Raw genomic sequence first — 162,320 nt, forward strand, 5'->3', positions numbered from 1 at the left:
GACCCCGATGTACAGCGTGTACCAGGCGCCCTTCGCCCAGGCGTCATCGACGAACTGGGCGCCGTTGGCGAGCTGGTGGGAAAACGCCAGGAAGATCGCGAGGTAGGTCGCGAAGTGCAGGTAGTGCCAGGTCTCGTACCGCAGCCTGCGCCGCGCCGCCCGCGCCGAGGTGACGCCGACGCTGAGGAGCAGGAGGAACCCGGCCGTCCCCTTGAGCATCTCGGGATAGTCGAGGACGACGGTCGCCGTCTGGTGGACGACGTCCGTCCGGGACGTCACCGCGTACCCCCAGATGATCAGCAGGGCGTGCGCCAGGGCGAGCCAGACGGTGTACCGGCCGCCCATCGCGTGCCAGCGGGCCAGCCGGTCGGTGCCGACGCCCCGTTCCAGCGCCGGCACACGCGCCATCAGGGCCAGCAGGACGGCGCATCCGTAGCCCGCGAGCAGGCCGGTGACGCGGCCCGCCTCGGTCAGCCAGCCGTCCAGCCCGGTGACCGAGCCGGTGCTCCGCCACCACAGCGCGAGCACCAGGACGGCCCCGGCATAGATCAGGACCTGGGGCCAGGAGGACGGGACGCGCCATACCGGCCGCGAAGGCCGGGCGACGGGCCGCTGGACGTCGGGTCTGGTCGTGGTCATGCCGGCCACCCTGCCTACGCAATTTCTGAGTTCCCTATGACAGCGTGGGGAAGACCCCCTTTCAGCGTCTTTTCAGAGGAAACTCAGAGGTTGGAGAGGGATCCTGGCGGCACCATGACACAGGACGAATCCGGGGCCGCGAGCCTGCGCCGGGCGGACGGCACGCCCGTCCGGGTCCTGGTCGTCGACGACGAACCGGACCTGGCCGAGGTGCTGTCGCGCGTGCTGGCGTCCGAGGGCTGGGCCGTCCGCACCGCCGGCGACGGCGCCGGGGCGGTCGCCGCCGCCCGCGACTTCCGGCCCGACGCGGTCGTGCTCGACGTGATGCTCCCCGACATCGGCGGCCTCGAGGTGCTGCACCGCCTCCGCGCCGAGGCGCCGGAGGTGTGCGTGCTGTTCCTGACCGCGCGCGACGCCGTCGAGGACCGCATCGCCGGGATCACCGCGGGCGGCGACGACTACGTGACCAAGCCGTTCAGCCTGGAGGAGGTCCTGGCACGGCTGCGCGGGCTGCTGCGCCGCGCCGGCATGGCCCGGCGGACGGAGGCCGAGCGGCTGCTCACCGTCGGCGGGCTCACCCTGGACGAGGACGCCCGCGAGGTGACCCGCGACGGGCGGCTCGTCGAGCTGACCCCCACCGAGTTCGAGCTGCTGCGGTTCCTGATGCGCAACCCGCGCCGGGTGCTGTCCAAGGCGCAGATCCTCGACCGCGTCTGGGACTACGACTTCGGCGGCCAGGCCCACGTCGTCGAGCTGTACATCAGCTACCTGCGCAAGAAGATCGACGCGGGCCGGGAACCGATGATCCACACCGTCCGCGGCGTCGGGTACGTCCTGCGGCCGGCGGCCCCGTGAGGGGCCCGCGCACGCTGCGGGCCCGGCTCACCGCCGGGCTGGTCGTCCTGCTCGCGCTGAGCTGCCTCGCCGTCGGGATCGCCACCGCGGTGGCGCTCGACCGGTTCCTCGTCGGCCGGCTGGACGAGCAGCTGGCCGCGTCCGGCGGCAGGTTCCCGGCGAGCCTGGAGCACGAGCGGCGCCCGGACGACGACAACGGCCCGGACACCCGCGGGCAGGCGCCGGGGACCTTCGGCGCCCGGCTGTTCGGCGGCTCGGTGACGCAGGCCGTGGTCGTCCGCGGCGACGCCGTCGAGCCGGTTCCGCTCACCGCCGCCGACCGGCGCGCGCTGGCCGCCCTCCCGCCCGGCGGCCGCGGCCGCTCGCTGTCCCTGTCGGCGCTGGAGGAGTACCGGGTGGCGGCGGTGCGCGGCGACGACGGCGACGTGCTCGTCACCGGGCTGCCGCTGCATCCCGCCGAGGAGACCCTGCACCGGCTGGTCCTGGTGGAGGCCGCCGTCTTCGCGGCCGTGCTCGCCGCCGCCGGGATCGCGGCGGCGGCCTGGGTGCGGCTGGCGCTGCGCCCGCTGCGCCGGGTCGCCGCCACCGCGTCCCGGGTGACCGAGCTGCCGCTGGCCAGCGGCGAGGTGGCGGTGCCGGAGCGGGTCCCCGACACCGACCCCCGCACCGAGGTCGGGCAGGTCGGTGCGGCGCTGAACCGGATGCTCGGCCACGTCGAGACCGCGCTGGCGCGCAGGCACGCGAGCGAGGAGCGGCTGCGCCGGTTCGCCGCCGACGCCAGCCACGAGCTGCGCACGCCCGTCGCCGCCATCCGCGGGCACGCCGAACTGGCGCTGCGCACGCCCGAGCCCGTCCCGGCGGACGTGCGGCACGCGCTCGGACGCATCGAGGCCGAGTCGCTGCGCATGTCCGAGCTGGTCGACGACCTGCTCCTGCTCGCGCGCCTGGACGCCGGCCGCCCGCTGGAAGCCCGTCCGGCCGACCTCACCCGCCTCGTCCTGGACGCCACCGCCGACGCCCGCGCCGCCGGCCCGGACCACCGCTGGGAGCTGGTGCTCCCCGAGGAACCGGTGACCGTCACCGGCGACGACCGGCGCCTCCACCAGCTGATCGCGAACCTGCTCGCCAACGCCCGCACCCACACGCCGCCCGGCACCCACGTCACCGTCCGGCTCGCGGTGCGCGGCGAGAGCGTCGTCCTCGACGTGGAGGACGACGGCCCCGGCATCCCGCCCGACCTGCGGGACGAGATCTTCGACCGGTTCGTCCGCGCCGACCCCGGCCGCGCCCGCACCGCGGGCGGCACGGGCCTGGGGCTGGCGATCGTCCAGGCGGTGGCCGCCGCGCACGGCGGACGCGCCGAACTCGCCGACACCGGCCACACGGACTTCCGCGTCACACTCCCGGCCGCGGGCCGGTGAGCGGAGCCGGCCGAAGGACCATCGTCCCGGCCGCCGGTGACCTTGGAGCACTGATCCGCGACCCGCCCCGCCGGACGCTGGAGACATGAACAAGGTCGCCGAGCGCCGGCAGCGCGTGGACGTGGCGAGCCTGGAACCGCCGCTGCGGCCCCGGGCCGAGCGATTCGACGGGGATCTGGAGGGCATGTTCGTCCAGGCCATGGCGGATCAGGGCGTCGAAGTGCCGCGCGGCGCCGTCCAGGACGAGGTGTGCGGAACAGTGGTGGTCTTCGCTTCCGACCCGCGACGTCACCGCTGAGCCATGCCCGCCAGACGACACCACGCGGGCACCGCGACCGGCCAGGCCGAGCCGAGCGCCGATCCGCGGGAACCCCTGCCGCTGCTGCGCAGGGAACTGGGCACCGGAGACCGGGGCCTGTCCGCGCGCGAGGCGGCCAGGCGGCTGGCGGTCTACGGGCCCAACCAGGTGCGGCGCCGGGAGAAGCGGTCCCTGGTGCGGCTGCTGACGGGCCAGCTGGCCCATCCGCTGGCGCTGCTGCTGTGGGGCGCCGGCGCGCTGGCGTTCATCGCCGGGATGGCGGTGCTGGGCTGGGCGATCCTCGCGGTCATCCTGATCAACGCCGTCTTCGCGCTGCTGCAGGAGCACCAGGCCGAACGCGCCGTGGAGGCGCTGGCGGCCTACCTGCCCGAGCAGGCCCACGTCGTCCGGGACGGACGCAGGCAGGCCGTCGAGGCCGCCGCGCTGGTGCCGGGCGACCTGATCGTGCTGGCGGAGGGCGACAAGATCCCCGCCGACGCGCGGCTGACCGACGGGGCGGTGGAGGTCGACCTGTCGATGCTGACCGGCGAGTCGGCGCCGGTGGAGCGGGTCGCCGCCCCCGCGCGGGAGGGCGCCCCGCTGCTGCGCGAACCGAACCTGGTGTTCTCCGGGACGACCTGCACCGGCGGCGAGGCGCGGGCGATCGTCTTCGCGACCGGCGGGCACACCGAACTCGGCCGCATCGCCGCCCTCAGCCAGCGCGCGCCCCGCCGCGACAGCCCGCTGGAGGTGCAGGTCAAGAAGGTCGCCTGGCTGATCGCGGCGGTCGCGGTCGGCATGGGCGCGGTGTTCCTGCTGATCGGCGCGCTGGTCGGGCTGCCGCTCAGGGACGCGCTGATGTTCGCCATCGGCCTGCTGGTCGCCAACGTCCCCGAAGGGCTCCTGCCGACCATCACGCTCGCGCTGGCGGTCGGCGTCCGCGTCCTGGCGAAGCAGGGCGCGGTAGTCAAGCGGCTCAGCGCGGTGGAGACGCTCGGCTCCACCAACGTCATCTGCACCGACAAGACCGGCACCCTCACCCAGAACCGGATGCGCCTCCAGGCCCACTGGACCCCGGAGACCGGGATCGTCACCACCGCGGCTCCGCCCCGGGCACTCGCGGAGGCGATGACCGAATGCACCACGGTCTCCGTCGCCGAGAGCGGCGGCCTGCAGGGCGACCCGACCGAGATCGCCCTGGTCGAGGGGGCTGGGACCGACGCCGCCGCGCTGCCGGCCGCCCGCGACGACCGGCGCCGCGCGATCTTCCGGTTCGACGCGCGGCTGCGGCTGATGTCCACGGTCGGGCAGCACGGCGACCACCTCACCGTCTACGTCAAGGGCGCGCCCGAAGCCGTCCTGGCCCGCACCACCGGTGCCGACCGCGCCGCGGTCATGGCCATCGTGGACGACCTCGCGCGGCGCGGGCTGCGGGTGCTGGCGGTGGCCGTCCGGGAGCTGCCGGCCGGCGGCGAGGCGCCCGAGCGCCGGGAGGAGGCCGAGACCGGGCTGCGCCTCCTCGGCCTGGTCGGGCTGTACGATCCGCCGCGCCCGCAGGTCGCCGGCGCCGTCCGCCGCTGCCACGACGCCGGGCTGCGCGTCCACATCGTGACCGGCGACAACGGCGCCACGGCCGCCGCCGTCGCCGCCGAGGTCGGCATCGGCGTCCCGCGCCTGCGGGTCGTCGCCGAATCCGAGGAGGTCCACGACGACGCGCTGGACGAGCTGCTGACCGGCGACGCCGAGATCGTCTTCGCCCGCTCGTCCCCGGAGACCAAGCTGAAGGTCGCCGACGCGCTGCGCGCCCACGGCCGGGTGGTGGCGATGACCGGGGACGGCGCCAACGACGCGCCGGCCCTGCACCAGGCCCACATCGGCGTGGCGATGGGGCGTTCGGGCACCGACGTGGCCCGCGAGGCGTCCACCATGGTGCTGACCGACGACAACTTCGCGACCATCGTCACCGCGATCGAATCCGGGCGCCGCGTCTACGACAACGTCCGCAAGTTCATCCTGTACATCTTCGCGCACGCCGTCCCGGAGATCGTGCCGTTCCTGGTGTTCGCGCTGAGCGGCGGCCTGGTGCCCCTCCCGCTCACCGTCCTGCAGATCCTCGCGATCGACCTCGGCACCGAGACGCTGCCCGCGCTCGCGCTCGGCCGCGAACCCGCCGAGCCCGGCATCATGAACCGCCCGCCGCGCCCGTCGTCCCAGGGCGTCATCTCCCGCGACATGCTGATCCGCGCCTGGGGCTACCTGGGCCTGGTCTCCGCCGCCCTGGTCATGCTCGTGTTCTTCTACGTCCTGTGGCGCGCCGGCTGGCACCCCGGCGATCCCACCGGCAAGGGCGCCGCCCTGCACCACGCCTACCTGACCGCCACGACGGCGACGTTCGCGGGCCTGGTCACGTGCCAGATCGGCACCGCCATGGCCGCCCGCACCGATCACGCGTCCCTCCGCGAGGTCGGCCTCGCCACCAACCCGCTCCTGCTCGCCGGCATCGCCTTCGAGCTGCTGTTCGCCGCCGCTCTGATCTACCTGCCGCCGCTGCAGGACCTGTTCGGCACCGCCGCCCTGCCCTGGGACGTCCTGGCGATCATCGCCGTGTTCCCGCTCATCGTCTGGGGCACCGACGAGCTCCGCCGCTGGAACCGCCGCCGGACCGGCCCTGGGGAAGCGTGACGGTTCGGTGCGTCAGGGCCTGGAGGCGTCGTGGACGTCGGCGAGGACGAAGTAGTTCTCCTCCTCCTGCGCGAAATGCAGCCGCAGGACCGCGTACAGCTCCTGGACGGTCCGGCGCAGATCCGCCACCGGCTCGCCCGCGGCGGGCGCGGCGCGCAGCTCCGTGATGAGGGCGCCGATGCGGCGCGTCAGCTCGGCGATCTCGGTATGGCCGCGGCTCATAGCGCCGGTGGGGTCGGCGCCGCCGAGAGCCTTCGCGACCGCCGGGTAGAGCAGCCGCTCGTCCTTGCGCTCATGTTCGGCGAGGTCGGTCAGGAAGCCGGTCAGCGTTTCGAACGCGTCGTCCCGCTCCCGCCCTTCGGAGGAAGCGATCGTGTCCGCCAGGACGGGCAGCCGGTCGATGCGCGGCCACAGGGCCCGGTGCTCCTCGTCCAGCCGCCGGACGAGCTCGGCGGCGTCGCCGCGCAGCCGCGGCTCCCGGTCGCGCCCCGGGCCGAGAGCGCGCAGCGCGGCGAGGATAGCGGCGACGTCGATGCCCTCCTGGAGCAGCGCGCCCGCCGCCGGAGCCAGCAGACCGAACGCCGCGGCGACCATCGCGGCCAGCGACAGCCCCATGCCGACCACCACGCTCTGCCGCGCGACCGACCGGGTGCGCCGCGCGATCGCGAGCGTCTCGGCCAGCCGCTCCAGCCGGTCCACCGTGATCACCACGTCCGCCGCCTCCGACGACGCCGTGGCGCCCCGGGCGCCGAGCGCGACGCCGACCCCGGCCGCGGCCAGCGCGGGCGCGTCGTTGACCCCGTCCCCGACCATCACGGTCGCCGCCCGCTCGCTCTCCGCGCGGGCGACGCCCACCTTCTCCGCGGGGGTGAGGCCGGAGTGCACGGTGTCCGCGCCGATCAGCCGGCCGATCGAGTCCGCGACGTCCGCGCGGTCGCCGGTCACCATCACGGTGCGCTCGATGCCGGCCCGGCGCAGCAGGCGGAAGGTGCGCGGCGCGTCCGGGCGGATCCGGTCGCGCAGCAGCAGGACGGCCGCGACCCGCCCGTCCACCCCGACGAACACGGTGATCGCGCCGTGCGCGGCGGCCCGGCGGCGTACCCGCTCCAACCAGGCCGGGTCGGCTTCACCGGCCCAGCTCGCCTTCCCGACGCTCACCCGATGGCCGCCCACGACGCCGCGCACGCCCTGCCCGGCGGTCTCGGCGACGTCCGACGGCGCGTCGAGCGGCAGCCCGCGTTCACGAGCGCCCCGCACGATCGCCGAGGCCAGCACGTGCGGCGACACCTGGTCGAGCGAGGCCGCCAGGGCCAGCGGATCACCGGCGGGCGCCGGACGGGCGGGGACGACCTCGGCGAGCGCGGGATGCCCGGTGGTGACGGTGCCGGTCTTGTCGAACAGCAGCACCCGCGCCCCGGCGAGCCGCTCCAGCGCGCTCCCGCCCTTCACCACCACACCCCGCCGCGCGCAGCGCGACAGGCCGGACACGAACGCGATCGGCGCGGCCAGGATCAGCGGGCAGGGCGTCGCCACGACCAGCACCGCCACGGCCCGCACCGGATCCCCGGCGGCCAGCCACGCCGCCCCGGCCACTGCCAGCGTCACCGGGATGAACAGGGCCGAGTACCGGTCGGCGAGCCGCACGAACGGCGCGCTCTCCGCCGCGGCCTCCTCGGTCAGCCGGACGATCCCCGCGTAGGTGCTGGAGGCCGCGTCGTTCGTCGCGCGGAGTTCGAAGGGCCGCCCCGAATTGACGGCGCCGCTGCGCACCTCGCCGCCCGCCGGATGCTCCACCGGCAGCGCCTCGCCGGTGAGCGTGGACTCGTCCAGGACGGCCGTCCCGCCCTCCACCAGCCCGTCGACCGGCACCACCTCGCCCGCGCGGACCAGCAGCCGGTCGCCGGGACGCACCTCGGCGACGTCGATCGTGTCCAGGCCGCCGCCGTCCGTCCGGCGGTGCGCGACGCGGGGCGCGAGCGACAGCAGCGCACCCAGGTCGCGACGGGCCCGCCGCCCCGCGCGGTCCTCCAGCAGCCGCCCGCCGGTCAGCATCACCGCGATCACCGCGCCGGCGAGGGCCTCGCCGACCGCGATCGTCCCCGCCAGCGCGAGGACCGCGATCACATCGCTGCCGAACCTGCGGTGCAGCAGCCCGGCCACCACCCACCAGACCGCCGGGACGAGTGCCAGCACCGTCACCAGCAGCCAGATCAGATCGCCGGCGGGCGCCCCGGCCGTCCAGCGGACGGCGGCGCCCGCCACCAGCCCGCCACCGGCCAGCGCGAAAAGCACCTCGGGGCCGTGCCGCGCGAGCCCAGTCCGCATGTCCACCTCGATGTCCACCTCGCCGTTCCGTCGAAGCCCGGAACCTTCATGCTTCCCACCCAGAGCCGCGGCTCCCAGGGACGGGCGACTCTTCGGGACGGGGACCTTCGCCCCTGGGGCGGCGCGCGACGGGAGAAGAGCCTGGAAACAGGGAAGGACAACCGAAGGAGAACACGATGTCCGAGCCGATCGTCGTCGGCATCGACGGCTCCGAGGAGTCGGACCGCGCCGTGCGGTGGGCCGCGGCCGAAGCCGTCCTGCGCGAACGCCCCCTGCACATCGTCCACGCCCTGGAGAGCTGGCCCTACAAGGCGCCGCTGTTCAAGCCGGCCCAGAGCACCGAACGGATGACCCGCGCCGGGCACCGGCTGCTGACCGCGACCCGCGAACGCGTCAAGGAGCAGTGGCCCGCCCTGGAGGTCACGACCGCCCTGGTCGCCGAGGAGATCCGGCAGGCCCTGCACGCCCAGTCGGACAAGGCGTTCGAGCTGGTGCTCGGCAGCCGGGGCCGCGGCGGGTTCGCCGGCATGCTCCTCGGCTCCACGAGCCTGCGCATGGCCGCGCGCCCCACCGTCCCGGTCGTGATCGTGCACGGGGACGCCGCCGACCGCGGCGAGGTCGTCGTCGGCATCGACCTCCTGCGGGACGTCGGCGCCGTCCTCGACTACGCCTTCGAGACCGCCGCGCTGCGGGACGCCCGGCTGCGCGTCGTGCACGCCTGGCAGACGTTCGGCACCCTCATCGAGGCCGGCTATGCCGTCGACGGCGAGCAGATCGAACGGGACCTGCGCGCCGAGGTCGTCCAGACCTGCGGGCCGCTGCGCGCCAAGTATCCGCGCGTGGACGTCGTGGACGAGATCATCCTGGAGCACCCGGTGACCGCGCTGTCCAACGCGTCCCGCAACGCGCGCCTTCTCGTCGTCGGCGCCCACCAGCGCCGCTGGACCGCGCCCCGGCTCGGCTCGATCGCCCACGGCGTCATCCACCACGCCCGCTGCCCGGTCGCCGTCATCCCCTCGGCCTGACCCGGCGACAGGGGGTCCGCGCAAATGCCATTACCGAAACAAATGGAGACCGTGACCTTCTCAATCGCATGGTCGCGCACCCGTGCGGGAGTACTGGCTCAACGGGTGCAGTGCCCATGCTGGCGGGTATAGGGCGTCGATATGAACGCAGGTGCGGGTTCTGAACGAGAGCGGATCATTCAGGTCGCGACCCGGCTGTTCGCCGACCTCGGATTCGACGGCACGACCGGCGGCATGATCGCCGAGGCCGCCGGCGTGGACACCGCCGCACTGCTGCATCAAACCGGTGGCACGCTGGAGCTCTATCACGAGGTGATGCGGCGTGCGCACCTCATCGAGCGGGAGATGCTGGAGGACGCGGTCGAGTCCATGCGCCTGACCGTGGAGGGACTCCGTGATTTCGCCGACACCTACCTGGACTTTCATCTTGCCCATCCCCACGTGGCCCGGCTGTGGCTGCACCGGTGGGTGGGGGACGCGGCCGGTAGCGCGGACTTGGAGTCCGAATACGAGCGGCCGCTGACCGACCTGGTCGGCAACGCCCTGCGGCCACTGGCGTCCCGGGGCGTCGACGTCGATTACATGCTGTGGACCTTGGTGTGGGCGATGACCGGGTTCGTCACCTACGGCGTGCCCAACCACGGCGATAAGCCCACGCCGTGGCGCGGCACCACCTCGCTGCCGCACGGCCACCGCGACACCCTTGACTCGAAGGAGATCACGCGGTTCCGCTCACACCTGCACTTGTTGATCGACCGTGTCCTGCAGGCACCGGCCACGGACCGTCTGCCCTCCTTGTAGCCGTCATGCCTGCGGCTTTCCGGGGCAGGACGAGCAATGAAAAGGCGCACCCGCACGAGCGGGGCCCAGGCCGTCCAAATCGGCCGAAGCTCGAACGGGCTGAATTCGATCAATGCAATGGGGGGACAATGCAGATCAGTAATGTTTACCGTCCGATGGTCTTCGGCTGCCCGGCGGATGAGCGACTGGTCGACGTGGCGCGATGGATGAGGGACAACGAGATCGGGGCCCTGGCGGTGCTCGACGGCGAGCAGGTGCTCGGGATCATCACCGAGCGCGACCTCGTCGAGGCGCTGGCGACCTCGCCCGAACCGGCCTCGCAGTTGGCCGCGGCGTACGCGTCGAAGCAGATCCAGACCGCCGGGCTGGAGGAGGACGCGCGCGAGGTCGCCCGCCGGATGCTGGACGCGGGGGTCCGCCACCTGCCGGTCCAGGACCAGGGCCGCGTGGTCGGCATGGTGTCGATGCGCGATCTGCTCGCCCTGGAGACCTGGACGACCTGACAACCCGTCGCCGCACGTGCCGCAGGCTGCCGTCCTCAGCGGCTCAGGGACTCCAACGCCGCGGTGAGCCTCCCGGCGGCGTCCTCGGCGACCGGTTCGAGGCCGGGCTCTTCGCTCACCGTGACCATGACCTGGGGGTCCAGCGCTTCGACGAGGGTGTCGCCGTCTTCGGACCGGACGACGACATTGCAGGGCAGCAGCAGGCCGATCCGCCGGTCGGCCTCCAGTGCCCGGTGGGCGAGCGGCGGGTTGCAGGCGCCGAGGATCAGGTAGTCCTCCATCGTCTCGCCGAGCTTGTCCTGCAGCGTGGCGCGCACGTCGATCTCGGTGAGCACGCCGAAGCCCTGTTCGCTCAGCGCCGCCCTGACCCGTTCGACGGCCTCGGCGAACGGCTGGTGCAGTCTGATGCTCATGCCGTAATCCATAAGTTCGTCCTTTCGTCATCGACGGCCTGCACGTGGTACCCCTACCCGTATGTAGTCGCCTGGAATCGACCACGGCCAGTGGTTGTTCTCATACCCGTAGGGGTATTTCGAACCGTAAGAGGGGGCTGCGATGGCCACGATCGAACTGACGCGCGAGAACTTCGAGGACGTGCTCGCCGGCGACGACATGGTCCTCATCGACTTCTGGGCCGGCTGGTGCGGGCCCTGCCGCTTCTTCGCACCCGTCTACGAGCGGGTCTCCGACGAGCACGCCGACATCGTGTTCGGCAAGGTCGACACCGAAGCCCAGCAGGAGCTGGCCGCCGCCTTCCAGATCTCCTCGATCCCGACCCTGATGATCATCCGCGACAGGGTCGTGCTGTACGCCCAGCCCGGCGCGCTTCGCGAGCCGGACCTGGAGAAGCTGATCGAGGAGGCCCGGGCCGTGGACATGGACGAGGTGCGCCGCCACGCCGCCGAGCACCAGCACAAGCACAGCGCCTGAGAAGGGAGGCGGCGACGATGGAACTGGACAAGGAGTCCTTGGCCGGGGTCGCCGTGCGGCTCCGGCGCGCGCAGGGGCAGATCGGCGGCGTCATCAAGATGATCGAGGAAGGCCGCGACTGCGCCGACCTGATCAACCAGCTCGCCGCCGCCTCACGGGCGCTCGACCGCGCGGGCTTCAAGATCATCGCAACCGGCCTCGAACAGTGCGCGGCACGCGAGGAGGACGCGGGATCGCAGCAGGCCGAGCTCGACCGGGCCCAGTTGGAGAGACTGTTCCTGACGCTCGCCTGACGCGGCTGAGCCCTCGGTCCGCGTCCAAGGCCGGTCGAGGAGGAAGCCATGGACAGCGCCGAGTGGGATCGCCGGTACGCCGGCAGTGAACTGGTCTGGTCGGCCGGGCCGAACCGGTGGGTGGAGGAGGTCGCGGCGGATCTGCCGCCGGGCCGTGCCCTCGACCTGGCCGCGGGCGAGGGACGCAACGCGCTCTGGCTCGCCGAGCGCGGCTGGACGGTCACCGCGGTCGACTTCTCCGCCGCCGGGCTCGCCCGTGCCCGCTCGCTCGCCGAGCGGCGGCTCGGCGAGCGAGCGGACCGGGTCCAGTTGGTCGAAGCCGACCTGCGGGAGTACACCCCGGCCCGCCACGGCGCCGACCTTGTGATCGTCGCATACCTCCAGGTGGACGAGCGGCTGCGCCGCGATGCCCTCCGCGCGGCGGCCGACGCGGTCGCGCCCGGCGGGCTGCTGCTCGTCGTGGCCCACGACAGCGACAACCTCGCGCACGGTTTCGGCGGACCCCCGAACCCCGCCGTCCTGTACACCGCACAGGACGCGGCATCGGACATCGAAGGACGTGGTCTCCAGGTCCTGCGGGCGGAGCCGAGAACGCGGGAAGTCTCCACTGATGCCGGCCCGCGCACGGCCATCGATGCGTTCTTGCTCGCCCGTCGCTGACCTGCCCGGCTCGTCCCGCTGGGCCGGCTGTACCAACTGGCCGCGCTGACGTCCCGGTCGGAATCCATGGGCGATCTGTCGCTGTGTGGGCTTCCCGGACGCAAGGGTTGGCTCCCACGTGGCTGTGCACGTGGGAGCCGTAGTGGGCGTCCTGCCGGGGTGGACCCGGCAGGACGCGCGGGTATCGGTCAGGCCGGGGCGTGGGCGGCGGCCCAGGCGCCGTAGCCGCCGAGCAGGTCGGCGACCCGGGTGCGGCCGGACCGGCGCAGCAGGCTCGCGGCGGCCGAGGAGCGGGCGCCGCCCGCGCAGTGGACGACGATCCGCCGGTCGGCGGGAATCGCGTCCAAGCGGCTGGGCAGCTCTGCCAGCGGGATGTTGACCGCCCCCTCGATCCTGCCGTCCGCGAGTTCGCCGGCGTTGCGGACGTCGATGAGCAGCGGCGGCTCGGCGCCCCCGAGCTCGTCGCGCAGCTGGGCGAAGGTGACACGCTCGGCTTGGGCGATGCTCCCCTCGGGCGCCCGTGTGAAGGCGTCCTCGGGGTCTGCCAGGTAACCCGCCGCCGTGTCCAGGCCGATCCGGGCGAGGCGGGTGATGATCTCCTCCGCCCGGTCTTCGGGGGCGATCACGACGATCTCCCGCCCGGGTTCGATGAGCATGCCGGCCTGCTCGGCGAACCGGCCGTCGGCGGGGACGTTGATCGAGCCGACGAGGTGGCCGGCGGCGAACTCCTGCGGGTCGCGGGCGTCGACGACGGCCGCGCCGGCGTCGCGGCGCGCCAGGACGTCGCCGAGCGGCAGTTCCCGCAGGTGCTCCTCGACCTTCAGCAGCTCCCGCTCCTTGCGGTTGAGGATCGCGTCGTAGCCGAAGTAGTTCGGGGCGGGGGGCTGGCCCTCGGTGACGATGTCGACGAACTCCCGCTCGCCCATGGGCACGCAGGCGTAGTTGCTGAGCCGCTGCGCGCCGATGGTGGACTGGAGTTCGCTCGACAGGTTCTTGCCGCAGGCCGAACCGGCACCGTGCGCGGGGAAGAGCCTGGTCTGGTCGGGCAGCGCCATCAGCTTGTGCTGGACGGTGTCGTAGAGCATCCGGCCGAGCTCGTCGGCGGAGACGCCGATGGACGCCAGCAGGTCGGGGCGGCCGACGTCGCCGATGAACAGGGCGTCGCCGGTCAGGACGCCGTAGGGTGTGGCGTCGCCGGAGTGCTCGAAGACCAGGACGCTGATCGACTCGGGGGTGTGCCCCGGGGTCTCCAGGATCTCCAGGGTCACCTCGCCGAGGCTGATGCGCTCGCGGTCGTGCAGCTTGCGGATCGGGAACTCCGCCTCGGCGCGCGCGCCGTAGCCGATCCACGCCCCGGTGCGGGCCGCCAGTTCGAGGTGGCCGGAGATGAAGTCAGCGTGGAAGTGGGTGTTGATCACGCCCTCGATGTGAAGGCCGTTCGCCTCGGCGTCGTCGAGGTACTCGGACACGTCCCGGCGCGGGTCGACGACGACGGCGCGTCCGGTCCGCTTGTCGCCGATCAGGTAGGACGCCTGGGACAGGCACTCCAGGTAGTGCTGGGCGAAGTACATCGGCGTCTGCATCGCTTCGGTTTCCTTCCGCGGGTCGGGGGTCGGGAGGGCGGCGGTCCCGCGCCGGGACCGCCGGACGGTCAAGGTGATCGCCCCGGCGAGGGCGACGAGGGCGACGGCCGCCAGGAAGATCGGCCGGGCCTGGGCGGGGAGCTCCTGCGCGACGACGAACACGGACATCACCAGGACGAACCAGCCGAAGGCCTTGCGCAGCCGCTCGGGATCGACCTTTCCGGCGAGCCGGGAGCCGAGCAGTCCTCCGACGGCCGCGAGCGCGGTGACCGAGAGGGCGAGCGTCCAGTCGATGTGCACGCTCTGCAGGTAGCCCGCGAGTCCCGCGAAGGACTTCATCGCGATGACCAGCAGGGAGGTGCCGACGGCGATCGGCATCGGCAGCCCGCCGAGCAGGGCGAGGGCGGGCACCACCAGGAAGCCGCCGCCCGCGCCGACCAGCCCGGTGACCAGGCCGACGGCCGCGCCCTCCACGAGGATCTTGGCGAGCGGCATGTTCCCGGCGCGGTGGCCGGGTTCGGGCTCCTTCCGGCCGCGGAGCATCGCGCCGGCCGTGACGGTCATCATGATCCCGAAGGCGATCAGCAGCACGTTCGCGGGGATGAACGCGGCGAGCCTGCCTCCCGCGTAGGCGCCGGCCATGCCCGCGGAGCCGAACAGCAGGCCGGTGCGCCACCGGATCCGCCCGGCCCGCGCGTGCGGGACGGCTCCCACCACGCTCGTCACGCCCACGACGAACAGCGACATGGCGATCGCCTGCTTGGCGTCGACCCCGGCCAGGTAGATCAGCACCGGGGTGGTGAGGATCGAACCGCCCCCGCCGAACACCCCCAGCGTGACCCCGATCAGCACTGCCGCGGCGAGTGTGAGCGCGAGGGTCATGCCGGTCGCCCCTCCTTCGCCAATTGGGCGCTGATCGTGCCGACGTCGCAGCTCGCGCCGCGGTTGAAGGGGAGCTTCGCCAGCAGCATCCCCATGGCGCAGGTGTTGGTGAGCGCCGCGAACGTCAGGCCGCCGCCGATGAAGGCCGCCACCCACTTCAGGCCGGGCACGGCCACGCTGCCCACCACGGCCGCCAGCACGATCGTCCCGGCGACGAACCGGACCTGGCGCTCCAGGTCCCAGCGGTTGCGCCCGTCCCTGTTGAGGGGTGCCCCGGCCGCCTCCCAAGCCGTGATCCCGCCTTCCAGCACGCGGGTGTTGCGCAGGCCCGCCTCGGCCAGCGCCTGCTCGCCCTGCCCGGCGCGGACGCCGGAGCGGCAGATCAGCACGACGTCCTCGTCCAGGTGGCGACACAGTTCGTCGCGGTGCTCCCGGAGCATGTCGAGCGGCACGTTGTAGGAGCCGGGGATGTGCGCCGTGGCGAATTCGCCCGGCGTGCGCACGTCGAGCAGGCGGGGCGGCGTGGGGCCGTCCAGCCGGGCGCGCAGGCTCGCGGCGTCCAGTCGCGTGGGCATGTCGTTCATCGGGCCTCTTTCAACTCGAACCAGGACGCGGCCAACAGGCCACGTCAGATACCCCCTGGGGTATCCACGGGCCCAAGGTAACCGACGGACGGACGATTCGCCAAATACCCCCGGGGGTGTCTATTGGTGCGCCTAGACCACGACAAAGACGGCGACCTGCATGGCAGGCCGCCTTCGCCTCCGCACGGCAGCACTTAGCTCCACGCAGATCGGTGCCCGTAGCGGCGGGTGGTGGATATAGGACGTGGCTGGTCAGGCTGAAGGAAGCCCAACACTCGCTGGGATCGCCTGCCCGGCGTGGGAAAACGCGTGCACCGAGCAGCGTGGACGGCGGGGGCCGCCCACGCACGGGCACGGGAATCTCAACGGCAACGACGCCGCCGACCGGACGTTAGGCCGGGGGCGGGTTTTCGGAGGTTCGGCGGTCTCGTGGTGGGGCGCAGGAGCCGCGTTGGATGAGTTGGGCGCCGACGCGGTAGGTGCGGCCGTTCCTGGTGGAGGGGAGCTTGTCGCGGTGGCGCTCCAGTTGCTGGAGGAGCAGGTCCATGGCGAGTTCGCCCAGCTCCCGGGCCCCGTTGTCGACGACGGTGACGGGAGGGTGCCACCAGCGCAGCCAGCTGATGTCCTCGTAGCAGATGAGGGACAGGTCGTCGGGGACGCCGACGCCGGCGGCGACGAGGGCCGGCAGGACCCCGAAGACGGCTTCGTGGTTGGCCGCGAGCAGCGCGGTCATCTCCGGGACGCGGCGCAGCAGCCGGCCGGTCGCGTCGGAGCCGAAGGCCGGCTCGAACGGGCCGCGCTCGATCAGCCGCTCGTCCACGGGCAGCCCGCGCTCGCGCAGGGCCTGCTCGTAGCCCGCGAACCGTTCCTGGCCGGAGTTCGTGTCCGAGGGGCCGCCGATGTAGCCGATGTGGCGGTGGCCCAGGTCGAGCAGGTGCCGGGTGGCTTCGTGCGCTCCGTCGCGGTCGGCGGCCAGCACGGTCGGGGCGGCGCTCTCGGCCGCGCCGCGGATGAGGTTGACGACGGCGGTGCCGCTCGCCAGTAAGGCGTTGGAGGCTGCGGCGTTCGACCCCGTGCCGATCAGGATGAGGCCGTCCACGCCGTGCTCGCCGAGCGTCTTGAGGATGGTCTCCTCGCGGCGCGGGTCCGCGTCGGTGATGTAGAGCATCATCTGGTAGTCCTCGGCGGCGGCGCGGCGCTGGACGACCTCGGCGATGGTGTGGAACGAGGCGTTCACCAGGTTGCCGACGACGAGCCCGATCAGGCGCGACTGCCGGGACCGCAGCGAACTGGCGGCACGGTTCGGCCGGTAGCCCAGCCGCCGGGCGGCGTCCTCGACCAGGGCCCGGGTCTCGGCGGCGATCAAGGACGAGCCGCTCAGCGCCCGGGAGGCGGTGCTGCGGGACACGCCGGCGGCGGCGGCCACGTCCTTCAGGGTGACGCTCATCGTGCTCCGGTTCTGCAATCGATCCCACTGGCGGAGTCATCATGCCACAGGACGATGTCCCGGGGCACCGGGCCGAAAAGGTTCAGACGCACTCTTGACATCCGTGATCTGGCTCCCGCAACCTTGTGCAACCGATCCCAGCGGGATGAGCTCTACAGACTCGGGGAAAGATCTTGGATCGCGACGACGTCTCATGGCACGGCTACTGGCCCGCGGCGCCCACGCCCTTCACCGCGGAAGGCGCCCTGGACGAGGACGCCTGGCGTGCGCTGCTGCGGCTGTACGTGCGGCAGGGCGTCCACGGCGTGCTGGTCAACGGCAGCACCGGCGAGTGGTTCAGCCAGAGCCCGGCCGAGCGCCGGCGGGTGGCCGAGATCGCCGTCGCCGAGGTGGCCGGCCGGGTTCCGGTGGTCGTCGGCGTCACCGCGTACACCCCGGCCGAGGCGATCGGGCTGGCCCGGCACGCCGCCGACACGGGGGCCGACGGCGTGCTCGCGACTCCGCCGCCGTACGTCCACCCCGGGGCCGAGGAGATCCTCGGATTCTTCGCCGAGGTCAGCGCCGCCACCGACCTGCCGTTCATGGTCTACAACTGGCCGCGCGGCGTCACCGTCGACATCGGCGACCACCCGGACCTCGTCCGGCGGCTGGCGGACCTTCCCCAGGTCGCCGCGATCAAGGACAGCACCGGCGACTGGCTGCGGATGCTCGCGACGGTCGAGGCGGTCGCCGACCAGGTCCGCGTCTTCGGCAGCTTCCTGCACCGGCGCGGCCTGGCCGTCCTGCTGGAGCTCGGCGGAGACGGCAACATCGACGGCGGAGGGCTCGGTGCGCCGTTCGCCGTCCCGTACTACGAGGCGGTCGCGCGACGTGACGGCGCCGCGGCGCGCACTTGGGTGGACCGGTACGCCGGGTTGTCAGGACGGCTCATCCGCCCCGACTACAGCGGCGTGTACGGCTCGCCCATCTCGCAGCTCAAGGGCGCCATGTCGCTGCTCGGGCAGCCGGGCGGGCACGTCCGTCCTCCGCTGCGGCCGGTGACGGGCGACGCGCTCGACGCGATCGGTGCGGTCCTGGAGGAGTCCGGGCTGGTCAAGGCCCTCGCCGAGGAGCCGGACGAGGCCGGAGTGCGGCCGTGAGCACCGGAACCAGGATCACGATCGACGGCGAACCCGTGGACGCCGCCGCGGGAACGTCGCTGACGGCGGTGTTCGTCGCCGCCCGCCGCTGGCGGCTGCGGGACAACCCGGTCAGCGGTGAGCCGCGCGGACCGTTCTGCGGCATGGGCGTCTGCTTCGAGTGCGAGGTCACCGTCGACGGGCGGCCCGGCGTGCGGGCGTGCCTGACCCGGGTGCAGCCCGGCATGGCGGTCGAGACGGGACCGCGCCGATGACCTTGTCATGTGACGTGCTGATCGTGGGCGGCGGCCCGGCCGGGCTGTCCGCGGCGGCCCGGCTGGCCGCCGCCGGGCTCACCGTGACGCTGGTCGACGAGCAGCCCGAACTCGGTGGGCAGTACTACCGCCGCCCGTCGCCCGCCGTACTGCGCGACCACGGTGACCACCGTCCGGAGGGCGGCCGGCTGATCGCACGCGTGCGGGACCTCGGCGTCGACTGCCTGACGGGCCACCTGGTCTGGGGAATGGACGACGACGGCAGCACGCTCCTCGCCACCGGTGCGGACGGGACCCCGGTGCGGCTCCGCGGGCGCTACGTGATCGCGGCCACCGGCGCCTACGAGCGGACCCATCCGTTCCCGGGCTGGCAGCTCCCGGGCGTCACCACGCCCGGCTTCGCCCAGCATCTGGCCGCGGCCGACGGCACCCCGGTCGGTGACCGGGTGCTGGTGGCCGGGTCGGGCCCGTTCCTGCTGCCCGTCGCCTGCTCGTTGCTGGACGCAGGCGCCCACGTGGTCGGCATCGCCGAGGCAGGGCATCCCTACAGGCCCGATGTGCGCGCGGTCTCGACGCTGCGGCACCCCGCCCGCCTCCGTGAGCTCGCGGGCTACGCGGCCCGCCTGGCCCGTGCGCGGGTTCCGCTCTGGCAAGGGCGCGTGGTGACCAAGGCTGTCGGCCGGGACCGCGTCACGTCGGTCGCGCTCGCCGCCACCAGTGACCCGGCGCGCCCGCTGCGGACGCTGGACGTCGACGCCCTCTGCGTCGGCTATGGCTTCCGGCCGCAGACGGATCTGGCCCGCCTGCTCGGTTGCGAGATCAGCTCCGACCCTGTGACCGGCGACGCCGAACCCGTCACCGACGTCTTCGGACGGACGAGCCGCCGAGACGTGTACGTGGTCGGTGAGGCCGCCGGTATCGGCGGCGTCCATCAGGCGCGCACGCGCGGGGCGATGGCCGCCGCGCACATCCTCATCCGGGAGAAGAACCCGGCCGCGCCGGGCCCCCGGGAGCTCGCCCGGCTCGCCGCCAGAGGGCGCGCGCTCACCCGGTTCACCGAGCTCAGCGACGCCCTGTACCCGAGTCCGGCCCGGCTGCAGGAAGCGCTGGCCGCCACCGTCGAAGACGACACCATCGTGTGCCGCTGCGAAGCGGTCACCGCCGGTGCCGTGCGCTCCGCCGCCGTGGAGAGAGCCGGCGGGGATCTCAACGCCACCAAGTCCTGGTCGCGCGCCGGGATGGGACCGTGCCAGGGCCGCTTCTGCGGATTCGCCGTCGCCGGGCTCGTCCGCGACGCCTCGTCCGCCGGCGGGGCACCGTGCGGCGTCCCGGTCTTCCCGGCGCGCCAACCCGTCCGGCCCGTGCCCGTCGAGACGCTGCTCGCGCTCGGCGACCAAGCCGACCGGGCCGACCGGGCCGACCGAGCCGACCGAGCCGAGCGGGCGGACCGGGCGGGGGAGGGCGCAGGATGAGCGCGCTGACCGCCGACGTGGTCGTGATCGGCGCCGGGGTGCTCGGCGGCGCGGCCGCCTTCCACCTCGCCCGGGGCGGGCACCGGGTGATCGTCCTCGAGCGGGGCGCTCCGGGCCGGGAGGGATCGGGCACAACAGCGGGTAACCTGCACGTTCAGGCCGTCCACACCCGGCGGCCAGGGCAGGAGGTCCCGCTCGACAGCGCCCGGTTCCTGCCTCTGCAGCGCGCCGCGAGCGACCGGTGGAACTCGGTCGAGGCGGAGCTGGAGACCTCGGTGGAACTGCGCCGCAGCGGCGGGTTCACCATCGCCGAGACGCCCGAGCAGCGTGCCGAGCTGATCGCCAAGCGCGCCTGGGAGGAGCGGGCCGGAATCGAGACCGAGGTCCTGGACGGCGACGGCGCCCGTGCCGCGCTGCCGCATCTCGGGCCCACCGTCACCGCCGCCACGTGGTGCCCGCTGGACGGATACGCCAACCCGCTGCTGACCACCCCCGCCTACCTGGCGGCGGCGGTGCGGCACGGGGCCCGGCTGCATCCGTTCTGCCCGGTCCGGGCCGTGGAACGTTCCGGATCGGGCTGGCGGGTCACCGCCGGAGACCTCACCGTCGAGGCCCCGCACGTGGTGGACGTCGCCGGGCCCTGGCTCGGGGAGATCGCCGCGCTGGCCGGGATCGGGCTCCGGATGACGCCGGTCGCCATCCAGATGCACGTGACCGTGCGGCTGCCGGAGACGCTGCGGCACCTCGTCCAGCACATCGGCGAGGGCCTGTCGGTCAAGCAGGTCACGGCGGGGAACCTGCTGATCGGCGGCGGCTGGCCCGCGCTGCGGCTGGACCCGGACGGCCGCAGCCCGGTCAGCCTGTCCAGTGTCCTGGGCAATGTCGCCCAGGCCGCCCGCGTCCTGCCGTTCGTGCGGGACCTCCGGCTGCTGCGGGCCTGGGCGGGCCCGCTGGCCGCCACACCCGACGAGATGCCGGTGATCGGGGAGGTGCCGGGCGCCCCCGGCTTCCTGGTCGCCGGAGGCACCTACGCCTTCACATTCGCCCCGCTGTGGGGCGAGACCCTGCGCTGCCTGGTCGAGGGGAAGCCGGCTCCGGTCGACGTCCACGACCTCGGGCCGGACCGGCTCCTGGAGCCCGCCGCGCCCGCCGCACCGATCGAGCAGGCCCGATGAGAGAGGAGACAGCGGTGCCGACAACGACCACCGCACGGCGGCCGATTCCGCGGGAGGGGACCCTCTGGCTGACCGGCGGGCATGTCGTCGACGTGCTCGGCGGGACGATCCGCCGCGACGCCAACGTCGCGGTCGCGGCGGGCCGGATCCAGAAGATCACCACCGCGGCGCCGGAGCCGGGCGCCGAGCGCATCGACCTCGGCGGCCGCTACCTGCTGCCCGGCCTGATCTCGGTGCACACGCACCTGTCGGTCGTGTACCCGTTCTCCGCCACCGACGAGGCCGAGAACCCGGGCCTGACCGCGCTACGGGCGCTGTCGCGGGCCCAGGACGCGCTGCACGCCGGCGTCACGACGATCCGCTGCGTCCACGAGCAGAACCGCGCCGACCTGCTCATCCGCACCAGCGTCGAGCAGGGGTGGGTGGACGCGCCCCGCATCATCGGCGCCGGCCGCGCCGTCTCGACCACGGGCGGCCACGGCCACGGCTCGGCCTGCTCGTACGCCGACGGCCACGACGGCTTCCTGGCGGCCGCGCGCACCGAGCTGGCCGCCGGCGCGGACCTGATCAAGGTGTTCATCACCGGCGGCATCGCGCACGAGGGCGAGTCGTTCACCGGCGCGCAGATGACGCTCGACGAGATGCGCGCGGTGGTGCGGGCGGCGGAGGAGCACGGCACCTACGTCACCGCGCACGCCGGATCCGGGTCGGCGATCCGCGAGGCGCTCGCGGCCGGTGTCCGCGGCTACGAGCACGCCTACGAGCTGGACGACGCCACCGCGAAGGAGATGGCCGAGCGGCGCGTCTTCCTCACCCCCACCCTGTGCGTCACCCGCTGCCCCGACTGGATGGCCGAGCACTCGTTCAGCGAGTGGCAGATCCAGCGGGCCCTGGAGGTCGGACCGGGCCACCTCGCCAGCATCCGCCGGGCGGTCGCGGCGGGCATCGCCGACCCGCGGGACCCGGACGCACCCGGGATCACCATGCTCGCCGGCACGGACTACCCGCCGGGCGAGCCCATCGAGGACACCGTCGTCGCCGTCCGCGAGATGGAGTTCCTCACCGAGGCGGGGCTGAGCCCCGCGCAGGCGCTGCGCGGCGGCACCAGCGACGCCGCCCGGCTCGTCGGCCTCCAGGGGAAGGCCGGGGCGGTCGAGGAGGGGCTGCTCGCCGACCTGATCGTCACCGACCGCGATCCGCTGTCGGACCTGTCCGCGCTGCGCCGCATCCCCTTCGTCATGCAGGGCGGACGCGTCGTCCGCGACGACCTTCCCACCGCGCCGGCCGACGGGGCCGCCGCCGACACCCCCGGAGGCACCCTGTGACGTCCTCGCACCGCACCCGCCTCGCGGTCGACATCGGCGGCACGTTCGTCGACGCCATCGCCTACGACGAGGTGACCGGCGAGCTGCGGCTGCACAAGGCCCCGACCACCCCGGACGCGCCGGCGCAGGGCGTCATCGACGCCGTCGGCGGGCTCGCCGGCCGGCTGGACGACGTCGAGGCGTTCGTGCACGGCACGACCCTCGGGCTCAACGCGATCCTGCAGCGCCGCGGCGCCGACGTCGGGATCATCACCAACGCCGGGTTCCGCGACCTGCTGGAGATCGCGCGGGCCAACGTGCCGGGCCAGTACATGTACGACTTCGCCTACGCCCCGCCGCCGCCGCTCGTGCCGCGCCGGCACCGGACGGGCGTGCCCGGCCGGATCGACGCGCAGGGCGCCGAGGTGGAGCCGCTCGACGAGGACGCCGTCCGCGAGGCGGGCCGCGTCCTGGTCGAGGAGCACGGGCTGCGCTCCATCGCGATCTGCTTCCTGCACTCCTACGCCGAGCCGGCGCACGAGCGGCGCGCGGCGCAGATCCTGCGCGAGAGCTACCCGGACGTGTCGATCTCGGTGTCCACCGACATCAGCCGCGAGTACCGGGAGTACGAGCGGACCAGCACCGCGACCCTGGACGCCTACATCCGGCCCGTCCTCAGCGACTACATCGGCGCGCTGGAGGAGCGCCTCGGCGACGCCGGGCTGACGCGCCCGCTGCACATCATGCGCTCGGGCGGCGGCGCGATGACCGCCGAGCTGGCCCGCAGCGCCCCGCTGATGACGGTGCTGTCGGGGCCGGCCGGCGGCGTGGTCGGCGCCTCGTTCCTGGCCCGCGAGCTGGGCCGGGACAAGCTGATCTCGTTCGACGTCGGCGGCACCAGCGTGGACTGCTGCGTCATCGAGGACGGCTCTCCCGGCGAGGTGCACGAGGCCGGGATCGACGGCTTCCCGCTGCTCATCCCGATCTTCGACATCCGGACGGTCGGGGCGGGCGGCGGGTCCATCGCCTGGATGGACCACGGCCTGCTCAAGGTCGGCCCGCAGAGCGCCGGCGCCGTCCCCGGCCCGGTCGCCTACGGCGCGGGCGGCACCGAGCCGACCGTGACCGACGTCGCGCTGGTGCTCGGCTACCTCGACCCGGCGGCGTTCCTCGGCGGCGACATGAGCATCGACGCGGACGCGGCGCGCGCCGCCGTGGCCGGCAAGCTCGCCGGCCCGCTCGGCGTGGACGTGACCCAGGCCGCCGCGAGCGTCCTGCGGGTGCTGCTCGCCCGGACGGTCGGCGCGCTCCGCGAGATCACGGTCGAGCGGGCGCTCGACCCGCGCGAGTTCGCACTGCTGGCGTTCGGCGGCGCGGGGCCCCTGCTCGGCCCGATGCTGGCCCGCGAGATGGGCATCACCGAGACCATCGTCCCGCAGGTCCCGGCGGCCTTCTCGGCGTTCGGGATGCTGATGTCCGACCTGGAGTACGAGTTCGCCACCACCGTGCTCAAGCCGCTCAGCGACGACACCCTCGCCGAACTGGAACCGGCCTTCACCGATCTGGAGAACCAGGGCGAGGAGGTGCTGTCGCTCCAGGGCGTCAAGCCGGAGGACCGCACCCTGGTCCGCCGCCTGGACGTCCGCTACCACGGCCAGGAGCACACGCTCGGCATAGACCTGCGGCCCGGTGACGACGCCGCCGCGATCCTCGAGCGGTTCCACGAGCTGCACCGCGCCCGGTACGGGCACGCGATGCCCGACGGCGGCCAGATCCTCACGCTGCGGGTGCGGGCCGTCGGCGTCCTGCCGAAGCCCGGGCTCCGCACGCTGCCCGGCGGCGGCACCGGCGACCCCGAGCCGGTCGACGGCCGCCCCGCCTTCGACGTCGCCACCGGCGAGACCGTGCCGTTCCCGGTGTACGAGCGGACGTCCCTCGCACCCGGGCACGCCGTGCCCGGCCCCGCGATCGTCGAGGAGGGCACCTCCACCACGGTGATCTTCAGTGACCAGCGGCTCACCGTGGACGTCCACGGCCACCTGCTGGTGAGCAGCCCGGAGACGGCCCAGTGAGCCAGACAGGAGATGGTCCGATGAGCACGACGACGCCCGGCGGCCCCGAGGGCGCGCGCGGAGCGGCCCCGCTCGACGGGGCGACCGTCGAGGTGATCCGCAACTACCTGGTCTCCGTCGGGGAGCAGATGCGCCGCACGCTGGTGCGGGCCGCGTTCAACCCGGTGATCTACGAGGTCCTCGACTTCGGCATCTCGATCTACGACGGCGACCTGGAGCTGATGGCCGAGGCCGCCGGGATCACCTCGTTCCTCGGCGCGAACGACCACGCGATCGTCAAGGGCGTCGAGTACGTGGGCCGGGAGAACCTCGCGCCCGGCGACGTCTACCTGCTCAACTACCCGTACTGGAGCGGCGCGCACTCCTACGACGCGATGCTGTTCTCCCCGGTGTTCCGGGACGGACGCGCCGAGCCGTCCGCCTACCTGGCCGTCCGCGCCCACTGGATGGACCTCGGCGCGAAGGCCCCCGGCTACGTCCTCGACTCCACCGACATGCACCAGGAAGGGCTGATCTTCCCGGGCACGCGGATCGTGCACCAGGGCGAGGTCGTCCGCGACATCGTCGAGCTGATCCGCTTCAACTCGCGGCTTCCGGACCTGACCATCGGCGACTTCCACGCCCAGCTCGCGGCGCTGCGCACCGGGGAGAACCGGCTCGCGCAGGTGTGGGACAAGTTCGGCGGCGACGTCGTGGACCAGGCCGTCAAGCAGATCATCGAGCACGGCGAGCGGGTCGCCCGCAAGGCCGTCGCGGCACTGCCGGACGGCACCTGGACCGCGTCCGACTACTGCGACGACGACGGCATCACCGACGACCTGATCCGCATGGAGGTCAAGGTCACCGTCGACGGCGACCGGATGGAGGTCGACTTCAACGGCTCCGACGGCGCCGTCCTCGGCCCGGTGAACCTCCCGATCGGCGCCACCGAGAGCCTGGCCAAGTCCACCTTCAAGGAGCTGACCACGCCGGACGAGCCGTCCAACGCCGGCCACTACCGGGCCCTGACGATCAAGGCGGACCCGGGCAACTTCTTCCACGCCGTCTACCCGTCCGCGACGTTCACCCAGTGGAGCGGCATCGTCGCCTTCGAGCTGATCCACAAGGCGCTCGCGGACGTCCTCGACTCCATCCCGGCCTCGTCGGGCGGCGACGAGCCGGGCTTCATGGCCCTCGGGCACGACCCGCGGACCGGCGAGGACTTCGTCATCAGCAACAACGAGGGCATCGGGTGGGGCGCGCGCCGCGACCGCGACGGCGCGAACGCGCAGCAGCACCCGTCGCAGAGCGTCGTCCGCAACACCCCCATCGAGGTGCTGGAGCACAAGTCGACGATCTTCCATGAGCGGCTGGAGCTGATCCCCGACTCCGGGGGCGCCGGCCGGTACCGGGGCGGCGTCGGCGTCCTGCGCGAGGTCCGCTACCTCGCCGAGGGCGAGGTGCTGTCGATGAAGAAGAAGAGCAAGACGCGGCCGTGGGCGCTGAACGGCGGCCTCGAACCCGAGCCCAGCGGCATGACGCTGTGGCCCGGAACCGACCGCGAGAAGCGCGTCGGGATGTACCGCGCCACGATGCGGGCCGACGACCGCTTCGTCAACCGCACGGCCGGCGGAGGCGGCTACGGCGACCCGCTCGACCGCGACGCCGCGGCCGTCGTCGCCGACGTCCTGGACGGCTACGTCACCGCCGAGGCCGCCGAGCGCGAGTACGGCCTGATCGTCGCCCCCGACGGCTCCCACCACGAGACCCCGGCCCGCGCCGAACGGCGCCGGACGCAGCCCCCCGCCGATCGGCACGACACCTGAACCCGTCCGACCGGACACGTCCACGAAGGGGAGACGACCCGTGCTCCACACATCTCTTGCGGCCGGCGAGCCGGCACCGAGGACCAGGTGGTTCCCCGGCGGGCTCCGCGCCCGGGGGCGCGCCGCCGGGCTGCGGCTGACGGCCGTGCTCGCGGCCGGGGCCCTCGCCGCGGCCGCGTGCGGCGGTGCCGGCGGCGGCTCCACCGCCCGCACCCAGACCCTGATCATCGCCGAGAACGAGCCGCCCGCGACGTTCGACCCGGCCCAGGCCGACAACTCCACGGTCGACGAGGTGGCCCGGCCCGCCTACGACACCCTCGTCAAGTACGACGCGAACAACAAGATCGTCCCGAGCGTCGCCACCGAGTGGAAGGTCTCCGAGGACGGCCGCTCCATCGACATGACCCTGCGCGGCGACGTCACCTTCCACGACGGCGCCAAGCTCACCGCCACCGACGTCCAGTACAGCCTCGACCGGATCAAGAAGCTGAAGGTCGGGGTGGCGTCGCTGCTGACCCCGTACGACTCCACCGAGGTCGTCGACGACACCCATCTGACGATCAAGCTGACCCGCGCGTACGCGCCGATGATCCCGGCGCTGACCCGCGTCTACCTGCTCAACTCCAAGCTGGTCGAGTCGCACAAGGGCGACGACGAGGGCCAGAAGTGGCTCGCCACCGCCGACGCCGGCTCCGGCCCCTACAGGCTGACCGGCTACACCGCCAACCAGGAGGCGAAGTTCACCCAGTACGACAAGTACTGGGGCGGCTTCTCCGGCCAGGCCAAGGACGTGGTCTTCCGGTACCTGCCACAGGCCGCGACGCAGAAGAGTTCGCTGCTGGCCGGTGACATCGACATCGCCATGGACATCGACCCCAACGACTGGAAGTCGTTCGAGGGCAACGGCGGCTACAAGGTCGACAAGGCCGACACCAACGTCCAGCTCTACGTGTTCTTCAAGATGAAGGACTCGCCGCTGTCGAACAAGGCGCTTCGCGAGGCGATCGCCTCCTCCTACCAGTACGACCAGCACCTCACCTCGATCCTCAAGGGCGCGGGCAAGAAGGCGACGGGCGTGCTGCCGTCCACCATGGCCTGCTTCGACTCCGCCGTCCCGCAGCCGGCCCACGACGTCGCCAAGGCCCAGGAGTCGCTGAAGTCCGCGGGGCTCTCCAACGTCACCCTCACGATGACCTACCTGAAGGCGACGGCCGAGATGGAGCAGGCCGCGACGCTGCTCCAGTCCGACCTGGCCAAGATCGGGGTCAAGCTGAAGCTCGAAGCGATCACCTACCCCGAGCACGTGCAGCGGCTGAAGAGCAACAAGACCACGCCCGACCTGGCCATGATCTACGCCTTCCCGCCCAACCCCGACCCCGACTCGATCCTGTACCAGCTCTTCGACTCCAAGTTCATCAACAACGGCCAGAACACCGGCGGCTACGACAACCCCAAGGTCGACTCGCTGGTCGAGAAGGCCCAGGCCCTCACCGACGAGACCGAGCGCTGCGGCCTCTACAAGGAGGCGCAGCGGCTCATCGCGGCCGACGTCCCGTCGGTCAACATGTCCAACCCGCAGACCGTGACCGTCATGCGCGAGGGCATCAGCGGCTACGCCTACCAGGCGTCGCACCACCAGACCGTCGACGTCTACGGCATCAAGGTCGGCTGACCCGCCCACCTGAACAGCGCCGGGCCCCCGGTTCCCACCGGTGAGGCTCACGGGGGCCCGGCGCCCACCATCCATGAGATCTCCAGCGAGGGGAGGCACGGCATGACGCGATTCCTGCTGAGACGGCTCATCACCAGCGTCGTCGTGCTGTTCGGCCTGGGCGTCGTCACGTTCCTGATGTCCCAGGTGCTGCCCGGCGACCCCGCGCGGGCCGCGGCCGGCCGCAACGCCACCGCCGAGCAGGTCGCCGCGGTGTCCGCGCGGCTCGGGCTCGATCGGCCGATCTGGGAGCAGTTCCCCCGATATCTCGGGAACCTCCTGCAGGGCGACCTCGGCACATCGGTCTTCACCCAGCGCCCGGTCCTGGACGACATCGCCCAGGCTCTGCCGTCGTCGATCGAGCTCGTCCTCGCCGCGATGCTCGTCAACGTGGTGATCGCGGTGCCGCTCGGCGTGTACGCCGCCTACCGCCGGGGCCGCGCCGCCGACGTCGCGGCCCGGCTCATCGTGCTGTTCGGCGCCGGGGTGCCGGTCTTCTGGCTGGGGCTGATGCTCCAGCTGGTGTTCGCGGACCGGCTCGGCGTGCTGCCCCTGACCGGGCAGCTCGGCTTCGGCCGCGAGGTGCCCGAACTCACCGGCATGACCTCGCTGGACGCGCTGCTGAGCGGGGACATGGCCGCGTTCGGCGACGCGGTGGCGCACCTCCTGCTGCCCGCCGTCACGCTGGCCGCCGCGTTCATCGCGGTGGTCGCCCGCACGGTCCGCTCCTCCATGATCAGCGTGCTGGACTCGGACTACATCACGCTCGCCCGCGCGACCGGGGCGTCCGAGCGCCGGGTGGTGATCCGGCACGGGCTGCGCAACGCGCTCGTCCCTGTCAGCACCATCCTCGGCATGCAGCTCGGCTGGATGCTCGGCTCCACCGTGCTGGTCGAGTCGGTGTTCGGACGCAGAGGCATCGGCGCCTACGCGGTCAACGCCGTCCTGCAGAACGACCTGTACGCGGTGATCGGCAGCGTGCTCGTGATCGGAGTGGTCTTCGTGCTGGCCAACATCGTCGTCGACCTCGTCCAACTCTGGCTCAATCCGCGCCTGCGCCAACCGGCGCGCGCACGTCCGGCGGGCGCCGCCGCGGGAGAGCCGCTGGAGAAGGGCGCCATGGAAGGGGCGGCCCTGTGAAGACGGCCGTTGTCCCCATGACGAAGCAAGGGCCGGACGCCCCCGGCGGTGGGCGCGGCGGATCCATCCTGCGCCGCATGCGGCCGGCACGGACGGGATGCATGGCCATCGTGGACCGGGTCGCGCTGACGATCGCGGCGGTGATGGTCCTCATCGCGTTCATCGGCCCGCTGCTCGCGCCGCACGACCCCTACGCCGTGGACCTCGGGCAGGCCCTCCGCGGCCCTTCTGGCGCGCACTGGTTCGGCACCGACGCCAACGGACGCGACGTCTTCAGCCGCGTCCTGTACGGCGCGCGGGTGTCGCTGCTGGCGACCGTGGTCGTGATCGCCGTCGCCACCCTGATCGGCACCCTGATCGGCACGCTGGCCGCGCTCGGCGGGCGGATCGTCGACGAGGTCCTCATGCGGATCTGCGACATCGGCCTGTCACTGCCGGCGATCATCCTGGCGCTCGGGCTGGCCGCCGCGCTCGGCCCCGGCCTGAAGTCCGCGGTGATCGCGCTCTGCCTCACCTGGTGGCCCGGCTACGCCCGCCTCGTCCGCACCCTCGTGCGCGACGTCCGGGACGCCGAATACGTCGAGGCCGCCCGCACGCTCGGCGTCTCCACACCGCGGCTCGTGTTCCGGCACGTCCTGCCGAACTCCCTCGACACCCTCTACGTGCAGACGACGCTGGACGTCTCGGCGGTCATGCTCGTCATCTCCGGCCTGTCGTTCGTCGGCGTCGGCGCCCAGGTCCCGTCCGCCGAATGGGGCGCGATGATCGCCGGGGCTGCCGGGAACCTCACCAACGGCTGGTGGGCCGTCGTCTTCCCCGGCCTCGCGATCATGCTGACCGCGGTCTCCTTCAACCTCGTGGGCGACTGGCTCCGCGTCCGCAACGACCCGACGCTGCGCGGGAGGCACTCATGAATCCGCTGCTGAAGCTGCGGGACCTGCGCGCCGGCTTCCCCGGACCGGACGGGCCCGTGGAGATCCTGCGCGGGGTGGACCTGGACATCGCGGCCGGGGAGAAGGTCGCGCTGGTCGGCGAGTCCGGCTCCGGGAAGTCGGTGACGGCGCGGGCCGTCCTGCGCCTGGACCGCGACGCCGACCTCGGCGGCCGCGTCCTGCTGGACGGCACCGACCTGCTCACCCTGCCCGAACGCGCGATGCGCGACATCCGGGGCGCCCGGATCGGGCTGGTCTTCCAGGACCCGCTCGCCTCCCTCAACCCGGTGATGACGATCGGCTGGCAGATCATGCAGCCGCTCGTGATCCGGGGCGTCCGCAAGAACGAGGCCCGGCGGCGCGGCATCGACCTGCTCGGGCGGCTCGGCGTCCGCGACGCCGCCCGCCGCTTCGACGACTACCCGCACCAGTTCTCCGGCGGCATGCGCCAGCGCGTCGTCATCGCCATCGCGGTGATCGCCGAGCCGGCGCTGCTCATCGCCGACGAACCGACGACCGCGCTCGACGTGCGGGTGCAGGCGCAGGTCCTCACCCTGCTGCGGGAACTGGCCGACGAACGCTCCATGTCCGTGCTGCTCATCACCCACGACCTCGGGATCGTGGCGGGCTTCGCCGACCGCGTCGTGGTGATGCGGCACGGCGCACCCGTCGAGGAGGGCCCGGTCGACGACGTCTACGCCGCGCCGAAGCACCCCTACACCCGCGGGCTGCTCGCGGCGGTGCCGCGCATCGACGACGACCCGTCCCGCCGGCTGACGACCGTCGACGACGCCCTCGACACGGACGTCCGGGTGGCCGGCGCCCTGGAAGGAGGCGGCCGATGACCGCCCTGAGCGTGCGGAACCTGGTGAAGAGCTTCGGCGGCCGCCCGGTGGTGAAGGACGTGTCGTTCGACCTCGCGCCCGGCGAGGTGCTCGGACTCGTCGGCGAGTCGGGCTCCGGCAAGTCGACGGTGGCCCGCTGCGTCGCCCGGCTGACCCGGCCCGACTCCGGCCGGGTCCTGCTCGGAGAACACGACCTGCTCAGCGCGTCCCGGCGGGACCTGCGGACGCTCCGCCGGAACATCCAGATGGTCTTCCAGGACCCGTACTCCTCGCTCAACCCGCGGATGACCGCCGGGGAACTGGTCGAGGAGGGGCTGCTCGTCCACGGGCTGGAACCGGACCGCCGGGCCCGCGCCGCGCGGGCGGCCGCGCTGCTGGAGACCGTCGGGCTGTCCGCCGCCGACGCCGCCCGGCATCCGCGCTCCTTCTCCGGCGGCCAGCGCCAGCGCATCGCGATCGCCCGCGCCCTCGCGGTCGAGCCCAAGGTGCTGATCTGCGACGAGGTCGTCTCCTCGCTCGACGTCTCCGTCCAGGCGCAGGTGCTCAACCTCTTCCGGGACCTCAGGGAGCGGCTCGACCTGTCCATCCTCTTCATCGCCCACGATCTCGCCGTCGTGCACTACCTGTGCGACCGCATCGCGGTGCTCGACCAGGGCGTGCTCGTGGAGATCGGCACCCGCGAGGAGATCTACCGCCGCCCCCGGCACCCCTACACCCGTTCGCTGCTGGACGCCGTGCCCGTCCCGGACCCGGCCGCCGAACGGGCCCGCCAGACCACCCCGTGACCCACGACCAGGAAGGCCCCATGGAAACCCTGCGGATGTTCGTCAACGGACAGGCCATGTCCGGCGGCTCGCTGAACGAGGCGCTGGAGGGCGCCGAGTTCCTCGGACCCGCCGAGACCGCGCCCCGCTACCGCTTCTACTCGGTGCGCGACGAGTTCCCCGGACTCCACCCGGTGCCGTCCGGCGGCCGCTCGGTCCCCGGAGAGCTGTACGCCGTCACCTACGAGATCCTGCGCGAGCACCTGCTGCCCGGCGAGCCGCCCGAACTCGAACTCGGCGTGGTCGAGCTCGCCGACGGCTCCGGGACGCTGTGCATGCGGATGCGCGCCGAGTCCCTGGACCTGCCCGGAGTCGTCGACATCAGCGACGCCGGCGGCTGGCGCGCCCACCTGGCCGCGGTGTCCCGGTGACCGCCGACGTGGTCGTCCGGGGCGGCACCGTGGTCGAGGCGGGCTGGTCGGGCCCCGCCGACGTCGTCATCACCGGCGGCCGCGTCACCGCGCTCGCCGCCCCGGGGACGGCGCCCGCCGCCGCGTCCGTCATCGACGCGGCCGGGCACCTCGTCCTGCCCGGCGGCGTCGACCCGCACTGCCACGTCGGCTTCACCTCCGGCGACTTCACCTCGCTGGACGACTACCGCCAGTGCACCACCGCCGCCGTCCACGGCGGCACCACGACGATCGTGGACTTCGCGATCCCGCGCCCCGGCGAGAACCCGGCCGACGCCGCCCACGCCCAGCGCGCCAAGGCCGGTGAGGGGCTGTGCGACAGCGCCCTGCACGCCTGCGTCGTCGAGTGGGACGACACGGTCCCCGACCAGCTCGCCTCGCTCGTCGCGGACGGGATCGCCACGGTCAAGATGTTCACCACCTACCGCGGCGAGACCATGGCCGACGAGGACACCGTCCTGCGGACCATGAAGACCCTCGCCGCGCTCGGCGGCATGGTCGTCATCCACTGCGAGGCCGACCACATCATCGGCGACGCCCAGCGGCGCTGCGCCGACGCGGGCCGGATCGGCGCGTCCCACATGGCCGGCACCCGCCCCGGCCTCGCCGAGACCGCCTCCGTCGCTGAGATCCTCGCGATCGCCGAGTCGGTGGACGCGCCCGTCTACTTCGTGCACCAGTCGACCGCCGAGGCCGTCGAACTCGTCGCCGCCGCCCGCCGCCGCGGCGTCCGCGCCTACAGCGAGGCGGTCGCGCACCACCTCGTCCTGGACGACTCCGCCTACGCGGGCGACCGTCCCGAACGCTTCGTGTGCTGCCCGCCGCTGCGCCCCGCCGACCAGGTACGGGCGCTCGGGCGCCACCTGTTCACCGGCGAGGTCACCACGATCGGCAGCGACCACTGCTGCTACGACACGGCCCAGAAGGAGTCGCGCAGCGCGGACGTCCGCGCCATGCCCAACGGCCTCCCCGGCGTCGAGACCCGGCTACCGGTGATCTTCTCGGAGTACGTCGTCCGGCGCGGCCTGCCGGTGACGCGCTTCGTCGAACTCACCGCCGCGAACCCCGCACGCACGAACGGCCTCTACCCCCGCAAGGGAACGCTGCTGCCGGGCGCGGACGCGGACCTCGCCATCTGGGACCCGACCGCCGAATGGCAGATCACCGCAGGCGACCTGCACATGGCAACCGACTACACACCGTACGAGGGCATGACCATCACAGGCCGCCCGAAAACGGTACTGGTAGGCGGCCGCGTAGTCGTCGACAACGGCGTCCTAACAGACCCCACCCCCCGCGGCCGCCACATCAAGGCCACCCCGATCCCCACCCACCCCAGCAACTGACCAACAGCGGCCGGGCGTACTTCGCCTCCAATGGTCGTCGCGCGCCTCCAAGCGCACATAGGCCATGAACTAGGGTCAGGGCGACGCTTCAACAATTCCGGTGACGGATTCCATAGGGGAGCCCTATGGAGAGACGATCACTCTCCGAGGGGTACCGCGCCGGTCGGGGGCGACGTTGCGGGGGAGTGAAATGAGGACGCGGTTGCCGAGTGGAGCGTCCAAACGCACAACGACCTCGCGCTCCTCCGCGTAGGCGAACCGCGCTCCGTAGGGAGAGTCGAGGGCGACCTCGACCGGGTCGACCAACACCGCGGTGTCGGTCTCGAACACTTCGGCGTGTGGGTAGGCCGCATATACCGCTGGAGTTCCCATGAACCGGTAGGTCAGCGTTCGGCCGTCGCCGGACAGGACGGACTCCTCGGTGGCCGCGTCGTCTCCGATGCTTTCCGGCCGCCACGTCATCCTGCGCCTGAACTCCGGATCCAGCGCGATGAACGGCCACCTCCTGGCATCGGGGTACATCATCCATGCGGGCAGCTGCTGAAAACCTCGATCTGTGGCGAACGGCCCGAGAGCTCGGACGATCCGTGGCAACGGCTCGGGGACTTCACCTAGGTCGCGGTAGTAGTGGCTCAGCTCGGGCCGCAGTTCGCTCGGCAGCTCCGAAACGCCCGGTCCGCTGAACACCGTCCGCCACGCGGCATCGTTCTTCAGCCGATCGAGCTCCAGCGCGCTCATGCTGGTCAGAACGACCGGTCTGGGTTCACGAGCAACAGGAAAGTCGGCCCATTTCGCCAGCGCTTCGCGCACATCTTCCATCTCCAGGCCCACAACGATCAGCCTACTGCGAGCGCCGTAGGCGATCACTTCAATTACGCAGGAGCCGTCACGAACTGCGCCTAACGTTCACATTGAGCACCCTCGGACCACCCCTCGCGCGGAAGAACAACGAGCGGATGAAGCCGGTCCAGGCTCCGCCACCGACCCCGCTCGCCTAGGGAGAGGAGCCTTTGCCCCTTGTGGCCAATCGACGCCGACCGGTTCCCGAGTGTCAGCTGATCGTTTGTGATTGGACACGTGGCGCGTGGACTGGAACGCGGCGCTGAACTCTGGCGCGGGAGCGCCGCGAGGCCCGGCCGCTGCGGGTGCGGCCTTCGGCGGCCGGGTTCTGGATGCTGACGGCCGCGGGCACTGCCGCATTCGCGAGGCGAGGTTCGAGGCCGGTGTTGGGCCGGAGGCGGCCACTGTGACGGATCCTGCTGCAGGGCATGAGCCATCGCCGGATTGGCAGATCGAGCCCGTTGAAAGGGGCGCAGGCCGCTTCGTCCGAGCACCTGCTCCGGCGAGCGGATCCTGAGGACTGCTGCAGCGCCTTTGGCAGCGAGCGTTCGGCGCTGGATAAGGCGCCGATGAACCTGTCGAGCGCGAACATCTCGCATGTGCAAGACCTTGACCTTGAGGTGTCGGCCGGTGCGGTGTGGACCCGGATCACCAAGTGGCCGGAGTGCATCCGCGAGTTGGTCGATCGGCACTCCGAGGAGATCGGTGGCCGGCATGGCCCGGCTCGGCGATCCCGGGCACCGGGTCTCGCCGATGACGTCACTGGTGGCCGTCAGCCCACGTCGAAACTGAGTCTGATCTCGTGCTCGTAAACATGGTCGTAGATGACGACCCCGGTGATGCTCGGTGAATTCCGCGTGAGAACCGAGAGGTCGCGAGAAGGGAAAGTGTTGGGCTCTTCCACGGGAGGTTCGAGGGTCACGGACCCTACGCCGGGCCGCGACCGGAACCAGTTGGTGACGGCGGTGACCTGGCTCTCCAGGTTGCACTTGTCGTCAGCGGATGTGTACTTGCACAGGGTCGACGCAACCTCCACTGTTGTGTCCCTGTAAGCCCTTGTGAGCTTGGTTGAATAACCCGGGATTGTCCCCATCTTCGCGATGGCGCCCATGTTCGCCTCGTAGCGTTGGTTCGCCTGCCTCTCCTGGAGAGCCTTCACCGACCACACGGTCGTGCCGGTGAGCGCCAGGGCGGTGGCGACCGCCACGAGAGCGATGACGACCTTCTTGCGCGTGCGGGTGGGACGTTGGGGTGGCTGCGGAACGGGCGGTTGCGTCGGCGGCTGGATGAGGGTCGGTTGTGCGGGCGGCTGGCCTTGGGTGAGCCAGGTGAGCTGGGTGTGAAGGTGATCGAGGGTCGGGCGGTGGGAGGGATCCCGGTGCAGCAGCGTCCTGAGGATGGGTTCGAGGGAGTCGGCGTGTGCGGATGGGATGGGGTCCTGGGTGGCGATGGCGATGAAGATGGCCCCGGTGCTGGCGCCCTCGAACGGGGGATGTCCCTCCACGGCGGTGTAGAGCGTGGCGCCGAGTGACCACAGGTCGGCGGCGGCCGTGACCTCCTGGCCGCGGACCTGCTCGGGTGACATGTACGCGGGAGTACCCAGAACGGCGCCCGTTCCGGTCAGGGTCGCATCGCCTTCGACGGCTGCGATACCGAAGTCGGTCAGGACGACACGGTCGTCCTCCAGCAGAACGTTGGCGGGCTTGATGTCGCGATGAGTGATGCCCGCCCGGTGAGCCGCGCGCAGAGCGTCCAGCAGGTGCAACCCGATCTGCGCGACCCGGACGGGCGGCAGCCGTCCCTCGGCCTTCAGCAGGTCGTCCAAGGAACGGCCCCTGACGAGTTCCATGACGATCCAGGGGCGGCCGTCGTCACCGGTCACGCGGTCGTGCACAGTGACGATCCCGGTATGCCTGAGCCTGGCCGCGGCGCGCGCCTCCCGGTCCAGCCGGGCGATCAAGGTCTGCCGTGCGGCATCGTCCAAATGCTCGGGCAGGCGCAGTTCCTTGACCGCCACTTCACGGTCCAGTTGCTCGTCGCGGGCTCGCCAGACCGCTCCCATGCCGCCCCGGCCGAGCAGCGAGACCAGCCGGTATCGTCCCGCCAGCACCTGCCCGTCCGCGTCCGCCGACTGTCGCGAGCCATCCTGCCTCAGCGGTTCCAACGGCCATACCTCTCACAGGAACACACGTGTCTGAACGGACAGTTCGAGATCATCTCAAACGCCGCTCGCCTGTGGCGAGGGAACGGAGGATGCCCATGCCCGTGGTGACGTAGCACCACCACGCCTGCGCGTCCAGGTGCCGGAACGCGGTCAGGACGGGTAGGGGCCCCACGCAGGACGGCCCGAGGTGGACGGCTTGCGGCCCAGCTTGCCGGCCCGCACCTGTACGGCGAGGCTGTCGAGGATGACGCGGCTGCTCATCAGGCATGTCGTCTCCGCCCAGTCGTAGGGCGGCGAACACTCGACGATCTCGATGCCCGCCAGGCCGGGTTCGGAGACCAGCCGGACCAGGTTGAGCGCCTCGCGGGGCAGCAGGCCGCCGGGCTCCGGCCAGCCGGTGCCGGGCACGAACCCGGCATCGATCACGTCGATGTCGAAGGAGAGGTAGACGGCCTCGGCGTCCTTCCAGGCGATCTCCAGGGCCGTCTCGGCGACCTTCTCCACGCCGACGCGCTCGACGTCGCCCACCGTGATGATCGTGGTGCCCCGCTCCCGGCCCACCTTGACGCCGGCGCGCGGTGACTGCCAGCCGCCGATCCCGATCTGGACGAGGTTGGTGGCCGGGGCGTTCTTGATGTTGGTGGCGTGGAACCAGGGGGTGGTGTGCATGCGTTCGTCGAGGTCGGTCTCCTGGGTGTCCACGTGCCGGTCGAAGTGGATGATGCCGACGTTGCCGTCCATGTGCGGCGTCAGACCGCGGATGGTGGGGAAGCCGATCGAGTGATCTCCTCCCAGGACGACCGGGAAGGCGCCCTGCGACACCACGTGCGACATCGCCTGGCTGATCTGGTCGAAGGACTTCTCCAGATTGCCCGGGATGGTGAACACGTCACCGATGTCGACCATGTTGAGCTGCTCGCGCAGGTCCACGCCCAGTTCGTAGCTGTAGGTGCCGAACAGGCCGGTGCAGCGGCGGATGCCCTGCGGACCGAACCGGGTGCCCGGCCGGTAGGTCGCGCCGGCGTCCAGCGGCACGCCGAACACGGCCACCTCGGCATCGCCCACGGCGTGGACATCGTCGACGTAGGGGCATTTCAGGAAGGTTCCGGTCTCGCCGGCGAAATGCGGGAGCTCGCCCCTCGCGAAGGTCGAGATGGTCCGGTCCTTGATCGTGGGGGCGCCCTCCAACCCGTGGGCCAGGCGCCGTTCGATCTCCTCCTGGCTCCTGCGCGTGGGCAACTCGCCCTCGACCCTCTGAGCCCACGCGCCTTCCCGGTCGGTCTGCTCCGCCACGAGATCTCCTCTGCGAGTCAAGGGGGAGAAGAGGGCTGTACCCCGACGGCAGCAGGTCACACGGGGGCGATGCGGGTGGCTCCTTGTCCCGTGGGTGCGCGGTGTGATGGTCAGGGCTTCCAGGTGCCGATGCGGTCGGTGCGCCGGCGTTGCTGGGCCGCGGTGGGGATGTCGAGTCCCTGGCCGCGTGCGGTGAGGCGGTCGGCGACCGTGGCGCGGTGCTCGACGCTCTTGTGGTCGTCGTACTTGAACTTGGCCTGGACGTGGCCGATCCGCAGCCGCAGGCCGCGGATACCGGACAGCAACCGTCCGTACGGGGGTTGTCCCGGGGCAACGTCGGCGTGGTCGCCGTCGGGCTGGAAGTGGGCGAGCTGCCGGGTCAGCAGGTCGGCCTTGGCGCGCGGGTCGTCGATGATGTGGGCGCGGCAGGTGAACTGGACGGCGGCGTAGTAACTGGTCGGGACGCCGTCCTCGGGCGGCACGCCGGGGGCGGCGCGCCAGGTGCCGGGCACGAAGGCGTAGTCCCCGATGACCGTGAACGCGACGGTGGGGTCGTGCTCGATCGCCTTCCAGACCGGGTTCGGGCGCGCGAGATGGATCAGCAGGTCACTTCCGTCCGCGATGAAGTGGGTGGGGACGACGACGGGCGGCTGTCCCGGCAGGCCGTTGACGGCGAGCTGGCCGAAGTCGTGGCCGTCGGCGATCCAAGCCTGCCACTCGGCGTCGTCCAGGCTCGCGTCCCAGGGCTGGATGAACACGTGAGTTCCCCTTTGCTGGCGATCGGGCTCCACAAGACCGTACTGGTCGACCCCCGTCGTCCCGTCCGTGGTGTGGCGGTTGTGGTGACGTCAGAGGCAGATCTCCTCGTCGCGTTCGGCGACCGCGTTGACCGCCAGGTGCAGCAGGGCCGTCAGGTGCGGTTCGAGTTCGTCGGCGGGGACGGCGCCGACGAGTACGGAGAGCCTGCGCCGGTCGCGGGCGGCCACGGCGGCGAGCACCCGCGCGGCCCAGCGCGCCGGAGTCGGCACCTGCTCGATGTCGGGGCGTGCGCCGATGTCCGGTGGGTGCTCGTCCAGAATCGTCCTGCACCAGACGATGACGAGTCGTTCCACCGCGGAGGGACCGCGGTGGACGGCGCGGGCGGTCAGCGCGCGGCTCCGGTGGTGCTCGCCGTAGACGGCGGCCGTCAGCGCCTGCCCGGCCCACAGCCCGGCGTGCCAGTGGAGGGCGAGTTCGGCCGCCCTGTGCCGGATCGGCATTGCCACCTCCCAGGGTCAGTCGCAGAGCGTGGGGCGGGGACGGGTCAAGCCGTCGGTGCAGTCCTCGGGGACGAAGCCGGCCTCCTCCGTCCGAACCTGCGGCCGCCAGGTGTGGACGGCCTTGCCCGCGCCGTCGTAACCGGTCACGGTCTTGACGCGGATCGTGGGCGAGGACATCGCGCCCGCCGACATCGGGCCGGTCGCCCCGTGGTCCGGCATCATCCGGGTCGGGGTCTGGGCGATGAAGAAGCCGTCGTGGACGGCGACCCGCGCGGTGCGGCCGCCGTCCCAGGCCACCGCGACGCGGGTCACGCCGGGCTTGGCGCGGCCGACGACCACGGCGTGCAGTTCGTCCCACTTCAGGGCCTGCACCTGCCGGATGCCGTCCACGCGGAGCGGCGCGTCGAAACCGAAGAGGCGGCCGTCCGTCCTGCCGGGCCAGGCGTGCACCTGCGGCGGTTCGGTGTTGTCGCCTCCGCCGGTCACGCAGAGGACGTAGCCGCGGGTGCCGCCGATCTCCACGAGCTGCCCGCCCGGCACCCGCTGCCGCGTCAGCACCCGGAAGTCCGACACGCGCCCGTTGCGCAGGCAGGCGTGGGTGATCGCCCGCTCCTCGGGGGTGTCGTCCGGTAGCGCGTCCGCGATCCGGGACGGCTCGGCCGTGGGGCCGAGAACGCCGGTCTCAGGGCGGTCGCCACCCGCGACGACCACGACGGGGACGACGGCCGCCAGGGCGAGCGCCGCCGCACCGGCGGCCTTCCTGGTCCGGCGACGGGCGACGGTGCGCAGAGCGCGGTCGGTGAGGTCGTCGGCGGGCTCGGCACGGTCGGCGAGCGCGGTGAGGGCGTCCCTGAGCATCTGGTCGGTCATGGTCGGCTCCCGGTCGGGGTGAGGTGGACGGCCAGGTCGGGAGCGAGTTCCCGGAGCCGGGCGATCGCGCGGTGCGTCTGGCTGCGGACGGTGCCGACCGAGCAGCCCATGATCGCGGCGACCTCGCGTTCGGGCAGGTCCTCGTAGTAGCGCAGGACGAGCACGGCCCGCTTGCGCGGCGGCAGGGCCAGCAGCGCGCGTTCCAGCGCCAGCCGCAGGTCGACGTCCGGGCCAGCGGATGGCAAGTCCGGAGGCTCCGCGACGACCGACTCGCGTCGCCGCCGGCGCCACCGGTTGACCTGCTCGTTGTACATGGCGCGGCGGACGTAGCCCTCCGGGTTGTCGCGCACGCGGCCCCACCGCGCGGCCGTCTTCGCCAGGGCGTTCTGCAATAGGTCCTCGGCGGCGTGCTGATCCCCGGCGAGCACGTACGCCGTCCGGATGAGGCTGCCGGACCGTGCCGCGACGAATGCGGCGAAGCTCTCGCGGGCCTCTCGGTTCAACGGGCCTCCTCTGTGGTGTCACCCACTCAGACCCACGAAGGCCCCGCGGCTATGCCTCCAACACAGATCTTTTCTAGCGCGGGCCCGACCGTCCGTACCAACTGTCGCCGGCCATCAACCACAAGTGCCCGGGGGAGACGACCTGATTCTGCGAGAGCGCGACGGTCACTGCGATGGCAGCGCCACAGGTCCGGCCTGCACCCGAACCGGTCGGGTCCAGGGACTGCCTGGCCCGGTTCGGGCGACGCCGATGCGAGCCATCACCGCTTCGAACTGCGGGGGTCACCGCGCTGCCGGCCGTTACCGTCAGTGACAACGGCATCTGCCGAGTGGGCCGTCGGAAAGGAGGCTGCGTGGGTGGAAGGTCATGAAGCTGATCAGCGAAAGCCCAGGACAGCTCCGCCCAAGCTGTGCAGGAGCATCAGACAGGCTCACACCGTTCCCGCCGCCCCGTGCGCGACGGCTGGGGGTCAAGTCGGCTGTTCGACGTAGAGGTCGGCGGCGCACCATTCCAGGGCCGCGCGGAATCGGGTGCCGTCATGTTCGCGGGTCACGTCTTCGATGTTGCACAGTACGTAGCCGCCATGAACGCCGCGGCCGTTCCGAGGGCGGTGCTTGTCGCGGTACCAGAGGACGATCACTTCATCGATCACGCTGACCTGTTCGAGTTTGCTCCAGGCGATGATCTTCCTTATTCCCTTGTTGCGGCCGGGCTCGAATCGGAGTTCGCGCTGGTTCAGCGTGATGCTACTTGAGGGATATCTCCATCTTCCCCACTCCGCGGAGAGAAATCCGACGACCCCGCCCACCGGCGGGCATAGGACGGGCAAGACCTCCGAGTCCAGCTTGAGAGCCATGACCCCGAACAGGACCGCGGCCACCAGTCCCGCAATGACCCCGATCCAGGTCGCGCGCTTGGCCGCCTTGCCCGAAAAGTTCCCGCGCTCCCACGGGACGGGGAGGGCGACGGCGCCGGGTGGGACCTCGAAGGCGAGTCTCGTCGCGGCGTCGGGCTTGATCACGACCCGGCGGACCGCGCTGCTCCCCGATTCGGCTTTCACCTGCATGGTGTGCGAGCCCGAGGCGAGGTCGAACGTGCCGTTCTCGTCGGCGCGGACGGTGCCCACGAGGCCGCCGTCGACGATGACGTCCATGTCTCCGCCGCTGAAGTTGCCGACGGTGAGCCGTCCGAGTCCCGGCTCCTTTCGGGCCTCCGGCCTGGGGCCGGGGGACTCGGCGGGCCCGCGCTCCGTGATCCGCTCCCGCTCGTCCACCAGCGTGATGACGTCGGGCGGGAGCCAGCGGTCGGCGACGGCGCCGGTCAGGTGGCCGAGGATGGCGGCGGCGGAGGGACGGGCCGCTGGATCCTTCGCAAGGCAGGCGGCGACCAGTCCCCGCAGAGATGCAGGTAAGCCGGTCAAGTCGGGTTCGTCGTGGACGATGCGGTGCGAGAGGACATGGGCCGCCGGGCCGGTCCCGAACGGAGCACGCCCCGTGGCCGCGTAGACCAGGACGGATGCGAAGGAGAATACGTCGCTGGGCGGGCCGACGGCGTCTCCTCGCGCCTGCTCGGGGGACATGTACGGCGGCGTCCCCAACGCGGCCTGCGGGGTGGTGTGGGAGGTGGTGTCGAGCGCACGGGCAATGCCGAAGTCGATGATGCGCGGGCCGTCCCTGCCGAGGATCACGTTGGACGGTTTGAGGTCCCGGTGTACGAGACCGCACTGGTGGATGACCTTGAGCCCCTCGGCCAGGCCTGCTCCCAGCGCGTTGAGCGTGAGAATCGGGAGCGGACCGTGTTGCTTGACGGCCTCTTGCAGCGACGGGCCGGGAATGTAGGCGGTGACGAGCCAGGGCGGGTCCGCATCGAGGTTCGAGTCCACCACCTGCGCGGTGTAGAAGCCGCCGACCTGGCGAGCCGCCTTCGCCTCCTGTGCGAAACGGCGCCGGAACCGCTGGTCTCCGGCCAGGGCCGAACGGACGAGCTTGACCGCGACCGGCCGCCCGCCCGGGGACCAGCCGAAGAACACCTCCCCCATCCCGCCGCGGCCGAGCCTCTCCTGCAATTGATAGGGGCCGACCCGTGACGGATCGTCCTGCCGCAACGGTTCCATGCGGAAACCCCTCCAGCGACGCAGCCGCGTTTCGTTGAACGCCGAAATCATCTCAGGGCGCGGACTCGGGTGGAGCTGCTTCCGTCATGAGCGACGAACGCGACCACACACGGCCAAACCAAACCGAGAGGGCAGTTCGGGGGACAGTGGAGAGGAAGGAGGATGCCGCGCTGACCGTCATCGGCAAGGCGGAGCGGACCGGGAGCTGCGGATTTCAGGGCAGGTTTCGGGGCGCTTCCCGTTCGTTGCGGTCGTGCTGGAGTTCAGCGTTGATGCGCTGGGCTTCGGCGAGTTGGTCTTCGAGGATGATGATGCGGCAGGCGGCGTCCAGCGGGGTGCCCTGGTCGATCAGGTCGCGGGCGCGTTGCGCCAGCCGCAACTGGTAGCGGGAGTAGCGGCGGTGTCCGCCGGCTGAGCGCTGCGGGACGATGAGGCGGGCGTTGTCCAGGCTGCGCAGGAACGCCGGGGTGACGTCCAGCATCTCGGCGGCGCGGCCCATGCTGTAAGCCGGGTAGTCCTCGTCGTCGAGCTTGCCTTCGAGCCCGCCGGAATCCTCGGCGGCGTGCACGTGATGCCGATCCTGCTGGTCGCCGGCCCGGGCCGGCTGGGATGCCTTCACTAAACCTTCCGTACTGCCTTGGGCCGGCAGTGACGACAGGGGCCCCGGCGCCAGAGTGCGCGCCGGGGCCCAGAGGTACAACACCATCTACCGGCTTTGACGAGCCGGTCTTCCGCGTCAGCCGCCCAAACGGGGGCGGGGACGCGGGGATCGCGTATGCGTGACCGTAGACCACCGTCCAATCTGTGGGGCTGCGGTACCCGCGCGGCGTGACTGGAGCCTGCGTCGGGCGATCCCGATGGCGTCGAACCCTCCTTTCTTTGACATCACTACCGGTACTGCGTGGTTGTTCGCGTACCGCGTCGTACGGCACGCCGTTCCCGGTGACCTGTCGGCCGCCGGGGCGGCCGGCTGCCGGAGCCCCTTCCACTGCGTTGGCCCCGGCACGCCCGGCCGGTGTCTTCCGTACCTTCCGGCAGTTCGTCATCTGCCGGTCCTCTTGGACTCGTCTCTCTTCGATGACAGGAACACTACCCGCCGTCCGGTCGAAAATCTACCTTGGCCGCTACAGAGTTTCGTAGATCACACTGCCGGGTTCTCTGCTCCGGTCGCGAGCGCTACGGCCGCGCGGGGGAGCGGGCCGGCAAGGTGTCAGTGAGGCGGAGATGGTGCGGAGGGCCGCGTCCCGGCGGCGATGACGCTAAGGCAGTCGCGGGCCGTCTCGGACCTGGACCGGGTGACCACTGGCCTGGACGAGCGCATCGGCGTCAGCCCGGCTGCGCGGCATGGCCTCGGGCTCCTCGCCCACTGGACGTGGGAAGGGCGCCGTGGCGTTGACCGTGGGAAGTGCCCAACTTCCGCAGCCAAGACTGGCACACAGTGCATAGCGGCGGCGGTCCCGCTCGCGGCAGAATTACCTTGATGCCGAGATACTTGGCGCCGTCAGCTCGTCCATGTCCGGACTGGCGGGCAGGCACCCCGGCAACCGGCGCGATGCCCCGTACTGCGCGTTCACGGCGCTGATGCGGGAGAGATACGAGGTGGTTGTCATGATCGTTGGAATTCTCAAGGAGGATTCGCCCGGGGAGCGGCGGGTGGCGGTGACGCCGGACACCGTCACCCGGCTGCAGAAGCTCGGGTACGAGGTGATCGTCGAGTCCGGCGCCGGAGCCGGCGCGGGCTTTCCCGATGACCGGTATGAGGCCGCGGGCGCCGCCATCGGCGACGCGCAGACCGCGGACGTGGTGCTGGGCATCGCCCCGCCCTCACCCGAGCGCTTGGACGCCCTGCGACCGGGTGCCACGCTGATCGGCATGCTGAGCCCCCGGTTCAGGCCGGACCTGGTGGAGGACCTCGCCGCGCGCCCCATCACGGCACTGTCGCTGGACGCGGTGCCGCGGATCTCCCGGGCGCAGTCGTTCGACGTGCTCTCCTCGATGGCCAATATCGCCGGGTACCGGGCGGTGATCGAGGCCGCGCACGAGTTCGGGCGGTTCTTCACGGGGCAGGTGACCGCGGCGGGCAAGGTGCCGCCGGCGAAAGTGCTGGTCGCGGGGGCCGGCGTCGCCGGGCTCGCGGCGATCGGCGCGGCCGGCAGTCTGGGCGCGATCGTCCGGGCCACCGATCCGCGGCCGGAGGTCGCCGACCAGGTGCGCTCGCTCGGCGGCGACTACCTCGCCGTCGCCGAGGCCGAGCCGGACGACGCTCCGGGCACCGGCTACGCCAAGGAGATGTCGGACGACTACAACGTCCGCGCCGCCGCGCTGTACGCCGAGCAGTGCCGTGACGTCGACATCGTCGTCACCACCGCGCTCATCCCCGGCAAACCCGCGCCGAAGCTGATCACCGCGGAGATGGTGGCGACGATGCGGCCGGGGTCGGTGATCGTCGACATGGCGGCGGCCAACGGCGGCAACGTCGAGGGGACGGTTCCCGGCGAGCGGGTGGTCACCGCGAACGGCGTGATCATCCTCGGCTACACCGACCTGGCCGGACGGCTGCCCGCGCAGGCGTCCCAGATGTACGGCACCAACCTGGTCAACCTGATACAGCTGATGACCCCGCAGCGGGACGGCCAACTCGTCCTGGACTTCGACGACGTCGTGCAACGGTCGATGACCGTCGTCCGCGAGGGGGAGCTCACCTGGCCGCCGCCGCCGGTGGCGGTGTCGGCGGCACCGGCGGCCGTCCGTCCGGCGCGGCAGGAGGCCGAGGCGGACGGCCCGGCCCACCCGGCCGGCAAGGCGAACCCGGTGCTGCGCCGGCTCGGCACCGCGATCGCGGCCGCCGGGGTGTTCGGCCTGATCGCGTTCTCACCGGCGGCGCTGCAGGTGCACCTGACCGTGTTCGCGCTGGCCATCGTGATCGGCTACTACGTGATCGGGAACGTGCACCACGCACTGCACACCCCGCTGATGTCGGTGACCAACGCGATTTCCGGGATCATCGTGGTCGGTGCGCTGGTGCAGATCGGCACGGGAAGCGCGGCGATCACCGTCCTCTCACTCGCGGCGATCCTGCTCGCGAGCATCAACGTCTTCGGCGGATTCGCGGTCACCCGCCGCATGCTCGCCATGTTCATCAGGAGCTAGGCAATGACGGTCGCAACGGCGGCGACCGCGGCGTACATCGTCGCGGCGCTGTTCTTCATCCGCGCGCTGGCAGGGCTCTCACGGCACGAATCCGCGCGCCTGGGCAACACCTACGGGATGCTCGGCATGGCCGTGGCGCTCGTCGCCACCGTCGCCCTCACCGCCGACGACGGCATCGACCTCCCCGCGTTCGGGCTGCTCGTGGCCGCGGTCGCGGTCGGCGCGCTGATCGGCCTGCAGCGGGCCAGGTCGGTGGAGATGACCGCGATGCCCGAGCTCATCGCGCTGCTGCACAGTTTCGTCGGGCTGGCCGCGGTCCTGGTCGGCTGGAGCGGATACCTGCACGTCGAGCACCACCCCGGGGGGACGGAGGCGGCGGCGCTCGCCCGCGAGGGCATGCTCGGCATCCACAGCGCCGAGGTCTTCATCGGCGTCCTCATCGGCGGCGTCACCTTCACCGGCTCGGTCGTGGCCTACGGCAAGCTGTCGGGCAAGTTGAAGTCCGCGCCGCTGATGCTGCCGGGCAAGAACCTGCTCAACGTCGCGGCGCTCGTCGCGTTCTCCGCGCTCACGGTCGCCTTCGTCGTCGAGCCCCGGATGTGGCAGCTCATCGCGGTCACCGCGGTGGCGCTGCTGCTCGGCTGGCATCTGGTCGCCTCCATCGGCGGCGGCGACATGCCGGTGGTGGTCTCCATGCTGAACAGCTACTCCGGCTGGGCGGCCGCCGCGTCCGGGTTCCTGCTCGGCAACGACCTCCTGATCATCGTGGGCGCGCTGGTGGGCTCCTCGGGCGCCTACCTGTCGGCGATCATGTGCAAGGCGATGAACCGCTCGTTCCTCTCGGTCATCGCCGGCGGGTTCGGCCTCGAGGCGCCCGCCGCGTCCGGTGCCGACCAGGGCCGGCATCGGGAGATCACCGCCGCGGAGACCGCCGAAGTGCTCACCGCGGCCTCCTCGGTGATCATCATTCCCGGCTATGGCATGGCCGTCGCCCAGGCACAGGCCCCCGTCGCCGCGCTGACCGCGCGGCTGCGCGACCTCGGCGCCCAGGTCAGGTTCGGCATCCACCCGGTCGCCGGCCGCCTCCCCGGCCACATGAACGTGCTGCTCGCCGAGGCCAAGGTGCCCTACGACCTGGTGCTGGAGATGGACGAGATCAACGACGACTTCGGTGCCACCGACGTGGTCCTGGTGATCGGCGCCAACGACATCGTCAACCCGGCCGCCGAGGAGGACCCCGCGAGCCCCATCGCAGGAATGCCCGTCCTGGAGGTCTGGAACGCCCGGCAGGTCATCGTGTTCAAACGCTCCATGGCCACCGGATACGCCGGCGTCCAGAACCCGCTCTTCTTCCGCGACAACACCCAGATGCTCTTCGGTGACGCCAAGGAACAAGTCGACGGCATCCTCCGTGCCCTCGGACACCTCACACCGGTGGCCGGCTGACCCGAGACCGCCGCACGATCCTGATCCCCACAGGACCTCGTGAGCTTGCTGAGAGCGCGTCGAGGTCGTTCGCAGTGTGTCCGATACCCGCTGATGAACGGGAGGTCTGAGGTGGCGTGGTCAGAACGACTCGTCATGCGGGATGGCGTTCGCCTCGCCTGCCGCGACTGGGGTGGCTCAGGGCCGCCCCTCCTGCTGTTGCACGGGTTGGCCGGTCATGCGGGTGAATGGGACCTTCTCGCGCAGCGATTGACTCCGCGATATCGGGTCATCGCGGTCGATCAGCGCGGGCATGGTGCCAGCGAGCGACGCCCCGGGGATACCCGCCGCGCGGCCTACGTCGCCGATGCCGTCGCCGTTGTCGAGCAGTTGGCGTTGCACAAACCGGTGCTGGTCGGGCAGTCGTTGGGCGGGCACACGGCCATGCTGGTCGCTGCCGCCCGTCCTGATATCGCCCGGGCGCTCGTCCTGATCGAGGCCGGTCCGGGCGGTCCAACGCCGGCCAGGCCGGCAGAGGTCGGTGCCTGGCTGCGCTCGTGGCCGATCCCGTTCAGCTCCCGAGCGGCCGCCGCCGAATTCTTCGGTGGCGGCCCGGTCGGTGAAGCATGGGCGGCCGGGCTGGAGAAACGCGACACCGGTTGGTGGCCCCGCTTCGACCAGGACGTCATGGTCGACTCACTCGCCGAGATCGCCCAGCATTCCTTCTGGGAGGAGTGGAGCCATAGCACCTGCCCCACTCTGCTCATCCTGGCGGAAACGAGCCTTCTGCCAGATCAAGAAGCCGAACAGATGCTCCGCATTCGATGCGACACCGTGGCCATGAGCATTCCGCGCACGGAACACGACCTGCACTTGCAACGCCCCGACGCCCTTCACGCCGGGCTCTTGGACTTCCTCGACAATCTCCCGTCTCATCGCGCTGCCGACGGCACTACAGCCGCAGCCACGCACCGTTACTGAATCCCGGCGACATCACCAGTGGTTGAGAGAGGGCACAGGCTGCGCCGCCGGGCGCCTGGCGCGACGGAAGGTGGCCGTGCGTCACGGCACCTTGGAAGCCACCGACACGGCCAGTCGCGCTGCCATATGGCACATGTCCGCCGTGCTGCTCATCGAGCCGGTGGCGACCGTGCTTACGTGGGTGGACGACCCCTCGTTCTCCCACGTGACCTGGCAGGCGCGCTCGTCGTCGCTGCCGTACGCCCGCATCCCGGGGAGCTCGGTCAGCTTGTCGTGCTCGGCGTCGGTCAGCTCGGTGCGGAAGAGGCGCACGGGTTCCGGGGCGTACATGAGGGTCAGCCGGAAATCGGTGTCGGCCCCGTACTGGGCGGTCCGCCATTCGCAGGTGCGGACGTTCTCCGCCGCGTTCTGGTAGCCGCCCTGCACGCCGGTGGAGATGAGCTGGTTCTCCCGGATGATGCTCTGGTCGATCACATCGCAGGGGTCCTGCGACGCGGTCCCCGGTTTCGGCGTTCCACCGGTGGCCCGGGCGCCCGGCTCGCCGCCGCCGGTCAGGGCGATCACTCCCCAAGTGAGGGCGGCGGTGAGGACGACGGTGCCCGCGGCGGCCGGGAGGAGCACCCGAGGGCGCGTCCACACGGGAGTCCGGGGCATTGCGGGCCGGGTCTCCACTCGCGTGTGCGCGGTGACCGGGGGCGGTGGAGCCGGTGTCCACGGTGCGGGCGGCCGGTCGCCGGACGGCGGCACGGCGGCCTTGCGTTCGGTGATCATCGCGCTGACGCGCTCCGGCAGCCAGTGCCCCTCGTCGGCGGCCGGCGCGAAACGCGCCAGGACGTCGCCGACCGAGGGCCGTGCGGCGGGGTCCTTGGCCAGGCACGCGGCGACGAACGGCCGGAGCCGCTCGGGCAGCCGGGACAGGTCCGGCTCCTCGTGGATGATCCGGTAGACGACGACCGCGGGCCGCCCCTTGCCGTAGGGGCCCTCCCCGGTGGCGGCGTACGCCAGGACGCAGCCGAGCGAGAACACGTCCGACTCCGGCCCCGCCGCGTGGCCCCGCGCCTGCTCGGGGGACATGAACCCCGGGGTGCCGATGACCGCGGTGGACTTCTGCGCGGCGTCCAGCGCGCGGGCGATGCCGAAGTCGATGACGCGCGGGCCGTCGTCGGCGAGCAGGACGTTGCCCGGTTTGAGGTCGCGGTGCACCAGGCCGGCGCGGTGCACCGCAAGCAGCCCCTCGGCGAGCCCCGAACCGAGGACCTGGACCGCCTGGTCCGGCAGCGGCCCGCTCTCGGCGACCGCCTGCTGCAGCGACGGGCCGGGGATGTAGGCGGTGACCAGCCAGGGGCGCCCGGCGTCCGGGTCGGCGTCGACGACCTCCGCGGTGTAGAAGCCGCCGACCTTGCGCGCGGCCTCGACCTCCTCGACGAACCGGCGCCGGAAGTCGGCGTCGGACGCCAGGTCGGCGGCCACGACCTTGACCGCGACGAGCCGGCCGCCGGGGGAGCGGCCGAGGAAGACCTCGCCCATGCCGCCGCGGCCGAGCCGGCCGAACAGCCGGTACGGGCCCACCTGTGCCGGGTCCCCGGGTTCCAGGGGCTTCACCGGGCGAGCTTCCAGATCTTGATGACGTCCTTCAACTGCGCGTCGTCGGTGGCCGCGGCGACCGTGCGCCCGTCTTGGGCGAAGGCCACGCCGCCCACGCCGGAGCGGCCCATGGACGCCGACACGAGGCGCTGCCCGGAGGCCACGTCCCACAGGGTCACCCCGCCGCCGCCCTCACGCGCGCCCCGGCCGGCGGCCAGCGTCTTCCCGTCGGGGCTGAGGGACATCGACTGGTAGCCGGAGCCCGCATCGGCTAGGGGCGTGGCCGCCTTCTTGGCGGCGACATTCCAGACGCCGACGCCGCCGAAGGACCCGGTGAGGGTTCCGCCGTCCGGGGTGAAGCCGAGCCCGGAGACGCCGAAGGCGTCGGCCTTGCCGATCGGCAGGGTGCCGGCCGGGGACCGGGACGCGACGTCGAACAGGGCCACGCCGCCCGCGAGTTCGCCGTCCCCGTAGCCGGCGGCGAGGGTCTTCCCGTCCGGGCTGAAGACGACGCTGTGCACCGCGGCGGTACTGCCCGCCCGACCGTCGACGACGAAGGTGTGCAGCAGTTTCCCCGCCTTGACGTCCCACAGGGGCACCTTGCCGATGCCTTCGCCCTTGCCGGACCCGGAGCCCGCCAGGTAGCGGCCGTCGGGGCTGAACGCCAGTCCGTCCATGATGAAAAGGTCGGTGCGGTCGGAGGACTTGAACGTGAGGTCGGCGACCGTGCGACCCGTCCGCAGATCCCACACCTTGGCTCCGCCGAGACCGGTCTGGAGACCTTCCGATGTCATCCGCATCGGCAGCATGTAGCCCATGGCGACCAAGCCGTCCCGGCTGACGGCGACGCTCTTCGGGCGCACGCCCTCGCCCGCGGCCAGGGTCGTCACCTGCTCGCGCGTGTTCGCGTCCCACACCTTGAGGTCGTCCTCGAACACGCCGACGAGGCGGGCGCCGTCCGGCGTGTAGACGATGTCCCGCAGGCTCTCGACGGTGCCCGGCTCGATGCTCGCCACCGGGTCGAGCCGGGCGGTGTCCTTCGTGCCGCCACCGGTGGCTGCGGCCGAGTCGTCGGACGAGCCGGACGAGAGCACCACCGCCACGGTCACCGCCGCGACCGCCACCACGGTCGCCGCGCCGACGGCGGCCAGCAGGCCCCGGCGCCGCCACAGGCGCGGCCCGCCGGAGGCAGCCGGGCGCTCGCGCTGCTCGGCCATCGCGGCGACGGCCGGCGGGAGCCACGGGATCGGTCCGCCGGATGCGGGCGCCGACTGGAGGAGGGCGGCCGGCGCCGGCCGGTCGGCGGGCTCCTTGGCCAGGCACGCCCGGATCATGCCGGCGAGCGGCTCGGGCACGCCCGCCAGGTCAGGATCTGCGTGCGCCATGCGGTGGACGAGCTCGTCCGGCGTCCCCGTGCCGAAGGGGTGGCGCCCGGTGGCCGCGTAGGCGAGGACACAACCGAGCGAGAACACGTCGGAGGCCGGGCCGGGCTCCTCGCCGCGGATCTGCTCCGGCGCGGTGAAGCCGGGATCGCCGATCCGCACGGACGCGAGCGTGCCGGCGTCCTCGATCGCCCGGGCGATGCCGAAGTCGACGAGGTGCGGCCCGCCGGACGCCAGCAGGACGTTCCCCGGTTTGACGTCGCCGTGCACCAGGCCCGCGCGGTGCACGGCCGCCAGCCCCTCGGCGAGCCCGGCGCAGAGCGTCCCGACGGTTTCGGCGGGCAGCGGGCCGTGGGCGGAGACCGCCTCCTGCAGCGACGGACCCGGAATGTAGGCGGTGGCCAGCCAGGGCCGGGCGGCGCCGGGGTCGGCGTCCACCACCGGTGCCGTATGGACGCCCTGCACGCGGCGGGCCGCGTCCACCTCCGCGCGGAAGCGCCGGCGGAACGTCTCGTCCTCGGCCGGGCCGGGGAGCACGACCTTCACCGCGACCGGCCGCCCGCCGGGGGAGCGGCCGAGGAACACCTCCCCGACGGTTCCGCGCCCCAGCCGTCCCATGATCTGAAAGGGCCCGACCTGCCGGGGGTCATCCGCGCCCAAGGGCTCCACGCCGTTCCTCGCCTTCTCCACTGACCGTGACGGAGCGTCCGCCTCCGTGCACAGCATTACATGAACATGATCGTTCCGTGGAGAGTTCGGCCCGGACCCGTCAGGTTCCGGTCAGGCGGAGCGCGAAGATGCCGTGTGTCGGGCGTGGTCGGGCGGCAGGGTCACCGAGGCAGGTCGATGCCGAGTACTTCGCGGGCCAGTTCCTTGAGGGCCGCGCGTTCTTCTTCCAGCACCTGATTCCCGGCTTCGGTGGCCCAATAGACGCGCCGGGTGCGGCCTTCCACCACCCGCTGCTCCGAGACCAGCAGCCCGTCGGCCTCCATCCGGTGCAGGGTGGGGTACAGGGTGCCGGGGCTGATGTCGTAGCCGTGTTCGGCCAGTTCGCGCGTCATCCAGGCTCCGTGGATCTCCTCCTTGGCCGCGTGGTGCAGGATGTGCAGCCGCACCGCCCCCCGGATGAAGTCCCGCATGCCTTCGCCCTCCTAGCCAGTCCTGGGCGAAGAGTATGTCACCAGACCGATATCGGATGTCGATATCGGTCCTGGTTCGGCACCGAAGAGCGGCTGCCCACGTCCTGGGGAGCGCGGCGGGCGGTGTGTACCGCGCCTTCATGCGTCGGGAGTGACCAGGCCCGTCTGGTAGGCGATGACGACCAGTTGGGCTCGGTCGCGTGCGCCCAGCTTCGCCATTGTGCGGCTGACGTGGGTGCGTGCGGTGGCCGGACTGATGACCAGTTCGGCGCCGATCTCCTGGTTGCTCAGTCCCCGTCCGATCAGTTCGAGCACCTGCCGTTCGCGGTCGGTGAGGACCGCGAGGCGGTCCTCCGCGGCCTCGACGGCGGTGCGCCGGGCGGTGAACTGGCCGATGAGGCGCCTGGTGATCCGCGGCGCGAGCAGCGCCTCCCCCGCCGCGATCACTCGGATGGCGTGCAGGAGTTCGGCCGGCCCGGCGTCCTTGAGTAGGAAGCCGCTCGCCCCGGCCTGCAGTGCCTCGAAGACGTTGGCGTCGGTGTCGTAGGTGGTGAGGATGAGGACCCGGACGTCCTCCAGCCCGCGTGTCCGGGTGATCTCCGCCGTGGCCTGGATCCCGTCCAGCCTCGGCATGCGGATGTCCATGAGGACGACGTGGGGGCGGGTGGCACGGGCCAGTTCGACGGCTCGGGCGCCGTCGGTGGCCTCCGCGACCACGGTGATGTCGTCCTCGACGTCGATGAGCAGCCTGAACCCGGACCGGACGAGACCTTCGTCGTCGGCGAGCAGCACCTTGATCGAATCGAAGGGCGGCGCCGCGGAGGGCGCGTTCACAACCGCGGGCCCGTCGGCGCGAGGGGCAGCCGGGCCGTCACCTGGAACCCGCCGCCCGGGGTGGGCTCGGCGTCCAGGTCGCCGCCGAGCAGCCGGCACCGCTCGCGCATGCCGAGGATTCCGCGGCCCGGCGCGGCCGGCGCCTTCGCGCCGTTGCCGGACGGGCGCTCCGCGGACTCGTCATCGGGTCCAGTCCTGCGGCCCTCGTCGGTCACGCGGATCTCCAAAAGGTCGGCTCCCGGATTCAGTTCGACCGTCACCCGGGTGGGCCCGACGTGCCGGATCACATTGGTGATCGACTCTTGCAGGATCCGGTAGGCGGCGCTGCCCACGGTACCGGGCAATGGCGTCATGGGCGGGGCCGCTTCGAGCGTCAGGTCCAAGCCGGCCTCGCGCGCCTTGGCGGTGAGTTCGTCGATCTGTTCCAGACCGGGGTTCGGTGCGCGGCCGTCGGCCTCATCACGGGCATCGCCTTCGTCGCGGAGGACGCCGAGGATGGCTCGCATCTCCTGCAGCGCCCGGGAGCTGGTCTGCTCGATGGCCTGCAGTGCCTCGCGCGCCCGTTCCGGACGTTTGTCGAGCACGTGGGCGGTGACCCCGGACTGCACGTTGATGATCGCGATCGCGTGCGCGACGGTGTCGTGGACCTCGCGGGCGATCCGGAGGCGTTCGGCGTCGACCCGCGCGCGTGCCTCCTCCTCGCGGGTCCGTTCGGCCAGTTCGGCGCGCGCCTGGGCCTCCGCCGCGATCACCCGGCGGGACCGGACGGACTCGCCGAGGGCCGCGCTCATCACCGACGCGCCGATGCGGAAGAACACCCAGCCGATGGCGGCGCGCGGCTCGATGTCGGCGGCCGTGTACAGCCACACGGCGGTCAGCGCGGCGATGCCCGAACCGGCGATCACCAGGGATCGGCGGCCGTCGCCGTAGGCCGCGAGGGTGTACAGCGCGACGAAGAGCCCGAGCCAGCCGGGCCCGTCCGGGAAGTCGAGGGCGTAGTAGGCCACGCTGGTGAGAGCGGCGACGGCGAACACCGGCGTCGGCCACAGGCGGCGGACGGCGACGACCAGTCCGCTCACCACCAGCAGGACGTATCCGAGGTTTCCCAGATCGGTCAGCGGGCGTGTGGCTCCCTCAGGGACGCGGGTGATCGTTCCCTGGACCTGCATCACGGTCACGAAGAGGGCGAGGAGCGTGTTCTGCGCGACCGCACGCGGGGAGAACGACCCGGTTCGGCGTTCCATGTCGCGATCTTACTGTTCAGCCACGTGAACGCCGCTGCGCTCAGATGCGCGACTCGCTACTCCAGAGGGAGTAGGGAGAACCGGGCGTCGTACGTCCGGACGCGCACCCGCCGCCGTCCGCTGACAGACGCGGCGGCCGCCCCGGCGGCGCGACGATCGCCGCCATGAGAGATCACCCGTCCCCGAACCGCAACCGGTCCTCGGATTCAAAGGAGCCGCGAAAGAGGAAAGGGCTGGAGAACACAGCTGAATCCCCCCGAACGGACGGCGGTCTCGCGACGCTGGCCCGGTTCTGCCACCGGCGCCGCCGCCTGGTGCTTCTCGCCTGGCTGGCCAGCGTCATCGCCGTGGCGTTCGTCGGCTTCGGCTACGGCGCCGCCCCCGACAACGACTTCTCCGGAGGAGATTCGCCGTCGGCCAAGGCGCAGCAGCTGATCGAGGAGCACTTCCCCGAGCAGCAAGGGGACACGCTGACCCTCGCGATCAAGGCGGACAAGGGCATCGACGACCCCGCCGCCCGGCGGCAGATCGAGGGGGTTATCGCGGATCTCGCCGGCTCGCCCGTCACCGGGCCCGTGGTCTCCCCGTATCAGGACGAGAACCTGGTCACCGATGACCGCCGCATCGCCCGCACGACCATCCCCCTGAGCGACCAGGAGGCGGACAAGGCCGAGGTCAAGCCCTTGGTCGACCTCGTCAAGGACGCCTCCGGCGACGGCGTCACGATGGGGCTGGGCGGTTACATGGCCGAGAAGGCCGAGACGCCGCCGCAAGGTCCGACCGAGAGCGTCGGCATCGCGGCCGCGGCGGTGATCTTGTTCATCGCCTTCGGTTCCCTGGTGGCGATGGGCCTGCCGATCGTGACCGCGCTCATGGCGATCGCGGCCGGTCTCGCGCTGACGAAACTGGTGGGCCATCTGGTCCCCGCGCCGGACTTCACCGTGATCTTCGGTGCGATGATCGGCCTCGGCGTCGGCATCGACTACGCGCTGTTCATCGTGACCCGCTACAAGGACGCTCTCCGGGACGGCGACGCTCCCGAGGGCGCCACGGTCATCGCCATCACCACCGCCGGCCGCGCGGTGCTGTTCGCCGGCACGACCGTCGTGATCGCGTTGCTGGGCCTGGTCGTCATGGGACAGCGCCTGATGACCGGCGTGGCCATCGCGACGTCGATCACCGTGCTGATCACGATGATCGCCGCGGTGACGCTGCTCCCCGCGTTCCTCGGCTTCACCGGACACAAGATCAACTCGCTTCGGCTGCCGCGCCGCGCGTCCCGCCGCGCCAAGGACGCCGGCGCACCGCTCCAGGAGCGCCGCACGCTCGCCGAGCGCTGGGCCGGCGTCGTGCAGCGCAGGCCGTTGGTCGCCGCCCTCCTCGCCGGTGCGATCCTGCTGGTGCTGGCCGCCCCCACGCTGTCGATGCGGCTGGGGCAGCCCGACGCCAGCGTCCAGCCTCGCGACCGGAGCAGCTACATCTCGCACGAGATCCTCTCCGAAGGCTTCGGCCCCGGCTACGGAGCGCCCCTGATCTTCGCCACCGAGATCGACTCCCCGGACGCCGATCTCCGCCACGTCGTCGCGGCGGTCGGCGGGACCGAGGGCATCGCGTACGCCACGCCGCCCCGCGTCAGCCAGGACGGGCGTGCCGCCACCTTCATGGCCTTCCCCACGACCGGATACCAGGACGAGGCCACCGCCGACCTGGTGCACGAGCTCCGCGACGACGTCCTGCCGCGGACGCCCGGCGGCGAACAGGTCCTCGTCGGCGGACCGAACGCCGGCACCATCGACGCCGCCGAAGAGTCCGGATCGCGTCTGCCCCTGATGATCGCGGTCGTCATCGCGATGTCCATGGTGCTGCTGATCGCGCTGGTCCGTTCGGTGACGATCGCGCTGCAGGCCGCGGTGATGAACCTGCTGTCGATCGGCGCCGCCTACGGTGTGGTGGTCGCGGTCGTGCAGTGGGGATGGCTCGGCCCGGCCTTCGGCTTCCCCGCCGCCATGCCGGTCACGACCTGGGTGCCGATGATGATGTTCCCGGTCCTGTTCGGCTTGTCGATGGACTACCAGGTCTTCTTGATCTCACGGGTCCGCGAGGAGTACGAGCGGACCGGTGACACCCGTGCGGCCGTCGCCCGAGGACTGGCGCGGACGGCGAAGGTCATCACGGCCGCCGCCGCCATCATGATCGCGGTCTTCACCACCTCCCTGCTCGGCCCCGACCTCGCGGTCAAGCAGGGCGGCCTCGGCATGGCCGTCGCCGTGCTCATCGACGCCACCATCGTCCGGCTGGTCCTGGTCCCCGCCGTGATGGAGCTCTTCGGCAAGAGCAACTGGTGGATGCCCGGGCGCAGAGCCCCGCGAAAGAGCCCTGCTCCCTCGACCGCGATCGGAGAAGAGATCCGAGTCTGAGCCCGTCCACCCGCAGTCGCCATCAGCGGGGGAGGGACGGGACGGGTGTGAGGACGGTCAGTCGCGCGCCGTCGCCAGGCGGCGGATCCCGTACCAGGCGGCTCCCGCGGCCAGGACGGCGGCGCCCGCGACGACCGAGGACGGCGGCAGGGCGAACGCGAGCGCCAGGCAGCCGACGAGGCCGACGGCCGGGACGATCCGCGCCGGGCGGCCCTCGCCGGGACCGAGCGTCCACGCCGAGGCGTTCGCGATCGCGTAGTAGGCCAGTACGCCGAAGGACGAGAAGCCGATGGCGCCGCGCAGGTCCGCGGTCGCGGCGAGGATCGTGACGACGGCGCCGACCGCGAGTTCGGCGCGGTGCGGCACCGTGTACCGGGGGTGCACGGCGGCCAGGGCGTGCGGCAGGTGCCGGTCGCGGGCCATCGCCAGCGTGGTGCGGGACACGCCGAGGATCAGCGCCAGGAGAGAGCCGAGCGCGGCGACGGCCGCGCCCGCCCGCACGACCGGGGCGAGTTCGGGAAGTCCGGCGGCGCGGACGGCGTCGGCCAGCGGCGCGGTCGCGGCGGCGAGGCCGGAGCCGCCCAGGACGGCGAGGGCCGCGACGGCGACGAGCGCGTACACCGCCAGGGCGATGCCCAGTGCCAGGGGGATGGCGCGGGGGATGGTGCGGGCCGGGTCCCGGACCTCTTCGCCGAGGGTGGCGATGCGGGCGTACCCGGCGAAGGCGAAGAACAGCAGTCCCGCCGCGCGCAGGACGCCGTCGAAGGAGGCGTCCGCCCCGATGCTCAGGCGGGAGACGTCCGCCTGCCCGGACGTCAGGGTCGTGACCACGAAGGCCGCGAGGACGGCCAGGACGACCGCGACGATCACCCGGGTGAGCCGCGCGGACTTGTGCACGCCCGCGTAGTTCACCGCCGTCAGCGCGACGACGGCGGCGGCCGCGACGGCGTTCGCGTGGCCGGGCCAGATGTACAGGCCGGCGGTGAGGGCCATCGCCGCGCACGAGGCCGTCTTGCCGACGACGAACCCCCAGCCGGCGAGGTAGCCCCAGAACTCGCTGAGCCGCTCCCGGCCATAGACATAGGTGCCGCCGGACGCCGGGTACAGCGCGGCGAGCCGAGCCGACGAGGTGGCGTTGCAGTACGCGACGACCCCCGCGACCCCCAGTCCGAGCAGCAGCCCGGTTCCCGCGGCTCGGGCCGCCGGGCCCAATGCCGCGAAGATCCCCGCACCGATCATCGACCCCAGGCCGATCACCACGGCGTCGGACGTCCCCAGCCGCCGGCGCAGTTCAGGCGCGCCTCCGCCGGCCGGCGGGATGCTCGACGGCTCGCTCATGGTGTGCTCCCGGGCGGTACGGCCTGATGGCTGCGAAGTCGATATCGGGTAACGATATCTGATTTCGACCCGAGTTCACGGCACCGTGCCCGCCGCTGAACTGCCCTGGCCGCGGCCGCGCGAACTCCTCGTCCACACTGTCGACCTCGACCACGGGGCCGACCTGCTGGACGACTTCCACCGCAACCATCGCCCCGTTGACCGGGCAGCCAGCAGTGCACGAGTCACTTTCGGGGCCGGGATGCGGTCGCCGGGGCTGTCGGTCGGCGCTGTCGGCGCCGCCATTTCACCGGGAGTCTGGCGTGTGGCTGTTGTGCCTGGCCGCTGGGCGGTGCAGCCGGCTGGACGGCTCCGCGGCCGGGCGCTGCTTGCAGTGCCCGGCCGCAGGCCGGTTCAGCGGGAGGCTGAGAACCAGCGGTGCGGGTGGCGGGTCAAGCTGTAACCCGCCACGGCCGCGGCGGCGGCGAGGACACCGCCGCCGATCGTCCACCACCACCGGCCGGACGGCCAGGAGAACCAGCCCTTGACGCGCTCGGTCGGTTTCGGTGCCGAACCGGCCGCGGACGGCGACTCGGACGGCGATGCGGGCGCCGCCGCGTCCGGAGCCAGCGTCGCCCCCGCGTTGACGGGCGGGGACAGCGGCGCCTTCAGATTCGCGCCCGCCGGTTGCGCGTCGCCGTCCTTCGCGGTGATCCGGACGTCCGCCCGGATCGGCAGGCCGAGGTCCTGCTCGGGCAGGGTGCTCGCCGACAGCCGCAGGTAATAGGTGCCCGGCAGCGGGTCGTCGGACCACGGCTCGGCCCACGCGCGGACCCGCCGCAGCGTGCAGCGGAGGTCGACCCGCGCGGCGTTGGCGCCGGCCGTCGCGTTCTGCGGGCCGGCCGTGCACGCCTGGCGGCGGCGCAGCCCGTCGAAGACGTCGGCCGTGTACGTCGCGGCGCCGTGGCGGTTCCCCGCCGGCGGCAGCGTGACGGTCACCGTGACCCGGCCGGTCTGCCCGGCGGCGAGCGCGAACGACCAGTACAGATGGTCACCGGTCGAGGCGGACACCCGGACCGGCTGCCCCGGTTCCACAGTGGTCGCCGTGAGGAAGGACGTTCCGGCGGTGCCGACCGTCGGGGGCGGGGACGGCTCGTCCGCGGCGGCCGGTCCGGCGGACAGCGGCAGGACGGTGGCCGCCAGCATGGCGGCCGGGAGGACGAGCCGGGGGGCGGCGCGCACGGTCAGTTCTCCTTCCAGATGGCGACCCGCCAGCGGGCGAGCCATCCCATGACGAGACCGGCGACCAGGCCGGTCCCGGTGAGCACGACCAGCAGCAGCCAGCCGCGGCCCAGGTCGGGCCCGCCCGGCGCGTCCGAGGACGGCACCAGGTCGACGGTCAGCTCCAGCGGCATGCCGGGCGCCGTCCTCACGTAGGCGGGGGAGGAGAAGGAGTTGCTGACGACCAGGCAGACCGGCCGCAGCTCGGACCCGCCGTCGGACGTGGGCGACGCGTCCGCCTTCACCTGCCGTTCCGCCCAGCGCAGGCCGGTGGACCTCACGTCGGTGCGTCCACTGCCCGCGTCGGTGCCGCGGACGAGTTCCTGGCCGTCCGTCGACACCGCGCGCAGCAGCACGCCGTGGTCGGGGTTCAGCCGCCGGTCGAGCGAGAGGCTGATGGAGGCGCGCAGTTCCTGCCCGGGAGCCACCTGCACCCGGTACCAGCGGTGCTCGCTGAACCGCTCCCTGTCGGTGTACACGCCGCGCGTCAGCAGCGGCGCGTTGGCGCACTGCGCGCCCCCGGCCACCTGCTGCGGGGTCTGCCGGTAGGTCGCGCCGGCCCGCTGGACGAGCTGGTTGAGCCGCCCGGTCAGCTCCTCCTGGTGCTGGACGGCCGTGTAGGTGCCGCCGGTCGCGTCCGCGATGCAGGTGAGCTGCCGGCGGACCTTCTCGTCCAGGGTGAGCCCGAGGGTGTCCACGACCAGGTGCGTCCCCTGGGCGGCCAGCTTGCGGGCCACCTCGCAGGGGTCGGGCGGCGAGCACGTGTCCTCGCCGTCGGTGATGAGGACGATCCGCCGTGTCGTCTCCCCGGTGCCGAGGTCGCGGGCCGCCGCGCGGAGCGCCAGCCCGATCGGCGTCCAGCCGGTGGGGCGCAGCGTCGCGATCGCCGTCTTCGCCTCCACCTTGTTCATCGGCCCGACCGGGAAGAGCTGCCGGGTGTCCCGGCAGCCGACGGACTTGGGACTGCCGGGGAACCGGTACTGCGACCCGAGCACCCGGATGCCCAGTTGCGTCTCGCCGGGCAGGGCGTCCACCACTTCGTTCAGCGCCTGCTGAGCGGCCGCCATCCGGCTGCGGCCGTCGATGTCGCGGGCGCGCATCGAACCGCTGACGTCGAGCACCAGTTCGACCTTGGGAGGCTCCGCACGACCCCCGGCAGCGCCGTCATCGGCGGTGCCGGGAGGCGCGCCGAAGACCGTGAGGGCGGCCAGCAATCCGAGCACGCCGCCGCCCGCGAACCATCGTCTGGTGATCATCGGAGAATCCTATTGACGCCCCGCGGCCCCGATGGCCAAGATCGCCAGACTCCGGACGGAGTGCATCGATCCGGTGCGGGCCCGGCGGACCGTGCAGCTCCGGAACAAGCGACTGAAGCGGACGCACGCCGTTCGACCGCTGGCTCCTGCTCCCGGATGCTCGCCGCACCGTACAAGGACCACGGCCGGGACAGCCTGCGCGGTCGGGTCGCTCGGCGACCCGACGTCAGTCGACTGGGTTATCCAGCCATCGGCCATTCCGCATGACCGTGCGTCCAACGAATTCGTGAAAGCCGTTCCAGACCTGGATGCGCCTGGGGCGCAGCCGTAGGTAGACGAACGTGCCCTCCGGGGAGGTGCGGGGGTCTGTGGAAACCTCGGCGTAGCGCTCGGCGATGTCAGCGTCGATGTCGGGGACGTCCATGAGCGACGCGCTGGTGTCGATCACGACGGTGTCAGCGGTATCGCCGACGGCGACCCGCGCGTGCGGGTGGGCTCTGATGTTGGCGACAGTGCGGCTCTTGGCGAAGGTCGCGGTATAGAGAGCCGAGCCGGCCCACACATAGGCCACGGGGATCAGATGCGCACCATGACCGTCGCTGCCGGTGGCCAGCCACATCTGGAAGCCGGTCTCGAGCCGGTTTCGAGCATGGGCCTGCCGCTCGGCCAGGCTGCGTGGGGCCGGGACCGAGGCGAGTTCTTCGTCAACCTGCACGACGATTCCCTTTCACATGGGTGCATGTTCTCCTCCCTGCCGGGAGGCTGTACCTCCTAGACGAACGGCACCGCGCGCACTCCGACACATCGCCGGACCATTCGTCAGCGGGGATCGTTCTGCTCGACGTCAGAACCTTGTACGTCCGGCCCTGACCGACGGAGAGGCGCTCGCAGCCCAACTCCTGGCAGAACAGCCGCCGAACCTCCAGCACGATCACCGTGCGCCGCCCGCCGTGCCAGCCGGCCGCCGCCGATACAGGCTGTGGACCCTTGACGAAGCAAGCTGATCGCCGAGAGGCGGCGGATCCGGCAGGCGCGGTCAACATCGTGCCGGGGTGGACCCGCACCGGATTGGCGACGAGCCCTGGGAGCGCCGGAATTCGGAGCATCGGTGATGTCCCATGCGCGGCTGCTCGCTCGTCTTAGGAATGAGAGTCCAATGCCCTGGAGGTTGCGATGCAGTACGCCCTGTTGATCTACGTCGTGCCCGGCTCCCACGAGGGGTTGTCGGACGCGGACCGCGACGTGGTCAACGCCGACTATCGCGCATTGGCCGATGACGGCCGCTGCGTCGTCCACGCGCAACTGCAGTCGGTCGAGACGGCGACCAGCGTGCGCGTGGTCGGGGGCCGGACGCTGATGACCGACGGTCCGTTCGCGGACACCAAGGAGGTGCTCGGCGGAATCGGCCTCATCGAGGCGGCCGACCTGGACGAGGCGCTCGAGATGGCCGCGAGCATCCCGGCCGCCCGGCTCGGCGGCACTGTTGAGGTACGGCCGCTGGTCCGGCCATGAGCGTGCTTGAGAAGACCTTCAGGGAGGAATGGGGCCGGGTCCTGGCCTCGCTGGTCGGTTTTCTGGGTGATTTCGACAAGGCGGAGGACGCCGCGCAGGAGGCGTTCGCGATCGCGGCGGAGCGCTGGCCCGTGTCGGGCGTGCCGGACACCCCTGGTGCGTGGCTGGTGACGACGGCCCGCAACCGGGCGATCGACCGGATCCGCCGGGAACGCACCCTCGCCGAGAAGATCCCGCTGCTGACGGTGCCGGAGGCCGCTGCGATGGACGAGTTCGACGAGAGCGGGATCAAGGACGAACGACTTGAGCTGATCTTCACCTGCTGCCATCCGGCGCTGCCGCTGGAGGGGCAGGTCGCGCTTACGCTGCGGGCCCTGGGCGGCTTGGACACCGCCGAGATCGCACGGGCGTTCCTCGTCTCCGAAGAGACCATGAAGCGCCGCCTGTCCCGAGCCAAGGCCAAGATCAAGGCGACCGGGATCCCGTTCGCGGTGCCCAGGGCGCAGCTGCTGGCGGACCGCCTCGACGCCGTACTGGCCGTCATCTACCTGATCTACAACGAGGGCTACAGCGGCCGGATCGACCTCGGCGACGAGGCCATCCACCTCGCAGGAGTGCTCGCCGCGCTCCTGCCGGACGAGCCGGAGGCGCACGGGCTGCTCGCCCTGATGACGATCCACCAGGCCAGGCGGCGGGCCCGCTTCTCCGGCGACGATCTCGTACTGCTCGAAGACCAGGACCGTTCGCTCTGGGACGAGCGCCAGATCGCGACGGGGCGGGCCGCGCTCGATCGGGCGATCGCCCTGGGCGGGCGCGGCCCCTATGTCGTCCAGGCCGCGATCGCCTCGTTGCAGACCCGAGCTCAGATCGATTGGACGCAGGTCGCCGCGATGTACCAGAGGCTGGTCGAACTCACCGGCTCGCCGGTGGTCGAGCTCAACCGCGCCGCGGCGCTCGCCCAGGCCGGCGACCCCGCCACGGCACTGCGCGCGGTCGACGACCTCGACCTGGACGGCTACCTCTACTTCCATTCGACCCGGGGCGAGCTGCTGCGGCGTCTCGGCCGCGACGGAGAAGCCAGATCCGCGTATCGCCGCGCGCTCGACCTGGCCACCTCGCCTCCCGAGCGGAGATTCCTGACCCGTCGCCTCGAACTTTTCTGACCCGGGCCGTCCCCTGGGCACGTGTTCGTTCGTCGCCTGGATATGAGCGACCACTTCTCCCGCCTTCCGCATCGTGTGGTCGCGTCGGCACATGTTCCGAGACCGCCGCGCACATACGGCCAGATCTCACCGTAAGCCGTGGCGGCCACTGAAAGCGCATGGAAATCCGAGGAGAAACACATGTCGGCAAGCCAGACCGCAATCAACAAGGCGACGTGCAGCCGCGGGGTCCAGGTCGTCAACAGCGGTGATGCGGACCTCATCTCCACGACCTTCGACGAGGTCTTCCACCCTGACGTGCTGATCCGCACTCCCTTGCCGATCGGAAAGACGGGAGTCGAGGCGATCAAAGAGGTGTTCGCCAAGCTCCTCGGCGCCTTTCCGGACCTGCACGTCACGATCGAGGACGTGATCGCCGAGGGGGACAAAGTCGTCTCCAGTAACACCGTGAGCGGAACCCATCAAGGCGAGTACATGGGCATCCCGCCCACCGGAAAGGTCGTCACCTGGAAGGAAATCATGATCGTTCGATTCGAGGACGGGCGGATCGCCGAGAGCTGGGGGGTCGTCGACGTCCTCTCGCAGATGCGACAGCTCGGAGTGATCCCCGCAGGCCCCTCATGACCTGGCGGCCGAGGTCCTGAGGGGCAGCCCCCGGCTTCGACGAGGCTCGTGAAAAGCTTCTCACGCCAACAGAAAAGACCTTTTGGTGAACGTGTTCTTGTGGATCGTCCAGGCGCTCCTAGCGGCCATCTATGTCATGTCCGGCCTGGAGAAACTCACCCAGCCGAAGGACAAGCTGGCCGGCAAGTACGCCTGGGCGAAGGACGTATCTCTGGCAACGCTGCGATTCATCGGTGTCATGGAACTGCTCGGCGCGATCGGACTGATCGTGCCGGCCGCGATCGGAATCGCCCCCGTCCTGACCCCGATCGCCGCGACCGGGCTGGTGATCTTGATGCTCCTGGCGGTGGCCATGCACGTCCGTCGTAAGGAGCCATCAGGAGTGCCGGTCACCGCCATCTTGCTGGTGCTCGCCGCGTTCGTCAGCTGGGGACGATTCGGCCCGTACAGCTGGTGACCAGCCTGACCACCACCGTGTTCACGATCACCAGCCTGAACGCCCAGCACGCCGACCCCGCCGAACCGGCCCGGCACACCCGTCAAAAAGTCGCAGGCCATGTGGCGGGGTGGCATGCCAACTCACATTCCGAGGGGCTGTGTGGTCGTACCAATGAGAAGAGCACTCAGCGACATCAAGGAGGACATAGATGAGTGACTTTGCGGTCATCGCTGACCGCGTCCAGATCGAGGCGCTGCGCGCCGAGCACGTCGACGCGCCCATGCTCGGCGACTACGACCGTTTCGCGTCGTTGTTCACCGAGGACGCTGTGTGGCAGCTGCCCTTCGCCCACGTCGAACTCGTCGGGCGGGAGAATATCCGCGCCGGGATCGAACGGCTGCAGCATGCGTGGGAGTTCTGGGTGCAGAACTCGCACTCGGGAACGATTCACGTCGATGGCGACACGGCGACCGGCCGGGATTACGTCTTTGAGATCGGTCGCCAGCGCGACGGCAGGTCGGTCGTCATGTACGGCCTGTTCCACGACCACTACAAGCGCACCTCGGACGGCTGGAAGTTCGCCGAGCGCGTTCTCGAGCCCAGATACCTCGACACCACTCCGCTGACGGGCGGACCGCCCCAGGGATCCTGGGACGACCACTGATACTCCAGCCAGGCTGGGTGATGACATGGCTATTTGGCGGCTCGCCAGTGGCGGTGAACGTCGCCATCGGTACCAGGAACACCGCCAGTAATCCAGCAGCCAGGTCATGATTGCAGCACCGGCTCCCGCCGGGCCCCGCGTACCGTGGGGCCCGGCGTTTCCGTGCAGAATTTCGAGTTACCGTTCCGCTTCGCCGAGGCGCCACCCCTCCGGGGGTTATTCGGTCCGGAGTGCGAGTGGCTGGCGGCATTTCGTCGCGCACACGATGAACCCATGCGAAGAGCGAGAGGTGCCGGTGGGCTGTAATCGGCGGTGCGGTGGGTTAGGAGGTCACGACCAGGGTCGCCACGACCGGGGCCAGATAGAGCACCGGGAAGGGCAGGGTCTTGTACGAGCGTGCGCGCAGCACGGTGGCGATGGCGCCGAGGAAGTAGGCCGTCAGGCCGATCGCCGCGGCGATCCCGACCGCCGGGACCGCAAGGCCGACCAGCAGGCCGATCGCGCCGGCGAGCTTGGCGGCGCCCAGCCAGGTCCACCAGGTGCGGGGGACTCCGTAGGCGATGAGGGGCTGGACGACGAAGTCGGCGCGGCGCAGCAGGGAGATGCCGGAGAAGCCGACCCAGGCGGCGGTGGCGGCGGTGACGGCGATCAGGGTGGTGGACAACGGGGTCTCCTTAAGGTCAGCTATAAGGACGTTCACTTCTCCAGCCCCCAGACCGGCGGACGTGACAGCCACATCGGAAAAGTTCGAGTTAGTCAATGGTTCGCGTGAGGCGCGGCGGCTCGTCCGACCCGGTCGTGACCGCATACGGGCCGCCATGATGGTGCGGGCGTGCTCGGTGACCGGGTCGGCGGGCCAGGCCCATCAGGCGGCACGGCGCAGCCGGTCCACGTCGGCGTCATCGAAGCGCCGCCGGATCTCGCGCGCCGGGGCATGACGACGGACTGGTGGCCGAACCACACGTCATTGCCGACGACGCGCAGTACTTGCCGACGATCAGCCGCTCGGGACCGTAGGCGTAGAGCAGGTTGTGGTGCTCGAAGTCGGTCGCATGGTCTGGAGACAAGGGAAGTCCTTCGCAGATCGGTCGGCGTCGCAACGGGTCGGGGCGGCAGGGCGCAAGCGGCGGCCCGGGGCACCTTGTACGGGTCCCACCCTCCGTCAGCACGCCGTTCTTGATCAATGTGAACTTCGTAAACTGATCGATAACCCGGCTGTTATGGATCGGAACGAGGTGCGAGTGGAGCTGCGGGACATCGAGATCTTCCTGGCCCTGGCCGAGGAACTGCACTTCGGCCGTACCGCCGAGCGGCTGCACGTCTCCCAGGCCCGCGTCAGCCAGGCGATCAAGAAGCAGGAGCGCCGCATCGGCGCCCCGCTGTTCGACCGCACCAGCCGCAGGGTGCGCATCACCCCGGCCGGAGAACACCTGTACCGGGAGCTCAGCGCCGGCTACCGCCAGATCATGGACGGGATCGAGGCGGTGTCCGCCGCCGCCCGCGGCACCTCGGGGACGCTGACCCTGGGCGCCATGGGCCCGCAGGCCTGGATGATCCAGAAGGTCGTGGATCTGTTCCAGACCCGTTACCCGGCCGCGCGGATCCGCCACCGCGACATCAACCCGATCGACCCACTCTCCCTGCTCCGCTCAGGCGAGATCGACCTCGGACTGCTGTGGCTGCCGATCCGCGAACCGGGTCTCACCGTCGGCCCGGTCACGCACACCTCCGCGCTCATGCTCATGGTCGCCGACACCCACCCCTTCGCCGGGCGCGAATCGGTATGCCTGGAGGACTTCGGCGACTGCACCTTCATCTCGCCCAAGTCCGCGGTCCCGGCATACGTCGAGGAGGTCTTCCAGCCCTCCCACACCCCCGCCGGACGTCCCATCCGACGCGGGCCGCATGTCGCGAGCTGGCACGACCAGCTGACGGCGGTGAGTTCGGGACAGGCCGTCGCCGCGACCGTGGCCGAGGCCGCCCGCTTCTACCCCTGGCCCAACCTGGTCTACGTCCCGGTCCGCGACGCCCCGCCCTGCCGATGGGCTCTCGTCTGGCGCACCGCCAACGCAGGTCCGCTCCTTCTAGCCTTCGCCCAAACCGTCCGCGACCTCGACACAACCGACGCGCAAGAGTGACCCGGCCATCAACTCCTGCCCCGCCCTCGACCACCGGCACCGGTCGGCCGGTTCGCGTGCACTCTTCTCGGCCGTGAGTACGCGACCCGCGGCATGAGCGGGTATCCGGATGCGTGGCGGGGCGGCCGGTCAGGGAAGCGAGGCGGGCAGGTCGAAGGGGGCGAAGTGGTCGGGGCCGATGAACGAGGTGATGTCGGCGATCTGGTGGCCGCGCAGGGTGAGGACGGTGATCGACCAGCCGTGGTGCGGGCCGGCGTCGTCCCGGCCGAGGTAGAACGCCACGGCGGGCTGCCCGTTCGCGCTGGTCACGAGGTGCCGCCAACTCGGGCATCTGGTCATAGGGACCTGGACGGCGAAGTCGACGACCGCCTCGATTCCGCGGTACCAGTGCGGCATGGGCGGCATCGACCAGGTGACGTCCTCGGTGACGAGCGCGACCAGAGCATCGGCGTCGCCGCGTTCCAGCGCCGTGGCGAATCCGCTGACGGCCTCGCGTACTCGTGCGTCGTCGACCGTCCGCAGCGTGTGCTGCTGGGTCGGAGTGGGCACCTTGGCGGCGATCATCCGGCGGGCCCGTGCCAGAGCGGAGTTCACCGATGTGGCCGAGGTGTCCATCATGGTGGCGATCTCTGCCACGGAGAAGCCGAGGACCTCGAACAGCAGCAGCGCAGCCCGCTGGTTTCCGGACAGGTGCTGCAGCGCGGCCACGAAGGCCAGCTCGACGGCTTCGCGCTGCTCGTAGCGCGCGTCCGGGCCGCTCGCGCCTGGTGCGAGGCCCGCATCAGGATAGGGGCCCAGCCAGGCGACCTCGGTCTGCGGGGCGGCGTCGATCACGGCGAGGTCGCTGGAGGGCCCGAGATCGACCGGCATCGCGCGCCTGCTGCGGGACTTCACGGTATCCAGGCAGGTGCGGGTGGCCACGGTGTACAACCAGGTACGCAGCGAGCTGCGGCCCTCGAAGCGTGCCAGCCCGCGCCAGGCCCGCAGCAGAGCATCCTGCAGAGCGTCGTCGGCGTCGTGAACCGAGCCGAGCATGCGGTAGCAGTGGGCGTGCAGCTCCCGGCGGAGCGGGGCCACCAGGCGGGTGAACGCAGCGTCGTCCCCGTCGCACGCCAATGCCAGGTCGCCGCTCTCTGATACGGAGTCCGCAGCCGGCCCGGAAACGAATTGGCTCACAAGAGACGATTCTGCCGCACGGGGAAAGTCTCCTCTGCCGACCGGACTCACCCGTCCGCCCTACGACGTGGACTTACGACAGGAGAACATCTGACATGGCCGAGTCGGCACCGAAGACACACCCCCGCCGCGGGACGGGCATCTGGCCGTTGATCCACAGCGAGCGGGCGGCCCTGGCGGCCGACCTGGCGGAACTGACCGACGAGCAGTGGGAGACGCCGTCGCTGTGCGCCGGGCTGACGGTGCGGGAGGTGCTGGCGCACCTCACCGCGGGGGCGAGCCTGACCCCCGTGCGCTGGCTGGCGGGCGTGATCCGCTGCCGGTTCGACTTCGACAGGCAGGTGGCCATGCGGCTGACCGAGCAGATGGGCGCGACTCCGGCCGAGACGCTCGACCGGTTCCGCCGCGTCGTCACCAGCACCACCAAACCACCCCTCCCGGCCACGGCGATGCTCGGTGAGACGATCGTGCACGGCGAGGACATCCGGCGGCCGCTGGGCATTCGCCGCGCGTACCCGATCGAGACGCTCACCCGGGTGGCCGAGAACTACCAGGGCTCCGACCTCGTCGTCCTCGCCAAAGGGCGCATCCGCGGCCTGCGACTCGTCGCCGTGGACGGACCTTTCAGCACGGGCTCCGGGCCGCTGGTGTCCGGTACCGCCCTGGCCCTGACCATGGCGATGACCGGCCGCGCGACCTACTGCGACGAACTCGAAGGCGACGGCGTGGCGATCCTGCGCGACCGCTGCTGACCAGCGTGACCGTGCCGGAGGGCATGTAGGCGGATTCGCTACCTGACCCCCTCAGGTTGTCGCCGACAGTCCGATGGCCCGGTTCGACGGCCGTGGTGTCGAACCGGCCCCTGCGGCACCTGACGGGACGCCCGCGCCGCCGCCGACCCGATTGATCGGCGTCCTTGATCAATCGGGCGCGCATGCGGATCGCCGAACACTGCCCGACCGACCTGGCCTGGTGCAAGATCTCAAAACGGAAGCGGCGCGTCCTGCCCGCCGCTCATCCGGTTCTGCTCCCAGAGGAGATGAGAAGTGCTCACCACACGCGATGGACAAGGCAACCGCCCGCGCCGGCGCCTCGGCCGCGCCGCCGCCGGGGCGGCCGCGGTCGCGGCCTCCACGGGCGCGCTGACCTTCGTCGCGCCCGCGACCGCTCACGCCGATTCGATCCACTGGTTCAACAACCAGGCGACCGGCCGCTGCTTCAACTGGCCCAACTCCAACTGCGCCTACCCGGAGAACAACAAGATCAACGTCCATCCGTGGCGGGACGGCACCTACGAGCTGAAGTGGGTGCGCGGCGGCAACTGCTTCGACGACAGCGACGCCTACGGCTTCCGCCTGTTCCAGTGCAACTCGAGCAAGTTCCAGAGCTGGTACCTCCACCGCTGGAACGACGGCACCACGCAGATCAAGAACCAGGCCACGGGCCGGTGCGTGGACGACAGCTTCGCGTACGGCCTGCGCACGTACGCCTGCAACTCGACGGAGTTCCAGAGCTGGTTCGGCTGGTGATCGCGGCGGCGTGACGGGCGTCCCGGCCAGGGCCGCCGGGGCGCCGCCGCCGAACAGCCGTCTACGGGGGCGGCTCCCGGGCCTCACCGCGGCTCGGGAGCCGGCCGGCACGCACAGGGCAGGGCCGAAGGGGCACATCCACTACTTTTGGACATCTCTGACTGTTGGAGATGTCTCGATGCCCCCCACGCCGTCCGGTGAAGCCGGGATGAACGAGCGGTGGAACACCCCCGAAGCTGTGCGCCAGAACGCCCCCAGCGCGTACCAGCTCCACCTATTCCTGACGCTGGCCGACGAGCTTCACTTCCGGCGGTCGGCGCAGCGCCTCTTCATGTCCCAGGGGGCGTTCTCCCAGCAGATCAGCGCGCTCGAACGCCGCCTCGGCCTGCGCCTGGTCGACCGCACCACCCGGCGCGTGACGCTCACCCCCGCCGGGGCGGCGCTGATCCCTTACGCGCGCGCGGTCGTCGCCTCGACCGACCGCTTCCTCCAGGCCGCCCGGCAGCATCTCAACGTCGCCTCCAAGAGGATGGTGATCGGCGCGTTCGAGTCCATCACCGCGATCCCGCCCGTAGCATCCATGATCAAGGAGCTCGGCGACCGGATCGACGGCCTGGACATCCAGATCGTCCGCTCCGGGTTCGCCGGGGGCGTGCACGCGCTGTTCAACGAGGAGGTCGACGCGGCGTTCGTCGCCCTGCCCGTCCCCGAGGGGATCCAGACGCTGCCGCTCGCGACCGGCGAGCGCTGTGCGGTCATGGCCAGCACGGACCCGCTCGCGGACAGGGACGTCCTCTCGCTGTCCGACCTCTCCGACCGGCCCGTCATCGGGTTCTCGCCGGACGTCCCCAAGGTGTTCCAGGACTACTGGTCGGTCGACCCGCGCCCGGACGGCGCCTCCGTCCGCTACACGTCCCACCGCGTCACGGACTACGAGTCGGCGCTGGCCGCCATCGCGCTGGGCGCCGGCATCCAGCTCGTCCCGACCGTCGCCCGCGAGCTGTACCCGCGCCCGCACGTCTCCTACGTGCCGGTGGACGGCCTCCCACCGTGGACGATCGCGCTCGCGTGGCTCCCCAAGAACCGCGACAGCGAGCCCATCGCGACCCTCCGCGCCATCGCCCACGCCGCGATCCAGCTCACCCCGTCGGCCCCCTGACGGCGCGGGGCCTCAGGGGCGGGTGCAACGGCTCGGCTCACGCGTCCCGCGTGCGCTGCCCGCTGCCGGCAGTGCCAGAGCGATCGGGGAGGGGTTGCCGCTGCGGCGCGGCAGGGCGTGCTCAGCCACTACGACGCCGACCACGCTGCCGCGCCCGACCCGGAGCTTCACGGGGCGAGGGCCAGGTGCGCTTCCTTCAGGACCGCTTCGTCCTCTGGCAGGGCCCACTGCTCCAGGACGGAGCGGCGGGCGGCGTTGCGCGCCTCTACCGGCAGCCGCGCCACCGTCTCGGCCAGCTCCAGCGCCTCGTCCAGGGCCCGGCCGGGTTCGACCAGCCGGGTGATGAGGCCGTAGGAGAGGGCCTGGTCCGCAGGGACGCGGCGGGCGGTCAGCAAGATGTCGAGCGCTCGCCCCTGGCCGACGAGCCGGGGGAGCCGCACGGTGGCCGCGTCCAGGCAGGGCAGGCCCTGGGCCAGGTTCAGGGTGCCGAACTCGGCGGTCGTGGAAGCGACGCGCAGGTCGGCCCAGAGCGCGAGCTCGAACCCGCCGCCGAAGCAGTAGCCCTCGACGGCGGCGATCACGGGCTTGGCCGGAGGCGTGCGGGTGACCTGCATGGGCGGCGGGCCGTCCGCGGTCGGGACGGGGAACTCGCCCGCGGCCATGGCCTTGAGGTCGTTGCCGGCGCAGAACGTCCCGCCTGCGCCGGTGAGGACGATGGCGCGGACCTCGTCATCGCGTTCGGCGGCTGCGACGGCCTCGGCGAGGGCCTCGGCCATGGGGCCGTCGACGGCGTTGCGGCGGCCGGGACGGTCGAGGGTGATCAGGTGGATGTCGCCGTGGCGTCCGGTGCGGATCATGCCGCGGATACTAGATAGATCGATCTAGCGAGTGCAAGGGCTAGGCTGTCCGCCATGGGTTCCGACACGCGGGCGCGCCTGCTGGAGGCCGCGGCGCAGCTCTTCCGGGAGCAGGGGTACGCGGCGACCGGGCTGAAGCAGATCACGGCGGAGGCGGGAGCGCCGTGGGGGTCGCTCTACCACTTCTTCCCCCGCGGGAAGGAACAGCTGGGCGTCGAGACGGTCGAGCATTCAGGCACCCGCTACCTGCGCCTTTTCGACGTCGTGTACGAGCGGTCCGGCGCCGCGGACGAGGCCGTCCACGACATGTTCAGGCTGAGCGCCGAAGCCCTGGAGAAGTCGGGGTGGGCCGACGGCTGCCCGATCGCCACGGTCGCGCTGGAGGCGGCCACCACCAGCGAACCGCTGCGCCACGCATGCGCGGACGTGTTCGCCGGCTGGCGCGCCGCGACCGCGCGGCGGTTCGCGGCCGAAGGACTCGAATCGCCGGACGACCTGGCGACCTTCGTGTTCGCCGCGTTCGAGGGGGCCCTCATCCTGAGCCGCACCGGCCACGACACCGGCCCGTTGCACGTGACCGCCGGCATCGTCGCCGAGACGATCCGCCAACGCAACCGGAAAGCCCGGTGATCATCGCCGGGTTCGGCGACCAGTAAAAGTCCGGTCGAACACCGCCTTCACCGACGACGCCATGCTCGGCATGGTGCTGCGCCTGCGTGCCCAGGCGTGGCGAGATACGCCCGCCAGGTCACGACCGGCCGTTCTGCTGCTCCTCGCGGGTCTGCACGGCGAAGCGGGCGCGGCGGTGGGCCGCGACACGTTCGCGGGTTGCGCATTGGCGCGAGCAGTAGCGGCGTTCAGGTCCGCTGCCCTGGTTGATGAAGACGTTCTGGCAGCTGGGAGATGAGCAGATCCGGCCGGGCGTCCGCTGCCGGTCCCAGACCAGGACGGTCAGGGCCATGCAGGAGGAGGCGAGGAGCCACTGGCCCCAGGGAGCGTTGTCGTTGTGATCGAGGTGCGGATGCCAGGGCGTGCTGCCGTCGTGCGAGGTCAGGCGGAGCGGCCCGGTGTGCTCCCGCAGGAGGCGGTTGAGGACGCCGGCGGCGGCGTCGACGTGCTCGGCGGCGAAGACGTCGCGGAGCAAGGCGGCGGCCGCACGCATCTCGGTGATATCGGCGGCGGTGAGTTCCGCAGGCTCGGACTCGCCGTAGGTCTCGAGTACGTCGGCGACGGCCGCCGGGTCGGGGCGGTCACCGGCGAGGGCGTTGATGAGCGCGGCGGCCCGCCGGGCCATGGTCAGCACGGAATGGCGGGTGGACCAGTCGCCGGTATCGGGTCGCATGGACCGAATGTAACGCATATTGCTGTTTTTTGAGTTACCTCCGTATCGTTGCGCCGGTGAAGCGGCGCTACTCGTTGTACTCGTACCTCGCCGGGGCAGTGGCGGCCCGTCTCGGAGACGACATGTCCGGGCCGGCGCTGATGCTGGCGGGATTCGCCTTGACCGGGTCGAGCACGGATGCGTCCTCGCTCCTCGCGGGCATCACGGTTTCCGCCGCGGTCGGGGGGCCGGTCCTCGGAGCACTTCTGGACCGAGCGGGACGACCCGGCCGCATGCTGGGCGGAGCGATCGCGCTGTACGCGGCGGGCCTGGCCCTGATCCTGCTTGGGCTCGGCCACGTCCCGTTCACCGTCACCATCGTGATCGCCGTGGTGACCGGGCTGCTGGGACCGGCCCTGTCGGGTGGGTGGACCGCCCAGCTTCCCCGAGTGGTGACCGGCGACCGCCTGCCTCGGGCGAACGCGCTCGATGCCATGACCTTCAGCGCGGCAAGCCTGGTCGGCCCGGCTCTCACCGGCGTCGCCGCGGAGGCGCTGGGAGCGTCGACGGCCGTGGTGGTCTCCGCCGTGCTCATCGCCTTGGCGCTGCCGGCCGCGTGGAGGCTCCCCGCCCGTCCCGCCCGAGCCCCGCACGCCCAACCGGCCTCACTGATCAGCGACCTCGCCGCGGGCATGCGAGTCATCGCCGGGAAGCGCCTTCTGGCGCGAGCGACCCTCGCCTCGGTGATGTGCTGCACCACGCAGGGCATGCTGACCGCCTGCCTCCCCCTACTCGGTGAGCGCGTCCTGGGCGGCCCCAACCAGGGAGTGATGCTCCTGTCCTGCTCGGCGATCTCCGCCTTGGCGGCCAACGCCCTGCTGGCGCGGTTTCCGCGCGCCATCGCCCCCGACACGATCATCCGGGTCAGCGCGCTGGTCCAGGCCGCCGCGCTGGCCCTGGCCGCTGCGGGACGGCCGGCCCTGCTGATCGTGGCCGTCATCATCACCGGGATCGGCGAGGGACCCCAATTGGTCGCCTTGTTCGCGATCCGCCACCGGGAGGCCCCGGAGAACCTGCGCGGCCAGATCTTCACCACCGGCGCCAGCCTCAAGATCACCGGATTCGCGGTGGGAGCGGCGATCACCGGGCCGGCCGCGGCCTGGTCCCTCCCCGGCGCCCTGATACTCGCATCAGCCCTCGCGGTCGCGGCAGTCCCGGCAGCCCTCGCCATCCCCCTCGGCAACGTCGATGCCTGGAGGGAGGAACCGGCGGATTCCGGTCGGATGTCCTAGGGAATGGCGTTCGCGGCCGTGTGGGACGACCCGGTGTGGTGCGAGACGCTCGCCGGCCTGTTCATCGCCCCGATCGCCGACCGCCCAGTTTGTGGCATCGAGGGGAAATCGACCGCCTTGTTTGATCTTGTGACACGATCGCAGGATGCTGCGACTCACCGATTTCATCATCGACTGCCCGGACACGATGAAGCTGGCGGCCTTCTACTCCGAGGTGACGGGTCGCCCGGTCAAGGAGGGCAGCAACGGGGACTGGGCCGGTATCCAGTACGGCGAGATCGAGCTGGCCTTCATCCGTGTGGAGGACTATCGCGCCCCGCAGTGGCCCGACAGCGAGCACCCCAAGCAGTTCCACCTCGACTTTGAAGTCGACGACATTGAAGCCGAACAGGGCCGGGTCCTGGCTCTCGGCGCGACCCTGCAGCAGGACTTCATCCGCCCGGACGGCTACGGCTGGCGCGTCTACACCGATCCCATCGGCCACCCCTTCTGCCTCTGCCGCAACAAGGGCGTCATCTGGACCGACCAGGGTCTCGTCTGGCCCGAGCGCGACTAGATCTACAACTGACGATCACCGTTGACGCCTGGGTGTCTCCGGCCACTTTTGTTCACATCGCCGCGAGGTGGTGCGTGGGTCGAGTACGGCCGGTTCAGTGGTCTCGAAGGGTGGCCAGCGTGCGGGCCGCAGGCGTGAGCGCGGCGGCCAGGCGTTGGTGATCGGGTCCGGGTAGGCCGCCCAGGTCGTCATCAAGGTCGGCCAGTAGGTCGGCCACCACCTCGGCGGTGTCGGCGGCCGGGCCGAGTTTGCTGCGGGCCGCGTCCGCTCGCGGTGGGGTGAGCCGCTCGACCGCAGCGGCCAGCAGCCAGGGCGGTACCCCCGTCACCCCGCCGGGCGGCGGCACGAACGGCCGCGCGCCGGTGTAGCGGGCATCCTCGGCGAAGTCGGGATGCTTGACCTTCAGGACCGGCCGCGGTCCGCGTTCGCTCGTATCCCAGGATCCGGCGGGCTTGAGGACGTAGCCTTCGGCGCGGTTGCCGGGCAGTTCGGGGAGACCCAGCGCGCCGGGCACCAGCGTCGGGAAGTCGACCGTCAGCTCTCTGAGCTTCTGTCGGTGGCCTTGACTCAACAGCGGCACGCACTCCAAGCCGACACCGGCCATCAGTTCCGCCAGTTCTGCGCGGCTCATCCAGCGCGGTCCCGAGGAGGTGGCGACGGCGCCGTCGAACGCCATCCACACCAGGTCAGGGCTGTACCACACGCCGGTCTGCACGGGGCCGATGCCCTCGACCGGCGGAACCTGCGGGTGCGGATAGCCTCCGCCGGCCAGTTCCCCATACAAGATCACGTCGTGTCCCCGCCCGGGCGGCTGCGGCTGCTGCTGTCGCCAGTACCGGCCACAGGCGCGTCGCCCCGAAGAACGCCTCAAGGCGGTCCTCGTCCAACAGCCCGCGCCGCCCGACGGCTCGCGCCGTCCGACCATCGCTGACCAACGCGAGATGGGCGCCGTGCACCTTCTCCTCGGCCACCCAGCTCCCGCCGGGCAACGGCCCGCCGCCGAACCGCCGAGGGATCTTCGGATACCACACGGCCTGACCTCCGTTCCGCGCCCGGACGCCCTGCGATCCGGCCGGGACACTCTGGCGGGCAGCTTCTCCGACGCCCATCTGAAGATCAACTTGTTTTCAAACGTCCAGTTCAGAGGCTCCTCCTCCCGGGGAGCTCACCTTGGGGAGGACGTGCTGGTGTGGCTGGTGGCCGATGGGAGCGATCAGCTGGCGGCGCAGAGGCGCGAGCGATGTCGTAGGTCTCGGATGAGCGTGTGCGCGGACGCCGTCGCCGTGCACGCAACCGGTACTTCTGCTGGTGGAGTGGGGTAGGGCTCTTGTCGGGGACGAGGGCGGGGTGGGCAGATGGCTGACTCTTCGCAGCCGGAGGAGCAAGATGAGGCACCCGTGGCGGGGCCGCGTGGTGGTGCCAGGTTCGTCCGCACTGACACCGGCAGGGTGGAGGCCTTCAGCGACGCCGTCATCGCCATCGCGATAACGATCCTCGCCTTGGACATGCGCACGCCTGAACATGCGCCCGGCCATCTGCGGCAAGCGCTGCTGCATCAGTGGCCCGTCTATCTGGGGTATGTGATCTCGTTCGGTTACATCGGGGTGATCTGGCTCAATCACCACCAGGCGTTCACCCGCATCCGGACGGTCGACCGCGGCCTGCACTCGGCGAACCTGTTCTTGCTGCTGACCACAGCGGCACTGGCCTTCCCCACCGCTGTGCTGTCCGAAGCCATGCAGGAGGATGTCGACGGCACCGATGCCCGCACGGCCGTGGCCTTGTACGCCGTGATCGCCGCCGCCATGTGCGGCAGCTGGGTGTGGATCTATGCCCACCTCGGCCGCCACCCGGATCTGCTCAATGCCCGAGCCGAGCCGCACTACCTCCGGCACGGCCAGTTCCGCTCCTTGGCGGGGATTGTCGGCTATCTCCTCGGTGGCGCCCTGGGGTGGTTGGTCGTCCCCACGATCGCTCTTGGAGTGTTCCTGCTGCTGCCGGTCTTCTATTTCGTCACCAGTGAAGGGCTGCGCACTCCCAGCGGCATGCCCTTCCGAACGAAGCACTGACGGGCAGCCCAGCCGACGCGCGCCTGCGGGCAGCGGATCACGTAACCGTGACCGACAGGCCACCTCAGGGGCAGGATGCGGCGGGCCGTCTCACCGCCTCAAAGGGGGGTAGATCAGTTAGATCCGGGCATTTGCCGAGCTCGTGCGGGGGTAGGGCAGCCGTTGGCGAACGACACGAGGAGGAGGCGAGCGAGGAGGGCGGCATGTCGGGGATGCAGTTCGGGATCTTCACGGTCGGGGACGTCACGCCGGACCCGACCACGGGGAGGGTGCCGTCGGAGGCGGAGCGGATCAAGGCGACCGTGGCGATCGCGAAGAAGGCCGAGGAGGTCGGGTTGGACGTCTTCGCGACCGGTGAGCACCACAACCCGCCGTTCACGCCGTCGTCGCCGACCACACTGCTGGGATTCATCGCCGCGCGGACCGAGCGGCTGATCCTCTCGACGTCCACCACCTTGATCACCACCAACGACCCGGTCAAGATCGCTGAGGACTTCAGCGTCCTGCAGCACCTGGCGGACGGACGGGTGGACGTGATGCTCGGGCGGGGCAACACCGGCCCGGTGTATCCGTGGTTCGGGCAGGACATCCGCATGGCCGTGCCCCTCACGGTGGAGCATTACGGGTTGCTGCGCCAGTTGTGGCGAGAGCCGGTAGTCGACTGGTCAGGAGAGTTCCGGTCGCCATTGCAAGGCTTCACGCTGGCGCCGCAGCCGTTGGACGGGGTGCCTCCGTTCGTCTGGCACGGTTCCATCCGCACCCCCGAGGTCGCCGAACTCGCGGCCTTCTATGGAGACGGGTTCTTCGCCAACCACATCTTCTGGCCGGCCACGCACACCGAGCGGATGGTGCGGCTGTACCGGGAGCGCTACGAGCACCACGGCCACGGCGCCCCCGACCAGGCGATCGTGGGTCTGGGCGGGCAGGTGTTCATGCGCCCCAAGAGCCAGGATGCCGTCGCCGAGTTCCGGCCCTACTTCGATAACGCCCCGGTGTACGGCCACGGGCCCTCGCTGGAGGAGTTCACCGCGCAGACCCCGTTGACGGTCGGCTCACCGCACCAGGTGATCGAGCGGACGCTGGGGTTCCGGGACTACGTGGGGGACTACCAGCGGCAGCTGTTCCTGATCGACCACGCGGGCCTGCCACTGAAGACGGTCCTGGAGCAGTTGGACCTGCTCGGGGAGGAGGTCGTGCCGGTGCTGCGCAAGGAGTTCGCGATCGGCCGTCCGGAGCGCGTCCCGGACGCCCCGACGCACGAGTCGCTCGTCGCCGCGGCCCGCGGTGAGTCCCCGGCCACCGGCGAGGCCAGTGGCCCGGCCGGCGACGCCGCGCGCGCCCGGCGATCGGGCTCCGATCGGCAGGGGGAGCGGACATGACCACGCTGGTGGTGGTGAGCGGCGGGCTTCGGGAGCCGTCCTCGACCCGGTTGCTGGCCGACAGGATCACCGGGGCGGTCACCGACCGGCTCTCCCGCGAGGGGACGGAGGCGACCACGTCGGTGGTGGACCTGCGTCGATTCGGACGGTCGATCATGGATGCGATGCTCACCGGATTCGCCGGGGCCGAGCTGGAGGAGATCTTCGAAGCCCTGGCCCGGGCGGACGGGCTCATCGCGGTGACCCCGGCGTTCAACGCCTCGTTCAGCGGGCTCTTCAAGTCCTTCTTCGACGTGCTGCCCGAGGAGACGCTGTCGGACATGCCGGTGCTGATCGCGGCCACCGGCGGCACCGAGCGGCACTCGCTCGTCCTCGAGCACGCGCTGCGACCGATGTTCTCCTACCTGCACGCCGTGGTGTCCCCGACCGGGGTCTACGCGGCGACCGCCGACTTCGGCACCGGGGACGGCGGCGGGGAAGCGGCGGCGGGACTGAGCGAGCGGATCGGGAAGGCGGCCGCCGACTACACGCGGCTGCTGCTGTCGTGCGGTCCGCGCACCCGCCGCGACGCCTTCGCCGAGGAGCTGTCTCAGATGCAACGGCTGCTCGGCAACGTCGGCGAGTGACCCCGTCGCCGACCAGTCTGCCTACCCCGGGTCCTCGGAGATGCCTGAGCGAGCGGTCCGGTCGTCCGCGGGCGGTGAAGGCTTGCGTGTGCAGGGGTGCTGGCAGGCCTGGTTGACACCCGGCAGCGGATGCGGATCCACGGTGGCGGCGGTGCGCACGGTGGCCAGCGCGATGAGCCCGCCCGCGCCGCACACTGCGGCGGCGATGAGCATGGCGCGGGAGAAACCCGGGCCGAGGGCCTCTCCGGGGCCGGCGCTGATCCCGGCCGCGGCCGGCAGCACCGCGACGGCGAGCAGCCCGGCCATCCGGGAGATCGCGTTGTTGGCGCCGGAGGCGACTCCGACGTGCCGTTCGGCCACCGAGGCCAGCACCGTCGTCGTCAGCGGCGCGACCGTGAGCGACAGCCCGATCCCGAAGACCACCACCGCTGGGAGCACCGTTCCGGCATAGCCCGCGCCCGGCACGATGCGGGCCATCAACGCCAGCCCGGCAGCGGCCACCAGCGGGCCGGCGGTCATCGGCAGCCGGGGCCCGGTACGCTGCGCCACCGCGCCCATCCGCGGGGAGGCGAGCAGCATGATGACGGTGGTGGGCAGCGTGGCCAGCCCGGCCTCCAGAGCCGAATACCCCAGGCTCTGCTGCAGTTGCAGCGTGAGCAGGAACAGCGCTCCGCCGAGCGCGGCGTACACCGCCAGGGTGGTGAGGTTGGCGCCGGTGAACTGCCGGGAGCGGAACAGGACGGGTGGCAGCAGCGGCGCCGCCACCCGCGCCTCGACCAGCGGGAACACGACGATCGCGGCGGCACCCGCGGCGGCGGCGACGATGGTCGCCGGCCGCCAGTCGCGGCTCGGCCCCTCGATGAGCGCGTAGATCACTCCGGCCAGACCGAGCGTCACCAGGGCCGCGCCGGCGACGTCGAACCGGCCGCGGCTCCGGCTGGTGGGGTCGCGGCTCTCGGGCAGGTGCCGCAGTGCCATGACCAGTGCCGCTCCCGCCAGCGGCACGTTGATCCAGAACACCCACCGCCAGGAGACCGCGTCGACGAGCCAGCCCCCCACGAATGGGCCCAGCGCCGAGGTGACCCCCGACATCCCCGCCCACAGCCCCACGGCGCGGCCCCGGTCCTGCTCACGGATGCCCGCATCGATCAACGCCAGACTGCCGGGCACCAGTGCCGCCGCCCCCACGCCCTGAACCAGCCGGGCGATGATCAACGTGCCGCCGGTGGGCGCCAGCCCGCAGGCGAGCGAGGCCAGGGTGAAGAGCACCAGACCGCCGATGAACACCCGCCGGCGGCCGTAGCGGTCTCCGGCCGCGCCGCCGGCCAAGAGCAACGCGCTCAACGTCAGCAGGTAGCCGTCCAGTACCCACTGCTGCTCGGCGAGACCGCCGCCCAGGTCCCGGCCGATCGCGGGCAACGCCACGTTGACCACCGTGCCGTCCAGGAACGCGATGCCCGACCCCAGCACCGTCACCGCCAGCAGCCACCGCGCTTGCGGCGAGCCCAAGGGGACCGGGTCGGCCAGGCGACCGGACGCCGCGCCAGGGCGTTTCCTGTCGTGCAGCGCGCGACGAGCCCTGCCCATCAAGGCTCCAGCAGCCGAAACGCAAGGTGAGTGGTGCCGACGAGGACCCCCTTGTGCAGCAATTCAAAGATCAGTTCCTGACGCGTCCAGCGCCACGGCGGCGGCGCCAAGCCCCTGGACGCCAGCAGCCAGCAGTCGGTGCCCACCACCATCGTGAAGTGCGCGACGACGACGGGAACTCCGCGCAGACCGAACGAACGCAGCAGCCCGCGCGGTACACCCCATCCCGTGCCCCATGTCCAGTGGACCAGGTCAGAGAACCGCCGTCTCTGTGCCTCGTCGATCGCCTCGACACCCAGCAGACCCGCGACGAGATCGCCGGGGCTTGTGCTGCCCTGACGACCGCGCAACCGCATCTCCACACGCTGCCCTGCGGTCATCACCGCCGTTCCGGCCAGCCCCGCGAAGATCCCCCGTCCGATGGCCGCGAAGACGTCATTCGGGCCGGGGAAGAGTGGAACAGGCTTGGACTCGACCCGCCGCATTTTTGTGCTCCCAGAGCCTGAATACTAAGCGAATGTAAGATCAAGCATTCGTTTGACCTGCCCGCGCTCGCAAGTCGTAAACGGGGAGTGAGTGACTTTGCTCTCAAAGGGCGTGTCCATCTGATTCCACTGGCGGAAAGACTGTCTCCAATGGCCGCCAAGACCGCGTCAAAGGCGGGGATGCAGCCTGCGGAGGCGACCGCGCGGGCCCAGTTCCTGCGGGGAACTCGCAGGTGGCGGCAGGCCCGGCCAGACGACCCCGATATGTATGGGGCACCTGGTCAGGGGCGCGGAGCACACCGTGGAGCCTGCTCGTGTTGTGGGAGCTGGCGGGTCGATGCGCCCCTGCTCGGCGAGCGCGTCCGCGCTCAGCGTCGCGTTTCAGAGCGCAGAGCAGGTCGGTGCCGATGTCGAGGAATTCACCGTCCGGGACCCGGCCCTGCCTCTGTAGCAGCCCGCCGCCTTGCCGCCACGTGCCGCTGAACATTTTTCCGGCACCGTCGCCGACGTGGACGGAATGGTTTGGAGCAGCCCTTTAAATCGCGGATCGGTTCAGGCGGTCAAAACAATGGAGTTCAACGTGCGTGCGTCGCCCACCCATCACGTTGTTCACCGACAAGACACGATCCAACTTCCGCCGGCTTGCGCGGGCGCGGGCGCGGGCGCGGCCCGGCGGCTGGGCGCCGCCGGGCCGGGCGTTCGGGAGTCAGAGGCCGAGGGTGACGGGGATGGAGAGCGGGCCGATGGTGAAGAAGGACGGGGAGTAGGGAACGTCGTTCGGGTCGATGGCGAGGGCGAGGTCGGGCAGCCGCCGGTACAGCGTGGCGAGCGCCAGCCGTCCCTCCAGGCGGGCCAGTGACGCGCCGATGCAGTAGCGGGGTCCGTGCCCGAAGCTGAGGCGCGTGTTCTGCTCACGGGTGATGTCGAACTGGTCCGCGGTCTCGCCGTGCTCGGCCGGGTCGATGCCGGTCACCTGGTAGACGACGCCGACCGCCTGGCCCTTGGGGATGTCCACGCCGGCGATGGTCACGTCCCGCGCGGTGAAGCGCCAGCTGGTCATCATCACCGAGTGGCGGTACCGCAGGGTCTCCTCGACGACGTCGTCCCACCGGTCCTCGGCCTTGGCCAGCGCCAGCTGGTCGGGGTGCTGGGCCAGCGCCAGGATGGCGTGGCCGAGCATGTGGACGGTCGTCTCGTGGCCGGCGACGAGCATCAGCCACAGCACGCCGACCAGTTCTTCGGTGGTGAGCCTGTCCCCTTCGTCCTGCGCCTGCACCAGGCCGGACGTGAGGTCGTCGCCGGGGTTCTCCCGCTTGCGGTCCACCAAGTCGTGCAGGTACGCCTGAAGGGCCTTCTGCGTCGCGAAAGCCTCCTCCGGCGGTGTCGTGTGCGCCAGCAGCGCGGCGGTCCAGTTGCGCATCTGGGTCCGGTCCGCGGCGGGGACGCCGAACAGTTCGCAGATCACCCACATCGGCAGCGCCTCGGTGAAGGCGGGGACCAGGTCCACGCCGTCGCCGGCGGCGATCACGTTGTCGAGCAGTTCGTCCACGATCTGCTGGACGCGCGGCTCCATCGCCTTGATCCGCGCGGGGGTGAAGGCCTTCCCGACCAGGCCGCGCAGCCGCCGGTGGTCGTCGCCGTCCTTGGTGGACAGGTGGCCTCCCTGGACGACGGCGCGCAGCGGCCAGTCCTCGGGGATCGTCCCGTCGTACAGGGCGGGCCAGTTCTCGGGCTCCCGCAGGAAGGTCCTGTTGTCTCCGGCGAGGATCTCCTTCACGGCGTCGTGGGTCAGCGCCAGGTAGGCGGCGACGCCTCCCGGGAACTCCACTTCGACCACGGGGGCGATCTCGCGCAGCCGGACGCAGGTGTCGAGCGGCTTCTCGTCCGCGGCGGGGAAGGAGGGCAGGGGCATTGGCATGTGATCCCTAGGTTGGGTGCGGGGGGTTGGGGGCGGCGTCGGCGGCGCGGGAGCGGATGCGTTCAGCGCCTGGACGCGGTCTTGGTGAGGACGTGCTCGACCATGGTGATCAGCACCTGCTTGGCCGAGGCCCTGCTGCGCACGTCGCACAGCATCAGCGGGACGTCGTCGTCCAGGTCCAGGGCGATCCGCACGTCCTCGGGGTCCTTGCGCTCGGCGCCGTCGAAGCAGTTCACGGCGACCATGAACGGGGTGCGGCGGTCCTCGAAGTAGTCGACGGTGCCGAAGCAGTCGGCGAGGCGGCGCACGTCGGCGAGCACCACCGCGCCGACGGCGCCGAGGGCCAGCTCGTCCCACATGAACCAGAACCGCTGCTGGCCCGGCGTCCCGAACAGGTACAGCACCAGGTCGTCCGGGAGCGTGATCCGGCCGAAGTCCATGGCCACGGTGGTGCTGGTCTTGCCGTCCACGCCGGTGGTGTCGTCCACGCCGACGCTCTGGTCGGTGAGGATCTCCTCGGTGCGCAGCGGGCGGATCTCGCTGATCGAGCCCACCATGGTCGTCTTGCCGACCCCGAACCCGCCCGCGATGAGGATCTTCGCGGCGGTCAGCTGGCCGCCCCCGGCGGCGCCCGGATGCCGGACGGCGGTGTCAGAGTGCGCGTAGTCCATTCAGCAGCTTCCTTAGTACGAGCTCGTCCGGGACGTCGCCGGTGGGAGTCGGTTTCAGCACCCTGAGCGCGTTCTCGTCGCGCAGGTCGTCGACCAGGACCCGGACGACGCCGACGGGCAGGTCGATCTCGGACGCCAGGTCGGCGAAGGTGATCGGCCGCCGGCAGATCGCCAGCAGCCTGCGGTGCTCGGGGTCGAGCCGCACCCGCCGGGGGACCGGCACACCGGTCGCCTCCAGCACGGAGATCAGGTTCAGGTCGAGGCCGTCGTCGCGGAGCCGGGTCCGGCCCCGCGTGACCGTGTAGGGGCGAACGACGGGGCCGGCGTCCCCGTCGAGCCATCGGTCATCGCTCATCGGTCACCCCGGCCTCACCTGGCGCCCGTTCCCGACAGCCGGGGGATGAACGGCGGCCGCTCGGCCAGCTCCTCGGCGAGCTGGACCATCCGCAGCACGACCGCGCCCGCGTCCGCGTCGGCGTGCGCCAGCACGGCGAGGCACGCGTCCTCGCCCGCCGGGACCATGAACACCAGCATCGTGTCCATCTCGATGACGCTCTGCAGCAGCTCACCGCCGTCGAACCGGCGGCACGCGCCGCGGGCGAGCCCCTGCATGCCCGCGACCAGCGCGGCGAGATGCTCGGAGTTCTCCCGGCCGACGCCGGAGGAGCAGGCCACGACCAGCCCGTCCCTGGACAGCAGGACCGCGCCGCTCACCAGCTCCGCCCGGCCGCCGATGCCGTCCAGCAGCCGGCGCACCTCGTCGGCCGTGATCGATGGTTCCGTCAACGTTCGTCCTCCTCGTCACGTCCGGTGGGCGGGACCGACGGCGGTTCGCCGCGCCCGCGCCGCCACCCGCTCTGCATCGAGGCCATGACCGAGCTGGCGCGCTCCGGCGAGCGCGCGCCGCGTCCCGGCGGCCGCTTCTCGTCCCGGGCGGGCGGGGCGGTGTCGCGCAGCTGCGGCGCCAGGTTCTGGCGGCGCACGCGGCGCGGCATCCCCGCGTGGGTGCCCTCGGCCGTGGACGACGCCGCCCGCGCCGGCTGCGGCTCGGACGGAGCGCTCGGCGTGCTCTGCTCGGTCGCCGGGCCGGGCGGCGGCATGCCGAGGGGGTCGCCGTGGTCGCCGTCCGGCGGCTCGGTGCCGCCGGCGCGGTGCCGTCCGACGGGGTCCATCGCGTTCTCCTGCGTGTCGTGGCCGATGATGTCCAGCGGCCCGGAGCCCGCCGGGGGGACCGTCCCGTCCGCGGCGGACAGGTCCGGGACGTTCGCGGGGGCGTCCGCCTGCTCGGTGCCGGCGCGGCCGACCTGGTCCGCCGAGACGACGAGCGAGTGCGGCAGCAGCACGACGGTCTTGATGCCGCCGTAGGCGTTCGGCTCCAGCGCCACCTTGATCCCGCGCCGGTGCGCGAGCGTCCCGACGACGAACAGCCCGAGCTGGTCGCCGTGGGTCAGGTCGAACTCCGGCTCGCGGCGGAGCTGCTCGTTGACGGCCGCCAGCTTGTCCGGCTTCATGCCGAGGCCGCGGTCCTGGATCTCGACCACGAAGCCCTGGCCCACCAGCCCGGCGTCGACCTCCACCGGCGTGTTCGGCGGCGACAGGACGGTCGCGTTCTCGATCAGCTCCGCCAGCAGGTGGATCACGTCGGCGACGGCTCCGCCGACGATGCCCTCCTCCGCCGTGCTGACCACCTCGACGCGGGCGTAGTCCTCGATCTCGCCGATGGCGCCGCGCAGCACGTCCAGAATGCTCACCGGGTGCCGCCAGCCGCGGCCGGGCGCGGCGCCGGACAGGATGATCAGACCCTCCGCGTGCCGCCGCATGCGGGTCGTGAGGTGGTCGATGGCGAACAGGTCGGCGAGGGCGTCGGGGTCGGACGCCTTGCGCTCCAGCGTGTCCAGCATCGCCAGCTGCCGGTGCAGCAGCGACTGGTTGCGCCGGGCGAGGTTCTGGAACACCTGGTTGACCGCGGCGCGCAGCTCGGCCTGGCGGACGGCGGCCTCGACGGCGGTGCGCTGCACCGACGAGAACGCGGCCGACACGTTGAAGACCTCCGCCGTCCGGCCGACCTCCAGCGGCGGGGCCTCCGCCGCCACGTCGACCTCGTGCCCGCGGCTCAGCCGGCGCACGACGTCCGGCAGCCGCTCCTCGGCCATGGTGCGCGCGGCGCCCTGGAGGCCGAGCAGGTCGCGGCTGATGCGGCGGCTGAAGCGGAACATCAGGAGCGCGGTCAGGGTGATCGCGACCAGGCCGATGACGCCGATGAGGACGAGGCGCAGCAGCGTCTCGTCCGAGGCCGCCTTGGCCTCGGCGGCGTTCTGCGCCCGGGACTTGCCGAGCGCGCCGTCGATCTGCCCGATGGAGGCGCCCGCGACGGCCTTCCAGTCGGCCGCGGAGATCCGCAGTTTCGCGCCGGGACGGGTCGCCAGGATGCCGTCCTCCACCGCGGTGAAGGACCTCTCGGCGGGGGACGCCAGCGCCTGCTTGAACGGAGCGGCGATGGCCGGGTGGAGCTCGGCGAGGTTCGAGCTCTCCAGGAACCGCCGTTCGTACACCAGCCTGCTGACCGCCGCGTACTCGCCGGCGGTCATCCGGCGGCCGTCCGCGAGCACGCCGCCCACCAGCGCGATCTCCCGCCCGCGTAGCTCGATGCCGCGCGACATGGCGGCGGTGTGGGCGGACTGCTGGAGGCCGTCGCCGGCCACCAGCACGTTGACGTACTGGAAGTGGGCTTCGAGGACGTCGTTGTAGGCGTTGAACGCCTCCAGCCTCGTCAGGGCGCGGGAGTCGACCTGGCTCCGCAGCCCGCCGATCCCGTTGAGCCTGTCCATCAGCACCGACAGCCGCTGCTTCATCGCGTCCGTCAGCGTGGCCTGGAACTTCTCAGAGTCCACAGCCTTGTTCATCTGGACGATCGTGCCGTCCATCTTCGCGCGGACGGCGTCCAACGGCGTGCGCGGCAGCCGGTGGTTGCGGCTCAGCCAGGTCACCGACTCCTGCCGCTCCTGGGCCAGGGTGACGAGCATCGGCTGCGCGGCGCCGCCGTAGATCTCGTTGGTGGTGTCGAGGTCGCGCTGGTTGACGGCCTTGGACGCGGTGCTCTGCGCCGCGAAGACCCACAGCGTGACCAGGGAGACCATCGGAACGATGATCAGACCGAAAAGGGAGAACCGGATCGAACGCCGGCGGCGTGGGCTCCTCACCGGGCGAAACGGCCGAGGTCAACGCGGATATGACTGACGTGGACGTTCATGGTGTCTCTTTCAGGCTTGGCGGGGCACCGGACGACCGAACTCGGGCTACACCGTGCCACAAGTTTGATCATGTGTCTGGAATTCCATGTATCTTGGCGGGCCGACGATGAAAACATGTTCCGGCGTTCGGCGGTCCCTGAACCCCGCCGATGTCTCGGAAGAGGAGAAGCCACGTGACGCCGCTGCGAGGCGATTCGACCAACCGGCTGGATTGGCTGATCGACGGGCTCGTCGAACGGGTGCCCCAGGTGACCAAGGCGGTGGTGCAGTCGGCCGACGGGCTCCTCATGGGGGCGTCCGCCGGCCTGAGCCGGGAGGACGCGGAGTACCTGTCCGCCCTCGCCGCCGGCGTGCAGAGCCTCGCCCAGGGCGCGCGGACCCAGTTCGGCGCGGGCCAGGTGCACCAGACGATCATCGAGATGCAGAACGCCTTCCTGTTCGTCACCGCGGCGGGCGAGGGCGCCTCGCTGACCGTGCTCTCCGACACCAGCGCCGACCCGGCGCAGATCAGCTACGAGATGACACTCCTGGTCGGACGGGTCGGGGAGCACCTCGCGTCCCGCCCGCGGAACCACGCCGCCCCCTGAACCCGGTCGCGCGGGAGGGGCGGTCGCCGCCCCCTCCCGGGCCGTCCGCGAACGCATCTCGGACGCGCTCCCGAGCCGCGACCGTGCCGCCAGCGACGGCCGACCAGGAGCGGGCGCTTAGCCCATGAGGAGGCAGCGAGAGAGTTGTGAAAGGGCCATCCGGGCTCGCTGAAGGCCGGCTCCTTACACCGGTGTGTTGGGAGAGACGGCAGTAGCCCCTCCCGCATCCGCCGGGCGGGACAATGCCGATGAGGGGTGTAGACCAGCGGCCATCGTAAAGCCGACTTATTTGGCGACGCTGTATTCGACCTGATCATCGTTACACCAAGTGGGGCGGCGATTCAATCCTGCCCTGGGCCTTGTATTCGGCGATTCCGTGATCGTGTTTCCGTACCGATCGGTGCCGCATCCGACCGGGGCGGTAACGCCTGTCGTCCGGCTGGGATCGTGTACTGGAAAACCCGTGCATTGACGGCTTCGCAACCTTCACACTCACGGCCGCGCGGCCCTTTCAGCCGGCGCTGCCGAGGCCTCCCCAACGGTGTTCTCCTGGTCGCGGCGCAGTGCTCTGACCTCCGCGCGGAGCGCGGTGATCTCCTCGAGCAGGACCGTGTCGGACTCTCGCCGAGCACGGTGGACGATGGCGGCGATCGCCTCGGACTGCTCCAGGTCGTCGTCCTCCATGGCGCGCACCACCACGGCGATGAACAGGTTCAGCACCACGAACGTGCAGATCAGGATGAACACCACGAAGAAGATCCACGCCGAAGGATGGTGCCGCATCACCGCGCGGGCCACCTCCGACCATGCCTCCCCGGTCATCACCTGGAAGAGGGTGAACAGGGAGACGCCCAGATCGCCGAAGTACTCGGGGTTGGTCGCGCCGAACAGCTTGGTGGCCATCACCGCCGCGACGTAGAGCACCAGGCCGAGCAGCACGGCGATCGAGGCCATTCCGGGCATCGCCCCGAGCAGGGCCGACACCACCCGGCGCAGGCTGGGGACCACCGAGACCAGGCGCAGCGCCCGCAGGACGCGCAGCGCGCGCAGCACCGACAGGCCACCCGAGTGCGGCACCAGGGAGATGGCGATGACCGTGAAGTCGAACAGATTCCACGGCTCCCGGACGAACCGAACACGCTGGACGTAGATCTTGGCCGCCAACTCGGCGACGAACACGCCGAGCGCCAGACGGTCCACCGTGTGCAGAACGGCACCGTGCCGGTCCAGCACCGACGGCACCGTCTCCAGCCCGAGCGTGACGGCGTTGACCAGGATCACCGCGACGATCACACGCTGGAAGTGCCGCGACTCCACCAGGGAGGCGACACGTTCGCGAAACGGCGTTCGGTGGCCTCGCCGATCCTCCGGCCCCGACCCCGCAGCGGCGTCCTCCGTCCGCGATCGCGGGCTCAATCCGTTCGGTTGTCTCCTGTACCGCGGCGGCACGTGGACCCCGGCCTCCTCATGCCGCTCGATGGGGCGTCCCGGCGATTGCTACTACACTTGTAGCACGTCCGTCAGGGGCCCTTCAGCAGTTCGCCGGATGGAGTCGTGATCATCACGTTCGGGACGGACGCGACGGCGAACGGCGGGTGTCCGGCGACCACGACGTACCTTGGATAGCTCGACGGATGGGGGGTCCGGACATCGAGGCCAGAGGCGGACTCGTGAGCGCCAGGAGGCGGCCACAAGGGCTGGTGGTCGCCTCCGCGGTGGTCACGGTGGTGGTGATCGCGGACGTGCTGGTCGGCGGCCCGCTGAGGCATCTCGACGATCAGGTGTTCGCCGATGGCCTGCCGCCCCGGAGCGGTTACCGGCACTTCTTCTGGCGGACGGTCGTGAACGCCGGCCAGTACTGGCTTGTCGGTTCCCTCGCCGCGCTGACCTCGCTCGCGGTCGCCTGGCGGCGGCGCAGCGCCGCACTGGCGATCCGTGCCGGGGTCTGGCTGGTCACCGCCGAACTCCTCGTACGGGGAGCCCAGATCGGATTCGCCAGGACGCCGCCCCGCACCGGCCGAGACGCGCTGCTCGCCGATGGGTTCCTGTCCTTTCCCTTCGGCCATGCCGCCAACGCCGCCGCCTGCCTGCTGTTCGTGGCGGCCCTGGTCGGCGCGTCCCGCGCATGGACGATCGCCGCGCACGCCCTGGCCGCCGGGGTCGCCGTCGCCGTGGTCACGCTGGGCTACCACTGGCCGACCGACGCGATCGCCGGCTGGGGACTCGGCATGCTCCTTGCCTGTGCGGGGCGGGCCTTCGTCGTACCGCAAGGCGGATACAGTCCAGCCGGTCGATCCGGCCGCCTGTGACGACGGCGGCGGCAGGTACTTCACCTACGAACACGGGACGGCGCCGCCCGTGTGATCTCACCTGTGGTCGGCGACGCCCGGGCCCATCTGGTGCCGGCTCTGCTCCTCGTCCACGGCCTGGTAGATCTTGGACTTGAGGCCCTCGGGGTCGGGGACGCGCTTGAGCCGCAGCATCCCGTGCTCGGAGGCGGACTGGACGTCGAGCGTCCCGTATCGCCAGATCCGCTCCCACAGCGTCACCCGGAACGACACGTCGTTGACGCGGACCAGCGGGATGCTGTGACCGGTCTTGGTCAGGAACCCGCTGCGCTTGTAGATCCGCTTGGTGGTGACGATGTACATGGTGCCGCGCCAGCGCAGAAGCGGGATCAGCCAGAACCACAGCGAGAGGATCGCGGCCACCCCGAGGACGACGTAGTCGGCGATCCGACCCCAGTACTCGCCGGACGGGATGACCCACAGCAGCGCGCCCGCGACGATCCAGATGAGGCAGAGGATCACGAACTCGCCGACCATCTCGGTCCAGTGCTGGCGCGTGGCGTGCACCAGGGATTCGTCCTCAGCGAGATACCGGTCAGCAAAACCCATGCCGCGCATCCTGGCACACCACTCCGGCGACGTATACGGCCAGGCGGCCAACCTTCCCTTCGTGGCAAGGACCGGTGGTTCCGGTCCGCCGAACAGACGGAGCGGTACGGCCTCACCGCGTGACCTCCTTCGTCTCTCAGCAGGAACCGCTCCCTTCTCCTTCGTCCAAAGGGGCCGGTTCGGTCGTCTTTGCCTGGGTTGTGCCCGAGTTGCCCAGCAGGGCCGTGTGAGCGCCAAGAGGCTCACACGGCCCTGCATCTGTTCGGTCGGTCAGCCGCCGGTTGTGTCTGGGCAGGTGTGTCCGGAGGTGGAGACCCCCGCAGGGAGGCCGTCGGTGATTGCGGTTTTGGTCACGGCGACGTCTGCGGTGGTGGTCGCGGCGGGCAGGGTGTCGCCCGTCGCCGTGCCGCGCCAGCCGAGGAAGCGGTAGGTCTTGGCGTCGAAGATCAGCTCCTCGTGCTCGCCGGGCCGGGTGTCGAGGGTCACCGCGAGGCCCGGGCGCCCGGCGGCGTCGGTCGTGCGGCCGGACAGGCGCGTGCCCTGGATCTGGCGGGCGACGGTGAACAGTGCCGCCTGGACCCTGGGCGGCGGCTGCGCGGAGGCCAGTGCCGTGAGGTTGATCCACACGGCCTGGTCCTCCGACAGTTCCGCTCGCTGCCCGGCGTCCACCCCGGCGGCCAGGGCGCCGCGCAGCCGCGCCGGGTCGGTGGGCAGTGCCCTGTGCACGGCGTACGGCGCGTTCGGCTCGGTCGGCTCAAAGGCGCACGGCAGGAACCTTGCGCCCGTGCCGGCACGCGCGAGCTCCCAGGCCTGGGCGGGCACCTTCCCACCCGGCAGCGGCACGAGCCCCAGCAGCGTGGTCCGGCGATAGACCGGGACTCCGCCGTCCGCCCGCCGCCACTCCTGGTAGCGCACCTTCCGGAACCAGGAGCCCCCGCTGCCGGTCGAGAGCTCCAGCGCGACCGACTCCCGGTAGGCGAACTGGCCCGGACGCGGATCCGCGACCTGCCCGTCCCCGGCCGCCTGCGCGGCCAGGGTGAGCAGCTCGGCGGCGCTGGCCGGTGCCGAACCGGGACCGCTCCCGCCCGCCACCACGAAGGTGCCCGCGGTCACCGCCGCGACCAGTCCGCCCGCCGCCGCCGTCCGGACCCCCCACGCCCGCCACCGTCTGCGCGCACCAAGACCCCCCGGCCGCGTGTCCCGCAGAAACCGCTGCCGGACGGCGGCCAGCCTGGCGGGTTCGGGCTCGGCGGCCTCGCTCCACAACTCCCGTACCTCACGCAGGTCAGTCATCACCGATGTCCTCATTCCGATCATGGGCGGAGGTCGGATTCACTCCGCCGAACTCCTGCCTCACCTTTTTCCGGGCCCGGTTCAGCCGGGACCGCACCGTCCCCACCGGAAGCCCCAGCGCGTCGGCGACCTGCTCATACGACAGATCAGCCCACGCCACCAGCAGCAGCACGTCCCGGTCGCGGGCCGCCAACCCCGCGATCGCCCGGGCGAGCCGACGCCCGCTCATCTGGGCGCTCGCCCGTTCGACCGCCCGCTCGGCGACACCCTCGGCCGCGTCCAGCAGCACCCCGGTACGCACGAACGTCCGATACCGGCTCACCTCGGCGCGCCGATGCCTGCGGATGAGATTGGAGGCGATCCCGTACAGCCATGGCAGCGCCTCGGAACGGCCGAGGTCGTATCCATCCCGCTGCCGGAACGCCACCAGGAACGTCTCGGCGACGATGTCGTCGGCCTCGCCGTCCCCGAGCCTGCGCGCCGCATACCGATGCAAACGCGCGCCGTACCGGTCGAACAGCACAGCGAACCGCTCAGGCTCCTGCCGAGAACGCTCGATCTCCTCGGCGTCACTGGTGGACGCGACCGCCCCGACAGCGGTCATGGCGTCACCCTTCACATACCGGCCCTCCTGGATCGCTGGCAACAACACCCCTCTTTGCCAGCCGACCCCGAGAAGGTTCACGCGCGAGCGGCGGCGGGCATGGCAGGCCGACACCACCGTCGGCAGGAAGCCTGCCAACCGCCAAATCGAAGACCACTGATCACCGGCTCCGAATGACCGACGGCAGGTGTCGGGGACGCGCAGGGTGATTCTGGGGGGGGCGGTGCCGTGGTGGGTGTGGCGATCTGGCGGCGGAGTCGAAGCTTCGCCCGGTAGATCTGCGGCCCGCGATCCTTGGCAGAACCGTCCGTTCCAAGCTTCGCGTCCGCAACGCCGGCACAAGGAAGGGCCGGTGGGATGTAACACGACGAGGCGCTCTCGCCAAGAAGAGCAAACAGTGCAGAGCGGGAGGCCCTTGGATGGGAGATGTGAAGCCGGCCGTGAGGACAGATCCGGCGGATGTCAGCGCGATCGGTCGTGATCGGGCGGCGCTGGAGGTGTTCTATCGGCGGCATGTCGCGGATGTGACCCGCTTCGTGGCTCGCCGGATCTCCGATCCTCACACGGTCGACGATCTGACCACCGAGGTGTTCCTGGCCGCGATCGATACGGCCGAGCGGTATCAGGTCGGCCGGGGAAGCCCCCGAGCGTGGTTGCTGGGCATCGCCCGGAACGTGGTGGCCGCTGAATGGCGGCGCCATGCTGGTGAACGCGACAAGGCTCAGCGGGCGGGAGGCCATCGCCACCTGGACGGCGACGACATCGTCCGGCTGGAAGAGCAGATCGACGCCGAGCGGGTGGCGCGCGCCTTGCATGCGACGCTCTCCGCGCTGCCCGAGCGGTTGCGCAGCGTCATCGAGCTGGTCGATCTCGACGGCCTGACCCTGGGTGAGGCGGCCGCGGCGCTGGGCATCCGCAACGGTACCGCTCGGGTTCGGCTGCACCGGGCCCGTAACCGGCTGAAAGCCGCCTTTCCACCGGACAATGCGGTGCTCGTCCAGTCAATCGCTAATCCACAGTCCTCCTTGGCGAAAGGAGCCTCCTCATGAGCAACATCCCCACCGATGACACTCCGCTCGCGGGCTATCAGGAACGGAGGCTGATCGAGCTGACCGCGGCGGTTGCCGCCAAGAACGAGCAGGGCGCTCGCGTATCGGCGGTTCGGCCGCCGCGCCGCCCGGGGGTGATGCGCCGGCGATCGGCGTGGGGCCTCGCGGGGGCGGCGTGCACGGCGTGCGCGGTTGCCGGTGTGCTGCTGACCTGGACGGGGAGCGCTCAGCCCGCCTACGCGGTGACCCGAGGTCCGTCCGGCCTGGTAACGGTCAAGGTCACCGAGAAGACCCTGGACTCGCGCGATGCCGACGCGCTCTCGCGCGAATTGCGGTCGCTGGGCGTGCCGGCGGTCGTGTACTCCATCCCGGAGGGCACGGTGTGCCCGCAGCCCCATGCCAGGCAGGTCGACCTCCCGTCGAACGTGTACGACATGCCGGACGGCCTGTACACCCTGCCCAGTGATCTCCCGAAGCCGGGCGGCGGCTGGAAGATGACGATCAATCCGGGCAACTTCAAGCCCGGCCAGTTCATGGTCTGGACGTTGACCACCTCTGGTGTCTACGAGCAGAACGGTCGGCGCACCGGATCCGCCTCCTCGGTCGGCACCTACCTGGTCAGCGGACGCACCATTCCGTGCCATAACCGGCCGGCCCCCCGAGTGCGAACACCGCGGCCATCATCCGGAACGAAGGATGGCACGCCGGTCTTTATCACCGACACCGGCGGCTATGTCTCGTTCGCGGACTCGCGCTGACGAATATTCCCGGCGCGGGCGCAGGCTGTACGACGACGGTGTCCGCCGGATCCGAGCGGACACCGTCGTCCAGCAAGGGCGCCGTCCCCGACGCCAGGGTCAGGTGGCCGCCCAGGACCACACCACCCGGTTCCTCCTGGTGCCCGTCCTGCCCGGGCGCCGCCCCGGCGCGGCGTTGCGCGCCGCCGACGCACCCGGATCCTCCGCGAAGATCTCTACTTGCGTCAAGGTGCGTCCCGCTTGAGGCCGCGCTCGCACTGTGCCGCGACATCAAGACGGCCGACGGTGCCGATGGCTTCCCCGTGCCCGCGGCGATCGAGGTCCGCAGGGTGCGAATCGCCCCCGCCGAAAAGCACCTGTAACCGGAGCTCGGCGTCGGGCTACCGCCAGATCATGGACGGGATCGAGGCGGTGGCCACGAGATCTCCGGTGTTGTTTCTTCTTGGTCGATGAAGTCTCTACCGGAGAACTCGTCGCTCAGCGATCATCACACCGTCACACGCCCGACTTCGAGCAGGCCCTAGCCGCGCCGGCTCTGGACGAGGTCCAGTGCCATCTCGGCCATCAGGTCGGCCAGTTCGTCCAGCGACAACCGGCCGGCGGGCTGGTACCAGTCGCTGATGCCGTTGCACATCGCGAGGAGCGAGAGGCGGGTGACCGAGAGGTCGCGCAGCTCGAACTGGCCTGCCTCCACGCCGGCCTGCAGCACCTCGTTCCAGATGCGCTCGAACGCGGCGCGCAACTCGCGGACGGGCGTCCAGTTTCCGTTGGCGTCCGTTCTCGGCATCTCGCGGGCGCTGGTGTTCCACAGTTCGGCGTCCGCCCCCTGCTCGCGGACGTGCGCCCGGACGAGGTTGGCCAGCCTCGCGGCCGGGTCGGCGTCGAGGTCCGCGGCCTCCTTGGCGACCGTCACCGCCCGCTGGAGCGCGTCCTCGGTGACCGCGATGAGCAGCGCCTCCTTGTTGGAGTAGTAGTGGTACAGCGCGCCGATCGTCATGTCGGCCCCGGTCGCGATCTCGCGGATGCCGACCGCGGCGTAGCCCTTCTCGGTGAACAGCGCGCCCGCCGACCGCAGGATGCGTTCTCGGGTGCCGGGCTCAGAGTCCCTGCGCTGGTTTCGGGGCACTAGGGGGTGTCCTTCCTGATGCGTGCGTCGCCGGGGCGGAGATCGGTGGTCTCCAGGTCGTCGCGGTCGCGGAGGAGGCGCTTGGCGACGCGCTCCGACGGGGTGCGGGGGAGTGCGTCGATGAGGCTGACGAAACGCGGCACCTTGTGCCGGGCGAGATGGCGGCCCGCGTGTTCGGCGAGCGCGCCCGCCTCCGGGCGCGCGCCGGGGACGGGCTCGACCACGGCCCAGACCTCTTCGCCCCGGACCGGATCGGGGTGCGGCAGGACCGCCGCGTCCTGGACGAGCGGATGCGTGCGCAGCGCCCGCTCCACCTCCTCGGTCGAGATGTTCTCGCCCGCCCTCCGGACGATCTCCTTCTCGCGGCGGACGAAGCGGAGCCGTCCGCCGCGCCGTTCCATGATGTCGCCGGACCGGTACCATCCGTCGCCGGTGAAGGCGGCGGCGGTGGCCTCGGGGTTGCGCAGGTATCCGTCGACGACCAGGCGACCGCGGACGAGGAGCTGGCCGGTGCCGTCGCCGTGAAGTTCCGCGCCGTGCTCGTCCACCATCCGGATCTCCTGGCCGGGAACGATACCGCCGAGCCACCCCTCGCCCGGGGTGGACGGGGAATCCAGTGTCTGCGCGAGGACGGCGTTCGCCTCCGCCGACCCGTACACCTCCAGCCAGCGCAGCCCGAACCGCTCCTCCAGCGGGCCGTGCAGGGCGCGCGGTATCCCGATGCTCCACGCGGCGACCGCGCGGTGCTCACGGTCGGACGGCCCGGGCGGGGCGTTGAGGAGCATCGCCGGCATCGAGCCGATCGTCCAGAACTTGGTGACCGCGCGGTCGGCGACATTGCGCATGAACGTCTGTGACCGGAACCTGGACAGCAGGACGAAGCAGGCACCGCTCTGCAGGCAGGCCAAGAACAGCATCAGCGGGTCGCCGTAGTAGCAGGGCTGCGCGCTGAGCAGCCGGTCGTGGGGGTCGAGCGCCAGGACCGAGCGCAGTACCGACGCGGCGTCCAGCCACTTGCCCTGCGTCTTGCTGATGATCTTCGGTAGGCCCGTCGATCCCGACGTCAGCCCGTACCAGACGGGGTGCTCGCGCATCGGTGCGCTCTCGGCCGCAGACAGCGTGCCGGCCGGGGCCGCCGCGGTGCCCTCGATGTCGACGACCCGGACGCCGCGTTCGGCCAGCAGCGCCGCGTGGGCGTCGGCGAACCGGGGGAGCGCGACGAGGTGGGTCGGGCGGGCGAGCTCGGCGAGCGCCTCGAACTCGGCGGGCTGGAATCCGGGGTTCAGGGGGAGGATGGTCGCTCCCAGTGCCGCCGCCGCGAGGATGAGGACGTAGGACCGGGCGCGGTTGTCCAGCGCCATGCCGACGACCGCGCCCTCCGTGACGCCGGCGTCCGCGAGCGCGCCCGCCAGGGCGCCGACCCGGGCCGCGAGCTCGGCACGGGTCAGCGTCTCGTCGCCTTCGACCTCCAGGGCGGGGGCGTCGGGACGGGTCCGCGCGGCCCAGGCGAGCAGGGCCGCGAACCCGGACTCCGCGGCCGGTGGCAGCTCCGGCGCGGCCGGGACGCGCCCGGGGAGGGTTTCCTCTGCGGTCATCGGGACAGCACCACCCAATCGATCTCGGTGAGGGCCCGGCCGTCGTCGGCCGAGCGGGTGTCCAGGACGATGCGGGAGACCAGGTCGCCCGGTCTCGTCCGGCTCCTGCGGGACGTGTGCGAGCGCAGCACGCAGTGGACGGTCTCGCCGGTCACCGGCATGCTCGCGAACCGCCAGCGCATCCAGCGGTTGAGCACCTGGCCGGAGGGGGCGTTACCGAACAGCCGGTCGCGCCCCATCAGTCCGGATGTCACGAGGATCAGCAGCGGCCACGGCACCGGACCGCTCCCGGCGTCCCTCCCGTCCTCTCCTCCGGCGCCGATCCAGTCGGCGAAGAGTTCGAGGTCGGCCGCCGTGATCGTCCAGCCGCGGCTCCGGGCGCCGTCCGGCCCGCCGGCGGGCGCCGGAGGCTCCGCGGGCGCGGCGCGCAGGACGCCGGTGCCGGTGGTCGCACCGTCGACGGACGTCGCGACGGTCAGGTCGCCGCCCGCCCGGGAGGCGACCACCCGGACCTTCTCGCCCTCCCTGACCGGTCCCGCGAAGTCCCACTCGAGGCAGGCCGGCGGCGCGCCGAGGCGGGCTCCGTCGAGCCGGGCGACGGCGAGGGTCATCGTCGCGATCCCGGACATGATGCGCCCGCCGAAGTCGGAGGCCGCCGCGACGAGGCGGTTCGTGTGCAGCTCGTCGCCGGTGCCCTCCCAGACCGCGGGGATCAGGAAGTCCCGTTCACCGGTGGTGAAGTACACGGGATCCAGCTCCTCGGTCAACGCGTCACCGCCGAGCACGCGCCGAGCGCGATGCGCACGGTGACCCGCTCGCCCGTCGGCGACCCTGATCCGGCCGCCTCCGGCAGGTGCGCGGTGATCGTCGTCGTGTCGTCCAGGCGCAGGAGGAGCCGGACGGTGTCGCCGAGGTACACCCTGTCCTCGATGCGCGCGGGCAGTTCGACCGCGTCGCCTCCGCCCGGACCACCGCCGGACGGCGTCAGACTGATCGCCGTGCGGGGCACGGCCACGGCGAGATCCGCGTCCGCGGGCGGCTCGCCCTCGGTGGAGACCTCGGCGACCCGGTCCCACAGCCGAACCCGGATCCGCCTGCTCGAGGACGCCGCGCCAGGTTCCCGCTCGCACGGCAGGATGTTGGCGTCGGAGATCAGCCTGGCGACGTATGCGGTACGGGGCCGCTGGAAGAGCGAGGCCGGAGTGCCCATCGCGTCGATGCGGCCGTGCCGCAGCACCACGATGCGGTCGGACAGCGACAGCGCCTCGTCCCGGTCGTGGGTCACGTACACCATGCCGGCGCCCGTTGAGCGGTGCACGGCCCGGATCTCGTCCTGCAGGTCGAGGCGCAGCGCCCGGTCGAGCGCGGACAGCGGCTCGTCCATCAGCAGCAGCCCCGGTTCGGCGGCGAGAGCGCGGGCGAGTGCGACGCGTTGCTGCTGCCCGCCGGACAACTGGGCCGGGTAGCGCCGCGCGTAAGGGCTCATCCGGACCAGGTCGAGCAGCTCGGCGACCCGCCGCCGCCGGTCGTCGCGGCCCCACTTGCGGCGCCGCAGGCCGTACTCGACGTTGCGGGCGACGGTCTGGTACGGGAACAGCGCGTACTGCTGGAACACCATGCCGAGGTCGCGGCGCGCGGGCGGCAGCCCGGTGACGTCGCGGTCCCCGATGTGGACGGTGCCCTCGTCCGGCGTCTCGAACCCGGCGACCAGCCTGAGCACGGTGCTCTTACCCGAGCCGCTCTCCCCGAGCAGGGAGAGGAACTCGCCGGGCGCGAGCTCCAGCGTCAGGCCGTCGGCGGCGACGACGGCCCCGTACCGCTTGGTGACGCCGGCGAGCCGCAGCCGCGGCGGCTCGTCCGCCGCCGTCCCGGCCCGCCTGCCGGTGATCACGTCAGGACTGGTCATCGGTCTTCGCCCTTCTCTCATTCCGGTTCCGGAGCGCCTGCCGGAGCCGGCCGACCGTCCCCGCGAACGACATCAGCAGCCCGGTCGCGGCGATGAGCAGCGCCGACACCGCGGTGATCGCGGGATCGACACCGGTGCTGACCGAGTCGAGGATGACCTTGGGCAGCGTCGCGGTCCGAGGTCCGGTCAGGAAGCTCGCCAAGGTCGCCTCGTCGAAGCTGGTGACGAAGGCCAGCACCCCGGCGGCCACCAGCCCCGGCGCGATCAGCCGCAGCGTCACCCCGGCCCAGGCTCGGGCCCGGGACGCACCCAGCGACATCGCGGCCAGCTCGTACTCGCGCGGCACCGCGTCCATCGCGGGTTCGAGCGCGAGCAGCACCACCGGCAGGCTGACCGCGACATGGGCCAGCAGCACCGCCGGGACGGTGTCGACGAGCGCGAAGCCTGCGAACATCCCGTACAGCGCCACGGCGTAGGCGACGCCGGGCGTCACCATCGGCAGGACGACGGCGACGCGCAGCCCCTTCCCGCCCGGCACCCGCGCCCGGCTCAGGCCGAGGACCAGCGGGGCCGCCACGAGCAGCGTGACGACCGCCGTCCCCGCGGCGACGAGCAGCGAGCGCCAGGTCGCGGCGGCCAGATCGGCCGAGTGCAGCAGCGTGTCGTACTGCCGCAGCCCGAAGGACGACGGCGGCCATTCGATGTACGAGGACGCGGAGAACGAGGTGCCGACCACGACCAGCGTGGGCAGCAGCATGAACGCCACGATGCCGAGGACCACCGCCCCGTACAGGGCGCGGCCCGTCCAGGAAGCGGCCCGGCGGCCGACTGCGGCGCTCATCGGCGGGCCTCCCCGCGCACCCGGCTCTGCGGCAGGAACCGGGCCGCGAACCTGCTGAGCCCGAAAACCGCCAGGGCCGTCAGCATCAGCAGCAGCGCGTACGACTTGGCGCCGACGAGGTCGAAGTATTCGAAGATCTGCTCGTGGACCCGCGCCGCGACGAACGGCGACCCCACCCCGCCGAGCACGATGGGCGTCACGTAGAACCCGATCGAGATGACGAACACCAGCGTCCCCGCCGACAGGAGCGATGGCGCCGTCGCGGGCAGCATGACGTCGCGCAGGGCGCGCAACCGCCCCGCCCCCAGCGTCTCCGCCGCCTGCAGTTGCTCGGCCCGCACGTTGCGGACGCTCGGGTAGAGCACGAGCACGGCGTACGGAAGCATCGCGTACAGCATCCCGACCAGGACGGCGCCCTCGGTGTAGAGGAGGTCGCCGTGAGCGCTCAGCAGTCCCGCCGACCGCAGCGCCTTGGTGACCGGTCCCTGCTGTTGCAGCAACAGGACGAACGCATAGTTCTTGACCACGACGCTCATCCAGAACGGCGCGAGCACCGAAGCCCACAGCGAGACCCGCACCACACGGCTGCGGGACCAGGCGAGCGCGTAGGCGACGAACAACCCGAGCGCGACGCTCGCCACCGCGACCAGGCCGCTGACGCGCAGCGTCCGCAGCAGCGCCGCGCGCTCAGCCGCGCTGCGCAGCGGATCGAGTATCCCGCCCGGTCCGGCGGTGCTCACGACATCCCAGGCCAGCCGGCCCATCGGGTAGGCGACGACCGCCAGCACGGTCAGGTAGGCCGGCAGCCCGAGGAGTAGCCCGGCGTTCCAATCGGAGGACCGGGCCTGCCGGAACGGGCGCGGCAGCGAGATCGAGGCCGTCATGTCACCTCCTTGTCAGCCTGCGATGAAGTCGCGCCAGCGAGGCGCGACCGTGCGCTGGTTGTCCGCCCACCAGGCGGAATCGATGCGCACCTGGTTCTTGGCATTGGCGGGGTCGGACGGCATCCACGCGCGCACCCCCGGCTTCACCAGGGTGCCCACGGCGCGACTGGAGGTGCCGTAGCCGAGCGCGTTGACGAGGTTCGCCTGCGCGTCCGGGTGAGTCGCGTACCACTTCAGGTACTTCATCCCGCCGTCGGTGTTGGGCCCGTTCTTGACCACGACCGTGTAGGACGGATTCACCAGTGAGCCGTCCCAGCTCGTCTTCAACTTGACGCCCTCGTCGGCCAGCGACTTGACCCGCCCGCTCCACATGAACGCGATGCCGACCTCGCCGCTGCGCATCAGCTGCATCTGCTGGTCGCCGCTCGTGGTCCAGACGTTGACCGCGGACTTGATCTGACCGAGCTTGCGGAGCGCCCGATCGACGTCGATGGGGAACACCTCGCCGGCCGGAACGCCGTCGGCGATGAGGGCGGACGCCATGGACTCGTGCGGGTTGTCGATCATCGCCCGGCGGCCCGGGAAATTCTTGACGTCCCAGAATTCAGCCGGATTGGCAGGGCATTTATTGACGACTTTCATATTGCAGGTGATGACGACGCCGGTGTCGCCCATCGATACCCCGTAGGGCTGCACCGAGTCCGGCACGGAGACCTTCGTCAGCTGCGCGGTGAGGTCTGCGGGCAGCTTCTCCAGCAGCCCCTTCCGGTACAGCAGCACCGCACTGGAACCTTCGAGCGCCTCGATGACGTCCCAGCTCATCCGGCCGCTCTGCGCCTGGGCCTGCAGCTTGGCGGCGAACCCGCCGCCCGCCGGATCGGATCGCACGGCGAGTCCGCCGTCGGCCGTGAAGGGCTTCCAGAATGACGTATCGGTAACTTTCTCGACCGACCCGCCGAAGTTCGCGATCACGACCCGCTTCGAGTCGCCCGCCCCCGATGACGCCCCGCCGGCGCAGGCCGAAGCGGCCAGGACGACAGTGGCGGCACAGAACACACGTACCATGTGACCCATGTCATCACCTCCAATGAGAGGTGAACATATCGATCGTTCGATTTCATGTCTAGAGCCCCTCCGGAATCAACTTCGCGAGCACCCCGCAGTCAGCCGCCCGTCAGGCCGCGCAGCCCCGAGGAGCACGGAGGACCCGCCGCACCGGCCCGCCCGGGAACGCTCACGCGGTCAGGACGACACCCGCGGCCGAGATGAGCGATCGTCACGACGGAGCGTTGGGCGCCGCGCGGCTACCCGAGCGTCGCGCGGCCCGGGTGACGCTGCACTCGCCGTGACCGTGGACGCCTCCGGGGGCCCCTGGGTCGCGCAGGCACCGTCCGCGCCGCTGGGGGAGTCCCCGTACCGCTACAGCGGCGGAAAGTGGAACAGGGCGGCGGTGCCCGCCGGGGCCGTGGTGCGCGACCCCGGCGTGGTGACCTGCACCGCTTCCGCTCCCCCCGATCGCGGGGGCGGTGTCCGGCTCCGGCTGCGACCGCGGTGCGGCGACTGAGTAGTGGCCGCGGCCCTGCGGCTCTACCGGCGCCGGACAGGGCCCCGGGTCAGGAGGGTGCGAGGAACTCTCCGAGGGCGTCGTCGGCGGTCGCCGGGGCCGGGGCGGCGGGGGAGACCGTGTCGTGGACGAACCGGACTGCGGCGTCCGTGATGCCGCAGTAGTTCGAGATGCCGACCGTCAGCTGGTGGGCGAGGGCGTCGCCGAGGCCGTGGCCGGCGTACTCCTCGCGGGACTGCCCGGCCAGTGCCAGCCACAGCATCCGCTTCCCGCCGAAGCGCGCGGTGGGCCGGCCGTAGGCGAAGCCGTAGTTCCACACCCGGTCGATCCAGCCCTTGAGGACGGCCGGGAGCCCGTACCACCAGACGGGGAAGACCACGATGATGAGGTCCGCCGCGTCGATCCGCCGCATGTGGGCGCGGACCTCCGCGGAGTAGGTCTTGTCGCGGTCGCCCCAGTCCGGTTCGTCCGCGACGGTCATGCGTGGGTCGAAGCCCTCGGCGTGCAGGTCGAGGACGTCGACGGTGCGCCCGTCCTTCTCCAGCCGGACGCGCGCCCGGTCGGCGATGTGGGCGGTGAGGGAGTCGGCGCGGTGGTGGGCGACGACGAGCAGTGCGGTGGCCATGGGACCGTCCTTCCAGAGGATCAGAGGCGGACGAGCGTCTTGCCGGTGTTGGCGCCGCGCAGGTTGCCGAGGAGCGCGGCCGGGGCCCGGTCGAGGCCGTCGAAGACGGTCTCCTCGGTGCGCAGGGTGCCGTCGGCGAGCCAGCCCGCGGCCTTGGCGATGTACTCGGGGAACAGGTGCAGGTACGCGCCGACCTGCATGCCGCGCAGGGTGAGCTGCTTGTAGACGATCTGCGCGAGGTTGGCCGGGCCGGGGACGGGCGCGGTGGCGTTGTAGCCGCTGATGGCGCCCACCAGCGCGGCGCGGCCGCCGACGTTCAGGGCGCCGATCGCGGCTTCGAGGTGGTCGCCGCCGACGGCGTCGAGGTAGACGTCGATGCCGCCGGGGGCGGCGTCCGCGAGCTGGGCGGCGATGGGGCCGGCGCGGTGGTCGAGGGCGGCGTCGAACCCGAAGTCGGCGAGCAGCCTCTTCATCTTGTCCGGCCCGCCCGCCGAGCCGATCACCTTCGCGGCGCCCAGTGTGCGGGCGAGCTGCCCGGCGACGCTGCCGACCGCGCCCGCCGCGGCCGAGACGAAGACGACGTCGCCCTCGCGGACGGGCGCCACGTCGGTGAGCGCGGCGTACGCGGTCAGGCCGGTCGTGCCGAGCGGGCCCAGGTACGCCTGGACGGGGGCGAGCCCGGTGTCGACGACGGTCGCGGCGGCCGCGTCCAGCACCGCGTACTCCCGCCATCCGAGGAAGTGCGAGACGGTCGCGCCGACCGGGACGTCCGCCGACCGGGAGGCGATCACCTCGCCGACCGCCGCGCCCTCCAGCGGGGCGCCGAGCTCGAACGGCGGGAGGACGGGGGAGGGCACGTCGTCCATCCGCCCCCGCATGTACGGGTCCACCGACATCCATGTGTTGCGGACGAGGATCTGCCCGTCGCCCGGCTCCGGCACGGCGGCCTCGGCGAGCGCGAAGTCGGTCGGGGCCGGCTCGCCGACCGGGCGGGCGGCGAGGCGGATCTCACGGCCGGTGAGGGTGCTGTGCGAAGTCATCGGAACTCCCATCGGGGGTGTGTCGGTCGATGGCCCCACTCTCCTGAACGGCGCTTTGGATCTTCTGCGGGTCGGCTGTCGGTAGCCTTCGGGGCATGCGTTTCGGGGTGCTCGGTCCGCTCGCCGTGTGGACGGACGAGGGGGCGGCGGTGCGCGTCCCGGAGCTGAAGACCCGGGCGCTGCTGGCGGATCTGCTGGTCCATCGGGGCCGCCCCGTCTCCGTCGATCAGCTGGTCGACGACCTGTGGGGCGGCGGGACGGCGCGGCTGCCGCGCAACCCCGTCGGCACCCTCCAGACGCGCGTGTCGCAGCTGCGCCGCGCGCTGGACGCCGCGGAGCCGGGCGGGCGCGGGCTGCTGGTGTCGCAGGCGCCCGGCTACCTGCTGCGCGCCGCGCCGGAGGCGGTGGACGGCGACCGGTTCCGCGCACTCGCCGGACGGGCCCGCGCCACCGAAGACCCGCGCGCCCGCGCCGCCTCGCTGGCCGGCGCGCTGGCGCTGTGGAGGGGACCGGCGTACGCCGACTTCGCCGACGAGGAGTTCGCCCGTCCGGACGCCGCGCGCCTGGAGGACGAACGGCTCGCCGTCCAGGAGGAGTACGCGGAGGTGCGGCTGGAGCTGGGCGAGCACGCCGCGCTGGCGGGCGAGCTGAGCGAGGCGGTGGAGCGGCATCCGCTGCGCGAGCGGCTGCGGGCCGCGCACCTGCGCGCCCTCTACCGGGCGGGGCGGCAGAGCGAGGCGCTGGCCGGGTTCGAGGATCTGCGGCACCGGCTGGCGGAGGAGCTCGGCGTCGACCCGAGCCCCGAACTGGCCGCGCTGCACCAGGCGATCCTCACGCAGGACCCGCTGCTGGACGCGCCGCGAACGGCCGTGCGCGCCGCCGCGGCGCCCCCGCGGGAGATCCCCACCAACCTCCCCGCGCCGCTGAGCGACCTCGTCGGACGCGACGCCGCGGTGTCGGAGGTCCGCGCGCTCCTGGACGGATCGCGCCTCGTCACCCTGACCGGCCCGGGCGGCGTCGGCAAGACGCGCCTCGCCCTGGCGACCGCGCGGGCCCTGACCGGCGCGGACGCGGACGGGCGGTTCCCGGACGGCGTGTGGCTGGTGGAGCTGTCCGGGCTCGACCGGGCCTCCGGCGCGACCCCGGCCGACGCGATCGCGATGGTGCTCGGCGTCCGGGACGACGACGCCCCCGCCGCCGCGACCGCCCGCCGGACGCCCGTGGAGCTGCTCGCGGGCGCGCTCGCCGCGCGGCGGCTCCTGCTCGTCCTCGACAACTGCGAGCACGTGGTCGACCAGGTGGCCGTGCAGGTCGCGGCCCTGCTGCGGGCCGCGCCCGGGGTGTGCGTGCTCGCCACGAGCCGGGAGTCGCTGGCGCTGTCGGGCGAGCGGCTGTGGCCGGTGCCGCCGCTCGGCGAGGCCGACGCCGTCCGGCTGTTCACCGCGCGGGCGGCCGCCGCCGCGCCCGGGTTCGCGCCGGGGCCGGACGACACGGCGACGATCGCCGCCGTCTGCCGCCGGCTCGACGGGATCCCGCTCGCCGTGGAGCTGGCCGCCACCCGCGTCCGGGCGCTCGGCGTGGCCGGGCTCGCGGACCGGCTCGACGACCGGTTCCGCCTGCTGACCTCGGGGAACCGGGACGCCCCCGCCCGCCAGCGGACGCTCCGCGCGATGATCGACTGGTCGTGGGAGCCGCTGGCCGGGGACGAGCGCGCCGTCCTGCGGCGGCTCGCGGTGCACGCGGACGGCTGCACGCTGCGGGCCGCCGAGGAGGTGTGCGCCGAGGACGGGCTCGACGTCCTCGACGTCCTGGCGCGGCTCGTCGACCGGTCGCTCGTCGTGCGGGCGGACGGGAGCGGCGGCGGCCCCCGCTACCGGCTGCTGGAGTCGGTCAAGGCGTACTGCGCGGAGCGGCTGGACGAGGCGGGCGAGTCCGCGGAGATCCGTGCCCGGTTCGTCCGGCACCACGTCGCGCTCGCCGCGTGCGCCGAGCCGCACCTCTACGGGCACGACCAGCGGAGGTGGCTGGAGCTCCTGGACGCCGAGGCGGCCAACCAGCGCGCCGCCCTGGAGGACGCCGCCCGCCTCGGTCTCGCGGCGGACGCGCTGCGCCTGGTCGACGCGCTGGCCTGGCACTGGTACCTGCGCGGACGGCTGACCGAGGCACTGCGGTCGCTCGATCTGGCGCTGGGCGCCGAGGGCGGGCCGCCGGAGGCGCGCGCGAAGGCGGCGGTCTGGCGGGCCGGTTTCGTGCTGCTCACCGACACCGGGGCGGCCGCGGAGGCGCCGGCGTCGCACGAGGGCATCGCCGATCCGGGCGCGCGGGCCTGGGCGCGCTGGTTCCTCGCCTTCGCCCACCGCGGCTTCGGCGACCTCGAAGTGACCGGTGACCTGGTCCACCGGGCGCTGGCGGAGTTCCGCGAGCTCGGCGAGCCCTGGGGGACGGCCGCGGCGCTGAGCGTCCGGGCGACCGTGCACCGTGCGCGCGCCCGGCTCGACGCGGCGAGGCGCGACGCCGAGGAGAGCGAGGCGCTCTTCCGCGGCCTCGGGGACCGCTGGGGGCGGCTGAAGGCGACCAACACGCTCGCGGAGCTGGCCGAGATCGCCGGAGACTACGACCGGGCCGCCGGGCTGCACGAGGAGGGCCTGCGGATGGCCGAGGAGCTCGGGCTCTGGGCGGAGGCGTCGTTCCGGCTGTCCGGCCTCGGCCGGATCTCCCTCCTCACCGGCGACCACGCCGCGGCCGACGACCGGCACCACCGCGCGCTGAAGCTGGCCGCCGACCAGTCGAACAAGGTCGCCGAGCACTTCGCGGCGGTGGGCCTCGCCCTGTCCGCCCGGCGGCGCGGCGACCTCGACGCGGCCGAGGCGCGGCTGCTGCCGTGGCTCGACTGGATCCGGACGGTCGACGGGGAGCCGGGGCTCGCGCTCGTCCTCGCCGAACTCGGCTTCGCCGCCGAGCAGCGCGGGGACGCGGACGAGGCGCTCGCCCGGCACCGCGACGGGCTCGCCGCCGCCCGCCGGATCGCCGACCCGCGCGCCGTCGCGCTCGCCCTCGAAGGACTCGCCGGGGCACGGTCGCTCGCGGGCGACGCGCGTCCGGCGGCCCGGCTGCTGGGCGCGGCCGCCGCCCTGCGCGCTTCGGCCGGCGCGCCGCTGCCGACCGCCGAACGCGGCGATGTCGACCGCGTCGCCGCCCGCGTCCGGACGCTCCTCGGCCGCGACGCCTTCGCCGCCGAGTACGCCCGCGGCGAAGCCGACCCCGGCGCCGCGTCCCCGGCCGGCCAGGACGCCGTGTCCGCCTGATCAGGTCCGCTGCGACGCGAGGCCGGGGGCGGCCGGCGCCTCGGTGATCTCCACGCGGCGGTGCAGCCGGCGCAGCGGGCCCGGAGCCCACCAGGCCGCCCTGCCCAGCAGGGTCATCGCCGCCGGGACCAGCAGCATCCGCATGGCGAGGGCGTCCAGCGCGATGGCCAGCAGCAGGCCGAGCCCGATCTCCTTCACCGGGGCGAACCCGGCGGGCAGGAACCCGGCGAAGGCCACCCCGATCAGCAGGGCGGCGGCCAGGATGACCCGGCCGCTGCGCCGCAGGCCGGCGGCCACCGCCCGGCGGGGGTCGCCGCCGTCGAGCCATGCCTCCCGCGCCCGCGACAGCAGGAACACCTCGTAGTCGGTGGAGAGGCCGAACGCGATCGCCGCCGTGATCACCGGGACGGTGAGGTCGATGCCGGCGAGTTGCGGCAGGCCGAAGGCCGAGACGAAATGGCCGTCCTGGAAGACCCAGACGACGATGCCGAGCGCGGCGCCGACGCTGAGCACGTTCGTCAGGACGGCCTTGAACGGCAGCAGCACCGAACCGGTGAAGGCGAACAGCAGCAGGAACGTCACCAGCATCACCGCGCCCGCGGCGATCGGCGCGCGCTCCGCCAGCGCGTCCCGGTAGTCGGCGAGGCGGGCCGCGTCCCCGGTGACGCCCTGGATCCGCGGGTCGTCCATGGCCCGGATCGCCTCCACGGCATGGCGGGTCCGGGCGCTGTTGGTCGCCTGCTCCGGTATCGCGTTCACCACGGTGAGGCCGCCGCGCGACGGCCCTGGACGCACCGCCGCGACGCCGGGCACTTCGGCGATCCGCCCGCCGAGCGCGGCCAGTGCCGGGTCGTCCGGCGGCAGGGACGTGACGACCGCGATGGCGGCGGGCTTGGCGGCGGCGGGGAAGTCGGCGGCGATCGCGTCCTGCAGCTGCCGCGTCTGGGTGGACGCCGGCAGCGAATGCGGGTCCGCGGTGACCAGCCGCATCCCGAACACGGGAGCCGCCATGACCGCGAACGCCGCTCCCACCGCCAGCAGGGTCGGCAGGGGGGCGCGCTGGACGGTCCGGGCGACCGCGGCCAGCACGCGGCCGTGGCGCGGCTTGGCCTTCGCCGGCTTGATGCGGTGCCCGACCAGCGCGAGCAGCGCCGGAAGCAGCGTCACCGCGGCGAGCATGTCGATGAGGACGACGCTCGCCCCCGCCACGCCCAGCGACCGCAGGAACGGGTCCTTGAACAGGAGCATGCCGAGCAGCGAGACCGAGACGGTCAGGCCGGAGAACACGATCGTGCGGCCGGCGCTGAGGCAGCTGCCTTCGAGCGCGGCGCCGGCGTCCCCGCCGCCCGCCCGTTCCTCGCGGTAGCGCTGGACGAACAGCAGCGAGTAGTCCGCGGCCAGGCCGATGCTGAGCATCGTGGTCACCTGGATCGCGGACACCGACACGTCCGTCACCAGGCTCATCACCAGCAGGACTCCGAACGTGCAGGACACCCCGATCACCGCGATGACCAGCGGCAGCGCGGCGGCGAGCAGCGCGCCGAACACCAGGAGCAGCAGGACCAGCAGCAGCGGCGCGGCGATGATCTCCGCCTTGCGCGTGTCGGCCTGCGCCTGCTCGGTGAACTCGGCGTCGGTCAGCGCGTCGCCCGCCACGACGACGCGGGGCGCGTCGATCCGCTTGAGCCGGGCGCTGATCCGGTGCTCCACCCGTTTCGGGGTGCCGGGCGCGAGGCCGACGCCGATCAGCACGGACTCGCCGCTCCGGGCCTTCGGCGCCCGCTCGCCGAACGGGTCCTCGACACCGGTCACCTCCGGGTGACCTCGGATCTCGGCGAGCGCCCGCTGGACGGAGCGGCGGAATCCGGGGTCGCCGGCGGGCCGGCCGGACACGACGGCGGTGAGGGACGGGGGGTTCAGCCCGGCCCGGTCGAGCCGGGCGGCCGTCCGGTCGGACTGGCTGCCAGGGGTCGTGCCCACCGTCGTGGTGAGGCGGGTGAACACGCCGTTGCCGGCGGTGAAGGCGACCGCGGTGACGGCCAGCCACAGGACGATGACGCTCACCGGGTGCCGGCGGGCGGCTCCGGAGACGTGACGGATCACGAGAACGCTCCTCGGTCGGCGGGACGCTCCCGATGCTCGCCGCCGGACCGGCGTCCGCGGATCACCGGCCGGGGTGAATCCGTTCTCGCCGCGCAGGGTGACCCGGCCGCGCGCCGGCCGCGCCGCGGGTCAGCCGCCGCCCGCGACGACCAGGCCGGATTCGTAGGCGAACACGACGGCCTGGGCGCGGTCGCGGAGCCCGAGTTTGGACAGCAGGTTCCCGACGTGCGTCTTGACGGTGTTCGCGCTGAGGTACAGCTCCGCGCCGATCTCGGAGTTGGACAGCCCCCGCGCGATCATGGCGAGTATCTCGGTCTCCCGCCCGGTGAGGTCGCCGAGCCGGGCGGCGAGCCGCGGGACGGCGTGCCCATTGCCCACCAGGGTGCCGATCAGCCGCCGGGTCACGGTGGGCGCGAGCAGCGCCTCCCCGGCGGCGACGATCCGCACGCTCTCCACCAGCTGGTCGCGCCTGATGTCCTTCAGCAGGAAGCCGCTCGCGCCCGCGCGCAGCGCGTCGTAGACGTACTCGTCGAGGTCGAACATCGTCAGCACGAGCACCTTCGCCCGCGTCTGCGCGCAGATCCGGGCGGTCGCCTCGACGCCGTCCAGCTCCGGCATGCGGATGTCCATCAGCACGACGCAGGGCCGCAGCTCGCGCGCCGCCCGCACGGCCGCCGCCCCGTCCCCGACCTCGCCGACGACCTCGATGTCGTCCTGGGCGTCCAGGATCATCCCGAACCCGGCGCGGAAGAGGTCCTGGTCGTCGGCGATCAGCACGCGCAGGGGCGGACCGGCCGGCGCTCCGCCGGGACCGGCGCCCGCGTCCTCAGATCGGGAACGTGGCATGGACGACGAATCCCCTCCGGCCGCTCTCGGGTCCGATCCGGAGCGTACCTCCGCACGCCGCGACGCGCTCGCGCATCCCGACGAGCCCGTGCCCGCTCCCGCCGCCGGCCGGCGCGGGCCCCCGGCCGTCGTCGCGGACCTCCACCGACAGCCGGTCCTCCTCCCACCGGACGGTCACCGCGGCGTGCTCCGCCCGGGCGTGCCGCAGCACGTTCGTCAGCGCCTCCTGGACGATGCGGTACGCGGCGACGCCCACCTCCGACCGGGGCTCCCGCGCCTCGCCCTCGGTGACGAGGGCCACCTCGACGCCCGCGTGCCGGGCGGCCGCGACCAGGTCCGGGACGGCGGGCAGGCCGGGCTGGGCCCGGCGGGCGGGCGGCGGGTCGTCGGAGCGGAGCGCGTCCAGGACGAAGCGCAGCTGCGCGATGGCGTCGCGGCCCCGGTCGGCGATGGCGTCGAACGCCTCCACGGCCTTCTCCGGCGACCGGTCCACCAGCAGCGCGCCGGACTCGGCCTGGACGACCATCAGCCCCACCGAGTGCGTGACGACGTCGTGCATGTCGCGGGCGATCCTGGTGCGCTCCCTGGCGGCGGCCGCGGCCCGCTCCTCCTCCAGCCTGCGGGCGCGCTCCTCCAGCACGCCGATCCGGGCCCGGCGCGCCCTGCCGCCGGTGCCGAGGGCGTACGCGGTCGCGAAGAACATCCCGATGTACCCGGAGTCGATCAGCTCCTCGCCCGGCAAGATCAGCGAGACCAGCAGCAGGACCCCGCCGACCGCCACTCCGGCCAGGCGCCTGGCGGGGGACGGCTGGGCCGCGAGCGTGTAGGTGAGCACCAGGGCCCCGAGCGGGAGCGGGGGCAGGTCGTTCTCCGCGCTCAGCCAGGTCGTGGCGGCCGCGACGACGAAGCCGGCCGGGATGGTGGACCGGCGGCGCCAGAACACCGGCACCGAGGCCAGCAGCGCCGCGGCGACGGCGGCCCCGTGCGGCCTCGGGAGCAGCACGGGGACCAGCGTCCCGGTCGTGACGACCGCCGTGATCACCAGGTCGAGGGTCGTGTCCGACCAGTGCCGCCAGGGGAGCACCGCGTCCGGCGGCCGGCGGGCCATCTCAGTGCTCCTTGCGCCGCTCCAGCGTGGCGGCGAATTGCGCGCCGTCGTTGTGGTGCGGGAAGTCTCCGCCCGGGACGGGGACCCCGAGGAAGCCGCAGAGGGGCTCCCAGCCCTGGCCGACGTGGAACTCCAGCAGCCGGCCGGCCGGCACCTCGCGGCGGACCTCATCGATGTGCCGCTCGAACACCGCGACCGCGTGGTCCCGGTCGGCGAACCCGCCGCCGAAGACGCCGTCCCAGACGATGTCGAGGGACAGGGCGCGCAGCCGGGTGAACACCGGATCGCGGCCGTCGTCGGGGGCGGTGACCGACCGGTAGATGCTGCCGTGGGCGCTCCGGTACCACGAGGCCGGATCGCGGACGGTCAGGATGACCTTGGACTCCGGGTTCCGGGCGACGAGTTCGCGCCAGAACGCCGCGCCCGGCCAGTCGACGGACGAGCGGTACCCGTCGTAGACCTTCTCCCAGTCCGCCCGGCCCGCGGCCGCCTTCTCCCAGAGCGGGATCTCGCCGGGGCGGTCCAGCAGGCCCAGCATGTGGTGGCAGGGGCCGAAACCGAGCTGCTCCAGGGCCGCCTTGAGGGAGAGCGTGCCGGTGCGTCCGAAACCGACTCCGATGACGTCGAGCATGAGGGCCTCCACTGGGGAACGGGACGGGCTGCTAGCGGGCGCCGCGCAGGAGCATCGCCCAGAGGGTGGCGCCCGGGCCGAAGGCCAGCGCCATGGCATGGTGTCCGGGTTCGAGCGGTGCGGCCTGCTGGAGCCGTTCGAGGACGGCGAGGACCGCGGGTCCGGCGGTGTTCCCATGCTCGCGCATCACCGCGCGCGACACGCCGACCGAATCGGCGGGCAGCCGCAGCTCCTCCTCGACGCGGTCGATGATGCGGCGGCCGCCGGGGTGGAGCGCCCACCACGCCAGGTCGCCGCGGCCGAGCCCGTTGCGCGCGAGGAGCGCGTCGACGGGGGCGGGCACCGACGACGCCACGACGTCCGGCATGGTCGGCGCGAGCCGGATGTGCAGGCCGCGGTCGCCGACGTGGACCTGCAGGTCCTGGGCGAACCGGGGCGCGGTGAGCACCTCGGTGTCGATGATGTCCAGCCCGGGCAGGCCCGGCCGGCCCGGCCGCAGGACGACCGCCGCCGCGCCGTCGCCGAAGAGCGTCAGGACGACGGCGCCCTCCTTGTCGTACGGCGGCGGCTGGAGGTGGGGCGAGAAGAGGTCCACGCACACCAGGACGGCCGGCCTGCGGTGCACCTCCACCCAGTTCCGGCAGGCGGACAGCGCGGGGAGCGCGGCGTAGCAGCCCATGGGGCCGAGCGACAGCGCCTCGGTGCCGGGCGGCATCCCGAGGTCGTCCAGCAGCCCGTCCAGCCCGGGCGCGGAGTGCGTCGTGGTGGTCGAGGTCGCGAGCAGCCCGACCTCGCCGGGACGCAGCCCGGCGCGGTCGAGCGCGCGGCGGACCGCCTCGGCGGCCAGGGCGCGGGCGTCGGCGAGGCCGCGGTCCATCCGCCGGCCGGTGCCCCACTCGCGCGGATCCTCCACGAAGGGGTTCACGGCCATGCCCTTGGCGCCGATCTCGGAGTTGCCGATGACCCGCGCGACGATGTCGCCGCCCGGGTCGCCGGCGAACAGGGCGGCGAACTCGTCCATCTTGACCGGGGGCGGTGCCGTGAACGCCAGGTCGGTGATGCGTGCCGTCGGCATGGTGCGCCTTTCTCCTGCGAGGCCGTCGTTCACGAGGCCGGGACGGGACGGGGCGCCGGCCGCACCGGCGCGATCTCGCTCAGCGGCAGATCCCGGTCCGCCAGCTCGGCGAGGAGGTTCTCGATGCCGGACAGGAAGGCCGGGATGACCGGTGGCGGGAAGTGGGCGGTGTCGGCCAGGAGGCTGAGCCGGACGGCGTGCGGATCCTCCACGACCCTGAACACCTCCAGGAAGAAGGTGACGCTCGCCCGCTCGACGCGCCGCTCCCAGGCGAACGACGACTCCCCGGGGGGCGCGGGCGGGCCGGGAAGGCGGGTGCGGGTCGGCGTCCACAGATCGTTGAAGGCGACGCTCAGGTCGACACCCGATCCGGCGACCAGCCGGGCCGCCAGGTCGGCGTCGAACTGGCCGTGCCGCTGCGCGCGGAAGGAGGCCTTCCACGCCTCGCGCACCACGTCCCCGAACGTCTCCCCGCCGAGCCCGATGACGGAGATCGTCTCCTGGGCGAGGTTGCCCACGGCGTTGTGGAGGTCCTTGCCCGCGCGGTTGCCGGCCATGAGCCGGACGGCGCACCGGTCGCGGCCGGTGTGCAGGCCGAGGAGCACCGTCGCCGCGGCCAGCAGGACGTGCGTCGTCCCCACGCGGTGCCGGGCGGCGACGGCGTCCAGCGCGAGCGGCACCGCCCGCGACCGGAGCCCGCCGCGCCAGAAGCGCGGGGTCGCGGGCGGGCCGGGCGGCGCGGGGAACATCGTGGGCGGCGCGGCGGCCAGCTCCCGGCGCCAGTGGTCGAGCGCCTGCTCCAGCGCGCGCCGCCCCCGCGGCGAGCGCTCGCGGACGGCCTTCTCCGCCGGCTGGACGGCGCGCGGGACGCCGGTGAGCCCGCCTTGCAGGAGCCGCACGAACTCGGCCGCCGCCACCTGCCCGCTGAGGAAGTCGGCGGCGAGGTGCGACATCCACAGCTGGAAGACCACCGGCCGGTTGTGGAGGAGGACGATCCGGGCGGCGAACGGCAGTTCTGCCGCCGGGTCGTGCTGCGCCCCCGGCGGCTGGGGCCGCCAGTCGCCGGCGAAGGCGTGCAGGTCGTCGACCGCGTCGACGCGGACGAGCCAGACCGTCAGTTCGCCCTCCGCCAGGACCTCCTGGTTCAGGACGTGGTCGTCGCCGTGGAAGAGGGTGCGGAGCGACTGGTGGCGTTCGATCAGCAGGCGGAGCCCGTCCAGGACCTCGTCCAGGGCGAGTCCCTCGGGCAGCAGCCCGCCCGAGGTCGTGTCGGCGAAGGACGGCTCGCCCGGCCGGCGCATCTTGCGCCAGAAGTCCCACTGCCCGACGGTGCAGGGCGCCGTGCCGCCTCCGTCTCCGTGGAACGCGATCCGCCGTGTGGTGGTCGTGGTCATGTCGTTCCCCTGTACCGGCGGAGCAGCGCGGATCGGCGCTCCGCCTCGTAGCGCTCTTCGAGCGCGGACGGCAGCGTTGGATGCGGGGTCAGGAACCGCGGCCGGAGGGAGGCGCGGTGCCGCTCCCAGCCGGCCTCCGGCCGGTGGGGGCGGGTGGAGGCGGGCAGGGTCCGCGGCACGGGCGGGCCCGGCGGGGCTGCCGGGTCCTCGCCGAGCGCCCACCGCTCCGCCGCGTCCACCCGGGCCAGCGCGTCGGCCGGAGGCAGCCCGGTGAGGCCCAGCCAGGTGACCGCGCGGGTCGCGAAGGACGCGGCGCGCAGCTCCGGGAGGCGCTGGACGGCCGCCGCGATCGGCAGGACCGCCCGCGCCGTGAGCGACTCGCAGGCGAGCATGGAGAGGGAGGGCAGGGCGAGGGAGGGCAGGTCCGCGCCGGTCTCGCGGAACGGGTGCGGCCACGGGCGGGACGCGCCGGCGGCGCCGCACACGGGGCAGCCGACCAGGTCGACCCGTACCGCCGGAGCGTCCGCGTCCGTGGGCGCGAACGGCGGGGGCAGCAGCGCGCACTCCGCCTCCCGGACGGCCATCGCCCGGACGTGGCGGTCGAGGTCAGCCCGCATGGCGGCCTCCGATCGCCGCGAGGCCGCCGCGCGCCGCGACCAGCCCCGCGCGCACCGCCGCGACTCCGAGGTCGGCGAGCGCCGTCCGGCCCGCCCGCCCGGCCATGGCGTGGTCGTCCTCGGACAGCCCCGAGTCGACCCAGGTCTCGACCGCCGTCCGGGTCAGGGGGCCGCCGCCCGGTGGCGGCGCGCCGGCGGACGCCACGTCAGCGCCGAGCAGGAACCCGGCCGCCCACACCTCGGTCGCCGGGCGGACGAGCCGGCCGGGCAGCCGGCCCATGCGCGGCGCCGCCTCGGCGAGCACCGCCTCCGGGTCCCGGCCGGTGAGCGCGCAGGCGTCGTACCAGTACCAGCCGAACTTGTGCTCGACGGGCTCGCGGTCCATGAGCCGGACGCCGCAGCGGGAGTCCAGCAGCTCGACGGCGTACGGGCCGGGTTCGAGGCGTCCGGCGGTGGACCAGTGCCCGTCGGGGACGGCCGCGCGGGGGGCGAAGACCGTCGAGTGCAGGCGGCCGTGGTGGCCGACGATCGTCGGATCGTGGCCGTGGTCGAGCAGGTGCGGCACGGTGGCCACGACGGGGACGCCCTCCCGGCGGCAGAAGACCACCACCTGCTCGTCGTCGTCCTGCGCCTCGTCGGGGACGCCGGCCAGGTGGGCGGCGAGCCGCCGCGCCGCGGCCACGGGCAGGACGAGCCCCTGGGTGGGCGTCCACTCCGTCGCGGAGAGCGGGACGCACGCCGTGCCCGCCACGGCCCCCCGGCGCGAGAGGTAGGAGTTGTGCGGGCTGTTCCAGTGGGAGTACATGGCGATGCCGTGGTCCGGATGCGCGGCGACGACCTCGTGCAGGTGCCGGGCGAATCCCGGGGCGGGCACGACGTCGTCCTGCAGCACCAGGTGGTGCGTGGAGTCGTCGTCGATCGCCGCCCATGCCCGTTTGGCGGTGCGGAGCGGGCTCGGCGCGGCGTCCGGGTCGGGATCGCGCACGATCCGCGGCCGGAGCGCGCCGAACGACGCGGTGAGCGCGCGCAGCCGCTCCGCGCGCCGGGGATGATGCATGATCACGGTGCCGATGCGGATCGGTCCGGCATGGGAGCCGCGGGAATCGTGTGCCATTCGCCCTGTCTCCGCCCGAGGGGCGTGAAGTCGCCGTGTCCGGTGGGGTGTTCATCTTCGGCGGGACGAGGGCGCCTCCGTAACGCCGGAACGGGCACGCCTACGGGCGGACGGATGGGCCGCCCGTCCGGGCCCGCACGATCGCCCTGCCCGATGGGCCTGCCCGTTCGTCCAGGGTGCGCCCGGCGGTGGGGCGGCCGTGCACGGTCCAGCCGGCGGCGGACCGCTCGGGCGCCGTCCGGCCGGACATCGTGCGCCAGACGAAGCCCAGCTCGAGCCGGCTCCGGACGCGGAGCACGTTCATGATCGTCGTCACGTGGCGCTGCACGGTCCGGGTGGAGCTGCCGAGGCTCGCGGCGATCTCCTTGTCGGCCATCCCGGTCGCGAGGAGCCGCAGCACGTGCAGGTGGACGGGGGCGAGGACCGCGTCCTCCCCGGTGTCCTCGGCGGCGTCGCGCCAGTACCGCTCGAAGATGGCGAGCAGCGAGGCGACCGCGCCGGCGGGCGCGTCGACGCGGGTCCAGTCCGTCAGGCGCGGTTCCCAGGCCAGGGCCGCGACCTCCCGGTCCACGATGGCGAGGTACAGGGGGAGGCCGTACGCCAGCACGACGCGCGTGCTGACGCCGCGGCGATCCGGCGGCGGGGGAGCCTCGAACCCCTGGGGTTGCAGGACGAGGACCTCGTGCCGCGCCGAGTCCAGGAGTTCGCCGGCCCGCCGGCGGCCCGCCGCCGCGGCGGACGGTAACGGTCGAGCGGCTGCGGATGGGGGAGTCGGCGCAAGGGTGAGCCCCCGACGGCCCGTGGCCATGGATTCCTCCAGTGGTCTGCGACGCCGACGAGAGTACGGACCGCGGGCCCGCCCCGTAACCGGGGCAGCCTGGGGAACCCGAGAGGGGATTCCCCGGTGTCCCCGGGCCGGGTCACCGCGCTGTAGTCACCGTGCTGGAGTCACCGTGCTGGAGTCACCGCGCTGGAGTCATTGCGCCTGGAGGAAGAGCAGGACCGCCCGCACCCGCCGGTGAAGGCCCGCGTCGTGCGGGATGTCGAGCCGCTCCAGGATGGCGGTCACGTAGCTCTCGACCGTCTTGGGCCGCAGGTTCAGGCGCTCGGCGATGGCCTGGTTGGTGAGCCCCTCCGCCATCAGCGCGAGCACCTCCCGCTCCCGCGGCGCCAGCCGGCCCACCGGCCCCGCGGCCTGCTGCCTGGCCATGAGCTCCTCGACGATGACCGGGTCGATGACGGCGCCGCCCTCGACGACCCGGTGCAGCGCGTCGACGAGCTGGGAGACGTCGACGACGCGCTCCTTCAGCAGGTAGCCGACATGGCCCTCGCCGCCGTTGACCAGGTTGAGCGCGTACTCGATGTCGATGTGCAGGGAGAAGAGCAGCACGGCGACGTCCGGATGCCGCGCCCTGATCTCCCGCGCCGCCATCAGCCCCTCGCCGGTGAACGTGGGGGGCATCCGGATGTCGAGGATCACCACGTCCGGGGGGAGCCGCCGCACCTCGTCGAGCAGCTCCTCGGCGTCGCCGACCGTCGCGACGACCTCGATGCCGCGCTGGGAGAGCAGTGCCGCGATGCCGTCGCGGATCAGGACCGCGTCGTCGGCGATGATGACGCGCAAGAGAATTCCCCGATGATCGACGTGCCCTGCCCCGCGGTGCTGACGACATCGAAGGTACCCCCGATCGCCGACACCCGTTCGGCGAGACCGGACAGCCCCCTGCCGTCCGGGGCCGCCTGGCCGATGCCGTCGTCCTCGACGGACACCCGCAGCGTGCCGCCGCGCTGCCGCAGGCTCACGGTGACGGCGCGGGCCCGGGCGTGCCGGACGGCGTTGGTCAGTCCCTCGGCGACCAGGAAGTAGGCGGTCGCGGACAGCTCCACGTCGAGTTCGGCGGGCGCCTGCCCGGTCAGGGTGACCGGCAGCGGTGCCGCCTCGGCGAGTTCGCGCAGGGCGCCGTCGAGGCCCCGCTGGAGCAGTGCGGGGCGGCGTCCGCGGGAGAGCCTGCGCAGCTCCTCCAGCGCCCGCTGCAGTTCGGCCGCGGCGCTGTCGAGCTGCGCGCGGGCCTCCCCGGCGCCGCCCGCCGGCAGGTGGTCGCGGGCGATCTGGACGGCGAGCATCGCGTTGAGCATCCGGAACTGCGCGCCGTCGTGCAGGTCGCGCTGCAGCCGCCGGCGCACCTGGTCGACCTGCGCCTCGGCCGCGCGGCGGAGGGTGTCCAGCTTGGTGGCGTTGCGCGCCAGCCACATGCGCAGCAGGCCGCCGGCGACCGTGATCGCCAGCAGGACCTGGAGGGCGACCGCGGCGGCGTTCAGCGGGAGCCGCAGCCGCCCGGTGACGGAGAACGGGAGGAGGTAGGGCAGCAGCGGCTCGATGGCCAGGTGCAGTCCGATCAGGATCCCGAGGGTCCACGCGGGGTAGAGCTCGCGCCGCCAGCACGAGCGCGACCAACGGCGCACCAGGACCAGGACGACGAGCACGGCGACCGCGACGACGTGCGCGTGCGCGAGCACCGCGACGGGGCCCTCGGCCCTCCACCCCATGGAGACGCAGGACAGGCAGGGCTCGAAGCGGCTGCGGTCCATGGCGTGGTAGTCGGCGTAGAGCGTCAGGGGCAGGAGCAGGGTCAGCGCGACGGTGGCGCGCTCCAGCCGGTCGGCGAGCCGGAACTCGGGGAAGGCGAGCAGGACGCCGACCGCGAGCGGGGCGGGGAGCGCGCGGCCGAGCAGCGTGAGCTCGTGGGCGGCGCCCTGCCCGGCGGGGTCCAGCAGGCGCAGCGGCCAGGTCAGGCCGGCGACGATGAGCAGGAGTCCGAGTCCGCGCGAGGGCCGCTGGTGGGCCAGCAGCATCCCGCTGGTGAAGAAGGCGGAGGTCAGCATGATGACGGCGGCGGGGAAGACGACCCCGCCCTCACCGGACCGGGTGACCGCGAGCACGGTGGCGCCGGTGCTGGCGGCGACCGTGGTCGTGATGAGGGCAAGGGGCCAGTGCCGTACGGCCGATGGAAACGTGGAACGCATGAAGGAGGGTTGCCTCGCATCCCGGTGAACCGCGTTGATCGAGTTCCGTACTTCTCCTCTTGATCATAAGTTGCGCCCGGAGTGGCTTGCCAGAATTGGCTGGGTCTGGCCAGTTTGAGCCTTTTTCGGCTTTTGGGAACTGCGGCGCCGGCGTGTAGTAAACCAAACAGGTCGGAATTGGTGACTTCATGTCTGAAAAGTGACACCGAGCTTGCTGTGGGGCGTCGTGTGCGTTGTCATGACAAGGCCCGGTACGGGCCACAGGGGGACAGAGGAGTGGTGACGATGAGGCACAGCATCGGGGGCGCCCGGCGGCAGGAGGCGGCGGGCCTCAGAGTGGCGATCGACATCGGCAACGAGGTCCTGGCCCGCGGGCTGGAGGACGTGCTCCGCGGCGTCGCGGGCGTCGGGGCCGTGCGGCGGTGCAGGAGCAGGGCGGAGGCGGGCATGCTCGCCGGCTCGGGGGAGACCGACGTGATCATCCTGACCGGTGCCGAGACGGGATGGCTCGGCGAGGTGCCGCCCGGCGCCGCGGGCCGGTCCGCGAAGGTGCTCGTCCTGCTCGACCAGACGGAGGCGCGCGAGGCCTCGCTCCTGGCCTCGATGGGTGCCGACGGCTTCCTCGTCCAGCAGGAGATCACCGCCGAGTCGCTGGGCGAATCGATCGAGCGCATGGTGCGCGGAGAGGTGCCGATGCCGGCCCGACTGGCCCGCGAGCTGCTCTCCCGCGCCGGATCGCCGCCGCCGGAGCGGGCTCCGCGCCCGGTCCGGCTCACCGCGCGCGAGCAGGAGACCCTGAACCTGCTGGCCGAGGGGCTGAGCAACAAGCAGATCGCGCGCCGGCTCGGCATCTCCGACCACGGGGCCAAGCGGCTCGTGACCAGCGTCCTGCTCAAGCTCGGCGCGCCCAACAGGACCGCCGCGGTCGTCACCGCGATCAGGGCGGGCATGGTCGGCGAGCCGTCGGCGCGGAACCGGTAAGCGTTTTGTATGCGCCATTTGCCAGTATGGCCGGGTGGCTCCCGCCAAGCGCATGACGACCGCACGGAAAACCGTCGCCCAATGCCCGATGGACGGCCCGCGTCCGTCCATTGACCGCGCCATTGCCCGGGCGTGCCTCGCCACGGCGCGCGAGGAACTCCTCGTGATGTTCCCGGGCACCGGCGAGGAATGGGAGCGCTTCGGCCGGCCCGTGCGGCCGGCGGCCCGCCGGGGGATGCGGGTCGTCGTCCGCGAGGCCGGCCGCCGCCGCGCCCGCGGCGTCCGTGTCCGCGCCGACCTGTCGGCGTTCCTCGTGGTGGCGGACCGCGTCGTCGGCGTCCACGCCGACGAGCGCGGCCGGGCGGGCGTCGTGCGGGGCGCCGACCGGATCGCGGAACTCGTCGAGGCATTCGAATGTCACTGGGGGCACGCTCGACTGCCCGACGAGGAGGCCGACCCGGCGGTCCACCTGCAGGAGGAGATACTCGGCCGGCTGGCCGCGGGCGCCACGGACGCCGTGGTCGCCAAGGAGCTCGGCATCTCCCGGCGTACCGTCCAGCGCCACGTCAACAGGACGATGGACGCCCTCGGCGTGCGCAGCCGGTTCGAGCTGGGCATGCGCCTGGCCGCGGGGGACTGGGCGGGCGCGTGTGGGTGCTGACCGCGGGCCGGCGGCTGGCGGGCGACGGGGTCAGCGCTCGTCGAGGAGCGCGCTCGTCTCGGCCGCCGCCGCGGCGTCCCCCAGGCGCTCGTAGACGCTGACCGCCTCGCCCCAGACCTTCTTGGCGGCGGCTTCGTCGCCCTGCTCCGAGTGGACCGAGCCGAGCACGCGGAGCGTGTCGGCGAGGAAGGCGTCCCAGCCGCGCGTCCGCCACAGGCGCGCCGACTCCTCCAGGTGCAGCCGGGCCGACGCGAGCCGGCCCGCCGCCAGGTCGAGCTCGCCGAGGACCTTCAGGGCGTCGGCGAGATGGTGCCCGAACCCGTGGCGGCGGCTGAGGAACAGCACCGAGTTCACCGTCGGGAGCGCCCGCTCGTCGCCGAGGGCCGCGTAGAGCTTGGAGAGGTAGAGCAGGGAGAACGCCTCCGCGTAGTGGTCCCCGAGCTCGTGGCAGACGCGCAGCGAGTCCACGAGCAGCTCGTGGCCGCTCTCGATGCGTCCGGTCAGGCAGTGCGCGGCGCCGAGGAACTGCATCGCGGTGGCCTCGAACCGGGGGTTGCCGAGCAGCCGGGCGAGCGCCAGGCACCGCGTCAGGTGCCGGGCGGCCGGCTGCGGGCGCCCCTCCCCGCAGGCGATGCCCATCATCAGGTGCGCCCGCGCCTCGCCGCCCAGGTGGTCGGTCTCCTGGGCCAGCCGCAGCGCCTCCCGCGCGCTCTCCAGCGCCTGCTCGGAGTCGCCGCGGGCGATCAGCCCCCAGCACTGCGCCACCAGGGCGTCCGCCATCCCCCGCCGCTCGCCGGCCTCCTCGAACAGGCGCAGCAGCCGGCTGGCCTCGGCATAGGAGGTGGCCATCGCGTTGCCGGTCTCCTCGGTGGAGATCCAGGTCGTCATGTCGATCAGGCCCCGCAGGAGGACGGCCTCGCCGAGCCGGTCGCCGGCCGCGGCGCACAGCGCCATCGCCCTGCGGTGCAGCGGCACCCAGTCCTGCGTCAGGCTCCTCATGTCGAGGTACTTCTCCATCGACGCCGCCAGGTCCCAGGCGAACCCGGCCAGCTCCAGCTCGCAGGCCTGCTCCACCGCGGCCGCCATCGCGGCCCGTTCCGTGTCGAACCAGGCCATGGAATCGGCCAGCAGGCGCTCCGTCACCTCGGCGGGCAGCTCGTACCGGGGTGCCGGTCCGTGGAGGGCCGCGTAGCAGGGGCCCGGTATCCGCTCCGCGGCGCGCTCGGCCAGCCGCAGCCAGGCGCCGAGGGCGCGCCGCACGGCCGCGAGCCGCTCCGCCGCGGACTCCTCCCGGGCCGCGAGCTCGCGGGCGTAGATCCGGACGAGGTCGTGGTAGCGGTAGCGCGGCTCCCCGCCGGCGCCGGTGCCGGTGGCCACGAGGAGCTGGGCGTCGATCAGGGTCTCCAGGTGGGCCCGGGCCGCCCGGTGGGAGCCGCCGAGCAGCGCGGCCGCGACCCAGCCGGCGAAGTCGGGGGCCTCCAGCAGGCCGAGCAGCCGGAACAGCCGCTTGGCCGGGCCGGGGAGCCGCTGGTAGCTGAGCCGGAACGAGGTGCGCACGGCGAGGTCGCCCGCGGTCAGCTCGTCCAGCCGGTGCCGCTCGTCGCGCAGCGAGTCGGCCAGCCACGCGAGCGTCCGGTGCGGCCTGCCCGCCACCCGGGACCCGGCGATGCGGACGGCCAGCGGTATGCCCCCGCACAGCCGGGCGACCTCGGCGGCGGTCGCGGGATCGGCGCCGATCCGCTCCGCGCCGATGATGCGGCCGAGCAGCGCGACGGCCTGCCCGGCGTCGAAGACGTCGAGGGCGAGGTGGCCGGCCCCCTCCAGGCCGGTGAGCGGGAACCGGCCGGTGACCAGGACCGCGCTGCCCGGCGCACCGGGCAGCAGCGGGCGGACCTGGCTCTCGGCGGACGCGTCGTCGAGCAGGACCAGGACCCGGTGGCCGGCGAGAACCGTCCGGTAGAGCGCGGCCCGGTCCTCCAGGGACCGCGGCACGTCCTGCCCGCGGACGCCGAAGGCCCGCAGGAAGCCGCCGAGCACCTGCGCCACGTCCACCGGTTCCCCGTCGGCGGTGCGCAGCCGCGCGTAGAGCTGCCCGCCGGGGAAGCGCGAGACCAGCCGGTGCGCCACGTGCAGGGCCAGCGTGGTCTTCCCCACCCCGCCCATGCCCGTGATCACCGCGACCGGCGCGGACTCCCGGGCCGACAGCAGCCCGGTCAGCGCCGTGACCTGGTCCTCCCGGCCGGTGAAGTCCGGGATGAGGGGAGGCAGCTGCGCCGGGACGGGCAGCCGGGCCGCCCGGACGGCCTCCCGCGGCCGGTCGTCCTTGGACAGCGCGGCGAGGTACGCCGCCTGGACGCGCGCCCCCGGATCCACGCCCAGCTCCGCCGTGACGCTCTCCCGGTACGCCTGGTACCGGCGCAGCGCCTCGGCGGTGCGCCCGTCGGCCGCGAGCAGCTCGATCACGCCCGACTCCAGCCGCTCGTCCAGCGGGGACGCCTCCGCCAGCGCGGCGACGCGGTCGAGGACCGTGCCCGCGCGTCCCGCCGCCACCGCCGCCGCGGTCAGCTCCGCGGCGGCGGAGTGGACCTCCTCGGTGACCGCGCGCAGCAGGGGGTCGGAGGAGCCGGTGCGGGGCAGGTCCGCCAGCAGGGGCCCGCGCCAGAGCGCGAGGGCCGACTCGAGCAGTTCCGCCTTGTCCGCGGCGCCCTCGGCGGCGCCGGCCCGGTCCACGAGCGAGCGGAAGCGGCCGAGGTCGACGGCGGCGGCCGGGAGGGTGAGGCGGTATCCCGAGCCGTCGTGGTCGAGGGTCCAGCCGGGCTCCGGCGCCGGGTCGATCCGCCTGAGCCACTGCCGCAGCCGGGAGACGCCCACCTGCACCGACCCCGGCCTGACCTCCTCGGGACCTCCGGCCCAGGCGAGTTCGACGAGGCGGTCCGCGGGCAGGGCGTCCGGCGCGGCGACGAGCAGGGTCCCGAGCAGGCCGCGCAGGATCGGCGAGCGGGGAGGCGGCACGGGCGCGCCGTCCACCTCGACGGACAGCGGTCCCAGCACGGCGAAGCGCAAGCCCACGGAACCCACCGTCTCCAGCCTCCGTCGCGACTCGGCCTGGTGCCCGACGAATTAGTGTAAAAGGGGGAAGTGATGCGCGCAGCGATCATCCCCTCTCCCGTGCCGGCGGCGGTGGTCCGGCGGGCGCGGTACGCGATCTCGACCGTCTACGCCGCCGAGGCCCTCGCCTTCTCCACCGTCATGGCCCGCGTCCCGCAGGTCCAGCACGAGAACGGGCTGAGCGACCAGGGCATCGGCGTACTGGTGGCGCTGGTCCCGGTGCTGGCGGTCGCCGGCGGCCTCGGGGCGGCGAGGCTGTGCGGCCGCACGGGGTCCGGGCTCGTCCTGCGCTGCGCCCAGCCGCTGTTCTTCGCCGCGGTCGTCCTGCTCGGCGCGGTCCGGGGAGCCGCGCCGCTCACCGCCGCGGTCGCGCTGTTCGGGACCTCGCTCGGCATGATCGAAGCGGCGCTGAACGCGCAGGCCGTGGCGATCGAGAGGCACGAGGGCCGGTCCCTGGTCAACGGCTTCTTCGCGGTGTTCAGCGGGATGAGCATCGCCGGTTCGCTCTGGGGCGCGCTGGCCAACCGCCTCGGCCTCTCCCTGGCCGCGGGATTCCTCGTCCCGGCGCTGGTGGGACTGGCGGTCGCGGCGGCGACGGCCGGGGCGATCCTGTCCAGGGCCCGGGAGAACCCGCTCGGACCCGCGGCGGAGCGGGCCCGCGCCCGCGCGGCGGCGCTCGGGGTGCCGTGGCGCCCGCTGCTGGTCCTCGGCGCCCTGCTCGCCGCCGCGTACGTGGCCGAGGGAGGGATCGCGGGGTTCGCCGTCAAGTACGTCCGGGACGAGCTGGGCGGCGCGGACGCGGTCGCGCCGCTGGCCCTGACCGCGTTCGCCGCCGCGACCGTCACCGGGCGGGCGCTGGCCGACCGCGTGGTGCGCCGCCGGGGCGCGGCGTGGCTCGTCCGGCGCGGCGCCCTCGTGGCCGCGCTGGGCCTGGCGGCCGCGGCCGCGGCGCCGGGCCCGTGGCCGGCCATCGCCGGTTTCGCGGCCGCGGGGTTCGGCCTGTGCGCGGTCGCCCCGTGCGCGTACGCGGCGGCGGCCCGCCACGACCCGGTCGGGCAGGGCGTCGCCGTCGCGCGGGTCGGGGTCTTCAACTACGCCGGAGCCGTGGCCGGGACCGGGCTGGCCGCCGCCGTGGCGCCGGTGAGCGGCTACTGGGTGTGCTACCTGGCCTCGGCCGCGTTCGTCCTGGTGCTCGTCCCGCTCGCCGGGCGGTTCGAGCCCGCCGCCGCGGTCCCCGCCGCGGCGAGGCCCGCGGCCTCGGAGAGCGCCTGACCGAACTCGGCGGTGGCCGCGTAGGGCCGCGGTGCGCGCAGGCGGGGGTCGCAGTCGAGGAAGACGTCCCGCACGGCCTCGCCGTAGCGGCCCGCGAGCCCGTCGCCGCCCGCGAGCGCGTCCGCCGCGTCCACCAGGTTGAGCCAGGGCGCGGCGATGGGACGGCCCCGCCGCCGCGGCCCGCCGGGGAGGTCCGGCCGGTCGCGCAGGGCGAGCGGTGAGCCGACCGTGACGAGCGCGCGGCCGGGCTCACCGGCCACGGCGTCGAACGCCGGGACGGAGCCGAGCGAGAACCCGACGACCACCCGGACGTCCGGCGTGAGCGCCGCGCGGACCAGGCGCACCGCCCGTTCGCCGCCCTCGTCCGCGAGCAGGTACCCGGTCATCGTCCGCACCGTGTCCAGGAGTTCCTCCGGCGGCAGGCCGGCGAAGTAGCGGGACCGGCCGAGGGCGGTCAGCGGCGGCCCCTCGGCCGCGTCGTCGAACACCGCCGACCGCAGCCAGCTCCGCAGGACCGCCTCCTCCCAGGGCGTCGGGGACGGCGGGCCCGCCGGCGCGCCGAGCCCGTCGAGGCCGACGACGCCGACGGCGCCGGGGTCGTCGAGGAGGCCGGCCGGCGCTCCGGCGAGGACGAGGGCGTCCTGCATCGAGGTGCGCCACTCCAGCCGGAGGGACTCCGCGGACCGGCGGGGGCCGCCGGTCCCATGGATCACCAGGACGGACGGCATCGCGGCTCCCCGGAGTCGGCGGCGGACAGGCTGTATCCGTAGGCGTTGAACCCCTCCTCCAGCCCCGCGATCTCGCCTTCGAGACCGCCGGCCGATAGGAGGCCCCGCCACTGGTCGAAGTAGCGCCGGTTCCCCTCCGGGTCGACGCGCCCGGTGTCGAAGCCCGGGCCGACGCCCGTGAACGCCGCGACCTCCGCCATGGTCTCCTCCGGGCGGGAGGTGAGGTCCTCGTAGCGGACCGTCATGACCTCCCGCAGGAACGTCGCGTCCTTGGACGCGATGTCGTAGGCGTGCAGCCAGTGCTCCAGGACGTCCCGGACCGTGAGCGCCGGAGCCCACTTGCGGGTGCTCAGGCCGACCGGCACGGGGTGCCGCATCACCAGGATGAACTTCGCGCCCGGGAAGACCTCCTGCAGGAAGCGGAAGCGCAGGAGGTTGGGCGGCGACTTCTCCAGCAGGACGGGGCGCGTCAGGTCCCAGTAGCGCTCCCACTGCCGGCGCAGGCGGCGGGCCGGGCCCGGCAGCGCCAGCGGCGAGCTCTCGGTCATGTGCGCCTCCGCCGCGCGGGCGAAGCGCCCGGGCCCTCCGTGGTGCTCGTCGATGGGGCAGACGGTCTGCAGGTGCTGGCCCTCGTCCTCCGGGGCCCCGGTGCGGTGGAACCCGCTGATCTCGGGGTGGCCGGTCATGATGGACGCCAGCAGCGTGGTCCCGCTGCGGTGCAGCCCTCCGATGAACACCATCGTGTGGTCGCGCATCAGCCGTCCGTCCCTTCTCCCGCGCCGAGGGCCGCCGCCACCCTGCGTCCGAGGGCGGCGGAGCCGGGCGCCCACGCCGTGATGCCGCCGGGCCGGTCGGCGCGCGGCTCCGGCGCGGCGGCGAACCCGCCTCCGGCGGCGGCGACCAGGGCGGTGCCGGCGGCGGTGTCCCAGACGAACGCGTCGGCGACCGCCGCCACGTCCGCGCGGCCGCAGGCGACGTACGCCAGGGCCAGCGCGCAGGAGCCGATGCGCCGCACGTCGGCGGCCTCCACCAGCGACGCGAACAGCTCCAGCTCCCCGGGATCGGGCGGGACGCCCGGCCGGGGGACGTCGGTGAGCACCAGCGGCACGTCTGCCGGCCCGCGCACCGGGGGCGGCGGGCCGCCGTTCAACCGCAGGCCGCCGGGAACCGCGGTGAACAACTCCCCGTGGACGGGGTCGTAGACGCATCCGCCCGCCGTGCCGTCGGCCAGCCGGACCCCGATGGACACGCAGAACAGCGGGACGCCCCGGACGAAGTTGTTCGTGCCGTCGATCGGATCCACGATCCAGCGGACCTCCGGCGCCCCGGGAGCGCGGGAGCCGCCGTCCCCGCCGCCGTCTCTGCCGCCGTCGCCGCCGCCTCGTCCGGTCTCCTCGCCGACGACGACGGAGCCCGGGCACGCGGCGGTCAGCATGGACCGGACGGCGGACTCGGTCTCGGCGTCGGCGCGCGTCACCAGGTCATGGGCATGGACGCCCGGCTTGCGGTCCGCGTCGGCGCCCGCCCGGAACCGGCCGGCGAGCGGTTCCCCCGCCGCGACCGCGGCCCGCGCCGCGACGTCCACCAGCTCGGCGATGCCGGGCCTCATGCTCCGCCCTCATGACTCGCAGCCCTCATGGCTCCGCACGCTAGACCGCGCACCGCCCGCCGCGGGACTGCCCGTTCGGGCAGGACATCGGCCCATGCCCCTTCGTGCGAGCACCGTCGGGGCAGCTCAGCGCCGGGCCGCCGCCGTCCGCGTGCCTGTTCGGGCATGCCGATCGTGCAGATCCATGGCGCGCTCGTTTGTGGCTTCCTCGGCGCGCCGCCGCCGGGCCACGCTCGTCACTCGAACGTTTCGCCCGATGGAGGCTGGCAGCGGATGCACGAGCACACGAGCTTCGTCGACCTCATGAGCGCGAGAGTGCACGAGCACGGGGACCGGGTCGCGCTGGTCCACAGCGCGGACCCGCTCCGCTCCGGGTCCGAGGAGACCCTCACCTACGCGGAACTGGACACCGGCGCCCGGCGCGCGGCGGCGCTGCTGCAGGACCGGTTCGCCGCCGGCGAGCGGGTGCTGGTGCTGCAACCGACCGGGCCGGGGTTCGCGCGCGCCTTCCTGGCCTGCATGTACGCGGGCATGATCCCGGTGTCGGCGCCGCCGCCCGACGGGTACCGCCGGCAGGCGCGGCGGCTGGCCGCCATCGCGCGGGACGCGCGGGTCGCCGCGGTCCTGGCCGACGGCACCGACCGCGACCTGGTCTCCTCATGGGCCAAGGAGCAGGACCTGGAGGGGCTCGACCTGCTCAGCCCCGACTCCGAGGAACTGCCCGGGGCGGACGCGTGGCGCAGGCCGCCCGCCGACCCCCGGGCGCCTGCCCTGCTGCAGTACACCTCGGGCTCGACCGACGCCCCGAAGGGCGTCGTGGTCGACCACGCCAACCTGCTCGTCAACGCCCGGAACTTCGCGCGGCTCACCGGCGTCGACCCCGACCGGCCCGTCGGCGGCTGGCTGCCCATGTACCACGACTTCGGGCTGATCGGGACGCTGCTCACCCCCCTCGTGATCGGCACCCGGAGCGTGCTCATGCCGCCGCTGGCCTTCCTCAAGCGCCCCGCGTCCTGGCTGGCGCTGATCGACCGGCACGGCGTCGACACCTCGCCCGCCCCGAACTTCGCCTACGACATGTGCGTCGACCGGGTCACCGACGAGGAGCTCGCCGGGCTCGACCTCTCGCGGTGGCGGCTGGCGGTGAACGGCGCCGAGCCGATCCGGGCCGCGACCGTCCGCCGGTTCACCGAGCGGTTCGCGGCGGCCGGGCTGCGCCCCTCGGCCATGCTGCCCGGGTACGGGATGGCGGAGGCCACGCTCGTCGTCTCGGGCAACGCCTACCGGTCGCCCGTGGTCAGCCCGGTGGACCCCGCCGCGCTCGAGCGCGGCGAGTTCGTCCCGGCCGCCGGCGACCCCGCCGCGCAGCCGCTGGTCGGCTGCGGCAGGCCGGGACCGGTGGAGGCGCGGATCTGCGACCCGGAGTCCGGCGAGGTCCTCCCGGACGGGCGGGTGGGCGAGATCTGGGTCCGCGGCCGCAACGTCGCCCGCGGCTACTGGGAGCGGCCCGCGGAGACGGCGGAGGTGTTCGGCGCCGTCGCCGCGGACGGCGAGGGCGGCTTCCTGCGCACCGGCGACCTCGGCGTCCTGTACGAGGGCGAGCTCTACGTCACCGGCCGATGCAAGGAGCTGATCATCGTCCGCGGCCGCAACCTGTACCCGCAGGACCTGGAGGCCGCCACCCGCGACGCGCATCCGGCGCTGACGCGCGGCGTGGCCGCGGCCTTCTCGGTGCCGGCGCCGGACGAGCAGGTCGTGATCGTCCGGGAGTGCCGGGCCCGCGGCGTCGACCCCGCCGGCCTCGCGGAGATCGTCGCCGCGATCCGGGACCGCGTCGCGGCGGACTTCGGCGTGCCCGCGCGGGGCGTCGTGCTCGTCCGGCCGGGCGGGATCGCGCGGACCACGAGCGGCAAGATCCAGCGCCGGCTGATGCGCGAGGACTTCCTGAAGGGGCGGCTCGACGCCGTCCACGCGGACCTGTCCCCGGCGGTGCGCGCGGTCGTCGAGGGGGCCCGGTGACGGCGCCCGGCCTCCTCATCGACGCCGGCGAGGTGGACCTGGACGGGTTCGAACGCGCGCTGGGCGACCCCGCCGACCCCGGCGCGCTGATCTCCTACGCCGGGTCCGCGGAGCTGGACCGGCGCGAGGAGTTCCCCGCGCGGATCTGCGGCGACCTCGACCGGCTCGGCCTGCCGCGGCTGTACGTCCCGGCGGAGCACGGCGGTGCGCTGACCCGCTACGACGACCTGCTCGCGGCGGTGCGGTCGGTGGCGCGGCGCGACCTGTCCGTGGCGATCGGCCACGCCAAGTCGTTCCTCGGCGGCGCGTCCGTGTGGGTCGCCGGCACCCCGGAGCAGGCGCGGGCGCTCGGCGCGGACATCATGGCCGGCGTCCCGGTGTCCTGGGGGCTGACCGAGCGCGGCCACGGCAGCGACCTGCTCGCGGGCGAGATGACCGCGGCGCGGGAGGGCGCCGGCTACCGCGTCCGCGGCGAGAAATGGCTGATCAACAACGCCACCCGCGGCTCGGTGCTCTGCCTGCTCGTCCGCACGTCCGCCGCGGGCGGGGAGCGCGGGTTCAGCCTGCTGCTCGCGGACAAGCGGCGGCTGCCCGCCGACCGCTACCGGCACCTGCCCAAGGTGCGCACGCTCGGCATCCGCGGCGCCGACATCAGCGGGTTCGCCCTCGACGACTGCCCGGTCCCCGCGGACGCCCTGGTCGGTGCGGAGGGCGGCGGGCTGGAGACGGTCCTCAAGGCGCTGCAGCTGACCCGGACGGTCTGCGCCGCCCTGTCGCTCGGCGCGGCGGACCAGGCGCTGCGGCTGGCGACCGGCTTCGCCGCCCGGCGCGACCTGTACGGGCACCGGCTCATCGAGCTGCCGCACGTGCGGCGCACGCTCGGCGAGTGCTACGCGGCCCTGTTCACCGCCGAGGCCGTCAGCGTCCTCGGGACCCGGCTCGTGCACACGCTGCCCGAGGAGATGGCCGTGGTCTCCGCCGCGGTGAAGTCGTTCGTCCCGGCCCGCGTCGACGCGCTGCTCGCGGCCTGCGGCGAGATCCTGGGCGCCCGCGCCTTCCTGACCGGGGTCCACGAGCACGGCGCGTTCCAGAAGCTCGAACGCGACCACCGGGTGGTCGGCATCTTCGACGGCAGCACCCTGGTCAACCAGCACGCCCTGATCAACCACTTCCCGCTGCTGGCCGCCGGCCACCGCCGGGGCGGGGCCCACGAGGACGAGCTGCGCCGGGCCGCCGACCTGTCGTCGGCGCCGCCCGCCGCCGCGCTCGACCGGCTCACGCTGCTCTCCCGCGGCGGGTGCAGCCTCACCCGCGGCCTGCGCGCCACGACCGTCGAGCTGCACGCCATGGCGGCACGGGGCGAGGCCCCGGTACGGCTGGCCGAACTCGCCGACGAGCTCACCAACCGCTGCGACCGCCTGCACGGCGCGCTGGCGCTCGTGCGGCCCGCCGCGCGCGACGTCCCGCCCGAGCACTTCGCCCTGGCCCGGCGGTACGAGCTGTGCCTGGCCGGCGCGGCCGTCCTGCGCCTGTGGACGCACAACCGGGCGCGCGGCGACGATCCGCTGTGGCCGGAGGCGTGCCTGGCGCTCGTGCTGCGGTCGCTGCGCCCCCTCGGCCGGCCGGCCGAGGAAGAGGTGTTCGACCGGCTTCTCGACGCCGTCGCGGCCGGCCGCCCGGTCGGCCCGCGGCTGGGGGGAGCCCGATGACCGGAACCGCCGCGCACCCCGGCCCGGCCGACCTGGACCGGCGCCTCGGCGACCCGTGGGACCCGGCCAACCCCCTCGGCCACGCCGCCGTCCTCGCCGCGGACGAGGCGGGGGAGATGTTCGCCGACGGGGAGCGGGCCCTGGACGAGTACGGACTGAACGCCGAGTTCGTGCCCGCGGAGCTCGGCGGGCGGCTGACCCGCCTGGACCGCCTGATCGAGGTGATGCGGGCGGTCTTCCGCCGCGACCCGTGCCTCGGCCTCGGGTACGGCGCGAGCAGCTTCATCGCCGGAGTGAACGTCTGGACGGCCGGGGACCCCGCCCAGCGTCGCCGCGCGGCCGACCTGCTGCTGTCCGGCCGCCGGGTCGCGTCGGTGTACCACGAGCTCGCCCACGGCAACGACTTCGCCCGCGCCGAGTTCTCCGCGCTGCCCGGACCGGACGGGCGGCTGCGGCTCAACGGGCGCAAGGAGGTCGTCACCAACGCGCGGCGCGCGGCGGCCATGGTGCTGTTCGCCCGCACGTCCGCCGACCCCGGCAGCCGCAGCCACTCCCAGCTGCTGGTCGAGAAGGCGGACCTGCCGCCGGGGGCCCTGACCGATCTGCCGCGCTTCCACAGCGCGGGGATGCGGGGCGTGCAGCTCGGCGGCCTGGAGTTCCACGACTGCCCGGTCCCCGCCGACGCCGTGCTGGGCCGGCCCGGCCTCGGCATGGAGACGGCGCTGCGGTCCTTCCAGCTCACCCGCACCGCGCTGCCCGCGATGGCGGCGGGCGTCCTGGAGGGCGGTCTCGACGCCGCCGCGCGGTTCGCGGCCGAACGCGTCCTGTACGGCCGCCCCGCCGCCGCGATGCCGCACATCAGCGGGATCATCGGCGACGCGTTCACCGACCTGCTCGTCTGCGACTGCATGGCGACGGCGGTGGCGCGCTCGGTGCACCTGCTGCCCGGGGAGGCCAGCCTGTACGCCTCCTCGGCCAAGTACTTCGTGGCCACGCTCCTGATGGACGCGATGAACCGGCTCGGGCAGGTCCTGGGGGCGCAGTCCTATCTCCGGGACGGCGCGTACGGCATCTTCCAGAAGCTGCTGCGCGACCTCGCGCCCGCCGGGTTCGGGCACGCCGCCCGCGTCGCCTGCCTGGGCACGGTCCTGCCGCAGCTCCCCCGGCTGGCGCGCAGGGCCTGGCCCGGCGAGGCCGAGGCGCCCGCGGAGCTGTTCCGCCTGGACGGGCCGCTGCCGCCGCTCCCGTTCGACCGGTTGTCGATCGGCTCGGGCGGGCGCGACACGTTCAGCACCTCGCTGGCGACCGCCCTCGACGACCCCGGCCTGGACCCCGCGCTGCGCTGCCTCGCGCTGGTCTTCGCCGCGGAGTTCGACGACCTGCGCAACGACTGCGCGGCGCTCGCGCCCCGCGACCTCACCGTGGCGGCCCGCCCCGAGGCCCTGCAGCTCGCGGCGCGGTACGCCGCCGTCCTCGCGGCCATCGCCTGCCTGAACGTCTGGATCCACAACCGGGACGGCGACGACCCGTTCCTCCGCGACCCCGCGTGGGCCGTGGCCGCGCTGCGGCGCATCGCCGAGCGGATCGGCCGCGACCCCGGCCCGGCGCCCGAGCACCAGGCGGGCCGGCTGTCGGCGGAGGTCTTCGCCCGGCAGCGCGACCGGCGCACGTTCGGCCTGGCGAACCGGCCGCTGCCCGGGCACGGGCCGCCGTGACGGCGCCGCCCGCGCGGCGCCCCCCATCCACCGACGCCAAGGAGAGAGTGATGAACAGTCCCGGCCCGACGTCACCGGTCACCGGCCTGCGCGACTGGCTGCGGGAACGGGTGGCCCACTACGCCGAGCGCGACCCCGGCTCCATCGACCCGGCGGCCCGGCTGACCGCCTACGGCCTCGACTCGGTCTACGCGCTGATCCTCTGCGGCGACCTCGAGGACCACACCGGCATCGTCCTGGAGCCGACGGTCGTGTGGGACCACCCGACGATCGACGGGCTCGCCGCGCACATCGAGGGGCTGGCGGCGCGGATCGGCTCGCCCGGAGACGCCCGATGACCTCGCTGGAGGCGGTGGCCGCCTACCTGCCGGCGCACCGGGTGCCCATCGAGCGGGTCGGCGAGGAGCTCGGCCTGGCCCCCGCGGAGATCAAGGTCTTCCGGCGGTTCTTCGGCCTCGCCGAGATCTGCCGCGAGCCGGACGGCACGGTGACCGACCTGCTGATGGCCACGGTCGACAAGCTCGACGCGCTGCGCGGCAGGGAGCAGCACGTCCGCTACGTCGTCCAGGCGCGGACCATGCCGGTCGTCGCCCCCTATCCGGTGAACCCGGTGCACGACGTGCGGGACGCGCTCGGGCTGGAGCACGCGACGGCGTTCGCGCTGACCCACCACGCCTGCGCGTCCGGGCTGCTCGCCGTCGACCTGTGCGGCAAGCTGCTGGCCGCCGACGGCGACCCCGACGCGCTGGCCCTGGTCCTCACCGGCGAGAAGACCTACACCGAGGCGGCCAGGACGGTGCCGGGGACCGCGATCAACGGCGAGGGCGGCGCCGCCGTGCTCGTCGGGACCCGCGACGAGCGGGACGTGGTGCTCGGGTACGCGGCGCGGACGCACGGCCGCTTCAACGCGGTGGCCGACGAGCTGACCGCCGAGTTCCAGCAGGTCTACACCGAGGCCCTCGCCGAGGTGATGCTGGCCGCGCTGGACACCGCCGGGCTCGGCCTGGACGACGTCGCGTGGGTGTTCCCGCACAACGTGAACCGGATCTCCTGGGAGCGCGTGGCCAGGCGGCTCGGGTTTCCCCTCGACCGGATCTTCCTCGACAACGTCCCCGTCACCGGCCACTGCTTCTGCGCCGACCCCTTCATCAACTACCGGACGGCGCGCGACCTCGGCCGGCTGGCCCCGGGGGACCGGTACCTGCTCGCCACGGTCGGGCTCGGCGCGACGTTCTCGGCGATGGTCCTGGAGCACTGAGGGGTGAACATGCGCAAGGTTTCGCGGAGCTTCGGCGACCGGCTGAAGGCGGCCGTCGCCGGCGACGCCCGCACCGGGCTGGTGTTCCTCGGCAACTTCGAGGTCGAGGACCAGTGGGCCCGCGGCGAGGCGGGGCTGCCGAGGCTCCCGTTCGGGAGCGGCGGCGCCGTCGTCAACCGCATGGACGAGTTCGCCGTGCTGCTCGCGGGCAAGGGCGACCACGTCGTGCTGAAGGCCGCGCCCGACCCCGACCACCTGGCCTACCTGGAGGAACTCGGGTTCGGTCTGCCGGACCTGCTCGTGGCCGCCGAACAGGACCCGCGGCGCGTCGTCACCGAGGACGCCCTGGCGGACCCGCGGCTGCTCGGCGAACTCGGCCGCCTCGCCGAGCGGGGCGCGGTCCTGTTCCCGCACGGCGTGTCCGAGCTGGAGGAGCGGCTGTCCGCACGGGCCGGCGTCCCGCTGGCCGCGCCGTCCGCGGCGGTCTGCAAAGCGGTCAACAGCAAGATCTACAGCCGCCGGCTCGCGGATCAGCTCGGGCTGCGCCAGGCGCGCGGCTGGACCTGCGAGACCCTGGCCGAGCTGGCGGCGGCGCTCACCGCCGCCCGCGCCGTGCTGCGGTCCGGCCGCGCCGTCGTCGTCAAGGACGCCTTCGGCGTCTCCGGCAAGGGCATCGAGGTGGTCGGCGACGAGCGCCGCCTCGACCGGCTCCACCGCATGATGGCGCGCCGCGGCGAGCGGTCCGGCGACGACCGGGTCGCGGTCGTCGTCGAGGAGTGGGTCGCCAAGGCCGCCGACCTCAACTACCAGTTCACCGTGGCGAGGAGCGGCGGCGTCCACTTCGACTTCGTCAAGGAGGCCCTCACGGAGAACGGGGTGCACAAGGGCCACCGGATCCCGGCGGGGCTCGCGCCGCCCCAGGCCGCCGAACTGGAGGACGTCTCCCGGCGGCTGGGCGAGTGCCTCGCGGGCGACGGCTACCACGGGGTCGTGGGGGTGGACGCGATGGTCGATCCCGACGGCGGCCTGTATCCCGTCGTGGAGATCAACGCGCGCAACAACATGTCGACCTACCTGGCGTCGGTCCAGGAGGCGTTCATCGGCGCGGGGAGGACGGCGCTGGTCCGCCACTACCCGGTCCGCCTCGGCCGCCGGCTCCCGTTCGGCGAGGTGCGGGCCGCGCTGGCGGACACGCTGTTCGACCCGTCCGCCGGGACCGGGCTGCTCGTCAACAACTACGCGACGGTCAACGCTGCCGCCCCCGCCGAGGCGGCCCCCGGCTCGACGTTCGAGGGACGGCTGTACGGGGTGGTGGTCGCGGACTCGGCCGCCCGCACGGCCGTGCTGGACACCGAGATCGGTCACCGGCTCGCCGCGCTCTCGGAGAGGACTCAAGATGGCAACCGAATCCAGTGAATTCCAGGTCCACGGCATCCCGGTCTCGGAGCTGGCGGAACGGTACGGCACCCCGTTCTTCGTCTACGACGGCGACGTGCTGCGGGACCGCTACCGCGGGCTGCGGGACCGGCTGTCCCCGGCCATGGAGATCTTCTACTCGCTCAAGGCCAACCCGAACGTCTCGATCTGCGCGCTGCTCCGCTCGCTCGGCGCGCGGGCGGAGGTGTCCTCGCTGACCGAGCTGAGGACGGCGCTGCGGGCGGGCGTGGACCCGGCGGACATCATCTTCCTCGGGCCCGGCAAGAGCCGCGCCGAGCTGGAGGCGTGCCTCGACGAGGGCGTCCACGCCATCGTGTGCGAGTCCCTCCCGGAGCTGGCGCTGGTGGACGGGCTGGCCCGCGCCCGCGGCGCGGTCGCGCCGGTCGCGCTGCGCGTCAACCCGAGCTTCGCGGTCAAGCGGTCCGGGCTCGCCATGGGGGGCAAGCCCCGCCAGTTCGGCATCGACGAGGAGCAGGTCTTCGCCGAGGAGGGGCTGGCGGCGCGCCATCCCTCGGTCCGCCTGATGGGCGTGCACGTCTACATGGGCACGCGCATCCTCAGCGAGGACGTGGTGGTGGAGAACACCGCGCGGATCCTCGACCTGGCGGAGCGCCTGTCCCGGCGGCACGGGTTCCCGCTGCGCATGGTCGACGTCGGCGGCGGCCTCGGCGTCGGCTACTTCGACGGGGAGCCGGACCTGGACGCGGCGGCGCTGACCGCCCGGCTCAACCCGGTGATCGACGCGTTCGCCGCCCGGCATCCGGAGACCAGGCTGGTCATGGAGCTGGGGCGGTACCTGACCGCCGAGGCCGGCACCTACGTGGCGGGGGTCCGCTACGTCAAGGAGTCGATGGGGGAGCGCTTCGCGGTGGCGGACGGCGGCACCCACCACCACATGGCGGCGGTGGGGATCGGGTCGTTCGTCAAGCGCAACTTCCCGATGGCCCTGCTCAACCGGCTCGACGAGCCCGCGACGGAGGAGTGGACCGTCACCGGCCCGCTCTGCACGCCGAACGACACGCTGGGCCGGAAGGTGCCGCTGCCGTCCGTCCGCCCGGGGGACCTGATCGGCGTCCACCGGTCCGGGGCGTACGGCCCGACGGCGTCGCCGGTGCACTTCCTCAGCCACGGCTACCCCGCGGAGGTGCTCGTCCACGAGGGCCGGGACCTCCTCATCCGAGAACGCGACCTGCCGGAGGACCTCCTGGCGCGGCAGCGGCTGCACGAGCCGTCGGCGCTGCCCGAGGCGTCCCGGTGAGCGTCGCCCGCCGAACGCGCACGACAAGAGAGGTGGAAGCACCGTGACCGAGAACACGACCCTGGACACCGGCGTGACGGAGCCGGGCGGCGGGGACGCGCCCCGCGGCCGGGTGGTCGCCACGATCGTCGACTCGCTCGCCGAGGCGATGGAGATCGACGCCGCCGTCATCGGCGAGGACAGCAGGCTCTTCGACGAGCTCGGGCTCGACTCCACGACCGTGCTGGGGCTGCTCATGACGATCGAGGAGGAGATCGGCATCGAGTTCGACACCGGCACCCTGGAGCAGCACCACTTCGAGACGGTCGGCACGCTCGCCGCCTATGTCGAGGAGCAGGCCGCGGAACAGGCCGGGGAGTAGGCGCGATGTACCTCGCCACGTCCGCGCGCCCGGCCGGTGCCGGGGACGCGCCGGCCGGGCGCCGGCCGCTGCGGCTCTCGGGCCTGGTGAACCGGACGTTCGGGCCGGGCGGTCCGCTCCGGCCCGACGTCGTCGAGTCGCGGCTGGACCAGTTCCAGGCCGACCTCGCCCTGCCCTACGGCGTGCCCTTCGACCCCGGCGTCCTCGTCGGCGCGACGCGCAACACCTTCACCGGGATGGTGCAGGACGTCCTGCCGTCGCTGCCGCCGTTCGCCGGGGCGATGGACATGGTCCTGGTCGTCAACGTCGGGCCGGACTCGGTGCCGCGCCGCTCGCCGTCGTGCTTCCTGGCCGACGCCCTGCCGGGCGACCCGCTGGCGTTCACCATCTCCGACCAGGGCGTCGCCGCGGCGTTCACCGGCCTCCAGGCGGCCGCCGAGTACACCCGGGCGGCGGCGTTCCAGAACGTCCTGGTCGTCATGCTCGACCAGCGGCTCCTCCTGCACACGGCCGCCGGGCTCGACGACGCGCCCGCCGCGGACGCCGTCGTGGCGCTGCTCCTCGGCCCCGACGGGCCCGCGAGCGCGCCGTCGGCCGCACGCCTCAACGGCGTGCCGCCGGAGCGGGTCCGCGCGGAGATCGAGGCGCTGCTGGAGCGCGAACCGCCCGGTGCGGCACGGACCACGCTGATCACCGGCCACGGGATCCACCCGGTGCGGGACGTCCCGCCCGGCGCCGACGTCCTCCGCGCGCCTCCGGGACGCCCGTGCACCGGACCCTGGGCCCTGCTGGCCGAGGTGCTCCCCGGCCTCGCGGCGGACGGGGACCCGCACCGCCTGATCATCGCCGACTACGACCGCGCGCTCGGGTACCTGTGCGCCGCCACGATCGACGTGGAGGGAGAGTCATGAAGGCCACGACGACCGTCCCCGCGGGGGAGCCCGCGGCCCGCGACGGCGGCGGCCGGCCGCGCGACGGTGCGGAGATCCGGCGGCTCGCGCGCGCCGAGGGCCTCATGCCCGCGATGTCGCGGCTGCACGGCGCGGTCCTCGGGGACGCGCTGCCCTGCGGCCCCGGCGGGCACGCCGTGGTCCCCGCCGAGCTGGCGGACGGATGCCCGTCGCTGTGGGCGGGAGGCGCCGTCGTTCCCCGCGACCGCGAGAAGGAGACCGTTCTGCACACCCTGGAGGTTCCGGAAGGCGGCACCGTCGTCGCCCTGCGATGCGAGGGGAGTGCGCGCGGGGAGACGCACCCGCGATGGGTGCTCGGGCTGGCCTGGCTGCGGTGGGGGCTCTCCGAACGGCTCCTCGACGCCTGCCTGGAGTACCTGGGGAGCCGCAGCGCCGGCGACGCCAAACTGCTCCACCAGCAGATGGTCAAGGGGCGGGTCGCCGACGCGCTGATCGAGCACCTGGAGATCGGCGCGATGCTGGACGGCCCGCAGCCCCCCGGCCCGGAGCCGCTCGGCGCGAGCGCCCTCGCCCACCTGCACGAGCAGATCACCGCCACCGACCGGATGCTGCTGCGCCTGCTGGGGGCGTCGAGCTTCCTGGCGGCCGGCCCGGGCCAGGCCGCCCGGATCTCCGAACTGATCGCCGACGTCTACGCCGGCCCTGCGCGGGACGGCGGGGAGGACGCATGATCGAGCTGGACGAGCGGACGAGCGCCATCCGGCGCCGGGCGCGCGAGTGGGCGCGGGACCTGCGACCGCTGGCCCTGGAACTCGACCGCGACCCGGAGGCCATCCGCCGCCACCTGGACGTTCCCATCGTCTCCTACCTGTCGCGGATGCCGGTTCCCGCCGAGTACAACCCCGATCCCATCGTCGTGGACGGGTACCGCTTCTACGGCACCGGCACCCTGGAGCGGGTGGTGTTCGCCGAGGAGATCGCCGTCGGCGACGCGGGCGTGCTGCTCGCCGCGCCGGGCCCGGTGATCTCGGGCGTGCTGATGGAGTCGCTCGGCGACGACGAGCAGAAGGAATGGTTCTACTCCCGGATCCTGGAGCGCCCCACCTGGACGTTCTCCGCGCTGACCGAGCCCGACCGCGGATCCGACGCGGGCGCCATGCGGACCGCGCTCGCGCCCGACGGTGCGGGCGGGTACCTGCTCACCGGCGCCAAGCGCTACATCGGCGGCGCGGCGCGCGCCGACCTCGGCATCGTCTTCGCCCGCACGCGCCCGGGGCCGCTCGGCGTGACCGCGGTCCTCGTGGAGACGTCCGCGAAGGGCTTCCGGGCCGAGCCGCTGGACACCGTCGGGCTGCGCGGACTCCAGATCGCCGCCGTCGACCTCGACGAGGTCCCCGTGCCGCCCGGCAGGGTGCTCGGCCGGCACCTCAAGCCCACCCAGCGCGGCATGTGGAGCGCCGTCCAGGGACTCAACCGGCTGCGGCCGGGCGTGGCCGCGTTCGCGCTCGGCATCGCCCGCGCCGCGCACGAGTACGTCCGGGACGGCCGGCGCGCGCTCACCGCCGGCGAGCGCGACCGGCAGGACCGGATCGGGCGCCGCATCACCGCGGTCCGGCAGCTCGTCTGGCGTTCCGCCGTCGCGGTGGACGCCGGCGACCGCGCCGCGGGGTACCTCGCGTCGGCCGCGAAGGCGCGCGCGTCGCGGCTCGCCGAGGACGCCGCGCTGGAGGCGCTCGCCTGCTTCGGGCCGGGCGCGCGCCTGGAGCACCCCCTCCTGGACAAGCTGGCGCGGGACGCCCGGGGCGTGGAGTTCATGGAGGGCACGGCCGACATCCAGAAGCTCAACCTCTTCACCGGGCTCGTCCAGGGCCGGCTGCGCCGTGCTTGAGGCGCCGCACGCCCCGGCGGCGCCCGGTCCGCGCGAACTGCGGCGGGCGGTGCTGCGGCTGGCGCTGCCGATGACCCTCGCCGGGACGGCGGGGGTCATCGTGCCGTTCGTCGTGCTGGCCATGTCCGCGCGGATGGAGGCCGCCGACCTGACCGTCCGGTCGCTCTACCTGCCGCTGGCGTTCCTCTTCCTCGCGCTCCAGATGAGCTTCGACGTGAGCAACCAGGCGGCGACGGCGTTCCGGCACGGCGCGGGGAGGACGGCGGACGTGCCGGCCGCGGCGTTCAGCGCGGGACTGGTGTGGGCGGGCGCTGGGGCGGGGCTCGGCGCGGTCATCGCCGTCGCGGCGCCCGCGCTGGCCCGGTTCCTCCAGGTGGGCGCGGGAGCCGACGCGGAGTTCGTGTCGTTCCTGCGCTGGATGGCGGCGGCCAACCTGACGCTGATCGTCCCGGTGCTCGCGGCCTCCTGCCTGCGCGGCGCCGGCCGGGCCCGCGCCGCGGCGCTGATCACGCTGTCGAACGGGGCCGTGGAGATCACGCTGGTGGCCGTGCTCGGCTTCGATCCGGTGGCGCTCGGCGTGATGGCGGTGCCGGTGGCCACGGCCGCGGCCGGGCTGTCCGGCGGCGTGCTGGGCCTCGTGCTGCTGCGGCGCGCCGGGCTGCGGGGGCCGGTCGGCTGGCGCCCGGAGGTGCTGCGCGGGCTGCGGTCGGTGGGCCTGCCGGTGGGGATCTCGTACGTGGCGGTTTTCGCGACCAACCTGGCGATGATGTGGGTGCTGGGCCCGTTCGATCCCCGGATCCGCAACGGGTTCGCCGCCGCCGCGACCGTGCAGAGCCTGGTCGTCATCCCGGCCATCGCGCTCGGCTCCGCGACGGCCATCGTGATGAACCAGCAGCGCGGCGCGGGACGGCGCGGGCTGAACCCGGCCACGATGGGCGCGGGCCTGCGGATCGCGGCGGCCGTCTACGGCGCCGTGGCGCTGGTGGTCTGGACGGCCCGCGACGTGATCGGGCTGGTGATGGCGGGCGACTCGCGGATGGCCGCCGAATGCGCCCGCTACCTCAACGAGGTGGGCCCCACCTACCTGTGCTTCGGCATGGTGCTCATGGCGATCACGGTGATGGAGCAGATCGGCCGGGGCCGCGCGGCGCTCCTGCTGAACGCGGTGTACGCGGCGCAGATCATCGGCGTCGGCGGCCTGCTGGCCCGGAGTTTCCACAGCCAGGACCTGCTCTACGGGACCATCGCCGTGACCAACCTCGCCGGGCTCGCGGTGGTGCTCGTCGCGGTCCGCGCCGTCCGGCGCGACAGCGGCGACCGCGGTCAGGCATGCCCATCCGGGTAGCGCGTAAGCGCGACCACAAAGGGATTATCAATCGCTGCACGGCACCGCAGACTCAGGGTGGTGCGGGGAAATTGAGATCTCCGCGAGAACGCGGTCTTCCCCGGTGCGAAATGCGGCCATCACCCGTTCATCCGGAATTCGCACCGTGCCGACGATGGAAAGTAGGTGAAATGGCCTCGATGGATTTGCACGGCCGCCGCTGGCCGACCGTGCCGACCGAGCGCGAGACGGAGCTCCTCGGCGAGGTCGCCCGCTCCCGCGTCTGGACCGACGGTCCCTGGACGGCCGAGGTGGAACGGCGCATGGCCGGCCTCACCGGCGCCCCGCACGCGGTGGCGTTCAACAGCTGCACCTCCGCGCTGCACGCCGCGCTGCACGCCCTGGGCGCCGGGCGCGGCACCCGGGTGGCGCTGCCGTCGCTGACCTTCGCGGGGACGGCCACCGGCGCCCGGCACATCGGGGCGACGCTCCTGTTCCAGGAGGTCCGGCCGGACACCCTCACGCTCGGCCCGGACCTGCCGGCGGACGCCGACCTGGTCATCGCGGTGGACCTGCACGGCGTCCCGCACGGCCTGGACCGGGGGCCGGTGCTCACCGACGCCTGCCAGGCGCTCGGCACCCGGACCGGCGGCCGGCACGTCGGCGCGTCCGGCACCCACGCCTGGTCGTTCTCCGCGGCCAAGATGGTGACCGCTCCGGACGGCGGCGCGGTCACCACCTCCGACCCCGCGCTGGCGGACCGCCTCCGCGAGCTGCGCGACTACGGCGTGCCGGCCGGGGAGCACCGCTCGAACGCGGGCGTGCGGTGGCCCGGCGGGCACAACTGGCGGCCGTCGGAGCTGTCGATGGCGATGGTCGCGCACCGCCTGGACGACCTCGACGCCCGCGTCGCGCGGGCGCGGGACGTCACCGACCGGCTGCACAAGACGATGGACGGGCTCGGCCTGTGGCGCCAGCACGCCCCGGACGGCGCCGAACCCGGCTGGCACAAGGTGCGCTTCGGCGCCCCCGGCCTGGACCCCGCGGAGGCGCGCCGCATGGCGGACGCGCTCGCCGCGGCCGGCGTGCCCACGCACCGCTGGGGCGCGCTCCCGCTGCACCGGCACCCCGCGTTCGGCGGCCCCGGCGGACCGGACCTTCCGGGCACCGACCGCGCGGCCGCCGAGACCCTCTGCCTCGGTACCGAAGCCTGCCCTCCCATGACCTGGAACGACGACGAGGTCGAGCAGGTCTGCACCCTCATCGAAACGATCGCGGAAGGCTGAACATGGACACTCCTCGGACTCGTATCGGCATCATCGGCGTCGGCAACTGCGCGCGTGCGCTGATCGAGGGCACCGCCTTCTACCGGGCCAACCCCGAAGTGACCTCCGGGCTGATGTTCCCGTACGTGGGCCCCTACGGCGCGGGGTCCGTGGAGCCCGTCGCCGCCTGGGACGTCGACACCGAGAAGGTGGGGAAGGACCTGTGGTCGGCCAGGGCCGCGGGCCAGAACCTCGACATCGGCATCCCGCAGGGCGACCTCCTCCCGATCGGCGACGACGTGGAGGTGCTGCGCGCCCCGACCCTGGACGGCGCCGGGACGCGCTACCAGGAGCGGATGAGCCTCGCCCCCGAGACCGCCGGGGACCGCACCGCCGAGATCGTCGAGCAGATCCGGGCGGCCCGGGTCGACGTGCTGCTCAACTACCTGCCGGTCGGCTCCCAGCGCGCCACCGAGTGGTGGGCCGCGGCCGCGCTGGAGGCTGGGACGGCGTTCGTCAACAACGTGCCTGCCTTCATCGCCTCCACCGGCGAGTGGCGCCGGCGTTTCCGCGACGCGGGCCTCCCGCTCATCGGCGACGACATCAAGTCGCAGCTCGGCGCCACCTACCTGCACCGCGCGCTGGTGCGGGCGTTCTCCGACCGGGGCATCGCGCTGGAGCGCACCTACCAGCTCAACGTCGGCGGCAACATGGACTTCTACAACATGCTGGAGCGGGAGCGGCTCGCGTCCAAGAAGCAGTCCAAGACCGGGGCCGTGACCGACGCCTACGACGGCGATCTCCCCGCAGACCGGGTGCACATCGGCCCGTCCGACTTCGTCCCCTTCCTCGGCGACACCAAGAAGGCGTTCATCCGCTGCGAGGGCAGCGGGTTCGGCGGCGCGCGGATCGACCTGGAGATGCAGCTGACCGTCCCGGACTCGCCCAACTCGGCCGGCGTGGTGATCGACGCCGCGCGGATCGCCAAGCTCGCGATGGACCGCGGCGACGTCGCCGTGGACGAGTGGGTGTCGGCATGGCTGTTCAAGGCGCCGCCGCGAAGCGTCGCGCAGGAGTCCGACCAGGTGGCCAGGGAGCGCCTCACCCAGTGGATCGGCGCTCCCGGCGAGGGAGCGAAGCGCTGAGCGGCCGCGGACCACGGCCCGCCGTCCACTCCGGAAGGAAGCACGCGTGTTCTCTTTGAGCCTGCGCCGATCCACCGCCCTGGGCGGTGTCGGCATGGCGGCCGTCCTCTGCGCCGCCTCCGCCTCCGCCCTCCCGCCGCACGCCTCGCGGGCGGCGTCCGCGGCGGCCCTCGCGCCCGCCGCCCCCGCCGCGCAGACCGGCGAGGTGCCCAGGTTCACCGTGGTGACCCACCGGCCGGGAACCTCCCCGGGGCTGCTCTTCGCCACGCCGCAGTCCGCCAGGGACTCCGGCGCCGTGCACGGCCCCCAGATCCTCGACGACCGCGGGCGGGTGGTGTGGTTCCGCCCCCTCCCCGCCGGTCAGTTCGCCACGGACCTGCGCGTCCAGCGGTACCGGGGCAAGCCCGTGCTGACCTGGTGGCAGGGCACGAGCAGCAACACCGGCATCGGGAAGGGCGTCGGCTACATCGCCGACTCCTCCTACCGCGTCATCGCCACCGTCCGGCCCGACGGCGACTACGCGCCCGACCTGCACGAGTTCGCGCTCACCGAGAAGGGCACGGCCCTCGTCACCAGCTACCGGACGGTGCCGTACGACCTGACGCCGGTGGGCGGCCCCAAGGACGGCCAGGCGGTGGACAGCGTCGTCGAGGAGATCGACGTCGCCACCGGCCGCCGCATCATGCGGTGGAGCAGCCTCCAGCACGTCCCGATCACCGAGAGCGACATGCCCGTGGAACTGACGCACGGCGCTCCCTACGACTACTTCCACGTCAACTCCGTGGCCGTCGACGATGACGGAGACCTGCTGGTCTCCGGCCGCACCACCTCCACCGTCTACAAGGTGGACCGGGAGACCGGAGCGGTGCTCTGGAGGCTCGGCGGACGCCACAGCTCGTTCCGCCTCGGCGCCGGGGTGCGGTTCAACTGGCAGCACGACGCCATGCCGGAGGGGCGCGGCACCTACCGGATCTTCGACAACGGGAGCGTCGCGGGGTCCCCGGGCTGGGAGTCGCGGGTCGTGCGCGTCCGGGTGGACGCCCGGCGGCGGACCGCCACGTACCTCGGGCAGGTCACCCACCCCGTCCTCCAGTCGGTGGAGAACGAGGGCGGAAGCCAGCGGACGCCCGGCGGCGGCACGCTCGTGAGCTGGGGGTCCAGCAGCCGGATCTCGGAGTTCGCCAAGAGCGGGCGCCTGCTGTTCGACGCCACCCTCCCGGCCGGCTGGAGCAGCTACCGCGTCTACCGGTCGCGCTGGTCGGCCGAACCGGCGGCGCCCCCCGCCGTCTCCGTCGGACCGGACGGGGCGCTGCACGCGAGCTGGAACGGGGCGACGGGCGTCGCCCGCTGGCGGGTGCTCGGCGGAGACGCGCCGACCGCCCTCAAGCCGGTGGCCGAGGCCGCGTGGCAGGGGCTTGACACCGCCGTCCGCCTCGACCCGCTGCCCCGCTTCGTCAAGGTGGAGGCGCTGGACGCGCACGGCACGAGCATGGGGTCCTCCACGGCGGTCCCCACGGACAGCTGACCGCGGTGCCCAGGAAGGAGGCCGACGATGTACGTACTGGGGCTCAACTGCTTCTTCTCCCGGCCCGACGAGGACTTCATCCCCCGCCTGCCGGAGTACTTCTTCCATGACGCGTCCGCCGTCCTGCTGCGCGACGGCCGGGTGGTCGCCGCCGTGGAGCAGGAAAGGCTCAGCCGCATCAAGCACACCAACCGGTTCCCCGGCGACGCCGTCCGCGCGGTGCTGGCCAGGGCCGGCATCACGATCGCGGACGTCGACAAGGTCGCGTTCTTCTTCACCGAGGAATGGGTCGACAAGGTGCTTTTCCAGCTCTACTCCCAGCATCCCGGAGTGGAGGTGAAATGGAGCCGAGAACTGATCAAGGAGCGGATCCGCGAACTCTTCGGCCACGACCTGCCGGACGAGAAACTCGCGTTCGTCCCGCACCACGAGTCGCACGCCTACTCCGCCTATCCGCAGTCGGGGTACGACGACGCGCTGGTGATGGTCATGGACGGCCAGGGAGAAGGCGTGTCCACGTCCTTCTACAGCGCCGACGGGGAACGGGTCGAACTCCTCGGCTCCAAGGACATCGACCGGTCGATCGGGCACCTCTACACGGCCGGCACGGAGATCCTCGGCTACCGGCTGTTCGACGAGTACAAGGTCATGGGGCTCGCCCCGTACGGCGACCCCGCGACCTACCGGAAGCTCTTCGAGGAGCTCTACGACCTCCGCTCCGACGGCCATTTCGACATGGACCACAACCGGCTCAAGCTGCTCGCGCTCAGGGCGGGCATCGTCCCCCGGCGCAAGGGCGAGAAGATGACCCGGCGGCACATGGACTTCGCCGCCGCGCTCCAGCAGGCGACCGAGGACCTCGCGCTGCACATGATCGAGCACTGGCGGTGGGTCACCGGGCACCGGCGGCTCGCCATCGCCGGCGGAGTCGGGCAGAACTGCACGCTCAACGGGAAACTGCTGACGGGCGGGCGATTCCAGGAGGTCTTCGTCCACCCGGCCGCGCACGACGCCGGGGCGGCGCTCGGAGCCGCCCTCAAGGTCCACCGGGAATCGGCCGGCCGGCTCCCGCGCGCGAGGGTGCGGGACGTGTTCTGGGGCCCGGGGATCCCCGGCGACTCCGAGGTCGAGGAGCGACTGGCCGAATGGCGGGGTCTGCTCGACTTCCGGCGCTCCGCCGACGTGGCGGAGGAGACGGCCGGACTGCTGGCCGCCGGAAAGGTCGTCGGCTGGGTCCAGGGCCGTTCGGAGTTCGGCCCGCGCGCCCTCGGCAACCGCAGCATCCTGGCGGACCCGCGCCCCGCGGAGAACCACCGCCGGATCAACCTGATGGTCAAGAACCGGGAGTCCTACCGGCCGTTCGCACCGTCGGTGAAGGCCGAGCGCCTGCGGGACTACTTCGAGTACCCGTCCGACGTCCCGGCGCCGGACTTCATGGTGTTCACCGTCCCGGTCCGCGCGGAGAGCGCGTCGGAACTGGCCGCGATCACCCATGTGGACGGCACGGCCCGGGTCCACGCGGTGGACCGGGAGGTCAACGAGCGCTACTGGCGGCTGCTGGACGCGTTCGAGCGGCGGACCGGCGTGCCCGTGCTGCTCAACACGTCCTTCAACAACCACGCCGAGCCGATCGTGGACTCGGTGGAGGATGCGATCCGCTGCTTCCTGACCACCCGCCTGGACCACCTGGTGGTCGGGGATGTCATCGCCACCAAGACCGGCGGCGAGCTCCGCGACCTGACGGGACTGGTACCGAGCCTGCCGCGCTCCGCCCGGCTGGAGAGGACGATCACCCCGGGAGGTGCCGAGAGGGCCCGGCTGACCGCGAACCACGCCACCGCCGGCTCGGCGGAGATCGGCGACCACACCTTCGAGACGCTGCGGAAGGCGGACGGCCGGTCGTCGCTGGGCGACCTCGGCCTGAACGTGGACACCCCCGGCGGTATCGAAAGCCTCCGCGAGATCGAGAACCTCTGGAAGGACCGGCTGGTGGAGCTCCGCCCGCCCTCGCCCTCGAGGTAGGCGAAGAGGCCCGCGCCCGCTCCGTCACGTCCCGCGAGCCGCCTGGTCAGACCGGACCAGGCGGCTCCGGCGGCCGACCTGCCGTCCCTTCGGCCTGCCCCCTGTCGCCCGCCGAGCACCGTGGCGAAGTGTTAGCGATAACATTCGCGTCGATGCCGGGAGCGGCCGGAGCAACCGCGTCCCGAGTGGCAGACCGCTGGAGCAGAGGGGACACCTGTGGAAGAGCGAATGCTGCAGCGCGCCGGTCGGAAGGTCGGCGTCGTGGGCCTGGGCGCATGGCAACTGGGCGCGGACTGGGGGACGGTCGACGACCGCCAGGCGCTGTCGGTCCTGTCCGCCGCGGTGGAGGCCGGGGTGTCGTTCATCGACACCGCCGACGCGTACGGCGACGGACGCAGCGAGCGGCTGATCGGCCGGTTCCTGCGCGGCAGCGGCGTCCAGGGCGTCATGGTGGCGACCAAGATGGGGCGGCGCGTCATGCCGCAGCACCCGTCGATCTACACCCTGGACAATTTCCGTGCCTGGACCGACCGGTCGCGCGCCAATCTCCAGGTCGAACGGCTCGACCTGGTGCAACTGCACTGCCCGCCGCCGGCCGTCTACCAGGACGACGCGGTGTTCGACGCCCTGGACACGCTCGTGGAGGAGGGCCGGATCGCCGCGTACGGAGTGAGCGTGGAGACCCGGGCCGAGGCGCTGGCCGCCATCGCCCGCCCCGGCGTGGCCACCGTCCAGTTGATTCTCAACATGCTGCGGCTCGGCCCGCTGGAGGAGGTCCTGCCGGCGGCGCGCGCGGCCGGCGTCGGCGTCATCGCGCGAGTGCCGCTGGCGAGCGGCCTGCTGTCGGGCCGCTATGACGAGCACACGACGTTCGCCGCCGATGACCACCGCACCTACAACCGGCATGGCGAGGCGTTCGACGTCGGCGAGACCTTCTCCGGTGTGGATTTCAGCACGGGCTTGGAGGCGGTGCGCCGCCTGCGGCCGCTGGTTCCGGACGGGGTGACGATGGCGCAGTTCGCGATGCGCTGGATCGTCGACCAGCCCGGGGTGTCCGTGGTGATCCCCGGTGCCCGCACACCCGACCAGGCCCGCGACAACGCCGCCGCGGCCGACGCCGCTCCGCTGTCGCAGGAGGCATCGGCGGGCGTGCGCGAGATCTACGACGAACTGATCGCGCAGCACGTGGCGAACCGCTGGTGAAGCGAAAACCTGGGATGCCACGCGCTACAGGATCCTGGACGCGGTCGAGCGCTTCGAGGCCGAGCTGCCGCCACCGGGCTCACCATCCGGGTCGTTCACCCGCGCCCGGCTCGCCGCGACCATTCCAGAGAAGGACGGACCACCGGACGATCCGTTCGTCTACGATGCCGACGGCAACCTGCTCATCCGCCGCGACAAGACCGGCACCGTCCTGTATCTGCGGGAAATGGAGCTCCGCCTCAGCGGCGGCACTGTCACCACCACCCGCTACTTCACCCACGGCGGACAAACCATCGTGTCCGGCCATGCGACTGGCATATGCCCACACCAGCGGGCCCGTCCACGCACCTGACCGCCATGACTAATTAACCCTGGTTAGCGGTCGGGTGTTTTCCCAGGTCAGCGAGTAGCGGCGGAGTACGTGTCGGCGATAGCGCACGCCGGGCAGCAGTCGCCGCGCTGCGGCTCGCACCTGCCCGTAGCTCATCTGTGGGTCGGCGACCGGCATCCCTTCCGGGCCGTGCGCACGGCGCAGCACCTTGATGGTCCGTACGACCGGGGCGGCCGCGATCATCGCTGCCCACTCCGCCGGAGTCCTCTCACAGGCCAGGTCGACCACCACCAGCGTGCCACCGGGACGCAGTAGATCGCGCATGAGGGTCAGGGCCGCCTCAAAGTCCATGTGATGGATCGTGGATACCGAGCAGATGAAGTCGTAGCCCTGGACCGGGAGATCGACGGTGAGGAAGTCGCCCTCGATGAACGTGAGATCCGGGTCACCGGCGGCGAGTTCGTGAGCGCGGGCGATCATCCTTGGCGAGCTGTCGATGCCAGTGACGCGTTTTGCCCGCCCGGTCAGCTTGCGCGCGAGCAGACCGTCCCCACAGCCAACGTCCAGCGCATCGCTGCACCCCTCCGGGACGGCACGCAGGATGCCAGGGTGACGCGCGACGTTGGTATTCCAGTACGGCTTAAGGGCGGCCTGGCTCATCGGATCATCGTAGGGGCATGGCATCTGCAGCCATGTCCTGGCTTTCGCGAACGCATACACAGCTACTGCCCAGGGACATCACAGGGGACGTGCGAGTAGCGGGCCAGGAACGTAGAAGCGGCGCGCGAGGTCCTAATGCAGAACCATGCCGAGTGAACCTGCAGAGCAGGTCAGCGTGTCAGCGTCGTAGAGTTCTCTTGCAGGACCGTTCGAAATGTCACGGACACACGTCGGCTGCGGGGCACCCGCCGGTTGGGGCCAGGGTCGGTCTTCCGCGCCGGGATGGCGTGCCGCCAGGTGAATCGTGCGGGGCCTGTCATCACGCACAAACTGCCGGATTCGAGGCGTACTGGCACGCGCGTCTTGTCCTGAGGGTGAGTGAACTCCATAACGCATGCCGACAGCAGACTGACCGAGGCGACGACAGGGCCGAAGGAAGGAATGCGGTCGATGTGAGCGCTGATGCCCTGACCAGGCAGGTATTCGTTCACGATCACCTGGTCGGGCTGTTGGTCGAAGTGGCCGTCCTCATGTAGCCGCCGGGCCAGCGCCACCGCCCAGCCGGGGAGTGGCGGGGCCGGAGCGCCGCCCACGCCACGACTGCCATAGTCGTAACGATGCCCGTAGTGCTGGACACGCCTCCGCAGTTGCGACGACCAGGGCGCGGCGTCGATATCCGCTGCTAGGCGCTGCTGAGCGTTCTTGTCCAGCCAGTGCTGTACGCACAGTAGCCCCGGAACCATGGTCGAAAACCTATTCGATCGCGGCTCATCCGGTCCAGGGTTCCTCGAGCGCTGCCGATGCTGGCGGCGACGGAGCGAGACGGCCGCCAAGGCGACCCGTCCCGGGTGCGGCAAACAGCGGATCCTGCAGGCCGACACCGGCAGATGATCGGACGGTCCGGCTCGGGCGTCGGCCCCACCCGGTGCCACTGACCCGGCAAGCTGGACGATCCTGCAGCGCTGCCTGACCCACCGCCAAGCCCAGCGCACGGACGACCCGCACGTGATGGTCACCAAGGGCGCCAAAGCCGGCCGGTCTCCGGATATGGACCGAGACGATGAGGTGCGGCACCTGACGTCATTCTTCGCCGTCAGCCCTGGCGAAGGGAAAGGTTGAGAGTGGTCGTTTCCCAGCCGGTCGCCGACCGGCGGGTGCGGTCAACGGGCGGCTGTGCAGGTGAGGAGTTCGCGGTGTTCGAGGGTCCATAGTGCGGCCCGGGACTGCCATGCGAGGGTCCACAGCCCCTCGGTGTGAGTGTTGTGCTGGGTGAAGCCCTGAACTCGTGAGTACCAGCCGTTGTCTTTGATCAGGAAGTGCAGGATCCGGTCGATCAGATCGGTGCGTTGACGGCGGGGAAGCCCGTAACCGTCAAGGAAAGCCTTGAACCATTCCGCGCGGGTGGCGGCGGGTGGCAGCCCGATCTCTTCGGCGACGTCATCATCGAAGAGTTGCACGCAGTAGAAGGCGGTGACGGCGACCTCATCGAGGGGGTCGACTGGCCCGGAGTACTCCCAGCCGATCAGCCCGGTCGGGCGGTTCTGGTCAAAGACCACATGCCAGGGTGCGATGTTGCCGTGGCTGATCAGTGCTCCAGGTGTGTCGGTGTGCAAGGTCCAGGGCATCCACTGCGCATCAGGTGGCGGGGTGAAAGGTACGACTCACCTGGTGGAGCTGGTGCAGCAGCGAGCCGACGTAGGAGCCGACGCTTCCGGCACCTCGATGGCAGCATCAGCACTGTGAAGCGGGGCGGTCTGGGCATCTACCGTGCGAGTGCCGGAAAAGTCCGCCCGGCGGCGGGGGAGACGGTTACGATCGCCGCGTTCATGTCTGATCATGTTCGGGAGCGGCACATGGTGGGGATCCGACCCTTAACTCTTGGTCTGCTGATGGTGCCCGTGCTCGGCCTGGCGGCCTGCTCGGGCGGCGACAGCACTTCCGCCGCAGGGAGCGCGGGGAGCGGCGCAAAATCGCCTCGTCCCTCACCTGTCCTGCCCTCCTTCAAAGGAAAGAAGCTCGACGCCGTCAGCGGCGAGTTGCAGCGTTCCTGGCCCGCCTACACCACGGCGTTCAGGGCCCTGCCCGACGGTCACCTGTTCGACGGCGAGTCCTACTCCGGTACCTGGGTCGTCTGCACGCAGGTCGAGGACCCTCAGGGGAAGAAGGTGGAGTTGGGATTCCTGCCCCCGCAGGTGTCCTGCCCGCCCGACGGCCGCGTGACCACCTGGCCCGTCGTGCCCAACTTCGTCGGCAAGACCGGCACCGACGCAAAGCAAGCCGCCCTGCGGCTCGGCTTCCCGCTCGTCAGCAGCGAGCCCATCGTGACCGAGGGATACGACGACAGCTCGCACCTGGAACGTACCGTCTGCACCCAGGACCCGCCCGTCGGCCAGAGCATGCGCCAGCACTACGGCACGACACTGAGCCTGCGGGTCGCCGACAGCAAGGGGTCGTGCACCCCGTAGGTGCCCCGCCTGGTGCTGGACGGCACCTTGATCTCGATCGACCGGGTCGCCGCCGACCGGCCCCACTACTCGGGAAAGCATCGCCGCCACGGCATGAACCTCCAGGTCATCGCCGCACCGGACGGGACCCTGCTGTGGGTGTCGGGACCGCTGCGCGGCTCGGTCCACGACCTGACCGCGGCCAGGATCTGGGGCGTCATCCGGGCCCTGGCGGCCACCGGGCTGCTCGTGCCGGCCGACAAGGCCTACCAGGGCACCGGCGCGCACATCCCCAAGCCCTACAAGGGACGCGACAAGCCCGAACCGCAAAAGGACGCCAACCGCGCACACGCCAAGCTCCGCGGACCCGGCGAACACGCGAACGCCCAGCTCAAATCATGGCGCATCCTGCGCAAGCTACGCTGCTGCCCCCACCGCGCCGGCCGCCTCGCCAAAGCCGTCCACACCCTTCAACTCCGCGAGACCGCAGCACGCTGAAAAAGGCTCAGTGGGCGCCGCCGGACAAGGGCGAGGATCTGGGCGCGTACGTGGCGGGTGATCTGCTGCGCAAGGGCGCCCGCGACCTGAGCGGCGGTATCCCGCACTGAAGGCCTGAACGAAGCAGGACCGCAAGGGTGAAGGGCCAGGGCCCGCTTGGCGTAGGTGGGCCGGTCGAATGGCGTAGTTGCAGAACCGGCACCTCGATGTGGAAGAGACTCCCTTGCCGGGCAACCGTTTCGGGGGTCCAGCCGGTAGATGTCGGAGAGAGATCTACTGGGAGGTCGGATGCGGGAGCGCCCGGACTACGCGGCGTATGTGACGGAGCGGTCGCCGCGGCTGCTCAGAACGGCCTATCTGTTGTGTCGCGACTGGGCGCAGGCGGAGGACCTGCTGCAGACGGCGCTGGTGAAGGCGTGGCGCTCGTGGCGGCGGATCGAGGACAACCCCGATCCGTACGTCTACCGGATCTTGGTCAACACGCACGCGTCGTGGGCGAAGCGGCACTGGCGCGGCGAGCGGCCCACGGAACGGCCCCCGGACGGCCCCGATCCGGCGGACGGCATCGGCGCCGCCGAGGACAAGGCGGTCCTGTGGGCGGCGCTCGGCCGGCTCCCGCACCGGCAGCGCGCCACGCTGGTGCTGCGCTTCTTCGAGGACCTGTCGGAGCCGCAGGTCGCCGAGGTACTCGGCTGCTCGGTCGGGACGGTGAAGAGCCAGACCAGCAAGGCCCTCACCAAGCTCCGGATCGATCCGGGCGTCCTGGCCGCCGTACCGCAGGGAGGGGAGTGAGCGATGGCACGCGAACTGAAGGACCTGACCGAGGTCATGGAGGCTGAGAGCGCTCGCGGCGTTCCGTCCCCGGATCTGCTGGACGGCGTCCGCCGCCGGGTCCGGCGCGGCAACCGGCTGCGCGCAGCCGCCGCGGCCTTCGGCGTGGTGCTGATGGCGGGGGCGGCCTTCGGGGTCGTCCAGCAGCAGGACGGCAACGCCCGCGACCGGCACGCGCTCGCACCGACGATGACGGGCGTCGTCAACCAGGACTTCCAGAGGTCTGCGGGGCGGGACGGCATGCAGCCGCTGCAGGAGGTCGGCTTCTCAAAAATTCGGGCCAAGGGACGGTTCACCATCACGCCGACCGGGCCGTTCATCGGCGTCACCCTCCGGTGCTCCGGCGATTTCATGGTCTACCAGCAGCGGGAGAACGGTGCCTTCAGCAGCGGCGGCTGCAGCCAGGGCTCACCCGACGACAACTCCACCTCGGTCTCCAAGGTCGTGCCGGGCGTGCCGATCACCATCGAGGTCGTGGCTCTCCCGTTGAAGGACAGCAGCGAACAGAACCCGAACACGTTGAGTTCAATGATCGGCATTGACCGGTACCTGGGCAGCCACGAGCCGACGTCAGGGAACTGGAGCGTCCGCGTCTACAGCGGCCAGTGCAACACCGACGCCTGCAACATGGGAACCCGTCCGCCCACACAGCCGAAACAGCTTGCGGTGACCGGGCTGAAGCGGTTGGCGCGAGTCACCGGGAGCGCCGACGGCAGGTCCCGGACGGTCCCGCTCAAAGAGCCGGGCAAGTTGATGCGAATACGGGTGACATGCGTGGACGGCGCGGCGGTGGCGGTCGTCCGAACCGGCGGGCAGACCAAGGTCGTGCACTGTGAGATCGCCGAATCCACGGGCATCACCTGGGATCAGGACGTCGAAGGCGGGACGAACGCAATCAAAATCGCCGTGCTGCCCGCCGAGGCGGGCAAGGTGCACGCCACCAGCGACGCCGCGCTGGCAAAACTGATGAAGAGCGTGAAACCGGCGGGGAAGTGGACACTGGAGGTCTACGCCCGCTGAGCCCCGCAGCGCCGCCGGGCCCGGTCGGTCACCGCCGGGCCCGGCGGCCGACCGCCACCGGGTCGTGAAGCGGCACAGACCAATGCCTCCAGCAAGATCAGAAGTCTCCACCATTGTCACCTAAATTATGCTGGTACGTAAACCGTGGGACGGTTCGTTATTTTGGCCCCGTCCGTTTCGCTCAGCCCCGTCAGGATGTCGAATGGCGGTGGATGATCTGGGGAAGAGTTGGGCTGATATGAGTTGCGTGGAACCGAGCCCAGACCCGGGTGTCGACCGGCCGGTGCGGAACCGAGTACCGCACTCCCTCGACCGAGATGGTGCAGTCCCAGTTCACCCGGCGGGTGGTGCCGAATGCCGCAGTGGGCGGCGCCTTGGGCAACGGGTGCAGCCGCTGGCGCTCCTCGGCCAGCAACTCGACCGGCTTGCGCTTGGTCTCGCGGTGGACACGGCCGTTCACCTCCTGGCAGAAATCTCGGCAGGCCGCCTCCAACTGAGAGGACGGGCCGAGGGGCCATATCGGCGGCGGTCGGCACCTTGCCGGACTCTCGCAGAAGATCGAGGAGGGCCTCGGTGATCGCCCTCCGGGTCTGCCCCGGGCCACGCGAACGCTGATTCGAGCCGACCGTCCCCATGAGACCGCCAGTGGAGCAGGCCTCGTCCCCCAGTGCAAGTGAGCGCCCGCGCCGGCCGCCCGGATCGGTCGGGCGCCGCCGTGGCGGCGACTTCGCTGAGCACCTCGTCCTCTTCTGTCAGAATCGTGGCGGTCTCGCTGGCGGACGCAGGCGAATGGGGCGGTACGCACCGGCATCTCACTGCGCGGACGGGAGCGTGGTCCACGGAGGTCAGGAGCAGGAGAGAGGGCGGGGGCGGGCATGGAGCCTCTCCGGTCCGGTGATCCCCGGCGGGTCGGCGGCCACCGGCTGCTGGGCAGGCTCGGCACCGGCGGCATGGGCCAGGTGTTCCTGGGACGTTCCCCTGGCGGGACGCTCGTGGCGGTCAAGGTCGTCCACCCCCAGCTGGTCCAGGATCCGGGCTTCCGGGCGCGGTTCCGCCGCGAGGTCGATGCGGCCCGGGCCGTGGGCGGCGCCTTCACCGCGCCCGTCATGGACGCCGATCCCGACGCCGCCCTGCCGTGGCTGGCGACCGCATACCTGCCGGGCGTGCCGCTGGACCTGGCGGCGCCGCTGCCGGCTCCCGCCGTCGCGGCGCTGGGCGCCGGGCTTGCCGAGGCGCTGGTGTCGATCCACCGCGCCGGGATCGTGCATCGCGACCTCAAACCGTCCAACGTCATCCTGGGGCTCGACGGGCCGAAGGTGATCGACTTCGGCATCGCCCACGCCGCGGGCGGCGCCGTCGTCACCCAGGCGGGTTTCGCCGTCGGGTCCCCGGGCTTCATGGCGCCGGAGCAGGCCCGCGGGGCACCGACGGGGCCCGCCGCCGACGTCTTCTCCCTCGGCGCGGTCCTGGTCTTCGCCGCGACGGGCGCCGGCCCCTACGGGCAGGGGCCGCCCCACGTGTTGATCTACCGCGCCGTGCACGAGCGGCCGCGGCTCGACGCCGTCACCGATCCGGGCCTGCGCGCGGTCGTCGAGGCATGCCTGGACCCAGACCCGAACAGGAGGCCGCCCCCGGACCGGCTGCTTCACCGGCTCGCCCCCCTCGTGCCGCAGAGCACCGACCTGCACGGCGTCGGCTGGCTGCCGGACGCCATCGCCGCTCGAATCCTCCAGGCGGGCACGGACATGCCCGACGTCCCGCTGACCGAGCCCCGGCAGGCCGGGGCTCCGGAACGGCGGCGGCTCCTGCTCCTCGGCGGAGCGGCCGCGGGCGTCGTGCTGGGCACCGGGGGAGTCGTGGCGCTGGTCCGCGCACTGCGGGCCTCTTCTTCGGACGGGCCCGGTGGGCGGACGCCGGCCGTGCCGCCCACCACGTCCTCCGCACCGGCGCCCCCGCCCATGCGAGGCGGCAAGGTGCTGTGGAAACGCTTCTCCGGCGACGAATACCTCATCTCCACCCCGGTGGTGGCCGGCGGACAGGTCTTCGTGGGCAGTGAGAAGCGGGGCCTGCTGGCATTCGACGCGAAGACCGGCGCACCGCGGTGGCGATACCGGACCGCGCAGCGGATCGTCACCGGTCCCGCCGTCGCGTCGGGCCTCGTCTACGCCCTTTCCCAGGACGGAGTCCTGCACGCGGTCAACGCCCGTACGGGCAAGCTGAAATGGCGGCGGACGGTCGGGAACACCCAGGCGGACCCCATGGTCGACCGGGGGCTCGTCTTCTGCGGCGGCGACGCCCTCCAGGCGCTCGACGCGTCCGGGGGCGCGGTCCGATGGCAGCGCGGCGGCGCCGCCCATACCCCCGCCGTCGCCGACGGCATGGTCTACGTTCCCAGCGGTAAGAGACTCGCTGCCTACGACGCTTCCACTGGACGGACCCGGTGGACGTACCAGTCCCTCAACGGCGTCCAGGACGCCACGGCAGCGAACGGCATGGTCTGCTTCGCCGACTTCCAGGGGGAGAAGGTCCACGCGGTCGACGCCCGTACCGGCAAGCCGCGCTGGACGTTCGACATGGGGGAGACCGCCACGTCCCGGCCGGTGGTGACGGACCGCCTGGTGTACGTGTGCGACTACGGCGGGAAGGTCTCCGCTCTGGATCCCGCCACGGGGACGATGCGCTGGCAGGTCCAGGTGGAGGGGGAGATCCACGCGAACCCCGTCCTGACCGGCGGCACCCTGTACGTCCCCAGCGGGATCTATTCCAACGGTGGCGTGTACGCGATCGAGGCCGGCACCGGCCGCAAGGTGTGGCGCTTCCGGACCGCCGGGGGCATCGAGTCCGGCCTGGCCGTTGCGGACGGTGTCGTCTACACCGGCTGCAAAGACGGCTACCTGTACGCTCTCGACGCGCGCGGTGGCTCGGGCACCGCGACCGGGTGAAAGACGGGGAGCCGATGTCCGCGACACGTTCGGGAATCCCGCGGCAGGTGGGGCCCTACCGCGTTGTGTCCAGGCTGGGCGAGGGCGGCATGGGGCAGGTCTTCGCCGGCCGCTCACCCGGCGGCCGGACGGTCGCCATCAAGATCATTCACCCGGCCCTGGCGGAGGACGCCGACTTCCGGGCGCGGTTCCGGCGCGAGATCACGGCGGCCCGCGCCGTCGGCGGCGTCTACACCGCCCCGGTGGTGGACGCCGACCCCGACGCCTCGCCGCCGTGGCTGGCCACGGCGTTCCTGCACGGCATGTCCCTGGAGGACGCCGTCGCCGCGCACGGGCCGCTGCCTCCCCCCGCGGTCCGCGCGCTCGGCGCCGGGCTCGCCGAGGCGCTGGTGTCGATCCACCGCGCCGGAGTCGTGCACCGCGACCTGAAACCGTCCAACGTGATGCTCACGCCCGAAGGACCGCGCGTCATCGACTTCGGCATCGCCCGCCCGAGCGAGGCCACCGCGCTCACCCGGACCGGCGCCGCCCTCGGCACCCCCGCCTACATGTCCCCCGAGCAGGCGTCCGGCGGTGCGGCCGGGCCGCCGTCGGACGTGTTCTCGTTCGGCGCCGTCCTGACCTACGCCGCCACCGGAGCCGGCCCGTTCGGGCGGGGCGCCGTCCACGAGATGGTGTACCGCGTCATGCACCTGCCGCCCCATCTGGAGGGCGTCCCCGATCCCGGCCTGCGCGCGCTGATCGCGGCCTGCATGGACAAGGATCCCGCCCGCAGGCCCGGCGCCGACTGGCTGCTGGCGCAGCTGTCCGCCGACCCAGCCGCCGCCGCGCGAGGCACACATTGGCTTCCGCCGCCCATCGCGCACGACGTCGCCCGGCGAGGCGAGACCGCCGTCCCCCGCGGCTCGGGCCGCCGCGCCTTCCTGGCCCTCGGCGCGGGCGGCGTCCTGGCGGCCCTGGCCGCGGGCTCGGCCGGCGCCTTCCTCCTGCGGCGGGGCGACTCCCCGGTCCGCTGGACGTTCGAACTGCCCGACGACATGTACGTCAGGACGCGGCTCGTGGCGTCGCACGGGACCGTGTACGTGTTCGGCTCCACGAGGCTGGACGGCCGCACGTTCGCGCTCGACGCCCGGACCGGGCGGCAGAGGTGGCAGGCGGACTTCACGGCGGCCCGCGACTCATCGCCGGCCCTGCTCGGCGGCAGGGCCTTCCTCTACGACTCCGCGGGCCGCGAGGTCGTGGTCGGGTTCGAGGAGGCGACCGGCAAGGTCCTCTGGACCCAGTCGCTGAAGAGCTTCGGTCTTGCGCCCGTCCTGGTCGCCGGGTCCGGAGTCGTCTGCCTCACCGGAAGCAGCGGCACCGGGGAGTACGGGCTGTACGGGTACGACGCCGCGAGCGGCCGGCCGCGCTGGCAGTACCGCGTGGACGGCCTGCTCCAGACACAGGCGGCGCTCGCGGGCGGCCTGTGCTGCTTCAGCTCGGAGAAGGGCTTCGTCTACGGGATCGACATCGCCACCGGCAACGCGCGCTGGCAGGTGCGGACGGGTGCCGGCGCCGCCACGACGCCGCGGGTGGCGGGCGACGTGGTGGTGGTCGTCGCCGAGGACGGCTCCGTCCTCGGCCTGGAGGCGGCCACCGGCCGGAAGCGGTGGAGCGTCCCCCTTGGCGGCGCCGCGGCGTCCCAGCATGGGAGGGAAGCCCCGGTGGGGGCCGCCGGCGGCACCGTGTTCGTCGGCGGCCAGGACGGCACCCTCTACGCCCTCGACGCGGCGTCCGGACGCCGGCGGTGGCAGCGCCCCGTCGCGGGCACCGCGGGAAGCGGCGGGTCGCGTGGCTTCCTGGTCCCCGAGGTGGGCGGAGGGTTCGCGGTGGCCACCGACAACGAGGGCCGGATCGTCGCCCTCGACGCCGCCACCGGCGCGCCCCGCTGGGAGCGCGGAGTGGGCCGGGGACTGGGTGAACGGCCCCTGATCTCGGGATCGCTGGTGTACTACGGCGCCGTCGACGGCCTGTCGGTCTTTGATCTGCCGACAGGCCGCCTACGCCACCGCTTCGAGTTCGAGGACGTCCTCCGCACGGTGGGCAGCGTGCAGTACTACACCGCGATGGACGGCACGGTGTACTGCGTCGTGGACGACGCCGTCGTCCAGGCGATCCGCTACGAGCCGTGACACGGCCGGAGGGAATCGACCATCTGACCGTGCCAGTCGCGCGTCCCGGGTTCGGAGGGACGAGACCGCACGAGGCAGTGGCCGAGGAGTCCTCGATGGAACAGGGGGTTTGCGGAGGCGTGTACACGCAGGTCGCCGAGATTCTGCAGGTCGGCCGCGACAAGGTCTACATGCTGCTGCGGACGGGGCGTCTGCGCAGTATCAAGATCGGCCAGCGGCGAACTGCGGCGGGCGTTCCGGCTCGTCACCCGGAAGGCGGGGATCGGGGAGTTCTGGTCTCCGCGCGAGTTGCGTCACTCGTTCGTCTCGATCATGAGTGACGGCGAGGTGCCCATCGAGGCGATCGCCGTTTTCGGTGACCGCGGCCGAGCGGGCGGAGTTGGAGCGTGGGGCGCGGGCGGCGACCTCGACGCAGGCGTATGCGTTGCGGTGCCGGATCGTGCTGGCATGCGCCCGGCCGGGGGCATTTCACACGCATGTGGCTGCCGAGCTGGGCGTCTCGCCGCCGACGGTGGCCAAGTGGCGCCGCCGGTTCATCGAGCACGGGCCGGCCGGGCTGGCCGATGAGCCCCGGCCCGGTCGTCCGCCCTCGATCCTGCTGGACAAGGTCCAGGAAGTGGTCACGCTGACTTTGGAGCAGACACCACCAGACGCCACGCACTGGTCGAGGGCGTCGATGGCCGAGCGCACCGGCCTGAGCAAATCCACGATCGGGCGGATCTGGCGCCGGTTCGACCTCAAGCCGCACCGGACCGACACCTTCAAGATCTCCACCGACCCGCTGTTCGTGGAAAAGGTCGTGGACGTGGTCGGGCTCTACCACCACCCGCCCGAACGGGCCGTGGTGCTGTGCGTGGACGAGAAGTCGCAGATGCAGGCCCTCGACAGGTCACAGCCGGTGCTGCCGATGATGCCGGGCATGCCCGAGCGGCGCACCCACGACTACGCCCGGCACGGCACCACCAGCCTGTTCGCCGCCTTCAACATCGCCGACGGCACCGTCATCACCGAACTGCACCGCCGGCACCGCGCAACCGAGTTCAAAAAGTTCCTGGTCGCGATCGACAAGGCCGTCCCGGCCCAACTGCAGGTGCACCTGGTCTGCGACAACCTGGCCACCCACAAGACACCCCTCATCCACGACTGGCCGGCCCGCCACCCCCGCTTCCACATTCACTTCACCCCGACCGGGTCGTCCTGGCTCAACCAGGTCGAACGCTGGTTCGCCTACCTCACCACCCAGCTCACCCAACGCGGCGTCCACAAAAGCGTGCAAGCCCTCGAAGCCGACGTCCGCGCCTGGGTCCGGCAATGGAACACCAACCCCAAACCATTCGTCTGGACGAAGACCAGCGAAGAGATCCTCGACTCCCTCGCCCGATATCTACAACGGATCTCAGGCGCAGAACACTAGGGCGTGTTTCGAAGTAGTTGGAGCCATTCGTTGATGGCGGTGATCTCGAGGGTTGCCTGGTAGCGGACGGAGAGCTTGATGCCCCTATGGATGTCAACAGACGATCGCGGCTGAGGCGGGCAGGTCATTTGACCTGAGGACGAATCGGTAGATCTCTCTGGCCACATATCGTTTCAGGCAGCGGATGATCTCTCGCCGTGTCTTGCCCTGGGTGAGGCGTCGTCGCAGGTAGTCCTGGGTTTGGTGGTCCCAGCGCAGGCGGCTGAGGACGATCCGGTAGAGGGCGGAGTTGGCCTGGCGGTCGCCGCCTCGGTTGAGCCGGAGTCGTTGTGTCTTGCCGGATGACGCTTCGACCGGGCTGGTGCCGCACAAGGCGGCGAAGGAGGCTTCGCTGGAGAGGCGTTCGGGGTTGTCGCCGGCTGCGATCAGCAGGGCGGCGGCGCTGTCCGGGCCGAAACCGTGAACGTCCAGCAGGCCGGGGGCGCCTTCCTCGACGGCGGAGGTCAGGTGCTTGTTCAGGTCGTCGATCTCTTCGGTCAGGTGCTGGATTCGGCGGGCCAGGAGCTTCAAGGTGTGGCGGGCGGCTCGGTCCGGGCCCTGGCCGTCAAGGTCGTCTAGTTGCGCACATCGCTTGATCAGGAGTGGGTTGCTGAGCCCGGCCATAGATTCGCGTAGTGCCGAGTCGGCCGAGACCAGGACGCTCTTGAGTTGGTTGATGGCCTGGGTCCGTGACTTGACCGCTGATCCCTTCGCCAGCTTGAACAGCCGGAGCATCTCCACCGGCCCGTCGCTGGTCTTGGCGACGGAGGTGGCGCGGCCGGACAGGACCGCGCGGGCCGCGGCTTCGGCGTCGGTGGCATCTGTCTTGCCATGCCGCCGTCGGGCTGCCTTGTCCGGCTGGTTGACCTCGATCACCTCAAGGCCGTCGGTGCGCAGATAGCGGGCCAGTGCGGCCCCGTAGGAGCCGGTGCATTCCACGCCTGCTCGACGAAGGACACCGAACGACCGTGCCCAAGCCACGAGCTGTCGGTAGCCGTCGGTCGTCGTCGGGAAGTGGTGGCTGCCCAGCACGGCACCCAGAACCGTGATCACGGCGGCGACGTGGAGGTCTTTGTGGGTGTCCACGCCGAGGAGGACGTCTTCCTCGAGCTCGGCCGGGTCGTGACATGAGGACGGGGGCTGGGTGGTGCTGGGCACGGCCGCTTGTCTCCTGATCGCCTCGGGAACCGGTGGCCGTCGCCGGGCCGGGGAGCGGTCAAGACTGTGATGGTGCCTGTCGCGAAGGCCCCTATCGGGACACGTTCTACTGCCCGGCGGCAGCAAGAGCCGCTCCAAGCGATGGCCGACAGATCAAGCTCAAGGCACCAGGCCAGTCGTATCTCGGGTCAGACCACCGCCCGGAGCGGCACCCGATCATCCTCACAGTCGTATCTGGTGGCCACGGCCCGGTGGCGTTTGAGGCGGTTGATGCCGCACTCGACGGCGTGGCGGCCGCGGTAGTCGACCGGGTCGAAGGCGGGCGGACGGCCGCCGCGGCGGCCCCGCCGCCGCCGGTGTCCGGCCTGGTCGGCCGGCACCGGGATCGTGGCTGCGATACCGCGGCGGCGCAGGTGAGCACGGATTGCGCGGGACGAGTAGGCCTTATCGGCCCGGACCCGATCCGGCCGGGTCCGGGGACGACCCCGACCAGGCCGGGCGACCCTGATCCCGGCCATCACCGCCTCGAACTGCGGGGCGTCGCCGCGCTGCCCGGCGGTCACCACCAGCGACAACGGCATCTGCCCCTGCTCACAGGCCA

At 72.4% G+C, this 162,320-nt stretch carries 145 protein-coding genes and 2 pseudogenes (1 of these 147 running past the window's edge); 76 read left to right on the forward strand and 71 right to left on the reverse strand.

Annotated features, from left to right (window positions below):
• A protein-coding gene (locus ACGFI1_RS36675) for a ferredoxin reductase family protein (protein WP_392792058.1) crosses the window boundary here: on the reverse strand, positions 1-639 show its 5' end (the start). It extends 720 nt beyond the left edge of the window; the window shows 639 of its 1,359 coding nt (coding positions 1-639); it begins with the start codon at positions 637-639; its stop codon lies beyond the left edge, outside the window.
• Positions 640-753: 114 nt separating this feature from the next.
• Between ACGFI1_RS36675 and ACGFI1_RS36680 the strand changes: the two genes are divergently transcribed.
• The 4 genes from ACGFI1_RS36680 to ACGFI1_RS36695 all read left to right on the forward strand — a co-directional run bounded on the left by ACGFI1_RS36680 (position 754) and on the right by ACGFI1_RS36695 (position 5,895).
• Complete coding sequence (locus ACGFI1_RS36680) at positions 754-1,494, forward strand: response regulator transcription factor (RefSeq protein ID WP_392792060.1); 741 nt, start codon at positions 754-756, stop codon at positions 1,492-1,494.
• Positions 1,491-2,915 carry a sensor histidine kinase gene (locus ACGFI1_RS36685; protein WP_392792062.1) on the forward strand — a complete coding sequence of 475 codons (1,425 nt, stop codon included), beginning with the start codon at positions 1,491-1,493 and terminating at the stop codon, positions 2,913-2,915. The genes ACGFI1_RS36680 and ACGFI1_RS36685 overlap by 4 nt, the downstream gene beginning before the upstream one ends.
• Before the next feature lie 85 nt (positions 2,916-3,000).
• The gene (locus ACGFI1_RS36690; RefSeq protein ID WP_392792064.1) at positions 3,001-3,213 is read left to right on the forward strand and encodes a hypothetical protein; all 213 of its coding nucleotides are present in this window, start codon (positions 3,001-3,003) and stop codon (positions 3,211-3,213) included.
• Between the two features lie 3 nt (positions 3,214-3,216).
• Positions 3,217-5,895 carry a cation-translocating P-type ATPase gene (locus tag ACGFI1_RS36695; protein WP_392792067.1) on the forward strand — a complete coding sequence of 893 codons (2,679 nt, stop codon included), beginning with the start codon at positions 3,217-3,219 and terminating at the stop codon, positions 5,893-5,895.
• A gap of 12 nt (positions 5,896-5,907) precedes the next feature.
• Here ACGFI1_RS36695 and ACGFI1_RS36700 read toward each other — a convergent pair whose 3' ends face one another.
• Positions 5,908-8,220 carry a heavy metal translocating P-type ATPase gene (locus ACGFI1_RS36700; RefSeq protein WP_392792069.1) on the reverse strand — a complete coding sequence of 771 codons (2,313 nt, stop codon included), beginning with the start codon at positions 8,218-8,220 and terminating at the stop codon, positions 5,908-5,910.
• Between the two features lie 176 nt (positions 8,221-8,396).
• On the opposite strand from ACGFI1_RS36700, the gene ACGFI1_RS36705 reads away from it, so the two are divergent.
• The 3 genes from ACGFI1_RS36705 to ACGFI1_RS36715 all read left to right on the forward strand — a co-directional run bounded on the left by ACGFI1_RS36705 (position 8,397) and on the right by ACGFI1_RS36715 (position 10,549).
• Positions 8,397-9,245: a universal stress protein gene (locus tag ACGFI1_RS36705; RefSeq protein ID WP_392792071.1), complete on the forward strand. Its 849-nt coding sequence runs from the start codon at positions 8,397-8,399 to the stop codon at positions 9,243-9,245.
• 141 nt (positions 9,246-9,386) lie between these two features.
• A complete protein-coding gene (locus tag ACGFI1_RS36710; RefSeq protein WP_392792072.1) occupies positions 9,387-10,046 on the forward strand; it encodes a TetR/AcrR family transcriptional regulator in 660 nt (219 codons plus the stop codon).
• Between the two features lie 155 nt (positions 10,047-10,201).
• Positions 10,202-10,549, forward strand: coding sequence for a CBS domain-containing protein (locus ACGFI1_RS36715; protein ID WP_392741667.1), 348 nt, complete (start codon positions 10,202-10,204; stop codon positions 10,547-10,549).
• A gap of 35 nt (positions 10,550-10,584) precedes the next feature.
• Here ACGFI1_RS36715 and ACGFI1_RS36720 read toward each other — a convergent pair whose 3' ends face one another.
• On the reverse strand, positions 10,585-10,962 hold the full coding sequence (locus tag ACGFI1_RS36720) for a DUF302 domain-containing protein (protein WP_364549889.1): 378 nt from the start codon (positions 10,960-10,962) through the stop codon (positions 10,585-10,587).
• A 142-nt stretch (positions 10,963-11,104) separates the two neighbouring features.
• Between ACGFI1_RS36720 and trxA the strand changes: the two genes are divergently transcribed.
• Genes trxA through ACGFI1_RS36735 form a run of 3 tightly spaced genes read left to right on the forward strand, consistent with a single transcriptional unit; the run spans position 11,105 to position 12,432 of the window.
• On the forward strand, positions 11,105-11,479 hold the full coding sequence (trxA, locus tag ACGFI1_RS36725; RefSeq protein ID WP_138635600.1) for a thioredoxin: 375 nt from the start codon (positions 11,105-11,107) through the stop codon (positions 11,477-11,479).
• Positions 11,480-11,496: 17 nt separating this feature from the next.
• Positions 11,497-11,772 carry a metal-sensitive transcriptional regulator gene (locus ACGFI1_RS36730; protein ID WP_138635601.1) on the forward strand — a complete coding sequence of 92 codons (276 nt, stop codon included), beginning with the start codon at positions 11,497-11,499 and terminating at the stop codon, positions 11,770-11,772.
• Between the two features lie 48 nt (positions 11,773-11,820).
• Positions 11,821-12,432 (forward strand): class I SAM-dependent methyltransferase, encoded by a 612-nt coding sequence (locus tag ACGFI1_RS36735; RefSeq protein WP_392792077.1) that lies wholly within the window; start codon positions 11,821-11,823, stop codon positions 12,430-12,432.
• Positions 12,433-12,620: 188 nt separating this feature from the next.
• On the opposite strand, the gene ACGFI1_RS36740 is transcribed toward ACGFI1_RS36735, so the two are convergent.
• The 3 genes from ACGFI1_RS36740 to ACGFI1_RS36750 all read right to left on the reverse strand — a co-directional run bounded on the left by ACGFI1_RS36740 (position 12,621) and on the right by ACGFI1_RS36750 (position 16,928).
• Positions 12,621-14,897 carry a TSUP family transporter gene (locus tag ACGFI1_RS36740; protein WP_392792080.1) on the reverse strand — a complete coding sequence of 759 codons (2,277 nt, stop codon included), beginning with the start codon at positions 14,895-14,897 and terminating at the stop codon, positions 12,621-12,623.
• Positions 14,894-15,481, reverse strand: a complete 588-nt coding sequence (locus ACGFI1_RS36745; RefSeq protein ID WP_138635604.1) for a rhodanese-like domain-containing protein — start codon at positions 15,479-15,481, stop codon at positions 14,894-14,896. Before ACGFI1_RS36745 ends, ACGFI1_RS36740 begins: the two co-directional genes overlap by 4 nt.
• A gap of 391 nt (positions 15,482-15,872) precedes the next feature.
• Positions 15,873-16,928 carry a LacI family DNA-binding transcriptional regulator gene (locus ACGFI1_RS36750; RefSeq protein ID WP_364549881.1) on the reverse strand — a complete coding sequence of 352 codons (1,056 nt, stop codon included), beginning with the start codon at positions 16,926-16,928 and terminating at the stop codon, positions 15,873-15,875.
• 173 nt (positions 16,929-17,101) lie between these two features.
• Between ACGFI1_RS36750 and ACGFI1_RS36755 the strand changes: the two genes are divergently transcribed.
• The 14 genes from ACGFI1_RS36755 (at position 17,102) to hydA (ending at position 33,357) form a co-directional block, all read left to right on the forward strand.
• Positions 17,102-18,067: a dihydrodipicolinate synthase family protein gene (locus ACGFI1_RS36755; RefSeq protein WP_392792084.1), complete on the forward strand. Its 966-nt coding sequence runs from the start codon at positions 17,102-17,104 to the stop codon at positions 18,065-18,067.
• Positions 18,064-18,321, forward strand: coding sequence for a (2Fe-2S)-binding protein (locus ACGFI1_RS36760; RefSeq protein ID WP_392792086.1), 258 nt, complete (start codon positions 18,064-18,066; stop codon positions 18,319-18,321). The genes ACGFI1_RS36755 and ACGFI1_RS36760 overlap by 4 nt, the downstream gene beginning before the upstream one ends.
• Positions 18,318-19,793 carry an FAD-dependent oxidoreductase gene (locus ACGFI1_RS36765; RefSeq protein ID WP_392792089.1) on the forward strand — a complete coding sequence of 492 codons (1,476 nt, stop codon included), beginning with the start codon at positions 18,318-18,320 and terminating at the stop codon, positions 19,791-19,793. Before ACGFI1_RS36760 ends, ACGFI1_RS36765 begins: the two co-directional genes overlap by 4 nt.
• Positions 19,790-20,968, forward strand: coding sequence for an NAD(P)/FAD-dependent oxidoreductase (locus ACGFI1_RS36770; protein WP_392792092.1), 1,179 nt, complete (start codon positions 19,790-19,792; stop codon positions 20,966-20,968). The genes ACGFI1_RS36765 and ACGFI1_RS36770 overlap by 4 nt, the downstream gene beginning before the upstream one ends.
• A gap of 14 nt (positions 20,969-20,982) precedes the next feature.
• Positions 20,983-22,293 (forward strand): metal-dependent hydrolase family protein, encoded by a 1,311-nt coding sequence (locus ACGFI1_RS36775; protein WP_392792095.1) that lies wholly within the window; start codon positions 20,983-20,985, stop codon positions 22,291-22,293.
• Positions 22,290-24,344, forward strand: coding sequence for a hydantoinase/oxoprolinase family protein (locus ACGFI1_RS36780; protein ID WP_392792099.1), 2,055 nt, complete (start codon positions 22,290-22,292; stop codon positions 24,342-24,344). The genes ACGFI1_RS36775 and ACGFI1_RS36780 overlap by 4 nt, the downstream gene beginning before the upstream one ends.
• Before the next feature lie 20 nt (positions 24,345-24,364).
• On the forward strand, positions 24,365-26,149 hold the full coding sequence (locus ACGFI1_RS36785) for a hydantoinase B/oxoprolinase family protein (protein ID WP_392792101.1): 1,785 nt from the start codon (positions 24,365-24,367) through the stop codon (positions 26,147-26,149).
• 40 nt (positions 26,150-26,189) lie between these two features.
• Complete coding sequence (locus tag ACGFI1_RS36790; RefSeq protein ID WP_392792104.1) at positions 26,190-27,821, forward strand: ABC transporter substrate-binding protein; 1,632 nt, start codon at positions 26,190-26,192, stop codon at positions 27,819-27,821.
• Positions 27,822-27,923: 102 nt separating this feature from the next.
• Entirely contained in the window at positions 27,924-29,000 is a 1,077-nt protein-coding gene (locus ACGFI1_RS36795; RefSeq protein ID WP_392792107.1) for an ABC transporter permease, read from the forward strand.
• Positions 29,001-29,101: 101 nt separating this feature from the next.
• Positions 29,102-29,914 (forward strand): ABC transporter permease, encoded by an 813-nt coding sequence (locus tag ACGFI1_RS36800; protein ID WP_392792110.1) that lies wholly within the window; start codon positions 29,102-29,104, stop codon positions 29,912-29,914.
• Positions 29,911-30,777 carry an ABC transporter ATP-binding protein gene (locus ACGFI1_RS36805; RefSeq protein WP_392792113.1) on the forward strand — a complete coding sequence of 289 codons (867 nt, stop codon included), beginning with the start codon at positions 29,911-29,913 and terminating at the stop codon, positions 30,775-30,777. The genes ACGFI1_RS36800 and ACGFI1_RS36805 overlap by 4 nt, the downstream gene beginning before the upstream one ends.
• Positions 30,774-31,562: an ATP-binding cassette domain-containing protein gene (locus ACGFI1_RS36810; protein WP_138641658.1), complete on the forward strand. Its 789-nt coding sequence runs from the start codon at positions 30,774-30,776 to the stop codon at positions 31,560-31,562. Before ACGFI1_RS36805 ends, ACGFI1_RS36810 begins: the two co-directional genes overlap by 4 nt.
• A 20-nt stretch (positions 31,563-31,582) precedes the next feature.
• Complete coding sequence (locus tag ACGFI1_RS36815) at positions 31,583-31,972, forward strand: allophanate hydrolase-related protein (RefSeq protein ID WP_392792116.1); 390 nt, start codon at positions 31,583-31,585, stop codon at positions 31,970-31,972.
• A complete protein-coding gene (hydA, locus tag ACGFI1_RS36820) occupies positions 31,969-33,357 on the forward strand; it encodes a dihydropyrimidinase (protein WP_392792118.1) in 1,389 nt (462 codons plus the stop codon). Before ACGFI1_RS36815 ends, hydA begins: the two co-directional genes overlap by 4 nt.
• A gap of 123 nt (positions 33,358-33,480) precedes the next feature.
• Here the strand turns inward: hydA and ACGFI1_RS36825 are convergent, their stop codons facing one another.
• The 9 genes from ACGFI1_RS36825 to ACGFI1_RS36865 all read right to left on the reverse strand — a co-directional run bounded on the left by ACGFI1_RS36825 (position 33,481) and on the right by ACGFI1_RS36865 (position 42,899).
• Positions 33,481-34,188, reverse strand: a complete 708-nt coding sequence (locus ACGFI1_RS36825; RefSeq protein WP_392792120.1) for a hypothetical protein — start codon at positions 34,186-34,188, stop codon at positions 33,481-33,483.
• A 781-nt stretch (positions 34,189-34,969) separates the two neighbouring features.
• Positions 34,970-36,361 (reverse strand): serine/threonine-protein kinase, encoded by a 1,392-nt coding sequence (locus ACGFI1_RS36830; protein WP_392792122.1) that lies wholly within the window; start codon positions 36,359-36,361, stop codon positions 34,970-34,972.
• 150 nt (positions 36,362-36,511) lie between these two features.
• Positions 36,512-37,654: an agmatinase family protein gene (locus ACGFI1_RS36835; RefSeq protein ID WP_138635480.1), complete on the reverse strand. Its 1,143-nt coding sequence runs from the start codon at positions 37,652-37,654 to the stop codon at positions 36,512-36,514.
• Between the two features lie 110 nt (positions 37,655-37,764).
• Positions 37,765-38,412: an FMN-binding negative transcriptional regulator gene (locus ACGFI1_RS36840; RefSeq protein ID WP_387068195.1), complete on the reverse strand. Its 648-nt coding sequence runs from the start codon at positions 38,410-38,412 to the stop codon at positions 37,765-37,767.
• Positions 38,413-38,502: 90 nt separating this feature from the next.
• The gene (locus tag ACGFI1_RS36845) at positions 38,503-38,913 is read right to left on the reverse strand and encodes a hypothetical protein (RefSeq protein WP_392792124.1); all 411 of its coding nucleotides are present in this window, start codon (positions 38,911-38,913) and stop codon (positions 38,503-38,505) included.
• A 15-nt stretch (positions 38,914-38,928) separates the two neighbouring features.
• A complete protein-coding gene (locus tag ACGFI1_RS36850; RefSeq protein ID WP_392792125.1) occupies positions 38,929-39,783 on the reverse strand; it encodes a hypothetical protein in 855 nt (284 codons plus the stop codon).
• Positions 39,780-40,286 (reverse strand): SigE family RNA polymerase sigma factor, encoded by a 507-nt coding sequence (locus tag ACGFI1_RS36855; protein ID WP_138635471.1) that lies wholly within the window; start codon positions 40,284-40,286, stop codon positions 39,780-39,782. Before ACGFI1_RS36855 ends, ACGFI1_RS36850 begins: the two co-directional genes overlap by 4 nt.
• Positions 40,287-40,756: 470 nt before the next feature.
• Complete coding sequence (locus ACGFI1_RS36860) at positions 40,757-42,400, reverse strand: serine/threonine-protein kinase (RefSeq protein ID WP_392792128.1); 1,644 nt, start codon at positions 42,398-42,400, stop codon at positions 40,757-40,759.
• A 214-nt stretch (positions 42,401-42,614) separates the two neighbouring features.
• Entirely contained in the window at positions 42,615-42,899 is a 285-nt protein-coding gene (locus tag ACGFI1_RS36865; RefSeq protein WP_386869048.1) for a MerR family transcriptional regulator, read from the reverse strand.
• A gap of 1,109 nt (positions 42,900-44,008) precedes the next feature.
• Between ACGFI1_RS36865 and ACGFI1_RS36870 the strand changes: the two genes are divergently transcribed.
• From ACGFI1_RS36870 to ACGFI1_RS36880, 3 genes are all read left to right on the forward strand, one after another.
• Positions 44,009-45,550: a Re/Si-specific NAD(P)(+) transhydrogenase subunit alpha gene (locus ACGFI1_RS36870; protein ID WP_392792131.1), complete on the forward strand. Its 1,542-nt coding sequence runs from the start codon at positions 44,009-44,011 to the stop codon at positions 45,548-45,550.
• A 3-nt stretch (positions 45,551-45,553) separates the two neighbouring features.
• The gene (pntB, locus tag ACGFI1_RS36875; protein ID WP_392792132.1) at positions 45,554-46,996 is read left to right on the forward strand and encodes a Re/Si-specific NAD(P)(+) transhydrogenase subunit beta; all 1,443 of its coding nucleotides are present in this window, start codon (positions 45,554-45,556) and stop codon (positions 46,994-46,996) included.
• Between the two features lie 135 nt (positions 46,997-47,131).
• Positions 47,132-47,956, forward strand: coding sequence for an alpha/beta fold hydrolase (locus tag ACGFI1_RS36880; RefSeq protein WP_392792134.1), 825 nt, complete (start codon positions 47,132-47,134; stop codon positions 47,954-47,956).
• Positions 47,957-48,037: 81 nt separating this feature from the next.
• Here ACGFI1_RS36880 and ACGFI1_RS36885 read toward each other — a convergent pair whose 3' ends face one another.
• The 5 genes from ACGFI1_RS36885 to ACGFI1_RS36905 all read right to left on the reverse strand — a co-directional run bounded on the left by ACGFI1_RS36885 (position 48,038) and on the right by ACGFI1_RS36905 (position 54,139).
• Positions 48,038-49,558, reverse strand: a complete 1,521-nt coding sequence (locus ACGFI1_RS36885) for a serine/threonine-protein kinase (RefSeq protein WP_392792137.1) — start codon at positions 49,556-49,558, stop codon at positions 48,038-48,040.
• Positions 49,555-51,540, reverse strand: coding sequence for a WD40 repeat domain-containing serine/threonine protein kinase (locus tag ACGFI1_RS36890; protein WP_392792140.1), 1,986 nt, complete (start codon positions 51,538-51,540; stop codon positions 49,555-49,557). The genes ACGFI1_RS36885 and ACGFI1_RS36890 overlap by 4 nt, the downstream gene beginning before the upstream one ends.
• Before the next feature lie 212 nt (positions 51,541-51,752).
• Positions 51,753-52,061, reverse strand: a complete 309-nt coding sequence (locus ACGFI1_RS36895) for a PadR family transcriptional regulator (RefSeq protein WP_392792143.1) — start codon at positions 52,059-52,061, stop codon at positions 51,753-51,755.
• Positions 52,062-52,199: 138 nt separating this feature from the next.
• Positions 52,200-52,895: a response regulator gene (locus ACGFI1_RS36900; RefSeq protein WP_138635464.1), complete on the reverse strand. Its 696-nt coding sequence runs from the start codon at positions 52,893-52,895 to the stop codon at positions 52,200-52,202.
• Complete coding sequence (locus ACGFI1_RS36905) at positions 52,892-54,139, reverse strand: sensor histidine kinase (protein ID WP_392792144.1); 1,248 nt, start codon at positions 54,137-54,139, stop codon at positions 52,892-52,894. The genes ACGFI1_RS36900 and ACGFI1_RS36905 overlap by 4 nt, the downstream gene beginning before the upstream one ends.
• Before the next feature lie 314 nt (positions 54,140-54,453).
• Here ACGFI1_RS36905 and ACGFI1_RS36910 point away from each other — a divergent pair, with 314 nt between their 5' ends.
• A complete protein-coding gene (locus ACGFI1_RS36910; RefSeq protein WP_392792148.1) occupies positions 54,454-56,556 on the forward strand; it encodes an MMPL family transporter in 2,103 nt (700 codons plus the stop codon).
• A gap of 57 nt (positions 56,557-56,613) precedes the next feature.
• Here ACGFI1_RS36910 and ACGFI1_RS36915 read toward each other — a convergent pair whose 3' ends face one another.
• From ACGFI1_RS36915 to ACGFI1_RS36930, 4 genes are all read right to left on the reverse strand, one after another.
• Positions 56,614-57,894, reverse strand: coding sequence for an APC family permease (locus tag ACGFI1_RS36915; RefSeq protein WP_392792150.1), 1,281 nt, complete (start codon positions 57,892-57,894; stop codon positions 56,614-56,616).
• A gap of 393 nt (positions 57,895-58,287) precedes the next feature.
• The gene (locus ACGFI1_RS36920; RefSeq protein ID WP_392792153.1) at positions 58,288-59,115 is read right to left on the reverse strand and encodes a hypothetical protein; all 828 of its coding nucleotides are present in this window, start codon (positions 59,113-59,115) and stop codon (positions 58,288-58,290) included.
• Between the two features lie 2 nt (positions 59,116-59,117).
• Positions 59,118-60,410, reverse strand: a complete 1,293-nt coding sequence (locus tag ACGFI1_RS36925; RefSeq protein WP_392792155.1) for a VWA domain-containing protein — start codon at positions 60,408-60,410, stop codon at positions 59,118-59,120.
• Positions 60,411-60,636: 226 nt separating this feature from the next.
• The gene (locus tag ACGFI1_RS36930; RefSeq protein WP_392792157.1) at positions 60,637-61,125 is read right to left on the reverse strand and encodes a pyridoxamine 5'-phosphate oxidase family protein; all 489 of its coding nucleotides are present in this window, start codon (positions 61,123-61,125) and stop codon (positions 60,637-60,639) included.
• 458 nt (positions 61,126-61,583) lie between these two features.
• Here ACGFI1_RS36930 and ACGFI1_RS36935 point away from each other — a divergent pair, with 458 nt between their 5' ends.
• From ACGFI1_RS36935 to ACGFI1_RS36955, 5 genes are all read left to right on the forward strand, one after another.
• Positions 61,584-61,922, forward strand: a complete 339-nt coding sequence (locus ACGFI1_RS36935) for a YciI family protein (RefSeq protein ID WP_386868096.1) — start codon at positions 61,584-61,586, stop codon at positions 61,920-61,922.
• Positions 61,919-63,085, forward strand: a complete 1,167-nt coding sequence (locus ACGFI1_RS36940) for an RNA polymerase sigma factor (RefSeq protein ID WP_392792160.1) — start codon at positions 61,919-61,921, stop codon at positions 63,083-63,085. The genes ACGFI1_RS36935 and ACGFI1_RS36940 overlap by 4 nt, the downstream gene beginning before the upstream one ends.
• A 180-nt stretch (positions 63,086-63,265) precedes the next feature.
• Entirely contained in the window at positions 63,266-63,709 is a 444-nt protein-coding gene (locus ACGFI1_RS36945; protein WP_386868092.1) for an ester cyclase, read from the forward strand.
• A gap of 85 nt (positions 63,710-63,794) precedes the next feature.
• Positions 63,795-64,166: a DoxX family protein gene (locus ACGFI1_RS36950; protein ID WP_392792163.1), complete on the forward strand. Its 372-nt coding sequence runs from the start codon at positions 63,795-63,797 to the stop codon at positions 64,164-64,166.
• A 190-nt stretch (positions 64,167-64,356) separates the two neighbouring features.
• A complete protein-coding gene (locus ACGFI1_RS36955) occupies positions 64,357-64,812 on the forward strand; it encodes a nuclear transport factor 2 family protein (protein WP_392792166.1) in 456 nt (151 codons plus the stop codon).
• A gap of 322 nt (positions 64,813-65,134) precedes the next feature.
• Here the strand turns inward: ACGFI1_RS36955 and ACGFI1_RS36960 are convergent, their stop codons facing one another.
• A complete protein-coding gene (locus ACGFI1_RS36960; protein ID WP_138638289.1) occupies positions 65,135-65,476 on the reverse strand; it encodes a DoxX family protein in 342 nt (113 codons plus the stop codon).
• A gap of 556 nt (positions 65,477-66,032) precedes the next feature.
• Here ACGFI1_RS36960 and ACGFI1_RS36965 point away from each other — a divergent pair.
• Complete coding sequence (locus ACGFI1_RS36965; RefSeq protein WP_386868084.1) at positions 66,033-66,950, forward strand: LysR family transcriptional regulator; 918 nt, start codon at positions 66,033-66,035, stop codon at positions 66,948-66,950.
• Positions 66,951-67,079: 129 nt separating this feature from the next.
• Here ACGFI1_RS36965 and ACGFI1_RS36970 read toward each other — a convergent pair whose 3' ends face one another.
• On the reverse strand, positions 67,080-68,126 hold the full coding sequence (locus tag ACGFI1_RS36970; protein WP_392792168.1) for a sigma-70 family RNA polymerase sigma factor: 1,047 nt from the start codon (positions 68,124-68,126) through the stop codon (positions 67,080-67,082).
• Positions 68,127-68,221: 95 nt separating this feature from the next.
• Between ACGFI1_RS36970 and ACGFI1_RS36975 the strand changes: the two genes are divergently transcribed.
• From ACGFI1_RS36975 to ACGFI1_RS36985, 3 genes are all read left to right on the forward strand, one after another.
• The gene (locus ACGFI1_RS36975) at positions 68,222-68,878 is read left to right on the forward strand and encodes a maleylpyruvate isomerase family mycothiol-dependent enzyme (protein WP_392792171.1); all 657 of its coding nucleotides are present in this window, start codon (positions 68,222-68,224) and stop codon (positions 68,876-68,878) included.
• A gap of 294 nt (positions 68,879-69,172) precedes the next feature.
• The gene (locus ACGFI1_RS36980) at positions 69,173-69,655 is read left to right on the forward strand and encodes an RICIN domain-containing protein (RefSeq protein WP_386868078.1); all 483 of its coding nucleotides are present in this window, start codon (positions 69,173-69,175) and stop codon (positions 69,653-69,655) included.
• 208 nt (positions 69,656-69,863) lie between these two features.
• Positions 69,864-70,814 carry a LysR family transcriptional regulator gene (locus tag ACGFI1_RS36985; RefSeq protein WP_392792173.1) on the forward strand — a complete coding sequence of 317 codons (951 nt, stop codon included), beginning with the start codon at positions 69,864-69,866 and terminating at the stop codon, positions 70,812-70,814.
• Between the two features lie 167 nt (positions 70,815-70,981).
• Here the strand turns inward: ACGFI1_RS36985 and ACGFI1_RS36990 are convergent, their stop codons facing one another.
• Positions 70,982-71,671: an enoyl-CoA hydratase-related protein gene (locus ACGFI1_RS36990; RefSeq protein WP_392792175.1), complete on the reverse strand. Its 690-nt coding sequence runs from the start codon at positions 71,669-71,671 to the stop codon at positions 70,982-70,984.
• A 54-nt stretch (positions 71,672-71,725) separates the two neighbouring features.
• Here ACGFI1_RS36990 and ACGFI1_RS36995 point away from each other — a divergent pair, with 54 nt between their 5' ends.
• Positions 71,726-72,301, forward strand: a complete 576-nt coding sequence (locus ACGFI1_RS36995; protein WP_386868072.1) for a TetR/AcrR family transcriptional regulator — start codon at positions 71,726-71,728, stop codon at positions 72,299-72,301.
• A 118-nt stretch (positions 72,302-72,419) separates the two neighbouring features.
• Here the strand turns inward: ACGFI1_RS36995 and ACGFI1_RS37000 are convergent, their stop codons facing one another.
• On the reverse strand, positions 72,420-73,013 hold the full coding sequence (locus ACGFI1_RS37000; RefSeq protein ID WP_392792177.1) for a CGNR zinc finger domain-containing protein: 594 nt from the start codon (positions 73,011-73,013) through the stop codon (positions 72,420-72,422).
• A 98-nt stretch (positions 73,014-73,111) separates the two neighbouring features.
• On the opposite strand from ACGFI1_RS37000, the gene ACGFI1_RS37005 reads away from it, so the two are divergent.
• Positions 73,112-74,284 (forward strand): MFS transporter, encoded by a 1,173-nt coding sequence (locus ACGFI1_RS37005; RefSeq protein WP_392792340.1) that lies wholly within the window; start codon positions 73,112-73,114, stop codon positions 74,282-74,284.
• Positions 74,285-74,429: 145 nt separating this feature from the next.
• Positions 74,430-74,840, forward strand: coding sequence for a VOC family protein (locus ACGFI1_RS37010; RefSeq protein ID WP_392792180.1), 411 nt, complete (start codon positions 74,430-74,432; stop codon positions 74,838-74,840).
• Positions 74,841-74,934: 94 nt separating this feature from the next.
• On the opposite strand, the gene ACGFI1_RS37015 is transcribed toward ACGFI1_RS37010, so the two are convergent.
• A complete protein-coding gene (locus ACGFI1_RS37015) occupies positions 74,935-75,630 on the reverse strand; it encodes an RNA ligase family protein (protein ID WP_392792183.1) in 696 nt (231 codons plus the stop codon).
• Positions 75,631-76,195: 565 nt separating this feature from the next.
• Between ACGFI1_RS37015 and ACGFI1_RS37020 the strand changes: the two genes are divergently transcribed.
• From ACGFI1_RS37020 to ACGFI1_RS37030, 3 genes are all read left to right on the forward strand, one after another.
• Positions 76,196-76,909 carry a TMEM175 family protein gene (locus tag ACGFI1_RS37020; RefSeq protein WP_392792185.1) on the forward strand — a complete coding sequence of 238 codons (714 nt, stop codon included), beginning with the start codon at positions 76,196-76,198 and terminating at the stop codon, positions 76,907-76,909.
• 212 nt (positions 76,910-77,121) lie between these two features.
• Positions 77,122-78,288, forward strand: coding sequence for an LLM class flavin-dependent oxidoreductase (locus ACGFI1_RS37025; protein WP_392792343.1), 1,167 nt, complete (start codon positions 77,122-77,124; stop codon positions 78,286-78,288).
• The gene (locus ACGFI1_RS37030) at positions 78,285-78,914 is read left to right on the forward strand and encodes a CE1759 family FMN reductase (protein ID WP_392792187.1); all 630 of its coding nucleotides are present in this window, start codon (positions 78,285-78,287) and stop codon (positions 78,912-78,914) included. Before ACGFI1_RS37025 ends, ACGFI1_RS37030 begins: the two co-directional genes overlap by 4 nt.
• A gap of 21 nt (positions 78,915-78,935) precedes the next feature.
• Here the strand turns inward: ACGFI1_RS37030 and ACGFI1_RS37035 are convergent, their stop codons facing one another.
• The 7 genes from ACGFI1_RS37035 to ACGFI1_RS37065 form a co-directional block, all read right to left on the reverse strand.
• A complete protein-coding gene (locus ACGFI1_RS37035) occupies positions 78,936-80,501 on the reverse strand; it encodes an MFS transporter (RefSeq protein ID WP_392792189.1) in 1,566 nt (521 codons plus the stop codon).
• Positions 80,501-80,986 (reverse strand): hypothetical protein, encoded by a 486-nt coding sequence (locus ACGFI1_RS37040; protein WP_138642052.1) that lies wholly within the window; start codon positions 80,984-80,986, stop codon positions 80,501-80,503. The genes ACGFI1_RS37035 and ACGFI1_RS37040 overlap by 1 nt, the downstream gene beginning before the upstream one ends.
• 706 nt (positions 80,987-81,692) lie before the next feature.
• A complete protein-coding gene (locus ACGFI1_RS37045; RefSeq protein ID WP_392792192.1) occupies positions 81,693-82,898 on the reverse strand; it encodes a cytochrome P450 family protein in 1,206 nt (401 codons plus the stop codon).
• Between the two features lie 68 nt (positions 82,899-82,966).
• Positions 82,967-83,575, reverse strand: a complete 609-nt coding sequence (locus ACGFI1_RS37050; protein WP_138639130.1) for a GTP-binding protein — start codon at positions 83,573-83,575, stop codon at positions 82,967-82,969.
• Positions 83,556-83,930 carry a DUF742 domain-containing protein gene (locus ACGFI1_RS37055; protein ID WP_138639131.1) on the reverse strand — a complete coding sequence of 125 codons (375 nt, stop codon included), beginning with the start codon at positions 83,928-83,930 and terminating at the stop codon, positions 83,556-83,558. Before ACGFI1_RS37055 ends, ACGFI1_RS37050 begins: the two co-directional genes overlap by 20 nt.
• A gap of 14 nt (positions 83,931-83,944) precedes the next feature.
• Positions 83,945-84,361 carry a roadblock/LC7 domain-containing protein gene (locus tag ACGFI1_RS37060; protein ID WP_392792195.1) on the reverse strand — a complete coding sequence of 139 codons (417 nt, stop codon included), beginning with the start codon at positions 84,359-84,361 and terminating at the stop codon, positions 83,945-83,947.
• Positions 84,358-86,712 carry a sensor histidine kinase gene (locus ACGFI1_RS37065; RefSeq protein ID WP_392792198.1) on the reverse strand — a complete coding sequence of 785 codons (2,355 nt, stop codon included), beginning with the start codon at positions 86,710-86,712 and terminating at the stop codon, positions 84,358-84,360. The genes ACGFI1_RS37060 and ACGFI1_RS37065 overlap by 4 nt, the downstream gene beginning before the upstream one ends.
• A gap of 287 nt (positions 86,713-86,999) precedes the next feature.
• Here ACGFI1_RS37065 and ACGFI1_RS37070 point away from each other — a divergent pair, with 287 nt between their 5' ends.
• A complete protein-coding gene (locus ACGFI1_RS37070) occupies positions 87,000-87,413 on the forward strand; it encodes a roadblock/LC7 domain-containing protein (RefSeq protein WP_386868051.1) in 414 nt (137 codons plus the stop codon).
• A gap of 492 nt (positions 87,414-87,905) precedes the next feature.
• Here ACGFI1_RS37070 and ACGFI1_RS37075 read toward each other — a convergent pair whose 3' ends face one another.
• Positions 87,906-88,730, reverse strand: coding sequence for an ion transporter (locus ACGFI1_RS37075; RefSeq protein WP_392792201.1), 825 nt, complete (start codon positions 88,728-88,730; stop codon positions 87,906-87,908).
• 353 nt (positions 88,731-89,083) lie between these two features.
• Between ACGFI1_RS37075 and ACGFI1_RS37080 the strand changes: the two genes are divergently transcribed.
• Positions 89,084-89,722: a phosphatase PAP2 family protein gene (locus tag ACGFI1_RS37080; protein WP_392792204.1), complete on the forward strand. Its 639-nt coding sequence runs from the start codon at positions 89,084-89,086 to the stop codon at positions 89,720-89,722.
• 57 nt (positions 89,723-89,779) lie between these two features.
• Here ACGFI1_RS37080 and ACGFI1_RS37085 read toward each other — a convergent pair whose 3' ends face one another.
• From ACGFI1_RS37085 to ACGFI1_RS37095, 3 genes are all read right to left on the reverse strand, one after another.
• Complete coding sequence (locus ACGFI1_RS37085) at positions 89,780-90,310, reverse strand: PH domain-containing protein (protein WP_386868045.1); 531 nt, start codon at positions 90,308-90,310, stop codon at positions 89,780-89,782.
• A gap of 270 nt (positions 90,311-90,580) precedes the next feature.
• Complete coding sequence (locus ACGFI1_RS37090; protein ID WP_392792207.1) at positions 90,581-91,603, reverse strand: CU044_5270 family protein; 1,023 nt, start codon at positions 91,601-91,603, stop codon at positions 90,581-90,583.
• Positions 91,596-92,345 (reverse strand): RNA polymerase sigma factor, encoded by a 750-nt coding sequence (locus tag ACGFI1_RS37095; protein WP_392792209.1) that lies wholly within the window; start codon positions 92,343-92,345, stop codon positions 91,596-91,598. Before ACGFI1_RS37095 ends, ACGFI1_RS37090 begins: the two co-directional genes overlap by 8 nt.
• A 281-nt stretch (positions 92,346-92,626) precedes the next feature.
• On the opposite strand from ACGFI1_RS37095, the gene ACGFI1_RS37100 reads away from it, so the two are divergent.
• Both ACGFI1_RS37100 and ACGFI1_RS37105 read left to right on the forward strand, forming a co-directional pair.
• A complete protein-coding gene (locus ACGFI1_RS37100) occupies positions 92,627-93,256 on the forward strand; it encodes an RNA polymerase sigma factor (RefSeq protein ID WP_387068107.1) in 630 nt (209 codons plus the stop codon).
• Positions 93,253-94,014 (forward strand): hypothetical protein, encoded by a 762-nt coding sequence (locus tag ACGFI1_RS37105; protein WP_392792212.1) that lies wholly within the window; start codon positions 93,253-93,255, stop codon positions 94,012-94,014. Before ACGFI1_RS37100 ends, ACGFI1_RS37105 begins: the two co-directional genes overlap by 4 nt.
• 520 nt (positions 94,015-94,534) lie before the next feature.
• Here the strand turns inward: ACGFI1_RS37105 and ACGFI1_RS37110 are convergent.
• The 9 genes from ACGFI1_RS37110 to ACGFI1_RS37150 form a co-directional block, all read right to left on the reverse strand.
• On the reverse strand, positions 94,535-95,140 hold the full coding sequence (locus tag ACGFI1_RS37110) for a TetR family transcriptional regulator (RefSeq protein ID WP_392792215.1): 606 nt from the start codon (positions 95,138-95,140) through the stop codon (positions 94,535-94,537).
• Positions 95,140-96,735 (reverse strand): class I adenylate-forming enzyme family protein, encoded by a 1,596-nt coding sequence (locus tag ACGFI1_RS37115; protein ID WP_392792218.1) that lies wholly within the window; start codon positions 96,733-96,735, stop codon positions 95,140-95,142. Before ACGFI1_RS37115 ends, ACGFI1_RS37110 begins: the two co-directional genes overlap by 1 nt.
• Entirely contained in the window at positions 96,732-97,502 is a 771-nt protein-coding gene (locus ACGFI1_RS37120) for a hypothetical protein (RefSeq protein WP_392792221.1), read from the reverse strand. The genes ACGFI1_RS37115 and ACGFI1_RS37120 overlap by 4 nt, the downstream gene beginning before the upstream one ends.
• Positions 97,499-98,641 (reverse strand): ABC transporter ATP-binding protein, encoded by a 1,143-nt coding sequence (locus ACGFI1_RS37125; RefSeq protein WP_392792224.1) that lies wholly within the window; start codon positions 98,639-98,641, stop codon positions 97,499-97,501. Before ACGFI1_RS37125 ends, ACGFI1_RS37120 begins: the two co-directional genes overlap by 4 nt.
• On the reverse strand, positions 98,628-99,482 hold the full coding sequence (locus tag ACGFI1_RS37130) for an ABC transporter permease (protein WP_386876432.1): 855 nt from the start codon (positions 99,480-99,482) through the stop codon (positions 98,628-98,630). Before ACGFI1_RS37130 ends, ACGFI1_RS37125 begins: the two co-directional genes overlap by 14 nt.
• Positions 99,479-100,366, reverse strand: coding sequence for an ABC transporter permease (locus tag ACGFI1_RS37135; RefSeq protein ID WP_138638670.1), 888 nt, complete (start codon positions 100,364-100,366; stop codon positions 99,479-99,481). The genes ACGFI1_RS37130 and ACGFI1_RS37135 overlap by 4 nt, the downstream gene beginning before the upstream one ends.
• 12 nt (positions 100,367-100,378) lie before the next feature.
• Positions 100,379-101,440: an extracellular solute-binding protein gene (locus ACGFI1_RS37140; RefSeq protein WP_392792227.1), complete on the reverse strand. Its 1,062-nt coding sequence runs from the start codon at positions 101,438-101,440 to the stop codon at positions 100,379-100,381.
• Between the two features lie 539 nt (positions 101,441-101,979).
• Positions 101,980-102,555: an NAD(P)H oxidoreductase gene (locus ACGFI1_RS37145; RefSeq protein ID WP_392792230.1), complete on the reverse strand. Its 576-nt coding sequence runs from the start codon at positions 102,553-102,555 to the stop codon at positions 101,980-101,982.
• Between the two features lie 20 nt (positions 102,556-102,575).
• Positions 102,576-103,595, reverse strand: a complete 1,020-nt coding sequence (locus tag ACGFI1_RS37150) for an NADP-dependent oxidoreductase (protein WP_392792233.1) — start codon at positions 103,593-103,595, stop codon at positions 102,576-102,578.
• A gap of 95 nt (positions 103,596-103,690) precedes the next feature.
• On the opposite strand from ACGFI1_RS37150, the gene ACGFI1_RS37155 reads away from it, so the two are divergent.
• Positions 103,691-106,900 carry a BTAD domain-containing putative transcriptional regulator gene (locus ACGFI1_RS37155; protein ID WP_392792236.1) on the forward strand — a complete coding sequence of 1,070 codons (3,210 nt, stop codon included), beginning with the start codon at positions 103,691-103,693 and terminating at the stop codon, positions 106,898-106,900.
• Here ACGFI1_RS37155 and ACGFI1_RS37160 read toward each other — a convergent pair whose 3' ends face one another.
• The 11 genes from ACGFI1_RS37160 to ACGFI1_RS37210 form a co-directional block, all read right to left on the reverse strand.
• On the reverse strand, positions 106,901-109,003 hold the full coding sequence (locus ACGFI1_RS37160) for an MMPL family transporter (RefSeq protein WP_392792239.1): 2,103 nt from the start codon (positions 109,001-109,003) through the stop codon (positions 106,901-106,903).
• 129 nt (positions 109,004-109,132) lie between these two features.
• A complete protein-coding gene (locus ACGFI1_RS37165; RefSeq protein ID WP_392741583.1) occupies positions 109,133-109,849 on the reverse strand; it encodes a response regulator in 717 nt (238 codons plus the stop codon).
• Positions 109,830-110,957: a sensor histidine kinase gene (locus ACGFI1_RS37170; protein WP_386876420.1), complete on the reverse strand. Its 1,128-nt coding sequence runs from the start codon at positions 110,955-110,957 to the stop codon at positions 109,830-109,832. The genes ACGFI1_RS37165 and ACGFI1_RS37170 overlap by 20 nt, the downstream gene beginning before the upstream one ends.
• 1 nt (position 110,958) lies before the next feature.
• Positions 110,959-111,588: a sulfotransferase family protein gene (locus ACGFI1_RS37175; RefSeq protein WP_392792243.1), complete on the reverse strand. Its 630-nt coding sequence runs from the start codon at positions 111,586-111,588 to the stop codon at positions 110,959-110,961.
• Between the two features lie 31 nt (positions 111,589-111,619).
• Entirely contained in the window at positions 111,620-112,663 is a 1,044-nt protein-coding gene (locus ACGFI1_RS37180; RefSeq protein WP_392792246.1) for a 3-oxoacyl-[acyl-carrier-protein] synthase III C-terminal domain-containing protein, read from the reverse strand.
• A 29-nt stretch (positions 112,664-112,692) separates the two neighbouring features.
• The gene (locus ACGFI1_RS37185; RefSeq protein WP_392792249.1) at positions 112,693-114,057 is read right to left on the reverse strand and encodes a condensation domain-containing protein; all 1,365 of its coding nucleotides are present in this window, start codon (positions 114,055-114,057) and stop codon (positions 112,693-112,695) included.
• Positions 114,054-114,674 carry a hypothetical protein gene (locus tag ACGFI1_RS37190; protein ID WP_392792252.1) on the reverse strand — a complete coding sequence of 207 codons (621 nt, stop codon included), beginning with the start codon at positions 114,672-114,674 and terminating at the stop codon, positions 114,054-114,056. Before ACGFI1_RS37190 ends, ACGFI1_RS37185 begins: the two co-directional genes overlap by 4 nt.
• The gene (locus ACGFI1_RS37195) at positions 114,664-115,788 is read right to left on the reverse strand and encodes a hypothetical protein (protein WP_392792254.1); all 1,125 of its coding nucleotides are present in this window, start codon (positions 115,786-115,788) and stop codon (positions 114,664-114,666) included. Before ACGFI1_RS37195 ends, ACGFI1_RS37190 begins: the two co-directional genes overlap by 11 nt.
• 100 nt (positions 115,789-115,888) lie before the next feature.
• Positions 115,889-116,596, reverse strand: coding sequence for a helix-turn-helix transcriptional regulator (locus ACGFI1_RS37200; RefSeq protein WP_386876409.1), 708 nt, complete (start codon positions 116,594-116,596; stop codon positions 115,889-115,891).
• A 168-nt stretch (positions 116,597-116,764) separates the two neighbouring features.
• Positions 116,765-117,412, reverse strand: coding sequence for a response regulator transcription factor (locus ACGFI1_RS37205; protein WP_392792256.1), 648 nt, complete (start codon positions 117,410-117,412; stop codon positions 116,765-116,767).
• Positions 117,379-118,812 (reverse strand): sensor histidine kinase, encoded by a 1,434-nt coding sequence (locus ACGFI1_RS37210; RefSeq protein WP_392792259.1) that lies wholly within the window; start codon positions 118,810-118,812, stop codon positions 117,379-117,381. The genes ACGFI1_RS37205 and ACGFI1_RS37210 overlap by 34 nt, the downstream gene beginning before the upstream one ends.
• 285 nt (positions 118,813-119,097) lie before the next feature.
• On the opposite strand from ACGFI1_RS37210, the gene ACGFI1_RS37215 reads away from it, so the two are divergent.
• Complete coding sequence (locus tag ACGFI1_RS37215; protein ID WP_138636537.1) at positions 119,098-119,793, forward strand: response regulator transcription factor; 696 nt, start codon at positions 119,098-119,100, stop codon at positions 119,791-119,793.
• Positions 119,794-119,827: 34 nt separating this feature from the next.
• Positions 119,828-120,454 (forward strand): helix-turn-helix transcriptional regulator, encoded by a 627-nt coding sequence (locus ACGFI1_RS37220; RefSeq protein ID WP_392792263.1) that lies wholly within the window; start codon positions 119,828-119,830, stop codon positions 120,452-120,454.
• Between the two features lie 30 nt (positions 120,455-120,484).
• On the opposite strand, the gene ACGFI1_RS37225 is transcribed toward ACGFI1_RS37220, so the two are convergent.
• Complete coding sequence (locus tag ACGFI1_RS37225; RefSeq protein WP_392792265.1) at positions 120,485-123,523, reverse strand: BTAD domain-containing putative transcriptional regulator; 3,039 nt, start codon at positions 123,521-123,523, stop codon at positions 120,485-120,487.
• A gap of 72 nt (positions 123,524-123,595) precedes the next feature.
• Between ACGFI1_RS37225 and ACGFI1_RS37230 the strand changes: the two genes are divergently transcribed.
• Complete coding sequence (locus tag ACGFI1_RS37230) at positions 123,596-124,834, forward strand: MFS transporter (RefSeq protein WP_392792268.1); 1,239 nt, start codon at positions 123,596-123,598, stop codon at positions 124,832-124,834.
• Here the strand turns inward: ACGFI1_RS37230 and ACGFI1_RS37235 are convergent.
• Genes ACGFI1_RS37235 through ACGFI1_RS37245 form a run of 3 tightly spaced genes read right to left on the reverse strand, consistent with a single transcriptional unit; the run spans position 124,723 to position 127,171 of the window.
• Entirely contained in the window at positions 124,723-125,562 is an 840-nt protein-coding gene (locus tag ACGFI1_RS37235) for a hypothetical protein (RefSeq protein ID WP_392792270.1), read from the reverse strand. The genes ACGFI1_RS37230 and ACGFI1_RS37235 overlap by 112 nt on opposite strands.
• Positions 125,544-126,317: a sulfotransferase family protein gene (locus ACGFI1_RS37240; RefSeq protein ID WP_138636532.1), complete on the reverse strand. Its 774-nt coding sequence runs from the start codon at positions 126,315-126,317 to the stop codon at positions 125,544-125,546. The genes ACGFI1_RS37235 and ACGFI1_RS37240 overlap by 19 nt, the downstream gene beginning before the upstream one ends.
• A complete protein-coding gene (locus ACGFI1_RS37245; RefSeq protein ID WP_392792272.1) occupies positions 126,317-127,171 on the reverse strand; it encodes an inositol monophosphatase family protein in 855 nt (284 codons plus the stop codon). Before ACGFI1_RS37245 ends, ACGFI1_RS37240 begins: the two co-directional genes overlap by 1 nt.
• Before the next feature lie 273 nt (positions 127,172-127,444).
• Here ACGFI1_RS37245 and ACGFI1_RS37250 point away from each other — a divergent pair, with 273 nt between their 5' ends.
• From ACGFI1_RS37250 to ACGFI1_RS37330, 17 genes are all read left to right on the forward strand, one after another.
• Complete coding sequence (locus ACGFI1_RS37250; RefSeq protein ID WP_392792274.1) at positions 127,445-129,190, forward strand: fatty acyl-AMP ligase; 1,746 nt, start codon at positions 127,445-127,447, stop codon at positions 129,188-129,190.
• Positions 129,187-130,899, forward strand: a complete 1,713-nt coding sequence (locus tag ACGFI1_RS37255) for an acyl-CoA dehydrogenase family protein (protein WP_392792276.1) — start codon at positions 129,187-129,189, stop codon at positions 130,897-130,899. The genes ACGFI1_RS37250 and ACGFI1_RS37255 overlap by 4 nt, the downstream gene beginning before the upstream one ends.
• Positions 130,896-132,614: an acyl-CoA dehydrogenase family protein gene (locus ACGFI1_RS37260; protein ID WP_387068045.1), complete on the forward strand. Its 1,719-nt coding sequence runs from the start codon at positions 130,896-130,898 to the stop codon at positions 132,612-132,614. Before ACGFI1_RS37255 ends, ACGFI1_RS37260 begins: the two co-directional genes overlap by 4 nt.
• A gap of 50 nt (positions 132,615-132,664) precedes the next feature.
• Positions 132,665-132,952 carry an acyl carrier protein gene (locus ACGFI1_RS37265; protein ID WP_364553231.1) on the forward strand — a complete coding sequence of 96 codons (288 nt, stop codon included), beginning with the start codon at positions 132,665-132,667 and terminating at the stop codon, positions 132,950-132,952.
• Positions 132,949-133,872 (forward strand): ketoacyl-ACP synthase III family protein, encoded by a 924-nt coding sequence (locus tag ACGFI1_RS37270; protein WP_392792279.1) that lies wholly within the window; start codon positions 132,949-132,951, stop codon positions 133,870-133,872. The genes ACGFI1_RS37265 and ACGFI1_RS37270 overlap by 4 nt, the downstream gene beginning before the upstream one ends.
• Positions 133,873-133,881: 9 nt before the next feature.
• Positions 133,882-135,288 (forward strand): preATP grasp domain-containing protein, encoded by a 1,407-nt coding sequence (locus ACGFI1_RS37275; RefSeq protein WP_392792281.1) that lies wholly within the window; start codon positions 133,882-133,884, stop codon positions 135,286-135,288.
• Positions 135,269-136,567 carry a type III PLP-dependent enzyme gene (locus ACGFI1_RS37280; RefSeq protein ID WP_392741625.1) on the forward strand — a complete coding sequence of 433 codons (1,299 nt, stop codon included), beginning with the start codon at positions 135,269-135,271 and terminating at the stop codon, positions 136,565-136,567. Before ACGFI1_RS37275 ends, ACGFI1_RS37280 begins: the two co-directional genes overlap by 20 nt.
• Positions 136,568-136,610: 43 nt before the next feature.
• Positions 136,611-136,928, forward strand: a complete 318-nt coding sequence (locus ACGFI1_RS37285) for an acyl carrier protein (protein ID WP_205719236.1) — start codon at positions 136,611-136,613, stop codon at positions 136,926-136,928.
• A gap of 5 nt (positions 136,929-136,933) precedes the next feature.
• Positions 136,934-137,839, forward strand: coding sequence for a hypothetical protein (locus tag ACGFI1_RS37290; protein WP_392792284.1), 906 nt, complete (start codon positions 136,934-136,936; stop codon positions 137,837-137,839).
• Positions 137,836-138,570, forward strand: coding sequence for a hypothetical protein (locus tag ACGFI1_RS37295; protein WP_392792286.1), 735 nt, complete (start codon positions 137,836-137,838; stop codon positions 138,568-138,570). Before ACGFI1_RS37290 ends, ACGFI1_RS37295 begins: the two co-directional genes overlap by 4 nt.
• Positions 138,567-139,727, forward strand: coding sequence for an acyl-CoA dehydrogenase family protein (locus tag ACGFI1_RS37300; RefSeq protein ID WP_392792288.1), 1,161 nt, complete (start codon positions 138,567-138,569; stop codon positions 139,725-139,727). Before ACGFI1_RS37295 ends, ACGFI1_RS37300 begins: the two co-directional genes overlap by 4 nt.
• On the forward strand, positions 139,720-141,072 hold the full coding sequence (locus ACGFI1_RS37305; RefSeq protein WP_392792291.1) for an MATE family efflux transporter: 1,353 nt from the start codon (positions 139,720-139,722) through the stop codon (positions 141,070-141,072). The genes ACGFI1_RS37300 and ACGFI1_RS37305 overlap by 8 nt, the downstream gene beginning before the upstream one ends.
• 179 nt (positions 141,073-141,251) lie before the next feature.
• Complete coding sequence (locus ACGFI1_RS37310; protein WP_392792294.1) at positions 141,252-142,337, forward strand: DegT/DnrJ/EryC1/StrS family aminotransferase; 1,086 nt, start codon at positions 141,252-141,254, stop codon at positions 142,335-142,337.
• Positions 142,338-142,339: 2 nt separating this feature from the next.
• A complete protein-coding gene (locus tag ACGFI1_RS37315; protein ID WP_138638014.1) occupies positions 142,340-143,461 on the forward strand; it encodes an inositol-3-phosphate synthase in 1,122 nt (373 codons plus the stop codon).
• Between the two features lie 46 nt (positions 143,462-143,507).
• The gene (locus ACGFI1_RS37320; RefSeq protein ID WP_392792296.1) at positions 143,508-144,986 is read left to right on the forward strand and encodes an arylsulfotransferase family protein; all 1,479 of its coding nucleotides are present in this window, start codon (positions 143,508-143,510) and stop codon (positions 144,984-144,986) included.
• Positions 144,987-145,013: 27 nt separating this feature from the next.
• On the forward strand, positions 145,014-147,008 hold the full coding sequence (locus ACGFI1_RS37325) for a carbamoyltransferase family protein (protein WP_392792298.1): 1,995 nt from the start codon (positions 145,014-145,016) through the stop codon (positions 147,006-147,008).
• Between the two features lie 216 nt (positions 147,009-147,224).
• On the forward strand, positions 147,225-148,211 hold the full coding sequence (locus tag ACGFI1_RS37330) for an aldo/keto reductase (protein ID WP_392792300.1): 987 nt from the start codon (positions 147,225-147,227) through the stop codon (positions 148,209-148,211).
• 79 nt (positions 148,212-148,290) lie between these two features.
• Here the strand turns inward: ACGFI1_RS37330 and ACGFI1_RS37335 are convergent, their stop codons facing one another.
• The 4 genes from ACGFI1_RS37335 to ACGFI1_RS37350 all read right to left on the reverse strand — a co-directional run bounded on the left by ACGFI1_RS37335 (position 148,291) and on the right by ACGFI1_RS37350 (position 150,827).
• Positions 148,291-148,518: a hypothetical protein gene (locus ACGFI1_RS37335; RefSeq protein WP_392792302.1), complete on the reverse strand. Its 228-nt coding sequence runs from the start codon at positions 148,516-148,518 to the stop codon at positions 148,291-148,293.
• 54 nt (positions 148,519-148,572) lie between these two features.
• Positions 148,573-149,202, reverse strand: a complete 630-nt coding sequence (locus ACGFI1_RS37340; protein WP_392792305.1) for a class I SAM-dependent methyltransferase — start codon at positions 149,200-149,202, stop codon at positions 148,573-148,575.
• Positions 149,203-149,372: 170 nt separating this feature from the next.
• Positions 149,373-149,945 (reverse strand): alpha-ketoglutarate-dependent dioxygenase AlkB, encoded by a 573-nt coding sequence (locus ACGFI1_RS37345; protein WP_392792308.1) that lies wholly within the window; start codon positions 149,943-149,945, stop codon positions 149,373-149,375.
• A 417-nt stretch (positions 149,946-150,362) separates the two neighbouring features.
• Complete coding sequence (locus ACGFI1_RS37350) at positions 150,363-150,827, reverse strand: phosphotransferase (protein WP_392792310.1); 465 nt, start codon at positions 150,825-150,827, stop codon at positions 150,363-150,365.
• Positions 150,828-151,091: 264 nt separating this feature from the next.
• Between ACGFI1_RS37350 and ACGFI1_RS37355 the strand changes: the two genes are divergently transcribed.
• The 4 genes and pseudogenes from ACGFI1_RS37355 to ACGFI1_RS37370 all read left to right on the forward strand — a co-directional run bounded on the left by ACGFI1_RS37355 (position 151,092) and on the right by ACGFI1_RS37370 (position 153,995).
• The gene (locus ACGFI1_RS37355; RefSeq protein ID WP_392792313.1) at positions 151,092-151,667 is read left to right on the forward strand and encodes a PASTA domain-containing protein; all 576 of its coding nucleotides are present in this window, start codon (positions 151,092-151,094) and stop codon (positions 151,665-151,667) included.
• A 9-nt stretch (positions 151,668-151,676) separates the two neighbouring features.
• Positions 151,677-152,144, forward strand: a pseudogene (locus tag ACGFI1_RS37360) (transposase family protein); the annotation flags it as partial.
• 288 nt (positions 152,145-152,432) lie between these two features.
• Positions 152,433-152,936, forward strand: coding sequence for a SigE family RNA polymerase sigma factor (locus ACGFI1_RS37365; protein WP_392792316.1), 504 nt, complete (start codon positions 152,433-152,435; stop codon positions 152,934-152,936).
• Positions 152,937-152,939: 3 nt separating this feature from the next.
• Complete coding sequence (locus tag ACGFI1_RS37370; protein ID WP_392792318.1) at positions 152,940-153,995, forward strand: hypothetical protein; 1,056 nt, start codon at positions 152,940-152,942, stop codon at positions 153,993-153,995.
• A 226-nt stretch (positions 153,996-154,221) separates the two neighbouring features.
• Here the strand turns inward: ACGFI1_RS37370 and ACGFI1_RS37375 are convergent.
• Positions 154,222-154,491 (reverse strand): annotated as a pseudogene (locus ACGFI1_RS37375) (Mu transposase domain-containing protein); the annotation flags it as partial.
• A 379-nt stretch (positions 154,492-154,870) separates the two neighbouring features.
• On the opposite strand from ACGFI1_RS37375, the gene ACGFI1_RS37380 reads away from it, so the two are divergent.
• The 4 genes from ACGFI1_RS37380 to ACGFI1_RS37395 all read left to right on the forward strand — a co-directional run bounded on the left by ACGFI1_RS37380 (position 154,871) and on the right by ACGFI1_RS37395 (position 160,522).
• A complete protein-coding gene (locus ACGFI1_RS37380) occupies positions 154,871-156,937 on the forward strand; it encodes an outer membrane protein assembly factor BamB family protein (RefSeq protein ID WP_392792321.1) in 2,067 nt (688 codons plus the stop codon).
• A gap of 14 nt (positions 156,938-156,951) precedes the next feature.
• Positions 156,952-159,108, forward strand: coding sequence for an outer membrane protein assembly factor BamB family protein (locus tag ACGFI1_RS37385; protein ID WP_392792323.1), 2,157 nt, complete (start codon positions 156,952-156,954; stop codon positions 159,106-159,108).
• A gap of 95 nt (positions 159,109-159,203) precedes the next feature.
• Entirely contained in the window at positions 159,204-159,428 is a 225-nt protein-coding gene (locus ACGFI1_RS37390) for an excisionase family DNA-binding protein (RefSeq protein WP_392792326.1), read from the forward strand.
• Positions 159,425-160,522 carry an IS630 family transposase gene (locus ACGFI1_RS37395; protein ID WP_392792329.1) on the forward strand — a complete coding sequence of 366 codons (1,098 nt, stop codon included), beginning with the start codon at positions 159,425-159,427 and terminating at the stop codon, positions 160,520-160,522. Before ACGFI1_RS37390 ends, ACGFI1_RS37395 begins: the two co-directional genes overlap by 4 nt.
• 93 nt (positions 160,523-160,615) lie before the next feature.
• On the opposite strand, the gene ACGFI1_RS37400 is transcribed toward ACGFI1_RS37395, so the two are convergent.
• Positions 160,616-161,719 carry an IS110 family transposase gene (locus ACGFI1_RS37400; protein ID WP_392792331.1) on the reverse strand — a complete coding sequence of 368 codons (1,104 nt, stop codon included), beginning with the start codon at positions 161,717-161,719 and terminating at the stop codon, positions 160,616-160,618.
• A gap of 188 nt (positions 161,720-161,907) precedes the next feature.
• On the reverse strand, positions 161,908-162,320 hold a 413-nt coding region (locus ACGFI1_RS37405), incomplete at its 5' end, for a transposase (RefSeq protein WP_392792335.1).

The organism is Actinomadura geliboluensis (assembly GCF_043197915.1).
Classification (GTDB): Bacteria; Actinomycetota; Actinomycetes; order Streptosporangiales; family Streptosporangiaceae; genus Spirillospora; species Spirillospora geliboluensis.

Coding starts and splice junctions, on each gene's coding strand:
- ACGFI1_RS37045 (WP_392792192.1), bottom strand. CDS start 82,898: ATGCCCCTGCCCTCCTTCCCCGCCGCGGACGAGAAGCCGCTCGACACC.
- ACGFI1_RS37065 (WP_392792198.1), bottom strand. CDS start 86,712: ATGGTCTCCCTGGTCACGCTGTGGGTCTTCGCGGCGCAGAGCACCGCG.
- ACGFI1_RS36735 (WP_392792077.1), top strand. CDS start 11,821: ATGGACAGCGCCGAGTGGGATCGCCGGTACGCCGGCAGTGAACTGGTC.
- ACGFI1_RS36905 (WP_392792144.1), bottom strand. CDS start 54,139: ATGGAACGCCGAACCGGGTCGTTCTCCCCGCGTGCGGTCGCGCAGAAC.
- ACGFI1_RS36945 (WP_386868092.1), top strand. CDS start 63,266: ATGTCGGCAAGCCAGACCGCAATCAACAAGGCGACGTGCAGCCGCGGG.
- ACGFI1_RS36750 (WP_364549881.1), bottom strand. CDS start 16,928: ATGAGCGTCACCCTGAAGGACGTGGCCGCCGCCGCCGGCGTGTCCCGC.
- ACGFI1_RS37295 (WP_392792286.1), top strand. CDS start 137,836: ATGAAGGCCACGACGACCGTCCCCGCGGGGGAGCCCGCGGCCCGCGAC.
- ACGFI1_RS37365 (WP_392792316.1), top strand. CDS start 152,433: ATGCGGGAGCGCCCGGACTACGCGGCGTATGTGACGGAGCGGTCGCCG.
- ACGFI1_RS37380 (WP_392792321.1), top strand. CDS start 154,871: ATGGAGCCTCTCCGGTCCGGTGATCCCCGGCGGGTCGGCGGCCACCGG.
- ACGFI1_RS37390 (WP_392792326.1), top strand. CDS start 159,204: ATGGAACAGGGGGTTTGCGGAGGCGTGTACACGCAGGTCGCCGAGATT.
- ACGFI1_RS36965 (WP_386868084.1), top strand. CDS start 66,033: ATGGATCGGAACGAGGTGCGAGTGGAGCTGCGGGACATCGAGATCTTC.
- ACGFI1_RS36985 (WP_392792173.1), top strand. CDS start 69,864: ATGAACGAGCGGTGGAACACCCCCGAAGCTGTGCGCCAGAACGCCCCC.
- ACGFI1_RS36865 (WP_386869048.1), bottom strand. CDS start 42,899: ATGGGCCGCGCCGCCGAGATGCTGGACGTCACCCCGGCGTTCCTGCGC.
- ACGFI1_RS37020 (WP_392792185.1), top strand. CDS start 76,196: ATGGCTGACTCTTCGCAGCCGGAGGAGCAAGATGAGGCACCCGTGGCG.
- ACGFI1_RS36705 (WP_392792071.1), top strand. CDS start 8,397: ATGTCCGAGCCGATCGTCGTCGGCATCGACGGCTCCGAGGAGTCGGAC.
- ACGFI1_RS36995 (WP_386868072.1), top strand. CDS start 71,726: ATGGGTTCCGACACGCGGGCGCGCCTGCTGGAGGCCGCGGCGCAGCTC.
- ACGFI1_RS36870 (WP_392792131.1), top strand. CDS start 44,009: ATGATCGTTGGAATTCTCAAGGAGGATTCGCCCGGGGAGCGGCGGGTG.
- ACGFI1_RS36710 (WP_392792072.1), top strand. CDS start 9,387: ATGAACGCAGGTGCGGGTTCTGAACGAGAGCGGATCATTCAGGTCGCG.
- ACGFI1_RS37370 (WP_392792318.1), top strand. CDS start 152,940: ATGGCACGCGAACTGAAGGACCTGACCGAGGTCATGGAGGCTGAGAGC.
- ACGFI1_RS37185 (WP_392792249.1), bottom strand. CDS start 114,057: ATGACCACGACCACCACACGGCGGATCGCGTTCCACGGAGACGGAGGC.
- ACGFI1_RS37355 (WP_392792313.1), top strand. CDS start 151,092: ATGGTGCCCGTGCTCGGCCTGGCGGCCTGCTCGGGCGGCGACAGCACT.
- ACGFI1_RS37085 (WP_386868045.1), bottom strand. CDS start 90,310: ATGGGTTTTGCTGACCGGTATCTCGCTGAGGACGAATCCCTGGTGCAC.
- ACGFI1_RS37190 (WP_392792252.1), bottom strand. CDS start 114,674: ATGCGGGCTGACCTCGACCGCCACGTCCGGGCGATGGCCGTCCGGGAG.
- ACGFI1_RS37025 (WP_392792343.1), top strand. CDS start 77,122: ATGCAGTTCGGGATCTTCACGGTCGGGGACGTCACGCCGGACCCGACC.
- ACGFI1_RS36680 (WP_392792060.1), top strand. CDS start 754: ATGACACAGGACGAATCCGGGGCCGCGAGCCTGCGCCGGGCGGACGGC.
- ACGFI1_RS37210 (WP_392792259.1), bottom strand. CDS start 118,812: ATGCGTTCCACGTTTCCATCGGCCGTACGGCACTGGCCCCTTGCCCTC.
- ACGFI1_RS36810 (WP_138641658.1), top strand. CDS start 30,774: ATGACCGCCCTGAGCGTGCGGAACCTGGTGAAGAGCTTCGGCGGCCGC.
- ACGFI1_RS37155 (WP_392792236.1), top strand. CDS start 103,691: ATGCGTTTCGGGGTGCTCGGTCCGCTCGCCGTGTGGACGGACGAGGGG.
- ACGFI1_RS36770 (WP_392792092.1), top strand. CDS start 19,790: ATGAGCGCGCTGACCGCCGACGTGGTCGTGATCGGCGCCGGGGTGCTC.
- ACGFI1_RS37105 (WP_392792212.1), top strand. CDS start 93,253: ATGAGCAACATCCCCACCGATGACACTCCGCTCGCGGGCTATCAGGAA.
- ACGFI1_RS36695 (WP_392792067.1), top strand. CDS start 3,217: ATGCCCGCCAGACGACACCACGCGGGCACCGCGACCGGCCAGGCCGAG.
- ACGFI1_RS37310 (WP_392792294.1), top strand. CDS start 141,252: ATGGATTTGCACGGCCGCCGCTGGCCGACCGTGCCGACCGAGCGCGAG.
- ACGFI1_RS37290 (WP_392792284.1), top strand. CDS start 136,934: ATGTACCTCGCCACGTCCGCGCGCCCGGCCGGTGCCGGGGACGCGCCG.
- ACGFI1_RS36975 (WP_392792171.1), top strand. CDS start 68,222: ATGGCCGAGTCGGCACCGAAGACACACCCCCGCCGCGGGACGGGCATC.
- ACGFI1_RS37275 (WP_392792281.1), top strand. CDS start 133,882: ATGCGCAAGGTTTCGCGGAGCTTCGGCGACCGGCTGAAGGCGGCCGTC.
- ACGFI1_RS37385 (WP_392792323.1), top strand. CDS start 156,952: ATGTCCGCGACACGTTCGGGAATCCCGCGGCAGGTGGGGCCCTACCGC.
- ACGFI1_RS37135 (WP_138638670.1), bottom strand. CDS start 100,366: ATGACGGCCTCGATCTCGCTGCCGCGCCCGTTCCGGCAGGCCCGGTCC.
- ACGFI1_RS37335 (WP_392792302.1), bottom strand. CDS start 148,518: ATGGCCGGACACGATGGTTTGTCCGCCGTGGGTGAAGTAGCGGGTGGT.
- ACGFI1_RS36935 (WP_386868096.1), top strand. CDS start 61,584: ATGCAGTACGCCCTGTTGATCTACGTCGTGCCCGGCTCCCACGAGGGG.
- pntB (WP_392792132.1), top strand. CDS start 45,554: ATGACGGTCGCAACGGCGGCGACCGCGGCGTACATCGTCGCGGCGCTG.
- ACGFI1_RS37040 (WP_138642052.1), bottom strand. CDS start 80,986: ATGCGGCGGGTCGAGTCCAAGCCTGTTCCACTCTTCCCCGGCCCGAAT.
- ACGFI1_RS37280 (WP_392741625.1), top strand. CDS start 135,269: ATGGCAACCGAATCCAGTGAATTCCAGGTCCACGGCATCCCGGTCTCG.
- ACGFI1_RS37125 (WP_392792224.1), bottom strand. CDS start 98,641: ATGACCAGTCCTGACGTGATCACCGGCAGGCGGGCCGGGACGGCGGCG.
- ACGFI1_RS37300 (WP_392792288.1), top strand. CDS start 138,567: ATGATCGAGCTGGACGAGCGGACGAGCGCCATCCGGCGCCGGGCGCGC.
- ACGFI1_RS36730 (WP_138635601.1), top strand. CDS start 11,497: ATGGAACTGGACAAGGAGTCCTTGGCCGGGGTCGCCGTGCGGCTCCGG.
- ACGFI1_RS37055 (WP_138639131.1), bottom strand. CDS start 83,930: ATGAGCGATGACCGATGGCTCGACGGGGACGCCGGCCCCGTCGTTCGC.
- ACGFI1_RS36890 (WP_392792140.1), bottom strand. CDS start 51,540: ATGGGACGGCTGGGGCGCGGAACCGTCGGGGAGGTGTTCCTCGGCCGC.
- ACGFI1_RS36880 (WP_392792134.1), top strand. CDS start 47,132: ATGCGGGATGGCGTTCGCCTCGCCTGCCGCGACTGGGGTGGCTCAGGG.
- ACGFI1_RS36785 (WP_392792101.1), top strand. CDS start 24,365: ATGAGCACGACGACGCCCGGCGGCCCCGAGGGCGCGCGCGGAGCGGCC.
- ACGFI1_RS37350 (WP_392792310.1), bottom strand. CDS start 150,827: ATGCCCTGGACCTTGCACACCGACACACCTGGAGCACTGATCAGCCAC.
- ACGFI1_RS37035 (WP_392792189.1), bottom strand. CDS start 80,501: ATGGGCAGGGCTCGTCGCGCGCTGCACGACAGGAAACGCCCTGGCGCG.
- ACGFI1_RS37140 (WP_392792227.1), bottom strand. CDS start 101,440: ATGGGTCACATGGTACGTGTGTTCTGTGCCGCCACTGTCGTCCTGGCC.
- ACGFI1_RS37030 (WP_392792187.1), top strand. CDS start 78,285: ATGACCACGCTGGTGGTGGTGAGCGGCGGGCTTCGGGAGCCGTCCTCG.
- ACGFI1_RS37145 (WP_392792230.1), bottom strand. CDS start 102,555: ATGGCCACCGCACTGCTCGTCGTCGCCCACCACCGCGCCGACTCCCTC.
- ACGFI1_RS36815 (WP_392792116.1), top strand. CDS start 31,583: ATGGAAACCCTGCGGATGTTCGTCAACGGACAGGCCATGTCCGGCGGC.
- ACGFI1_RS36715 (WP_392741667.1), top strand. CDS start 10,202: ATGGTCTTCGGCTGCCCGGCGGATGAGCGACTGGTCGACGTGGCGCGA.
- ACGFI1_RS37340 (WP_392792305.1), bottom strand. CDS start 149,202: ATGAGCCAGGCCGCCCTTAAGCCGTACTGGAATACCAACGTCGCGCGT.
- ACGFI1_RS36700 (WP_392792069.1), bottom strand. CDS start 8,220: ATGCGGACTGGGCTCGCGCGGCACGGCCCCGAGGTGCTTTTCGCGCTG.
- ACGFI1_RS37270 (WP_392792279.1), top strand. CDS start 132,949: ATGACCTCGCTGGAGGCGGTGGCCGCCTACCTGCCGGCGCACCGGGTG.
- ACGFI1_RS36765 (WP_392792089.1), top strand. CDS start 18,318: ATGACCTTGTCATGTGACGTGCTGATCGTGGGCGGCGGCCCGGCCGGG.
- ACGFI1_RS36795 (WP_392792107.1), top strand. CDS start 27,924: ATGACGCGATTCCTGCTGAGACGGCTCATCACCAGCGTCGTCGTGCTG.
- ACGFI1_RS36860 (WP_392792128.1), bottom strand. CDS start 42,400: ATGGAACCGTTGCGGCAGGACGATCCGTCACGGGTCGGCCCCTATCAA.
- ACGFI1_RS37260 (WP_387068045.1), top strand. CDS start 130,896: ATGACCGGAACCGCCGCGCACCCCGGCCCGGCCGACCTGGACCGGCGC.
- ACGFI1_RS37115 (WP_392792218.1), bottom strand. CDS start 96,735: ATGACCGCAGAGGAAACCCTCCCCGGGCGCGTCCCGGCCGCGCCGGAG.
- ACGFI1_RS36925 (WP_392792155.1), bottom strand. CDS start 60,410: ATGATCACCAGACGATGGTTCGCGGGCGGCGGCGTGCTCGGATTGCTG.
- ACGFI1_RS37165 (WP_392741583.1), bottom strand. CDS start 109,849: ATGCCACGTTCCCGATCTGAGGACGCGGGCGCCGGTCCCGGCGGAGCG.
- ACGFI1_RS37245 (WP_392792272.1), bottom strand. CDS start 127,171: ATGAGGCCCGGCATCGCCGAGCTGGTGGACGTCGCGGCGCGGGCCGCG.
- ACGFI1_RS37215 (WP_138636537.1), top strand. CDS start 119,098: ATGAGGCACAGCATCGGGGGCGCCCGGCGGCAGGAGGCGGCGGGCCTC.
- ACGFI1_RS36990 (WP_392792175.1), bottom strand. CDS start 71,671: ATGATCCGCACCGGACGCCACGGCGACATCCACCTGATCACCCTCGAC.
- ACGFI1_RS36940 (WP_392792160.1), top strand. CDS start 61,919: ATGAGCGTGCTTGAGAAGACCTTCAGGGAGGAATGGGGCCGGGTCCTG.
- ACGFI1_RS37315 (WP_138638014.1), top strand. CDS start 142,340: ATGGACACTCCTCGGACTCGTATCGGCATCATCGGCGTCGGCAACTGC.
- ACGFI1_RS36690 (WP_392792064.1), top strand. CDS start 3,001: ATGAACAAGGTCGCCGAGCGCCGGCAGCGCGTGGACGTGGCGAGCCTG.
- ACGFI1_RS36745 (WP_138635604.1), bottom strand. CDS start 15,481: ATGAACGACATGCCCACGCGACTGGACGCCGCGAGCCTGCGCGCCCGG.
- trxA (WP_138635600.1), top strand. CDS start 11,105: ATGGCCACGATCGAACTGACGCGCGAGAACTTCGAGGACGTGCTCGCC.
- ACGFI1_RS37100 (WP_387068107.1), top strand. CDS start 92,627: ATGGGAGATGTGAAGCCGGCCGTGAGGACAGATCCGGCGGATGTCAGC.
- ACGFI1_RS37240 (WP_138636532.1), bottom strand. CDS start 126,317: ATGCGCGACCACACGATGGTGTTCATCGGAGGGCTGCACCGCAGCGGG.
- ACGFI1_RS37345 (WP_392792308.1), bottom strand. CDS start 149,945: ATGGTTCCGGGGCTACTGTGCGTACAGCACTGGCTGGACAAGAACGCT.
- ACGFI1_RS37235 (WP_392792270.1), bottom strand. CDS start 125,562: ATGCCGTCCGTCCTGGTGATCCATGGGACCGGCGGCCCCCGCCGGTCC.
- ACGFI1_RS36915 (WP_392792150.1), bottom strand. CDS start 57,894: ATGAGCGAGCCGTCGAGCATCCCGCCGGCCGGCGGAGGCGCGCCTGAA.
- ACGFI1_RS37170 (WP_386876420.1), bottom strand. CDS start 110,957: ATGGCCCGCCGGCCGCCGGACGCGGTGCTCCCCTGGCGGCACTGGTCG.
- ACGFI1_RS37325 (WP_392792298.1), top strand. CDS start 145,014: ATGTACGTACTGGGGCTCAACTGCTTCTTCTCCCGGCCCGACGAGGAC.
- ACGFI1_RS37150 (WP_392792233.1), bottom strand. CDS start 103,595: ATGACTTCGCACAGCACCCTCACCGGCCGTGAGATCCGCCTCGCCGCC.
- ACGFI1_RS37175 (WP_392792243.1), bottom strand. CDS start 111,588: ATGCTCGACGTCATCGGAGTCGGTTTCGGACGCACCGGCACGCTCTCC.
- ACGFI1_RS36740 (WP_392792080.1), bottom strand. CDS start 14,897: ATGACCCTCGCGCTCACACTCGCCGCGGCAGTGCTGATCGGGGTCACG.
- ACGFI1_RS37090 (WP_392792207.1), bottom strand. CDS start 91,603: ATGACTGACCTGCGTGAGGTACGGGAGTTGTGGAGCGAGGCCGCCGAG.
- ACGFI1_RS36955 (WP_392792166.1), top strand. CDS start 64,357: ATGAGTGACTTTGCGGTCATCGCTGACCGCGTCCAGATCGAGGCGCTG.
- ACGFI1_RS36720 (WP_364549889.1), bottom strand. CDS start 10,962: ATGAGCATCAGACTGCACCAGCCGTTCGCCGAGGCCGTCGAACGGGTC.
- ACGFI1_RS37050 (WP_138639130.1), bottom strand. CDS start 83,575: ATGGACTACGCGCACTCTGACACCGCCGTCCGGCATCCGGGCGCCGCC.
- ACGFI1_RS37180 (WP_392792246.1), bottom strand. CDS start 112,663: ATGCCGACGGCACGCATCACCGACCTGGCGTTCACGGCACCGCCCCCG.
- ACGFI1_RS37265 (WP_364553231.1), top strand. CDS start 132,665: ATGAACAGTCCCGGCCCGACGTCACCGGTCACCGGCCTGCGCGACTGG.
- ACGFI1_RS36895 (WP_392792143.1), bottom strand. CDS start 52,061: ATGCGGGACTTCATCCGGGGGGCGGTGCGGCTGCACATCCTGCACCAC.
- ACGFI1_RS36800 (WP_392792110.1), top strand. CDS start 29,102: ATGGCCATCGTGGACCGGGTCGCGCTGACGATCGCGGCGGTGATGGTC.
- ACGFI1_RS37200 (WP_386876409.1), bottom strand. CDS start 116,596: ATGGCCACGGGCCGTCGGGGGCTCACCCTTGCGCCGACTCCCCCATCC.
- ACGFI1_RS37000 (WP_392792177.1), bottom strand. CDS start 73,013: ATGCGACCCGATACCGGCGACTGGTCCACCCGCCATTCCGTGCTGACC.
- ACGFI1_RS36805 (WP_392792113.1), top strand. CDS start 29,911: ATGAATCCGCTGCTGAAGCTGCGGGACCTGCGCGCCGGCTTCCCCGGA.
- ACGFI1_RS37130 (WP_386876432.1), bottom strand. CDS start 99,482: ATGAGCGCCGCAGTCGGCCGCCGGGCCGCTTCCTGGACGGGCCGCGCC.
- ACGFI1_RS36850 (WP_392792125.1), bottom strand. CDS start 39,783: ATGACCGACCAGATGCTCAGGGACGCCCTCACCGCGCTCGCCGACCGT.
- ACGFI1_RS37250 (WP_392792274.1), top strand. CDS start 127,445: ATGCACGAGCACACGAGCTTCGTCGACCTCATGAGCGCGAGAGTGCAC.
- ACGFI1_RS37010 (WP_392792180.1), top strand. CDS start 74,430: ATGCTGCGACTCACCGATTTCATCATCGACTGCCCGGACACGATGAAG.
- ACGFI1_RS37230 (WP_392792268.1), top strand. CDS start 123,596: ATGCGCGCAGCGATCATCCCCTCTCCCGTGCCGGCGGCGGTGGTCCGG.
- ACGFI1_RS37195 (WP_392792254.1), bottom strand. CDS start 115,788: ATGGCACACGATTCCCGCGGCTCCCATGCCGGACCGATCCGCATCGGC.
- ACGFI1_RS36845 (WP_392792124.1), bottom strand. CDS start 38,913: ATGCCGATCCGGCACAGGGCGGCCGAACTCGCCCTCCACTGGCACGCC.